Here is a 226,645-nt window from a genome sequence, read left to right on the forward strand (position 1 = left end):
CGTTGGAATCCCGAGTCATCGAGCTGGAAGGCCGTCAGGCGTTTCAGGACGACACCATTCAGGCGCTGAATGATGTGCTGGTCGAGCAGGGGCGGGTGATCGAGCGCCTGCAGCTGCAGATGGCCGAATTGATCAAGCGTTACGAGGAAGTGGTGGGGCAGTACGGTGGCGAGGGGGAGCAGGCGCCGCCGCCTCATTATTAAGGAGGGTGACCCTGGCGCGGAGGGATCCGCTGCGCCAGGGTCTGTCGGTCAGCGGCGGGAAACCGCGACCACGTCTTCAGCCTGCAGACCTTTGTCGCGGTGCATCACCGAAAACTCAACGCGCTGGCCTTCGACCAGAACGCGGTGGCCCTCGCCACGGATCGCGCGGAAATGCACGAAAATGTCGTCGCCCGAATCGCGGGAGATAAAGCCGAAGCCCTTGGAGGTGTTGAACCACTTCACCGTGCCGGTATCACGTTTGCCCGCATCTTGTGAGGTGCCTTGGTTGGCGCGTGGCTTCTTGAAGCTGCGGGCGAAGCCTGTGCCAAGGTGCAAGGCTACGGCCAGGGTGGCGCAGAGCAGGGCTGGCAGGTCGCCCAGTTCCGGGCGTGCCAGCAGGGTGATGGTCTGCAGGATCACCGCCAGCACCAACAAGGCGCACGCCAGCGATTGCAGTTGCTGGCGGGCGCCTTTGTAGTAGAGCGGCAGTGCAGGTGCCAACAGCAGGTTGAGCAGGCCGAGCAATGCCAGGTAGACGGCTTCAGGTTGCTCCAGGAACGGGGTTGCATCGGTTTTCAGGCTGGGTATGAGCGACAGCAGCAAAGCTGCTACGCCCGTCACCAGATGGACGATCTTGAACATTTGAGTGGGCTCACATTGATAAGGCCGATCACAGGAAGAGCTGGACGTGCGGTGCGCAGATACAAGGCGCGATCACGCAACTGGCCAGCCTATGCACCCGGCAATGACTGTCCGCACGGGTGGCACGGTGCCTATTTAACAGCAAAGGCAGGGGGTTCTCAAACCGTGAGGCGACGGCTTGTCCTGTGTCACGGGCAGGAGCGGGAGGGTCTGATACAGTTTGGGGTGCCCGCTTGATGACCAAGCCTTATGGAAAGGGGAGCTTCATGGCAATCGATATCGGTATCAATGAAGAAGATCGCAAGTCCATCGTCGATGGGCTTTCCCGCCTGTTGTCGGATACTTACGTGCTGTATCTGAAAACCCATAACTTTCACTGGAACGTCACCGGCCCTGCGTTCCGCACCCTGCACCTGATGTTCGAAGAGCAGTACAACGAGCTGGCCCTGGCGGTCGACTCGATCGCCGAGCGCATTCGGGCGTTGGGCTTCCCGGCGCCAGGTTCCTATGCCTTCTATGCGCGTCACTCGTCAATCAAGGAAGAAGAGGGCGTACCGCCTGCCGAAGAGATGATCCGTCAGCTTGTTCAGGGGCAGGAGGCGGTGGTGCGCACAGCGCGTAGCATCTTCCCGGTCGTCGACAAGGTCAGCGATGAGCCGACCGCCGACCTGCTGACCCAGCGCATGCAGATCCATGAAAAAACCGCCTGGATGCTGCGGGTATTGCTCGAGGAAAAGTGATCGTTCGTTTGTAGGCTCCATCGACCCGACCCTGTCCAGGGTCGGGTCTTTCGTTTCGCCCGGAAGGTTTTGCCACTGCTTTGAAGGCCCTGACAGCGCTTTATTGATCTGCCCGGTCGTGCATGGGCGCGAGGGGATTTTTCCAGACAATGGAGTGGTGTGGTGGAAGTGATGCAACAAGGCAGGCGAGGCGCTTGCCAGCGAAAATGGCCGGGCAAGCAGTGCATTGACCCTTTTCGGGCAGATTTCGACATGATGCAGGTTCGGCCGGTCTCCCGGTCGGTCCGGCTCAATGGCTTTGCCACCTGCCTGCGGCTTGAGGTGGTCTACTGGCGTATTCTCGAACGCATCGCCCAGGCCAACCAATGCACGGTAAGCGCCGTGCTGTCCTACGTGGATCGGGAGGTCCACTTGCGTCACGGTGGGGTTCGCAACTTCAGTGGGCTGATTCGGGTGATCTGCGTGGCCTGGCTGCTCGATCCGCCCTGAGTACGCTGATCGCCGGGCGGGCTGCGCAGCTCTCCTTAACCATATATAATCCCGCTTTTTACTGCCCCGGCAGCGTTGTGGTTGACGAGAGACACCCCCATGCCCCTTTATGACTATCAATGTGCGTCCTGCGATCACCGGATGGAGGTGTTGCAGAAGATCAGCGCCGCACCACTGACCGACTGCCCGGCGTGCCAGGCTCCAGCCCTGAAAAAGCTGCTGTCGGTACCCGGCTTCCGCCTGAGCGGCAACGGCTGGTACGAGACCGATTTCAAGACCGGGGCGAAGAAGAACCTGGCAGGCGGCGACAAGGCCGACTGAGTTGAATTGCAGTGACTGGGTCTTGCAGTATTAGCCCCTTGGGCGGCCAAGACCTCCACCGAATACACGAATCACGAGAAGCGAAACCACCATCATGATGCGCAGCCATTATTGCGGCCAACTGAACGAGAGCCTGGACGGCCAGGAAGTCACCCTTTGCGGCTGGGTCCATCGTCGCCGCGACCACGGCGGGGTGATCTTCCTCGATATCCGTGACCGCGAAGGCATGGCCCAGGTCGTCTTCGACCCGGATCGCGCCGAGACTTTCGCCGCTGCCGACCGCGTGCGTAGCGAGTATGTCGTACAGATCACCGGCAAGGTGCGTCTGCGCCCGGCTGGCGCGGTCAACCCGAACATGGCGTCCGGCGGTATCGAAGTGCTGGGCTATGAGCTCAAGGTGCTCAACGAGGCGGAAACCCCACCCTTCCCGCTGAACGAATATTCCGATGTAGGCGAGGAAACCCGCCTGCGCTACCGCTTCATCGACCTGCGTCGCCCGGAAATGGCCGACAAGCTGCGTCTGCGCTCGCGCATCACCAGCAGCATCCGTCGCTACCTGGACGAGAACGGTTTCCTCGACGTCGAGACGCCGATCCTGACCCGCGCCACACCGGAAGGCGCGCGCGACTACTTGGTCCCGAGCCGTACCCACGCTGGCAGCTTCTTCGCCCTGCCGCAGTCGCCGCAGCTGTTCAAGCAGTTGCTGATGGTCGCCGGCTTCGATCGCTACTACCAGATCGCCAAGTGCTTCCGTGACGAGGACCTGCGTGCCGACCGTCAGCCGGAATTCACCCAGATCGACATCGAGACCAGCTTCCTCGACGAAGCCGAGATCATGGGCCTGACCGAAGGCATGATCCGCAAGCTGTTCAAGGAAGTCCTGGATCTTGAGTTCGGCGAATTCCCGCACATGACCTACGAAGAGGCCATGCGTCGCTACGGTTCCGACAAGCCTGACCTGCGTATTCCGCTGGAACTGGTCGATGTTGCCGACCAGCTCAAGGACGTGGACTTCAAGGTCTTTGCAGGCCCGGCCAACGATCCGAAGTGCCGCGTCACCGCTCTGCGTCTGCCGGGCGGGGCCAGCATGCCGCGCAGCCGCATCGACGAATACACCAAGTTCGTCGGCATCTACGGCGCCAAGGGCCTGGCCTACATCAAGGTCAACGAGCGCGCCAAGGGCGTCGAGGGCCTGCAGTCGCCGATCGTCAAGAACATCCCAGAGGCCAACCTGAACGTGATCCTTGATCGCGTGGGCGCCGTCGACGGTGACATCGTGTTCTTCGGCGCCGACAAGGCCAAGATCGTCAGCGAAGCCTTGGGCGCGCTGCGTATCCGCCTGGGCCACGACTTCGAGCTGCTGACCTGCGAGTGGGCACCGATGTGGGTCGTCGACTTCCCGATGTTCGAAGAAAACGACGATGGTAGCTTCAGCGCGTTGCACCACCCGTTCACCGCGCCCAAGTGCTCGCCTGAAGAGCTCGAGGCCAACCCGGGCGCTGCGCTGTCGCGTGCTTATGACATGGTGCTCAACGGCACTGAGCTCGGTGGCGGCTCGATCCGTATCCACCGTAAGGAAATGCAACAGGCGGTCTTCCGTCTGCTGGGCATCGCTGCCGAAGAGCAGCAGGAGAAGTTCGGCTTCCTGCTCGACGCCCTGAAGTTCGGTGCGCCACCTCATGGTGGCCTGGCCTTCGGCCTGGACCGCCTGGTCATGCTGATGACCGGCGCCCAGTCGATCCGTGAAGTGATCGCGTTCCCGAAAACCCAGAGCGCCGCGTGCGTCATGACCCAGGCTCCAGGTCTGGTGGATGCCAAGGCCCTGCGCGAGCTGCACATCCGTCTGCGTGAGCAGACCAAGGTCGAGTAATCGACCCAGGGCGCTTCCCTGGCGGAAGCGCCCACGCGCTTTGGCGCAGTTTTCTCGCGTTCCGCCCTTCGGGGCGGAACCTGTTTCTGTTTCAAGGATTCGGAGTCGTTATGGCTGGTCATTCCAAGTGGGCAAACATCAAGCACCGCAAAGAGCGCCAGGATGCCAAGAGAGGCAAGATCTTCACCAAGTGGATCCGCGAACTGACTGTCGCTGCCAAGCAGGGTGGGCCTGACCCGGCTTCCAACCCGCGTTTGCGCCTGGCCCTGGACAAGGCCCTGGGTGCCAACATGAGCCGCGACATTATCGACCGCGCCGTGGCGCGTGGTGCGGGCACCAACGAAAGCGACAACGTCGAAGAGCTGAGCTACGAAGGCTACGGTCCTGGTGGCGTGGCGATCATGGTCGAGGCCATGACCGATAACCGCAACCGCACCGCAGCGGCTGTGCGTCATGCATTCACCAAGTGTGGCGGCAACCTCGGTACCGACGGCTCCGTCGCCTATCTGTTCGAGCGCAAGGGGCAGATCAGCTTTGCTCCGGGCCTGGACGAAGACACCCTCATGGAAGCCGCCATGGAAGCGGATGCCGACGATGTGGTCGCCAATGACGACGGCTCCTTCGATGTATTCACTTCGTTCAACAGCTTCTATGCCGTACGTAACGCCTTGGAAGAGGCCGGCTTCAAGGCCGCCGACGCCGAGATCGTGATGCAGCCGACCACCAGCGCCGAGCTGGATCAGGAGGGAGCGGAGAAAGTGCTCAAGCTGATCGACATGCTCGAAGATCTGGACGATGTGCAAAACGTCTACTCCAACGCCGAAATTTCCGACGAGATCATGGAGAAGCTCGGCTAAGGTGTTCGGGCGCCCCCTACCAGCTCTGTAAGCTTGTCAGCGCCTGTACGGGCTTTGTAGGTAAACCCGCTCTCACAGGCATGGCGCCGCAATCGAAACCGGTGCCATGTCTGTGGGGCGGGTTTGCCCGCGAAAGGGCCGATGCAGTTCGCAAACATGCCTCCTTTCAATGACAGGCCCTATGACTCTGATTCTTGGTATCGACCCCGGTTCGCGCATCACAGGTTTCGGTGTGGTGCGTCAGACGGCTCGCGGCTGCGAGTACGTGGCGTCTGGTTGTATTCGCACAGGCAGTGGCGAATTGCACGAGCGGCTGCAGGTCGTGTTCCGTGGGGTGAGTGAGATCATTCGCCAGCACGGGCCGGTGACCATGGGCATCGAGCGGGTATTCATGGCGCGCAACGCCGATTCGGCTCTCAAGCTTGGGCAGGCTCGGGGCGCGGCGATCGTCGCGGCCGCCGAGGCGGGTCTTGAGATTGCCGAATACAGTGCCAGCCAGGTCAAGCAGGCCGTGGCCGGCACCGGTGGCGCCAACAAGGAACAGGTGATGTTGATGGTCATGCACCTGTTGAAGTTGACGCAAAAGCCCCAGGTGGATGCCTCCGACGCCCTGGCCATCGCGCTGTGCCATGCTCACACTCGGTCCAGCCTCATCCCGCATGGATTGGCCACAGCCCGGCGACGCGGTGGACGCTTGCGTCTGTAGCCGCTTCATGCGCTGATACATATTTTGTGTGGGGGGAACAGTCTCCCACTGCATTTGCTGATAGGGTGGACCGGTTTCTGGCCGGCACCCGAAGGAAAGGATCGGAACGTGATTGGACGTTTGCGCGGCACTCTGGCGGAAAAACAGCCGCCGCACCTGATAGTCGATGTCAATGGCCTGGGCTATGAGCTGGAGGTGCCAATGACTACCTTGTACCGGTTGCCGAAAATCGGTGAGCCGGTCACGTTGCACACCCATCTGGTGGTGCGTGAGGATGCCCATCTGCTCTACGGCTTTGCCGAAAAGCGCGAGCGTGAACTGTTTCGCGAGCTCATCCGCCTCAATGGCGTCGGGCCGAAGCTCGCCCTGGCGCTGATGTCGGGCCTTGAAGTCGATGAGTTGGTGCGCTGTGTGCAGGCTCAGGACGCCTCGGCGCTGGTGCGTGTGCCCGGGGTGGGCAAGAAGACCGCCGAACGCCTGCTGGTGGAGCTCAAGGATCGCTTCAAAGCGTGGGAAACCTCTCCTGCAATGTTCACCCTTGTCTCTGATGGCCCAATGCCCGTCAGCACTGCCTCCAATGCGGAGGCCGATGCGGTCAGCGCCCTGATTTCCCTGGGCTACAAGCCCCAGGAAGCCAGCAAGGCAGTCGCGGCCATCGAGGGCAAGAGCGGTCTGAGCAGCGAGGAGCTGATTCGCCGTAGCCTTAAAGGAATGATCGCCAAGTGATCGAAACCGACCGACTGATCGCCGCCAATGGCCGCGATCGAGAAGAAATCCAGGATCGCGCTATCCGCCCTCTGAGCCTGGATGAGTACATCGGCCAGCCGGTGGTGCGCGAGCAGATGGCGTTGTTCATCCAGGCGGCGCGCGGTCGCAACGAATCCCTCGACCACACTTTGATTTTCGGCCCGCCGGGCCTGGGCAAGACCACCCTTGCCAACATCATCGCCCAGGAAATGGGCGTGTCGGTCAAGAGTACATCGGGGCCCATCCTCGAGCGTCCAGGTGACCTGGCCGCGATGTTGACCAACCTGGAGCCCCATGACGTGCTGTTCATCGACGAGATCCATCGGCTGTCGCCGGTCGTCGAGGAGGTGCTCTATCCAGCGATGGAGGACTTTCAGCTGGACATCATGATCGGCGAGGGCCCGGCGGCGCGTTCGATCAAGCTCGATCTGCCACCGTTCACTCTGGTCGGCGCTACAACCCGTGCTGGCATGCTGACCAACCCGCTGCGCGACCGCTTCGGCATCGTCCAGCGCCTTGAGTTCTACAGCAACAAGGATCTGGCGACCATCGTCAGCCGCTCGGCCAACATCCTCGGGTTGTCCATCGAGGACCAGGGGGCCTACGAGATCGCCCGTCGTGCCCGCGGCACGCCGCGTATCGCCAACCGCTTGCTGCGACGCGTGCGCGATTATGCCGAGGTTCGTGGCAAAGGACAGATCACCAAGGCCGTGGCGGACATGGCACTGAACCTGCTGGATGTCGACGAGCGTGGCTTCGACCATTCCGATCGCCGTTTGCTGTTGACCATGATCGAGAAGTTCGACGGTGGTCCAGTGGGGGTCGACAACCTGGCCGCGGCGATCAGCGAGGAGCGTCACACCATCGAGGACGTGCTCGAGCCGTACCTGATCCAGCAGGGTTACATCATGCGCACGCCGCGCGGGCGGGTGGTCACTCGGCATGCCTACTTGCATTTTGGGCTGAACATTCCAGGGCGCTTCGCCGAAGGCGGAGAGTTCTCCGATCCCGATGAATGACAGATCGAATCATGGTTTTCGTGGTCCTACCGCTGGCACGCGCTTGGCGCACTGGCAATAAGACATTATCCATGCAAAAACAGTTGCCGGGGCGGATTGGCAAGCTGAGGAGTAAGCACTAGAGTATGCGCGCGCAAAATGGCCTGGAACCGTTCGCTCACCGCTGTCGCGTCTATTACGAGGACACCGACGCCGGTGGCGTGGTGTATTACGTCAACTATTTGAAATTCATGGAGCGGGCGCGTACCGAGCGGCTGCGGCACCTGGGGTTTTCCCAGTCCGAGCTTGCCGGCCAGAACCTGTTGTTCGTAGTTCACTCCAGCGAAGCGCGTTACCACGCGCCGGCGCGGTTGGACGACGAATTGCGGGTGACCGCGCAAGTGCTTGAATTGAACCGCGCCAGCCTGCGCTTCGTGCAGCAGGTCTGGCGGGAAAAGGATGAAACACTGCTCTGCGAAGGGCAGTTCCTGGTGGCCGCCGTGCGCGCCGACACTTTCAAACCCCGGGCCATTCCCCCAGAACTGCGCGACGCCTTCCTGGCGGACGGCACGGGTACTCAATCGAATGCAGGAGAATAAGCGTGGAAGCTAACGTCGTCGACCATACCTCCATGTGGAGTCTGGTCAGCAATGCCAGTGTAGTGGTACAGCTGGTCATGCTGACCCTGGTGGCCGCTTCGGTCACTTCATGGATCATGATCTTCCAGCGCAGCACCATGCTGCGCGCCGGTCGTCGTGCGCTCGATGCCTTCGAGGAGCGCTTCTGGTCGGGTATCGACCTGTCCAAGCTGTATCGTCAGGCAGGCAGCAATCCGGACCCGGACTCGGGCGTGGAGCAGGTGTTCCGTGCCGGCTTCAAAGAGTTCTCGCGCCTGCGCCAGCAGCCGGGTGTCGACCCGGATGCGGTCATGGAGGGCGTCGGGCGTGCCATGCGCGTGGCCATCTCCCGTGAGGAAGAAAAGCTCGAGCAGAGCTTGCCGTTCCTTGCCACTGTCGGCTCCACCAGCCCGTACATCGGCCTGTTCGGAACCGTCTGGGGCATCATGAACTCCTTCCGCGGTTTGGCTTCGGCTCAGCAGGCGACCCTGGCCACAGTGGCTCCGGGCATCGCCGAGGCACTGATCGCCACTGCGATCGGTCTGTTCGCCGCGATCCCGGCGGTCATTGCCTACAACCGTTTCTCCGCCCGCAGCGAAGTGCTGATCGGTCGTTACTACACGTTCGCCGACGAGTTCCAGGCAATCCTGCACCGCAAAGTGCACACCAGCGAAGAGTAATCAGGTAGAAGCCCATGGCCCGAGTTCGCCACAAACGCAAGCCGGTCGCCGAGATGAACGTGGTGCCCTACATCGACGTGATGCTGGTGCTGCTGGTCATCTTCATGGTGACTGCCCCCATGCTCAACCAAGGCGTGAAGGTCGACCTGCCCAAGGTTTCCAGCGAAGCCTTGCCCCAGGACAACAACGTTCAGATCCTGACCATCTCGATCAAGGCCGACAAAACCTACTACTGGAACCTCGGCAGCGAAGTCGATACCGACAAGCAGATGGACAAGGCCATGACCTTGCCCGAAATGACCAGCGCGGTGACCAAGATAATCGCCGCCGGTCGCGACCAGGGCAAGCAGACCCAGGTCTTCATTCGTGGCGACAAGGCCGTCGACTACGGCGCGGTCATGGGTGCCATGGGCGGGTTGCAGAAGGCCGGTGTCGGTAACGTTGGCCTGATTACCGAGGCGCCCTGATGCAACAGCGAGAGCCATCCGCCTCGGAAAGCTACTTCTGGCCCACTGTCTGGGCCATTGGTCTGCACGTTCTGGTGTTCGCGATGCTGTTCGTCAGCTTCGCCATGACGCCTGAGCTGCCGCCGTCCAAGCCGATCGTCCAGGCTACGCTCTATCAGCTCAAATCCAAGAGTCAGGCGACCACCCAGACCAATCAGAAGATTGCCGGGGAAGCGAAGAAAACCGCTTCGCGCCAGACTGAGGTCGAGCAACTGGAGCAGAAGAAGGTCGAGCAGGAAGCTGTGAAGGCCGCGGAACAAAAGAAAGCTGACGCCGCTCAAAAGGCCGAAGAGGCCCGTGAAGCCGCCGAGGCGAAGAAGGCCGAGGAGGCTGCCAAAGCCGCTGAAGCCAAGAAGGCTGCCGAGGCCAAGAAAGCCGAGGAGGCGAAGAAGGCCGCTGAGAAGCAGCAGGCTGATATCGCCAAGAAGAAGGCCGAGGAAGAGGCCAAGAAGAAAGCCGAGGAAGAAGCCAAGAAACAGGCTGCCGAGGAGGCTAAAAAGAAAGCCGCCGAAGAGGCCAAGAAGAAAGCAGCCGAGGACGCCAAGAAGAAAGCGGCGGCCGAGGAAGCGAAGAAGAAGGCAGCCGAAGACGCCAAGAAGAAGGCGGCTGCGGATGCCCAGAAGAAAAAGGCGCAGGAAGCGGCCCGCAAGGCGGCAGAAGACAAGAAAGCTCAGGCCCTGGCCGAGCTGCTGTCCGATACCACCGAGCGGCAGCAGGCCCTGGCCGATGAGCGTGGCGATGAAGTGGCCGGCGATTTCGACGACCTGATTCGCTTGCGAGCAGCCGAAGGGTGGGCGCGTCCGCCGTCCGCACGCAGGGGCATGACGGTAGTCCTGCAGATCAACATGCTGCCCGATGGCACCATCACCAACGTCAGCGTGGCGCGCTCCAGTGGCGACGGTCCGTTCGACAGCTCGGCGGTGGCAGCGGTGAAGAACATTGGTCGTCTGACCGAGATGCAGGGCTTGAAGCCGAACGAGTTCAATCCGTACCGTTCATTCAAGATGACATTTACACCTGAGGATCTAGCGTTGTGATTAAACGTCTGAAAGGACTGCTGGTCATGCTCTGCTGCGTGGCAGGTATGGCCGTGGCAGAGGAAAAGAACATCCTGGTCACCAGCGGCAGCGATCGGGCGACTCCGATCGCGGTAGTGCCGTTCGGTTTGCAGGGTGGCAGCGTGTTGCCCGAGGACATGGCCGAGATCATTGGCAATGACCTGCGCAACTCCGGCTACTACTCGCCCATTCCACGGCAGAACATGATCAGCCAGCCGACCCAGGCCAGCGAAGTCATCTTCCGTGACTGGAAAGCCCTGGGGGCCCAATACGTGATGGTTGGCAGCATCGTGCCGTCCGGCGGTCGCCTGCAGGTGCAGTACGCCCTGTTCAACGTCGCCACCGAACAGCAGGTGCTGACCGGCAGCGTTGCTGGTGGCGTCGACCAGCTGCGCGACATGTCGCACTACATCGCCGACCAGTCGTTCGAGAAGCTCACCGGCATCAAGGGTGCATTCTCCACCCGCATGTTGTACGTGACTGCCGAGCGCTTCTCCGCCAACAACACCCGTTACACCTTGCAGCGTTCGGACTATGACGGTGCCCGCGCCGTTACTTTGCTGCAATCGCGTGAGCCGATCCTGTCGCCGCGTTTCGCACCGGACGGCAAGCGTATTGCCTATGTCTCGTTCGAACAGAAGCGTCCGCGCATCTTCGTTCAGCACATCGATACCGGGCGTCGTGAGCAGATCACCAACTTCGAAGGCCTCAACGGCGCTCCGGCCTGGTCGCCAGATGGTTCGCGCCTTGCCTTCGTGTTGTCCAAGGACGGCAACCCGGACATCTACGTGATGAACATGGGCTCGCGCCAGATCAGCCGTGTAACTGCAGGCCCAGGCATCAACACCGAGCCGTTCTGGGGCAAGGATGGCAATACCCTGTACTTCACGTCCGACCGTGGCGGCAAGCCGCAGGTCTACAAGACATCGGTCAGTGGCGGTGGCGCCGAGCGTGTCACGTTCGTGGGTAACTACAATGCCAACCCGAAACTGTCGGCGGACGAAAAGACCCTGGTGATGATCCATCGCCAACAGGGCTTCACCAACTTCAAAGTGGCTGCCCAGGACTTGCAGCGCGGAAGTGTAAAGATTCTGTCGGACACCAGTCTTGATGAGTCTCCCACTGTTGCGCCAAACGGCACCATGCTAATCTACGCCACCCGCCAGCAGGGCCGGGGAGTCTTGATGCTCGTCTCTCTCAATGGACGCGTGAGGCTCCCGCTTCCTACCGCTCAAGGCGAAGTCAGAGAACCGTCCTGGTCCCCTTACCTGAACTGATGCGGCGTAATACTTTTGCTTAACACACTGGGGTTTCATTAGGAGTTTCACGATGGAAATGCTGAAGTTTGGTAAATTCGCTGCGCTGGCTCTGGCCATGGCCGTGGCTGTAGGTTGCTCCTCCAAGGGCGGTGACAACGCTGGCGAAGGCGCCGCTGTTGATCCTAACGCTGGCTATGGTGCCAACACTGGCGCTGTTGACGGCAGCCTGAGCGAAGAAGCCGCCCTGCGCGCAATCACCACCTTCTACTTCGAATACGACAGCTCGGACCTGAAGCCAGAAGCCATGCGCGCTCTGGACGTTCACGCCAAGGACCTGAAAGCCAACGGCAACCGTGTTGTTCTGGAAGGCCACACCGACGAGCGCGGTACTCGCGAGTACAACATGGCTCTGGGCGAGCGTCGTGCCAAGGCCGTTCAACGCTACCTGGTTCTGCAGGGCGTTTCCCCTGCTCAGCTGGAACTGGTTTCCTACGGCGAAGAGCGTCCAGTTGCCACCGGCAACGACGAGCAGTCCTGGGCTCAGAACCGTCGCGTAGAACTGCGTAAGTAAGTTCTTATGCGTATGTGCCGTCGTGCTGTAACCGTCCTCGCGCTCAGCCTGCCGCTCGCGGCTTGGGCTGAGGTTCCTGTAGTAGATGACAACGCAAGTGGCTATCCGCCTGCGGGTTATGGCACGAGCGGCGCCTATGCCGGGGCAGGGGCTTCGGCCCCTGCTTCTGCACAGGGCCAGCTGTTCATGCAGCTGCAACAGATGCAGGATCAGATTTCCCGCCAGCAAGGCATCATCGAAGAGCTGCAGAACGATGTCGCCCGCATGAAGCAGGAGAACCTGGAGCGTTACCAGGATCTGGACCGCCGCATCAACAGCGGTGTCGCACCTGCCGCGACTCCCGAGAATTCTTCCACCGGTGGCGCCTCCAATGCCGCCACCGGTGCCGCTGCTGGCGCCGCGGCCCAACAACCGGCCGCCAGCAGCGAACCAGGTGATCCGGCTAAAGAGAAGCTCTATTACGATGCAGCTTTCGACCTGATCAAGCAGAAGGATTTCGACAAGGCCAGCCAGGCCTTCGGCGCCTTCTTGCGCAAGTACCCAAATAGCCAGTACGCCGGCAATGCCCAATATTGGCTGGGTGAGGTGAACCTGGCCAAGGGCGACCTGCAAGGTGCCAGCCAGGCTTTCGCCAAAGTCGGCCAGCTGTACCCCAAACACAGCAAAGTGCCTGACTCGCTGTACAAGCTGGCAGATGTCGAGCGCCGTATGGGGCACACCGACAAGGTCAAGGGCATCCTTCAGCAGGTCATCACCCAGTATCCCGGCACATCTGCCGCACAACTGGCTCAGCGTGACCTGCAAAAGCTCTGAATATCGCCATTCGAAAGAAACCCGCGCTTGTCGCGGGTTTTTTCGTTAGAATCTTGGCCCTTTTTTCGTAAACACGCTGGTGCGGATAACGCTATGTCGAGTCCGCGACAGTGCCTGACGGAGGCGGACAGCCTGTTTAGCTGTCACGCCCGTGGCGATCATGCAAGACACATTACGCATCACCGAAGTCTTTTACTCCTTGCAGGGTGAAACACGGACGGCTGGGCTGCCCACCGTATTCGTGCGCCTTACAGGCTGCCCCCTGCGCTGTCAGTATTGCGACAGTGCCTACGCGTTCAGCGGCGGCACCGTACGTACCCTCGACGACATTCTCGAGCAAGTGGCGGGATTCCGGCCGCGCTATGTCTGCGTGACCGGTGGCGAGCCCTTGGCCCAGCCCAATGCGTTGCCCTTGCTCCAGCGCCTCTGCGACGCCGGCTACGAAGTCTCTTTGGAAACCAGTGGTGCCCTGGACATCGCCCAGGTCGATCGACGGGTCAGCCGCGTGGTCGATTTGAAGACCCCGGGCTCGGAGGAGTCGCACCGCAACCTCTACGAGAATATCGAGCACCTGACCCGTAACGATCAGGTCAAGTTCGTCATTTGCTCGCGCGAGGACTATGACTGGGCGGTCTCCAAGCTGATTCAGTACAACCTGGCGCAGCGTGCGGGTGAAGTACTGTTTTCACCCAGCCACCACCAGGTGAGTGCCACCGACCTGGCGGACTGGATCGTCGCCGACAACCTGCCCGTACGCTTCCAGTTGCAGTTGCACAAACTGCTGTGGAACGACGAACCGGGACGCTGACACGAGGAGTATCAATATGACTGATAAACGCGCGGTAATTCTGCTTTCCGGTGGTCTGGACTCGGCCACCGTGGTCGCCATGGCCAAGGCTGAAGGCTATAGCTGCTACACCATGAGTTTCGACTACGGTCAGCGTCACCGTGCCGAGCTCAACGCTGCAGCGCGTGTTGCCCGAGACCTGGGCGTGGTCGAGCACAAGGTAATCGGTCTGAACCTCAACGGCATTGGTGGCTCAGCCTTGACCGACACCAGTATCGATGTGCCAGAGACACCTGGCGAAGGTATCCCGGTCACGTATGTGCCTGCGCGTAATACCGTATTCCTGTCCCTGGCACTGGGATGGGCCGAGGTGCTGGGCGCCCGTGACATCTTCATTGGTGTCAACGCCGTGGATTACTCGGGGTATCCGGACTGCCGTCCAGAGTTCGTGGAGGCCTTCGAACGCATGGCCAACCTTGCCACCAAGGCCGGTGTGGAAGGGCAGGGCTTCCGTATCCAGGCGCCTTTGCAGAATCTGAGCAAGGCCCAGATCGTCCAGGCTGGTATTGCCCGTGGCGTGGATTACAGCTTGACCGTCTCGTGCTACCAAGCGGACGACGAGGGGCGTGCCTGCGGCAAGTGCGACAGTTGCCGTTTGCGGGCCGATGGCTTCGCGGCAGCCGGTGTGGCGGATCCTACCCGCTATTTTTGAAAAAATTGCCGATGAGGTGTTGATTTCCCGTTAGAAATCAGTATTATACGCGCCATCCAACGGGTCGTTAGCTCAGTTGGTAGAGCAGTTGGCTTTTAACCAATTGGTCGTAGGTTCGAATCCTACACGACCCACCATATTCACAGCGGTAATGCAGGTACTAGGAAGGGAAGGCTACTCACAGCCAATCTAGTCTTGCTGCCCCTGGAGCGACCCTTAGGCTCGCTTCGATGTGATTTCAGTATGAAATAGCCCGCGACCATCTAGGTTTGCGGGCTTTTTCGTTCTTGTCGGTCAGTCAGATTCCTGACTGTTCTCCTCTTTGATGCATGACGATCTATCTGAGAGATTCCAAGCGAAACAGCTTGGTGGCTGCCGCAGATGACCGATTTTCGACCACAGTGAATTCTACCGACTTCGGCTTTTTTCAAGCGTAAGCTGCTAGTGGGTAGGTGTTAGCTCCACCTATGCGACCCAGAGAAGTTATGGGTAGCCACAATCATTGCCTGTAGCGCTATTCAAACACCTGGGTCGATAGCAGTCATCAGCCAGACCAGGTTCCCGATCGCCTGAGCGGGGACAGCCACGCTCCGTTCAAAATTTAACGTCGCCCTAGGGCGCGGTTAAAGCGCTACCGCTTGTCGGTTTCCGGATCCTGTCCACGACTTTTCAGGTTCGTCAAATTGACGTCAATATGATGGCAAAATAGTATCGCAGCTCGTTTTCTTTGATGGCACAGGGATGTGGTGATGTCGGTGGGTCAGCGTTTGGCACAGAGAGCCTTTCTGTGTGTGGTGTTCAGCAGCTCTATGGGTATGGCCTGCGCCTCACCAGGCGATCAAGACCTGATTCGCGAACGCCAGAACCGACTGCTCGAGGAACAGCAGCGTCGCCTTGAAGATCTACGCAACCTCCCAGGGCAACCCTCCGTCCCTCCGGTGCCCTCCAGGCCTGAAGACGAACGCTGCTTCACGATTCGTTCTATCGACCTCAAAGGTGCAGACAGTCTGTCGATCACCGAGCGAGACGCGTTGCTCAAGCCTTTCGTTGGACAGTGCCTGGGCGTTAGTCAGCTCAATGCGTTACTCAAAGCCATCACTGACCATTATCTAGATCAAGGCTTAGTCACTAGCCGCGCTTATCTGCCTCAGCAAGACCTCTCTACCGGGCATTTACAGGTGTTCGCGCACGCGCAGCATGAAGAGGTTGTTGAAGTTACCGATCACTTGGCTGGCTTTTCAGAGGACTATCAAAATGAGTGTTGATGATTAGCTATTTTGCGCCAAGCATTTTGTTATATAGCCTTGCAGAAATTAAACCTAATGACAGCCTGCCTCAGGTTGTCTCGCCGCCCTGTGGTGGTTCGATCGAAGTCTCCTATACTCAGATCCAATCGCTCTGACCCCTGCGCCGAGGGCCTCTGGATGAATGTGATCGACTACTTTGATCGCGCCCGAATCATCAACATCCCTTCTCGAAATGATCGCCGCATGGAAACCATGCAAGAGTTCGCCCGTCACGGTTTCAGTATCGATTTTGAAAAAATAGGCTTTTTCGACGCGGTTACACCCAGCGAGGGGGAGGGCTTCCCAAGTGCTGGGGCGAGGGGGTGCTTTCTGAGCCATCTCGGGATATTGGAAGACGCCATCCGATCAAAAGTGAACAACATCCTCATTCTGGAGGACGATATCCAGTTTTCCAGACGCATCGCCCAGTACGGCAAACAAGCGATCGAGTCCCTGCAGGGGATGGAGTGGGACATCGTCTACTTCGGGCATCCGTTCGAGGAGGAAGCCAATGTGCCGGGCTGGCAGGTGGTCGATCGTCCCATCCACCTGTCCCACTTTTATGCAGTGAACGGCCGATGCATCGAACGGTTGAGGGATTTTTTGTTCCAGATCCTGCAACGGCCGCCGGGTCACCCCGACGGCGGGCCTATGCATTACGACGCAGCCCTCAACACGTTGATCCACACGAACAAGGATCTACGGGCGTTCTATTTCACCCGGAACCTTGGCTATCAACGTCCTTCGCGCACCGATCTGCATGAGCTGTCCTTCCTGGATAGAAGTCGGCTCTTGCGTCCGGTGATGAACAATCTGCGCAGGTTCAAGGCAACCCTGCTCAGAAAAACGCGTTAGTCAGCTGGCGAAACGCGCTCGGTTTCATTTGTTCAGGCGTCGGGCATCGAAGGCATCGATGGCCTGGTAGGTGGTATAGGTCGCCTGGGCGGCCACGAGGCCAGCGAGGCCGAAGGTGCGGGTCAGGCCGAACTGCCCGAAGCCCTCTGGCAAAGGAAGCCTGCGCGCAATGGCATCGGCGAGTACTTCGCCGGCAACCGTGGTTGGCGCCATGCCGTGGCCACCGAAGCCGACCGCGTGCCAGATGCCATTGTCATCCTGGCCGATCTGGGCCATCTGGTGGCGCCCATAGCTCATCAGGCCGCCCCAGGAATAGTCGATCTCTACATCCTCGAGCTGAGGGTAGACCGTGACCAGGTCCGTCTTGAGCAGCTTGGCGATGGCCTCGGGCCCGCGATCGAGGATGGAGATGCGCCCGCCCCACAGGATGCGGGTGTCTTGCAGGGGGCGGTAGTAATCGAATGCAAAGCGGGTGTCATAGACAGCCGATTCGCAGGCAATGGCGTCCTTCAGTCGCGCCCCCAGGGGTTGGGTGGCAACCACGTAGGTGGCAATCGGCAGTACCGCGCGTTCGACGGGGCGATAGATGCCTCGTGCGTAGCCGCCACCTGAGAACACCACTTCTTCTGCATGCACTTCACCGCCTTGGGTCCGCACCACATATTTGCCTGAGCGCTTTTCAATGCCGAGCACGGGGGAGTGCTCGAACAGGCGCGCGCCGAGGTCGGTGATGGTGCGTGCCACCCCGCACACATACTTCAGAGGGTGAAAGTGGAATGCGTTGCGCTCCAGCAGCCCACCGTAGTAGCGGTCGGTGTTGAGCATTTCCTTGAGTTCGCCGGCAGAAATGCATTCCCACTCAACACCGTAGGCCTGCTTCATCAATTGGCGCGGTTTTTCCAGGCGGGCCGGATCGTTGAACCAGTTGGCGAGGATCACGCCTTTATCGACCAGGTCGCAATCGATGGCGTATTGGCGGGCGCGCGTGCGGATCAGGTCGACGGCGTTGACTGTCAGCTGGTACAGCCTGCGTGCTTCGGTGGCGCCCAGGGTGGACAGCAGGTCCGCGTTGCCCAGACTGTAGCCGCCGAATACAAACCCCCCGTTGCGCCCTGAGGCGCCATGCCCCACCTGCTGCGACTCCAGCACCACCACGTCAGTGACGCCGCGTTCGGCAAGCCCCAGGGCGGTCGAAAGGCCGGCCAGGCCGCCGCCGAGGATGCACACCCGGGTATCGGTGCGGCCCGAGTGGACGGGGTACGAAGCGCGTGCGACGGAGGCTTCGTAGAAGGATTTGCTGAAATCGGTGCTCATCGGTGGTCCTACGCGGTAGTGGGCATTCGCTCAAGGCAACAAGGCGCCGGGCAGGTGCTCGGCGCCTTGGTGGTTCAGGCCGAGACCTGTTGGCCTAGCGCAACGCCATCCAAGTTGCTCTGGGCTTTTCGTTCGTCTTGTCTGCGTCTGGTTTCGATCACGCTGAAATCCATTTCCCGGTAGCGGACGATGCGCGATCGGGTGATCAACTTGTGGCCGTACCACATCACCGCGAACAGCACCAAGCCGATGTAAGTCGCAGCCGCACCTACCCAGTCGATGCGATCTCCGATAAAGGCCTGGTAGTTCTGACCCAGCATGACGACCATGCACAGGGCGAAGGCAAAGAACGGCCCGAACGGGAAGAACTTCGAAACGTACGGGAGCTTGTCGAGGCTGTTGCCCTGCAGCTTGTAGCCGCGGCGGAAGCGATAGTGGCTGATGGCGATGCCCAGCCAGGCGATGAACCCCAGCATCCCGGAGGTATTCAACAGCCACAGGTAGAGCTTGCCGGGGCTGAACAGGAAGCTCAGCAGGCACAGTCCCGCCACCACTGTGGTGGCGAGCAACGCCCAGACCGGCGTACCCGAGCGGGTGAGCTTGGCGAACAGTGCCGGAGCCTTGCGCTCGACAGCCAGGCTGTAGAGCATGCGCGACGAGGCGTACATCCCTGAGTTGCCGGCCGACAGCACGGAGGTGAGGATGACCGCGTTCATGAGGGCGGCAGCAGCCAGCATGTCGGCTTTCTCGAAGATCAAGGTGAACGGGCTGATGGTGATGTCGGACAGCCCATCCTTAAGTAGGCGTGGGTCCGTGTAGGGGATCAGCAGGCCGATCACGATAATGGTGCAGACATAGAACAGCAGGATGCGCCAGAAGATCTGGCGGACGGCCTTGGGAATGTTGCGCCCAGGGTTTTCGGTTTCCCCGGCTGCGATGCCGACGAACTCGGTCCCCTGGAACGAGAAGCCGACGATCATGGCCACGCCGATCAGTGCAGGCAGGCCGCCGGCGATCGGGCCATCGCCGATCTGCCACAGGTGCGCGCCGCCGTCCTGGCCACCATCGAGGATGCCCAGCAGCATCAGCACACCGATGAAGATGAACGCGATGATGGTGATGACTTTGATCAGGGCGAACCAGAATTCCGTCTCGCCGAAAAAGCGCACGGAGGCGACGTTCAAGGCAAAGAGCAGGCCCAGGAACAGAGCGCTCCAGATTACCCCGGGCGTGTCGGGGAACCAGTAGGACATGATGATCTGCACGGCCACCAAGTCGACCGCAATGGTCACGGCCCAGGAGTACCAGTAGTTCCAGCCCAAGGCAAAACCGAAGCTTTCGTCGACGTAGCGCGAGGCATAGGTCGCGAACGAGCCGCTGACCGGCATGCAGGCGGCAAGCTCGCCCAGGCTGGTCATCAGGAAGTAGACCATCAAGCCGATGATCGCGAAGGAGAGCAGTGCGCCGCCGGGGCCGGATTGCGCAATGGTGGCGCCAGAGGAAACGAAGAGCCCGGTGCCGATGGAGCCGCCAATGGCAATCATGTTCAGGTGGCGGCTGTTCAGGGTTCTCTTCAGGTGACCGGAGGTGTTGCTGGTGGTAGCCGAACTCGCGTTTTTATTGGAATGGGTCATGGGCAACCTTTTGACCTGCGTTCATTTTTTGGATTTGTTTTTGTTTTCTGGTGGCGCCTGCGATCGAGGCTGGCCGAGCAGCAAGGCCCAATGCGCGTTGAGCCGGTCGTCAACCGTGCGGTGTCTCCTGTGCAATCGCGGGTTTTATTGATCGAGATCAGTATCGGTCTGCAAATGACATTGGAACAAACGACCTTTAGTCAAGACATCATTCTGTTTTGGAATGATTGTGTGTTTTTTGACCTGTCATAATGTAGGCCAACGTTTGCGCGACAAACGCGACAAATTTCGTTGTACCTCTCTATTTAGAGGGTTGTATGGTCGTCAAAAAGACAGTTTTTCTCGTCATTTTGTATGACTTGGTAGTCATGCTTTGCAAATTGGCGGAAAAAAACTCATAAACTAGATGGCGCTTACCTACAGACGGCCTCAGAAAAAAAGCCGGTGCCTGGATCGTCCAGGCACCGGCTTTTTGTTTGGGGGAGGGCGTGATTCAGGTCTTGTCCGGTTGCACCTTGGCGCTGGTAACGGTCTGCTGTGCCTTGTCGGTCTTGTCCGTAGGCAAGGCATCGAACTCACGCAGCCCGTTCTTGCTGTAGGGGTCGCCGATCCAGCGGGGTGCCACGACAAATTGTGGGCTTACCAGGCTCTTGGCGGGCTCGTAACGGTCGTAGCTCAGACCTGCCAGGTCGGACAGCGTGTGGATCAGATGGGAGCTGCTGTAAGCCCGGTCGGTCATGGCCTGCAGGTCGCGCGGGTGTGCAGCCTGCCAGCTTGGCGAAGTCCAGAGCAGGAACGGAATGGTGTACATCGGCCGGGTCGGTGCGCCTTCGTTGCGCCCCAGGCGGTCGTGGTTGCCGGAGCTGTAGACGTCCTCGCCATGGTCGGAAAGGTACAGCAAGAAACCGTTGGGGGTGGTGGCCGAATACTGTTTGATCAAGTTCGAGACCACATAGTCGTTGTAGCGCACCGCGTTGTCATAGAAGTTGTAGGTCTGCACCTGGTCAGGCGTCAGGACCCCCGGCACGCCCTGGTTATCCTTGAAGTGGTCGTAGGCATCCGGATAGCGATAGCGGTAGTCCATATGCGTGCCGAGCAGGTGGACGATGATGAACTTCTTCTCGGCTGGGTCCTGCAGCGCTTTCTCGAAGGGGGCGAGCACCACTTCGTCGTATTGGCTGGCGTTCTGGTTGCGCTGATTGTTGAGGTAGACCGGCACATCCGTTTGCTGGGAGAACGTGGTCAGCATGGTGTTGCGCTTGGTCATCGTCTGCTGGTTGGTGATCCAGAAGGTCTTGTAACCGGCCTGTTTCATCAGGTTGATCAGCGACGGGTCGGTGAGGAAGCGGTCCGGGTTCTTCTGGTCGCCGAAGGTCAGGATCTGCTGCATCACCTCGATGGTGTAAGGGCGTGGCGACACCACGTTGCGGAATACGCTGAGGTTCTTGTCGTTGGCGGCCAGAGCGTCGAGTTCCGGCGTGGTATCCCGGCCATAGCCGTACAGATGCATGTGTTCACGGGTGGTGGACTCGCCCAGTACCAGCACCAGGGTGCGCGGCGCGTCGCCGCTGCTGTCCTTGAGGTCTTTGAGCGGCGGCAGGGCTGCGTTCTGCTCCAGCAGCTTCTGCATGTTGTCCAGTTGCTGACGGTACTGCTGGTAGCCGACCACCAGTTGCCATGGCACCGCCGGCTCCATGCGCTGCTGAACCTTTTCCACTGCTTCGGCGAACGTACGTTGCTGAGTCACCAATTGCTTGTAGAAGGGGAACACCAGATTGGCCGCCAACAGCAGGATGACCAATGGGATCCGGCTGCGCAGCGGGAGAGTGACTGGCCGGACACGTTTGAACAGGGCTACCGCGACCAGGGTGTACAGCACCAGGCCCAGGCACAGCCAGAGGCTGAAATACTGGCTGAAGTATTCACCGGCCTCGGCGGTATTGGACTCGAACATTACGAAGATGACGCTTTGGGAAAATTCCTGGCGGTAAATACCGAAGTAGCTCAGGCCCACCAGCGAAGCCGCCCATAGCACCAGACCGATCAGCGCGCTGATGAGGCGAGTGTGGCGGGGCAGCAGCAGGACCGGGGCAAGCCACAGGGTGCTCAGAAACAGCGCATCGCGAAACCCGGAGAAGCCGGTCGTGCCGCTGAACATGAGCAGTGCCTGGGTGATGCCGGAGAAATACCAGAAGAACAGCAGGAGCCAGCCCAGCCCGGCCCAGTCCATGCCTTTGCGAATCGTTGGGGATGTAGTGCTTGCCACGTGTGCCTCGTTGAAACTCGATGGCAGCCAAGGGGCCGGCTGCCGGAAAGGCTGCGACGCTAGCGGAGTGGGCGTGAAAATAACGTCAACGTATATCCATGAGATAAGAAGGGATATTGCGCAATTGTATTGCGCGCAGGGTATTAACAGCTCGAAGGCGCTCCAATCAATAAGTCAATTCCTATATATTGCCCGCCAAATAAACACGCTGTTTTCGCTGTCCTGTTGGCGCGAGCGAAGTACCGCGAGCGAGAGGATTTACCCGGGCATGAAACCGATCAAACTTTTCTGGAGTCGTGGCAGTGGGCGCGACGATGCTGGCAAACAGAACTTTGGTGATTATTTGTCCGCTTTGACCGTGGAGTTCGTCTCTGGGCGCAAGGTCGTGCACAGCCCGGTCAAAGAGGCGGAAATGATCGCCATCGGCAGTATCCTGGCCCGTGAAAAGAAGGCCAAGACGTGGGGGTTTCGTCGTAAGTTGCATGTCTGGGGTACCGGCTCCAGCACGCCGGGCGATGTGTTTTCCGGCCACCACCACTATCACGCGGTCCGTGGTCGCAAGTGCCTGGAGCAGATAAAGGGCCTGAAGGGCCAGCCGGTCCTGGGTGACCCAGGCTTGTTGGCTTCTTCATTGGTCAAGAAGCCGGCGTTGAAGACCATTCGGGTAGGCATCATCCCGCATATCAATCATCGCAATTCGCCTGAAATCGCCAGCCTGCTGTCGTTGATCCCGGGGTCGCGAGTGATCGATGTGTTCTCACCGGTCAAGCAGGTGCTCGAGGAGATCGCGTCGTGCGAGTTCGTCTTGTCGACGAGCCTGCACGGCCTGATCGTCGCGGACTCCTATGGTGTCCCGAACCAGTGGTTGTGCATGAAGCGCTACCCGCAGTGGGAGTTCAAATTCCAGGACTACTACTCCAGTTTCGGGATCGCCGACCCGGTGCCGGTCACACCGGAGCAGATTCACCTGGACAAGGCCTGGTCCATCGAGCGCAGCACCGAGGGCTACGCCCGCCCAGGCCTGGAAAGCCTGCAGGAGGGCCTCGTCAAGGCGTTTCCATCTCTCTGAAGGCTTGCTTGCCGTGGTGGCAAAGGGCTGATGCTATTCAGCCCATTCCGGATCGCCTGTGAACACCACCGTGAGCCAACGGTCCGGACCTTCGCCGCCGATGGCGTTGCCGATCTCGTCGCGCAGGGCATCCCACTCGGCAATGGTCCTGGCGGCCATGGTGGCCGGTACGATGAAGTAGAGTTCGATTTCCCGCGAACGGCCGACCTTGGCCACGTAGGCCCGATACGACTGCAGGCCGTGTTGGGCGACGAAGGCTTGGGCGACATCGTCCACGTGTTGCTTCAGGTCGCCAGGGGTCACCAGGAACATTTCCGAGAGCGCCTGGCGGACTACCGACATCGGCAGCGGGATGATGACCAGGCAGACCAGCGCCAGCACCGCCGGGTCGATGTAGGGGGAGATCCAGGCCCATTGGGTGCCCTGTACCAGGTAGCCGACACAAAAGGCCACCAGCAGCGCCGCCGTGATGCTGGCTGACATCACCCAACCTTTGACGTCCATGCGCACGAAGTCCGAGCCGATCTTGCGGTTGGCACGGGCCTCGGCGATGGCGATCGCCAGGCACGCGCAAACAGTCACCACGGCGTACACCAGTGCCACGCCGAACTCCAGGTCCCGCCCGCCCTCGAGCAGGCTGCTGGCGGCGTTGATCAAGGCATAGAGCGCAACGCCAGTCAGCAGGATGCCGTTGAGCGCCAGAACCATGGGTTCGAGGTGCCAGAAGCCCATGGTGAAGCGCTCGCGCAGCTTGCGTGACATGCGCTCGGCCCGGGCGTGGGAGGTGATCAGCTTGACCACCACCAGCGACAGTCCGCTCATGCTGGCATCGACCAGTGAGTAGACACCATCGAAGACAATCGAGAACGAGCCTGACGCCAGGCCGAAGGCGATGCCGATCAAGGCGATGAACAGGGTGACCGCGATGGACAGGCGTAGCACGCCTTGTTCGCTGGTCAGGTCGAAAAACGGTTTTCCCATCGTGGGGCTCCATCAAGGCTGCCCCAAGGGCAGCCATCCTTTTAAGTGTCGTCCCCGTCGTGGGGCTTCAGACCTTGAACTGTTCCATCAAGGCCTGTTGTTGATTGGCCAGGCGATTCAATGCCTGGCTGATGCGGGCCGATTCGTCGGCCTGTCCGGACAGCGACTCGGTGACATCGCGGATGCCGGCTACGTTGCGATTGACCTCCTCAGCCACGGCGCTCTGCTCTTCGGCGGCCGAGGCGATCTGTAGGTTCATGTCGCTGATCACCGCCACTGCCTCGCCGATCCTTTGCAGGGCGGGCAGCGCCTGCTCCATGCGTGTGGCGCTGTCCTGGGCCTGACGCTGGCCCTCGTGCATCGCGCCGACCACATCGTGGGTGCCTTGTTGCAGCCCCTCGATGACCTGGCGGATCTCCTGCACCGACACCTGTGTACGTTGGGCCAGGCTGCGCACTTCGTCGGCGACTACCGCGAAGCCGCGCCCGGCTTCGCCAGCGCGCGCGGCTTCGATGGCGGCATTGAGCGCCAGCAGGTTGGTCTGTTCGGCAATCGAGCGAATCACCTCAAGCACCGAGCCGATCTGCTCGCTACGCCCGGCCAGTGCGCGTGCCTGATTCATGGCGTTGTCCATGTCGCTCACCAGCTGGTCGATGGCCTGGCGGGTGACCGCCACCAGTTCCAGGCCTTCATGGGTGGCTTGGTCGGCGCCGCGCGCGGCCTGGGCCGCCTGGGAGGCATTGCGCGCGACGTCCTGTGCGGTGGCGCTCATTTCATTGGCGGCGGTGGCCACCTGTTCGATTTCCCGTTGCTGCTGCTGCATACCGCCGCTGGTCTGGCTGGCGATGGCTGCGGACTGATCGGCGGTGCCGCGGGCGTCCTGCAGCGAGCCTTTGACCTGGGCGATCACCGGCTGGAGCTTGTCCAGGAAACGGTTGAACCAACCGCTCAGTTGGCCCAGTTCATCCTCGCGGGTGTAATCCAGGCGACGGGTCAGGTCGCCTTCGCCGCTGGCGATGTCACGTAGGCGCTCGGCCACGGCAAGGATCGGCCGGGTCACGCCACGGGCTGTCAGCCACACCAGTAGCAGGCCCAGCACGGCGGCGGCCAGGCCAACCAGCAGGCTGGTAAGGTTGGCGGTCTGGTTGTGTGCGTCCAGGCGCTGGTTGAGAGCGACCGCGGGTGCTTGCAGAACAGCCTCCGGCAGTTCCAGCAGCACCTGCCAGGCTTCGGCCTGCGGGATCGGCGCGAAGGGGCGCGAGATGCGCATCAAGCCGTGATCGAGGCGCTCCACGGTCTGGCCGGCACGTATCGGTCCGGCGAGTTCGCCGGCTTGATCCCCAAAGGCCTGTTCCAGTGTCTTGCTCAGCTGGGCGCTGTCCTGACTGTGCCCGGCCAACAGGCCGGCGGGGCTGACGATGCTGACTTGACCTTGACCGTCGAACAGCTCCTGGCGCCCGGCCAGGCTCAATTGCTGCAGGTTGTCCAGGCCGATGTCCAGGCCGACCACGCCGATTACCTTGCCGTTTTCCAACAAGGGCAAGGCAATGCTGGTCATCAGGACCTGGCGACCGCTGACCTCGTCGAAGTAAGGGTCCAACACGCAGGCTTTAGCGGTCTCCAGAGGGCAGGTCAGCCAGCGGTTGTAGGGGGATCCGTTGGCTGCGGTGCTGGTGTCGGCCAGCATGGACTCAGGCATGACCTCGGATTCGAGGGTGCCAGGGCTCGGCTGGGACCAGTAGAACGAGTAGCGGCCGATATCGTTGCTACCGCTGGCATCCTGGCCGACGAAGCGGGCGTCCTGTCGATCCAGGGCGTTGGGCTGGAACACCAGGTACAGGCCGATCAGATCCGGGTTGCCGGCCAGCGCCTGACGGGCTTGCTTGACGAGCTCGGCACGCAGGTCCTCGCCGCCGCGTTGCCGAAGCGCCTGTACCAGGCGGGCGAAGCCGTTGCCGTACTGGTAGGCATCCATGAAATAGCGTTGCACGCGCAAGGCTTGGCTTTCGGCGTGGGCCTGCAGGCGCAGGCGCGCGCTTTGGTCGAGCAGTTCGGTGTTGGCCTGGAAGACATGAACCGCGCTGCGCTTGGCCTGGAACAGCGAGGTGGCTACCAGCAGCACGACGATGGTCAACAGGCACAAGCCGGCAAGGAGCGTGATCTTCCATTGGATGGAGAGGCGGCGCAGGAACATGGGAGCTTTCCTTCTCATCAAGGACAACGCCCGCGATCAAGCGCGGGCGTCGTCGACAGGCAGTCTCATTCGGCGAGGTAGGTCGGCGGCGCGACCCTGAACGCCTTGGTCAACCAGGCTAGATATAGCACGCCGCACGCGGCCCAGACGCCGCCGAACAGCAGTGAATCCACGTTCAGGTTCAGCCAGAGCATGGCAATGATGCAGAAACCGATGGTTGGCAACACCAGGTATTTCAGCTTGTTCGCCAGCCCCTTGTTGAGGCCCTCGCGCAGGTAGCAGTGGATGATCACCGAGAGGTTGACGAAGCTGAAGGCTACCAGCGCGCCGAAGTTGATGATCGAGGTGGCCGTCACCAAGTCGAAGAAGATCGCCGACAGGGAAATCAGACCGACCACGGCGATGTTCAGTACCGGAGTCTTGTAGCGTGGGTGCAGGCGTGCGAACAGGCCCTGGGGGATGACTTTGTCGCGGCCCATCACATACAGCAGGCGCGAGACGCTGGTTTGCGATGCCAGGCCCGAGGCGATGGTGTTGATCACGGTGCAGACGATGAAGATCGACTGGAACAGCATGCCGCCGACGTACAGGGCGATTTCCGGCAGGGCCGCTTCCTGGTCGTGGAACCGCTCCATGGTCGGGAAGAACGCCTGGATGAAGAACGACATGAGGATGAACATCAAGCCGCCGATCAGGGCCACGAGGAAGATCGCGCGTGGGATGACCTTCTCGGGATTGCGGGTTTCCTCCGACAGGGTGGAGACCGCGTCGAACCCCAGGAACGAGAAGCACAGGATGGTCGCGCCCGCGACCAAGGCGTTGAGGTGGGTCTGGTCGTCGGCGAACGGTTGCAGGGTCCAGGCGGTACCCAGCCCTTCACCTTGGCTCAGACCGCGCACGCAGAGGTACGCGAACACCGTCATGATCACGATCTGCACGCCGACGAACAGGGTGTTAAAGCTTGCCACCAAGTTGATGCTGCGCATGTTGATCAGGCTGATCAGGGTGACGAACCCCACGACCCATACCCATTCAGGGACTTCCGGGAACATCGCCGAGAGGTACAGCTTGGCCAGCAAGGCGTTAATCATCGGCAGCAACAGGTAATCCAGCAGCGAGGCCCAGCCCACCAGGAAGCCCACGTGCTTGTTGATGGCGCGTTGGGTGTAGGTGTAGGCCGAGCCGGATTGCGGGAAGCGGCGCACCAGCGTGCCGTAGCTCAGCGCGGTGAACAGAATGCCGGCCAGCGCCAGGATGTAGGCGCTTGGGACATGTCCGGCGGTGAGGCCGGAGACGATGCCGAAGGTGTCGAACACGGTCATCGGCGTGAGGTAGGCCAGGCCGATGATGACCACGTGCCAGAGACGCAGGGACTTTCTCAGTTGGGCGGTGCCGTGAGTGCTGTGGTCAGGCTGCATGCTGGCAACGCTCCTGGGGCTGGGAGGCGGGCACGGTGTGTGACAGGCACGGCAAGAGCGAGCGGGTGGGCTCCATGTTGTTCACCTTTTTTGTCGGAGCGGATATGGGCGCGAGAGACGCCTGTGTCGGGCTGGCAGGGCCTAAAACGTCGAAGGTGGCGGGCGGACTGAAGTCATGATGGCGGCGCTGTTCTTCTTCGTTTGTGGGGCGCTGGGCGGGTGGTGAAAATAAAAATCGAAGGGCGGGATGGTGTCAAGTGAAACGTGACAAGATGTAACTTTAATGAAGGTTTATCGACGGTTTATCCAGATGAGTGGTCGTTTTTTGGAATGTTACCGTCGTTATGTCGATTATTGTGTTCGTAAAACTTTACATTGCAGCGATGCAAAGATCGCGCGCCCAGGCGTCCCTTTGCGGGCAGTGATAATCTTGGCTCCCCGCGTGGCGCTGGGTGCCGCGTATCAGCCTCCTATGGACAGCAATCGGTCTTATTCATGAAGAAATCAGTAGGCATTCTCTGCGGCCTGGCCGTCGTCATCGCCGCCGTCACCGCCGGCGGCGCCTGGTACACGGGCAAGCAATTGCCCGCAGAGCTGGAGCGTTCCATTGCCCTGGGCAACGAGCAACTGAAGAAAGCGGTCGCCGGTACCGGGGGCAGCATGACCTTGGAGCTGGTCTCGTTGGATCAGCACTTCTTCACCAGTACCGCGCACTACCGGATCAAAGCCAAAGACCTCTGGCTAGGCGAAGGCGAGCCGCTGAGCTTCGACTTGGGCGTGACCGACCGAATCGAACATGGCCCGTTCCCCTGGTCGCGGGTCAAATCCCTGAATCTGGCGCCGGTCCTGGCCACCAGCAACAGTCAGTTGGACAAGGACGATGCTACCGCGTCTTGGTACACCGCCGCCGGCGAACAGGCGCCGATCACCAGCCAGGTCAGCTTGGGCTATGACGGCAGCTTGTCCAGCGACATCCGTCTGGCCCCTGTCAAGTTCAGCGAAGATGACGGCAGCAGTCTCCATTTCTCTGGCATGCGCCTGCTGCTGCGGGGGGATCGTGACGGCCAATCGATGCGGGTCGACGGCAAGGCCGAGCGACTGGCGCTGAATCTGGTCGGTGACGACCAGCCCCCGGTCAAAGTGCTGCTCAACGGCTTCAAGGTCGCTGGCGATCTGAAAGGCACCGGCCATGACATGATCTATGTCGGCAATCTGGACATGACATTGGCCGAAACCCAAGTGACCTTGGGCGACAAGCAGGAAGTCCTGGTGCTCAAAGGCCTGGAGCAGAACAATCGCTATGACGCCGAGGGCGAAGACAAGCTGTCCGGACGCCTGGAGTACAAGGTCGCCGACATTACCTACGCCGGACGCGCGGTGGGCAGCGGGCGGATGATCTGGAGCATGAAATCCGTAGACATCCCGGCAATGCAGGGGTTGATCGCTTGGTACCAGTCCCGCATGCCGCAACTGCAGCAAAGCGCGGCCCGGGGAGAGGCGCAGCCTTCGTTCGAGATGACGCCGCAAGAGCGGGCGAAGGTTCAGGCGGACTTGCAGAGAATGCTCGCAGCCAAGCCGCAGGTCGCGTTGGAGGAGTTGTCATTCAAGACGGCTAACGGCGAGAGTCGTTTCAGTCTGGCGGTGGACCTGGCCAATCCGCCCTCGTTCGATCTGACACCGACCCAGGTAGGCGAGCAGATGGTCAGCCGCCTGCAAAGCAAGCTGTCCGTCTCCAAGCCGATGCTCGGGGATCTGGCGACCCTGCAGGCCTTGCTGGACGGCCAGACGGATGCCCAGGCCATCGCGATGCAGTCGCGTCAGGCGGGGGAGATGGTCGGCATGATGGCGTTGCAGAGTGGCATGGGAACTGTGCAGGGCGATGACGTGATCTCCAGCCTGAATTATGCCGATGGTATCGTCGACTTCAACGGCAGGAAGATGACCCTGACGGAGTTCGGTGTGCTGTTGGGCGCTCATCTGGCGGCGCTGTCGTCACAAGGGTGAGATGCGTTCGCCCAGGCCAGTGCAGACACCCCGTCGGCCCTGGCCTGGGGGCGTAAAAAAGGCTTTTGAATTGGCGCGATTGTCTGTAGCCTTCGGCCTCCGATAATAGTCCGCGCCCGCAGATGGGTCGCGATGGTCACTCGGCCATCCGGCACCCTTTAGCCGATCTGCCAGGGCCGGGTGATACACTCGACTGACGCGCACATGCGCCTGCAGGTTCAGCGATCATGACCCAGATTTCCGAACGCCTGTTGGTTCAAGCTCATCTTGATGCCAAGCAGCCCAATCCGCTGACGCCCGAGCAGGAGGCCGATTACCGTGCGGCCATCGCTGCCGAGCTCAAGGCCCAGAACGCCGTGCTGGTGGCCCATTACTATTGCGACCCGGTGATTCAGGCGCTGGCCGAGGAAACGGGCGGCTGTGTGTCCGACTCCCTGGAAATGGCTCGCTTCGGCAAGAACCATCCCGCCAGTACCGTGGTAGTGGCAGGCGTGCGTTTCATGGGTGAGACCGCGAAGATCCTCACCCCGGAAAAACGCGTGCTGATGCCGACGCTGGAAGCGACCTGCTCCCTTGACCTGGGATGCCCGGTGGAGGAGTTTTCGGCCTTCTGCGACCAGCACCCGGAGCGCACCGTGGTGGTCTACGCCAATACTTCGGCGGCGGTGAAGGCGCGGGCAGACTGGGTGGTGACTTCCAGCTGCGCGCTGGAGATCGTAGAGAGCCTGATGGACAACGGCGAGACGATCATCTGGGGGCCCGACCAGCACCTGGGGCGCTACATCCAGAAGCAAACAGGTGCCGACATGCTGCTGTGGGATGGCGCTTGCATCGTGCATGAGGAATTCAAGTCGCGCCAGTTGGCCGACATGAAGGCGCTGTATCCGGACGCGGCGATCCTGGTCCATCCGGAATCGCCGGAGGCGGTGATCGAACTGGCCGACGCGGTGGGCTCTACCAGCCAGCTGATCAAGGCAGCCCAGACGCTGCCGAACAAGACGTTCATCGTCGCCACCGACCGCGGCATCTTCTACAAGATGCAGCAGCTGTGCCCGGACAAGGAGTTCGTCGAAGCGCCCACCGCGGGTAACGGTGCGGCCTGCCGTAGCTGTGCCCATTGCCCGTGGATGGCCATGAACACCCTGGAGCGCACCCTCGACTGCCTGCGCAAGGGCAGCAACGAGATCTTCGTGGATCCTGCGCTGGTGCCCAAAGCGATCAAACCGCTCAATCGCATGCTTGATTTCACCCAGGCAGCGCGCTTGAAGCTTTCCGGCAACGCCTGACCCGCATTGCCCTGGGGCGCAAAGCGCCCCCTTGGCCTTAGCGGCCCATCATCTCCTTGACCATCCGTTGCTGTTCCATGATTTCCCGCTGGCGCTGATCGATTTGCGAGGCCAGTGGGAAATTGCTGCCTGCGCGGCGCTTGGCGTAGTCCAGTTGCTGGATGGCTTGGTCGAAGTCGCCGACCAAGGTGAAGTACTCGGCACGTGCCCGGTGCAGGCCAATGGTGTTGCCTGATAACCCGCGCACCTCGGCAACGTCGTACCACACGTCCGGATCGTCCGGTCGGCGTTTGATCAGATCATCCAATACCTTTTCCGCCTCGGCGGGGCGATTCTGCTTGATCAGAAGGTCGGCCCGTATCTGTTGCAGCGGGTAGCTGCTCGGGTACAGCGCGCGCAGGCGCTCGGCCCGCTGTTGGGCGTCGGCCAGGCGGTTGTTGGTGATGTCCAGGTCGATCTGCGCCAAGTTGTAGGTGATGTCGTTGGGCGCCTTGGCCAGCAGCGGCTGCAGGTTGGCCCGCGCTTCGTTGAGCTGGCCGCCCTTGATCTGGGCGATGGCCAGGCCATAGCGCGCGGCATCCAGGGTGGGGTCTTCGTCTAGCTGGGCACGGAAGCGCTTGGCCGCCAGGCCTGGTGTGCCTTCGTAGATCAGCGCGACGCGGGCGCGGATCAGCTGGTAGCGCGCGCTGTCCTCGACCCCGCCTTTGGGCGCTTGTTCAGCGCGGTTGCGGGTGTCGGCGATACGCGATTCGGTGACCGGGTGGGTGAGCAGGAATTCCGGGGGCTTGGCGTCATAGCGATACTGGCGGGCCAGGCGCTCGAACATGCTGGGCATGTTGCGGGGGTCGTAACCGGCTTTTTCCAGGTTGAGGATACCGATGCGGTCGGCTTCCTGTTCGTTCTGTCGGGAGAAGCGGCGCTGTTCCTGGATCGCTGCGGCCTGGGTGCCGGCGATCACGCCGATGCCGGCGTCGCCACCACCACCGGCCGCCAGCACGATACCGGCCAGCAGCGCGGCCATCATGGGCAGTTGCATGCGCTGCTGAGCCTCGACGCCCCGGGCGAAGTGGCGCTGGGACAAGTGCGCCAGTTCGTGGGCCAGGACCGAGGCGTACTCGCCTTCGGTCTGGGCGTTGAGGAACAGGCCGCCGTTGACCCCGACGATCCCGCCGGGGGCGGCGAAAGCGTTGAGCTCACGGCTGTCGATGAGGATGAACTCCAGGCGGCGGTCCTGCAGTTGGCTGGTTTCGGCCAGCTTGTAGACGCTGGTCTCGACGTAGTCCTTGAGCTGCGGATCCTTCAGCTGGTTGACCTGGCCGCGCAGCAGGCTAAGCCAGGCCCGGCCCAGTTGGTGCTCCTGCTGCGGCGAGACGATCGCGGAACTGGCGTCGCCCAGTGACGGCAGGTCGTCGGCATGACCGGGAAGGGCCATCAGGCAGGCCAGCGTCAACAGGGTGGGGCGCAGTAGATTCATGCATGAAGCTCGCATCGATCAAAGAGCCTTACTGTAGCTGGCTCACACGTTGGCGACCAGTGGCGTTATCCTAGCGAACTTGTCTGCAATGCTGATGCCCCGCCAGGAGATGCCCGGATGATCGACACACCCACCTGCGATGCCGAACTCGATGCCAGTGGGCTCAATTGCCCTTTGCCTCTGCTCAAGGCAAAGATGGAGCTCAATCGGCTGGCCAGCGGCGCGGTACTGAAGGTGATCGCCACCGACGCCGGCTCCCAGCGCGACTTCCGCACTTTTGCCCAGCTCGCCGGTCATACGCTGCTTCGTGAAACCGCCGAGGCCGGTGTCTACACCTACTGGCTGCGCAAGGCCTGAGTCTTATCCCAAGGATCATTAATGTTCAAAGTGCTTCGAGACTGGATGCAGCGCTACTTCTCCGATGAGGAGGCGGTGGTGTTGGCAGTGCTGCTGTTCCTGGCTTTCACTGCAGTGCTGACCCTGGGCGGCATGCTCGCACCGGTGCTGGCCGGGATGGTCCTGGCGTTTCTCATGCAGGGCCTGGTCAATGCCTTGGAGCGTTTGCACGTTCCCACCCGGCTGGCGGTGTGGCTGGTGTTCGCGTTGTTCATGGGGGCACTGGCGGTATTCCTGCTGGTGCTGGTTCCGTTGCTCTGGCACCAGTTGATCACGCTGTTCAACGAGCTGCCGGGCATGCTGGGTAAGTGGCAGTCGCTGCTGCTGTTGCTGCCAGAGCGTTATCCGCACCTGGTCTCCGATGAACAAGTGCTGCGCGCCATCGAGTCGGTGCGTGGTGAGATCGGCAAGTTCGGCCAGTGGGCGCTGACGTTCTCCCTGTCCAGCCTGCCGCTGTTGGTCAATGCGATGATCTACCTGGTGCTGGTGCCGATCCTGGTGTTCTTCTTCCTCAAGGATCGTGAGCTGATCGCCCGTTGGGTTGGTGGCTACCTGCCACGTCAGCGTACGCTGCTCAATCGTGTAGGCGATGAAATGAACCGGCAGATCGCCAATTATATCCGCGGCAAAGGTATTGAGATCCTGATCTGCGGCATTGCCACGTATATCGCCTTCATTAGCCTGGGGCTCAACTATGCGGCGCTGCTGGCCTTGCTGGTGGGGTTGTCGGTGGTGGTGCCCTATGTGGGAGCGGTGGTGGTGACCGTGCCGGTGACCTTGATCGCGCTGTTCCAATGGGGCTGGGGCGACCAGTTCATCTATCTGATGGCGGTGTACGCGATCATCCAGGCGCTCGATGGCAACGTGCTGGTGCCGCTGCTGTTCTCCGAGGCAGTCAGCCTGCACCCGGTGGCGATCATCTGCGCGGTACTGTTGTTTGGCGGGCTGTGGGGGTTCTGGGGGATCTTCTTCGCGATTCCGCTGGCAACACTGTTCAAGGCCGTGCTCGATGCCTGGCCAAGGCACGAGCCTTCAGTGGCGCCCATATTGTAACCGCTCACCTCTTCGCGGGTTCAGCCGCGAAGAGGTGAGCGCTCATATCAGGGCTTGTTCAGCGCCTGGGCGGCTGCCAGCACCGCATCCACATGTCCGGGCACCTTCACTGCGCGCCATTCCTGGCGTAGCACGCCGTTCTTGTCGATCAGGAAGGTGCTGCGGTCCACGCCCATGTATTCCTTGCCGTACAGCTTCTTGAGCTTGATCACGTCGAACAGCTGGCACAGGGCCTCGTCCTTGTCGCTGATCAGCTCGAACGGAAAGCCCTGCTTGGCCTTGAAGTTCTCGTGGGACTTGATGCCATCGCGGGAGACGCCGAACACCACTGTGTTGGCGGCGCGGAAGGCTTCGTGCTGGTCGCGGAAACCCTGGCCTTCGGTGGTGCAGCCCGGGGTGCTGTCCTTGGGGTAGAAATACAGCACCACTTGCTGGCCCTTGAGGTCGGCCAGGCTAACGGACTGGCCGCTGGTGGCCTGGGCCTGGAAGTCGGCGACGGGTTGGTCGAGTGCTACGGCCATGGTGGGCTTCCTTACATGGGATTCTGTGGGCGCCAGGGTTCGATCAGCGCATCCAGGTTCAGGGCGTCGGCGAAGTCCAGGAACTGGTCGCGCAACCAGCTGATCTGGGTACCGGCCGGCAGGATCACGGTGAATTGGGCATTGAGCATGCTGCTGCCGGTCTGCGGGGCCAGGTAGGTGTCGCAGGTCATGCTCTCGAGCTCGACGCGGTGATCGAGGAAGAACTGGCACAGCTCGCTGACGATATCCGGGCGATAGGCGGCGCTGACATAGGCCACGTAGGGCAGGGCTTGGGGGCGTACTTCCTGATCGGCGCTGCGCACTACGTCGAGGGTCAGGCCGTGCTTCTTGCCCAAGCCTGGCAGTACCGCCTCCAGGCGCGCCAGGGCATCCCAGCTGCCACCGACCTGCAAGACCAGGGCACTGGTCTCGCCATGGCGGGTCAGGCGCGAAGTGATCACCGCGCAGCGATTGTCGAAGGCGGCGCGGCTGAGAACGTTGGCCAGCTCCATGGGGTTGGGACCCAAGGCACTGATGACAAGGAATTGTTCGCGGACAGTGGGGGTGGACATGCAGCATTCCTAAAGCGATGAGCGGTCGGCACAGGACAGGCATAAGCCTCCTGTCGGCAGGGCCCCGGGCTCGCATTCGAGGTCGTGGACGCTGGCGCGGAGCATTGTCGACGGCCCGGCGGGCCACGCTGTGCCGATCAAAGGGAGAAGGGTAGCGAAAAGCAGCGCGAAGGGGAATGCTCCACCCGCCTGCTTCGCTTGTGCAAGGCCGATGGCGCCAGTACCATTACCGCTCTCTTTTTCCGGCAGGAGCAGTTACATGATTGCGGGCAGTATGGTGGCATTGGTCACTCCCATGGATGCACAAGGGCGTCTTGATTGGGACAGCCTCGACAAACTTGTAGACTTCCACCTGGAAAAAGGCACTCACGCGATCGTCGCTGTCGGCACCACCGGTGAGTCCGCCACGCTGGATGTCGAGGAGCACATCCTGGTCATCAAGCATGTGGTCGAACGCGTCAAGCGCAGCAACCACCGTATCCCAGTCATTGCCGGTACCGGCGCCAACTCCACTGCCGAAGCCGTCCACCTGACCCAGAACGCGAAGAACGCAGGCGCCGACGCCTGCCTGCTCGTCGTGCCGTACTACAACAAGCCGACCCAGGAAGGCCTGTACCAGCACTTCAAGCACATCGCCGAAGCCGTCGACATCCCGCAGATCCTCTACAACGTACCCGGCCGCACCTCCTGCGACATGCAGGCCGAGACCGTCATCCGCCTGTCGAAGGTCAAGAACATCATCGGCATCAAGGAAGCCACCGGCGACCTGGTGCGCGCCAAGGCCATCCTCGACGGCGTCGACAAGGACTTCATCGTCCTGTCCGGCGACGATCCGACCGCCGTCGAGCTGATCCTGATGGGCGGCAAGGGCAACATCTCCGTCACTGCCAACGTCGCCCCGCGCGAAATGGCCGATCTGTGCGAGGCCGCCCTTGAGGGCAATGCCGAGAAGGCCCGCGCAATCAACGAAAAACTCATGCCGCTGCACAAGGACCTGTTCTGCGAAGCCAACCCGATTCCGGTGAAGTGGGCGCTGGTGGAAATGGGCCTGATGCAAAAAGGCATCCGCCTGCCGCTCACCTGGCTGAGCGAAGGCTGCCACGAAAAAGTCCGTGCGGCCCTGCGCCAGTCCGGCGTACTGGTTTAATCGAGGAAGTACCCCGCATGAAGCGACTGGCTGGTCTCTCCACCCTTGCCCTGATCATTTCCAGCACCAGCGGTTGCGGCTGGCTGTGGGGCGAGGACGGCTATTTCCGCGACCGCGGCAGCGATTACCTGCAGGCGCACCCGACTGCGCCGATGCAGTTGCCGCCGGACGCCAGCAACCCCAAGCGCCTGGATCCGCTGTTGCCGATCCCGCGTAACGTCGCCGACGATCGTGCCACCGGCGAGTTCGAGGTGCCCCGTCCACAGCCGTTGACCGCCACGGCCGAGGCAAGCGATTTCACCCTGCAGCGCAGCGGCAGCAGCCGTTGGGTGCTGGCCCAGCGCTCCCCGGCGGAAGTCTGGCCGGTGGCGCGCCAGTTCTTCGAGGACAACGGCTTCCGCATCGCCGAGGAGCGTCCGCAGACCGGTGAATTCAACACCGCCTGGCAGCGTTTCGACGAGCTCTCCGCGTCCCTGGGGCAACGTCTTGCCAGCTCCTCCAGCAGCCCGGACAGCGAAGTACGTGTCCGTGTGCGCATGGAGCCAGGCGTGCAGCGCAACACCTCCGAAGTGTATGTCGTTAGCGTCGAGCGTCCGGCCGGCAGCACCGCCGAACCTGATTTCCCCTCCAGCTCCACCAATACCGGCGCTGACGCCCTGTTGGTCGACGAAATGCTGGCCAGCATGAACCGCAGCGCCGAGAAGGGCGGTTCGGTCTCGCTGCTCGCCGCCCGCGACTTCGACGCGCCAAGCCGCGTCAGCCTGGCCGAAGATGGCAGCGGCAACCCAGTACTTTATCTGGGCGCCGATCTGGATCGCGCCTGGTCCAGCGTGGGCCGCGCCCTGGAGCAGGGCGAATGGCGTGTCGAGGACATCAACCGCAGTCTGGGCCTTTACTACATCAACCTGTCCGAGAAACCCGACGACAAACAGGACCAGCCTGGCTTCTTCGGTCGCTTGTTCGGCAGCGAGCCGAGCAAGGAAGAGCGTGAGGCTCGCGCCGAGCGTTATCAGGTCCGTCTGAGCAAGGTTGGCGAAAGCGTGCAGGTCACTGTCGAGAAGAACATCAACACCGTGGCGCCGGCCGATGTGGCCCGCCGCGTGCTGAGCATGATTCAGGACCACCTGGGCTAAGTGCGTTTCGCGGTACTTGGAAGCGGTAGCCAGGGAAACGGCACGCTGATCGCCAGTGGTGACACGTTCATCCTGGTCGACTGCGGCTTTTCCCTGCGGGAGACCGAGCGACGCCTGGCGTTGCTCGGGGTGTCCGCGGCACAACTGAGCGCCGTGCTGGTGACCCACGAACATGCCGACCATGTGCATGGGGTGGGGTTGCTGGCTCGGCGCTACAATGTACCGGTCTATCTCAGCGAGGGGACCCTGCGTGGCATGCGCAAGCCGGTGCCTGCCAGTGGTCTGCTCCGGTGTGGCGACAGCCTGCGTATCGGCGCTTTGGAAGTGAGCGCGGCGCGGGTCGAACATGACGCGCTCGAGCCGTTGCAGTATGTGGTCAGTGATGGGCGTCGACGTTTCGGCATGCTCACGGACCTTGGTTCCTACGACATGCATCTGTTGGAGCGCTACCAAGGCCTGGACGCCCTGCTGATCGAAGCCAACCACTGTCGTGACATGTTGGCGCGCGGGCACTACCCGCACTTCCTGAAGCTCAGGGTCGGCGGCAGCCAGGGACATTTGAACAACCACCAGGCCGCGAGCCTGGTGGCCGAGCTGGGCTGGAAACATCTGCAGCACCTGGTGCTGGCCCACCTCAGCAGCAAGAATAACCGGCCACAACTGGCCCGCCAGTGCTTCGTCGACACCTTGGGGTGCGACCCGGACTGGCTCCAGGTGGCGAATCAGGAACATGGGCTCGACTGGCGCGAAATCGCCTAGCCCACCCACTCAAGCAAGCGGAGCCCATCATGGAAAAACGCGAAGAACTCTACCGCGGCAAGGCCAAATCGGTTTACAAGACCGACGACGCCGACCGCTTGATCCTGCTGTTCCGTAACGACACTTCGGCGTTCGACGGCAAGCGTATCGAACAGCTCGATCGCAAAGGCATGGTGAACAACAAGTTCAACGCCTTCATCATGCAAAAGCTGGAAGAAGCCGGCATTCCGACCCAGTTCGACAAGCTGCTCGGCGACAACGAGTGCCTGGTCAAGAAGCTGGACATGATCCCGGTCGAATGCGTGGTGCGTAACTATGCCGCCGGCAGCCTGGTCAAGCGCCTGGGCGTGGAGGAAGGCATCAAGCTGGAGCCGTCGACTTTCGAACTGTTCCTGAAGAACGACGAGAAGGGCGACCCCTTCATCAACGAATCCCACGTCGTCGCCTTCGGCTGGGGCACCGCCGAGCAACTGGCGACCATGAAGCAGCTGTCGCTGAAGGTCAACGAAGTGCTGAGCAAGCTGTTCGATGACGCCGGCCTGCTGCTGGTGGACTTCAAGCTGGAGTTCGGTGTCTTCCACGGCCAGATCGTCTTGGGCGACGAGTTCAGCCCGGACGGCTGCCGCCTGTGGGACAAGGAAACCCGCAAGAAAATGGATAAGGACCGCTTCCGTCAAGGCCTCGGTGATGTCATCGAAGCCTATGAGGAAGTAGCCAAGCGTCTGGGCGTGCCGCTCTAAGCGACACGTTCACGCAAGCGCCTGATACCACGCGGATTTTTTTCAAAGAAGGGTTTGCCTTTCGCGAAATCGCTGGTATGATGCGCGCCACTGGAGAGATGCCGGAGTGGTCGAACGGGACGGATTCGAAATCCGTTGTACCTTCGCGGGTACCTAGGGTTCAAATCCCTATCTCTCCGCCATACATGAAAAGCCCCTGAAACGAAAGTTTCAGGGGCTTTTTGCATTCTCGGTCGAATGCTTGGCATTGCTCTGCTTCGTAGCTGGGAGGATGCAGCGCCGTATTTATCCGCACCAGCTCTTGGTGCGTTGTAGTCGCTTATCCGAATTTCAGAACCGTCTTACCGCCAAAAGGGCGGTGTTAAATTGACGCTAATGTGACACCTAAATAACATCGCTCCCCGATTTTCTATGACTCAGGGAAGCGTCAATGAAGTGCGGTCAGCTTACCGCGCAAGGGTTTGTCTTGTGCGTCGTGTTTGGCAGTGTCGTCAGCTCCGTGTGGGCTTCGCCGGGCGACCAGGATTTGATCCGTGAACGGCAGAACCGCCTGCTCGAAGAGCAACAGCGCCGACTCGAGGAGCTGCGTTCTTTGCCGGGTAAGGCTGCCCAGCCCGCACCCTCCCAGCGTCCGGAACACGTGCGCTGCTTCGACATCAGCACCATCGAACTCAAAGGCGCCGACAGCCTGTCGGCCAGTGACCGTCAGGCACTGCTCAAGCCTTTCATCGGCCAATGCCTGGGCGTATCCCAGCTCAACGCTTTGCTCAAGGCCATCACCGACCAGTACTTGGCGCGCGGCTTGGTCACCAGTCGTGCGTACTTGCCGCAACAGGATCTTTCGTCAGGCCATTTGCAGGTGGTGGTCGTGGAAGGGCGTCTGGAAAGTTTTCGCCCCGACGACAGCAGTGGTCTGTCCGAACGTGAGCTGGCCATGGCCTTTCCCGGTTCGGCGGGCCAGTTGCTCAATCTGCGAGAGATCGAGCAGATGGTCGACCAGCTCAATCGTTTGCCGTCGAACCAGGCGAAGATGGAGCTGACCCCAGGCGAAGCGGTCGGCGGTAGCCGGGTGCTGGTGCGCAATACTCCGCAAAAGCCTTGGCGTGCCTCGCTGTCGCGCAACAATGAAGGCCAACGCAGCACAGGCGAGCAGCAAGCCAATGTGGGTTTTGAATGGGACAGCCCGCTTGGCCTGGCCGACCAACTGGTGCTGCGTGGGGGCCATGATGTGGTCAGCGACCACACGCAAGGGTCGAACAACCGCGTGCTGTACTACAACCTGCCATGGGGCTGGTGGAACTTCAGCTACAGCTACAGCGAAAGCGAATACCGCTCGACAGCGCGGGCCAACGGCTTTGCCTTCAAGCAGACCGGTGACAACCAGAACCACCAACTGCGCGCCGAGCGCGTTGTGCACCGCGACGCAGTCAGCAAGACCGCTTTGAACGCTGGGCTCGCCCACCTGCGTACCAACAACTACATCGAAGATACCCGCCTGAACGCGAGCAGCAATCGCCTCAGCGAGGCGCAGTTCGGCATCAACCATGGCCGCCGCCTGGGTCGGGCTTTCGTCAACTTCGATCTCGGTATTCAGCAGGGCATCGGTGCTTTCGATGCCCAGGACAATGGTCATCCGCGGCCCGGCGAACCAGTGGCGCGTTATCGCAAATACAGCGCGACCCTCAGCTTCATCCAAGGCTTCGAGCTGCTAGGCGAGCGCCTGAGCTTCAGTAGCCTGGCCAACGGCCAGCGCAGCGAGGATGTGCTGTTCAGCTCGCAACGTATCAGTTTAGGGGGCTTGGCTTCGATTCGGGGGTTCAAGGACCAGTCGCTGTCCGGCGACAGCGGTGGTTACTGGCGCAACGATCTGCGCTGGAGTCGACCGGTCACCTGGCCCTCCTTGCGGCCGATCGTCGCCGAGTACGGCATGGGCCTGGGTTACGACTTGGGTGTGATCCGCAATGACCGCTACAACGGCGACTTCCATGGGCGTGCCAGCAGCCACTCGCTGGAGTTGTTCGCCCGGGGTGAGCACCTCGCGGCGAGCGTGACCTTCGCCCGCAGCCTGGAGCGTCCCGATGCGCTGCCCGACAAGGAACACCCGGTGTATTTGCGCCTGGACCTGTTCATCTGACACCTGATTCACGAGAGCACACATGGACGTTCGCCTATTCGCCTTCCTGGCCCGCCAACGCTCGGCCAGCATTCAACCCCGTGAGCGCTTTTGCGGATTGCCCAAGCGTGGCTTGGCCTTCATATTGGCCAATGCCATCTTCTGGCAGCCGTTATGGGCCCAGGCGGGTGAAGGTATCGTGGTCAGTGCGCCGGGGACGAGCCTTGATCGGGCGGGCAACGGCGTACCGATCGTCAACATCGCCGCGCCCAACGGCAGCGGGCTCTCGCACAACCGCTTCAGTGATTACAACGTCGGTAAGCAGGGCGTCATCCTCAACAATGCCACCGGGCGGACCCAGGCGACCCAGTTGGGTGGCATCGTCCTCGGCAATCCCAATCTGAAGGGCAGCGCCGCTACTACCATCCTCAACGAAGTCAACGGTACCAACCCCAGCCAGTTGCGCGGCTACACCGAAGTTGCAGGGCAACGGGCACACGTCATCGTCGCCAACCCCCACGGCATCACCTGTGACGGTTGCGGCTTCATCAACACGCCCCGGGCCACGCTGAGCACGGGGCGACCGGTGATCGAGAATGGCCAGTTGGCCCGTCACCAGGTCGACCAAGGCCAAGTAATCATCGAAGGGGCGGGGCTCAACGCCACCAACGTCGATAGCTTCGAGATCATCACCCGCAGCGCGAAGATCAACGCCCAGATCCAGGCCCGCGACCTGACCATCGTCGCCGGGCGCAACGATGTCGACGCCCGCACACTGGCTGCCACTGCTCGCACTGACAACGGCAGCGCCAAACCAGAGCTGGCCATCGACTCTTCGGCGTTGGGCGGCATGTACGCCGGGTCGATCAAGCTGGTGGGTACAGAAGCTGGAGTGGGTGTAAAGCTTGATGGCAAGCTGATCGCCAGCGGTGGCGATATCCAGCTGGACGCCAATGGGCAATTGCGCATGGCTCAGGTCAGCGGCGCAGGCGATCTGCGCGCCAAGGCTCAGCAGGTCACCGTCGATGGCCCTGTGTATGCCGCTGGTACCGCTGAGCTGAGCGCTCGCGGCCAATTGAGCAACAACCAGAGCGTGGCAGCCGGGCGGCATGTCCAGCTCAGCGGCGCGCAGCTCGTTAACAGCGGTATCGTCGAGGCTGGGGTCAATGCAGACAACAGTCGCAACACCCAGGGCGATGTAACGCTGACGGCGCAGGATCTGCGCAACAGCGCCAGTGTGGTGGCCAGCCGCAACCTGCAGGTGAAGGCAGGCACCCTGGACAACCAGGGCGGCACGCTCAAAGGGGCCGATGCCCAGCTAACAGCCAGAACGCTCGATAACCGCAAGGGCCGCCTTGTCGCAGACGCTCAGCTCGGTATCAGCGCCACGCGGCTGGATAACCGCGAGGGCAAGGCCATCGCCAATCGCGTGAATGTAGCGGGCGGCGAGGTGATCAATCAGCTTGGTTTGTTCTCGGCCGAGCAGTCGCTGACGTTCGAACTTGAGCGGCTGGACAACAGTGGCAAGGGCAACCTCGTCAGTAACGGCACCCTTCAGGCGCGCGTGAAACAGACGCTCGATAACCAGGCAGACGGCCTGCTTTCGGCCAAGGGCACGCTCGAGGTGCAGGGCCCCAGCCTGGACAATCGCGGTGGCCTGATGGTCGGCGATGCCGGTGTCAGCATCTCTGGCACACACCTGAACAACAGTGCCCTCGGCGTGATCAGCGGCCTGGGTGACGTGCAGCTTGACCTTGGCGCGTTGAACAACAGTCAGGGTGGCAGCCTTGCCAGCGACGGCAACCTAACCCTTGCCCTCGGCGCGACTGACAACCGCGATGGACGCCTGATCGCCCAAGGGCGACTGACGGGCACCTCGGGCAATCTCGACAACCGCGACGGTGTGATCAGCGCCGGCCAGGGGCTCGACCTGACCACCGGCAATGTCCTCAATGGCAGCAACGCCAGTGGCACATCCGGCGGTCTGATCACCAGTCAGGGCGCACTCACGCTTCGGGCCGGGCAGTTCGAATCCCTAGGCGGTGGTGAGGTCTCTGCCAAGCAGAACCTGCAGTTGACGGTTGCCCGCCTGGTTCAGCAACAGGCGCGACTGATTGGTGAAGGCAACGTCCTGATCGAACTGGGGACGGGCGCTCAGCCGGGCGATTTCGACAATCGCGCCAGCTTGCTCAGCGCAGGCGGCCTGCTGCAGATCAAAGGGCTGGGTAACTTCGACAACCGGGGTGGCGAGGTTTCCAGCAAGCAAAGCTTTGACCTCGTCGCCCGCGGCACGCTCGAGAACGGCGATCAAGGGCGGATCATCAGCGCAGGCCAGCTCGGCCTGCAGGCGGCCACCTTGCGCAATGCCAACCAAGGATTGATGTCTGGCTGGCGGGGGCTGACCGTCGAAGGCATCAGCCTGGACAACAGCGCAGGCGGCACGCTTTCCAGCCGCGAGGGTGCACTTGCCCTGACGTTGAGCGGTGCGCTGGACAACCATGGCAAGGGTGCGCTGGTCAGCCGGGGCGATATCACGCTCGACGCCGCAAGCCTGAATAACACCAGTGGCATCCTCTCAACTCAGGGCAATCTTGGCCTGAAGCTGGCCGGTAATCTTGACAACCGCAGTGGCGGGCTGCTCAGCGCCCACGGCACCCTGGTCGGCAGTGGCAAGGCCTGGGATAACCGCGGCGGGCAGATCACCGCGAACGGGGTCAAGCTCGACACCGCCAGCCTCGACAACAGCGGTGGCCGCCTGGTCAGTGATGGTGATTTGCGCCTTGGCTTGCTCGGTGCGCTACTCAACATCGGGGCGGGCAGCACATTGGCCAGCGCCGGACCGCTGGATCTGACTGCCGGGTCCGTCGACAACCGTGGTGGGCAACTGGTCAGCCAAGGGCTGCTTCACATCCTCGCCGGGCGCTTCGACAACAGTGCAACTGGCACCATCGCCAGTCAGGATGCACTAGACCTGACGCTGACCGAGGCCCTGGTCAACCGTCAGGGTGGCCTGATCTACAGCAAGGCGGGAACGCTGGAGATCGCGGCTTCTGACCTGGACAACGTCGACGGCACCCTGCGAGGGCAGCTCGACACGACCTTGCGCATCCAGGAGGTGGCCAACAACCAGGGCGGGCACATCACCAGCCAGGCCGGCAATCTGGATTTGCAAAGCACCCGGTTGGACAACGGCAGCGGCGGTGTTCTCAGCAGTGCGGGCTGGCTGAAACTGGTCACCGACTGGTTCGGCAACAACGCAGGCACGACCCAGGCGCAATCGCTCGATGTGCAAGCGACGGCGGCCATCGATAACCGCAAAGGTCACCTCTCGGCGATCGACGGTGAAAGCCGCATCGTTACCGGCGAACTCGATAACCGTGGCGGTGGGCTGTATGCCAGCGAGCTGCTGCACGTACGCGCCAATCAACTGTTGAACCAGGGCAGCAGTGCCGGCCTGGGCGGCAAGGTCGGTGCCGCGAGTATCGACTTCAGCCTGCAAGGCGCCTTGAGCAACCAATACGGTTTGATCGAAAGCAGCGGGCCGGTGACGTTGTCAGCTGCCAGTATCGACAACACCTCCGGCGCCATTCGCGCGCTGGGCCAGACAGGTACCACGCTTTTAGCTGCATCCGGTCTGTTGAACAACCGACTCGGTCGAATCGAGACGGCGGCCCAAAACCTCGACCTTCGCGCAGGCACTTTGCAGAACACTGCGGGTACCGTGCTGCATGTCGGCACCGGCAATTTCGGCATCAACCTGGCCCAGGCCGGCCTGGCCGGGGGCAGCTTCACGACCAATGGCGACCTCAGTTATCAAGCTTCCGCCTGGACCAACAACGCCATCATCCAGGCGCGTAATCTCAACCTGACGATTGGCCAACTCAATCAGGGCGCCAATGGTCAGTTGCTCGCAGTGCAGCGCTTGACCGGCAGCGGCGGCAACTGGAGCAACAGCGGGCTGATTGCCAGCGATGGCAGCCTCGACCTCACCTTGACGGGTAACTACGGGAGCAGCGCACGCCTGAGCAGCGTGGGCAACCTCACGTTGCGCACCGGTTCCATCACGCTTGGCCAGGCAGGCAGCATTATCGGGGGAGGCACCACCAGCGTTACCAGCACCGGCCTGGTCGAAAACAGAGGGCGGTTGACGTCGACCCAAGACCTGCGTGTCAGCGCCGCCACGCTGAACAACTACGGCACGTTGGGCAGTGCGGATGATCTGCACCTGACCGCCGCGACCCTGCTCAACGAAAACGGATTGATCTTCAGCGGCGGCGACATGCAGTTGCGCGTCGGGAACTTCAACAACCGCTATGCCGATGTCTACAGCCTGGGCAGTCTGCATATCGCCGCCAATGACCAGCAAGGCTGGGCGAGCAGCGTCCAGAACGTTTCCGGCAGTTTCGAAAGCGCCGGAGCCATGACGCTGTTGGTGCAGGACTTCGACAATCGCCGTGACGACGATTTCCAGATCGGCCAGCAGTTGGTCGCCGGCAACATCCGAATGTTCGCTGACGACGTCTGCGACGGTAAGGGCTGTGAGTTCAAGTTCCAGTCCTGGGAGCGCTACGAGGACGTCGTCACGCACGATTCACCCCAGGCGAGCATCACCGCCGGTGGTGACTTCCGGTTCCGCGGTGGCGCGTTCGATAACCTCTACAGCAGCATCGCGTCGGGCGGCAACATCGATATCCATGCTGCCACCTTCCGTAACCAAGGAGCGGCGGGAGGCGTCGAGAAGCACCTGGACGGGTCTTTCTATACCCGCACCGATTCCTATTACTGGACATTCAGGGCCAACAAGGACCTGTACAACCGCTACAACGATCCCGCCTCGCCGGACTACAACCCTGGTGCCTTGACGCGTCAGCAGGTCTTCGAGTCCGGCGGTTACCCCGCGCATAACTTCCATGGCCTTGCAACGGCAGAAGTACAAGTGTCGGGCACACCAGTCGCCAACGCCGTGCTTCAGGCCGCCGGCAACGTCAACATCAATGCCAGCGACCAGTTCGACAACAGTGTGGTGCGTCGCAATGCCGGCTCCCAGCCCATCAGCAAGCGCAACGTCAACACGGCCAACGGTGCGACTACCGGCCAGTTCGCAGTCACCTCGCAATTGCCGCCGGACCTGGTACAGCGCCAGGTCAACCCCATCAGCCTGCCGAGCTTCACCCTGCCTCAAGGTGAAAACGGCCTGTTCCGCCTCAGTGGCCAGAGCGGTGCCGGTGGCAGCGCACAAGGCACAGGCGGGCTCATCGTCGCCGGGCAAAGCGCCAATGCGGTGTCCGGTTCTACCTTGAGCGTGCCGCGTGTACAGGGCGTGCCCAACACGGCTGCCCCGGACAACAGCCACAAATACCTGATCGAAACCAACCCTGAGCTGACGAAGCTCAAGCGTTTCCTGGGCTCGGACTATCTGCTCGACCGGGTCGGCTACGACCCGGACAAGGCGCAGAAGCGCCTGGGTGATGGCCTCTATGAACAGCGCCTGATCCAACAGGCCGTGGTGGCACGTACCGGCCAGCGTTACATCGATGGCATAGCCAACGATGAAGCCCTGTTCAAGTACCTGATGGACAACGCCATTGCCTACAAAGACCGCGTTCAGCTGAAGGTGGGCGTCGGCCTGACCGCCGAACAAGTCGCCGCGCTGACCCACGACATCGTCTGGCTCGAAGAGGCGGTGGTCAACGGCGAAAAGGTCCTGGTGCCGGTGCTCTACCTGGCCCAGGCCGATGGCCGCTTGGCCCCTAACGGCGCGTTGATCATGGGCAATGATGTGGCCTTGATCAGCGGCGGCGATCTGAGCAACCAAGGCACCTTGCGCGCCAGTGGCAACCTCTCGGCCACGGCCACCCACCTCGACAACACTGGCCTGATCGAAGCCAGCAAGCGGCTCGACCTGCTGGCGATGGACAGCATCCGCAATGCCGCTGGCGGCATCATCAGCGGTGGCGACGTCAATCTTTCGGCCCTGACCGGCGACGTCATCAACGAGCGCACCATCACCTCGGTCGATACCCGCAGCGTCAACGACCGCATCCACAAGGAAATCGCCAACAACGCCGCCCGCATCGAATCGCGCGGTGAGCTGGGCATCATCGCCGGGCGCGACCTGGTCAGCACCGGCAGCGTGATCCAGGCCGGGGGCGACGCGGCATTGCAGGCCGGGCGTGACCTGAGCATCGTGTCCGCGCAGGAAGTCGATAGCGCCGACTCCAAGAGCCGTCGGGTCACCGGCAACATCAGCGAGGTCACCCAGCACGGCAGCGACGTGCAGGTGGGCGGGGATCTGCAAGTGAACGCCGGTCGTGACGTCAATGTCGTGGCCAGCCGGGTCGAGGCAGGCCGAGACCTGACCGTCAGCGCCGGTCGCGATGTGCTGATCAGCGCCGCCGCGAACGAAACGCACAGCAACAGCGACTACAAAGGCGGCGGCAAGGAAATCCAGCGCCAGGACGACATGGTCCGCCAGCAGTCCGCCGAGCTGAAGGCGGGCGGCGACGTGCTGGTCAATGCCGGCGAAAACATCACCCTCGTCAGCAGCAAGATCGGCGCTGGCAATGAAGCCTACCTGGTGGCCGGCGACAAGATCGAGCTGCTCGCCGCCAACGACAGCGACTACTCGTTGTACGACATGAAGGAAAAGGGCAACTGGGGCCAGAGCAAAACCCAGCGTGACGAAGTCACTGACATCAAGGCGGTGGGCAGCGAGATCAGCGCGGGCGCCGACATCACCTTGCGCAGCGGCGGCGACCAGAAGTACCAGGGCGCCAAACTCGACAGCGGCAACGACATCGCCATCGTCAGCGGTGGCAGCGTCACCTTCGAAGCAGTGAAAGACCTGCACCAGGAGAGCCACGAGAAGAGCAAAGGCAACCTGGCCTGGCAGTCATCCAAAGGCAAGGGCCAAACCGATGAGACGCTGCGCCAGACCCAACTGATTGCCCAAGGCAACGTCGCGATCAAGGCCGTGGAAGGGCTGAAGATCGACATCAAGCACATCGACCAGCAGAGCGTGAGCCAGGCCATCGACGCGATGGTCAAGGCCGACCCGAATTTGGCGTGGCTGAAGGAGGCGGAAAAGCGCGGGGATGTGGATTGGCGGCAGGTGCGGGAGATCCATGACAGTTGGAAGTACAGCAACTCGGGCATGGGGCCGGCCACACAGATTGCCATTGCGATTGCGGCAGCCGCGATTGGCGGGCTGGCTGCCGCCGGTGCGCTCGGTAGCGCGGGAGTGGGAACGGCTACGGTAACGTTTGGGGCGGGTGTTGGTGCGGCAGGGAGCCTGTCCAGCACTGCCGCGGTCAGCCTGATCAACAACAAGGGTGACCTGGGTAAGGTACTGCAGGATAGCTTCAGCAGCGACAGCCTCAAGCAAATAGCCATTGCCAGCATCGTGGGTGGGCTGAGCGCAGGTTATTTCGATAAGTTGACGGGCACCGAAACACAATCGGTGACTGGCAAGGTCGTTGCGCCGTTGAATACGGTTGAGGGCATCAGCCGATTTGCCGCCAATCAGGCGCTGCAAAACATCACCAGCACGGCTTTGAGCCAAGCATTGGGGCAGGGAGGAAGTTTCGGTAGCGCGTTAAAAGACTCGCTGTACAACACGCTAGCCGCCGCTGCGTTCAATGCTGTGGGTAATCTGCACCTGGAAAATGGCAGTGCGCAGAAGATTGCGGCGCACGCGCTGGTAGGTGGGCTGGTGGCCGAGGCCGCGGGCAAGGACTTCGCCAGTGGCGCCATTGCCGCTGGTGCCAACGAAGCGTTGGCGACCGAGTTGAGGCAAGCCGTTACACGGTTGAGTCCCAAGAACAGGGACGCCTTACTGGTCATGTCGTCGCAGTTGGTGGGCCTCGTGGCGGCAGGGCTGGTGAAGCCCGATGGTAAAGGGATGGAGACCGGTGCCTGGATTGCCAAGAACGCCACTCAATACAACTTCCTCAATCATGAGCGAGCGGAAGACTTGGTTGAAGACATTCACAGTTGCAAGGGTAAACCAAGCTGTGAACGGGACATGTGGATTGGCAGCGGCTACAACAAGGAGAGTCTGGAGAACCTTGATGACGCGCTGAAAACCATGGGGCCGGTACGCGCGAAGGACCTGATGACCCAGATCCAAGGCGGGCTGGCCGCGCTCGGAACGCTACAGTGCACGACGCCTACGTGTGAGAACATCAAGTTCGAGCTGCTTGATCGAAGCTTCAAAGCTTTGGATTCCTTGGATGAAGTGTATGGCTTCGGTGCTATCGTCATTGGCGGCATCGCCGGGATGGCGGGGGCAGGTGGAAGCCGTCCGGGCGCAGGGGCTGTACCTGGGGCTTCGTCTAATGTAAACAAGGCGTATGAGTACTGGGCCGCGGTTAAGGCTGAGCGGGTTGCGGGTGCAAAAGGTGTTTCTCCGGTTGTCACTGCCGAGGGGAAGATTGGTGGGGCAACATTTACTGACGTTAACCAGACTGCTCGCCCAGTCTCACAGGCTAATGCTAGTCAGCCAACTTTGATATCCGACCGGGTAACTGCTAAATCTGACGCATCTGGGAAAGTCCTGCCAAATGGAAATGAATCGCCCCTGCTTTCCTAGACACTCTCCAAGCTCAGAAAATAGCGTTTCTCATACTCTATTGGCGACAGCTGCATAGCACTGCTGTGTCGACGTTTTGGGTTATAGAACATCTCGATGTAATCGAAAATATCACTTCGGGCTTCGTCACGCGTTGCGTAGATCTTTCGTCGGATTCGCTCCCGCTTCAAAAGCTGGAAAAAGCTCTCGGCTACGGCGTTGTCATGGCAGTTTCCTCGCCGACTCATACTGCTGACCACGTTGTTGGCCTTCAGGAAGCTTTGCCAATCTGAGCTACTGAATTGACTGCCTTGGTCTGAATGAATCATCACTTGCTGCTGTGGCTTGCGGCGCCACACGGCCATCAGCAATGCGTCGATCGCCAAGTCGCTGCACATCCTGGGCTTCATTGACCAACCAATTACTTGGCGTGAGAAGAGATCCAGCACTACCGCCAGGTAGAGCCATCCTTCATAGGTGCGAATGTAGGTGATGTCTGTCACCCAGACCTTGTTCGGCTCACTGACCTTGAACTGCCGCGCAAGGTGGTTCGGCGAGGCTACGGTCGGCTTTCCGCCGTAAAAACCTGGACGCCGCCGATAGCCCGTTTGCGAACGCAGCCCCTCTGCCTGCATCAAGCGCCCTACTCGATTTCTCCCGCATGTCTCTCCCAGCTCACGCAGGTCATCGTGAATCTTGCGGTAGCCGTACACACCTCCGCTTTCCAGCCAAGCATGTTTGATCAAGCCAAGCAGACGTTGATCTTCTTTTGCTCGGGCAGATTGAGGCTCGGCCAGCCAGGCGTAATAGCCGCTGGGATGCACCTTGAGGGTTTGGCAGAGGCGACGCACCGGGTAATCCGTCGAGTGCTTCTTGATGAAGGCGTACTTCAGCCACACTCCTTGGCAAAGTACGCGGCGGCCTTCTTTAAGATGTCTCGCTCTTCCGTCACGCGCTTGAGTTCAGCGCGTAGCTTACGCAGCTCGGCCTGCTGATCTTCGTCTTGCTGACGCTGTTCTTGGGGCTTGCTGTAGAGCTTGATCCAGGCGTAAAGGCTGTGAACGGACACCCCCAGACGCTGGGCAACATCAGCGACAGGCCTGCCTTTCTCGGTCACTTGCTTGACCGCTTCGATCTTGAATTCTTCGGGGTAACGCTGACGACTCATGGCACCTCCTATTTGGGCCTCATTATGAGGCTTGGAGGTGTCTACGAAACCAGCGGCGATTCAATCCTTTCCCCCAAAGGTATATTTCCGCGCGTCTGATGGCTCAATGCCATGCTGCGTGTTGCGCAGTGTCAGCCTTGGAAAAGGGCTGCACACGCTGCGGGCATTCATCTCGCATTGATCCCTCTCTCACCTCTTTCGCCGTCGTCGACGGCATTTCCCGCCTCGTGCAACCGGGCCCCTGAGGGGATCGCCCGGCAATGGCAATTTCAAGAACGATCAATAGAAGGGCTCTGCGGATGATCGACCCAATCGTGAAGGTGTTGGCTGATATAAGTGTGCGGTCGAAACTGACCCTGGGCTTTGCCCTGGTGTTGCTGCTGACCCTGGTGATCGCCGGAATCGGTTTGGGCGCACTGAGCAGCCTGGGTGAGCGCAGTGCCAAGCTCAGCAGCATCGCCCACATCAACGAAGAGACGCGCGACGTGCGCATCGCGCGGCTGAACTACACCGTCTCCCCGGGCGCTGAGCAGGCTGCGCAAATGGTCAAGGCGATGGATGAGCTCAACCTTCGCATCGAAGCGCTCGCCAAGCAGTTCACCGATCCGAACGATCTGCGCTGGATCGGGCAGGCTGAACAGGCTATCGAAGCCTACCGTTCACACTTCCAGGATTACGTCCGCGCCGTGGAGGCGCGCAGCGATGCGCAGGCCGTACAGACCCTGGCGGTGCTGGAGTCGGATCTGAAGAGCCTGCTCGAAGCGGCCGGGCAGTTGTCGGACAGCCAGTCGCAAAAGCGTGACCATGAAGTGCAGTCGTCCAAGCAGCGGTTGATCTTCGCCGCGGTGCTGGCGCTGGTGTTCGGTGTGCTGGCGGCGTGGCTGATCACGCGTCTGATCGTGCTGCCGTTGAAAGACGCGCTGCAAAGCGCCGAGCGGGTGGCCAATGGTGATTTGAGCCAGGACGTTCCGGTGTCCAGACGTGATGAACTGGGCGAATTGCAGGCCAGCATGCAGCGCATGACAGTGAACCTGCGGGATCTGATCGGCGGGCTGCGCGACGGCGTGGTGCAGATCGCCAGCGCCGCCGAAGAGCTGTCGGCGGTCACCGAGCAGACCAGCGCGGGCGTGAGCAGCCAGAAGGTCGAAACGGACCAGGTCGCCACCGCCATGAACCAGATGGCCTCGACCGTGCAGGATGTTGCGCGCAGTGCCGAGGAGGCTTCCAATGCGGCGGTCAACGCAGGCCATGAAGCGCGGGAAAGCGACACGGTGGTGAATCAGGCCATCGAGCAGATCACCCATCTGGACGTCGAGGTGGGGCATTCGACAGAGGCGATGGCCGGGCTCAAGCGAGAAAGCGACAAGATCGGCACGGTGCTGGATGTGATCAAGTCGGTCGCCCAGCAGACCAACCTGCTGGCCTTGAACGCGGCCATCGAAGCGGCGCGGGCGGGGGAGGCCGGTCGTGGCTTTGCGGTGGTGGCCGATGAGGTGCGCAGCCTGGCACAGCGCACCCAGAGCTCCACCGAAGAGATCGAAGAGTTGATCAGTGGCCTGCATCGTGGCACGCAGCAGGTCGGTGACATTCTCGAGCGCAGCCGCGCACTGACCAGCAACAGTGTCGAACTGACGCGCCGAGCCGGCACCTCGCTGCTGAATATCAGTCGATCGGTGGCGACCATCGAATCGATGAACCTGCAGATCGCCACGGCCTCGGAGCAACAGAGCGCCGTGGCCGAGGAAATCAACCGCAGCGTGCTCAAAGTGCGTGAAGTGTCCGAGCAGACGGCAGCGGCCAGCGAGGAAACCGCCGCTTCCAGCGTCAAGCTGGCGCAATTGGGCCGCGAGCTGCAGTTGCTGGTGGGCAAATTCAAGCTTTGACCTGTGGATGACTCGGCGCTGCGCTTTCGTTGAATCAAGCCCCTGAAGTGTGTGCCTCAGGGGCTTTGCATTGAATGGACGCGCGGGCAGCACGGGGTTGGCGCCGGCCGTGCCGCGTATCGTATAAGATATCCACACCGTATTGCCACTGGATGCCGCCGTGCCGATCCTGCCCCGCAAAGCCCCCAATCTGGGTGTTACGCCCTCGACCTCTGAAATCATCGCCGAGCACCTGCGTGAAGCGATCATTTCCGGGCATTTGGCCGAAGGCGAGCCGGTGCGTCAGGACGACATCGCCCAGGCGTTCAACGTGAGCAAGATCCCGGTGCGCGAAGCGCTCAAGCGCCTGGAGGCGGAAGGGCTGGTGGATTTTCACCGCAACCGTGGCGCCTTGGTGACCAAGATTTCCGAGCCTGAGCTGGCGCAGATGTTCGAGGTGCGTGTGCTGCTGGAGGTCAAGGCCATCCGCCTGGCGGTGCCGAACATGACCGAAGAGACGTTCCAGAAAGCGGAAGGGATTTGCGCCGAGTTCATTGGCGAGGATGACATTGGCCGCTGGGCCGAACTGAACTGGGCGCTGCATGCATGTCTTTATGAGCCCGCGCAAAGGCCATTTTTGGTGGGCTTGATCCGCTCGATTCACGACAAGGTCGAGCGCTACCTGCGCATGCAGATGAGCTTGTCAGCCGGCAAGGAGCGCGCCGATCACGAACACCGGGACATCGTCGCCGCGTGCCGGAACCGCGATGCCGACCTGGCCGCACAGCTGATCGAAGCGCACATCAACGGCGTCTGCCAGAGCCTTTACGAGCACTTGCCCCATCGCTGAGCGACCGGCGCTGAGGCTGATCCCTTCTGTGGCATCGCCTGCCATATTGCTTCCTCCCGTAACAGTCCCTCGGGGCCGCCCGGCCCTCTGCGGCATGTCCCGTTTTACCCGATAGCCCTGTAGCAGCGCGCCCTGCGCCGCTTTGCCCGAAGCCGGGCGAAGTGCTGGCCCCATTCTTGCTCGGATAAAATCGTATACGAAATACGATATAACAAGGCGGTCCATCCCCGGACATTGGGGCCGGACGCCGAGGACGAACGATCAACGGAGCGGAACATCGATGACCTCTACGACCTCTGTGGCATCCAAAACGCTTGACCGTAAGGCGGACCATGCGCCCGCCGGTATCAAACGCGTGGTGGCTGCCGCCATGGCCGGCGCTGTGGCGGAGTGGTACGAATTCTTCCTTTATGGCACGGCCTCGGCCCTGGTCTTTGGCCAGTTGTTCTTCCGTCAGACCGGCAGCGCGATGGATGGCATCATCGCGGCCTTCGCACTGTATGCCGTGGGCTTTCTGGCGCGGCCTTTGGGGGGATTGGTGTTCGGCCACTATGGCGACAAGCTGGGGCGCAAGCACCTGCTGCAGATCAGCTTGGTGGTGGTGGGCATCACGACCTTCCTGATGGGCTGCCTGCCCACCTTCGAAAAGATCGGCTATGCCGCCCCGGTGCTGTTGGTGTTGCTGCGACTGATCCAGGGCTTTGCCTTCGGGGGCGAGTGGGGAGGCGCGGTGCTGTTGGTGTCCGAGCACAGCCCGGACAACCGTCGGGGGTATTGGGCCAGTTGGCCCCAGGCGGGTGTTCCGGCCGGTAACCTGATTGCCACGGTCATCCTGCTGATCCTGTCTTCGAGCCTCTCGGAGGCGCAATTCCTCGATTGGGGCTGGCGAGTGGCGTTCTGGTTCTCCGCGGTCGTGGTTCTGATCGGCTATTGGATCCGCAAGCGGGTGGATGATGCGCCGATCTTCAAGGAGGCGCAGGCGCGCCAACAGAAAGTGGCGCAGACGCAACTGGGCGTGGTGGAGGTGTTGACCAAGCACTGGCGTGCGGTGCTGATCGGCATCGGCGCGCGGTTTGCCGAGAACATTCTTTATTACACCGTGGTGACCTTCTCCATTACCTACCTCAAGCTCGTGGTGCACAAGGACACCTCGCAGATTTTGCTGCTGATGTTCGGCGCGCACCTACTGCACTTCTTCATGATTCCGGCCATGGGGTACCTGTCGGACATCATCGGCCGCAAGCCGGTGTACCTGGTCGGGGCGGTGCTGACCGGGTTCTGGGGCTTCGTTGGCTTTCCGATGATGGACACCGGCAATGAGTGGCTGATCATGGCCGCGATCACCTTGGGCCTGGCCATCGAGTCCATGACCTACGCGCCTTACTCAGCGCTGATGGCGGAGTTGTTCCCGACCCACGTCCGCTACACGGCGCTGTCGCTGTGCTACCAGGTCGCACCGATCCTGGCGGGTTCGCTGGCGCCGCTGATCGCGGTGACTTTGCTCAAGGAGTACAACAGCTCGACGCCGATTGCCTGGTACTTGGTGGGGGCTGCGCTGATCTCGATCGTCGCGGTGGCCGCGACCCGCGAGACCCGGGGCAAGTCATTGCGGGCGGTGGACGAGGAGTTGGCCAAGCGCTGAGACGCTGGGGGCTGAAAAGCAGCCCCCGACTTCAGAACCGATCCAAACGGTAAGGCGCAAGCGCAGGCAACTGCCCAGCACCAGCGGGCACCGATCCCGTCATGGAGGCAACCAGTTCGGCAGTCGTCGCTGCCTGGGTAAGCCCCAGGTGCTGGTGACCGAAGGCGAGCAAAACCTTGCCGTCGCAGGCCTGGTCGATCACCGGCAGCGAGTCCGGCAGGGACGGACGAAAGCCCATCCAGGTGCTCGCCGCTTCTACATTCAGCGCGTTCTTGAACAGCCCCTCGGTCAGCCGATGCAGTTGCCAGGCCCGCCGCATGTTCGGCGCTCGCTCCAGCCCTGCGAACTCCACGGTGCCGGCCAGGCGCAAGCCGCCTTGCATGGGCGTCATGATGAAGCGGCGCTCCAGGGAAGTGACAGCCATGGGCAGGCGGCCGTGCTCGTTGGGCAGCATCAGGTGATAGCCGCGTTCGGTGTCCAGCGGCACGCTCTTGCCGGTCAGTTGCTGGGTAAGTTTGGCGGAGTGGGCACCGCAGGCGATCAGTGCTTTTCGGGCATTGACCTCGCCCTTGTCGGTGCGCAGCACAACGCCATCGGCATGCACCCGGGCACCCTCGACGCGCTGGCGGGCGAAGTCAACACCCTTGTCCTGGGCCGCTTGCACCAGCGCCCTCACCACCTGGTGAGGGTCGATGAAATGACCGGTCGCGGGGAAAAACAGTGCGCCCTGGATCGATTCGGACAACTGCGGCGCCACATTTCGCACGACGTTGGCGTCCCAGAAATCGACGGGCACGCCCTGAGCCTGCATCTTCTGCTTGAGCGCGTCGATCGCGGTGCGCGATTCAGGGCGTTCGAAGACCAGCAGGGAGCCGTCTTCCTTGAGCAACTGCGTGTTGCCGGTGGAGGCCAGCAGGCGGCGCCAGGCATCCAGGCTCGCCTCGTTGAGGGCGCGCAGGGCGGCGACGCTGTTGCGGTAGGGGCGTTGACGCAGGTTCAGCAGCAAACGTGTGAACCAGGGCAGGGCTTTGGGCAGGTAACGCCAGTCCAGGCGCAGTGGGCCCATCGGGTCCAGCAGCATGGCCGGCAAGCGCTTGAGGATGGACACGTCAGCGATGGGGAAGACCTGTTCGGTGGCCAGATGACCGGCATTGCCAAAGGATGCCCCCTGGCCCGGCTCATCCCGGTCGAGCACCAGCACCCGATGGCCCTGGCGCGACAAGGCCAGGGCGCAGGCCACGCCTACGATGCCGGCGCCGACCACGGCGATGTCATAGACCTCGTGACCGTTGCGGTGAAGTTCGTCTGAAAGCATCTGCTCACACCTCGGTGATCGTAGATTTTATACAATTGTCGTGTTCAAACCGCGCCCTGGCGACGAAGCTCAGGGCAGGGGGTCAGTGGTTCAGGCTGTTTTCCAGGACCGCGACGATGCCCTCGCAGGCTTCGCGGATGTGGCGGTCCAATAGGCGGCAGGCCGCCTCGATGTCTTTGTTGCGGGCATGTTCCAGCAGTTCTCGGTGTTCTTTTTCGGCTTTCTGGATTTCCCGCGTGTAGAGCAGCTGCATGCGGATGTAGCGATCGCACTTGGTATTGAGGTGCGTGATCATCGCCAGGGTTTCCGGCAACTGGGCCGGCGAGTACAAGGCAGTGTGGAAGGCGAAGTTCAGCTCGCTCCAGTTGTCGATGTCGCTGCCTGAATCCAGTGCGGCGTCGTATTGGTCCAGCAGGCGCTCGGCCCGGTCGAGTTCGCTTGGGGTCAGTTTCGGGATGGCCTGCGCCAGGGCCCGGCATTCGAGCAATACGCGCAGGTCGAAGAGTTCGCGGATGGTGGCGGTGGAGAGTTCGGTGGTGAATGCGCCCCGATGCGGATGGAACTGCACCAGCCCTTCGGCCTCGAGGGTCAGCAGCGCCTCGCGCACGGGGATCCGGCTGACGTCGTAGTCCCGCGCGAGCGCGTCCTGGCGCAATTGGGTGGCGCCTTTGAACTCACCGCTGAGGATGCGTTTGCGAAGATCGTCCGCAACGTGCTGGGCACGTGTCTTGAAGCTAGCCATAGTACTGTTCGAGAACCCGATTGGAATTTGCATATTGTATGCAAAGGGCAATGGCGCATCCACCGACGTCCTGTAGGTGGATGCGCCATTGCCGGTCAGCTAACCCGCTGGCCGTTGACCAAGCGGCTGAGGTTCAGCGGGTTGCCCTGCTTGATCGCCGTTGGCAGAAGGCTGTCGGGGAAGTTCTGGTAGCACACCGGACGCAGGAAACGCAGGATCGCTGCGGTGCCCACCGAGGTGCTGCGGGCATCGGAGGTGGCCGGGAACGGGCCTCCGTGGACCATCGCATCGCACACTTCAACACCCGTCGGCCAGCCATTGATCAGGATGCGTCCGGCCTTGCGTTCCAGGGTTGGCAGTAGTTTGGCAACCGCGTCGGTATCGGCATCGTCCATGTGCACGGTGGCCGTGAGCTGGCCTTCGAGTTGCTCAGCCACTTGCCTGGCCTGGGCCAGGTCGTCGCACTCGACGATCAGCGAAGAGGAGCCGAACACCTCGGCCTGCAGGGTGTGGTCACGCATGAAGTCGTGGGCAGTGGTCACGAACAGGTGCGATTGGCACTGGTTGTGGCCTTCGCTCTCGGCACCTTTGGCTTGCAGGCGTGCATTGGCATTGGCTGCCAGGGCTTGGACGCCCGTGCTGTAGGCCTTGTAGATGCCGGGCGTGAGCATGGTCTGGGTTGGGCTCTTGGCGATGGCAGTGCTGGCGGTGGCGATGAAGTCGTCCAGGGCAGGGCTCTTCACTGCGATCACCAGGCCCGGATTGGTGCAGAACTGGCCGGCGCCCTGGTTGAGGGAGGCGACGAAGCCTTCGGCGAGCGCGGCGCCGCGGTTGGCCAGTGCCGACTCGAACAGGAATACCGGGTTGATCGAGCTCATTTCGGCATACACCGGAATGGGCTCGCGGCGTGCCTGGGCGGCCTGGGTCAGGGCTACGCCACCGCTGCGCGAGCCGGTGAAGCCGACGGCCTTGATGCGTGGATCATTGACCAGGCCAATGCCGATTTCGGTACCGGAGCCATACAGCAGCGAGAACACCCCTTCGGGCAGTTCGCAATCCTGAACGGCCTGCTGGATGGCGCGGCCAACCAGTTCGCTGGTGCCCGGGTGGGCGCTGTGGGCCTTGACGATCACCGGGCAGCCGGCGGCGAAGGCCGAGGCGGTATCACCACCGGCCACCGAGAAGGCCAGGGGGAAGTTGCTGGCGCCGAACACCGCCACAGGGCCTAGGGCGACATGACGCTGGCGCAAGTCCGGACGCGGCAGTGGCTGGCGCTCAGGCAGCGCTTCGTCCACACGCACGTCGAGCCATTCGCCGGCACGGACGGTGCGGGCGAAGGTGCGCAGTTGGAAGCAGGTGCGACCGATTTCGCCCTGGATGCGTGCTTGCGGCAGCCCGCTTTCAGCCACGGCGCGCTGGACCAGCGTGTCGCCGAGGGCTTCGATGTTCTGGGCGATGCGTTCGAGGAAGGCGGCACGTGCTTCAAGCGAGGTATCGCGATATCGGTCGAAGGCTTCCCAGGCCAGGCTGCAGGCGAGCTCGACATGCTCACGGCTGCCGCCTGGATAGGCCGGTTCGAGCTGCGCGTTGGTGGCGGGGTTGATGGCGAAGACCGGGGCTTGTGTACCGGCGATGGCGCGTTGGCCGATCAGCAGGTTACCTGAAAGACTCATGGGGCTCTCCTGAGGTCGGGAAAGACGGATTCCCGCGTCGGGCGGGACGGTGAGGACGGCGCGCCAAAGGGGGCGCGCCGCCTCAGGGAGGTGACGCGGGGCGGGATCAGACCAGGTTGTTTTCAACCGACCAGCTGGCGTACCAGCGGCGGAACTGGGCGTACTGGTTCTCCGCGTAGCGGCGCTGGCTGTCGCTCAGCACATCGGTGGCATTGAAGTGCAGGGTGTATTCCTTGTCGCCGTTCAGGACCATCAGGTGCTTGTAATACAGCACCAAGTCCACGCCTTCGTCGAAGGACGACAGAATCGCCAGCGCGCCTTCGAGCTCCAGGGCCAGGCGACGTGCCCTGGCATCACCCACGGCCGCTTCCTTGCACAGCTTGATCAAGAGCAGCACTTCACGTGGCAGTGCGTTGCCGATGCCGGTGATTGCGCCGGTGGCGTTGCACTTGACGAAACCGTGGAAGACCTGGGTGTCGACGCCTGCCATCAGCGTGACTTCTTCATCCTTGGAGGTGATGAATTCGGCGGCGTAGCTCATGGCGGCCGCGCCACCGAACTCTTTGAAGCCGATCAGGTTCGGGTGTTCGCGGCGCAGTTCGAAGAACAGGTCGGCGCGGGTGGCGAAGCCGTAGTGGGGGCTGTTGTAGATCACCGCCGGCAGGTTCGGCGCCGCGTTCAGGATGGCCTTGAAGTGTTCCTTCTGGGCCGGGATGGACGAGCCACGGGACAGTACGCGTGGGATGACCATCAGGCCGTGGGCGCCGACCTTGGCGGCGTGAGCGGCATGGGAGACGGCTTCACGGGAGTTGACCGCGCCAGTGCCGACGATAGTCGGGATGCCAGCGGCGACCAGGCGGGCCACGCCTTCCTGGCGCTCGGCTTCGGTCAGCAGCGGCCAGTCACCCATCGAGCCGCAGTACACCACGGCGCTCATGCCGATATCGATCAGCTCGCGGCCCTTTTTCACCAGCGCGTCGAAGTCTGGCTTGCGGTCCGGGGTGCAGGGGGTCATCAGGGCAGGAATGCAGCCAGTGAAGATGTTGTCAGTCATTGTGGGCTCCTTGAAGCATTCATTCAGGTCGGTCGTGAAGGAGGCGCGCATCGCTCGCGACGCGCGTGGGGGTTATTGGCAGATGCCCCAGGCGAAGGGGTCCTGCTCGTCGATCAGCAGCTGGCTGTCGGCGGTGACATGGGCGCGGCCGGTGATCGAAGGGCGGATGCGCTCGCCTTCCTGTTCATAACGGCCTTCGAATCGGCTGCCGGTAATGCTGGCCTGGACCCAGGTCTGGCCTGGGGCGAGCTTGCCGTCGGCGGCCAGGCACGCGAGCTTGGCGCTGGTGCCGGTGCCGCAGGGGGAACGGTCATAGGCCTTGCCCGGACACATCACGAAGTTGCGGCTGTCGGCCTGCGGGTCGGCGGCAAACAATTCGACGTGGTCGATCACGCCGCCGTCCTCGCCGAAGATGCCGCTGGCCTCCAGGGCCTGGAGGATCGCCCAGGTGTAGGCGGTCAGCGCTTCGACGTTGGCCAGTTCCAGCACCTGGCCATGGTCGGACACCAGGAAGAACCAGTTGCCGCCCCAGGCGATGTCGCCACGCACTTCGCCATAGCCAGGCACCTGGACCGGCACATCATGGCGGTAGCGGTAGGCCGGCACGTTGCGCACGGTGACGGCGCCATCGGCGTGCAGAGTGGCGTTGACCGGGCCGACGGGGGTGTCGATCTTGTGCTCGCCTGGTTCGATCATCCCCAGGTGATGCAGCGAGGCGACCAGGCCGATGGTGCCGTGGCCGCACATGCCCAGATAGCCGGTATTGTTGAAGAAGATGACTCCGCAGGTGGCGTCCGGCGAGACGGGCTCGCAGTAAAGGGCGCCGACCAGCACATCATTGCCGCGTGGCTCGAGCAGGGTCGCGCGGCGCCATTGGTCATGGTCGTTACGCAATGCGTCGCGCTTCTGGCTCATGGTCTGGCCGGCGACGGCAGGGAAGCCGCTCATGACCAGGCGGGTAGGTTCGCCGCCGGTGTGGGAGTCGATGACATGGATGCTTTTCATTGAAATTGTAAATCCTCTGAACGCATTCGCCGGGGGGCTGGGATGGGCGGATTGCAGATTTTATACAATGTAGATTTTATACAATCAACCCCCTCATGCGTTCCCTCGGCGGATATCGATACCTGTGCAAGCGTGTTCAGCCGAGAGTGCGGTGGTGAGTTCAGCCCCGTATTTGCGGGGTGAACCCGCGCCCACAGTGACGTGCGGTCAGGTGTTTTGTCCGATGGTCAGCTGCGGGTTGCCTGTCGGTACTGGCGCGGGGTGAAGCCCGTCATGGTCTTGAACTGGCGCGAGAACGCGCTGTGGTCGGTGTAGCCGCAGCGCAGGGCGATCTCGGTGATCGGCAGGTCGGTGCGCAGCAGCAGGTGCGCCTGCTCGAGGCGTGCCTTGTGGATCATCTGCCGGGGCGTGAGGTGGAAGATGCGTTTGCAGTACCGCTCCAGTTGCGCCACCGAGAGGCCGGCGACTTCGGTCAGGTCGTCCAGCGTGATCGGGCGGTGGTAGTACTCGCGGATGTACGTGTCCACCGCCGATAGCCGCTGGTACGCCGGGTGAGCCTGGGCGGCTGACTGCAGGTCGACGGAAATGCCGATCAGCCCCATCACCTCGCCGCGGCGATTGAGAATCGGGCGCTTGTGGGTCAGGCACCAGCCCGGCTCCTGGCTGCCGTACAGGTGCACCTCCAGTTGATCCTGCAGTACCAGGCCGCCTTCCAGGACGCGACGGTCCTGCTCGGTATAGCCCGGCCCGAGCTGTGCGGGAAAGACTTGCGCGCTGGTGCGTCCGAGCAGGGGGGCGAGGGACTTGAGGCCACAACGCTCGACCAGCGTGCGGTTTGCCATCAGGTAACGGGCCTGGGCGTCCTTGACGAAGATCACCGCATTGGGAATGGCGTCGAGCATGGGCTGCATCAGCGAGATGCAGGCCATCAGCTCCTTCATGTCTTTCGGCCGGTGGGCGGTGAGGCCTTCGCTGAAGGTGGAGAAATGCTGCTCGGGCATGGTGCGTGTCCTGAGAGAGCGAAGGCAGCCTGGGGTGCTTTCGACAGGGGCTGTGTTTGCCGTTCAGGATGCCTCGGCGGCTGGCCCTCGCGTCAAGTCGTGGCTGCAAATTGTGCTGAATTCGTCATCAGGGCTGATGAAAACCATCAAGCAATCGTGGCCGCGATCAGTTCAACCTAAAAAAGACAGAGCGTGCCAGGCACCTCGTCGGACCCTTCGATCCACAGGCGGCCATAGACCACCCGCCTCTCTGGGACGGGGTTTGTTCACCCATCGCTTAAAAACAGAGCGCCACGCACCGGACACCCGGTGAGCGCGCATTCTCGAATCGAGAGGCTGCAACTTCACCGCCCAAGCACACTGATCTGCAACACAGTTTCTGCCTATTTCAATAATCCACAAAAAAGGGCTTAGCTATGTCAGGCCAAGGTAAATTCAAGAAACAACTGTCGCTGATGGACTTGACGTTCATCGGTCTGGGGGCCATTTTCGGCTCCGGTTGGCTGTTCGCCGCCAGCCATGTGTCGGCCATCGCAGGCCCGGCAGGCATCATCTCCTGGTTGATCGGCGGCTTCGCCGTGCTGCTGCTGGGCATCGTCTACTGCGAACTGGGCGCCGCCTTGCCGCGCGCCGGTGGCGTGGTGCGCTACCCGGTCTTTTCCCACGGGCCCTTGCTGGGCTATCTGATGGGTTTCATCACCATCATCGCGTTCTCGAGCCTGGTGGCGATCGAAGTCGTCGCCTCGCGTCAGTACGCCGCGGCCTGGTTTCCACAACTGACCCATCCGGGTACCAATGACGCGACCCTGGCCGGCTGGCTGGTGCAATTCGCCCTTTTGTGCCTGTTCTTCGTGGTCAACTACCGCAGCGTCAAGACCTTCGCCAAGGCCAACAACCTGATCAGCACGTTCAAGTTCATCGTGCCGCTGCTGGTCATCGTCGTGCTCTACAGCTTCTTCCGCCCGGAAAACCTCGAGGTTCAGGGCTTCGCGCCGTTCGGCATGTCCGGCATCGAAATGGCGGTCTCCGGCGGTGGCATCATCTTCGCGTACCTGGGGCTGACGCCAATCATCTCGGTGGCCAGCGAAGTGCGTAATCCGCAACGAACCATTCCTATCGCGCTGATCCTCTCGGTGCTGTTGTCCACCGCCATCTATGTGCTGCTGCAAGTGGCGTTCCTGGGCAGTGTGCCGACCGAGATGCTGGCTAATGGCTGGGGCCTGATCAACAAGGAGTTCTCGCTGCCTTACCGCGACATCGCCGTCGCCTTGGGCGTGGGTTGGCTGGCTTACCTGGTGGTCGCCGACGCGGTGATCTCGCCGAGCGGCTGCGGCAACATCTACATGAACGCCACGCCACGGGTCATCTACGGCTGGGCGCGGACCGGCACCTTCTTCAAGGTGTTCACCCGCATCGACGAGAAATCCGGCATCCCGCGCCCGGCGTTGTGGCTTACCTTCGGCCTGTCGATCTTCTGGACCCTGCCGTTCCCTTCCTGGGAGGCGCTGATCAACGTGGTATCGGCAGCCCTGGTGCTGAGCTACGCGGTCGCTCCGGTCTCGGTCGCCGCCTTGCGCCGCAGCGCACCCGACCTGGAGCGCCCATTCCGCGTCAAGGCCATGAGCGTGCTGGGGCCGGTGTCGTTCATCATCGCTTCGTTGATCGTCTACTGGTCGGGCTGGAGCACGGTGTCCTGGCTGCTGAGCCTGCAGATCCTGATGTTCGTCGTCTATCTGTTGGCCGGCCGTTTCGTGCCCACCGAACACCTGTCGCTCAAGCAGCAAGTGCATTCGTCGCTGTGGCTGGTGGGCTTCTACGCGATGATCATCGTGTTCTCCAAACTCGGCAGTTTCGGTGGCATCGGCGTGCTCGCCCATCCGCTGGACAATGTCGTCGTTGGCCTGTGCTCCCTGGGCATCTACTACTGGGGCGCACGCACCGGCGTGCCGGCACACCTGTTGCGTCTGGATGCCGATGAAGAGGAAGAACAACCGAACGTCCAGCCAAGCGCCAAAGGATTCACCACCGCCCACGCACGCTGAGTCGCAGGTCGACTCCGCCACGCCTGGCATTTTCACGCACGCACCGCGGCAGCCTAGGGCTGCCGCGGTCGCATTCAGGGAGTAATCGCAAATGAATGACAGGGTCCACATGACGCTCGAAGAGGTCCATGCACTGGCCGTCAGCGCGCTGTTGGCCAACGGCATGTCCACTGCCCACGCCCAGGCCATCGCCGAAGTGATCACCCAAGGTCAACGCGACGAGTGCCATTCCCATGGCCTGTACCGGGTGCTGGTGTGCGTGCGTTCGCTGCGATCTGGCAAGGTCGATCCGGCGGTGCTGCCGACGCTGCATGACGTCGGGCCTTCGATCGTCAAGGTCGATGCCCACCAGGGCTACTCGTTGCTGGCCTTCCAGACCGGCCTTCCCGTGCTGGTGGAAAAGGCCCGTCGGCAGGGCATTGCTGCCCTGGTGATTCGCAACTGCTTCCACTTTTCTGCATTGTGGCCGGAGGTGGAGGCCATCGCCGCCCATGGCCTGGTCGGCATGGCGATGACCCCGAGCCACAGTTGGGTAGCGCCGGCAGGAGGCAAGCGGGGCGTGTTCGGCACCAACCCGTTGGCGTTCGCCTGGCCGCGCCCGGCTGGCGAGCCGTTCGTCTTCGACTTCGCCACCAGTGCCATCGCCCGGGGGGATATCGAGCTGCATGCGCGGGAGGGCAAGCCGATCCCCGATGGCTGGGCGCTGGACAGCGAGGGCCAGCCGACCAACGACGCCAGCGCTGCGCTGGCCGGCGCGATGCAGACCTTCGGTGGACACAAGGGATCGGCCCTGGCAGCCATGATCGAGCTGCTGGCAGGCGCACTGATTGGCGACATGACCAGCCTTGAGTCCATGGCCTTCGATGGCGGCGCCGGTGCCACGCCGTGCCATGGCGAACTGTTGCTGGCGTTTGACCCCAAGGCGTTTCTCGGCGACGACCTCGAAGCCGGGTTGCAGCGGGCAGAGCATCTGTTCGCCGCCATCACCGGCCAGGGGGCACGCTTGCCTTCCCAGCGGCGCTTCAATGCTCGCAAGCGCTCGTTGGCCCAAGGCGTCTGGGTGAATCGTCAGGTCGTCGAGGACATTCGACGCCTGCTGTGAAGTGGACTTCAAGCGCTACCTGAATATAACTAGGCGCTGGTTGCAACGTGCAAGTAACGTTCGAACATTTGTTTTAATCGGATGTTGCTTGCGTTGCTGTTTGCATGGCTCGCTAGTTAAAAACAATCCAATTGGATAACTGTGCGTTATGTGCGCTCAGGAAGTTGCCGACTCTTGTTATGGCACCATGAAAACGGCGTTTATTTTTTTTGACAAAGTGGTTAATATCGCGCCGCCATCAGTGCGATGGTGAATTATAAATTAAAGGATTTAGTAATGAAAAAGCTGATCAAAGCCACTGCCGCTGTTGCTGTCATTTCGGGCGTGGCCCTGCTCTCCGGCTGCACCGGCCAAGTCTACAACCAGCCAAAGAACTGCTCGTACGACTACCTGTTCCACCCATCGGTTTCCATTTCCAAAGTTATCGGTGGTTGCGGCCCGATCGACAAGCTGCCACAACAGCAGTAATTTTGGATGTATGGATTACACCTCGATTGGGTGTAATCAGAACCCCCTCTCTTAATGGAGTAGGGGGTTTTTTATTGCCCGAGCCCAACAAGTAGTGGCGTTATGATATTAGTTGTTGAGGTCCAACCATCCAAACCAAAAGCACAACTATTTAACACAGTGACTTGGCCATCTCGGCAGTGGCCTTCCATCCCTGTGCCTCATATACCGGCCGGCCAACTTCCGTTGCGTGCAGTACCCCAAAGCCAACCCCACGCGCGAGGAACTCAGCCTCGGCCAGTCGCATCAAGGCCGACGCCAACCCCCGCCGCCGGTAGGCCGGTTCGACGAACACATTGAGCACATAACCGCGCTGATCCTGGTTCGGATGGGAAGGGTGGGGCGGCCAGTCGATGCTCATCAGACCGATCGCCGCCGCGTTGACTGCTCCGTCCATCAAGGCGAACCCGTAGTAGCGCCCATCGGTCAGGCGCGGCAGCAGCCAGGGCCGAAAGTGTTCGGTCATCACACGCAGTTGCGAAGGATCGCCCCCGGCCTCCAGGAACATCCGTTCTCGGTGGTCACAGATCATCGCGTGGTCGTTCACTTCCAGCCTGCGAGGTGTCAGGCCCGAGAAATCGATATCGCAGGGGAATTCATTCATGCGCTGCACTCCGACGGAGTGACCGATGCTAGTGCAGGCCCATCCCGGGCGTTAGTGACAGATCCGCAGGAAACCGGCCATACAGTGCTCTGGACATGGATGAGCGCAACCGATGACTACAGCATCAACCGCCGGCTGAACTTGGTTTCCATGACGATATGCGAGGCGGTGTGCGCCACGCCCTTGATCATGTTGATGCGGGTGAGCTCGGCGTTGAGCTCGCCCAAAGTGTGGGTGGCCAGGTGAATGATGAAGTCTGTTTCGCCCGATACGGCATACACCGCCTGGACCGCCTCCATCTTGCGCAAGGAGGTCATCACATCGGTGTAGCTCTTGTTGGTGCAGGAGGTCATGGTGAAGCAGTTGATGGTTTGCTGCAGCTTGTCCTGGTCGATGCGCACGCTGTAGCCGGTGATCACACCGGCTTTTTCCAGGCGAGCGATGCGCTCTTGCACTGCCGAACGCGAGACGCCGAGCTTGCGTGCCAGCGAGGCGGTGGGCTCGCGCGCGTTGGCTTGCAGCAGCGCGAGCAGTTGCCGGTCTTTTTCGGTCAGGCTGAACAGTGAACCGGGGTTTTGCGCATCCATGGACGTGGGCCTTGATCAGGTGGTCAGTACTTGATGGCCCGCCGTTGCGACCGCGCCTCCTGGAACTTGTCCATCAGCTTGAGGCCGGCATAGACCGTCTGTGCCGCCGCAGGGCCAAAGGGGCCGCCGTTCCATTCCAGGCCATAGGCATCGAATAGGCGGTAGCGGTCCGTTTCGCCGCAGATGGCCTCGGCCACCACGCGCGCCCCGACAGGTGCGGTGTTCATACCATGGCCCCCAAACGATGCACAAGACCACCGCCCCGCGCCCAACGGGCCGATATGCGGCATCTTGTGGCGGGCGTAGCCCATCAGGCCCGACCAGGCCTTTTCGATCTTCAGGCCGCGCAGTTGTGGGTAGACAGCGAGGATGTCCTGGGTCAGCAGTTGCCCCAGACGCTTTTCATCCTGCAAGTTGCGCGTGGTGATGTGTCCGCCCCAGAGCAGGCGGTCGCCATCGACGATGCGGTAGTAGTCCGAGGCGCGGCGGTTGTCGCCGACTGCATCGGTGGTACGAACCACGTCCGCGAGGCGCTCGCCCAGGCGTTCGGTCAGCACCACGTAGGTGGCAATCGGCAGGAAGGCGCGACGCAGCGGGCCGAACTCTGGGCCGCCATAGCCGCCGCAGCAGTACACCACCTCAGCGCATTCGACGCTGCCCTGTGCGGTGATCACCTGATGGCGCCCGGCGCGGCTTTCGACCCGAACCATCGGCGACTGCTCATGGATCCTGCCACCTTTGAGTTCGATCAGCTCGGCCAGGCCCAGGCAGTAGTTCAGGGGATGGAAATGAAAGCCGTGGCTGTCGCGCAGCCCCTGGAAGTACCGGTCAGTGTTGAGTTTGTCGCGGATCGCCCGAGTGTCGAGGTACTCCATTTCAAAACCGAACTCGCGCGCCAGACGATCGCGCTGGCGTTGGAGGTTGTCGCCGTCGTCATAGCGCACCACGCTAAGCTTGCCCGTGGTGGGCGCGCAACCGGGTAGCCCATGTTGAGCGATCATCGCTCGCACGATGTCGACGCCTTCGAGCGAGAGGCGGAACAACATTCCGGCCGTGTGGGTACCGCAGCGTCGTTCGATGGCCGACAGGCCTTCGGACCAGCCCTGCAGTACGAAGCCGCCGTTGCGACCGGAGGCGCCCCAGGCCACGCGGGCTGCCTCCAGCAGCACCACCGAGCGCCCTCGGGCAAGCAGCTCCCAGGCCGTGCTCAGGCCCGCCAGGCCGCCACCGATGATGCACACATCTGCCTGCGCCTTGCCCGCCAGTGTCGGGCGCGAAGGGGCAGGGCGCATGGTGGCGGTGTAATAGTTGTTGGTGTAGCTGGACATCGAGTCGGTCATCCTTTTTTCGAGGCGCAGGCGGGCCGTGCGCCCTTCGTGATGAAGGGCGTGGGCCGGGCAGTCAGGGGTTACTGGACGCGGGTAAGGTCGGTGCCGTACCACTTCTCGGAGAGTTGCTTGAGTGTGCCGTCCGACTTCATGTCGGCGATGATCTTGGCCAGTTGGGCATTGAAGGCTTCGTCACCTTTGTCCACGGCGATGGCCAGGGGCTCGTAGTAGGCGGGCTTGCCCTCCACCGGCACGATCGGATACCCGTGCTTGATGGCCCCCATCACCGTGGGCAGGGCGGACAGCGTGGCATCCAGGCGCGTGCCGTTGCCCATGCGTAGGTCGTCGAGCGGGCCCATGCTATCGCCATAGGTCTGCACGTCGCCGGGCTCGAGGCTGTAGCTGAACGGCGGCACGTCTGCGGCGTCGATCTTCAGCCGACGATTGATGTAATCCTCGGAGGTGGTGCCCGCTTCGACACCGATGGTCTTGCCGTTGAGGTCGGCGACTTGGGTACCGGCGGCGTCTTTGTGCACGGCGAAGACGTATGGGGTGTAGTAGTAGATGGCAGGGAAGTCGAGCACCCGGCCACGTTCGGTGGTCGGCGTCATGGAGCCGACCGACAGGTCCCAGCGGCTGGACCAGTGCCCGGCGGTGATGATGCCGTACTCCGGCGTGACGAACGTCACCTTGCTGCCGATGCGGCGGCCGATCTCGTTGGCCACATCGATGTCGAAACCTTTCAAGGTGTTGTCCTCGCCCAGGAATGACTGGGGCGGCCAGTTCGCGGCGGTGGCCACTTTCAGGACCTTGCTTTGCTGGATTCGGTCCAGGGTCGCGCCTGCCCAGGCGGCGCAGGTGGTGATCGACAAGGCGCTGGCGACGGCGGCGGCAGCGAAGATACGAGCAACTGAGGTCATCGGTACGTCTCCGGTTACACGGTAGTGGGTGTCGAATGCGTGCGGTAGCAAGGTGTGGTTTCAGTGGCTGAGGATTTGCGAGAGGAACTCCCGGGCCCGCGCATGCTGGGGGTTGTCGAAGAAGTCGTTGGGTTTGGCCTGCTCGATGATGCGGCCTTGGTCCATGAAGATGATCCGGTCGGCGACCTTGCGGGCGAACCCCATCTCATGGGTCACGCACAGCATCGTGATGCCGTCCTGGGCCAGCTCGCCCATGACGTCGAGCACTTCCTTGACCATTTCCGGGTCCAGCGCCGAAGTGGGCTCGTCGAACAGCATGATGCGCGGGCGCATGCACAGGGCGCGGGCGATGGCGACACGCTGCTGTTGGCCACCTGACAACTGGCCGGGGAACTTGTCGGCCTGGCTCTTGATACGTACTCGATCGAGGTACTCGTAGGCCAGTGCGCGTGCCTGGGCCTCGCTGAGCTTGCTCACCAGCCGTGGGCCGAGCATCAGGTTTTCCAGCACGGTCAGGTGCGGGAACAGGTTGAACTGCTGGAACACCATGCCCACCTGGCGGCGGATCCCGGCTACGCTGTCGGCGCTGCGGGTCAACGGGGCGCCGGCGATGAGCACCTGGCCTTTCTGAAAGTCCTCGAGCAGGTTGAGGCAGCGGATCAATGTGGATTTGCCTGACCCTGAAGGGCCGCAGACGACCACGATTTCTCCGCTGGCGATCTCCAGATCGATGCCCTTGAGCACATGGAAGTCGCCGTACCATTTTTGCAGGTCACGGATCGAGACTGCAGCGTGTGGCGCCGCGCAGGCGAAGGCTTGATTCATCGTGATGCTCCTTGTTCAGCGGTGGGCGCGGTCGAAGCGTTTTTCGAGGCGGGCCTGGACGGTCTCCAGGACAATCGACAGCAGCCAATAGAGCACGGCGGCGGTGATGAGCATTTCCAGGTGGCGGAACTCGGCGCGTCCCTGGGTGCGAGCCAGGAACATCAGCTCCCAGACGCCGATCACCGAGACCAGCGAGCTGTCCTTGAGCATCGAGATGAACTGGTTGCCGGTCGGCGGAATGATCAAGCGCATCGACTGCGGCAGGATCACCCGGCTCATGGTCTGCCAGGGCGTCAGACCGATTGCCCGCGAAGCTTCCCACTGGCCCCTCGGGATGCTGCTGATACCGGCGCGGAAGATTTCAGTCATGTAGGCGCCGTAGCACAGCGACAGCGCCAGTACCCCGGCAGGCACTGCGCCGACCACGTAGCCGAGCTGTGGAATGCCCAGGTAGATCAGGTAGATCTGGATCAACAGCGGCACGCCGCGGAAGAACGACGTGTAGAAGCTGGCGATGGCGATGGCGAAGCCGTTGGTGGACAACCGCGCCGTGGCGCCCAGCAGGGCCAGGACGAACGCGATGGCAATAGACAGAGTGGAAACATAGACGGTGGTGAACACCCCTTGGGTGATCATGTAGCCGACCTTGCTGGCGATGAAGCTGTAAGACAGGTTGAAGGTGTCGAAGAACAGCAAGAACAGCACCAGCAGTTCACACCAGACCGTGATGATCTGCGCCCGCAACGGGAAGCGTCCGAGGATGAACAGGTTCAGGACCAGCGTGGTCGAGAGGGTGGCCGCCACGGCGATATTGCGCAGCAAGGGGGCTTGCAGGTCGAGCACGATCGGCCCCATGAGCCGGGCCAGGCTGCCTTCACCTACGCCAGAGAAGAGCGCGACGACGAAGATGACGACAGCGATCGTTCCCATGAACGCGACGTTATCGGTCGCACGCGTTTTGACTATGTGGTCTTTGTACATTGTCTTCGTGCCTCTGCGGGGGTGAGCCCCTTTGTTGTTGTGGGTCCATTATCGGTGGGCAAAACGTCGGGCGGCACCTTGCGATCTGCATGGGTCAAAGGGTTTTTTGGGGCGTTTGTAGGAGGCGTACCCCTACAGATGCAGGTGAGCCTTTGAAATCTGCCAGGCATGAGGGCGCGCGAAGGCGTTGCGTGCCGCAGGTCGGAAAACCGCTAAGGGGTACTCAAGAACCGAGCGTGGGCAGCCGATAGCGAATGGGTAGAACCCCGCGACGGCGGGGTGAGCGTGCAACCTTCAAAAAAAGAAAAATCACCAAGGTCTCTGAACATGAACCTGAAATTCCGCCACAAGATTCTGCTCAGTGCCTGTGGCATCGTGGTATTGGCGTTTGCCTTGTTTACCCTCTACAACGACTACCTGCAGCGCAACATCATCCGCCAGAACATCGAGTCGTCCGTGCAACAGGCGGGCGCCCTGACCGCCAGCAGCGTGCAGAACTGGATGTCCGGACGCATCCTGGTACTGGAAAACCTGGCCCAGGACATCGCCCAGCAGGGCGCCGGCGAGAACTTGGCCGGGTTGATCGAGCAACCGTCCTACACCAGTAACTTCCTCTTCACCTACCTGGGCCATGCCACTGGCGTGTTCACCCAGCGTCCCGACACGCAGATGCCCGATGGCTACGACCCGCGCCAACGGCCTTGGTACAACGCGGCAACCAGTGCCGGCCATACGGTGATCACAGCTCCCTACCAAGGCGCTGTCGGTGGCCTGATGGTCACCATTGCCTCGCCCGTCAAAAGCCGCGCCGACGGCGCCCTGCTTGGGGTGGTCGGTGGCGACCTGACCCTAGATACCTTGGTGAAGATCATCAATTCGGTAGACTTCGGCGGCATCGGCCACGCCTTCCTCGCCGATCGCAACGGCCAGGTCATCGTCAGCCCCGACAAGGACCAGTTGATGAAGAACCTCAAGGACATCTACCCCGATGCCGCCTTGAAGGTCGAGCCAGGCATGCAGGACGTCACCCTCAACGGCCAGGATCGGATCATCTCCTTTGCTCCGGTCGAAGGCCTGCCTTCGGCGCAGTGGTATATCGGTCTGTCCATCGACAAAGACAAAGCCTACGCCGCACTGAGCCAGTTCCGTACTTCGGCGATCATCGCCATGCTCATCGCCGTGGCTGCCATCGCCGGCCTGCTGGGCCTGCTCATCCCGGTGCTGATGCGCCCGCTGACCACCATGGGCCGCGCCATGCAGGACATCGCCGAAGGCGAAGGCGACCTGACCCGCCGCCTGGCGGTGCAGCACAAGGACGAGTTCGGCGAGCTGGCCACGTCGTTCAACCGCTTCGTCGAGCGCATCCACGCCTCGATCAGCGAGGTGTCCTCGGCCACCCGCCTGGTGCATGACCTGTCGGAGAAGGTGGTTCACGCCTCCAATGCTTCGATCATCGGCTCCGAGGAGCAGAGCATGCGCACCAACAGCGTCGCCGCGGCGATCAACCAGTTGGGCGCAGCCACCCAGGAAATCGCCCGCAATGCCGCCGACGCCTCGCAACACGCCAGCGGCGCCAGCGAGCAGGCCAACGACGGGCGTCAGGTGGTGGACGATGCGATCAACGCCATGACCGCGCTTTCGCAGAAGATCAGCGAGTCGTGCGAGCAGATCGAGACGCTCAACGCCAGCACCGACGAGATCGGCAAGATCCTCGACGTGATCAAGGGCATTTCCCAGCAGACCAACCTGCTGGCACTCAACGCCGCCATCGAGGCCGCCCGTGCTGGCGAGGCCGGGCGCGGTTTCGCCGTGGCTTTCTCGGTCACTTGCTTGACCGCTTCGATCTTGAATTCTTCGGGGTAACGCTGACGACTCATGGCACCTCCTATTTGGGCCTCATTATGAGGCTTGGAGGTGTCTACGAAACCAGGGGCGATTCACCGAGCAGGCTTTCGGCAGGCGTCCCAGTTCCTGATCTGAGTAGGAGTAGCAGGCGCCGGCGAAGTGGCGAAGCCCCTGCTGGTGCTCGACGCTGGTCATGCACGCGGTGGTAGCTTCGTTGGCTGAATGCAGCAGTTCCTCGCCGATCAGCGCATTAATGACAGCTGTCTTGCCGGCACTCATGGTCGCCAGTACAAGCACATCGAAGGTTTCGGCTTTGGGGGACTGGGACCAGAAGCTTGCGCGATGTAGCGATGCAATGACTGAAGAAAACATCTTTCTTCCCGTGTACTTAAGGTTGATCGTCGCCCTCGGCGACTTGCGAATTCATTTCGATACGTATGCTGCTTTGACCCGGTTCAATCCGGTTGCTGACAGATTTGCATATGGGTGCGACGAAGTAGGTCGCGCGCCTCATCGCAGCAATGCAATCAGGCACTGAGCCGGGGTCACCATCGAACAGGACGAAACGAACCGGGCTGGCAGTCGCTCGCGGCAGGAGGGGGAAAGGGAGCAAGGGCAAGGTAAGTATCCATTTACCTGGGTGGCACTTTGCCTTCAGTGTCGCACTCTACGTGCTAGAGACGTCAAGTTCTCTAGCGTAGTGCGCGCCAACTTTCGTCTGATTGACCCAAGGCAGCCCGTATGATTCTCGGACCCGTTCAAGTGGTAAATGGATATCCTTTGCTACACGAGAAGCTCTGCAGCGAGCTGACCTATGCCAATGCGGGGCTAGGGAAAGGGAAGCATGGATCCTGTCATGAAAGCAGCGTGCTATGGCTCGGTAATCACTGGCCGTTGGTCAGTGCCGATATTCCTCCGCGCAACGTCTGTTGGCGCAGCCCGGTTTTCGAAGATGGTGAGCTTAAGCGGCGGTCTTACTCTCGGGAGCACTCTGGAAAGCGAAAAATCACTGCGAATACAGTCTTCGGCACCAAGAGGAACACCGCGGTCGGCATATTACCGAAAGCGCTGAGCGTCTTCGGTTGGGGGTATCCTTTTCAAACCATCCAAAGCATGCCCTCAAATATGCCCCAAATGTAGCAATTAGCAGGAAGTAAATGGCTCTTCGAGGCTAGGAAAAAGCAGAAATGATCAGCTAACAAGCAATGCGCGAAGCCCCTAAAGACTGTCCGGGTCGCCGAAGAACATTTGGATAGGGCTCTAGCGCGGGTTTTGCGGGTGGAAAAAGAAGAAATGTACCCCCAAAAATACCCTCGATACCCCAGCTGGATACGCGATCGAGAATGGCGATTTCTGACACGGATCAGGATGGTCGTCGGCGGCTTTTAGTGTACGTCAGACCCGACTCACTAGGAGGTTGCCTGGATGATTGGTTGCCTGGGCAGTGCGCCAAGGGCCTCGTGAGATTTAGCTGCGTCCGTCCTTCGCGGGCCGCTCTATCTATTAAATTGGTCGCCCGGGAAAGCCTGATGCCTGCTTTGCACAAGCTGAAGCTGGCTGGACTGTCGGCCGTGCAGCTCGACAGCGCTTTGGTGTGCAGCCTTCGGACTCGTTGTACCAGCTGATCGAAAAATGCGTCGAACTCTATTCTCAGGGACCGCCCCTTGCATGGGGTGCAAGGGGTCGAATGTTCGAATCACTCCGTCCCGACCAAAATACTCCAGAAAATCCAGTCACTTAGCGGTGACTGGATTTTTTTATGGCTGTTCGTTTTTTGTGGTTAGCAATTTTGCCCCACTTTTTGCCCCACCGAATTTCAGTTGCCCCTTTTTCGAAGATTCTGAGTCGGCAGAAAATTAGGCACTCGCACCTACTCATGCAGAATGGCCTCTAGCCGACAGCGGGGGAGCGACTTGATAGTTCGAATCCCTACGCTTCCGCCATTATTCCTCATTAAAGCCCTGATTATTCAGGGCTTTTTTGTGTCTGATCGGTTTTAGCCCATACCCTAGCCCATACTTTGGGCGCTGGCTTTCATTGGGCTTCCTCGGAATTTTCTGCCCAACGGTTAAGAACCTGCTGCGCCGTGCATTTCCCTTCCCGGGGAAATGAGCCGGCGAACATCAAGGGCTAAGCTTTGGAATCAGGTGCAGGAGGGGGGGGGGTGCGATCATGCAGTCCTTTCAAAAAATCGCAAAACCGACCACATAAGGGGCGCTGGTTTTTTGCGAAAATTTAGTCCTCGGTCTTCTTTATCCAGTGGATTTAGCCGCACGTTTCAGGCTACTGGGCTCATGAGATCCGTAGGTTGGGAGCAGTATTCCAATTCACGCGTAGTGCTGTTGCTATCTGAGGTCCATTTGCTTCTGCTCTTAATGGGCCCCCATAGGTCTACTGTGCAGTTGTCCTGCTGAACTCATACAGCGGGGGGCGGCACAATCTTCCTATGAGCCGAGTCGGCATAGGCCTACTTGAAGTCACGCTGCCTACTTGGCAGCCGTTGAACGCCCGCCCGAAAATCGCGCTTGGTTGATCATTAGCTAGCCAGGGATGTTGTAGGCGGCGCCATACGTACTTGCCATCCTCTTGCACATAACGCTGGCGAAGGCGTGGTGCTTAGTGGCTTTCCGCAGATCGCATGGACTTTAGTGGTTGGCAGCGAACAGGTGGTCCCTTTAAAATGATGTTTTTTTGCTATCAGTGAGATGTGCCCGGTTGCGCTATCGCAGGAGGTCACGCTTTAAGCATACCTGCGCCGCAGGATTTCGTGGAGAAGCGATTAGCCAGCCCTAGCCCTATAGGAAACGGGCTTACCATTCGCTAATGAGTTGCTTGCGAAAGCATCGCTACGTCTCTCCGGCATCTGCTTCCGTGTGGTCGAGTCATTCCTAGGAGCAAGAGTTTGACGACTATTGATGTGCAATTTCATAGCGATGAAGAGGACCGCAAGCTGCGGGAAGAAAACCCAAGTACCCCTGAACTCTTCGCGTTTGACTGCGGCCAGCTGCCTTTCGAGCGAATGGGGGACGCCCATTTTGAGCTTCTCCTGGCAGACCTCTACGCTGCACGAGCAGACGATGGTTCAGAGGACTGGTATGACACTGCCCGCCGCCTAAATGACGGGGCCGATCAGGGGCGCGATGTCATCCTGCTCGAGGATGGCCGTCCGGTTGGCGTCATTCAGTGCAAGCGCTACAACGGCATCGTCTCTCTTCCCATGGTCATTCAGGAAATTTGCAAATTCTTCCTTTATGCGACCATTAAGCCTGGCATCGCCTCCGCTCCAGGTGAGCCATTTCGCTATTACGTTGCAGTATCTGATCGGGCAGCTGGTAAGCTTTTCGAATTCCTGCAAGGGAGCGGCAGGCAACGTTTCGTAGACCTTAGAGCAGAATTCGAAGAGAAGGCGCTAGCCGCTCGCAAAGGATCCGCCACCCTTAGAAAGCATCCTGACCTGAAAGATCTGACACAGGAGCAGCTGTGTGATTTGGTCTGGGCCAGGATCGACAACCTGCAAACCACCCTGCACAAGAAAGATGACCTTTCACGGTTGGTAGGCGCCTATCCTCGCATCAAGTCGACCTATTTCAAGCTTGAGTCCGATTCGGCACAGGTCGTTGGTGAGCTGAAAGCGTTCCTCCAATCACGGAATCTGATGGTGAGTCAGGAGGACGAGGAGCTCATTTCCGGAATCCGGACTGAATACATCAAGTTAAAGCTGGGTCGCAATCAGCGTTTCAATCTGGGGCTGTTGCAAGGCGTAGAGCTTCTGCCTTTCATGCGAACCATGCTCTTGCCCAAGGCAGGCACGCTGTTCAATAACTTTGGCTCGCTTCCCGTGATTTTTACCGGCGGAGCCGAGGCGGCAGATCCGGGCGACTGGGCAGAACTTCACCAGCTTGTCGAAACATACGATAGCCAAGCGGTGGTATTCGTAGGTTGCGGTGGCGTGACTGGGGCTCAGCTTGCTGCCTGGAAAAATTCAGATGACATGATTTGGATTGATCCAGAGTGGGATCCGGCTCCGCTCCAGAACTACAGGGCCGGTTGGTGTTGGGTCAAAGATCCTACACAGGGTATTTTCAACTGCTATGTGCTCGTGGAAAACGAGACAGGCCTGGCTGAGTACGGGCACGGTAAAGTGTCGCTCCGTCTAGCATTTGACGACGTTGTCGTCTGGCCGACCTTGGGTAACGATTTTACGAACCCGATATCCAATGCCAGGTCTCAGTTGCGTCGGATAATGGCTAGCCAAAATGAGGACAGTTCGAAGCGGCCTAATCTTGTCCTCGCATCCATTAGCGTCACCAGCCTCGAAAAAGTATTGACCTCGGCCTCAGATCACTATGGCCAGCGCATACACTCGACAATTGCCACGGCGATTGCCAACAGTAACCGTGTCGAAGCGTGTCCTACAGAGCTGTACAGTGCCACTGGCATCTTTCCAGCGATCGACGTCGAGTTCGCGACCCGACCAACCCCTGCAACCGTTAACCCCTCTGGACGTGTTATGCGTCGGAGCACCAGTGGTGCTCTTACATTCACTCTCGACTGGAATGCAGATGTGACCCTGGCTGCAGTAAAGGCGCATCGCTTGGTTGCGGGGATAGTTACAGACGATATGCATCCGATGTCGCTTGAATTTCATGAGCTCTTCAATCGGTATCCCCCATACCCAGGCTACCTGCCTGCAGTGAAAGCAGAGCTGGATCTGCTCGATACGTTGGTGCAAGGCGCAGGCCTGCCTGACTACTCGGGTTTCACCTACAGAACTTGGTTTGGTGTCAAAGCGGGGGAGGATTTTCCACTGGAGGCGCTCTGCGCATCTGGTGAAAGCGTTATGAGAACCGTCCAGGCACTGAGCTATCTCAATGTACCACCCGCCAGCCAATGGGTCTGCTCGCCCGACCTGCAGGGACATATCCGGCATGACGACCCTGTGCATGGCGAGGTCAACCTTATGGCTTGGGCAAACAGGAACTATCCCGTCAGACAAATGGAAGGTGACCTGTTCGACTGGGCTCGACAGCCGATTGTGCATCCGAGCCTCATCGTCTTCGCGCAGGGTAGGGGGAACGTCGCGGACAAAAAGCCCAGCGATGGGCGTTACGATTACACCAGTCCGCCTGCCCCCAAGGGATCAATCACTGAACCCGCGATTGCAAGAAACGTTTATATGTTCAGTTTGGGCGACATTGAATCGGTGTATGACGACCCGTCAGCTCCTTCACCCAATCAGTTCATGCAAGATATTTTTGTTCGGAAGGGGAAGTTAGATGCTCAATGAATTGACTGAAATCATAGGGCGTCGAGCTGAGGATGCCGGCTTCTCCAGAGCCTCCACTCAGCAGTACTTATCGGGCAGTAATCAGAACTGGCAGGATGGTGCGATAGGGAATGAACTCGGGTATTGGGAGTCGTCCTTCGCCTCTATTTTATTGGTCAACATCACCACTGAGACCGGTGTCGATGCGATGCGCCAGGCCAAGATTGCAGAGACGTTCTTGGATGCCGCGATTGTCCAGCGCGAGCGCTCAGGTCTCGTTATTGACGGCTACCTGGTGATCGCCGCTACCGAGGTGAATGATCAGTTCAAGGCGTTCATCCTTGATATCGAGAGAGATATCAGATTTGTCAGAAAGCATGTTGTTACCCGGGGTGATGAAGGTTGGGAACGCTATGAGCGAATCACTCCGTTAGGCCTGGAGCGTATTGAAGATCAAGGGGGTGCGGTAGTCTTTTCTTCCGAGAATACCGACTATCTTCAGCTTGTAGAGTTACTGGCGGAGGTGGACAGTCAAGAGCTTGCCCAAATTCATGGTAAAGAATGGAATCTCAATGAATAACCTGCCCATCAAATTCCTTGCCGTTACCATCCAGAATTTTCGGGGCATTCCGGATGAGTTGGTGGTGCCGTTGGATGCACCTTTAACCGTCATCCATGCGGCCAACGGCACAGGTAAAAGCACCATTTGTTATGCCTTGGAGTGGTTGGTTACCGGTAAGGTCGATGATCTGAACGGGGCAGCACTGGAATGTCAATGGGGTAAGGGTGCTACTACAGTCTCGGCAAACTGTTTGATTGACGGAAAGCTTCACGTACTTACCCGAACCAATACCTCCCTGTGGATAACCCCCGACGGCGAGAAAAAGAAAAAAATTAACGATGAGTTTCTTCTGGGGATGCTCACGCCTACGTCGGTTTCGGGGAAAAGTACCATCGCATTGCGAAAGGCCAAGCGTGGATGGTTGCGCAATAGTCGGTGGCTTTACTCGAACTCGCTAGCATTGTTGATTGATAATAATAAGGCCGACGAGCGTCAGCAAATCTTCGCTGACATACTTGGTTTTGGTCATCTCACCAGTACCTTGCGAGATCTGCGCGATTACAGGAAGGCACTTCCCAATACGAAAGGGCTAGCGGACAAAGTTTCGGGCGTGAAGGCTGAAATTGAAACGCTCAAAGCCTCCTTGGCCCTTAGTTCTCCGGCCAAGGAGGCCGCGCTAGACAACCTTGAAGCTATTTTTACGGCGTTTCCACCAGCAGTCGAGGGAACCATTCCTGAGCGGCTAGAGGCAGCTCAGCTGCGTGTTAACTCGTTCAGCCAGAAGCAACAGCGAGAAATGGCAGTGCTGAACACCGTGTATCAGCAGTGGACGCCGTACCACGGTTCTTTGCAGCAAATTGAAACTCTTCGTCAGTCAGTTGATGCCCTGACGCAGGAGCAGAAAAAGGCGAGCGAAGATCACAGTGTTCGAGCATCAGAATTGTCCGACGCCCAACAGAAAGTGTCTGACGCTCAGCGGTCATTAAAATGGGCTGATGACAGCCTGCTAACCTTCCATGGGTGGCAAACAGCTACTAGCGCTCAGGGTGTGGGAGGGTATTTTGAGCAGATTGACCGAAGCCAAGCGGAACTTGAGGCGGCGGGTTTTGTAGAGCTGGGATGGAGTTCTGATCGGCAAACGGAGTGGAAAAAGGCAATTGCTCTTCTGTCCGCTAACTTCCAAAAAATTATGGAGCTTGAGCGTCAGAAAAGTGACCTGAAGGCGAATCCTGTAGCGCCTGCTATCGACTTCGACGAAAAGGCACGCCTGGCTGATGCGGCAAAGAATATACGCATTCGAGCAGAAGCAGACTTTGACGCATATACTAACGTTTTGGGTAAGTTAAAGGTTATGGGCAGTGAGTTCGCTCATGCTCATGATGACCCTCACTGTCCGCTCTGTAATTATAATTGGCCCACCACTGCTAGGCTTCGGGAAGAAATATCCTCGAATATGGAAGTGCTTGCACCGGCTCTTGAAGCTGCCTCAAGTGCACTGACGTTGGCTCGTAAAGATGAGCAGGACGCCATTAAAGCCCTGGAGTTAGCTACGTCGCAGAAATCGGCGTATGAAACTTATTTGGCTCGATCTAATTCCGTGTATCAAGAGCTGCAGTCGTTTGCAATCAGGAGTACGTACTTCGAAACGATGAATGTTCAAGACTTCTCCGGAATGAACATGGACGGCCTTGCTAATATGAATCGCAGGGTAACCTCTGCAATTCAAATCAGCGGAATTTTTGAAAAGCTTTCCGAAGTAGAGAAGTTTTTCGCCATTACTCCGGCGAGCGGTGCGGCAACACGGGTATCGAGCGCCGTCGCAAGCTTGGGAAGCTACAAGAAACATTTTCAGGATCAATTCGACCAATACGAGCCGGCGAGAGCTCGCCTCGTTCTGGCTGTACAAGGACTTTTACAGGCCGTTCAGTCCAAGGCAGGCGAGATCGCTGGTCTCAACGCGAACATCGCTGCGGCGGTAGAGATCTCCAGCAGCTTCGATTCCCATTGGCGTGAGCTTTTTGGTGATCAACCCGTGTCAGTAGAGTCCTACGACATCATGCGTCAGCAGCTGGGTCAGCGAGGAATTGATGCAACGACATACACCAGCATGCTTGATCAATGCAAAGCTGTGGTGAGCGTTGATGCCGACTCGGCGAAGTTGAAAAAGCTGGAGCAGGAACTGGTTCAATTGACCAGCAAGCTCAGAATCGGCACAGGCTATATTGCTGATGCAGACCTGGCGATTGAGCAGTATGCCTTGCATGTAAAGGACTTCACTGCCTCTAGCCTGAAGCCCCTGTTGAGTCCTGCAGCTGAGCTGTTTTCCAGGATGCATGCCAACGAGGTCTACAAGGGGCTGGGCGTTTCAGAAGGCGAAGACGCATTGAAATGGACAGTCTTCGCCGAGGGCCATGAGCCTGCATTGGACGCAGAAGGGAAGCTTAGCCAAGGCCAGCGCCAGGATCTGGCATTGTCGCTATACCTAGCCAGGGCTCGGAATACCGGGGGAAGCTTCTTCCTCGATGAGCCAATCGCGCATTTGGATGACCTGAATCGCGTGGCAATGCTGGACATTTTCCGGCTGGTGGCCACCTCGATGCCGGATATGAACTTGATCTTGACCACTGCCAGTGATTCGCTGGCCCGGCACATGGCTCAGAAGTTTTCGAGCATCACCGACCGGCACCTGTTGAACATGATTCATTTGGAGGGGAACCCCCGCACCGGAGTTAAAATGACAGTTCAGGGCAATGCGGCGGTGCCAAATAACCCCGGTCAAACCGAGAGCTTGAGGGAGTAGCCTTAGCGGATCCAAGCCGATGAAGCGTGGTGACCTTTAGGATTTCCTCGTCATAGAGTAGGTTTGCCCTAGCCACGCTCTCAATCTTCAAAACTGTAACTTTAGGAAGGGGTTGTCTGGAGGTGGCGTCAGACCAACGAGATTGACATTTTGCAGGATGTAGCCATTAAGGGATGTGGTTTTCCGCGGGCCTCGTACAGTGCAAGTCCAAATGTTCTGGCTATTGGGCTTTCTCAGATGAGCATCCAGCTTTTCAAATTCGCGTTGAATACGTCGCCAAGGTTCTTTCTGAGCCGCGCCGTCAGGCTGCTCTAGATGCTCGGCTGCGTAACGCTGGAAAATGCCCGGAGTGACCAGGAAAAAAGTGCCATCCACGGTGTGGACCTTTGCTTTGCTGTCGTTGACCAGTAAGCGATGTGTGTGGATTCCGTCGCGCAGCCACTCGAGAAAGGCAAGGCCCACGGAATTCTGAGGTGGCGCAGCGGTTGATTGCAGGCTTCCCGTGCTTGATCCAGTTTCGAGCTCGCCTGGCACTTGCAACATTTCCATCAAATCGTCGAGGTAGTCGAAATCCTGATTCAAAAGCTCGGGGTCGTGCTGTTTTGGTTTCGGGGCTACGTGCGGCCGATCTGGGGCTGACTCGCGGGCTTCATGAGGTGGCAGGGAATCGCCCATCATCGACTCAATCGTTCCGTTGAAGCAGTCTGGCCGAGGTTCATCGGCCCAAATCAGGCTCGGTTTCAGGCGGAGAAAGGTAAAGCGATGCTGCCAGTCCCCGTCTGTGACGGCGGCGCTCCACACCGCTTTCCCTTTATCTGTCTCATCCACCAATCCATGTGATTGCAGTTCATCGAACATGGCGATGTTGGAGGAGGGAATACCGTCCACCGATTGGGCCAACAGGTAGGCACGCAGCCTGTCGGTCGCGGTTTTGCTGACCAACCACAGGTGGTCAACAGTGAGCCAGCCGGCAGCACCGGGCTGGTTGAGCTTGAACTCGTTTTTGACCAGGTGGCGTAGCCCCATGAGCAGGTGATGCTGCAGCGAATGTTTAGGTGCCTGCAGTGCTTTGGTGGGGTTGGCCCCAATGTTCTGTGCCGTGGATACCCGGTCTGCTTGCAGCACCAACTCCCCGAGTGTGCCGGCCTGCTCGTAGTGGTCGGCCAGCAAGGACAGCAATTGTCTCCACAATTCTGGGTAGCTGCTGAGCCAGTCAAGCAGCGTGGGCGTCAAGATCTGCGTATACAGCAGCCCAGCGGCGGCACCGTGCAGTTGGTAATCCCGGTCGGGGACGTAGCGGAAGCGGTAGGGCTGATTCAAAGGGCCGTGCCAGGGGTGCCAGCGGTCACCATTCTGGTACTCCACCTGGAGATCGACGGCGATTTTACCCACGTCATGGAGCAGGGCGCCATAGGCAATGGCGGCGCTCCAGGCATCAGCCTGCGCAGCCTGGTCTTCCGGAGCGGCACCACCGGGGAGCAGGTAGGACTGGCGCAACTTCAGGCTGCATGCCACCAGCTCCAAGCCGTGGTCGAGCATGCCACCTGGGTAGGCATGGTGATGGCTCTCACTGGCCGGTAGTTGCTGTACATAGGTGGCGTAGCGACGAATCGGTTCGAGGTAGAGTTGTTCGAACTGTGGCGGGGAGAGGGCCGTGTACTGCCAGATGCGAGCAAGCAGCTTTTTTCGATGGCTGGCAGCGAGCAGTGATTCCGCCGACAGTGGTTGATGAAAGCCCACGGCGGCGGGGGTGGACTCTTCGGGAAGGCCTTTTTGCGGTTTGAACCACCAGCGTTTCATCGCAGTACCTGTCTTGCGTTCAAAAGGTCCTTTTGCCTTTTCGGATAAGCCTCTTACCCTTGCGCCCCCTTCCATTGACACCATTACCCTTTACCGCCTTGGCCTTTTTCGCGAGTGCGATAATCCGAAGTCTGGCGCGTCGGGTTAGCCGGCCGATCGGCGTGGCCGACCACTTTAGAGTGGGGGTAGACTGCCCAGCATCATTTTTCTGAGCTGTGGCGCTGATGACGCTGAGTGATGCTGTATTGATCGTGCTGCTGGCGGACCGGATTCATGGCACTGATGCTGCCATTCGGTCTGCTGCCAAGCGCTGTGCGAAAAAGTTGCCGCGCAGCCAGCGCGACATCTTGTTCAAGGTTGGCAACAGCGCGGCGCCTCGCGAAGTGGTGGCGCATCTCTGCCAGAACTTGGCTGACTGATCTGTCACAGAGTTTTGCAATTGATAAGCTTGAAGTGACTCTTAGATTGGGAATTAGTACTCGGATATTGAGTGTGTCTCAGTTAGTATGCCTTCACGTGTCTCATACCTAGGAAAGATTTCTCATGTCCAAACTTGCCGAATTTAAAGCACTGGAAGCGCAACTGGCCGCGCAACTTCAACAGCTGGATGCGATGAAAAACGATTCTGGCCTGAAGCAGGAAATTGAGTTTGAACAGAAGCTGAAGGCTTTGCTGGAAGAATACGGCATGAGCCTGCGTCAGGTGATCACCATTCTGGATCCGTCCAAAGGCGTAAGCGTGAGCGCCGCAAGCGCGTCGAGTGGCGCTCAGCGCAAGCCACGCGAGGTCAAGCGCTACAAGAACCCGCACAGCGGCGAGGTCGTGGAAACCAAGGGTGGCAATCACAAGATCCTCAAGCAGTGGAAGCAGGAACACGGCTCGGATACCGTCGAGAGCTGGCTGCAGTAATCGACTGCGCATTTGCAACGGCCGATACACGGCGCTGCCGAAAAACAAAGGCCCCAAATCGGGGCCTTTTTGCTAGTTGATGGAAATTACGCCGTGAGTCGCTCCGGCGCTTCTGTGGTGCGCTCGGCCTGCAGTGCCAGCAGGAACTCCGAGGCCTCACGGGCCTGGCCACTGGCGCGGAAGATCGCACGCTTGTCTTCCTTGAGGATCTTCAGCCAGGAGGCCAGGTACTCCTCGTGGCGTAACTCTCCCTGGGTGGCGGTCAGCGCGCAGAGAAACGCTGCCCCCATCTCTGCAACCAGTTCCTCGAAGGCATAGGCTGCGGAGCCAAACGCGTGCCCGCCGGTGATGCCATCGCGGTTCAGGCGCGATCGATGACCCGACCAGTGAGTCAGCTCATGCAGGGCCGTCGCATAGTAGCTGCCGACGTCTTCGAACTGGGCCTTGGTTGGCAGCTGGATGCGATCACGCAGGGGTTGATAGAATGCGCTGTCGCCGTAGCAATGTTCGATCTGTGCGCCACTGGCTAGCAGCAACTGCTCGGCTGGGGCATGGTCGATAAATGCGAGCGGCTCGGTGTGTTCAGTGAGGCCTGGCTCCTCGTCAGGCAGACCTTCGGTCTGCTCGATGTTGAACAGGCAGTGCGTGCGCAAGAGGGCGAATTGCACCATCTTGATATTGCCCTGGTCATCGCGAACGACCTGACCGTCCTCGTCGTGCGCCTCCTTGCTCATCGGTTTGTACAGCACCGCGAGGGTGGATTGCTCCCCCTTGCGTACATGGCCACCAGCTTTGCGTGCCTGGTTGAAGGTCAGCCAGCGATCCTGGGTGAAACCTCGCAGGCGCGCCTCGGCCCACAGCAGTGGAATGTTGATCCCGGCGTAGGGCCGCCGGGTGATGGCGTTGATGGGAAAAGGGGAGTCAGCACTGGAACCGGTGGTGGTCCAGGGTTTGATCCAGGGAATCACGCCTTGGCTCAAGGCGCTGACGATCTTGTTGGTGACATCCAGATAGACATCTGACATGGCGTTCTCCTGGCGTGTAGGGGGAACGCTGCCCAGCCGGGAAGGGTTCCCGGTGGGGTAGTCAGGCAGTAGCGGTGCTACAGGGTTAGAGGGCTGCGATATCTACTACGATCTCACCGGGTAGCCGGATGAGCAGAAAAGCCGGGCCCCTGTGTGGCGTGATGCGAGCCAGCTGAAACTGCGGCAGGTGAGCAGATACTGAAGTGCCGTTGTGCTGCAAGCGGTCGAGTTGCAGCTCGATGGGGCAGTGTGAAGCACGCGGTGCTGAAGTCAGCACGCTGTTGAGCAGGTCTGCCAGGCGCAGGCCTGACTGTCCAATCGGTTCCTCCCCTGTGGCAGGTTCAATGAACTGCTGCCAAACGCCTGGGCTCAGTACCACCGCATCGGAAAAGTGCTTCATCCTGGACATTGGGACCTCCGCGTAACTGATCCCGCGCCACCTCATGTGAGGTTTGTGCATGGATTGGCTCAATCCGAACAAGACATTGAGCAGGGTGTCCATGTATTAAACCGCGTTTGGACGTGAGGTCAATTTCCGGCCGTGCCTCCAATGGAGCTCTCTATCCAGGGTGTTCCAGCGAAGACATCCGACCTTGTGTTCCTGACAAACGGTGATCTTCAACCGACTGAAGAATGATGCGAAGGGCGCCCAGAGAGGCCCGGTTAAGGTGCCGCCCTGGGTCCGCGTGGAACTCGCCTCTGCGTTCAAGATTTGCCTGCGGGATCAACCTCGGCGGCGAGGTACAGGTGGGTGGAGGTGGCCTCTACCACCAACGATCCTGCAGTGCCGCGAAGGCTGGCGAGGACAGGATCATCGATGTCGAAGTACTCGGCAAAATCATCGCCGCCGAATTCTTCGTGGGCCCGATTCCACCAGGTGTCGAAGTCGTCGACGTTGGGGTTGCAGCCAGTGGCATAGGCCACGCGTTTGCGGCCGCCACCGTCCGGTTTGCTTTCGCCGATCTCGGACATGAGGTAAACACCGTGGTCCTTGACCAGTATCAGTCTGCAACCATTGATACCGGCCTCGGCTAACACGGCGTGAAGTTCAGTGCCTGTGAAACGCAGCATGATGAGATCCTCCAGAGGGTGCGGAGGAACGCCACCCGTGTGGGAGAGTTCCCAGCACTGGAATGGATGTGAGTAGGGTGCAACGAAGACGCAGGTTCAGTGAACCTGGGGGATTAAAGAGCGTTCATCACCGGGGAACGGTGACCATGCGAGCTGCCGAACGCGAATCGCATTTCGGGGTAACCATCACATGCGTGACGTAGCCTCAAAGGTTATGGCTACCTGGGATGCCGGAAAAACCAGCGATTGCACAAGTGGTTTACCAAGCGAACCGATATTGCGTCAATGGCGCTTTTCAGTGGAGGCAATGTTCCCTATCCAATGAGCACCACCGGCGATAATCCAGTTTGTCCAAGTGATCAACGGTCATGGAATTCAGCGACAGAGGAGTAAGCTAAAGCTTGGATCCAAATTAACGATAGTGGTTTGGCCGCAAGCGCGGTGATGGGTAAGGGAGGTAATCAAATGTCGACTCCAGCTTCTGCCAATTCCGGCCGGACCGGTCTCGGCAGGTTTCTCATTCGCACTGCGGTTGGTGCTGGTCGAATGATGCAACGACTCGAAACGAAAGTGCTGCAGTCTCGCATATTGGTTTCAGTACCTTGCGAGTATCGGCGATTTGGCTTGCAGGTTATCAAGTTGCTCCTCGTCCTTGCGGTTGCGTCAGTTGCACTTTTCCTTGCGATCGGAATGGTCGCTCTCTGGGCTATGGCGGCACTGCCCATTACGACGTCCGATGATGAGGAACCTGGCGTGCATCAGGTCAGTCACCCTCAACATCAACACAAGTATCCAGAGCTGTATGACGAGTACGGGTCGCTCAAGTAGAGTCTTATTTGAGTTTCTGGACACCTGTCATTAGCTGTGATGAGCCTCTTCCTGCTTGTGTCTGAGCGGCCTCTGTTCCACGAGTAAGAAGGGTCTGGATAGCACTTCCCACGTTGTATCCCGCCCAACTCATTGCACCGATAAAGATCATGGGTAGCAAAACAAACATTGCGCCCATGACGTACTCGATCACCTGCGCGGTGACCGTTCCGTCCATGAAGCCTGCTGTCGGCAACGACAACAGCGCCTGGTCTGAGACCGATACCTGATTGTACAGCGTTTCCAGCATGCTTGAGTCGATCCAGCGTGCGAGCTCCCACCAGAAGGTGAGCATGTGCAGGGTGAACAGCGCGAATGTGATCGTCATGAGCGCCTTGAGCTGGTAGGTGCTGATCAGCAGCACCAGTGGCAGACTGATGATCGTGCCCATGATCAGAAAGGCTTGGATCATCGGCAAGGCCGCGCGCAGCGCATTCATCGCCGGGAAGTTACTGAACGAGCCTAGGGCCAAACCGGTATTGGTGGCCAGGTTGTTTAGCCCTTGCGTCAGCGATCCGCCCCTCGCGCTACTGCCATAGTCCTGGAACACCTGCCCAGGTGCCATGCTCAATGATTGCTGCCGTGGGCTCACCAGCTCGCGCAAGGTGGCGTCTTCGACCTCCGTAGAGGTGCGCCCGGTGAGCCAGCCCCGCAGCTGCGATAGCAATGAAGGATCAACAGCGGCCACCAAGCGGTCGCGCAGTCCGATCGTGCCGTCGCTCCACCACTGTTTGCAGGTGGGGTAGCCGGCGCCGCTGTCGAGCTGAGGCAGAGAGGTGTCCCGGGTCTCGTCGTACGGCCAATCGACTCTGGGCATTCGCGAGCGATCGGTATCGTAGTAGCCCGGTGTGTTGAGTAGGTAAGTCGAGCCAATCCAGGACGCGTCGTAGCTCTGCGACTCGTCCAGCTCGGGGCGATTGGTGAACAGCCGCGAGCGCGAAAAACCGTAGCAGTCCCGGGTGAAGTCGGCGACTTCCTGTAGCAGCACCTGGTCGTTGATCCGCGAACTATCGATCTCCATGCGCATCGCCCGGATGTCGGGCGCGCAGGGAATCGCCGCGGTGGCAGCGGCGGTGATGCCTTTGCTCATGGCATGCACTAGGAACCACCACACCGGCACGTTCGCTGACTTCTCGCCGATGGTGTTGAAAGTCGTGGCCCAGGCCGTGTCGGCGGGCCTGGCCATTGTGACCCCACAGCGCTGGCTCGCGGCATCGTCAAACGTCACGGAGGACAGGTTCAGCGGGAAGAACGGCATGCAGCCGAACATAATGACCACGTAGCTCATCCACAGCCGGTTCTCGACGCGAGGGATCGACAGTAGGCCCTTGTTGCCTTCGTCAGCACCCTGTTGGCGGGCCGACAGCCATTCCTGCAGGATGACCGCACCGAAGGGAGCGGCGAACAGCCCGGTATCCACCAGCGTATTCCAGATGCCGTTGTTGATGATCCAGGCCAGCAGCGACAGGTAGTACTCAAGGTAGCTGTTGGTGCTCATGTTCATGGCTGCACCTCACAGGCGAGACAGCTCGACCAGGATGATCGAACTGAAGCCGATCAACCCCAGACGCTTTAGCCGTTGCTGGTCCACAGGCGTAGCTCGCATACGCAACGCTGCGGCCCAACCGGTGAAGATCAGGGTGTACAGCAGGGCGCGCCACCACGCGAAGTAGGCGGCAGTTGCCCGGGTTGGTGCGAGCCAATCCAGTTGGGCGGCGGGCAGTTGTAGTGCCATCCAGGCAATCAGCAACATGATCAGCATGGCGCCGATGATCAGCAGCATGTGGACGATCAGTGATCTCATAGATGACGTGATCATGGCGTGCTCCTCTCCTGTTCAGCCCGGCGCAGTCGGTCCGGCATCGGGTCGCGCTGATCGATGCTGCGCGAGGCGTCGGCACCACCGGCGTGGCGATCGAGGACCAGGCTGGCGGTATTAGTGGCCAGCGACTGGCGTACCTGCAGCTCGGTTTGCAGCAAGCGGATCTCCCGTTCCAGGGTTTCGACGTTGCTGTTGAGGGCGGTAGTGGCGGGCTGCGCCGATGCCACGTTCGGTTCGTGGCTGCCGGCGAACAGCGTGCGCTGTAGCAGCATCGCCTTGTAGATCACGCTGGACAGCGCGGTCTCACTGGCCAGGCGCCGGGCCAGCAAGTTCTGGTCGGGGTCATCGCGCAGCCCCTCGATGACGCCGCGGGAGACCTGCAACAAGGGGCTGGAGACCTTGCTGAGGTTCTCTGGGGTAGGCTGGTCGGCGCGCGAGACCATGTGCTGCAGGCCTTCCAGGTGTTCCGTGTAGGTTTCCTGGATCAGCGGCGACAGGCCCGTACCGGCGGTTACACGCAGCGTCTCGCAGTCGTCACAGGTCTCCACCTCAGTTTCACCGAGCACCCGTGTCGCCCATTCCGAGGCCTCCTCGGGGCTCGACCAGGCTTGGCAGATGGCGCCATTCTGGCAGCCCGAACCAACGGCCGAGGTGTCCTCGACGGATCGGTTGTGCAGCAGGTTGTAGCCGGCCTTTACCACATCCGAAGTCACCCGGATGGGTTGCTGTCCATTACCCCCGGCTTTCTGCCCACCGACCCAGCTGACGCCGTTGTTGCCGTTGTTCGACTCGGTATCCTTCACCGCCATTACGGCATCGCCGCCGGACTGCTCAAGGTTGTGCTGCATCTCCTGGTTCTGGGCCAGCGCACCCCATCCGGCCTGGTCGACCTTGTCGGCCATTTTTGCCGCCATCGCCTGGCAGGTGAGCTTGGAACGATCGAAGTCGATGCGTCCCTGCAGCACGCCATTACTCAGCAGCTCATACAGCCCAGGGTTGGCGCGCTGGATGATCATCGCCGGCAGCGACATCACCGCTTGTGTGGCGTTCTGGATGACGTTGCCCATGATCTGCTGGAAGCCCTGGGTGGCACCATTGAGCTGGTTCTGCAGGGTGTTCGAGAGGTTCATGTTTCCGCACATCATGTTGGCCCGCCAGGACATGCCGACGCCGAGGCCGTTTGGACGGTAAAGCGAGGAGGGCGCTCCTGCCGCGGAGCCGCCGCCGATGGTGTACATCACGCGGTCATCCAGGACCTGGGCTTGGTCACCGAGGTGGTAGCCGTTCTCTGCGGCATGGCCTGCGGTAGACACAAGGAAGCACACCAACCCGAGCGCGAGGTTTTTCATCACTGGCCTCCATCAAAGTCAATGCTGAACAGAAACGTCTGACCCATGCGCTGGCAGCAGCGGTAGGGCCGCCACAGCGACCAGGCATAGGCGCCGTCGGCGCTCTGGATCGTTGGGCTGGGGAAGATGGCGCAGGTGTTCTGGATTACCGGGACCAGCAACTGCCAGCGGTGGTTGTTGACGTTGTTCTCCATCACCGGCTGCGGCGGCCAGTAGCCGGGAGCCGGCATCGGCTGCAGCGGTAGATAAACGTGCGGCTGGCCGACACGGGTAATGAAGTCGCTGGCGCGCTGGGCCATCACGGCAGCCGCCTTGAAATCATCGGGCTGCACCAGAAAGCCGTGTCGCGGATACACGCTGCCCCACATGTCTCCGAGTGCCTGGTTGCCGATCTCGCGCATCCCCGGGACCAGTGCCTGTGGGTAGACGGACTCGGGGATCGCCTGGCGCCACGCCAACGGGTCGAGCGTGCTGAGGTAGTAGGGCGCAAACGGTACGGCTCCGCTTGGGCACGCATAACCTAATGTATGCGCGAGAGCTGTGAGGGCTGCACCGCCGGGATGGCCAATGCCGTCGACATTCTTGAACCTGGGCAGGTTATCGCGCTGCGGCGAAGGCGTAATCAGGTTGCCCCCCCCTTGTGACGCCGGCGTCGGCGTCGACAGCGCCGACATCTCGCTCCAGGGATTGGCGCCGGTGTCGGCATAGCTCGATACCACCAGCTCGGGAATGAAGTGACGGATCTTCGGTGAGGTTCGCACCGTGCAGCCGAACGGTGTGCACAGCAGCCAATAGCAGATGCCGACGACCCGGTACTCCAGGCACTGCAGCGAAGTGACGGAGGCGATGACGGTAGGAGTGGTCAATGCTAGGCACTGCTCGGCGGCCACCAGCAGAGCAGTGGCGGTGAAGGCACGGCCACGGCGAGCCTTTCTGGATTTCGGCGCTTTGCTTCGAGTGAAGACGGTGACGTTCATGGGCAACGCTCGGCAGGTGGCAGCGGTGTGCATCCATGCGCCAAGTTTCAGCATCCCGTATCCGAGGCAGTTGGTGGGCGGACAAACTGCGGCCAGGACGATCGTTTTAGGAGGTAGCCGGCTAAAGGGGGCTGATAAGGCAGTATGGCAGGAGTACAAATGTACTCATGTGTCGCGCTATCGAATGTTGTGCGCGATGGGGCCGAGGTGGTCGTTTGGCGTTAGTAATAGGAGCAGGGTATGGACGAGCGCACTCTTTGGGGATGCTAGACGCCGGTGGAGCGCTCACCCCGCAGGCAGTTGACGTTTGGCGAGAGTTCCGCGCCGCTGAGGTAGGCCCGGCATCTGAGGAGGAAGTTGTCCGGCAGCGATTATTGGCTGATACCCTCTATCATGCAGCTGTGGACTTTCAGCTGATCAAGTCAGGCCAAGCCGTCCATACCGTTCATTGAACAGCCAAAACTGAGGATGCTTTGTGATGGGGAATAGACCGCCGATTCTGTATCCAGACCATCCAATGTATACCGATGCGGCAGAAGCGCTGAAGAACTATCACGAGGCCCTGGCCGCTGGCGAACCGCCCCTTGAGGTCGAACGGCTCCGCCAGATCGCCGAGTCGCAGTATCAGGCTGTAAATGAATACCAACTCAAAGCTCTAGGTCGCCTTGGCGGCCGTGGCGGTCCTGCTCACTAACCGGCTCAATCAGCTCTGGCCCTTGATTGCGCACGTTACCGACAGCCTTGCCGACCGGGTACCATCGAAAATTCTCTGCCGGGCGGCATCCCGTCTCTATGATCGCCGCAGCGCGTTCGGGCGATGTGCCTGGGTCCAACCATTCCCTTGCCACATCAGGTGCAAGCACCAGAGGTTTTCTGTCGTGGATGTCGACCAAGCCTTGATCTGCAGCTGCAGTGATAACCACGAATCCATCGCGGTCGTCCGGTTCGATTCCCTGGTGCACCTGCGCAAGTGCGCCGAAGAAAAGCGGGCCGCCGTCGGCGCTCGTGATGTAGTACGGCTGCTTTCGCTTGGGGTCTGCTGGGTCCGGGATCCACTCGAACCAGCCATTTGCAGGGGCTAGCGCTCTGCCGTCTGGCCACAACCCCTTGAAAAACCTCCCCGTCATCACCGTTTCTGCTCGAGCATTGATCGGGTCGGGACGCTTCCCCTTCGCCCAAAATGGCGACCATCCCCATTTGACGCGTTCCACACTCAGGCCTTCTCCGATCTGGCGAATGATTTCGACACGCGTCGAAGGCGCCACGTTGAAGCGGCTGAGTGGCTCGTGGTCATATCCATTGATCACCACCAGGTCCAGCGATAGCTGGCGCAGGTAGTGATCCATCGACTCATACATCGAGTACCGTCCGCACATAACCCGCCTCTCGCTTGTCAGAATTTTCACCGCCCAGGATTGACCGGGCACCCAATGCCATATCTACTGTATATGCATACAGTTTGCATTGGACCTTCCATCATGACCATCACATTCTTGGGCGTGCCCACCGGCGGCACTGAACCCTTACCCCTGTATTCGTTTCACGTCCCTGCCGGCTTCCCGTCGCCTGCAGCGGATCACCTGGAAAGCCATATTTCCCTCGATGAGCTATTCGACCTCCGCGCGCCGCATGTGTATCTGGTGAAAGTGGAGGGCGATAGCATGCAGGGCGCCGGTATCTATTCCGGGGATATCGTCATCGTAGACCGGGGGCGAGAAGCGGAGCACGGCGATATCGTCATTGCGGCCGTCAACAGCGAACCGGTATGCAAACGGCTTCACCGTCGTGACGGGGTGGTAATCCTCAAGTCGGAAAACACAGCGTATCCCCCACGCTACATCATGGAAGGTGACGACCTGGTCGTTTGGGGTGTGGTCCGGTACAGCGTCCGTGATCATGCGCAGTGACCCGGTGTTCGCGCTCATTGATTGCAACAGCTTTTACGCAAGCTGTGAGCGCGTGTTCCGGCCGGATCTGGCCAAAACGCCGATTGTCGTACTGAGCAACAACGACGGCTGTGTGATCGCCAGGTCTTACGACGCTAAGCCCTACGTGAAGATGGGGGAGCCTTATTTTCAGGCGAAGGACAAGCTCAGTCGGCATGGCGTCGTGGCGTTCAGCAGCAACTACGCCTTGTACGGCGACATGAGCGAACGGGTTATGACGCTGATCGAATCAATGGTGCCGGCGACTGAGGTCTATAGCATCGATGAATGCTTCGCTGACCTCTCCGGCATTCCTGAAAACCTAACCGAGTTCGGGCGCAAGGTTCGATCGAGAATTTTCCAGTGCACGGGCATCCCGGTCGGTGTAGGTATCGCCAGCACAAAGACGCTCGCCAAGCTGGCTAACCATACGGCTAAACGCCTCCAGGCGCAGACCGGCGGAGTGGTGGACATCACTGTTCCGTTCAAGCGCGATTGGGTGCTGCGCAATACCGAGGTGAAAGAGGTGTGGGGCATTGGCCGGCGGATGACGGCTCACCTCGAGGCGATGGGCATCCGGACGGCCATGGACTTGGCCAAGGCCGACGCTTGGACACTTCGGCAGAAGTTCAGCGTCGTGGTGGAAAAGACTGCCCGCGAGCTGGCCGGCACGCCCTGCCTTGAACTTGATGAGGTCGAACCGCCTAAACAAGAGATCTGCTGCAGCCGGATGTTTGGCAAGCGGCTAACCGAGCTGGCGCCAATTAAGCAAGCCGTGGCCACCTACGTCGGGCGAGCGGCGGAGAAGCTCCGCTCCCAAGGTTCGGTATGCAAGCGCATGCGCGTGAGCATCCGCACGGGGATGTTCAATCCGGACGAGGCCCACCACGCCCAGGGCGCTCTGGTGGAGCTGCCGTACCCAACCTGCGACACGCTATTGATGACCAGATTGGCCACCGACGCAGTCGCGCGGGTCTTTCGGCAAGGGTTCCGGTACAGCAAAGCAGAGGTCCTGCTGATGGATCTGCGGCAGCCCGGCGAGTTTTCAGAGGATTTGTTTGCGCTCAAGCAGTCAGTTGCATGTGACCGGTTGATGCAGGTGATGGACGACATCAACGAGCGCTGGGGAAGGGGAACGATGCGCGCCGGTAGTGTACCGGTGGCGCCAGAGTGGGGGATGAGAAGGGAAATGATGAGCCAATCCTTTACGACCAGGATCGATCAGTTGTGGACGGTCAAATGCTGAACCTTCCTGCGGCGTGGCTGGCCGAACTGAATGATCAGACGGAACTTCAAGCTGATCCGTACGGCCGTGCGTTGGTGCTGAACGAGATGGCGTATGCCGCCCATCGGCGGCAGGAGATCAGCGATGAGGATTTGACGGAGATGCTCGAGCTTGCGGACGCAGGCAGGGAGTGGGCATTGCTCGAGGATTAGGAAGATTGGCTCGGGACGGCCTGGGGAGAGTGGAGGTGGCAGTCAGCATTAAGGTAGGAGGGCGCTCATATCAGCGCGTGGAACTCGCACTCAGATGCATGGCGCAGGCCATCATCTTACTGGTGGTGCGGAAGTAATTATGACATGCCACGCAGGCGATCAATCTCCGCCGCGACCTGCAGGGCGGCTTCCAGCTCAGGCTGCTGGTGCTCTTCCATCAATCGCCAGCGCTGGGCTTTCTCCTCGGGCTCGGTCATGGCCAAAGCGAGGTACAGGCTCGGCGGCACTGCGCGGAACAGCGTCTCCAGGTTCTTCGACAGGACCACGCCCTCGGTGTACTTGCCCGAGGCCTTGCTCGCGGAGAGCAGCAGTACCTTCTGCGCCGGCGTGAGTTTCTTGAAGCGGGCGATCTCCTCGATTTCCGCTGGCGGCATGTTCAAGCAGATCCACCACTCAATCATGTTGAGCATGGTCTGCGCGGCATCGGGCAAGTCGGCCATGTTCTGCGTTGCCAGCCAGAACCAGGCGCCGAGCTTGCGCCACATCTTCGTGCCCTTGACCACAAAGGGGGCCAGCAGCGGGTTCTTGGTGATGATGTGGCCTTCGTCGGTGACCATGATGATCGGGCGGCCGAGGTACTGGTCGCGCTCGGCAATGTTGTTCACGGTGTTCATCAGGCTGATGTAGCTGATCGACATCTGCGCCTCGTAACCCTCACGGGCGTACGTGGCGAGGTCGACGATCGTCACGTCGCTCTCCGGCCAGGGTGTGCCGGCGCGGTCGAACAAGGCACCTTCAAAGCCCTGGCAGAACAGGTCGATCGACTCGGCCATCTCCTGCGCACGCTCGCGGCGTTTGTCAGGCAGGTGGGTGTCGCTGGCGACCTTACGCAGGGCATCGCGGACATGGCGGGTCAGCACCTGCTGCTCAGTCGTCGCGCAGTGCCGGGCGGCGTCGAGGATGCACTCGCGGATCAGACTGCGGTCTGCGCGAGTCAGGCGCGCCTCTTCCTTGGCTTCGCCGCCGGTGATCATCAGCCGCGCGGTGATCTCCAGCTCGCCCAGTACATCGCGCTGCTCGCCACTGTCCGGCGCGGCCTCATCCAGTTCTTCGGTTGACAGACTGGCGACCTGGTCCGGATGCTCTATCAGGCGCCGGGCATGGGCGAACGGCGCCAGGCTCACATCGCTGCCTGGTTTGAGCTGAACCTTGTTGACGGTTAGCCCGAGCGTGGCGAAGTAGTCGCCCTGCAGGCCAAAGGAGTTGCCCGCTTCGACGATGAACAGCCGCGGTCGGTACACGGCCATGACCTGCATCAGGATTGAAACCAGGGTGGCCGACTTGCCGGCGCCGGTAGGGCCAAATAGCAGCAGGTGGCCGTTCATGGAGCGGTCGAAGCGCGACAGCGGGTCGAATGACAGCGGCGCACCACCGCGGTTGAAGAAGGTAATACCCGGGTTGCCGGTACCGATGCTGCGCCCCCAGAGGGGCAGCAGATTGGCGACGTGCTGAGCAAACAGCAGCCGGGTGTACCAGTTGCGTGTGTCCCGCGCCGGGTTGTAGACCATCGGCAACCAGCGCAGATAGCTGTTGCACGCGGCCACTTCATCGCCCTCGCGCACCGGCTGCAGGCCGGCGCCGAGCAGGACGTTAGCTGCCTGGACCGAACGTTGGCGCAGCTGCTGCTCATCGGCACCGCGCAGGTACAGCGCCAACGTGCCGCGGTACAGTTTGTGTTGGCGGCCAATCAGCGCGCGGGCCTCCTCCACGTCCTGGCGGGTCTGGGTCGAGGCGAGGTTCTCGCCGATGGCTTTGCGCGCCAGGCGATTGAGCTGCTCCTCGAGCACATCCTGGGGCGTGATCACCAAGGTCAGGCTCATGACCGACTGCTCGGGCAACTGATCGAACAAGGCGTTCAACGCTTCGCCTTTGCGCGTTTCACCGGTCAGCTGGCCGATATGCGGCGGCCTGCGCAGCTTGTCGACCACCATCACGGCGTGCGGTTGCTGATCGAAGTACCACAGACCTTGCTCGCTATTTGAGCGTGGTTCCTGAAAGAACAGCCGCTCGGCGAAATCGTGGTCGAACGGCAGCGGCAGCTCCTCACCGTCATCCACTTCCGGGTAGGGCACACGTCGATAGAACGCGGCGGGGGATTCGCCAGTGAGGGCTGGTGCCGGGTTGAACCAAGGCAACAACCAGGCGTAAAAGTCGCGCCCGGTCAGCCGCCGAGGGCTGACCCCGCAGGCCTGCAGCGAGGCCACCAAGCGGTCGCAGGTGCGGTTCAACAGCTGGACCGGGCTCTGCCCATCCTCGTCAGCCTGCTCCCCGAGCCAGCGGTAGACCACCAGGCGAATACGCCGATTGCTACCGCGCCACGGAAGGTGAGACACCACATGGTCGTCGAACAGCCCACCCGGTTTGCCGACGGCTTCAAGATGGCGGCGCATCGAGGCGAGGAAGGCCTCGGTGAACGGCCTACCTCGCGCGCGCGGCGCGATGTAGCGCTCCAGGCGTTCAAGGTACGGGGCAAAATCACTGTCGTCCTGGCAGAAGAACTGCACCACCCAGGGCGCCTGATCGAGCTCGTCGAAGCTGTCCTGCAGCGCATCTTCCAGGGCGTCGCGTGCGGCCATCAACCATTCGGGCTCGCGACCCTCCGTGCCGATCGGTTGCAGCTCGAATACGGCACCCACAGAACGGTTGTCATCAAGCAGAAAGCACTGTCCCTCTTCCAGATACTCGACCCAGGGCAGGTGGTCGGTGAAGCTGGGGTTGTGCGCGTACTGGGCGGTTTCGTCGGCCAGGGTGGCGCGCCGGCGCTGTGCCGCGCGCCAGGGCTTCCAGCGGGACGGATCGCGACTCGCGTCATCAGCCATCACAGATCGTCCAGGCGCTCGCCGGGCAGGGCGTACTGGACCTTCTCGTACAACGGGAACACGGTCGAGTAGCCAGGCACCGGCGTTTGTTGGGTACCTGCCAGATGCGGGTAGACGTACATGACCAGGTCTGGATTGGGCAGGCGTGGGAACTGGGCACGGATCTCGTTCGCGGCGGTGCGAGTGTAGGCGCTCTGGGCGTTGATCAGGCGCTCGGGGTCCTGCACCGGGCGACGCAGTTCGCCACGCGCCTCCAACAGCTGTTGCTGCGTACCGACCGAGCCACCGCCGTTCCAGATATCCAGCATGGTGTGATCGCCGTGGGGCAGCATTTCTTCCTTGCTGGTGGAGCAGCCGGCCAGGTGCAGGCCGAGCAGCAGGCTAATCCAGATCCAGTACCGAGACGGATGGGCTTTCATGGTTCACTCTCCGGCCTTTAGGTTCGTAGTCGATGCTGATTTCGTGGTCCAGGTGCAAAGCCACCTTGGCCCCGGGTGGCACGTAGATGGCGGCGAAGGCTTCACCGTAGAGCTTGTTGATCCACTCACGAATGTCGCCAATGCCCCCGCTGATCACTGAGTTGAGCGCGCTGTTGCCGCTGTTCTGGGACAGGCCCAGGCTGCCGCTGGCCGAATTGATGAATGAGGTGTTGGTCTGCTCGCTGCCCAAGGCCGCGGCAAAGCCGGCGCCGGCTGCGGTGATCAGGCTCTGGCTGCCCAGGTACTGCTGGGCGTTGGAGCGGCGCTCGCCGGAAATGCACGGAATGCCGTACGGGTCGGAGATGTAGCCCAGGCCGCCGCGGATCTTCTCGGTGTCCGAGGTTTGATTACTACTGCGATTGCGGCTGACGACCTTCTGCGGCTGCGGCACCGTGCGGACGGTACCGTCGCTGAAGACGAAGGTGATCGACTCGACCTGGCCGCGCACGCAGGACAACGTCCAGTCACCGGCGGCAGTCCCGCTCATGACCGCGCCGACCACGTCCGGCAGGTCGATGCCGTTGGCAGTGAGGTTGTCTGGCCCCACCAGCACCTTGAACGGATAGGGATCGTTCACTGTGCCGTCCACCGGCACCCGGCCAATGAGCGCGGTCATGGCGATCGAGCCCATCAGCGTCGAATTCTCGGGGATGGTGTAGACGGGACGGGCACCTTCGGTACGGTCCTGGGCGTTCTCCAGATCACGCTCGCCTTTGGCGACGGCACGCAGGCGGTCCTGGCCACGATCAATGGCGTTGTTATCCAGGGCGTGCAGGTCCTTGAACTTAGAGGTCAACGACGACAGGGGACCATCAGCTTTGTCGGTATCCTCTTGCCCAGCGCGTGCATTCGACGGTTCGATCCACTGCACCGCATCTGCCGGCGCTTGAGCCCCTGCCAATTGCTGCTCGTCGCCTTGTTCAAGACCGAAGCCTGCGGGAACATCTGACTTCGCGGCTGGCTTGCCGGTGAGCTGGTCCTTGAGCCTGGAGAGCAGTCCCTGGGTCTCGCGGTGTTGCTGCTCAGCTTTCTGCCGAGCATCGTTGGCCTGCTGGCGCTGCTCGGTGACCTGTTGGGTGACGCTGCTCAGCGTGCTCTGGATGCGCGTGTCGGTGTTTCCTTCGCGCGTGCGCAGCCGGTTGTTTTCGGTCTGCAGCGTATCGTTGCCTTTCTTCAACGTCTGCATTTCGCTGCGCATCGCTTTTACCTGGCCGATCAGCGTGGCCACGGTGTCGCGCGGGGTGTCGCCGGCGATGCCCAAGGCTTTGGCCTGTTCCGCGCTGAGCGTGGCATTCTCCGGATCGTGAGTTGGCTGGCCATCCGGGGCGGTCACCCAGGACTTGATGATGATCAGCACGATGCCCAGCAGGACCGCAGGCACCAACCATTTCAGCAGGCCGTTAGCTTTCATGAGCGTCAGCCTCCGGCTTTGGCGGGGGCAACAGCAGCGCATGCCTCAGGTCGCCGCCGCGGGTGACGAGATAGGCCACGGTGGTGTCTTCAGGCGTACCGGCAAGGCCGAGGTCCGCGTGCTGGAAGGTTGCGGCGTACAGCGTGGCCTGCAGGTGACGCGGGTCAAGCGTGATCTTGCCGGGGCCACGGTTCACGATCTTCACCGCGGTCACCCAGTAGTCGCCCAGCCGCCAGGCGGCGAGTGCCTTGATCGAGACCCGCTCGGTGGGCAGCAACGAACTGAACGCAACGGCGTCGCTCAGCGGCACCCGTCGCACACCGGGCAGCGGTCCCACGGTGCGCAGGGGCGCATAGAGGTTCTGCGCCGCATAGCGGGTGAGCACCACCGGTACCGGCGTCGCGGCAGGTGCTGCATCTTTCGCCGCTTCCACGTCCGGTGCCGAAGCCTGGGCCACGATCTTGACCGGCTCCAGGGCCTCACTGCCCTCAAGCGCTTCGATGTCGATCAGGATGATGTCGCCTGACTTCACCGACTGCAGTTGCAGCCGGGTAGGGGGAAGGGCTTCCGCGGCGCGCAGATACACGGTGCCGCCGACGGACTGCACACGCAGCTTGCCGGCGATCGTGCCCGGTACCCCCACGCGAACATCCTCATCCAGCATCAGGATGCGCTCTTGGCCCACCGTGAGTGGAACGGCCAGCGGCAGGCGATCCCAGTATTTGACCTCGACCGCACCGACTGCAGAACACCAGCCTGCGGCTACCGCCAGCATCATGATCAAGACTCGCATCATCCCGCACCTCCTGGCAGCGTCAGCTTCTGCGGCGTGCCTTCGTAGCAGTCCAGGGCCAAGCCCCACTTGTTGTGCTCGGGATCGACGTCGAAGCGCACCACCCGTAGCGGATAGCGCACCACCACGCGCTTCACCGGCTCAGCGGCGTAGTACTCGTCGGCGTTGAGGTCGAGCTTCACCAGCCAGCTGTGCCTATCCAGCTGCTTCACCCGCAGGTCGGGGTCGTCGCTGTAGCCGCGGCCCAGCACCTCGTATACGCCGCGCACCCGACCGCGCAGTTCGCCGGCGGCCTTGCGGTACTCGAAGTCTCCGTCGAAGAAGGTCTTGCACGCCGGGGTCAGGTAGGGTTGAAGGGCAAAGATGGCGCGGTGGTAGTCGACCTCGCCGTCGGTGGGCCAGCGGTTGAGCTGGCCGAAGATGTACAGCGCGAAGGCGTAGATGTTTTCCGGGGGTACATCCCACCACTTGCGCGTACTGCCAGAGCGCAGATCGGGCGGCACGTGAATGGTCAGCTCGGAAGGCGCGGACTGCCAGCCGTACCAAAGCCCGCAGGACAGCAGTGCCAGGATCGAAACGGCCAGACGCAGACTGAAGATATGCGCCTGCTGCGCATCCACCTTGTTGCGAAAGCGGCTCATGGCGTCGCCCTCGCATGTCGACGCGTGCGGCGCACTGTCCAAGGCCCCGAGTGCAGGATCAACTGGTGAGTGCCGACACTCCAGTGCACTGCCAGATGCCATTGCAGGCGCCGATAAAGCCAGGTTTCGGGGCGGGCGCGCTTGGCTCGGCGCAGTAGCTTGCCGCCACCGAGCAGCACCAGCGCCATGCAGATGAACATGCAGGTGGGGAGGGTCGCGATGGAGACGGTGGCCACGGCCAGCGGCGCGCCGAGAATCACACCTAGCCCTGCGCCGATGATCAGCGCGACCCACATCTCGTCGTTGGTGAGCCCACGAAGAACGGCCGGGTCACGGTTGAGGCGCTCAGGAAGAAAGGTCAGCGTGCCGTCAGGCAGGGTGGCAGGGGCGTCGGACATGGTGACCTCACAGGATCGTCGCGGCTTTGGTGAGAAACCACAGGATCACTACCACCAGCAGCGCGCCGACGCCGACCACGGCGCCGAGGTCCTTCCAGGTCTTGCGCTGGTTCTGCACGTCGGCGTAGACGGTCAGCGAATGCCAGGCCACGCCGAGGAAGGCGAGGGTGGCGATCAGCAGGCCGAGCAGGATGCCGCCGTCGTAGGCATAGTTCTTGATGGTGTCGATCAGCCCCGAACCTTCACCGCGGGAGGGCGCTTCCATGGTCGGCAGGTCAGCCCAGGCCAGTGTCGAGCTCAGCAGCACCTGGCCACCGAACAGGCCTCGGGAACAGGACTCCCGCAACAGACCGAGCGGGCGATGGCAACGACGGGAAAGGTTCATGGCAAGCTCTCCTGATTACGACAGCATGAAAAACATCAACACGATCACGGCGAGGGCCAGGCGCAGCGTGCTGCCGCCGAGCGCACCGAAATTGAGGTTGCCGGCCGCCCAGCCGCGATAGCCGGTCCACAGGACCCAGGTACACCAGAGCAAAGCGAGCACCAGCACCAATGACCGCCACAGCACCGAACTGAGCTGCGGGGTAAATCCGGCCACGGCCGAAAACGCGGTGAGTTGGGCGTCAGTCATGCTCATCGTTTGGGCTCGAGTGAGGCGCTTCAGCACGGTAATTACCGGTCAGCTCGACCAGATCGGCTGGCTGCGCACGCGAAGGTGACAGGTATTGTTGGATGCCTTGACGCATAAGCTTGAGGTCCGCAGCGAACCTCGAATAATCGAAGCGAAAGCGGGCCCCTGCGGAATCGACTGAGCCGCTGCTTGCGCGGTCGGCCAACAGTTCGATGGCTTTGAGCTGCCGCTGCACTAGGCCGAGATCTGAGCGCTCCGGCGCGTCTTGGGCGACGGCACCGAGCGACACCACACAGGAAAGTAACAGGGCGAAAGAAGCGTTCATGGTGAAATCCAGACGGGTATCTGGCATCCACCCTGAGGACTCAGGCAGTTTTTGACATGGATTAAAGGGATCTGCGAGCCCTCGGTTTAAACCTGAGGCAATAGCGAATGTGTCGTGTGCCTGATGCAGCTCTCTATTGGTCGGCTACGAACTGGCTCTCCTGTGCCCATTTCGTTGAACGAGTCGTCTTACCCATAAGTCTCTTGGGAAGAACGCCTTCTCAATTTCCCAGCGAGTCGGCTAAACCCTGATGTGAACAGTTGAGCCTGCGGATGCCAGACAGGAACATAAGAAAGTTAAAAGCGAGAGCCACAATCATCTGTCTGCACAGCGGCAAGGTGCTGCTGGTGCGCAAGAAAGGGGGAAAGTGGAATTTCCCAGGCGGGGCGATCGAGGCGGGCGAAACTCCACTTGCCGCTGCGGCGCGAGAGCTTCGGGAAGAAACGAGCATCAACGGCCATGGCTTACTTTACTTGTCCACCATCACCGTGGAATCAACCATCCACCACATTTTCATCACCCACTTTCACGACGGCGACAAGGTCGTAGCCTGCAATGAGATCGCGGCCTGTAAATGGTTGCCGCGCGACAAGCTGACCCCTTCCATTCTCAAGGCCACGGCAGCAGGCTTGATAGCGACTCAGCTGCCAGCCTTGATCGCTTAGCGTCCGGCCTAGCCTGGCGCCGCCGAGCGCATGACCGGTTACATCTGACTGATCGGCCTTGTTCTGCGCCAAGAAGGATTTCGGCAAGCTCTGCAGGCCATGAACGCTGCAAAAGCTTCCGAGGATCAGAGACTCTTCAACTGGAGCGTTACGCAAAACACGTTCGAGCGGCATCATCAGCAGGTTGAACAACACTGCAAAGCAGGCGAGCAACAGCATGTGGGTTCGAATGCGCGAGACCATAATCCTTTCCGTTGGACGAGCACCGGCATTGAGCCGAAATCAGCATAGCCTGTAAGACTCAGAGGTGATCGGCGATCCGCACCACGCTTCATATCCCACTCCCGGTAACTAAGCGATTCAGCTTCGTTACACACCGATTTCGGCCTCAAGCTCATATAAAAAACTGTTCTGTATCGCTATTAAAGCCAGCTGTCTGATATTCCAGGGCGATCATCATGCTGTCATTGAACTGCCGCTTCGCTTTGCTATGGTTAGGTTTCCGTATAAGACTAAAGTCGTAGGAGGGCGGCATGCGTATTCGAGGTGACGTTTTTTGGAATTGGGCGGATCCAGTGCTTCATCATCGTACCCATGACGAGGAGCTCGATGACGGCACGACCATCGATGTTCAGGTCAGGCTCTCGCGCACCGGTCAGACGCAAATGTTCATCGGCGTGTACGCGGGCTGTGGCATGGCCCTTCACGAAGAAGCTTTCGATTCTCGACCAGGTGAGTCAATGACTAGGGCATTGGCTTGGGGTGTAGGATGTGCAAGACGCCTCGCGACCGATCAGCGGCTTACCGTGCAGCGGGTGGCATAGACGTCAAAATCAGCATTTTGGTGGTCGCTGTGCTCAGATGCCAGCGATCACGCAGTCTTGGAATGTCCTGCAGTGACGGTAATTGCGGGCAAAAGAAAGGCCGCTGCTAGGCGGGCAAGATCTATCACACGTAGGGATTGTTTAACTTTCCCACGCTGCATGTGAAAAAGCTGTGAAGACTATTGGAGGAGAATGGCTTTCCCCAAACACTTCATGCCACGGCCTACGCTGCTCACTGATCGGCCAAGCATAGATATTGATGCAACTGCTCTCCAAGAACCTCGAACACTTGAGCGATCCTGTTTATTTTGCGCAGGTCATTGTGCATTGCGATCCACACGTCTACCTCAAAGCCAAAATGGTGTGGTAGTACATGTACCAGGCCGTGCGATTTTGCGATTTGCGTCGGGCAAAGTCCGAAGCCCAAGCCCGCTTTCAGCGCGGCCAGCTGAGCGAGGTGATGATCAGAGGCAATGGCGAAGTGCTGATCGGCATTGCACAGACCGGCGTCGACAAACCGACGCAAATCCGCTGAGCGTCTGTCCGGCCCGATCAGCGGCCCATTGCGCAGCGACAGCAGGGAGGCTGGGTTACCGTAGCGCTCCAGGCACCCGGCACTGGCATGGATGCCAATCCGCAAACTGCCGACACGCCGCACGGTGATATCCGCTTCATTGGGCCGCATCAGCCGCACCGCAATATCCGATTGCAGCCTGGCGATGTCTTCAAGGTCATCGCTTATGCTCAACTCAAGTTTGAGCCCGGCGTGTTCGTAATGGAAAGGGCGCAGCAGGTCGGGCAATACTTCGACGCCAAGCAACTCGCCACAGGTCAGCCGGACTGTACCGTGATCTATCGACGCTTCAGAGCTGGCCATGCGAGTGAAGGTTTGCGCGGCCAGATCCATTACCTCCACATGTTCGATCAGGCGCTGCGCTCCGGCAGTAGGCGTCAGTCCTTGATGTGTGCGGGTGAACAGATTTACACCGAGAGCGTGCTCAAGATGGTCGAGGCGCCGGCGCGCAGTGGCCTGAGCGATACCTAGCAATTTCGCCGCGCCGCTTAGGCTGCCAGAGCGCAGCACCGCGAGAAATACACGCTGGCTTTCCCATTCAATGCCGCTCATACATTCTTGGCCAACAGTTGCTCCTAATTTGATCTTCTGCCCGAACCCGTGAAAGGCGATCATACGCCCACATTTTTCCGGGCGTCATTGTAAGGAACCAACGCATGAGAATCACCGGTCAGTGCCGATGTGGCCAAGTCACCCTCGAGATCGTGGCGCAGCAATTGCCGCCGCTGTATGCCTGCCACTGTTTGAACTGCCAGCGCTGGAGTGGCAGTGCGTTTGGTCTGCACATGCTGAGCGCGGCGTCAGCTGTTCAGGTATGTGGCGAAACGGCCATCTTCGACCATGAATACCAAGGTCAAACGTCTACCCAACATGCCTGCGGTAAATGTCATACCCGGATGTTCAACGAGACCACGGCAGCGCCTGGAATGCGAGTGGTACGGGCCGGCATCCTGGAAGGCGCTGAGCGTTTCGAGCCGGTTGCGCATATCTGGACACGGCGCAAGCAGCCATGGCTGGTGCTGCCGAGGACTATTGCGCAATGGCAGGAGGGCCCAACGCCAGAAGCATTCGCCGCAGCGCTAGGGTAAATGAGTTTGCTCTTTCATGAGTGAATGTGTGGCTTGTCGAACGGCAAATTGTCAGGGCTGACTTCGTCCGCTTTGGGTCGACAGCGTACAGTCAAAGGTATTTTTTGAAAGTCGCAGCCGTGACTGCAACCATCCATCCAAGCACTGCAGCGCATGGCAGTAGGACCCAAATGGGATTCACCGTTAAGGGAAGGGAGAGGTAGATCACCCAAGGGCTTACCATCAGCGGCAGCAACGTCCGCTTCGCTCGATGGTAGACAAAGCTGCTCTCCCGACCCGCCCCGAACTTGCGGAGGTCACGACGCATCAAGCCGTCGACGGCGCCGGTGACCACCGCAAGCAGGAACAACGGCATCGCCAGTGTGAGAACGGCCAGCCGCACTACGAAAGTAAAGACCGTGAACAGAGCCGCCAGCAGGTAGTCCTGTATCACAACATAGACCTGCGCGAACTTCCCCTGGAATGACGCTTCTCGACTGAGCAGTTTCAGCTGGGTGTCAGATTGCGCCCATCCAGAGCGCACTGCGGCCCAGTCGTTCAAGTGTTCGAGTATCTTGGCGGTCGCTTGCGCCGGCTCTTGCACGAGCAAAGAGTTCTTGAAGTGATTACTGAGCCAGCCGAGCTCACTCAGCCACATCGCATGGCTGTGATGCCAGCCCTGCTCGGGCCAGAACCACAGCATGCCCACGAATTCCAGGGCGATTGAGAAAATCAGCGAAGCGAGCAGCAGGCCGAGTAGCCGCAGACACAGCTCGAGCGTGCCGAAGATGAGCCCCGAACTTCGTTGTGGAGGTGGTGGGCTGGCTGGGGTCGTAGGCATACGGGCTCCACATACTCGGTTGCTGACGGCGCGCTTACGGTGTGTGTCTGCGCCCGGGTGGAGGCTGCTCTGGATCGAAATCGACCGTCGGAGCGCCGCCGGTGGTGCTCCACCAACTCCCCGCATTGGCGTTGTAGGAATCGCGCATGCGCTCTGCTAGGGTCTGCAGGTCTGCCGGCATTGCGTCGTCGCTGGCCGGCTTCGGTAGCGGCATGCGCACCTTCCACAATTGTCCGCCTTCCTGGAACGAGAACATCTGTCCCTTGGGCAAGGCGATAATGTGCGCCGGCTCGATCAGCGGTACCGAAGTGGTGGTAACCCGATCCTGCGAGGAGGAGGTGAAGTCGGTTCGGGCATCCGGATCGGCGGTGTCCGTCGCGCCAGAGACCAGGGTGCGGGTCTGTACGTTGACCTTGGGCAGTTGGTTGGTCAGCAGTTCGGCGGTGGCGGTCTCCCGTACCCGTAGCATCTGCAGGGTGTTGAAGTTGCCGATGACCTGGCCGGCCTTGGCCCGGTTGCCGATACGCGCTTCAATGTCGCTCAAGGTCTGGGTGTAGGCGGTGACCTGGATACCGGCGCCACCACCCTTGTTGATCAGTGGAATGAACTCGTCGCCCATCAGTTCGTTGAACTCGTCGGCGTGCAGGTTGATCGGCACCTTGTCCGCGGCGCTGGAGGAGCCTGGCAGGCCATGATCGATACCGTGTTTGTAGATATGGCCAGCGACGGAGACCAGGTCGGCAAACATCGAGTTACCGACAGCGGCGGCGACCTCAGCATCGCACAGCGCATCCAGGCCGACGTAGACGATGCCGCGTTTGCGGATGACCTGCAGCCAGTCGAAGATCGGCCGTGGATCGTCGAGGTCGGTGTAGTTGGGGGCGAGCAGTTGTGCGGTCTTGCCGCTGGTGAGTTTTTCCAGGAGTGGCAGCAGTGAAGCCACGATCTTGTCGAAGTAGGTACGGTCGTAGCGTACGGCTGAGCGAAGGCCGTCCATCACCGGATCGAAGATGCGCTTGGCGCTCAGGTACTGCTCGATGGCGACCACGCGCTTTTCCCGGCCAACCATGTGGCGCGGGATGTTCTTCTCGTTCAGCCGGCCTTCGATTTGCACGATCGCTTCCCAGGCCTGAGGATCATGGCGGGCGAAGAAGTGCTGGGCGTACTCGATGAACAGCGCATCGATGTTCACCACATGCCGCTGGATTTGCAGGTAGTCGGGGCGCCGGCCGAGCTCGATCAGGGCCCGGGCGATGATGTTGACAAAGCGCCAAGCGAACTCGCGAAATGCGGCCGAATTGCCTTCGCCGCTCAGTTGGCCAGCGATGCGGGAGGCGACTTCGGAGATGCGGCCGAAGCGGCCGATGGCGTTGTAGCGCGCGGAGATCTCCGGCCAGCCCAGGTGGAACACATAGAATTCATGCTCACGGCCGGCGCGCCGCGCTTCCACGTACATACGCTTGAGCAGGTCGGCATCGCCCTTGGGGTCGAAGACGATCACCACTTCCTGGCTGGGTCGGTGTATGTCCTGGGTGATGTACACCTCGGCCAAGCGTGTCTTGCCGACTCGCGTGGTGCCCAGCACCAGGGTGTGGCCGACGCGCTCGCCCAGCGGCAAGCTGGCTTCCTGTTCCTTTGGTTCGACGCCGTGCAGCAGTGGCGAGCCGCCCACCGGCGGCAGGGGCCGTACCGGGTTAAATGGGCTGTCCCAGGCGGTCAGGCGGGGCAACAGCGACAACCCTGGCGGGGCCTTCTCCAGCAGATGTTCCATCCGTCGCGCCCACTGGTGGGCGGCCGACTGATTGACGTAGCGGGCCAACGCCGGGTCCTGCGCCTCGAGCAGACGCTGGGTGTGCAGGCGGGTCCAGCGAAAGCCACGGCCCATGAACAGGCGCTTGCCGCTCACCGGAATCTGTCGGCTGGTCAGCGAGTAGCGCGGCAGGCGGCGGATATTGCGCCGATAGCGCAGGACGATCCGTGCCTCGTTGAGCCGCTTCAGGCCGAATGCGGTATAGGCCAGGGCCATGCCTGCCCCCATCTCTGGCGATAGCGCCACCGCCCAAGGTGAGTGCAGACACAGGGCGCCGGCACCGGCGCAGATGCCCACGGTGTACAGCTCCACCGCAGGGCGCAGCAGGGACTCCATCGCATGTTCGCCCATGATGCACCCTCACTGTTCCAGGCCGGTGGGCGTGATCAGCACCGGGTAGTGCTGCAGTTCCAGGCGCTCGGCGATGTCGTCGCCGCTCACCGGCCAGATGTCCACTCCAGGGGCTGCCGCCTGGATGCGGCGCAACGCCGGGGCGTCGGCCACTTCAACCGCCAGGCCGCTGGCGCCCAGGTCCTGCAGCCTCTGTGCATGCTGGGCCAACCATTCCAGAGAGGCGACGTCGTGCCCGACCAGGAACAGTGGCGTGAACCCTGGCAGGCTCAATGCCCTTGGCGACACGGCACCGGGTGAAAGGCGTGTGCTGTGTACGGGCAGGGCCCAGGTCAGCGCGCGGGGATCGGGCCGCTGGCTGGGGGGCGCGGGCGTGCCAACCGTCCACCACAGACAAATACACAGCGTTACCCAGCACCGACGGTTCATGGCTGCGGCCCTCTCGGAGATGCCACGAGCGCTTGGACACGCTGCCAGTGCTGGCTGAACTGGCGGCGGTACTGCGCTGCAGGCTTCCCGCCGGCAGGGCGATGATAGCGGCCCGCCGCCACGACCCAGTCACCGCTGTCGGCATAGTGGGCGCGTAGCAGCTCGGCAGTCACAGCCAAGTTGGCGCGCGGATCCAGAGCTTCGCAGGCGCTGCGGTACCGATCAGGGTGGTAGCCGAGGTTGGTCTGGCCCAGCCCGACGTCGATACGCTTGGGATCGTGACGGATCAAGGCCTGTTTGAGTGCGGCACACGCTTCATCACGGCGGGCGAAACGCTGCGGCGTACCAGCAACATTCAAGGTCCAAGGCCAGGGCATGAGGTGACCTCGCAGCGGCGTGCCGCTCTCTTGGAGGGCGATGGCGAACAGCACGGAGGCAGGGATGCCGGCGCGTGCGGCGGCCAGTTGATACGCCGGAGGCGGCAGCGCGTCGGCGTGAACGGCCGTGGCGCAGGCCAAGGCCAGCGCGAGGATCAGTCGATGCGCTGCCATTTGCCGTCCATCTGCTGGTAGCGCGCCGGTAAGGGGCGGCTGGCGCCCAGAGCGAACCAGCGGCCACGGTCATGGTTGAGAGTGACTTGGCCACTGCTGATCTGGGTGGGGGTAATGCCCGCGCCCTGTGCCCACTGGCGGAGACGCCCATCGTCACCCTGGCTGCCGACCAAGTACACATCGAGGCGCGCGCCACCATGCAGCCATTGCTGAGTGTTGATGACGCAGCGCGGGCAGCGTTCTTCCACAAACAGGGCAAAGCGGCTAGCAGGGGTGGCTGCTGGATCATCGGCCATGCCCTGCACGGGCAGCATTTCCGGGAACAGCCGCGCCCAGGCGGAGGTGTAGGCCTTCTGGTAGGCCAGTTCGCGCTCGGCGCGCTTGGCCTCGAGACGGACCTGCAGCTCGGCGTAGCGTTGCCGTTCCTGGTCCGAGTCGGCTTCCACCCCGAGGGTGGTGAGTGGGTCGAGCTGCGGCGACCAATAGTGGCGGGGCCCAGCCTGCAGGTGCTCGAACTTAACCCACTCATCCTCCGTCAGCCCCCAGGCCTTGGCCCGAGTCGCATCGGATGCCTGCCATTCCAGCGGTGTCTGTTCGCTGAACTGCGGGGCCGAGTCGACCAGTTTTGGCGCGGTCCACGCCACTCCTGCGGACAGGCAGCCGGGAACCAGGACAAGCGAGAGGATAGAGAACCGAGCCATAAGCACCTCGTCAAGGCAGGGGCAGTGTGCAGTCGCCATGCCCCGGGACATGGAACACCACCTGGTCCGCGCGGATTGCGCGCAGCTGCCAGCTGTTCAAGCTGTCGCCAGGCTGTAGCAGGTGCACGGTCGTGAGCGAATGGGCGCCGGCGGGCAGGGCAGCCACGAACCTGATGTCTCCTCGGGTCTCGATACCCAGCAGGGTGAAGGGTGGGGCCAGAGGCTTGGCCTTGGCTTTCTCACCGCTGGAGGCCTGCGGTTGCGTATTGGCGGTTGCAGGCGCAGAAGGGCGGGTCGACAGTTTCTCGAGCGTGGCCTCTGCCGTGGCCAACCGTTGTCCCAAAGCCGTCAGATCGTTGCTGCTTGGTCCTGGCGGTGCTGCCTGGAGCGCCTTGAGCGAGACGGCCAGCTCATCCTGCTGCTGGCCGAGGGCGGCCAGCGCCGCAGTGTGTCTACCTTGTGCCTCGTCCAACGCCACGACCTGCGGCTGCGGCGTCGTGAGCCGGGCGGCCAATGCATCGATATCGCGGCGCAGGGCCGGCGCTGGGTCGGCCGGGGCGTTGCGGGCCGCAGCCTGAAGTTCGGCCAGTTGCTGATGATGGTTGTGCGTTTCGGCGGCGAGCACGGCGGCGCCCAGGCACAGGGCACCGACCACCAAGGCCTGAAAATGGAGAACCTTCATGGCGCAATCTCCAGTGTCGAGAAAGGAGGTGCAGGCGACGGCACGCGCAGGGCATAGCACACGGTCCGATCAACTGGATCGATCTCGAGTCGCCAAGCCGGGCCGGCGATGATGGTCAGGGCGTCCAGCAGTGAGATGGGGCCGAATTGGTGCTGTACTGCAGGCAGAGGGCGACGGAACAAGCGATCCACCGCTGCGCTATCGGCACACAACGCGTAGCCTGAGCGTTGCAGCAGGTGACGCAGGGCTTCACCGACGGTGGCATGCAGGGCTGGCGCAATTTGTACGTTGACCAATTGATACAGCGGCTGGCGCTGCTCCAGCGTGGGCCGGGTCGTGACCAGGGTGTAACGGTCCTGGCGCACCCAGGCCGGCAGCTGGGCTTTCGGCTTGGGCAATGCCGCCGGCAACGCGGGTGGCGCTGCGGGAGCCGGGGCCGGAGCCGGTGGCGGCGTGCTACAGCCCGCCAGGGCGATCATCAGTCCGAGGGTGGAGAGTGTGGGTGTGTGCATGACCGTGTCTCGACAAATGTTGCCGATACCATGGCGAAGGCGCGAGGCAAGTCCCCACTGGAAAACCGAATCTGGCCAGCCAGCTTTTCAGTCGGCTACCACAAAAAAGGCGCCCGGGAGGGCGCTTTGGTCAGTCTTCGGTAAACAGCGGTAGCTCCGCCAGTGGTGCGGCGTCAGGGTCAAAGATCAGCAAGCGGGTGCCTGCCTGGCCTGCCAGCATCAGCAGCTGGAGCAGCACCGGCGTGACATGGTCATCGCGCATGCGCGCACAGACTTCGCTGGCGCTCCAGCCGATCCTGCTGGCTTCATGTGCCGCTACCCAGGGTGTCGAGTACAGCTTGCACCCCACAGCATGGTTGCTGTTGAGCTCGAAGCACTCGAAGAAGCCCGCTGGCGAGTTGCACCAGGTGAACACCTGCAGGAACTCGAACTCGTCTGCGGGCAGGTGCGCGCTGCTGATCTCCCAACTGCGGCTGTAGTGTCCGGTGGCAAACGACAACTGCTCGATCAGGTGACGCGCAGCCTCGACGTTGCCGAGGTCGCCGATATGCATCGGGCGTCCGAGCTGATCGCCCATGATCTGGTAGAGCACCGTGTTCACGAAGCCGTTGGCCGGGCAGCGCATGCGCAGAAACTCGGGTACGCACACACCGTCGGTGATCACCGCGACGTCGTCATCGAACAGGCACGGTTGCAGGCTAATGACCTCATCGGACAGCTCGTTCTGAGCTGGGTGCAGCGCGCGGTAGCACGGTGGGCAATCGTCGGCATAGCTGATTTGCAGGACACGCTCGTAGCGCAGGCCTTGGAAGCCGCGAAGAAACGGATTGGTAAGAGAAGGGCGCATGGTGGTTCTCCGAAAACGCCGAGGCCACCCCGAACGGGCGGTGACCTCCAGGGCAAGGTGGGCTGTTAGATCCAGCCGTACTCGGCCAACGAAAGCGGAGTGCCTTCGCCGACGATGATGTGGTCCAGGACGCATACCTCGACCAAGGCCAAAGCCTCGGTCAGGCGGTTGGTGAGCACCCGATCGGCGCCGCTCGGTTCCGAGCAGCCTGAGGGGTGGTTGTGGCTGAAGATCACGGCGGCGGCATTGTGTTCGAGGGCCTTGATGACCACCTGGCGGGGATACACGGAGGCACCGTCAATGCTACCGGTGAACAGGATGTCGAAGCTCAGCACACGGTGGCGCGAGTCGAGGCAGAGCAGGGCAAACACTTCGTGGTGGTAGGGGGCGAGTTGCAGTTTCAAGTAGGCTGCGGCATCGGCGGGGGTTATCAGCGCCTCGCCGCGCTGGAAGTGACGCTGGTCCAGCAGCTGCAGGGCCTCGGAGATCAGCGCATCCTCACGGGCGCGCTGGGCCAGTACGGAGTCGAGCGGGTCGACCAGGTTCAAGGCGGTGTTCATGGGCAATTCCTCGTGAGAGATGGAGCGCCCCCTGAGGGCGTGCCCCAGGCTGGTTTAAGTGTGTGATCAAAGGCGCGTGAAGCGATGTCGAGTGCCGTGCAGCGGGCTTTGGCAGCCCTCGCATGGTTGCGTGGAAAAGGCCTCGATACCGACGCCGGTCTGCGGATCGAAGTCGGCGCTCAGGGGTAGCAGGGCCTGCAGTTGGGCGCGCATGTGGGTGATGCGTTGCTCGACTTCAGCCTCGCTGTAGTACAGCGACAGTGCACTGAAGTCGTCGTAGGCGACCGCCTGCAGGCAGTCCTCACAGAGCCAGAAGCTTTCCATGGCAACCTCCGACGTGAATGAACAACAGGCGCTCCTAAGATCGCCTGCTGCGAGCGGCCAAACTGGCTTAGGCAGATTGACGTGCGGCGGTGGATTCACGTGCAGCGGGTGGGGTTGGCTGGCCTTGGTCAGCGTCATCGTCCGCCTGTTCCGGCTCTGCTGCTTCAGCACCCTCAGGGGCGGCGGCAGCGTCGGTGCGAGCCGGCGCACGGTAGCTGAACTGACCGTCGACCTTGATCCACTCGATGAAGATCAGTCGGCCTTTGAGGCTGGCGCCGGGTTGCCCCTTGCGTTCGCCTTTCTCGTACATGAACGGATCGACCCAGAGGTCGCCGATGCGAAACGCGATAAGGACCTTGCGTTCCGCGCGGACGTCTTCCAGGTGTTCACGGATCAGCCGGTCGGCTTCACCGCTGGCGACCTTGCAGTCGAAGCGGGTGTACTCGACGTCGTCCGAGGCACCGTGCAAGGCAGCGATGTCACAGGCCATGAACGCTTGGCCGCGGCGAACCGGGACTTCGCGAACACGGTTCAGGTAACCGATGCCTTGGGTGTGCAGGTTGAAGTAGGTGGTGGGGGCGTTATTGCTTGCAGTAGTCATGATGGAGCTCCTGTTCAGCAGAACGCGGACATCCACCGGCCCTGGCGGCTGGTGAGTTCCGCAAGGGGAGGTGCAAACACCTGATCGGTCGAGAAGGCGCTCATCACCGATGGGACGGTGACCGTGCGAGCTGCCGAGCGCGAGTCGCACTTTGGGGGAGAACCACCCGAAACGGGCGTAGCCTTGAAGGTCCTGGCTACCTGGGTGCTGTCAACGACAGCGGTGTGCAGCTCATCTATAGAACGCCGCGAAAGGCCCGTCAACCATGGTCTTCAGGCGGTCTGAACGCGCGGAATCGGGTGGCTTTCGGTGGATTGTCGTTGGCGAAAAAATAGCCCGACGGTCATCAGGCTAGGAGGAGTTGGACCACCCTTGACCCGGCGATGTGGCACCGGAGTCCGTCGCAGAGCTCCACTGCCGATCCACCTGGATCAACCGACCCTTGTCGTGGCCTGGGTCGGAATCAACTGGCACGCATCCGCGCACAAAAGGTGCCCAGTGTTTCGCCGGCGGGCACCGGAGCTGAGCATCGTCGCCGAAGCGGATGACCCCTACGGCCTGGTACAAGCCGCACGGGTCATCCACCTAGGAGACTTGGAACGCTGAGAAGTCATCCGCAGATGTGCTGAAGTGTGGCTCCGAACTCTAGGAGTCTGACCGAGCTACCCGGAGCGAATCGGTCTTGGTCGCCAAGCGGCGAGGGGCCAGCTCACTACACCAGCGCTGTGGTGTGCCGTCAAGTCATGCGTTTTTCGCCCGCTTGGCTTTCGCCACCGGTTTGGTGCCCTTGCACTCGGGGTAGCGGATGCACGACCAGAAGCTGCCGGTGCGACCTTTACGCTGGCGCATGGTGCTGCGGCACACCGGGCAGAAGGGCCCCTTGCTGGGGGGCGGGCGCAGGGTGAGCGTGGCGTTACTGCGCACCAAGCGGGTCAGCCACTCTGCCTGCTTGGCGAGAAAGGTATCGACACTCAGCTGGCCCGATTCGATGCGATCCAGCGCCTGCTCCCACAGCGCAGTCATGACCGGGTCGGCCACCTCTGGTGGCACCGCTTCGATCAAGGTATGCGCCGCCGCTGAGGCAGCCAGGCTGCGTTTCTTCTTGGTCAGGTAACCGTGATCGATCAGGCCCTGGATGATGGCCGCGCGGGTGGCCTCGGTACCGAGCCCGCAACTGTCCTTGAGCTTCTGCTTCAGCCGCGGATCGGCCACCTGGTTGGCGATGGTTTTCATGGCTTTGACCAGCGTGCCTTCGGTGTAGGCCTTGGGCGGTTGTGTGCGCTGTGCATTGAGCGTGGCGTCGATCAGCGCCACCGTCGCGGATTCACGCAACGTGGGTAGTCGCTGCGCCTGTTCGGCCGGCTCGTTACCGTCGGCCTCGTTGATCACTGCCTTCCAGCCGCGGACCAGGATCTGTTTGCCGCGCGCCACCAGTTGATCTGCCTGGCTGTGCAGCAGCGCCTGGGTTTTGAGGTATTCGTGCTCGGGCATGAACTGCGCGAGGTAGCGTGCGCGGATCAGCGTGTAAACCGCCCGCTCGCGTTCGGAGAGCTGCGCCAGATCCAGCGTGACGGCGGTGGGGATGATGCCGTGGTGCGCGGTGATCTTGCTGCTGTTCCAGGCACGGGAGCGGCGGCTGGGGTCGACTTCCTTGAGCACTGCCCCCAGCGATGGTGCAGCGGCCAGGGCGTGAAGCACGCGAGGCACCTCATCGAGCATACTCTCCGGCAAATAGCCGCAATCGGTCCGCGGGTACGTCGTCGCCTTGTGGGTTTCATACAGGGCCTGGGCGGTGGCCAAGGTTTCCTGTGCACCCAATCCGAGCTTGGCCGAGCAGATTTCCTGCAACGTGCCCAGGTCGAACGGTAGCGGCGGGCCTTCGCGCACGTGCTCGACTTCGGCATTATCGATCTCGGCGGTGCCGGCTTGAATGAAGCGTCTCTGCGCCTGCTGTGCGGCGGTTTCGTCAATACAGCGTCCAACCGCATCGCTGACCGCGGTCGGGGCCTGCCAGCGCGCTTGAAAGCGGATCCCGTCCTGCTCCAGGTGCACATCGACGGTCCAGAACGGTAGCGGCACAAAGCTGGCGATCGCCCGGTCGCGCTCGACCACCAAGCGCAGGGTGGGCGTCTGTACGCGTCCCACCGGCAGCAGTCCATCGAAACCGGAGCGGCGGCCGAGCAGCGTGAACAGCCGGCTCAGGTTGATGCCGACCAGCCAGTCGGCACGGGAGCGGGCCAGCGCACAGTGATACAGCGGCAAGGTTTCCTCCCCTGGACGCAAGGCGCCCAGGGCTCGGCGGATCGACGCCTCGTCCAGCGCGGAGAGCCACAGGCGCAAAATAGGCCCCTGATACTGGCAGCGCTCGAGAATCTCCCTGGCGATCATCTCGCCTTCGCGGTCGGCATCGGTAGCGATGACCACCTCGCTGCAGGTGCGCAGCAGTTGACTGATCACCTTGAGCTGGCCAGCGACCTTGGGCTTGGCCACCAATTTCCATTGACTGGGAATGATCGGCAGATCGTCCAGCGACCAGCGCTTGTAGTCGCCATAGGTTTCAGGCGGAGCGGTCTCCAGCAGATGGCCGACGCACCAGGTGATGGTGACGTTCTGCCCCTTCAGACAGCCATCAGCGCGGTGGCTGGCCTGCAGCACCCGGGCGATATCGCGGGCTTGGGATGGTTTCTCGCAGATGAACAGGCGCATAAACGTGCCCTCTCGGTGGGTACCGACAGGGTGGGGGTATGGTCGCGAGGCGCCAGGGTAAATCCGAAGGTGCCGGGTTCATATCGGCGGGCGGGTGTTACTTGCGCTGTGCGAGGTGGTTCGCCAGCGTTTTCAACGACTCCAGGGCGAACTGCTTATCCGCCTCATCGAGCTCCTTGATAATGGAGTTGATCTGCACGCCTAAGTCCTGCGGCCGAGGACTGATCGCGAGCAGCAGTTCATCGGCGGGGCAGCCGTACAAGTCGGCCAATTGCAGCAGCTTGGAAACCGAGAGTTCAACGAAGCCTCGCTCCAGGCGCGACACCGCTTCGCCAGAAATCTGCAGATGCTCGCCGACCTGTGTCTGGGTCAAGTGCCGGGCAAGGCGATACTTCGCCAACTGGCGACCAATGTGATGTGGGCTAGGCTCTTTCACGGGCAATGGGTGCGCTCTCCAATTCGACCTATATGGTCGAACAGCACCTCAAAGATATGAACGACTCAGAAGGTTGACTAACAAACTTACGAGGCGTATCACCGAGAATAAGATGGATGACTCGACCGTCACCACGGAGGCAACAAACTTGCACGGAACCCACCAGAGTGAGGTAGATGCGTTAGCGATCAAGGCCTATGAGCTGTTCATGGCCACCCATCTGGAACCGGACAAGGAGCAGGCTCGCGCCCGGCTGATTGCCTGGGTTCAGGAGAGTCCGCTGCACTGGCGGGCATTCCTTGCCCTGGACCAGTACTTGGCGGAAGTGAAGCAAATGCTGGAAAGTGAGCGGCGTAAGAGCGCCCGGCGAGAGTAAATCAAACGACAGTAGCCAATGTTGCCCGCTGAGCTGACTTTATGGTTCCAGTGATATCGCGCTGCGGGCGGCAATTCCACTGAGTACCACCCACTTACCCGGACTTGCGTGGCGCTTTCTTGCCTCCCCCCTTGCGCGATGAGCTGGCGTTGTCGCTGGCTTTCTCGCGCATGGTCACCGAGGCCAGGCGGTGCGGCAGAATACCGATGCGCCGCGCCTCCACCTTGAACGTCACGCGCGCGTTGTCCTCGCTGTCCTCCCATTCCTCCTTGACCGTGCGCCCCTCGACCAGGACGCGCATGCCTTTCTGGTACAGCGTGGCCCAGTGTTCGGCGTCGCGGTTCCAGAGCTCGACGGGCGCCCAGTAGCCGCCGCGATCTTCGTAGCCGCCTTCCCGTGGTACCGGGTTGTCGAAGTAGACATTCAGCCGCAGCAGGCGCCGCGGCTCATCCGGGTTGGTGTTGAACTCCTGATACTCCGGAACGCTGCCGATGTTGCCTTCACCAACAAACAAAGTACTCATGCGGGTTACTCCTCGGTGGGGGAACGGGTTAGGGCGAGCTCGGCGGCCTCGAGCTTGCTGGCACCGGTGATGGCCTGGCGATACAGCGACTGCAGGCTGCTCATCTGCAGGTTCAGCACCACGCGGTTGGTCTCCAGCTGATACAACGCCTGCCGCAGCTCCGGGTGCAGCCGCGGCTGAATCACCGCCTCCTGCCACACCTGCACGCCCATGCGCTGAAAGTCCGGGCTGCGCCAGCGCAGGAAATCAGTGCCCGTCGCGCTGTGCTGGACGACCAGTCGCAGGTCCAGCAACGAGAAGGGTGGCTGGGCCATGATCGCCAGCATCACCGCCATCAACTCGGCGACCTGTGCACGCAGGCGCAGGATCGTCTCGGCGAACTGCTGCAGCTCCCCCTTACCCTTAAAAGGCTTTAAAAGGCCTTTTAGGGAGGCACCTTGTGCGAACTCGCGATAGGCATCGGCTGACAAACGCCGGGCAATGGCTTCGGCCAGGGTCATGCCTCACCCCCGTCGTTCGAGGTGTCAGCCGTGGGCTGTTCCTCGGCTTCGGCCGGATTCGGGCCTTCGATCTCGGCGTGCGCGTTACTGCGGGCGATTGGCGGGGCGAACTGGGAGCGGCGCGTACCTTCGAGAATGTCCTGCGGCAGGGTGCCGAACTTGTCGATGGCTTCGCGGGCACGGGCGTTGTTGGCGGCCATGTCGTCGCGGCTCACCCCGGCCAGGCGGTAACGCTGCGCCAGGCCAAACAGGCTGCGCAGCAGATGCGCGCCGCCATCGATCCAGGACTCCATGTCGCCCCGGCCGATCAGCGCCGTATGGTGGGCAAGCAGCACCCGCCTGACCAGGGTGTCGTAGTCGGTGAGTAGGTAGATCGCGAGAAAGCCCAGCTGGCTGCCGATGAACAGCGGCAGGGTGACGGGGTGGATGTTCAGGTTGTCGCCGACATCGACTTGCGTGGGCAGAGCCCGTTCCACTCGGCTCATTTGCTGCGTCAGCGTGGCCATATCTAACCTGGCCTGCAGCAGCTTTTCCTCCAGTTGCAGCATGAACCAGTCCGCATATGGATCACCCTGGCTGCTGGCGTGCTTGAGCAGGTTGGTGACGCTGATGTAACCGGGCATGCCCAGGATCGGGTGCACACCGTCGCGACCGCTGCGCCCCTGCCACAGCCGTGCCGCATGGTGGGTGTGCAGGGTTAGGGTGATGCTGCTGCGCAGGGAGCCCAGGTTGAGTTGGTAGTGATCGACCATCGCCAGTACCTCGCCGTCGGAATGACGCCGACGATGGGCCGATCCTTGGCTGGCGATGCGGATCTACCTGAAGATGGATTGCTCGCATTTTCCCGAGAGTGGATCCCCCTGGAAACGATGGCATCGACATTAGATCCACCGAGTTCCAGCCCTATGTAGCCGTAGTGATCCCTCGGCAGCGTTGTTTCAATTCCTCCAGGCAGGAGAGGGCAAGTGGCGACGCGGTGCGCTGACCGCTGCGCTTGGATCGCTCGCGGGGCGGATCTTCCGACGCAGGCTTGGCTGTGCGTGAAGGATGGGTTGAAGATTTTTCATCCTCGGTACGCGCGGCCCAGAGGGTGAACTCGCCCTGGCAGGCGCGCTTGATCAATCCCATCAAATACGCGACGGGTTTTCGGATCTCACCGCGGGCGCAGCGAACCGCCGCTTCATTGATCACCGCTTGTTGCTGTTCCGGCTCGAGCTGACGCATCGCCTGGGAGGCCATGCGCCGCTCGTTCGGGTTCAGCGGTAAATCCTCAGGCCACCGTGCTCGACCAAACTCCACCTGACCCAGTACCGTACTTTTTTTGCTTTTGTCTTTCTGTACTGTACGGCCAGCGTCGGTATTCCGAACCACAGGCAAATCCGGTGCATTGCCGCAGGGTTCGGGATCTGTTGCGCCAGCCGGAGAATTCCGAACGAGGTCGACTGCGCCAGGTTCGGAATTCTGTGGGTCTGCTTCTGCGCCCATCAGCGGCAGCGTTTGCTGTTGGGCTGGCGGCAGCGAGCCGAGCCTGTCCTTGTCGAGCTGGGCCACCTGCGGGTCGGCCTGGATCTCGGCGATCACATGCTGCGCCACGTCACGGACGCCTTTGGTGGCATGGGAGAGGTTTTGTTGCAGCAGCGCCGCGTAGCCGCTGTCCAGTTCCAACTGCTCGGCTGCGGTCAACGGATCGCCGTGCAGCACATAGACGCAACCACGCAGGCAGCCGTTGGCATCGCGTGAGCGCTCCACCAAACTGAGCCAGCGGGTGGTGCGCAGGACATTGAGCGCCCGGGCGATGGTTTCCCGCGAGGCCTGGCTACCGCAGGGACTGGTCGCCAGGTAGGGCTGCAGGTCCTGGTAGCGTGGCGTCTTGACCTTACGTTCGGTGATCAGCCAGCGCAGCACTTGCCAAGTGTTGCGTTCCAGTGGCGTCAGCCGGCGATCCAGCAGCAAGGTCTGCGGCAGCGGGTTGTTGTCGCCGTAGTAGATCGTCCGCACCGCGGGCTCCTGGGTGGGGACAACCAGTTTGCCGTTCGCCGCGTACCACTCATTTCGGCGCCGAAGGGCGTCGTAGCACTGACGCACCACGTCCTGCCAGTCGACCTCGTAAAAGCTCAGCATGGTGTGCCTCCGTACAGTTCGACCTGTTGCCAGACCAGGGTCAGACTGATGTGTTGCTCCTCGGCCAGCATCATCATGGTGTCCAGCGGATCGTTGTCCGGATCCTCTGTGCGCAGCTGGCTCCAGCGATTCCACACGGCATGCTCCTGCGCTTCACTGAGTTGGACCGGCCGACCGCGGTGCGTCTCGATCTTCAGCACACGGCGGCGCAACGCTGTCTCCGAATGGTCCAGGCCGAAGCAGCGGTACATGATGTTGGAGCTCGCGCCCAACTTGAGCGCCCGGTTGATCAACCGCTCGTTCTGTTCGTCGCGCTCGGCCTGAACGATCAGACGGCGCAACACGGTGATGTCGACCTTCACTTCGACCCAGGCGATCGAAGAGTGCGCCAGGTGAGACAAGGTGGTCGGCGGCAGCGACTGCAGCACCTCAATGTCTTCATCGGCCAGGCCCAAGGCTTTGCAGCGCTGTAACCTGCCATGGCGCAGCTCATGCAGCACCTGGTTCAACATGGCATGGTTCAACAGATTGAAAGTCGTGCTCATGAGGTGGTTCCTCACGTTATCGAGTGGACGACAGCGTCAGTTCGATCAACTGACGGGCGTGGCGGATCAGCGTGAACAGCTGCTCCAGCTGGGCATCAGGAAGGCGTTCAAGGCCCACCGTCAGGGCTGGGCGGTCGGTGAAGGGCAGGTCGTAGACGCCGATCAGCAGCTGACCAAACAGGGCAGCCGGCAACTGCTGGCGTTCCTTCCAGCTCACGTCGTCCTGCAGGCGCAGAACGGCGGAGAGCAGTAGCTGGATACCGGTGTGCCGCGGGCTAATGTGCTCGCCATGATCCGGTGTAAGCGTGAAACCCAAGTCGTCTGCGAGCGGGTTGATCATGCCGCTGGCGTCTGCGTAAGCGGCGAGGTCGGCAGCCAGCGCGGCGCAGCTCGCGCGCAAGTCGCTGATATCGTCCAGTAACTCGGGGCGTGAGGGTGGCGCGCCGACCGGGCTCGGAGCATCCTCGAGCTTTTCCACGGGCTTATCTGGCAATGGTTCGTTACCCAGCGCCTGGCGTATATCGGGCAAGCGTGGAGCTTGCGGTGGCAGGAGCGTTCCATCAGCGTGCTCGGGCTCGGGGTTGGACACCCCGGTCGACGTCTCAGGTGGATGTTCCGGTAATGACGAAGGTACAGGAGGCTCGGCAGCTGGATTGTTTGAAGGAGCATGCATACTGTCCGCTGGAGGCAATGAGGGACGTTGCTCCTGGTGCAGCTCCAGCGTCAACAGACGAGGTGTTTGCCTCAGGCTCACCGCCATTTTGGCAATCAATTCGTCCTGCAGCTCACTCGAATCCAGATCCGCTTTTTCACCGTCGAACGCTGACAGAACCTCGAACCACAACAGCGGGAACTGCTCGGGAGCACCGAAGTACCGGTTCCAAATCGACTCCGCCCGCCGCCGCAGACTAATGAGACGCACGATGGCAGATTTGCCCAGCCCGGCGTACAGCATCTGCGGGATGGCAGGAAGCAGGTGCTCGAGCGTGTCGAACATGCGGCTGATGTGTGACTGCGAGATGGGATAGCCACCCTCACTCAAGCGCGTCGCGAGCTCGCGCTGGGTGAGATGGGTATGCGCGTACTGGAACATTTCCTGGAGTTTCGCCACGGCCAGAGCCCGCTCGATAAACGTCAACTGGCCATGCAAATCACTCTCGGCCAAATGCCCGAGCAAGGCATGTGACTCCGACTGCCAAGGGCGGAACAGGCAATGGATACGGAAGAACCGCTCTTCGCGCGTTTCCTGCCACAGCTCACCGAGGATGCTCAGACGGGTGTTACCGCCGTTACGGATGATGAAATGCGATTCATCGGGCCTGCGGGTGATGGCGGGCGGCTGATCCAGACCGCGCTCGCGGATCGAGGCCTTTATGTCGCCATACAGCGGGTTGCGCACCACTCGCGGGTTAAGCTCGTAGGGCCGCAGTTGCTCAAGGCTGACCACCATCGGTGTGTCGCCGGCGGGGGCTGCTGCGAGGTCGCGGCCATGTTTCTGCGGAAAGTGCGCCTGCTGCAGTCGACGCGTGATGTCTTCGGAGGTTGGCGGCTTCATCACTCTCCCTCCGCTCAGCCGCGACGAATTAGTTGGTGTTCGGCAGCACCCGAGAGCCGAGACGTAGGCGTGGGGAGAGCACCAAGCTGCTCGGCCCATTGTGGTAACAGCTCTATGGCCAAGCCGCACATGACCTCAGCGGCGCAAGGGCTGCGACTGCCGGGCGGAGAGGTTGCCTCCACGCGGTGCACAGGCAGGCCGAGCGAGGCGGCATTGGGATACGCCACACGGTCGGGGATTACCGTGTTGCAGACACTGACATGCGGATCAGACTGAAAAGAGGCTTGCAGGCTTTGCATGATCAGGCGCGTATCGCGGCGATTGGTGTTGACCTGGTTAAGCAGCAGCTTCACCGATGGCAGGGCTACGCCTAGGTAGCGATAGGGTTCCAGCTCTTCGAACAGGCTCAACGTGCCCCGGCGCAGCTCGCGCGCGACGAGCATTTCCGGCGGCACCGGGCACAGCGCGCAAGCGGAGGCGAGGATGACCATCTCCACGACCACGCTGCGTGCGCCCTGGGTGTCGATGATCAGCACATCGTAGTGATCCTCGAAGGCGGGCAGCAGGTTGCGCAGGCGCAGACGGCCATCGGCGGCGTGCAGCAGCAGGGTGCTGATGTGCCCGGCGCGGTCGTTGGAGACGATCAGATCGAGGTGCTGGATGACGGTTGTAGAGACCACCTGCTCGGGCTCCGTGAGCCGATGCGCGATCAGTTCATAGCTGCCGGCCTCACGGGACTCGCACAAGGCGTAATAGCTGGACAGCGTCGGTTGGCTGTCCAGGTCCAGCAACAGGACGCGAAGGCCGGCATCGGCGAGCACACCGCCCAGATTGGCGGCGACGGTAGTCTTGCCCGCGCCGCCCTTGGTCGAAATCAACGAGAGGACGTCCATGACTTAGTCCCCCGTGGACAGTCGGTCCTGGACCCACTGTTCAATCTCCAGTGAATCCCAGCCAACGGCGCGTGTGCCGATGCGTCGGCATTGTGGGAACTGGCCGGCTTTCATCAGGTTGTAGATGTGCGAGCGCTTGAAGCCGGTTTTCTGCTCCACTTCATCGCGGCGCATGATGTGGCGGTCGGTGGGCAGAGGGGTAGCGGTGGTTGCTTGCATGATGTCACTCCGTAGCGCCGAGTGGCGCGTGGTGGGATGTGACAGTTAGTGAAGGTCGAGAGAGGGTGAAAAACATTGTCAGGCAATGCCGGGCATTGCCTGACAATGCGGCGTCAGCCCCGTTCTACCAGGGCTATAAGACGGCGTGCGTCGGCAAATCGCCGATCAATGGTACTTTTGCTCAGGCCATCCACCCCAGGAAATCGCAGCAGAATGGCTTGGACCAGAGCAGCCTGGCTGGGATAGATCGATTGCATCTTGCCGTACTGGTCTTTTCCGAGCGTGGTCGCGAGCATTGCGCCGATCAACTTGTCGTGCATGGCTTCAGAAGTCTCGGACGGAATGCCAAGTGAGTCGAGTCGCGCTTTCAGCTTGTCGTTGAGCGTGGAGAGGGCAGCCATTTCATCAGCGGCGACAGCATAGGTTTGCTGCAGTTGCTCAAGCGTATGCATGGCAAAGTCGAGCTCGGCTTGCTTGGCCAAATGCGCATCCAGGCTGACGCATTCTGAGTGATCCACGTTTTGCGAAAACAAAAAGGCTGGCTTCTGATCGGGGTGGTTGCGTACGAACCAGACCAGGAGATCGGCTCGCCGAATGGAGTAGTAAACTCGATTTACGTGGCTATCTGACGTAATCGGATGTCCTAAGTAAGTCGCAGGCAATTCGCCGCTGAGAATGGCATCGCAGATGCACTCGACGTGGTCGTGTAGATTTGGCCACTGCGGAAAATGCTTTCGCAGGCTGCCTGGCTGGGAGAGGTCTATCTGAAGAATTTCGTTTTCGTGCTCGGAAAGGCCACACCACAGTATCGCGGCGTCAATGGGATGGTAAGAGCTTCTTATCGAGATCATGGCACACAGCCTCCTGCTGCGTTCGTCCTGGAATCGCTGGCGAGGGCTGCTGTTTGGGGGGCCCTGTCGAGCGAGCCTGATTTCATTGGATCGTTTTACGATCCAATGGTGATGACCTGCAACCATTCGGTATGTTCAGTGCGGTTGTTTTGGGCGCGACAGGTTTTGCCGCTGAGAAATCTGGAATAATAACATTCCGCAATAAAATGTATTCAGATGTGTCTGGGGGCGAGGAAGTCTGAGAGATCAGTGAGGATTTGCAGCAACGTTGTTGCAACCATCGCGCTCAATGCAGTTCGATCATAGGGTCGGATAACCTGTGGCTTATCTGACCTAATGTAGTGTAGGGCAGGCCGTGACGGTAAGCCCTCCTGAAACGGACGAGTTCGCGGGGCACCCTCAGTGTCAGGGCGCGATGATCAGTCGGCGGTTAGCGGATCTGCTTGGAACAGGGACGGACAATCATTAGCGCGCTGGCGCATTGTTCGATCAGTGATTGGTTCAGATGAACGGATGGCTCCTCGGGAAAACCCGTCTGCCGAGTTCATCAATGGGGCCTTCGAGAATGGCAACCCAGGGCGTTGAGCTGATTTCGTTCACAGCTTGAAACCGTGATTCTGCAATTTGAGGCAGATGCTCGATCTCTTCGGCGGGACAGTCAGAAGCCTGCGCCTCGTGGTACCGCTTCAACGCGTCCACAGCCTCGGTATACATGGGTGGTCAGGGTAAAGGACTGCCGTTTTGTGCGTCATTTAGTGACGGCGCCTCAGTGAATGGTCGACGGTGGCTTGCCGGCTTTGACAAGCTGGAAGTCAATGACGGCTTGGTAAAGCGAGTCCGCCAATAGGTGAAGACGTTCTACTTCATGCTCGGGCAAACCAGAAGCCTCAGCTCTCTCAGCGGCTCGCCAGCCTCGACCAATCCAATGAAGGTGCGTTTTACAACCACGATGCTCCGATCAGTTGATGACGCATTATAGGTCGCTAGAGCCAAGACTTGAGCAGATCGAGAATTTGTAACGGCCGCTATCGACCCTGGCTGTGTGAAAACGCCCTGAGTACATCGAATAGGAATTGATGTGGGTTAGCCTGATCCTTGCCGCCTATCATGGCCAGGGCTAGGCGGTGGAGCAACTGCTTACGGCGGGCGCCGATCCCTGCGCTCAGGACCAGCGGGGCAATACTGCGCTAATGGGGTAGAACTTCAAGGGCGAGCTGCGCATTGCCCGGCGCTTGCTCGATGCCTACTGCAACCCTGGCCAACGCAATGCCAGCGGCTTAGTGCGGAATTGGTATGCTGCTGTCCTGTCCAGACCGCTGCACTTGAGCGGGGAACAGGAAATTGATCTGCCGTTCGCGAAGCATGTTATCGATGTGACCTGATCGGCATCCTCATTATCAACGAGCAGGTCTTGAGCATAAATTGAGCCAGTGCAGTATTGTAGTGCCTTGCTTGGCAGAGGGCTTTCAGGTCGAGGGTGTCAAGCAGACTTCAATCTCGACGACGATTAGTACAGAAAGATGGTGATCATGAGTCCAAAGAGAAGAACACAGGCAGAGCGCGCAATGGAGACCCAGGGCAAGTTGATTGCAGCGGCCCTGGGGGTTTTACGGGAAAAAGGTTACGCGGGATTCCGGATCGCAGATGTGCCCGGTGCTGCAGGTGTCTCGAGAGGAGCGCAGAGCCATCATTTCCCGACAAAGCTTGAGCTTCTGCTTGCCACTTTTGAATGGCTTTACGAACAGATCACCGAACGCAGTCGGGCTCGATTAGCGAAATTGAAGCCAGAGGATGACGTCATCCAGCAAATGCTGGACGACGCCGCCGAATTTTTCCTCGACGATGACTTCTCTATCAGCCTTGATTTGATTGTGGCTGCCGACCGGGATCCAGCGTTACGCGAGGGTATTCAGCGCACGGTAGAGAGGAATCGGTTTGTCGTCGAGGATATGTGGCTTGGTGTTCTGGTGAGCCGTGGTCTTTCGCGTGATGATGCAGAAGATATCCTTTGGTTGATATTCAATTCGGTGCGTGGGCTTGCTGTTCGTAGCCTATGGCAGAAGGACAAAGAACGCTTTGAGCGTGTCAGGAACTCGACACTCGAAATTGCGCGAGAGCGGTACGCGAAATTCAAGCGCTAGCAGCTTTGTTGAAATGTCTAGTGTGGCAGCGCGAGGTTTACGATATCAGTTCCAGCTAACGAGAACTCTCGATTGCCATGCACGGAGCCGATATCACCCAGTGGAAGCACTGCTTAGTATCATCTCAGACTATTCGTGCCAGCGGGTAATCCGCTCGCTGATGAAGCGGATGAGTGGCCTGTTTGATACGTGTCATGCAGACGAGTGGCACTCTCTGGAAGCAGCCCGAGACTGGCCTCTTTCTCCGGTCAGCGCACGTGATCGAGGCGGGCATGCAAATCCTGATGTTCTTTTTGGCTATCGCTATGGTCTAAAGAGAACATGGTGCGTTCCGCAAAGGCGCCCAACTGATCTCTTCTCCTGAGAGCTCAGCCGGGGCTGTCGGCGGGTTGAACGCCCTCAGCTCGGCTTCAATGGCGGCGATGTTGGTGTCGATCAGGTCTTTCAGCAAGCGGCCTAGGGCAAGGCTCAGCTGTTTGCTGCGCTTGGCAAACTTGTGACGCTTGAGCAGCGCGATCTCGTGTGGCAGCTGTTCGTTGACCGCTTCGATGCGCTGGATCTTCTTGCCCATCGTATCGACCTGCTGGCCCTTGCGACATCAACAGCGCGGCTAGTGTCCGCACTTGGTCAGGAGTCATCTGGTCGGGGGTAGGGCGAGGCAGTCATGCTGGTAATTGTGCCTGGGTGGGCAAGCAAAGGCGACGCATCGATGGGCTAATTGCAGGTGCTACAGCACTGTGATCGCGCTACCTGAATCCACGCGTTGACAGGGGAGACCCAGTACAAAGCCTGAGGTTGCTCGGCGCCCAGCTCCATTTCAGTTCCGTGCTGGAGCCCCGGCCAGATGAGGCCCCTTGGAGCAATCGCTGGGCAGCGAGCCATTACCCCGGCGGATACTCCAGATCAGCCGATCAGTGTGCTTTTCCACGGATGTGGGCTCGTAGAAACTCCAGTGATTTCCGTAACGCCAAATCTGCGCATTCGGATTGATGGCGCTGCGCATCGCTTACTCGGTAGAAACCACTCTCCACAGGGTAGGTCAGCACATTCAGATTCAGCACTTTTTCGCGGAGAAGGGACTCTCTACCAAGGGCATCGTTACTGGAATGGACGAGTATCGGAATGCTCGATTGCTCGCAGGGCCAAAAGACGTCGTGTACACCGCCATAAACGATACAGGGTGCTGATAGCGTTTGTGCTGCTCGCAGAGCTACAGCTCCGCCCCAGCCGTAGCCCACGATCGCCACATTTCCAGCGTGAGCTATCGCGTCGACGGTAGTCGCAACCAGTTCTGCGGCTGTCTCCAGACCGATCTCAGTTGCCAACCTGCTGCCTAGCAGGATGTCCTCTGGGGCGTAGCCGAGTTCGACCTCACGTTGGATTTTATCGAAAAGTGCGGGCACCACCGTCAGGTAGCCATCCTCGGCATATCGTTCGGCAATTTGACGCATGTCGCCGTTGACGCCGAAGAATTCGTGGACCAGAACCACGCCACCTACGGGCTTGTCGTCAGGCTCGGCAGACCATCCATTCATGGGGCCGTGGGGAGTTACCATCGTAATCCAGTGACTCATCGGAACCTCGCTCTCTTGACTATTACGGTTTCGTTGATGAATCGCAGACCATCGCGGCGGTTCATCGTCCGGGTTGCTCTACCTTCCGGTTGTCTACTACCTAGCACACGGAGTGGGTCTCGTGCCTCGCAGGGACGGTACCTCCGTCCTCCAAAAAAAATCATTGACTCAGGAGTTTTTCAGCCGGATGATCGCGACAAGAAAGAAACAAACCAACCTGTCTGTATTATCTCCACAGCAGGGTACAAAAACAATCAAAGGAGACTGCCATGAGACTGAAAGACAAAGTCGCAATCGTGACTGGTGCGGCAACCGGGATTGGCAACGCTATCGTGCGCTCTTACCTTGCTGAGGGTGCGAAGGTGGTCATTGCTGATGTGAAAGGTGCTGAGGCAGCCGCGGCGGAACTGGGTGAAGACCTAGCGTTGGGTGTCTTTGCCGACGTTTCGGATCCTGATAGCACCAAGCAGATGGCAAAGGCAGCACTGGATCGCTTCGGCAAGATCGACGTGCTCGTCAACAATGCCGGTATCTTCACCGGTCTCAACTATGTCCCGATGGAATCGATCTCGGTTGCGGATTGGGACAAGCTCTACAGTGTCAATGTCAAGGGGCCCTGGCTGTGCGCCAGTGCGGTGTCGGCCGCGATGCGCGAGGGTGGTGGTGGCAAGATCATCAACATCGCCTCAGTAATCGCTCACATCGGAGCGCCCTTCATGTTGCACTACGTTTCCAGCAAGGGCGCTGTTGCGGCGATGACACGTGCCATGGCGCGCGAATTTGCGACGACCAAGGCAGGGATCAGCGTCAACTCCATCTCTCCCGGCTACACCCATTCGGAAAATGCGCTCGCAAACGCTCAGCAGCATGAGCAGTTCGAGGGCGTTTCTGCGTCCATGCGGGCAATCGATCGACCGCAAGTGCCGGCAGATATTGCGGGAGTGGCGCTTTGGTTGGCTAGCGACGAAGCCTCCTACGTAAACGGGCAGAACATTGTGGTGGATGGCGGCATTTACATGAGCCTCTGAGCGTCATTCGCCACGACATTCATCCTTAGTTGTGATTTGGGAGTCAGCTTATGAGCGCTAGCTCGAAATTCAATGTGGATCCGGCCGGGTTCCGCAATCGTAATCTTATCGGCGGGCAGTGGAAGGGCTCGATTTCCGGCGAGACCATTACTGTCGAAAATCCCGCTACCGAGGAAATCATCGCCCATATTCCGCAGGGCCGACACGAAGATATCGACGAAGCGGTACGGGTCGCGCGCGCTACATTCGAGTCGCCAGCCTGGCGGAAAATTCGTCCGATCGATCGTGGTCGGATCCTGGAGAACGTCGCACGCAAGATTGAAGAGCATGCTGACGAATTGGCGTATCTGGAGTCACTGGATACCGGCAAGGCCTTGACGTTCGCCAAGGCCATCGACCTGCCTTCGACAATCGACGTCTTCCGCTATATGGGTGGTTGGTGTTCCAAACTTGGAGGGACGACCCCTCCAATTTCATTCGATGGGCGTGAATACCACACCTATACCCGACGTGAGCCGATTGGTGTAGTTGGTGCCATTACGCCTTGGAACTACCCGCTTGCGCTGGGCTCGTGGAAGATCGCTTCGGCGCTGGCTGCCGGCTGCACCATGGTGCTGAAGCCCACAGAACTCACGCCTCTGAGCACTCTCCGGCTTGCAGAGCTGTGCCTTGAGGCGGGGCTGCCAGAAGGCGCGCTCAACATCGTCAATGGTCATGGGCACGAAGCGGGCGAAGCGTTGGCGCGTCATCCGGGGGTCGACAAGATCACCTTCACAGGCTCGACAGTAGTTGGCAAGAAGATTGTCGAGTACGCGCTGGGCAATATGAAGCGTGTCACCCTTGAGCTTGGCGGCAAATCGCCGAGCATCGTATTTGCCGACGCGGATCTGGACCAAGTCGGTCTGGGGGCTGCACTCGCAGTCTTCTTCAACTCGGGACAGATCTGTTTCGCCGCCAGTCGGCTGTTCGTCCAGGACAGCGTGTATGACCAAGTGGTCGAAGCTGTGGCGGCGGCGGCGGCACAGTTCAAGGTCGGCAATGGCTTGGATCCGGACACTCTGTTGGGGCCGTTGGTGTCTCGCAAACAGCAAGAGCGGGTGATGGGCTATGTGCAGTCTGGGATAGAGCAGGGCGCAAGGCTGGTCTGTGGCGGGAAGTCAGTCGGAGAGAAAGGCTATTTCCTCCAGCCCACTGTTTTTGCCGACGCAGCCCCATCAATGCGGATCGCTCAAGAAGAGATTTTCGGGCCTGTAGTCAGTGTCATCCGATTTAAAGATGAAGCCGAGGCGATCCGGATGGCCAACGACACAGCTTATGGCTTGGCCGCCAATATTTGGACGCGGGACATCAAGAAGGCCCACCGGGTCGCGCACCGCTTGCAGGCGGGTTCGGTGTGGATCAACTGTCACGGTGTGATCGATCCAGCTGCACCATTTGGAGGATTCAAGCAGTCAGGCTGGGGGCGCGAGGTCTCGGAGGAAGGGCTGTCTGCCTATACAGAGACTAAGACGGTCTGCGCACTACTCGATGACTGAACGAAATCCTGCCCTCGCGTGCGAGGACGTCACGTCCGCTTAAGGAGACCGATCATGTGGGAATACATCAAGTACTACTTCGCACCCCTGGTACAAGTCTTTGCGATTCTGGGGTTCTATTGGGGTGGTCATTACACTTGGATTGCAATTGGGGCTTTTCCGGCCATTGCCATCCTTGACATGCTGCTGCCGCTCGATCTATCTGAGCGCCGAATGAAGAACCATTTCTGGGCTTACTTGCCGATCTGGGCTTCGACGCTGTTATTGCCGTTCATGTACTTCGGCTTCGCGTGGTCGGTAGCAAATAACGATCTGACCGGATTGCAAATGGCAGCCGGTGTGCTGGGGTTGGCATGGCTTTCGGTTGTGCCTGGCGTTCCTGCAACCCACGAGTTGTATCACTCGCGCGGGCGGTTGGCTCGCTTTGTTGGGCGCTATGGCCAGATCGTATTTCTCGATGTCATGCGCATGGAAGTGCACGTAGTCGGCCACCACCGCGACGTGGGGACGGCTGAGGACATTGATACTGCGGCACGCGGTATGAATCTGTACAGATTCGTCGTTCGTGCAGTGGTGGAGTCCGTCCGCTGGGAGCTGAAGCTGGATGCAGACAATCTGGAGAAACGCGGTTACGGTCGCTATTCGATCCGTCACTCGGTCTGGCGCGCGCTGCTGGCCATTGTAGTGTTCCTGGGGTGCATCTATGCCATTGGCGGTGGGATGGCGGTGGGTCTTTGTTCGATCTCGATGATCATCGCTCGTTTTTGGGTTGAGGCATTCAACTACTACCAGCATTACGGCCAAGTCCGTTTGGTCGGCATGCCCATCGAAAAGCGGCACGTCTGGAATCACTTTGGAACGCTCTCACGCTTGTATGCGTTTGAAATCACCAACCACGCAGACCACCATCTCAACTCCTACATCCCATATTACAAGCTGGTGCCGGATCGTGAGGCGATCATCATACCAAGCATCATCGCATGCTTCCTGTCGGGCTTCATTCCACCCCTTTGGTATCGAGCGATCATCAAACCTGCGCTCAAACGCTGGGACAACGAATATGCATCACCGGCCGAGCGGCGCCTTGCGCAGGAGCAGAATCGTGAGGCGGGATGGGATGATTGGTTCAATGATCAGGGAGGGCGTGGCAGTCAGCCTGATGGTCCTTCCTTGGCTCGCGGCTGATCACATGGAGTAAGTGTTGTCCCACGCTGGAAAATCCAGAAATGAGTGATTGGCCACAGCCCGTCGACTGTCTGATGTCCCATCTCTGTTGGTCTTGGAGGCTGACTCCTGGAGTGTCAGTCTCCGAGGTAGATGAGTTATCGGGATCGGTTGAGTGAACACTTGGCGCTGCGCGGTTGTGCAGTTTGCACCGAGTCGAGCACTGATCTTGGCGGAAAGCGCCCAAAGGGCGCCAACCTGGCATCGTTAATCGGCGTGGCACCGGCCTTGGCAGCCTCATGGGGGCTGTATAGGCACACCTTCTTCCGCCCAATTTGACTGATGTCTCTCTCGCGAGGTTTCAATGAGAAGTTTCTTTCAATCCATCTTCGGCAAGGCAGTGCAGAAACAACTGCGAATCCTGCCTCAGGACATAACGATCTCGCTTAATCCGGGGCAAACGCTGCTGGAGGCTGTGTTGGCCAATGGTATTGCCTATCCTCACGACTGTACGGTTGGTACCTGCGCCTCTTGCAAGACGCGCCTGAAGCAGGGGCGTGTTCGAGAGGCAACTCCGTTTGGTTACACCTTGTCAAAGGCTGAGCTGGATGCGGGCTACATTCTGGCCTGCCAAGCGTTTCCGCGTGATGAACTCACCGTAGTTGAGATTGACCCGCCGTCGGCCGATCAGCCGGCAACCGAGCAGTTCGCTGCCACTATTGTAGCGACGGAGCCGCTCACTCACGACATTCTCAAGGTAGTGATCCAGTCGGATCGACCAGTGCACTATCTGGCCGGCCAGTATGCGAACTTGCGTGTCCCGGGTTCCTCTCGCTTCCGCTCTTATTCATTCGCCAATGCACCGCAACGCAAGGGGCAGAGCACCCTTGAGTTCTATATCCGCAAGGTGCCAGGAGGCGAATTCACCGAAGCCTTGTTCCGTGGCGAGTTGGATGGTCGGCCACTGGAAATGGAGGCTCCCCAAGGTACCTTCCACTTGCATGGCGGTGATGCGCCGATGGTGTGTATCGCTGGAGGCAGTGGTTTGGCACCACTGATAAGTATCCTACAGCACGCGCGAGCAAATCGTATCAAGCGAGACTGTACGTTGTTGTTTGGCGCACGCACTCAGGATGATCTATATCAACTCGATATAATCAGCAATATCGCTGCCAACTGGCAAGGTGATTTTCGTTTTATTCCGGTGCTTTCGCATGAACAGGAATGCAGTAACTGGACCGGCGCACGTGGCCTTGTGACCGAGCATATTGCTGCTGATTTCTGCGAGGGGGCAGAGGGTTATCTCTGTGGACCTCCACCGATGATAGATGCCGCCATCTCTCGTCTTGCGGAGCAAGGCATACCGTTGGAAAGAGTCTTTTATGACAAGTTTACGGACGGCCGGAACTCCTAAAGGCTAATTGCAATATAATAAAATAAGGACTAGCTGATGAAAAAAACAATATACAGCTTAAGTGCCTGCGGCATTTTGACGTGCTTGTACTGTGGTATTGCGTCTGCAACAGATGCTTTCAACCTCGTCGGGGTTGGACCGGTTTCCCAAGGTATGGGGGGGATTGGTGCAGCCTTCAATATCGGGGCACAAGGTATGATGCTGAACCCGGCAACGCTTACTCAGATGCAAGAAGGTATGCATCTGGGGCTGGGAATGGACATCATTACTGCGGAATTGGAAGTCAAGAATACCGCTACCGGCGAAAAAGCCGACTCCCATAGTCGTGGGCGCAACAACGGGCCTTACGTGGCGCCTGAGCTTTCTTTGGTGTGGCGTGGTGAGCGATATGCGCTGGGAGTCGGTGCTTTTGCTTCCGATGGGGTTGGAACCCAGTTTGGAGACACCAGCTTTCTCTCGCGTACCACGACCAATAATCTTAATACAGGGCTGGAAAACTACTCCCGTCTGATAGTTTTGCGGATACCGTTCTCTGCGGCTTACCAGGTGAACGAGAAGTTGTCCGTCGGGGCATCGTTGGATGCTGTGTGGACGTCGGTGAACTTGGGACTCCTACTGGATACCACACAGATTGGTACATTGGTTGGACAAGGCCAGGTGTCCGGCTCATTGATGCCAGCGTTGCTGAGCGTGCCGGAGCTGTCGGCAGGTTATCTATCCGCGGACAATCACCGTGCCAGCGGTGGTGGCGTGGACTCCTGGGGCATAGGTGGCCGGCTTGGTCTGACCTATCAGTTGACCCCAAAAACACGGGTGGGGATTGTATACAACTTCAAGACCCATGTTGGAGACCTGTCTGGCAATGCCGATTTGACGGCAGTAAGCGCTGTCGCGGGTAATATCCCTCTCTCGGGTGAACTCAAGCTACATAACTTCGAGATGCCAGCATCTCTCGTTGCGGGCATCAGTCACGAATTCAGTGATCAGTTTGCTGTTGCGTTCGACTACAAGCGTGTCTACTGGAGCGATGTCATGGATGACATAGAAGTCAACTTCAAGCAGAAAGCCACGGGCGACACTATCAATCTGAAACTGCCTTTCAATTATCGGGACACCAACGTGTATTCGTTGGGAGCGCAATACCGCTACGGTGCGAACTGGGTGTTTCGAGCGGGCGTGCACTATGCCCAACTGGCCAACCCTTCAAGTGGTACAATGCCAATCATTCCTTCGACACCGACTACCAGTCTCTCGGGAGGCTTTTCATATGCCTTCAGCCCTGAGGATGTAGTCGATTTTTCTCTGGCCTACGGATTCAAGAAGAAAGTATCCAATGACAGCCTGCCGATCACCGACAAGCCCATCGAAGTATCGCATTCGCAGATAGTTACATCGATTTCCTATACCAAGAGTTTCTAGGTCGTAGCCATAGAAACTCTCTTCATTCATGTGAAGGAAAGAAGAATATGAGCTATTCGAGTGGATTGATCCGTCCGGACGGAGCAAAGAAGGAGGATCGCTATCTTAATCTCTATCGTCATTCCGTGGACGATCCTGAGAGTTTCTGGGCCGAACAAGCGCAGCGCATCCATTGGCACGTTCAGCCGCAGAGAATCCTTGAGGCGTCGAACCCACCCTTCCGACAATGGTTTGTTGGTGGTCAGACCAACCTCTGCTTCAACGCCCTCGATCGCCACTTGCCAGAGCGTGCCGAACAGTTGGCGTTGGTAGCTGTTTCCTCGGAAACAGGAGTTACCCAGGAGATCACCTATGCGCAGCTGTATCGGGAAGTTAATACCTTCGCCGCAGTACTCAAGCGACTCAACGTAGAAAAGGGTGACCGAGTCGTCATCTACATGCCGAACATGGCTGAGGCAGTTTTCGCCATGCTTGCTTGTGCGAGGATCGGGGCGATCCACTCCGTAGTCTTTGGCGGCTTCGCTGCGCGTAACTTATCGGCGCGCATCGACGACTCGCAGCCTAAGTTGCTGATTACTGCCGATGCAGGGATGCGCGGTGGCCGGGTCATTCCGTACAAACCACTGGTGGACCAAGCCTGTGCGGAGTCGGAGTCACCGCCACCCAAGGTGCTGATAGTGTCTCGTGGTTTGCAGCCAGAGCTGACCTGGGTACCGGGGCGTGACGAAGACTACGCGACTTTGCGCGCCGCTGTTGGTGATGCGCAGGTGTCAGTGGAGTGGCTGGAGTCGAACGATCCCAGCTACCTGCTTTACACATCGGGCACTACCGGAAAACCCAAGGGGGTACAACGCGATGTCGGTGGCTATGCGGTTGCCCTGGCGCTGTCAATGGAGACGGTTTTTGACGTTGCTCCTGGGCAGGTGATGTTCTCGACCTCGGATGTCGGTTGGGCGGTCGGGCATTCTTACAATGTCTATGGGCCGCTAATCGTCGGTGCGACTTCGTTGTTGTATGAGGGCTTGCCTACCCATCCGGATGCCGGCATCTGGTGGTCGCTATGTGAAAGGTATGCCGTGCGTACCATGTTTTCCTCACCGACGGCCGTCCGTGTGTTGAAGAGGTTCAATACCGACGCCATTGCTCGGCACGACTTGAATGCCTTGCGCTACCTCTTCCTGGCCGGGGAACCCCTGGACGAGCCGACAGCTAACTGGATCAGTCGGGCACTCGGCAAGCCAGTCATCGACAACTACTGGCAGACCGAGACTGGCTGGCCGGCGATTACCCTTCATCCTGGCTTGGAAATGAAACCTGTGAAGTTAGGCTCGGCTGGCCTGCCGAATTTGGGCTACAGGATCAAGGTGATTGATGAGCTCAGCGGGGCGCCTGTCGCGGCGCATCAAAAAGGCATGCTTGTCGTTGAGCCGCCGTTACCACCGGGCTTCATGACGACGATCTGGCGTGATGATGATCGCTTCTGTAGTAGCTACTTTGGGCACTTCAAGGAGCAGGTCTACAGCTCGCTTGATTGGGCGGTCCAGGATGAGGACGGTTACACCTACATTCTTGGGCGTACCGATGATGTCATCAACGTTGCTGGGCATCGTCTGGGGACTCGCGAAATCGAGGAGTCCGCTGCGGAAGCTTCCCGCGTTGCCGAGGCGGCAGTTATCGGTGTCCCCGACGAGATCAAGGGGCAGGTACCAGTTGCCTTTGTCACGCTCCGTAAGACTGCTTCCGATGAACTCCAGCGCCGAGAGGCTGCGGCAGAGATACGCCAGGCGGTAGAGAGCCGTCTGGGGGCGGTGGCGCGACCTGCTCGGGTGTATATCGTCAATCTCCTGCCGAAAACGCGTTCAGGCAAATTACTTCGTCGGTCATTGCAAGCCCTGGCGCTGCAGGCGGATCCAGGGGACTTGTCCACCCTTGACGACCCTAGTGCACTCGATGAGATTCGCCATGCCCTGAGACGTGGACCGGACGCGGGGAACTGAGAGGTACGGCTCTGCTAGCTCGAAATTAGTGAGGGATCCGGTTGTAAATCGCCGTCAAGCGGCAAGAAGGCCCTAGCAACTTGACAGGTGAATTCGAGGCGGATGATTTTTTTTGAAAACAAACAGACAATCTGGTCTGTTTGTATTATAAGTAAAAACACCCACGTACGTGGGTGCGATACAAGCGAGAGAGGATGGTCAATCCGATGGGCGAAGACATCAGCAAGATCGTGATTATCGGTGCCGGTCAGGCCGGGGCGACGGTGGCCTTCGGCCTGCGCCGCAACGGATTCGCCGGTGAAATCACCCTAGTGGGAGAGGAGAGCCACTTGCCGTATGAAAGGCCGCAGCTATCCAAGGAAATGCTGCGGCCAGAGGCAAGCGCTCACAAGTCGATCAAGACACGGGCTGACTACGAGGAGCAGAGCATTCTCTTGGAGCTCGGTTGCAAAGTGGTCCGTGCTGACGCTCAGGCGCACAGCATCGTCTTGGATGACGGTCGCCAGCTTGCCTTTGACCGGCTGGTGATCGCCACGGGTGTGCAGCCACGCCGACTGTCCTCGGCATTTCAGGGTGCACATCGGGTCCACTACCTGCGCACGCTCGAAGATGCAGCGCGCTTGCGCGCCGACCTTGAAGCAGGGAAGTCACTAGCGATCGTTGGCGGAGGCGTGATTGGACTCGAGGTTGCCGCTGCAGCGCGTGCGCTGAACTGTCCGGTGACCCTGATCGAAGCTGCTGACCGGCTCATGTCGCGCAGCGTGGACGAGGTGGTTTCCGCTTATCTGGATCGGGCGCACCGGCGAAACGGGGTGGACATTCGCTACGGCGTGGCGGCCACCGAGTTGCTGGACGATGGGCGTCTCAGGCTTTCCGACGGCGGCACCGTGCCCGCAGAGGCTGTGCTGGTCGGTATCGGTGTAACGCCGAACATCGAGGGCTTTGAACACCTGGATATCACCGATGCCACTGGGGTGCGGGTCGATGCGTACAGCCAGACTGTCGTTCCCGGCATCTTTGCCACCGGCGATATCGCCTCACAGCCCAATGGCGGAGGTTTCGGGCGCATCGAGACCTGGGCCAACGCCCAGGACCATGCACTGAATCTGGTCAAGAACCTGATGGGCGAAGCGGTGCCCTACGAAGCCCCGGTGTGGTTCTGGTCTGACCAAGGACCGATCAACTTGCAGGTCGTTGGGGACGCGGCTAATGGCCGGCGGATTGTCCGCGGGGATGAGCATGGAGACGTCTTCAGCGTTTTTCGACTCGACGCCAATCAGCAGGTCATCGGTTGCGCGACGGTCAACTCACCAAAAGACATGGCTGTGGCACGTCGTTGGGTGAAGCAACGCAGTAGCGTCGATCCGCAACGGCTGGCTGACCCAACCATCCCATTACGCGACTGTGCCGTCTGAATGCATGCAGTCTGAACTACGAGGAAACCACCATGAATAATGACAAGAATCTGGTAGAGATCGACGATGAAAACCTCTTGTTCCGTGTGGCTCGCGAGTCGTTCGTGAGCGAAGAGGTCCTGGCCGAGGAGTACGAGAAGATCTTCGACCGCTGCTGGCTTTATGTTGGCCACACATCCGAGTTCAAAAAGCCTGGCGATTTCGTCACTCGCACTGTCGCGCGCCGCAACCTGCTGGTGACAATGGGAACGGATCGGACGATCAATGCTTTCTTCAATACCTGCCCGCACCGTGGCGCCACTGTTTGCCGTGAGCGATCAGGCAACTCCAAGAACTTCCAGTGCTTCTACCATGGCTGGGTATTCGGTTGCGATGGCAACCTGAAGAGTCAGCCTGGCAAGGAGCGCTATTGCGCTGACTTCATTACTGGCGGCGCGGGCAACCTAGTGCCGGTGCCGCGCTTCGACATCTACGCCGGCTTTTGCTTCGTCAGCTTCAATGCCGAGGTGGAACCACTGCCCGACTATTTGGCAGGAGCCAAGGAGTACCTCGAACTGGTTTCCAAGTATTCCGAGAGCGGCATGGGTATCACCACCGGCACCCAGGAATACGCCATCCGTGCAAACTGGAAATTGCTCGTTGAGAACAGTATTGACGGCTATCACGCTGTCAGCACCCACGCGAGTTATCTCGACTACCTGAAAAACATCAATGATGGCTTTTCGGGCGCCAAGCTCGAAGGCAAGAGCACTGACCTCGGTAATGGTCATGCGGTAATTGAATTCAGTGCTCCTTGGGGACGGCCGATTGCCTCCTGGGTTCCGATCTGGGGGGAGGAGGGCAAGCAAGAGATCGACCAGATCTATGCACGGTTGGTCGAACTGCATGGTGCGGAGATGGCCGACCGCATGGCGTACAAGAACCGCAACCTGCTGATTTTCCCGAATCTCATCATCAACGACATCATGGCAATTACGGTGCGGACCTTCTATCCGCAGGCGCCGAACTACATGCATGTCAACGGTTGGTCATTGGCGCCGAACGAGGAGTCCGACTGGGCGCGCAAGTACCGCCTCAGCAACTTCCTGGAGTTCCTTGGCCCAGGCGGTTTCGCAACGCCGGACGATGTCGAAGCGCTGGAGTCCTGCCAGAACGGCTTCAGCAACTACCGACTGGTGCCGTGGAGCGACATTTCCAAGGGAATGGGCAAGGAAACGGCCAACTACGACGATGAGCTGCAGATGCGTGCTTTCTGGACGCGATGGAACCAATTCATCGGTGGCGCGCCCACGCCCGACTCCGGCGTTCAATACATACCTACCATCGCTTTGGCCTGAGGATAAGCCGATGAGTGCCGTTGCCCTAGAAAAAGAACCTCTGCGTATCCCATCGTCCCAGGACTTCGCCGCCTTCGTCACCCGCAGCGAAGTGGAGGACCTGCTTTATCACGAGGCTGAACTGCTGGATACCTGGCATTTGCACGACTGGCTGGCCCTGTTCACCGAGGACTGCAGCTACTTCGTGCCGTCGACCGACCTGCCGCGCACCGCCAGCGCCGACGACAGCCTGTTTTATATCGCCGATGACGCCGTGCGCTTGCGCGAGCGGGTGATTCGGCTGATGAAGAAGACGGCTCACGCCGAGTACCCGCGCTCACGGACGCGCCACTTGGTCAGCAATATCCGCATTCTGGCTGCCAATGCCGAAGAGATTCAGGTGGCCTCCGCCTTCGTGACCTACCGCATGAAGCTCGGCAACAGTGATGCCTATGTCGGTAGCACGCACTATCGGTTGCGTCGAATCGATGGGCAACTGCGCATCGTTGAGAAGCGCTGTTTCCTGGACCTCGAAGCGCTGCGCCCGCATGGCCGGGTCAGCATCATTCTGTAACGGAGCACAACGATGGATATCACACTTCCCTTCCGCTACAAGAAGTTGGCCTATGCCGCGATCAACGTGACCGATCTGTCCAGGTCAGTGCCGTTCTATCGTGACATCGTCGGGCTCGACCTTGTGAAGCAGGATGGCGACATCGCCTATTTTCGCTGCAGTCGCGACCACCACAACATTGTTCTCTACCAGGCGCCCGGACACGGTCTCAAGCGTGTGGGCTTCGAGCTGGAGCAAGAGAGTGACGTGCGCGCCGCCTTCGAGCATTTCGACCAGCGCGGCATGCAACCCACTTGGGTATCGGCGGAGGAGGCCAAGCAGCTTAGGCAGGGACTAGGTTTCCGCGTGCGTGAACGCCACAGCGGACTGCTGTTCGAACTGTTTGTCGGGAACATGCACCTCAGCAATCCGTTCGTTCCGACAGTGGCCAAGATCGCGCGTATCGGCCATGTGGTGATTGGCAGCGAGAACTTCGAAGGATCTCGCGATTCCCTGGTTGATGACTTCGGCTTTCGGGTTTCGGACCTGATCGAAGACCGCATCGTCTTCATGCGTTGCCATCCCAATCCGTTCCACCACACGTTCGCAGTTGGTCCAGCGAGCAGCAGTCATTTCCATCATGTCAATTTCATGGTCACGGACATCGACGATATCGGCAAGGCGCTGTATCGCATCAAGCAGCACGATATCAAGGTGGTCTTCGGTCCCGGTCGGCATCCGCCGTCGGACAGCGTCTTTTTCTACTTCCTCGACCCCGACGGCATCACCGTGGAGTACAGCTTCGGCATGGAGGAGTTCGCTGAGCACGGCGCTCGTCCGCCGCGCTACATGGAACCTGTGCCCGAGTCGCTGGATGCATGGGGAGCAGTGCCGGACGGCCAGTTCGGTCGCAGCGGACCGATCGAACGCGAGCGGATGCCCACACCCCATGCAAAGGGGGTACTGGCATGAGCACGCTGAGCAGAAACGCCTTGCCCTTGGAGGGACAGGTCGCAGTAGTTACGGGCGGAGCCCACGGTATCGGTCTGGGGATCGTCGAGCGGCTGCTGGGGTTGGGGGCCCGGGTCACCGCCTCGGATATCGATGAGTCGGGCCTCTCGTTGCTTTGCGAGCGTCTGGCCGCCAAGCATGCGGACGCTATAGCGGTGCATGCCGCCGATCTCTCTGAAGAGCAAGGTGCCCAGGGACTGCACCGGGCTGCGGTCGAGCGCTTCGGTTCGGTACAGATACTGGTGAACTGCGCGGGGGGCGGTGTGATCCGGCCTTTCCTGGAGCATACACCCGAGACCTTGAAGGCCACCATCGATCGTAACCTGTGGACTGCGTTGTGGTGCAGCCGGGTATTCCTGCCGGACATGCTTGCTCGGCAGTACGGTCGGATCATCAACATCGGCGCCGACTCGGTACGCAACGGTCTGCCGGACCATGCGGCCTACAACGCAGCCAAGGGCGGTATGCACGGACTGACCACCGGCCTGGCGCGCGAGTTCGCCCGCCAGGGCGTTACGGTGAACACGGTTGCGCCGTGCGCGGTGAACACCGAAGTGTGGGTCAGAATCAAGAACGCCAACCCCGAGCTCGCCCAGCGATTTCTGGATGTCATTCCGATGGGCCGGGTGGGCGAGATCGAAGAGGTTGCGTCGATGGTTGGCTACCTGGCTCAGCCGGAGGCGGCCTTCGTCACCGGTCAGGTAATCAGCGTCAACGGCGGCAGCACAATGCTGTGAGGACAGTGATATGACTAACATCATCGAGACAGTTGACCTGACTGACCTCGTGGGCCTGTGCGCGACCGATGACGTAGCTGAGGGTGAGATTCTTCGCGTCAAGCTGCCATCCGGTCACGCTCTGGCAATCTACTGCGTCAACGGGGAGTTCTTCGCCACCGACGACATCTGCTCCCACGGCGAGGCATCCTTGTCGGAGGATGGTTCGCTCGATGGCTACGAGGTCGAGTGCAGTTGGCACTTCGGACGTTTCGACATTCGTACAGGGCATGCCTGCGCGATGCCATGTGAGCACCCGTTGCGAAGCTGGCCGGTCACAGTCGAGGGTGGGCAGATCTTCGTCGATGTGGGGGCGCACCCTGTATGAGCGGCGTCGATATTTCCACTCTTGAACAGCGCGTGCGCGTGGCTGCGCGCGCGTTGGGCCGACATGGCCTGGTTCAGGCCTGGGGGCACTGCAGCGCCCGGATCGATGCAGAGTCCTTCGTGGTCTGCGCGGCCCGCCCCATGGGCCGTATCGAAGTCGGTGAGCCGGGGACGATAGTGCCGATCGAAGGGGCGCTACCGCCCGGTGTGCTGGGCGAGGTTCGCATCCACCAGCAAATCTACCGGCGACGTCCGGACGTGGGCGGTATTTGTCGCTTCATGCCGCCACATGTCGTAGCACTCTCCACACTGCGCAGCGTGCCGAAGCCGCGTCATGGTGTAGGTGCATTCAATGCGGCGTGCCGCTTCTGGGACGATCCGCGTTTATTGCGGGACGACGCTTTGGCGGCGGAGCTGGCGGCGCACCTTGGACAAGCCCCATCCCTGGTCATGCGCGCCAATGGCGCGGTGACCGTTGGGCCTAACATCGAACTGGCCACCGGGTTCGCTTGGTGCCTGGAGGATGCCGCCCGCATCGAAACGCTGGTGCGCTCCATGGTCGATGTGGCCGAGCGTGATGATGCTTGCCTGACTGCTGAAGAGATCGATGCGAGACAAGTCAGTTCGGGCGCGGTCTTCGAGCGACTGTGGGATTACCTGACGGCGGATGACCCGGAGAGCCTGGGCAGCGGGGCCGCATTCCCAGTTCCACAGTGGGGACGGCCATGACTTTCGGTATGCGCTGTTACGCAATCATGGCGAGGACTGGAGCGGAGACTCGTGCTTGCCGCGCAATTAAGGGTGAGCGAATCGTGACTCCATCAATCTCCCTGGATATCTCGAGCTTCGATGGCAAAATATCCCGCGCAACGCAGAACCCAGGCCGAGAGACGCGAAGAAACACGCTCCCGGATAATCGAAGCCGCCATCAGCGAGCTGTTGCACAACGGCTACGCAGGAATCCGTGTCGACAAGGTGGCGATTGCCGCCAAGGTGTCGCGCGGGGCTCAATCGCATCATTTTCCGACCAAGGAAAGCCTCGTCCTTGCGGCACTGGAGACGCTGTACCAGGCCTCGACGGAGGTCAGCATGAAGGTCATCGACAACCTGGCTTCGGAGGATGTGCTGGATGCGCTGATGCAGGAGTCGGCCAAGTTCTATCTGGGGCCGAACTTTACTATTGCCATGTCACTCTTGAACTTGGGCGACAGCAATCCCGAGCTGCGGAAGAAGGTGCGCATCATGGCCCGCAAGTACCGCCTGCCCATCGAGAAGGCATGGCTGGATGCGTTGACTCGCTCCGGTCTGGACGAAGAGCCTGCACGCACAGTGTTGAGCATCACTCAGAGTGTCTATCGCGGCATGACCACCCGGCGCTTCTTGCGCAACGATCCGGAATACGCGAGCTTTACATTCGAGCAGTGGTCGAAGATAGCGCGTGCGTTCATGAACCAGCACTCCCTCAAACGTTAACGGCTACACCCTCCTTCCGGCTACGCCGGCACTCCATCTCAACAGCCATTCACACCGCTGCTGCGCCGTCAGCAGTGGCTGTGTCGTCGTGCGTTTAATTTCTATAGAGAGGTATTTATGAGTCTTTGGCTTGATCTGCTTGGCGCGGAAATCCGTTTCGTCGACACCAAAAGCTTCGGCACGATCCGGATTGCCGAGGCGGGCAAGGGGAACCCCGAAACTATCATTTTCCTGCATGGCATCAACGGCCACCTGGAGGCCTACGCAAAGAACCTGATTCCGCTGTCGAAGGATTTCCATGTCATTGCGTACGACTATGTGGGGCACGGTCTGTCCAGCAAACCCGTTCGTGACTACGACCCGCTCATGCTGGCCGAGCAACTCGGCGAGCTGATGGATGCGCTCGGTATCGAGAAAGCGCACCTGTCGGGCGAGTCGCTGGGTGGTTGGGTCTCCGGTCATTTCGCCGCCAGGTACCCGCAGCGCGTGGGGCGGCTAATGCTGAATACTTCTGCTGGTATCCCGATCGTGACCGAAAAGGGGCGAGCGGACCTGGAGCACTTCATCGCGTTGAACAGGCGCAACATCGACAACACTCCAACTTATGAATCGGTGCAGGCACGCTTGCAATGGCTGATTCATCCCAACAATCGTCATCTGGTGAACGATGAGCTCATCAATCTGCGTCTGCGCATCTACTTGCAGCCGGAGAGTCGAGCGATGCTGCCGAAGCTGAACGAAATCCTTGTGCATCACGATGACTACCTGATCCCGCTGGAAAAGCTTCCGGCCGGCACGCTGTTCCTGTGGACGCATGACAACCCAATCCATGACACCGAGTCGGTCAAGGCGGCGCAGGCCAGGGTGCCGGGCAGCAGTCTCTACTTCGTCAAGGGCGAATCGGCGCATTGGCCGCAGTACGAGTCGATCGACGAGTTCAACACTCTGGCGCTGCGGTTCTTCAAGTCCGGCCAGGTGGAGTGAGGAGCACCTCATGAATGAAGCCAACGTGATTGCGAACCTGTTATGGGATGCGCAGCGGCAAAAGCTGCCCTGTGCACCGGTGCGGGAATATTTCGAGGGGAAGAGCGAGGTTGACCAGGCGCTATTGGCCTATGCCGTACAGCAGGTGAATGTTCAGCGCCAGGTGGAGGGCGGCCGACGTATCGTCGGTCGCAAGATCGGCCTTACCTCTCCGGCAGTGCAGAAGCAATTGGGTGTAGATCGGCCGGACTTCGGCACGTTGCTGGACGACATGGCGATCGTCGATGGCGAGCCGATCAACACTGCGCGTCTTCTGCAGCCCAAGGTCGAAGCTGAGATCGCCCTGGTACTCGAGCGTGACCTCGATCGGGAGCGTCATACAGTCGCCGACCTGATCGACGCGACAGCGTATGCACTTGCTGCAATCGAGGTGGTGGATAGCCGTATCACCGGTTGGAACATCCGCTTTGTTGACACCGTGGCAGACAACGCCTCATCGGGCTTGTTCGTACTCGGTACTCAGCCTGTTGGCCTGTCGAAGCTTGATCTGGCCGGTATGTCGATGCGCATGGCGCGTGGCGAAGAGCTTGTATCGCAAGGGGCTGGAGCTGCCTGCCTTGGCAACCCGTTGAACGCAGCGCGTTGGCTTGCTGACACGTTGGTCCAAGTGGGCACGCCATTGCGTGCCGGCGATGTGGTTCTGACCGGCGCTCTGGGGCCAATGGTCGCGGTCGAGTCCGGTCACACCTATACGGCATGGATCGATGGCTTCGCCCCGGTACGAGCAATTTTCTCCTGAAGGAGTTCCTCTCATGCAAACACATGATGGTAAGACCGCAGTGGCCATTATCGGTTCGGGCAACATCGGCACCGATCTAATGGTGAAAATCCTTCGCCATGGCAAACACCTGAGAATGGGGGCCTTCGTCGGCATCGATCCGGAGTCCGATGGTCTCAAGCGCGCCGAACGGATGGGCGTGCCCACGGTGAGCACCGGCATCGAAGGATTATTGTCCCACCCCGATTTCGGCTCCATCGGCTTCGTATTCGATGCCACCAGTGCCGGCGCGCATGCACGTCACGAGCAACTGCTGCGGCCGCACGGCGTACGCGTGATCGATCTGACACCGGCGGCGATCGGGCCGTTCGTGGTGCCCGCAGTGAATATCGAACAGCATCTGGATGCGCCGAACGTCAACATGGTGACCTGTGGTGGCCAGGCGACGATTCCTATGGTTGCTGCTGTTTCGCGCGTCGTGCCAGTCGAGTACGCCGAGATTGTCGCTTCCATTTCCAGTCGTTCGGCCGGACCGGGCACGCGGGCGAACATTGACGAGTTCACCGAGACCACCTCCAACGCCATCGTTCGCGTAGGTGGGGCCCAGCGTGGCAAGGCAATCATCATCCTCAATCCGGCAGAGCCTCCGCTGATCATGCGCGACACCGTCTACTGCCTGGTGCCGGGCCATGCGGATCGGCAAGCGATCGTCGAGTCGGTCGAGCGTATGGCTTCCGCAGTGGCGGCATACGTGCCTGGATATCGGCTCAAGCAGACCGTGCAGTTCGATGAGTTCAAGGGCCGCATGCCGCAGGAAACTGGAAGCGCACAAGCACCCCGTCTCAAGGTCTCAGTGTTCCTCGAAGTCGAGGGCGCCGGACATTACCTGCCGAGCTATGCCGGGAATCTGGACATCATGACCAGCGCTGCGCTGGCGACGGCCGAGCGCATCGCTGCCCGTCAGCCGGTGGCTGCGTAAGGAGGAAACGATATGTTCGACACCAGAAAGAAAATATATGTCTCAGACGTGACCCTACGTGACGGCATGCATGCCGTCCGCCATCAGTACAGCCTGGCCGATGCCGAACGCATCGCCAGGGCGCTGGATGAGGCAGGCGTGGACAGCATTGAGGTCGCTCATGGCGATGGGCTGCAAGGGTCGTCGTTCAACTATGGGTTCGGTGCACACACTGATCTTGAATGGATTGAGCGCGTTGCCGCTACAGTGAGGCGGGCGAAGATCGCCACGCTATTGCTCCCTGGAATCGGTACTGTCCATGACCTGAAGAACGCGAATGCGGCCGGGGCAAGTGTTGTGCGCGTAGCCACGCATTGCACCGAGGCCGACATTTCCCAGCAGCACATCGAGTATGCCCGCAAGCTGGGTATGGATACGGTGGGCTTTTTGATGATGAGCCACATGACAACTCCGACGGCACTGGCTGTCGAGGCAAAGAAGATGGAGAGCTACGGCGCTCAGTGCATCTATGTGGTCGACTCCGGTGGTGCGATGAACATGTACGACATCGCTGACCGCTTCAAAGCACTCAAGGATGTGCTGGATCCCTCGACTCAAACTGGTATGCACGCGCACCATAACCTGAGTCTGGGCGTAGCCAACTCGATCGTTGCCCTGGAGTATGGTTGCGACCGTATTGATGCCAGTTTGACGGGTATGGGAGCGGGAGCAGGGAACGCACCTCTGGAGGTCTTCATTGCCGCGGTAGACCGTATGGGGCTGAAGCACGGTTGTGATGTGCGCAAATTGATCGATGCTGCCGAGGAAATTGTGCGCCCCCTGCAGGAGCGGCCAGTTCGTGTAGACAGGGAAACACTTGCGCTGGGTTATGCTGGGGTCTATTCGAGCTTCCTCCGCCATACCGAGGCGGCGGCACATAAGTATGGCTTGGATGCTTTCGAGATTCTGGTTGAGCTGGGTAGGCGTCGCATGGTCGGCGGTCAGGAAGACATGATCGTGGATGTTGCACTGGATATGATGTCTAGAAAACCACAGGGAACTATGCGTGACGTGATCTCCCACTAGGTCGATTGCCGTTCTCGATGTTTGGTGCTTCGCGGATACTTCTTCGAGGCACCTGACTTAATTACCAAAGAGCTTATGTGTCTCTCGTGTGGGTTTAGTGGGGGTGAAAGCACTGGGTAGTGTGGCTAGGTTCTGTAATTATTCTGTGGTGAGCGCTTATCATGCGCCCGGTCTAGTGCAAGCACTCCACAAATGTGCACTGTATCTGCGTTGCAATGGAAGTAAGCAGGCGCGATCCCAATATCGCTAAGGGGTAGCATATAGCCCTTTAAATTTTGATGGTCATTTCCAGTTTTCCTTTATTACAGTCGCCTCCTATGTAGCGCCCAAAAGGCGGATAAAAATTTCCGTTTTAAATCACTTGCGTCTATCGCAAGTAAGAGGTCTTAGCATGAGTGATACCGAAGTACCTGTATTGGCCGAAGTACGCAACCGTGTGGGTCACTTGGCACTGAATCGTCCGGTCGGGCTTAACGCGCTAACACTGCAAATGATTCGCATCACTTGGCGACAGTTGCATGCTTGGGAGAGTGATCCAGAGATCGTCGCCGTGGTGCTGCGCGCCAATGGCGAAAAGGCATTCTGCGCCGGTGGTGACATCCGTTCACTGTACGACAGTTACCAGGCAGGTGACGACCTACACCACGTCTTCCTTGAGGAGAAGTATTCCCTCGATCAGTACATCCACGGCTATCCAAAACCTATCGTTGCACTGATGGACGGCTTCGTCCTCGGTGGCGGCATGGGCCTGGTTCAAGGTACAGCGCTGCGAGTTGTCACTGAGCGCGTGAAGATGGGTATGCCTGAAACCAGCATTGGCTATTTCCCGGATGTCGGTGGTAGCTATTTCCTTCCTCGTCTGCCAGGTGAACTGGGCCTCTACCTCGGAATTACCGGTATCCAGATCCGTGCTGCCGACGCCTTATATGCACGCCTAGCAGATTGGTGTTTACCCAGCGAAAGGATCTCGGAGTTCGATCGACGCTTGGACCAGATTAGTTGGGGCTATGCGCCGCGCGAAATTCTAGCCGGCCTACTTTCCAGCCTGGCCAGCAATCGGCTGCTGGGGGCGGAGCTCAAGAGCCTGCATCCCGCCATTGATGAACATTTCACGCAACCCGACTTGTCGGCCATCCGCGCCTCACTGCAGGCAGAAAGGCGCCCCGAATATCAAGATTGGGCAGAGCAGACCGTCGAGTTGCTCAATAATCGCTCGCCGCTCGCCATGAGTGCGACCCTGAAACTCCTACGTCTAGGCCGCACTTTGTCCCTGGCCAACTGCTTCGAGTTAGAGCTCCACCTTGAGCGGCAGTGGTTCGCCAAAGGCGATCTCATAGAAGGCGTGCGTGCCCTCCTCATCGACAAGGATAAGACGCCACGCTGGAATCCGCCGACTTTGGAACAGTTGGATACTAATCGCGTGAATGAGTTCTTTGATGGTTTCCAGCCAGCTACATGAAGAGCCGACTCTTCGGTATTCCTTAGTCCGCTTCAATACTGGTGTGTTGTTCCGATTTTAGGCGCGAATCCTGTGGAAGGTAGATCGGCAGGTAAGTGTTGACGCTTAACGCCGATACCTGCATCGACCTTCGGGAACAGGGCAGGCCGCTTGATTCTGTGCAGGGCACAGCAGGTCTCGAATGTTGAGTGCCGTCTAGCTCAGGTCGCGCTTGCTGCTCAGGGCCGTGGCGATCAGTCTGGATTACGAAAGAATACTTGCCATCTCAGTGTTGCATCGCGCGCCTGGGAGGGCAGATGAGTATCTGCTGTGAGCTCTTGGCCAAGGCCGATCTGAAGCGCGTCCAGCAGCTGGCGGCGAAGCGGCAGGATTAGCCCGGTAGCAGCCGGCCTTGCCGGTACCAGGCACCGCGGTGTCTAGGACTGGCTTCCACAGTCTGGTCATTTTTCTCTATGAGGCTGTCATGTACAGATTGATGCTCGCGGCCGTGCTGGGCCTGTTGGCCATAACGGCTCACGCTGAGGACGAACTGCCGGTCGAGCAACGCCTGAGCGATTAGTATTTCGAAGCGGCACGCCAGGGCGATCAGGCCATGCTCGCACAATTCATCCAGGCCGGCTTTGACCTCAACGTGCAGGACGCCAAGGGCTACACTGGCCTGATCCTTACCGCTTAGCATGACCAGGACCAGACGGTGGAGCAGTTGCTTGCGGCGGTGGGGGATCCCTGCGCTCAGGACCAGCGTGGTAACACGTACGGTGCTGATGGAGGCGATCCTCAAGGGCGACGGCGCATTGCCCGGTGTCCGCTACAACCCCGAATAACGCAACGCCAGCAGCCAGATCGTGGCCATGTACGCGGGCTGTTCAAGTGTGGCGAACTGCGGCAGGTGCTGACCTGCAAGCCCGGGACGCCTTGGGCAACAGCGTCGACAGCCTGTGCCGCGGAGCGCTCAACGGCGTGCTCTAGCAGTCATGCGTTCGACGTCAACTCTTTCAACACCCGCCTGAGCCAGCGATGGGCCTCGTCATGGTCGCCCCGCAGGTGCCAGGCCTTACATCGTCAGTTGCGACAGGTAGGGTGAAGGGGCGAGTTTTCGGCCCTGCCGCCATGGCGTTCAGGTCGATGTCGCTTTCCGGGACGAACCGCAGTACGGAATCCGGCGAATGCTTCTTCAGGATCTCGGCGAGCCTCACGCCATACGCACCCACGAACAGATCATTTGAACGTCCTGCTTAGGCGGTCAAGGTCGAAGCCCTGGCGCTGGGCAAAGTAGCCCTCGGCCAGCTCGACGATGCCGCGCACCTGCTCCTGCATCTGCAGGGCCTTTGGCGTCGGCACCATGCTCCGATAGGCACGGACCAGAATCGGGTCGTCCAGGGTTTCGCGCAGGCGCGCGAGGGGCCGGCTCATCACCGGGGAGCTCAGGTGCAGGCGCCGCGTGGCTCCCGTGACAGAACGCTCCTCGATCAACGCATTGAGCGCCACCAGCATGTTCAGGTCTGAGGTTTTCATCGACATCAGGTTATCAACCTGCTCGTGGACCTGAGGGAAACTGCCGTGGCGGCGACGGGGCTTGCGCGTAAGCCCCCGCTATACGACCAGCCTGTTCGAAAGCCGCAAAGTGCTTAGGTTTGGGTGCATATCCATCAGAAGCGGCATAAACCATCGTTTATCACAGTTAAACTTTGGTTTTCTAAGTTGCGATAGCCATATAAACCCATAAGCCAAAAAACAATATTTCCCAGGGCGTGATTGTAATACTGTGCGTGCTGTAAGGCGGTGTTTGCCTACTTCACTTTATAAAAAAAATAAGATGTGGAAGGATTGTAATTATGAAGATTGCCAGCGTGCTCGCACTGCCTTTGAGTGGATATGCTTTCAGTGTGCATGCTACACAGGTTTTCGACCTGGAAGGTTATGGAGCGATCTCTCGTGCCATGGGTGGCACCAGTTCATCGTATTATACCGGTAATGCTGCGCTGATTAGTAATCCCGCTACATTGAGTTTTGCTCCGGACGGAAATCAGTTTGAGCTCGGGCTGGACGTGGTGACTACCGATATCAAGGTTCACGACAGCCACGGAGCAGAGGCAAAAAGCAGCACGAGATCCAATAATCGAGGCCCCTATGTGGGTCCACAATTGAGCTATGTTGCTCAGTTGGATGACTGGCGTTTCGGTGCTGGATTGTTTGTCAGTAGCGGGTTGGGTACAGAGTATGGAAGTAAAAGTTTTCTATCACAGACAGAAAACGGAATCCAGACCAGCTTTGATAATTCCAGCCGTCTGATCGTATTGCGCGCTCCTATTGGCTTTAGTTATCAAGCCACATCAAAGCTCACCTTCGGCGCTAGTGTCGATCTGGTCTGGACTTCACTCAACCTTGAACTTCTACTTCCATCATCTCAGGTGGGAGCCCTGACTGCGCAGGGGAATCTTTCAGGCGGTTTAGTTCCCTCGCTGGCTGGATTCGTCGGGACAGGTGGTGCCGCCCATTTCAGTCTAAGTCGCAACAGTACCGCTGGTGGCGCCGTGGATGCGGTCGGTTGGGGCGGGCGCTTGGGACTTACCTACAAACTCACGGATAACACTGTCCTAGGTGCGATGTACAACTTCAAGACTTCGGTGGGCGATCTCGAGGGGAAGGCGACACTTTCTGCTATCAGTGGTGATGGAGCGGTGCTTCCATTGGATGGCGATATCCGTGTAAAAAACTTTGAGATGCCCGCCAGTCTGACGCTTGGCCTCGCTCATCAGTTCAATGAGCGTTGGGTAGTTGCTGCTGATATCAAGCGTGCCTACTGGGGTGATGTAATGGATAGCATGAATGTGGCTTTCATCTCGCAGTTGGGCGGGATCGATGTCGCATTGCCACACCGCTATCAGGATATAACGGTGGCCTCAATCGGCACTGCTTACAAATATAACAATGATTTAACGCTTCGTGCTGGATATAGCTATGCACAACAGGCGCTAGACAGCGAACTGATATTGCCAGTGATTCCTGCTTATTTGAAGCGGCACGTTACTTTCGGTGGCGAGTATGACTTTGACAAGGACTCCAGGATCAATTTGGCAATTTCTTTTGGCCTGAGAGAGCGCGTGCAGACGCCATCGTACTTGGCAGGCACCGAGATGTTGCGGCAAAGCCACAGTCAAATAAATGCAGTGGTTTCCTATAGCAAAAATTTTTAAATCCCAAGGGCACGGAGCGTAAGTGATGACGAATGTAAACGCAGAGATCGGCCGCATGGTGCTGGCTGGTGGAATCGAGACCAATCTCCATGATGTTGGCGCCGGCAACCCTGTGGTACTCGTTCATGGTTCAGGCCCAGGTGTGACCGCCTGGGCGAACTGGAGGACGGTCATGCCTGAGTTATCCAGGCATCGCCGCGTCATTGCGCCGGACATGGTGGGCTTCGGTTTCACACAGCGGCCGCACGGGATTCACTACGGCGTCGAGTCCTGGGTTGCACATCTGGCTGGGATCCTTGATGCCCTGGAACTCGACCGTGTCGATCTCGTGGGGAATTCGTTCGGCGGTGCCTTGTCTCTGGCCTTTGCTATCCGATTTCCGCATCGGGTTCGCCGCCTGGTGCTGATGGGTGCCGTTGGCGTGAGCTTCGAGCTCACGGATGGACTGGATGCAGTTTGGGGTTATGAGCCGTCCGTGCCGAACATGCGCAAGGTCATGGACTACTTCGCCTACGACCGAAGTCTCGTTTCCGACGAACTGGCGGAACTGCGCTACAAGGCGAGCACCCGGCCCGGTTTTCAGGAGGCCTTCGCTTCCATGTTCCCTGCTCCGCGGCAGCGCTGGGTAGATGCGCTGGCCAGTTCCGATCAGGACATCCGGGACATCCGGCATGAAACGCTGATCCTGCATGGCCGCGACGATCGCGTGATTCCCCTCGAAACCTCGTTGCGGCTGAACCAGCTGATCGAACCCTCCCAGTTACATGTCTTTGGCAGGTGTGGCCATTGGGTGCAGATCGAGCAAAACCGGGGCTTTATCCGCTTGGTCAACGATTTTCTTGCCGCGGAGGACTGATCGCAAAAACGGGAATGACCATCCGTTCTGAAAGCACGTCATCGGCAATTGCCTGCCAAGTACCCGCCATCCACTACCTTGAAAAGTGAGAAGACAATGAATCAGACCGACACATCACCTATCAGGCTGCGCAGGAGCTGGAACACCAGCGAGATAGAAGCGCTCTTTGACGAGCATGCCGGACGTATCGATCCGCGCATTTATACCGATGAGGATCTGTACCAACTCGAACTGGAGCGTGTCTTCGCCCGGTCCTGGCTGCTGTTGGGGCATGAAACCCAGATTCGCAAGCCGGGCGATTACATCACGACCTACATGGGTGAAGACCCTGTCGTGGTCGTCCGGCAGAAAGACGCCAGCATTGCCGTGTTCCTGAACCAGTGCCGCCACCGTGGCATGCGCATCTGCCGCGCGGATGCCGGAAACGCGAAGGCGTTCACTTGCAGCTACCACGGGTGGGCTTACGACACCGCCGGCAATCTTGTCAATGTGCCTTACGAGGCCGAATCCTTCGCGTGCCTGAACAAGAAGGAATGGAGCCCGCTGAAGGCCCGGGTAGAAACCTACAAGGGCCTGATTTTCGCCAACTGGGATGAGAACGCTGTAGACCTCGACACGTATCTGGGCGAGGCGAAGTTCTACATGGACCACATGCTCGACCGCACCGAGGCCGGCACCGAAGCGATCCCGGGCGTGCAGAAGTGGGTCATTCCCTGTAACTGGAAATTCGCCGCAGAGCAGTTTTGCAGCGACATGTACCATGCCGGGACGACCTCGCATCTGTCTGGCATCCTGGCAGGCCTGCCAGAAGACCTTGAAATGGCCGACCTTGCTCCGCCGACAGTTGGCAAGCAGTACCGTGCGTCATGGGGCGGACATGGAAGTGGCTTCTATGTCGGCGACCCCAATCTGATGCTTGCCATCATGGGGCCAAAGGTCACCAGCTACTGGACCGAAGGCCCCGCGTCGGAAAAGGCGGCCGAACGTCTGGGTAGCGTGGAGCGCGGCTCGAAACTCATGGTCGAGCACATGACCGTCTTCCCCACGTGTTCCTTCCTCCCAGGTATCAATACGGTCCGGACATGGCATCCGCGCGGGCCGAACGAGGTCGAGGTATGGGCGTTTACGGTGGTCGATGCTGATGCTCCTGACGATATCAAGGAAGAGTTCCGGCGCCAGACGCTGCGCACCTTCTCTGCCGGTGGCGTGTTCGAGCAGGACGACGGGGAGAACTGGGTCGAGATCCAGCACATCCTGCGAGGCCACAAGGCGCGGAGCCGCCCTTTCAATGCCGAGATGAGCATGGACCAGACCGTCGACAACGACCCGGTTTACCCCGGGCGGATCAGCAACAACGTCTACAGCGAGGAAGCTGCCCGCGGGCTCTATGCCCATTGGCTGCGGATGATGACATCCCCCGACTGGGACGCGCTGAAGGCGACACGCTGAATCCAGAGACAGCTTGCGCCACGCAGTGGCGCCGGCCAGAGGCCGCATTTGACTTCGACCCAGGTTGGATGCGGTGGACCTTGTCCATTTGAAATCTACAAGGAACGACCATGATTGATTCAGCCAACAGAGCCGACGTCTTTCTCCGCAAGCCGGCACCCGTAGCGCCCGAACTGCAGCACGAAGTCGAGCAGTTCTACTATTGGGAGGCCAAGCTTCTCAACGATCGCCGCTTCGAGGAGTGGTTCGCGCTGCTCGCGGAAGACATTCACTACTTCATGCCCATTCGCACCACGCGGATCATGCGGGACTCGCGCCTTGAATACTCAGGCTCCCGAGAGTACGCGCACTTCGATGACGACGCCACGATGATGAAGGGACGCTTGCGCAAGATCACGTCCGACGTGAGCTGGTCCGAGAACCCCGCATCGCGGACCCGGCATCTCGTGAGCAACGTGATGATCGTCGGCGCAGAGGCAGAAGGGGAGTACGAAATCTCAAGCGCCTTCATTGTGTACCGCAATCGTCTGGAGCGGCAGCTCGACATCTTTGCCGGTGAGCGTCGCGATACGTTGCGCCGTAACACGAGCGAGGCCGGGTTCGAGATCGTCAATCGGACCATCCTGATCGACCAGAGCACCATCCTGGCCAATAACCTCAGTTTCTTCTTCTAGGTGATGTCATGACTTGGACATACATATTGCGGCAGGGTGACCTGCCACCCGGTGAGATGCAGCGCTACGAAGGCGGCCCGGAACCTGTGATGGTCTGCAACGTCGATGGCGAGTTCTTCGCGGTGCAGGATACCTGCACGCATGGGGACTGGGCGTTGTCGGATGGTTACCTGGACGGTGATATTGTCGAATGCACGTTGCATTTCGGCAAGTTCTGCGTGCGGACCGGGAAGGTGAAGGCGCTGCCTGCTTGCAAACCTATCAAGGTATTCCCAATCAAGGTCGAAGGCGATGAAGTGCACGTCGATCTCGACAACGGGGAGTTGAAGTGATGGCTACCCATGTGGCGATCATCGGCAATGGCGTGGGTGGCTTCACGACCGCGCAGGCCCTACGTGCCGAGGGCTTCGAGGGGAGAATCTCGCTGATTGGGGACGAACCGCATCTCCCCTATGACCGACCATCCTTGTCCAAGGCGGTTCTCGACGGCAGCCTTGAGCGGCCGCCCATACTGGCCGAGGCCGATTGGTACGGCGAGGCCCGCATCGACATGCTGACCGGCCCGGAAGTCACTGCCCTTGATGTGCAGACAAGGACGATCAGTCTGGATGATGGCACCACGCTCTCTGCGGACGCCATCGTCATCGCGACGGGCAGTCGAGCGCGGACGATGGCGTTGCCCGGCAGCCAACTGCCCGGCGTCGTAACGCTGCGCACCTACGGTGACGTGCAGGTATTGCGCGATAGTTGGACTTCCGCGACGCGGCTGCTGATTGTGGGTGGCGGATTGATCGGCTGCGAGGTCGCGACGACGGCGCGCAAGCTCGGCCTGTCGGTCACGATCCTGGAGGCAGGTGATGAACTGCTGGTCCGAGTACTTGGGCGGCGTATCGGTGCCTGGCTGCGCGGCCTGCTGACAGAACTTGGTGTGCAGGTCGAGTTGGGAACGGGTGTCGTAGGTTTTTCTGGTGAGGGCCAGCTCGAACAAGTCATGGCCAGCGATGGGCGCAGCTTCGTAGCCGATAGCGCACTCATTTGCGTCGGCGCGGAGCCCGCGGATCAACTTGCGCGTCAAGCGGGCTTGGCATGTGACCGCGGCGTCATTGTCGATCACTGCGGTGCGACGCTTGCCAAAGGCGTATTCGCCGTCGGAGATGTGGCCAGTTGGCCGCTGCGCGCCGGCGGCCGGCGTTCGCTCGAAACCTATATGAACGCGCAGCGCCAAGCCGCCGCGGTGGCTGCGGCCATTCTGGGGAAAAACGTATCGGCACCGCAACTGCCCGTGTCCTGGACGGAGATCGCTGGGCATCGCATGCAGATGGCGGGCGATATCGAAGGACCTGGTGATTTCGTCTCGCGCGGCATGCCCGGTAGTGGCGCTGCCCTGTTGTTCCGCCTGCAGGAGCGAAGGATTCAGGCGGTCGTCGCGGTCGATGCACCCCGTGACTTCGCGCTTGCAACCCGATTGGTAGAAGCCCGCGCGGCAATCGAGCCAGCACGGCTGGCAGATCTTTCAAACAGTATGCGCGATTTTGTTCGTGCGAATGAAGGAGACCTAACGTGAGACTTGAAGGCGAAGTGGCCTTGGTGACAGGCGGTGGCGCAGGCCTGGGCAGAGCGATCGTGGATCGTTATGTCGCGGAAGGTGCGCGTGTCGCGGTGCTGGATAAATCCGCGGCAGGCCTGGAAGCGCTCAGGAAACTCCATGGCGATGCAATCGTGGGCGTGGAGGGGGATGTTCGCTCGCTCGACAGCCATCGTGAGGCTGTGGCCCGCTGCGTCGAAGCGTTCGGCAAGCTGGACTGCCTGGTTGGCAATGCTGGCGTTTGGGACTACCTGACCCAACTGGTGGATATTCCCGACGACCTCATATCGGAGGCATTCGAGGAAATGTTCGAGGTCAATGTCAAGGGCTACATCCTGGCGGCAAAGGCTGCGCTACCTGCGCTTTATCAGAGCAAAGGCAGCGCGATATTCACTGTGTCGAATGCCGGTTTCTACCCGGGCGGTGGCGGTGTTCTGTATACAGCTGGCAAACATGCCGTGATTGGATTGATCAAGCAGCTCGCGCACGAATGGGGGCCGCGTATCCGCGTCAACGGCATCGCCCCCGGTGGCATTTTGGGGAGCGATCTGCGCGGGCTGAAGAGCCTTGATTTACAAGACAAGAGCATTTCGACCTTTCCATTGGACGACATGCTGAAATCCGTTCTTCCGACCGGGCGGGCCGCCACTGCCGAGGAATACGCCGGCGCCTATGTCTTCTTCGCGACGCGCGGCGACACGGTTCCGCTCACCGGTAGCGTGTTGAACTTCGATGGCGGCATGGGCGTGCGTGGCTTGTTCGAAGCCAGCCTAGGCGCACAGCTCGACAAGCACTTCGGTTGAGACAGGAGAAGTGTCATGAGCATTCAAAGATTGGGCTACCTCGGCTTCGAAGTCGCAGATGTGCGTTCATGGCGTACCTTCGCCACTACCAGGCTGGGGATGATGGAAGCCTCAGCCAGCGAGACGGAGGCGACGTTTCGAATCGACTCACGTGCCTGGCGACTGTCGGTCAGCAGAGGCCCCGCAGACGACTACCTGTTTGCCGGTTTCGAGGTGGATAGTGAACAGGGGCTACAGGAGGTCAAGGAAAGCCTGCAGGCCCACGGCGTTACCGTCAAGGTCGAAGGAGGGGAGCTGATTGCCAAACGCGGTGTGCTTGGGTTGATTTCATGCACCGATCCGTTCGGCAATCGCGTCGAGATCTACTACGGTGCCACCGAACTGTTCGAGCGACCATTCGCTTCGCCCACCGGTGTTTCTGGATTTCAAACTGGAGACCAGGGCTTAGGTCACTATGTGTTGAGCGTCGCAGATGTGGACGCAGCGCTCGCCTTCTATACCAAGGCATTGGGCTTTCAGCTTGCCGATGTCATCGACTGGACCATTGGTGACGGGTTATCCGTGACCCTCTACTTCCTGTACTGCAATGGCCGTCACCACTCCTTCGCCTTTGCCAAGTTGCCGGGATCGAAGCGGCTCCATCACTTCATGCTGCAAGCTAATGGCATGGATGACGTGGGCCTGGCATACGACAAATTTGATGCGGAGCGTGCGGTCGTTATGTCACTTGGTCGACACACGAACGACCACATGATTTCGTTCTACGGTGCCACGCCCTCGGGCTTCGCGGTCGAGTACGGCTGGGGCGCACGTGAGGTGACCCGCCACTGGTCGGTGGTGCGCTACGACCGTATCAGCATCTGGGGACACAAGTTCCAGGCGCCCGCCTGACCGGCCAGCCTGGCGGTGCTAGTCCTGCTTCTACCTGCATGCCCATATGCCAGAACGTGCTGGACGGCAGGGCAGCACACGCAAAAATCCTGGAAGGTGTTAATCGAGGAGAGATATCAGCATGAGCGAACTAGATACCGCGCGGACAGGTGCCGTGCGTAAAGCTGCCGACCTGCTGTACGAAGCCACCCGGTCCGGTGTGGCCGTGGTGCCGGTGCGCAATCTGATCGGCGAGACGGATTTGGAGGCAGCCTATGCAGTACAGGAGGTTAATACACAGAGAGCATTGGTTGCCGGGCGGCGCCTGGTTGGACGCAAGATTGGGCTGACCTCTGTCGCTGTACAGAAGCAGCTCGGAGTGGAACAGCCCGACTATGGCATGTTGTTCGCAGACATGGCGCGTACCGAGGGGGAGGAAATCGCCCTTGATGACGTGCTCCAACCTAAAGTCGAAGCCGAGATCGCCTTTGTCCTGGGACGTGACCTCGATGGCGATCAATTGACGGTGGCCGACCTCTTTCGCGCCATCGAGTTCGCCGTTCCGGCGATCGAGATCGTGGGTTCGCGGATAACCAATTGGGATATCCGTATCACGGACACCATTGCTGACAATGCTTCGTCTGGCCTGTATGTGCTGGGCTCCACGCCGAAGCGCTTGTGCGATTTTGACTCGCGCCAGGCAGGCATGGTGATGGAGCGGCAAGGCATACCGGTGTCTTCCGGGGTAGGGGCCGCCTGCCTTGGAGCGCCTCTCAACGCAGTCCTTTGGTTGGCCAGGGTCATGGCTCGAGCGGGCCGTCCGTTGCGCACTGGCGACACGGTGCTTTCCGGTGCGCTGGGCCCCATGGTGCCAGTGGCAGGAGGAGATGTATTCGATGTGCGGATAGCCGGGCTTGGATCGGTGACCGCCGCTTTTGCAAAGGCATAAGCCCGTAAAAACGATCCCATCCACTGTCGCAACCTTCCGGGCCTTGCGTGAACAGCTGCCGGTTATGCAACCGGACGCGATGGCCTACTGATTCAAGGAGTATCACCATGACCCGCAAAGTCAAGGCTGCCATCATTGGTAGCGGTAATATCGGCACCGACCTGATGATCAAGATACTCAGGCATGGTCAACACATTGAAATGGGAGCGATGGTCGGCATCGACCCCGCTTCTGACGGTCTGGCACGCGCCCAACGCATGGGGGTGGCTATCACTCATGAAGGTGTCGAGGGGCTGACGCGCCTGCCGGTGTTCAATGAGATCGACGTCGTGTTCGACGCTACTAGTGCTGGTGCGCATGTGAAGAACGAGGCCCTACTGCGTGAGCGCAAGCCAGGACTGCGCATGATCGACCTGACACCCGCCGCGATCGGCCCCTATTGCATCCCGGTGGTCAATGGTGACGACCACCTGGATGCGACGAACGTCAATATGGTCACCTGTGGCGGCCAGGCCACCATCCCCATGGTGGCTGCGGTATCGCGCGTAGCCAAGGTGCATTACGCCGAAATCATCGCCAGCATCTCCAGCAAGAGCGCCGGCCCCGGCACGCGCGCCAACATCGATGAGTTCACCGAGACCACGTCCAAGGCCATCGAGGTGGTTGGCGGGGCGGCGAAGGGCAAGGCGATCATCGTCCTGAACCCGGCCGAGCCGCCGCTGATGATGCGAGATACGGTTTACACGCTGAGCGACTTCGCTGACATCGACCAGATCGAAGAGTCGGTGCAGCGCATGGCCGACGCAGTGCAGGCATACGTACCCGGCTATCGCCTGAAGCAGCGCGTGCAGTTCGACCGCATCGAGGCCGATTGTCCGATCCGCATTCCTGGCGTCGGAGACCGCATGAACGGGCTCAAGACTTCGATCTTCCTGGAAGTCGAGGGCGCTGCACACTACCTGCCAGCTTATGCCGGCAACCTGGACATCATGACCAGTGCCGCGCTGCGCACCGCCGAGAAGTTGGCTGAGCGTTTGCTCGCCTCCCTGGTCGCCTGAGGACATAGCCATGACTCAACAGAAACTCTACATCTCTGATGTGACGCTGCGCGACGGCAGCCACGCGATCCGCCACCAGTACACGGTGGAGCAGGTAAAGCAGATTGCCCGGGCGCTAGATGACGCCAAGGTCGACTCCATCGAGGTTGCCCACGGCGATGGCCTGCAGGGAGGCAGCTTCAACTACGGCTTTGGCGCGCATACGGATCTGGAGTGGATTGAAGCAGCCGCGAGCGTGGTCAAGCATGCGAAGATCGCCACGCTGCTTTTGCCCGGCATCGGTACTGTGCATGACCTCAAGGCAGTCTATGAGGCCGGCGTGCGCGTGGTGCGTGTCGCTACGCACTGCACCGAGGCCGACATCTCCAGGCAACACATCGAGTACGCGCGCCATTTGGGCATGGAGGCCGTAGGCTTCCTGATGATGAGCCACATGACTACACCGCAGCACCTGGCCCAGCAGGCCAAGCTGATGGAAAGCTACGGTGCTACTGTCTGTTACGTGGTCGATTCCGGTGGCGCGCTGAGCATGAACGACGTGCGTGACCGCTTCCGCGCCTTCAAGGACGTGCTCAAGCCCGAGACGCAAACAGGAATGCATGCTCACCACAACCTGAGCCTGGGTGTGGCCAACAGCATCGTTGCTGTAGAGAACGGCTGCGACCGCGTGGACGCGAGCCTCGCCGGCATGGGCGCTGGCGCTGGCAACGCACCGTTGGAGGTGTTCATTGCCGCGGCCGAGCGCATGGGATGGAACCACGGCACCGACCTGTACAAGCTAATGGACGCGGCCGACGACTTGGTGCGCCCGCTGCAGGACCGCCCTGTGCGCGTGGACCGCGAGACGCTGGCCCTGGGGTATGCGGGCGTTTACAGCAGCTTCCTGCGCCATAGCGAGATGGCGGCCAGTAAATATGGGCTCAAGACGGTGGATATTCTTGTCGAACTCGGACGTCGGCGGATGGTTGGCGGCCAGGAAGACATGATCATTGACGTGGCACTCGATCTGCTCAAGCAGCAGGAGCACGAGCGTATCCGTTCCGAGCCGGTATCCAGCGAGGCGAACTGAACGGAGCATCACATCACTATTGATACGCATCAGCCCGAAGCCAATGTAGCGTAGCTCCATTGGCTTGCCTATTTCGCGTTCACCGCCCCCTCGAGAAACGAGCCCAGTACTATTTCAGGTCGTCCGTAGTTGCTCATCAAAAAAGTATTCTCAGGATGATACGAGGGCGTATGATCTATAATGAATCCGTCAGAATCTTGTGAGTCATTAAAGATGAGCTCCTTGGATAGAAAAAAGCCTCAAAATAGATCGAAAAATAATTATTATAATATCTGCCTCAAGGAGAAAGGATCTGAAGAGCTGACGTGTGAAGAATATGCACGCATCATATTTGATGGGCTCTACGAGTTTGTGGGCCTTCTTGATGCTCATGGAAATGTGCTTGAAGTGAACCAGGTCGCATTGGAGGGGGCCGGGATTACTCTGGAAGAAATACGAGGGAAGCCATTCTGGAAGGCGCGTTGGTGGCAAATTTCAAAAAAAACCGAGGCGACCCAAAAGCGACTTGTTGAAACTGCATCATCCGGTGAATTTGTTCGCTGTGATGTTGAGATTCTTGGAAAATCAGGTGGAAGAGAGGTAATAGCCGTCGATTTTTCATTGCTGCCAATTTGCAATGAAGAAGGGAGCATTGTTTACCTTCTTGCGGAAGGGCGCAATATTACCGATAAGAAGAAAGCCGAGGCCATGCTGGCGTTGAAGAACCAGGAATTGGAGCAGTCGGTTGAGTGTATCCGAAAACTCGATAATGCGAAGAGTGATTTCTTTGCCAAGGTGAGCCATGAGTTGCGCACTCCGCTGTCTTTGATTCTAGGGCCACTGGAAGCCGTTATGGCGGCAGAGGCTGGGCGTGAATCGCCGTATTGGAAGCAGTTTGAGGTCATTCAGCGTAATGCAATGATCCTGTTGAAACAGGTTAACACGCTGCTTGACTTGGCGAAAATGGACGCCCGGCAGATGGGGCTTTCCTATCGGCGAGCCAATCTTAGTCAGCTCACCCGTACTATTAGCTCGAATTTTGAAGGAATAGCCCAGCAAAAATCAATAACGTTCGATACAAAACTGCCTGTACAGATGGTCGCTGAGGTGGATTGTGAGAAATACGAACGCATTATCCTTAACTTGCTTTCCAATGCGTTTAAATTCACCCCTGACGGGGGGCTTATCCGTTGCTGTCTTAGTTTGAGTCGACCAAATTATGCCTTGGTTACTGTATCTGATAGCGGGCCGGGTATTCCTCCTGCACTGCGTAAAGAAATATTTGAACGTTTCCACCAGCTAAGCCAGGAAGGTCAACAAGCTACGCGGGGTACAGGCTTGGGGCTTTCCATTGTGAAAGAATTCGTTGAATTGCACCGTGGAACAATTTCTGTAAGTGATGCCCCGGGCGGGGGGGCGCTTTTTCAGGTAAAGCTGCCGCTGAATGCTCCTGAAGGTGCTTATGTTGCGAGTAACACCGCGCCGCGAAGAGATAATCCTCAGGTCGTGGATACGGATGAGTACCTTTTGCTGGCGCCCAATGCGGAAAATGAAGCCGAGGTGCTTCCATTTCAATCCGACCAGCCTCGGGTGCTAATCGTTGAAGATAACCCTGATATGCGTGGTTTTATAAAGGACTGTCTCAGTAGCGACTATCAAGTTTATGTTGCACCCGACGGTGCAAAGGCATTGGAGTTGATGTCAAACATGCCGCCAGACCTGTTGATTACAGACCTGATGATGCCTGTTATGAGCGGCGATATGCTGGTTCACCAAGTGCGTAAGAAAAATGAACTTTCACATATCCCGATCATGGTGCTGTCGGCCAAGTCAGACGCAGAACTGCGTGTGAAATTGCTCTCCGAGTCGGTGCAGGACTTTCTTCTTAAGCCATTTTCTGCTCATGAGCTACGAGCGCGTGTAAGCAATCTGGTATCCATGAAGGTGGCAGGCGATGCGTTGCGTAAGGAGCTTTCCGATCAGGGGGATGATATTGCGATACTTACTCACCGTCTGATCAAAAGTCGCCATCGTCTTCAGCAGAGTAACATCGCATTATCCGCCTCGGAAGCGCGTTGGAAAGCAGTGTATGAAAACTCTGCGGCCGGTATTGTACTGACCGACCCGGAAAACCGAATACTCAACGCCAATCCTGCATTTCAACGCATTACCGGATATGGGGAAAAGGATTTGGAGGGACTTTCCATGGAGCAATTGACTCCATCTGACGAAAGCCCACAGATAAAGCAGCGTCTGGCCAATTTGCTTCAGGGTGGGGGAGCGGAATACAGTGTGGAGCGCTCCTATCTATGCAAAAATGGTTCTACGATTTGGGCCAATGCGAGTGTCTCGCTGATGCCTCAACGTGTCGGTGAATCTCCAGTTATACTGCAGATCATCGATGACATCACTGAGAAGAAACAAGCACAGGAAAATCTTAACCAATTGCAGCAACAACTTGTGTACGTTTCCCGATCAGCTACGATGGGTGAATTTGCAGCCTATATTGCACACGAGATAAACCAACCGCTCTCGGCGATCATGACCAATGCCAATGCTGGCACACGTTGGTTAGGTAATGAGCCATCTAACATCCCAGAGGCTAAAGAGGCACTGGCTCGCATTATCCGAGATTCCGACCGCGCTGCAGAAATTATCCGTATGGTACGCTCCTTCCTGAAGCGTCAAGAAACGGTGCTGAAACCGATTGATCTAAAAGCACTGGTAACTGATACAAGCCTGATACTTAAGGCCCCTAGTCAGAATAACAGTGTCAATTTGGATGTTGTTGCGGATGATGAACTCCCTGAGATATGGGGGGATGGTGTACAGATCCAGCAGTTGATAATAAATCTGGCTATGAACGCTATTGAAGCGATCAGCCAAGCCGACTGTGAAACCAGGCAGCTAACCCTGTCATTCTCAGGCAATGATACAGGTGATGCGCTTGTTATCTCAGTGAAAGATACAGGTCCAGGTATTTCAGAGAGGCAGATGGCGCAGTTGTTCAACGCATTCTACACCACAAAAAAAGAAGGGCTTGGTATGGGATTGGCAATCTGTCTTACAATCACGGAAGTGCATAACGGTAAAATATGGGTTGAGTGCCCGCCCGCTGGGGGTGCTTGTTTCCTGGTAAGTATCCCTGCCAGACAGGGCTCCGGCACATGAGTGATCGGGCATCTGTTATCTATATCCTCGATGACGACAATGCAGTACTGGAAGCACTGAGCAGCTTGGTGCGTTCAATCGGCCTGAGTGTCGAGTGTTTTTCATCCGCTAGCGTATTCCTGAACGATGTCAATCGCTCTGCCTGTGGCTGTCTAATTTTGGATGTCCGTATGCCCGAGATGAGCGGGTTGGATGTGCAACGACAACTGAAAGAGCTTGGCGAGCAAATCCCCATTATTTTTATCAGCGGCCACGGTGATATTCCGATGGCAGTCAAAGCGATCAAGGCGGGTGCGGTAGACTTCTTCACTAAACCTTTTCGAGAAGAGGAGCTGCTTGGCGCTATTCGCGCCGCGCTGAAGTTGGCGCCCCAGCAGAGATCAAACGCTCCCCGAGTCAGCGAGCTTAAAGAGAATTACGAAAGCCTCAGCAAACGCGAGCAACAGGTGCTTAAGTTCGTCTTGCGAGGATATCTAAACAAGCAGACGGCTCTAGAGCTTGATATATCGGAAGCAACAGTGAAAGTGCACCGCCATAATATCATGAGGAAAATGAAAGTATCTTCAATCCAGGATCTGGTTCGAGTAACTGAGCGGCTCAAGGATAGCCTGGAATAGTCGTAGTTCTTCATGGCATGTGAAAAGCATGCCATGAAGAATAGGCCAATACCATGCCAGAGTGGCTACTCTGGCATGGTTTCGTGGTCAACCAAATGTTGGATTGCTTATCTCCTTCACGTTCAGGCTCAAAAATCCTTTTTGCGGAAGTTGTCGTGGATGGCGTCGAACGCTTGCTTGGTGGTGTATAGCATGTGGCCCGGCGACATGAACTTGGCCTCCATGATCGATTTCTTGATATTCTGGTAATTGAGCAGATCGCCGAAATTGCCGTGGACGGAGACCCGGATAATACGGGTCTCCAAAAAAGCATTCCTTATGGTCTGACTGTGGTTTCCACTGTTGCGATGAAGGGCCGCGTCCTAGAGACGCGGCCTGTTTTGCTCAGTTCTGAGCGGTAAGTGGCTGGGAGGAAATGTTATCCCAGCCACCACCCAGGGCCTTGAACAGTCTCACCTCGCTGCTGAGCTGATTGAGGCGGTCCGAAAGGAACTGTTGTTGTGCGGCGAACAGCTCACGCTGTGCATCGAGCACCGCCAGATAATTGTCCACGCCCTCGTCGTAGCGTTGATAGGCCAATTTGTAGTAAGCTTGGTTGTTATCGACCAAGTCGCGCTGGGCCTGCAGTTGTTCGCCAAAAGTGCCGCGCGCTGCCAGGCCATCGGCTACCTCGCGGAAGGCGGTCTGGATGCTTTTCTCGTACTCGGCTACGTTGATGTCCTTGATGACATTGCGGTAGTCGAGGTTGCCGCGCAGGCGCCCTGCGGTGAAGATCGGCAGATTGATCCGCGGCATGAAGGCCCACAGCCCCGAGCCTCCCTCGAACAAACCATCCAATTCATGGCTGGCCGTGCCAGCCGCTGCGGTCAGCGTGATGCTAGGGAAAAAGGCCGCCCGCGCCGCGCCGATATTGGCGTTGGCGGCTAGCAGTCGGTGTTCGGCAGCGCGGATGTCTGGACGGTGCAACAGCAGATCGGCCGGAAGGCCGGTGGAGAGTGCGGCCAGCGGTTGGTCGAGGACGTCGCTGATTGGCAAGTCGGCCGGCAGCTTGGTACCGAGCAGCAATTGCAGGGCATTCATGTCCTGCGCGACCTGGCGGGTATACAGCGTCTGTTGCACGCGTGCGGTTTCCACAAGGCTGCGTGCCTGGCGTACATCGAGTGCCGAGGCAGTACCGACCTCGCGACTCGACTTGATCAGGTTCAGGCTGTTCTCGTAGCTGGCGAGCGTCGAGCGCGCCAGATCGAGTTGAGCCTGGTCGCTGCGCCAGCTCAGATAGGCGATGGCGACATCTGCGATCAACGCGATCTGCATGCTGCGCTGGGTTTCGGCGGCGGCTAGGTATTCTTGCAATGCCGCACGTTCAAGGCTGCGCAGGCGACCGAACATATCCAGCTCGTAGGACATGCTCAGCGTCGTATCGTACTGACTCTGGATACCGGCCTCACCTGTGGGGGATAGATCGGCGGGCAAGCGCTGGCGCGTAGCGCCAACACCGGTATTGGCCCTCGGGAGCAGAGCAGACCGCTCGATCCTGTGCAGGGCGCGGTAGGCCTCGACGTTGAGTGCGGTCTGGCGCAGGTCACGGTTGTTGTTCAGGGCTGTGGCGATCAGTTCGCGCATGACTGGATCGCGAAAGAATACTTGCCAATTCAGCTCTGCATCGCGCGTCTGAGAGGGACGATGAGTACCTGCCTTGAGCTTGGCGTAGGCTTCGCCCTGGGGCCAGCCGGCTTGGATGGGGGCAGGCGGGCGCTGGTAGTCAGGGATGAGACTACAGCCGCTTAGCGCTACGCTCAGTGCGATCGAAAGATAGTGAGTCTTCATGCCAATTCTTCTTCCGCGAGCGCAGCTGGTTTCTTGTTGCGTTCGAACACTTTCACAACCACTACATAGAACAAAGGTACGAAGAACACGGCAAGTACCGTGGCGGTGATCATGCCGCCTACCACGCCGGTGGCAATCGAGTGCTGACTGCCTGCACCTGCGCCGGTGGCACGGGCCATTGGCAGTACGCCAAAGGTGAAAGCGAGAGAGGTCATTATGATCGGACGCAGACGCAGCCTGGCCGCTTCGATGGCAGCCTTGACCAGCGGTACGCCTTCTTTCTCGTACAGTTCCTTGGCGAACTCGATGATCAGGATCGCGTTTTTCGCTGACAACCCGACAGTGGTCATCAGGCCCACCTGGAAGTACACATCGGCTTCCAGGCCGCGCCACAAGGTGGCGAGCACCGCACCAAAGATACCGAGTGGGACCACGAGTATCACCGACATCGGTACCGACCAGCTTTCGTAGAGCGCCGCTAGGCACAGGAACACGATCAGGACGGTCAAGGCATAGAGCATTGGCGCCTGGTCACCTGTTCGGATCTCCTCGTAGGACAGGCCGTTGTAGCTCAGGCCGATACCGGATGGTAGCTGCTGCATGATTTGTGCGATCGCGATCATGGCGTCGCCAGTGCTGAAGCCAGGAGCAGGCTCACCGAGGATATTCACGGCCGAGATACCGCCGTAACGTTCAAGCTTTGGCGAGCCATGGATCCATTCGCCAGTGGCGAAGGCGGAGAACGGCACCATCTCGCCCAAGGCATTGCGCACGTACCATTTGTCGAAATCTTCCGGAGCGATCCGCGAGCTGTCCACCCCCTGAATGTACACACGCTTGACCCGACCCAGGTCAATGAAGTCATTGACATACATCGAGCCCCAGGCAGCGCTCATGGTGTCGTTGATCGAAGCGATGCTGACTTGCAGCGCACGCGCTTTCTCGTCGTCGATCTTGACTTGAAACTGCGGTTCATCGTCCTTGCCGTTGGGGCGTACTGCACGCAGACTGGGGTTCTCGGCAGCCAGTTCCAGGAACTGGTTCCGCGCTGCCATGAGTGATTCGTGACCAAGCCCCAAATTGTCCTGCAAGTAAAGGTCGAAGCCCATCGCATTACCCATTTCCAGGACCGCGGGTGGCACGAAGGCCATAACCGTAGCGTCCTTGATCCTGGCAAAGCGAGCGTTGGCCCGCTCGGCCACGCTGAGCACGTCCTCTCCGGCAGCCTGGCGGGCGGCCCAGTCCTTGAGCACCACCAGCACCAGGCCCGAGTTCTGTCCGCGTCCGGCGAAGTTGAAGCCGTTGACGGTCATGACGTGGTCGACGAGTTGCCCTTCCTCCTTGAGCAGGTAGTCCTTGACCTCCTGTAGAACAACCTCGGTGCGCTCGGCGGATGCGTTCAGTGGCATGCGCACCTCTGTCATCATCAACCCCTGGTCTTCGCTTGGCAGGAAAGCCTTGGGAATTTGGGTGAACAGGTAACCAGTACCGGCGGTGATCAGTGCGAAGATCAGCAGGTAGCGCCCGCGATGCTTGAGTATGCCGCCCACACCCCGCTCGAAGCGTGCGCTGTTGCGGTCAAAGCTACGGTTGAACCAGCCGAAGAAGCCTTTCTTCTCGTGGTGAGCATCATTTTCTGGTGCCTTGAGAATGGTCGCGCACAGCGCTGGCGTGAAAATCAGCGCCACCAATACTGACAGCGACATGCAGATAACGATGGTGACAGCGAACTGTTTGTAGATGATGCCCGCGGAACCGCCGAAGAATGCCATCGGCACAAATACTGCCGAGAGCACCATACCGATGCCGACCAATGCCCCGGAGATCTGCCCCATCGACTTGCGGGTCGCCTCCAGAGGCGATAGCCCCTCGTCATGCATCAGGCGTTCGACGTTCTCCACGACTACGATCGCATCATCCACCAGCAGGCCGATCGCGAGCACCATGGCATACATGGTCAGTACGTTGATGCTGATACCAAAGTACGGCAGCAATGCAAACGCCGCCAGCAAGACCACCGGCACTGCCAAGGTTGGAATGATGGTGGCACGTAGGCTCTGCAGGAACAGGAACATCACCAGGAACACTAGGACCACGGCTTCTAGGATGGTGTGCACCACGGAGTCGATCGAGGCTTCCACTACCGGCGAGGTATCGTATGGATAGATGACTTCAACGCCTTCTGGCAGGTAGGCCTTCTGTTTCTCAAGCTCTGCCTTGACCGCTTTCACCGTCTCCAGCAGGTTGCCACCGCTGGCCAGACGCAGGCCCAGGCCCGCTGAATCCTGACCTCGGTATTTGGCGGAAATCGCGAAGTTTTCAGAAGCCAGGACGACGCGGCCAAGATCCTTGACGCGCACCTGTGAACCATCCGCCTTGACCTTTACGAGAATTTCCTCAAATTCGGCAGGGGTGGTCATGCGCGTCTTGCCCACTACTGTGGCGTTTAGCTGTACACCCGAGCGGGTCGGCAGGCCGCCGAGCTGGCCAGAGGAGACCTGCACGTTTTGCTCGCGGATAGCTTGGGCCACATCACCAGGGGTCAGCTGATAACTATTGAGTTTGCCGGGATCAAGCCAGATACGCATGGCGTAGGGCGAGCCAAACAAGAGGAAGTCGCCCACACCGTTGATCCGTGAGATGGGATCCTGCAACTGCGAGGCAATCAGGTTGCCAAGGTCGAAGTTGGTCATCTTGCCGGTTTTGTCCACCAGACCGACGACCATGAAGAAGTTCATCTGGTACTTGACCACCCGCAGTCCCTGGCGCTGTACCTCTTCGGGCAGACGAGGAGTGGCCAGTTGCAGCTTGTTCTGCACCTGGACCTGCGCAATATCTGGGTTCGTGCCTTGCTCGAAGGTCACGATGATATTCATGCTGCCATCGGACGCACTTTCCGCAGCCATGTAACGGAAACCATCAAGTCCGTTGAGTTGCTGCTCGATAACCTGGACCACCGTATCCTGTACGGTCTTGGCCGAGGCCCCAGGGTAGACGACCTGGATCGAAACCGCGGGGGCAGCAATGTTGGGATACTGGCTGATCGGCATCTTGGTCAGCGACAGTGCCCCGGCGAGCATTGCGATGATCGCTAAGACCCAGGCGAATATTGGCCGGTCAATGAAGAAGCGAGACATGAATCAATAACTCCTCAATGGGCCTGGGCTTGCACCTGTGAGCCGAATTCGCTCATCAGCTTGACGTTCTTGGCGGCAACAGGCTTAACCGTGATACCTGAGCGGGCCAGCTGGACGCCCTCGGTAATCACCCGCTCGCCATCATTGATACCCGCACCTAGTAACCAGGCGTTGCCTACGGTCTGCAAGGTTTGCACTTCACGCGATTCCACGGTGTTATCTGGCTTAACCACCCATACGGTAGGCACTCCCCGCGCATCACGGCCCACGGCCTGATGGGGAACCAGAATGGCTGCCTGTTGCTCGCCCTCATTGAGCAGTGCATGGACGAACATGCCCGGTAGCAGTTTGTGATCAGGATTGGGGAACTCGGCACGCAGGGTGACCGAGCCGGTGGAGGGGGCGACGCTAACCTCGGAGAACTTGAGTACTCCTTTGAGCGGGTAGGGTGTGCCGTCATCGAGGGTAAGGCTGACTTGAGCCTGATTATCCCCAACGCGCTGCAGGCGTCCTGACTCCAAGGCACGTTTGAGGCCCAGCAGCCTGGTGATAGGCTGATTGACGTCAACATAGATCGGATCGAGTTGGGTAACGGTGGCCAACTCCTGCGCTTGCCCATTGGTCACCAGTGCGCCTTCAGTGACGGCCGAACGCCCGATGCGGCCGGTAATCGGTGCCAGCACCTTGGTGTACTGCATGTTGATACGCGCCATCTGGGCCTCGGCCTGCGCCTGCTTCCAGGTGGCCATTGCGTCGTCGTACTGCTGCTGGCTGATCGCGTTGGTGTCGAGCAGGCGCTCATAACGGCGGGCGAGATTCTGCGCGGTCAACAGGCTCGCCTCGGCACGGGCCAACAGCGCCTCGTAGGTGCGCGGGTCGATCTGGTACAACTGCTCACCCTGCTTCACCTCTGCGCCCTCTACGAACATGCGTTTCTGCAGAATGCCGGAGGCCTGAGGACGCACTTCGGAGACTCGGTAGGCCGAGGTGCGTCCGGGCAGGTCCGTGGTCAGGGTCAGTGCTTGGGCCTTCACGGTATAGACCCCAACTTCGGGAGGCACCGCAGTGCTTTCCACCGTTTCCTGCTTACCGCAACCCACCAGCAACCAGATGGCTGCTAGCGGAATTAACTGTCTCGCACGCAAAGCTCGCTCGAGTCTCACCGTTCGTCTCCTGGTTGTAGAACTGATCTTTTGGGAATCACAATGCATGGCCCGCATTGCAGAATAGTGTATCACTATGTGGTTTTTGCGAAACAGCCGTTCATGCCATGCGTGACTGACCTGCACCCAGAAAATGCAGAGACAAGAGAGATCAGTCGCTCGGCTGGCCTGATCGTTCACTTGCCATTAGAGTGGTGGCCAATCATGAGCAGGCACGGTGGCCTGGATCAGAAGGAAACGGTATGAGCGATTCGGAAGAAAGCAGCGCCAGGCATGGCGGTATACAGGTCATCGCGCGGGCTGCATCGATCATGCGGGCTTTGGGAAGTCATCCGCAGGGCTTGAGTCTTGCGGCCATCGCTCAGGTCGTCGATCTGCCGCGCTCGACGGTACAACGCATTATCAATGCGTTGGGCGCGGAGCACCTTGTGGAGGCTCTGGGGCCCAGTGGAGGGTTTCGTCTTGGGCCGGCATTCGGGCGGCTCATCACTCAGGCGCAGACGGACATCATCTCCCTGGTCAGGCCTCACCTGATTGCGCTTTCGGAGCAGGTGTATGAGTCGACTTGCCTGTTGTCTCTGTCTGGCGAAAAAATTTATGTGCTGGATCGTGTTGTTGCTGAACGAGAACTACGCGTCGTCTTTCCCATTGGTATTCATGTCCCGGCGACCGCCGTTTCCGGCGGCAAGGTATTACTGGCCGAATTGTCGGAAGAAGCGCAACAAGCTTTGTTGCCCGATCCTCTACCTGTGTGTACGCCCAGAAGCGTGGCGCGGGAGGCCTTGCTTGAACAATTGAAGACGATCAAGTCCGGTGGTGTGGCGGACGACCATGACGAATACATCGAAGGGCTGTGCTCCTACTCCGTGCTATTGGACACATATCTTGGGCATTACTCGGTATCCATTGTGGCCCCCAATTCACGAGCAACCACTAGGGTGGCGGAATTCCAGCAGGCGCTTCAGGCATGCAAGCAGAATATTGAGGTGACGATTGGTCGAGCGCCTCGGGAGTTTGCGGGTTGATTAGAGGACTTTTGCTCGGCGCAGGCCTACCTATCCCGTGAGAGTTCTCCTTATCGCGCAGACGTTCTGGTCGCGGTGGCAGGACGCTCAGGGGGTCGGGAATGCAATGCGACAAGGACAGCTCAATGACTATTGGGTCGATGGCCAAGTGTTCGTGGTAATAGTCCGGTATGTGGCGTGAAAGCCGTGAGCGGTGATGTTGTACTCCAGTCAAATCCGCTGGAGGGACTTGAATTTGGAAGCGGGGTGGATCGGTCGGCCGGTATGCCGACGACACGAACAGCCTGCCGCCGCCGCTATCATCGACGATGTGGCTCTTGCGCAATTTGCACAGCAGCACGAGGGCTTGCTGGCGCATGGCGGCGGGCACGCTGCCCAAGCGACAGTCGTCCAGGTTCCAGAAGCCGACCGAAGTCGGCGGTGCGTTCAATCGTTGGGTTGCTGGTCATCACGTGGCGGACTTTCTGGCCGCTCGGGCGCGCAAGCGCTCGATCCCGATGGGGATCGGTAAGCGTTCCGCAAGGTATCTACCTGGTCCCTGTATTAAGGGCGATGGTGCCCACCTATTCGATGCCACTTGGCGAGGACGGCGAGGCGATGGCTGACCAGGTTTGCCTTTGTAGCCAGCGGCGACCAGGGCGGTATCAACCTCAATTGGCAGTGAATGGCTCACCCGCCAGCGCCGTTGGGGCGGGCCTAATGCTCGACAATGAACTGCACGGCAACTCTTGGCGTTAGAACGCCTTTACTGAGCGCAGGACCATAGCGCAGTTGCAGCCAGGCAGATAAATAGGCGGTCTGCGATGGCAGGTGTGTTTTGCGCAAGAAAACTGAGCGCAAACGGCGCTTCGCGAGGTGTATAAATGAAACTGTATTATTTATTACGTTTAGCGTATTATAAGTTCGAGTTTAATCTTGTGAGGTCGGATAAGATTTAACTATCAGGTTCTAGCAATTGTGGGGGGTTAAGGGTTTTTTGGGCTTATTGGTCGTTAATTAGATTGCTTGTAATAAGAGTTCTGGAGGTTGTAGTTACAAACCCTGGTGTGTTCATACAGCACAGATTCTATTTCCTAGATTTACAAGTTAGCACTTCCTTTGTTTGATTCAGTCAGTCTGCATCGCCAGCGCTGCATTCTTACGTAACCGATCCAAATAATCCGTCCATTGCTGCGCGGCCTCCCGACGCTGCGGCAGCAGCTGTGCGCGCGCATATACCGCGCCCAACGTTCCTGGCATGCGATGGGAAAGTGACAACTCGAGCACGATCGGATCGATCCCTAAATGCTCGTGGGCTATGGTGCGGTAGGTGGCGCGAAAGCCGTGGGCAGTAATGGCGTACTCCGGCCAGATCCGCTGGTAGGACTTGGCCAAAGAGGTGGCGTCGATTGGGCGGCCAGGATAGATCGGCGAGACGAACACCCAGCCGTTGCCGGCCTCATCCACCACCCGGCATTTGTACAGTTCACGTAGCAGCACGAGTGCCTGCTCTGGCAGCGGTACGATGTGTTTGCTCTTGTCCAGATACCGAGTTTTACTGACAACGTAACGCCAGTCGGCGCTGATCAGATCAACATCCTCCCAGCGCATTTTCACCAGTTCGCCCGGGCGCACCGGCAGCATCACCAGCAGGCGCATTGCGGTGGTCACGCTGCTCGCGTCGAGTTCATCCAGACGCAACAGGAACTGACCCAAGTCGGCCGGTCGTTCGATCGCGGGATTGCTGGTGACCACGTGGCGGATTTTGAGTTCCTCGATGTTGCTCAGCGCCACGTTGCGTTCTACCCAGCCGCGGCCTTCAGCGAAGCCGAGCACGGCGCGAATGATGGTGCGCACGCGTTTGGCCATGGCCATCGTGCGGGCACGGCGCAGCGTACTGATGATCGAGGTGAGGTGTTCAAGTCTGATTTCTGTGACAGGTTTTTCGCCGATGGCCGGCAAGATGTGATTGCGCAGCGCACCGCGAAACCCTGCAATGGACTTGTTGACCAAATCCGGAGATTTGAAATTCATCCACTCTTCAGCCACGTAAGCGAATGTACGTTCCTCGTTGAGCCATTGCGCCTCGATCTTGGCCTTTTTTGCTTTGAGTGGATCGATGTGATTGGCCACGCTATTGCGCGCTGCCCGGGCGAGTTCACGGGCTTCTTTCAAGCCCACATCCGGATACCTGCCGATCACGAACACGTTTTCCTTGCCGCGAAGACGGTATTTCAGTCGCCAGTACCGTGAGGCTGATTTGCCAGGTTTAAGTGAGGCACGCACCTGTAGATACAGACCCGGTACGTCGCCATCGGCGTACTTGCCTGATGTGGTTAGCGAACGTATGAAGGCATCGCTGAGCTTTTGGCGGAAGGGTGGCGGTTTTTCGGCGGGCATGGTGTGGGGGTATCTTTTTTAATCTGGGCTTGATGTACCCCAAAGATACCCCCAGTCAAGCTGGAATTGAGTGGATTCTGACGGGCGGTTATGGACGAAAAATCTTGCTAACTCTATGTATTTAAAGGTTTTGTGGTGCTCAGTGGAACTCAGTCAAAGACTATCGGGATCCCCGAAGAACATCTGAATCCGCGACCTCAACCACCGCTCGGCCGGGTCGTTGTCCTGTGCGCCGCGCCAGGCCATGTGCAGCTCGAAGGTGCGCACGTCCAGGGGGAGGTCTTCGGCGCGCAGGCCGCCGGCGGCGGTCAGTGCGTCGGCGGTGTAGTCGGGCACCGTGGCGACGATGTCGGTGCCCGCCAACAGGCTACCCAGGCCGTTGAACTGCGGCACGGCCAGGACCACATGGCGCTTGCGGCCGATCTGTTCGAGGGCTTCGTCGATGAAGCCGGACAGATCGCCTGCGAACGACACCAGGGCATGGGGCCGTGCACAGAAGTCATCGAGGCTCAGGCTGCCGGGCATGCTATCGGCGCGCAGCAACTTGGGCTGGCTGCGGCGCAGGATCTTACGCTTTGCGTTGGCTGGCAGTTCATTGGTGTAGCTCACGCCTACCGAGATCTCGCCAGAGGCGAGCAATGTGGGCATCAGCAGGTAGTTGACCCGACGCACCACCAGCACGATGCCCGGCGCTTCGGCGCGAATCCGTTTGAGCAACAGCGGCAGCAAGGCGAATTCGGCATCGTCGGAGAGGCCGATGCGAAACACCGAGGTGCTGGTGGCTGGGTCGAAGTCGGCGGCGCGGCTGACGGCCGTGGAGATCGAGTCCAGCGCCGGCGAGAGCAGGGCGAAGATCTCATGAGCCCTGGCCGAGGGCTCCATGCTGCGGCCGGTACGCACGAACAGCGGGTCATCGAAGAGGGTACGCAGGCGCGACAGGGCGGCACTGATCGCCGGCTGGCCGAGGAACAGCTTCTCGGCGGCACGGGTCACACTGCGTTCGTGCATGAGTGTCTCGAACACGATCAGCAGGTTCAGGTCTACGCGGCGCAGGTCGTTACGGTTCATCGAAGAGTGCTCGGCCTAGAGTAGGTCAGGGATGAATCTTAAGGCCAAAGGCTGGTACCCTGCACCGATTTCCGGGGACCAATGCACGGATTTGCCAGGAGCCCAATCGATGACAGGCATGTCAACTATTAATAGCCACTGATGGTCTTACGGTAAAAGCCCGGATAAAGTCCGTGGTAATACGAGATTCACGAAGGCGAGGTATGTGATGTCCCGCATGATTCGTTTCCACAAGTTCGGCGCCGCCGACGTTCTGCGCTGCGAAGAGCAGACCGAGCCGTCCCCCGCGACGGGCGAGGTGCAGATCCGCGTCCAGGCGATTGGCGTCAGCTGGTACGACGTGCTCTGGCGGCAGAACCTGGCACCCTCCCAGGCACGCCTGCCGGCGGGCATCGGTCATGAAATGGCCGGGGTAGTGACGGCGGTCGGCGAGGGCGTCGAGGATATCGCCGTGGGCGATCGGGTAGCCAGCTTTCCGGCCACCAGCGCCAACGAACACCCGGTCTATGGCGATGTCATCGTCCTGCCGCGTACCGCCATCACCCGTTATCCCGACATCCTGACGCCGATCGAAGCCAGCGTGCATTACACACCGCTGCTGATTGCCTACTTCGCCTACGTCGACCTGGCCCGTGCGAAAGCCGGCCAGACTGCATTGGTCACTGACGCCAGCCATTGCGCGGGGCCTGCCTTCGTGCAACTGGGCAAGGCATTGGGTCTGAAGGTGTTTGCCGCCACCAAGGACCCCGAGCAGCGCGACTACCTGCTGAGCCTTGGCGCCGAGAAAGTGATCGTCACCGAAGAGCAGGACCTGCTCATGCAGGTGGCCAAATACACCGATGGCCGTGGCGTCGACATGGTCCTGGACGGCATGGGCGGGCCGCAGATGTCGCTGCTTGGAGATGTCCTGGCACCGCGTGGCAGCCTGGTGCTGTACGGCCTGCAGGGCGGAAACCAGACGCCATTCCCGGCCTGTGCGGCGTTTCAGAAGAACATTCAGTTCTACGTGCACTGCATCGGCAATTTCACCGGTAAGCCGGAGCTGGGCATTGCGCAGGACCAAGTTGCCTTGCAACGTGCCCTGCGTGACATCAATCAGTTCACCGCCGATCAGTTGCTGACACCCCAGATCAGCAAGGTCTATCCATTCACCGATGTGGTCGAGGCACATCGCGAGATGGATGAATGCCCCTGTGGGGGGCGGATCGTCTTGACGATGGGTTAATGCCAAGCTTGTCATCGTGCAAAAAAAGCCCGGGCCTTTGGTCCGGGCTTTTTCTTTGGGTCGAGCTAAAGATAATTCCTACGCATCATTGAATATTGTCTTACAGGTAGAAGTTGACAATTAATAAATGAGGTGTGGGGCTGCAGTCATGCAATTACGTCTTAACTTTTAACGATTAAAGCGGACGTGGGTGAATGGTTTTTTTACCCAGATCTGTATCTTTTATTCGTAATGCAACCTTCGATAATGACCCTGTACGGATGATTCATAGGAGCGATGGATGGGCTTGGGAAGGCTTTGGCGCGCGTGCGCCAGTGTGCGGGGTGAATTGGCTTGGGTGGTGTGCTTCGGTATTTCCCAAGACTTTGTAGGAAAGGTCAGCAAAGTTGGGCTGGCCCAACTGTTTATTTCGCACTTTACGTTTAAACACCGTGATGAAGAACAGGGAGTGTTCCGATGAGCAGTCTTCATGACCAGGCCATGCAGTCCATCTATCAACAAGTATTGGACCGTGTATGTAATCAGATGCCCCGCGGGCAACACGCCTCGCTGCAATTGTTGATCCAGCGGTTGACGGTCGCCGCAGGCGGGGAGCCGTACATCGGTGAGTTCCAGCTGGTGGTGGTGCTGGGGGGGGACCGTCGCAGTGCGCATCTGCTGGCGAATTTACGCGCTGCACAGTTAAGTCTGGCCTTGCGTGGCGGCCGGACCTTCCGTTTGAGGGTGATCGTGAGCTGTCTGCCCGCGCCCGACCCACATATGCAACTGAGTCATGAGCGCCTGTTCAACGCGCTGTTCATGCAGGATGACCCCAGGGTACAGCTGCTCATGCTGGAAGATGACAAGGTGGTGCCGTTCAGCACCTGCGTGGCACAAGCTGTGCGGCCTTGGGTGGCTTCGCGGCAGGCCTTGCTGATGTTCGGGCACCTCACCGAGGCGACGCCCAAGGCCCTGCTGGGCTGCCGCTTGCATCTGCAACTGGCTGGCGCCTTGCAAGGGACGCTCGATCACAGCGGCGCTGCCACCGCCTTGATCACGGCCTTGCCTGATCGTGAGCGCAGACGTGTCATGGCCTGGGGGCGGCGGATCTTGCGACTGACTGGGGAGCTCGAGGGGCTTGGCGACGTGGCTCGGTGTGCTGCGGCCTTGGCTGAGGGGTTGAGTCGCCTGCATATGCGGGTCGGGGCACCATTGGGACGGTGTCTGGACATGCCCACGGCAATGCGCCCTGAGTTGCCGCTCAAGATGTTGACGGTGGACGACTTGCTTTGCCCCTCGAGCGAAGCGCATCACCTGGACGCGATGCTGGGCCCGCCAAAAGAGCATGGCCTAGCCAATACGCCACTTGGCGCCTGGACAGCGTCCGGCATCGTGGAAAACCTGACGGGGGCGCATGCACATCTGCGGGCGCGACAGCCCCGGGAGTGGGAGGGGCAGCTCTCTATTAAGGATGCACGCGCCAGCTGGTGGCTGCGGGTACAGCAGCAGGGAAGGGTGTCGTTCCTGCAGGGGCTGGGGCTCAATGAGGAGCAACTCATGTGCCTGCTGTTCACCCCTTTCAGCGGGCGAGGTAAAAAACTGGCGGACTTCGTGCACGCTTGCCATCCACGCATGGGAGTGGCCTTGCCTTATCTGCACAAGGCACTGCAAGGCAAACCTTGCCCTGAAACCATCAAGCACTGGCTGGTGGACGTCAGTGGGTTGAGCCTGGTGCAGTTGCAGGCGATCTACGCGGCTCGCCTCGAGCCATCCGCTTGGCGTCTGCTGGTGAGTTTGACGCGGCGGGATGCAGCGCTGCGGTGGTTGCCACCCCTGGACTCTACGCCTGTGATCGTCCGCCAGGCGGCATTCTGATGGGGCGTTCGGCGCGTGGGGAATTCGCCTACCAGGGCGTATATCGCTATCTGGATGCCCTGATTGCCCAAGCCGATTATGCAGAACGGGGGCGTCTACCCTCCTTGCGAGACCTGGCCCGGCGCCTTCGGGTTTCGCTGGCGACCGTACAGTGCGCGTACAGCCTGTTGGAGCGTCAAGGCCGGGTTCGTTCGGTGCCCAAATCAGGGTACTTCGTGAATTTCGCCGAACCGCAGATCGCTTCGACAGGGGCGCATGCGCCCTTGGTCCCTCCGGTATCCGTCCTGGCCATGCCATCGCCTCATACACTGGAACGCACGTTGCTCGCCCATGAACGACGCCTCTCGCGCCAGGGCGGGCAGGCGACGTGGCGCTTGGGCAGCGGCGCGTTGTTGCGTAGCGTTTTGGCCGCACGCTACACCCGCGCTTCTGGCCATTGCTGGAATGCTCGGCACGTGCACTTGGCCACGGATGTACAGGCCTTGCTTGAAACGCTGTTGCTTGCCCTGCGTCTTCAAGGGGCAACGGCTGTGGTGGCAACCCCTTGCTGCTGGCGCCTGTTGCATGGCTTGCAGCAGGCTGGCATGCGAGTACTGGAAGCACCGTTGGCTGCTCATGGGGGGATGGACATGGGCGCGTTCACACGCTTGCTCGAACATGAGCCGGTACAGCTTGTGGTGATGCCTTCCTGCCTGTCCATGCCACTGGGCCGCCTGACGCCTGCGCAGGATCAGCAGCAACTGGCCCGTGTGCTCGCCGAGCATCCCGCTTTGCTGCTGGAGAATGACATGGACAGCGACCACTGTTTCGCAGGCCCTCCGGCGTCGCGGCTACGCGATGACATCGACGCGAGTCGCCTGCTGATACTCGGTTCGCTGGAGGCCACGTTGGGCGCTGAAGCGCCTTACACCTACCTGCTGTGTCGCCAACCCTGCGTCGACGAAGCCATCACCAGACGAGGCTTTCTGTTACCCCCACTGCGTCAGCAAGCGGTAGCACATACGTTCACAAAAGGGGAGGTCGACGATAGCTTGCCTGCCTTGCGCTTCGATCTGCAGACTCGAATGGACTACCTCTGCAGTCGAATCGAACTGCGTCTGGGCACGCACCTGGCGTTTGCCAAGCCTGATGGCGGGCGGGGGATCTGGGCACGCCTGAACCAACCGATCGATATGGACGCCATTCTGGCGGCAGTGGCGGGTAGCCCGTTGTCTGTCATTCCTGGGGAGTTGTTCGGGCTCAAAGGCAGTTTCCCGCAGCACGTGCTGTTGGTCTGGTGCGCCGAGTCATGGGAGGGGCTGGACCAAGTGTTGCGCCGGCTGGGAAGGGTACTTGTCGGTCGTTGAGCGAGTGCGTCCGCTGATCGGTTCCGCCAGGGATCATTGTGTTTTCAATATTAAAGTGGCCAAAGTGAGTTAAGTCTTCATTGTTGCCTGAGTACGACATTTAAATAGCCTTGTACGACGCACTTTCAAGTTGGTTAATAACATTGGTGTGTCTTTTTATAGGCGGTGTTGAAACACGTTTTCCTACACGCTATAAGGGGCGACACTTTGTCTGGAGTCGTCTACATGGCCGTCGTATTTCGTCCGGGTCGCAGCTCGGATGCGCGTGACATTGCTCGGTTGTTTCAAATAACTTCCGAAGGGGTAGCCGATTATATTTGGAGCCAGTTGGCAGAACCGGGCCAGGATTTGCTGGATGTCGGCACTGCCCGTTATGCCCGTGATAACGTGGATTTCTCCTATCAAAATTGCCTAATTGCAGAAGCCGACGGGCAGGTCATCGGCATGATGCATAGCTACGCGATGCATCACGATCCAGACCCAGCCCCGATGACTGACCCTGTATTGGCACCTTATGCCGATATGGAAGTTCCCGGCACGCTCTATATTTCGAGCTTGGCTCTTCACGATGGCTGGCGTAATCAGGGCTTGGGTGTACAGTTCCTTGAGCAGGCTCAGCAACGCGCTGATCAACTGGGGCTCAAGGGCCTGAGCTTGATCGACTATGCTGCGAACACCGGTGCCCGGCGCTTTTACGAACGGCACGGTTTCAAGATCGTCAAAACCTGCACGATCGTGCCCCACCCGATGGTTCGAGTGAGCGGGGAAGCCTATCTAATGCACAGGCCTTGACGGCACTTGAACGGGCATTGCAGGCCCCGTTTCAACGCAGTAGGGGCGGGTGCGGATACATTTTTTAAGACCCTGAGCTCACCAGCGAGGCGACCTGTAGCACTTGCCAGTGCTTGGGGTCTGTATGTATAACCAGTGCCTGTTCCCATACCTGAACGCGCACCGTGATTGCCCATTCCGTCGACGACCCTCTTTATTACCTGCATAACTTCCGGCAGGTCCTGGCCTGGGTCGAGCAGCGCTACGCCGATCTGCTCGATGAGGTCGAGCACTGCTTTCTACAGGCGTTCGAGCGGTTGCCCGAGCCTGCCCAGGCCTTGATGGTTCGAATGGTCATGCGCAAGGGCGAACTGTTTCGCAGTGACAGGCTCGACTACGCCGAAATCGGTGATTGCTCATCGGCATTGCAACCACTGCTGGCGTTGGGGTGGGTCAGCGACGACGCCGTCCTGACCCTGGAGCAATTGTTCGATGTGCTGCGCAAACAGGAGCTGGCCCAATGCTTTGCCGCACATCTGAGCAAGCCACGGGCCGCCAAAGGCGAACTGCTTGCGCAGTTGCAGCCGTTGGCGCTGGCGCCCCGCACGTTGACTGAGTGGTTTGCGCAATCTCCGATACGTATCTTCCATTGGCGCCTGCAGCCATTATGTGATCGCTTGCGCCTGTTGTTTTTCGGCAATCTTTATCAGGACTGGTCGGAGTTCGTGCTCGCCGATCTGGGTTTGCTGCGTTATGAGCAAGTGCCGCTGAGTGTCGATTCACGCGTCTTGCGCCAGCGCACGGAGATCGACCTGGCCATGGCGTTGCACCAGTGCGCCGACCGGCTGGAGCAAGGGGAGGACGCCGACTCGCTGCTGGCCACCCTGGGGGGACTGCACAGCGACAACCCGTGGTTGGTACGGCGACGCGGGCGATTGATGTACAGCATCGGTCAGCAGTGCGAGCGCCGGGGGGACTGGGACCAGGCCTTGGTGGTCTATGCTCGCAGTGATCATCCCGAAGCGCGTGTACGCCAGGTGCGGGTGCTGGAGCGCAGTGAGCAGTGGGACCGGGCGCAGGCACTGGCGCTGGAGTTGGCCGCCTCGCCTGTCAATGCGCAGGAACAACAAGCGTTGGCGCGCATGTTGCCACGCCTGGCGCGCAAGCTCGGTGGTCCGCCGCAAGCGCGCCGCCGCCCGGCGGACCTGGCGTTGATCGAGTTGCAGCTACCGATCGAACGTTCCGCCCTTGGTGTCGAAGAGGCGGTACGCCTGCACCTGGCTGAGGGCGCAAGCACCTGTCACTACGTCGAGAACACCCTGTTCAACAGCCTGTTCGGTCTTTTGTGCTGTGAGGCAATCTTCGCCCCGGTACCAGGCGCGTTCTTCCACCCTTTCCAGGCCGGCCCGCAGGATCTGCACGACAGTGACTTCCAGCAACGACGCGCGGCGTTGTTCCAGGCCTGCCTGAGTCGGCTCGACGATGGCAGCTACCGTCAGGCCATGCGCGACTGTTTCACCGCCAAGCATGGGCTGCAATCCCCGTTCGTATTCTGGCCGATGCTCACTCCTGAACTGCTCGAGCAAGCCCTGGCGTGCATACCGGCGGCTCATCTCAAACAGTGTTTCATCCGTCTTTTGCAGGACATCCGCAGCAATCGCGCGGGCATGCCTGACCTGATCCAGTTCTGGCCTGCCGAAGGCCGTTACCGCATGATCGAGGTCAAGGGGCCTGGAGACCGACTGCAGGACAACCAGTTGCGTTGGCTCGCTTTCTGCCGTGAGCACGACTTGCCGGTGGCGGTGTGCCATGTACGCTGGACCGAGACGCCGACATGACCTACACCGTGGCAGTCCGTGCGTTGTGCGAGTTCAGCGCTAAGGTAGGCGACTTGGACCTGCGCTTCACGCCATCGCCCACGGCCCAGGAAGGGATCGCCGGTCATCGTCGGGTTGTGGCGCGGCGCGGCGCAGACTACGAGGCGGAGGTAGCGCTGCAAGGCCAATACCAGAGCTTGTGCGTGCGTGGCCGAGCCGATGGATATGACCCGGTGCGCAATCGTCTGGAAGAGATCAAGACCCACCGCGGCGACCTTGCCCGTCAGCCGCACAACCATCGTCAGTTGCACTGGGCGCAGGCCAAGGTCTATGCCTGGCTGCTGTGCCAGGCCCGGGGGCTGGAGACGATCGACGTCGCGTTGGTCTACCTGGACGTGGACAGCGACCGCCAGACACTGATCAGCGAAGAGCACAGCGCTTCGGACCTGCAACGCTTTTTCGAGGTCCAGTGCCAGCGATTTCTGGTCTGGGCCGAAGTCCAGCAGCAGCGCCTGGTAGAACGTGACAGGGATCTCAAGGCTTTGGGGTTTCCCTACCCGCAATTTCGCCAAGGCCAGCGCCAGTTGGCCGAGACGCTGTACAAGGCGGTGAGCACTGGCCGCTGTCTGATGGCCCAGGCCAGCACGGGCATCGGCAAGACCCTAGGGACTTTGTTCCCATTGCTCAAGGCCATGGCACCCCAGCAACTGGACAAAGTGTTCTTCCTGACCGCCAAGACTCCAGGCCGGGCCCTGGCGCTGGACGCCTTGCGCCAGATCACCGATGCCACCCCGCAGCCGGCTTTGCGCACTCTGGAACTGATCGCGCGGGACAAAGCCTGCGAATACCCCGCAAACGCCTGTCACGGCGAGTCCTGTCCGTTGGCCCGAGGCTTCTACGACCGGCTGCATGCAGCGCGCGAGGAGGCGGCGCGCCGGCCGCTGCTCGACAAGGCGGTGCTCCGCGAGGTGGCGTTGGCGCACCAAGTTTGTCCTTATTACCTGGGGCAGGAAATGGCGCGTTGGGCCGATGTGCTGGTGGCCGACTACAACTATTATTTCGACGCCCACGCCTTGCTGCATGCCCTGACCCAAGCCAACCAGTGGCGTGTGGCGGTGCTGGTGGACGAGGCGCACAACCTGGTCGAGCGGGGGCGGGGGATGTACAGCGCAAGCTTGGACCAAGGCCAGTTGGCCAGCCTGCGCCAGAGCAAACCCCCAGGCGTGGGCAGTGCCCTCGAGCGTTTGAACCGGCAGTGGAACGCCCTGTACAAGGCGCAACAAGCCCCTTATCAGACGCTCGATCGGCTGCCTGAAGACTTTCTGCGCACGCTTGCGCAGTGCATCGGCCTGATCCAGGAACGTCTGGAGCAGGCGCCTGGCGAGGTCGACCCGGCGCTGTTGCAGTTCTTCTTCCAGGCCCTGCAGTTCACCCGGGTCGCTGAGCTGTTCGACGATCACTTCATATTCGACGTGACATTGCGCACGGGCCCGCGCAAGCGTCGCTTGTCGACCTTATGTCTGCGCAACGTGGTGCCGGCGCGGCTGCTGGGGCCGCGCATGCAGGCGGCTCGTAGCGTCACGCTGTTCTCTGCCACCTTAAGCCCACGGCATTACTACGCCGACCTGCTGGGTATGCCGACCGACACGGCCTGGCTGGAGGTGGCGGCACCGTTTCGCGCCGAACAACTGGCGGTGCGCATCGTCAGCGAGGTGTCCACCCGCTACCGGGAGCGCCAGGCGTCGCTGGAACCGATCGTCGAACTGATCGCCGAGCAGTACCGCGCCCGGCCGGGCAATTACCTGGCGTTCTTCAGCAGCTTCGAATATCTAGGGCAGGTGGCCACCTTGCTGGCCGAACGTTATCCGGCAATCCCTCGGTGGGAGCAGGCGCCAGGCATGGACGAAGGCGCGCGGGAGGCGTTTCTGAAGCGTTTCGTGCCCGATGGCAAAGGTGTCGGTTTTGCCGTGCTGGGCGGTGCCTTCGGCGAGGGAGTCGACCTGCCTGGCAGTCGTTTGATCGGTGCGTTCGTCGCCACCCTGGGGCTACCCCAGGTCAACCCGGTCAACGAGCAGTTCAAGCAGCGCCTGGGGCGCCAGTTCGGCGCGGGCTTCGACTACGCCTATCTCTACCCTGGCGTGCGCAAGGTGATCCAGGCTGCAGGCAGGGTCATTCGAGGCGATCAGGACCGTGGGGTGCTGCTGTTGATCGACGAACGCTTCGCCGAACCACGGGTGCAGCAGATGTTCCCGGCCTGGTGGCAGACCGGTGGCGAATAAACCGCGCAGGCCCCATCGCACGGCGTTGCAACTCCCAGTACACTGCGTGTTCCAACACCAACATCCTGTTGAACTCGAGGTTCTTGCATGACGCTCAGTCCTTTGGCAGGCAAGCCGGCTCCGGCCAGCGTGCTGGTCGATATCCCCCGCCTGCTCACCGCCTACTACACCGGACGTCCCGATGCCGCGGTGGCGGCTCAGCGTGTGGCCTTCGGCACCTCAGGGCACCGGGGTACGTCGCTGGAACTGAGCTTCAATGAAGATCACGTACTGGCCATCACACAGGCCATCTGCCTGTATCGCCAGGAAAAAGGCATCGATGGCCCGTTGTTCGTCGGCGCCGATACCCATGCGCTGTCGGCTCCGGCCGCAGCCAGCGCCCTGGAAGTACTCGCCGCCAACGGCGTGCAGGTGATGCTGTCCAAGGACGATGAGTACACACCGACTCCGGCCGTGTCCCATGCCATTCTCTGCCATAACCGTGGCCGCCAGCAGGGTCTTGCCGATGGCGTGGTCATCACGCCGTCGCACAACCCGCCGCAAAGCGGTGGTTTCAAGTACAACCCGCCCAATGGCGGCCCGGCCGACAGCGACGTGACCAAGTGGATCGAAGCCAAGGCCAACGAACTGTTGGCCGCAGGTCTTGCCGGCGTCAAGCGCATGGACCATGCCCAGGCCCTGCAGGCCGCCACCACTCAGCGTTACGACTATGTAGGCCGCTATGTGGCGGATCTTGAGAACGTCATCGACTTCGACGTCATCCGCGCTGCCAAGCTGCGCCTGGGTGTCGACCCGCTAGGCGGGGCAGGGGTGCGCTACTGGCAGGCGATCGCCGAGCACTACCGTCTGGATCTGGACGTGGTCAACACCGAGGTCGACCCAACGTTCCGTTTCATGACCGTCGACTGGGATGGCCAGATCCGCATGGACCCCTCTTCGCCCCATGCCATGCAAGGCCTGATCGGTCTGCGCGAGCGCTTCGACGTGGCCTTCGCCTGCGACCCGGACCATGACCGCCATGGCATCGTCACTCCCGATGGCTTGCTGCAACCGAACAATTACCTGGCCGTGGCCATCGATTACCTGTTCCGTCATCGCCCGCTGTGGCGCAGCGATGCGGCGGTGGGCAAGACTGTCGTCAGCAGCGGCCTGATCGACCGCGTGACCGCTCGTTTGGGCCGTGAGCTGTACGAAGTGCCGGTGGGCTTCAAGTTCTTTGCCCAGGGCCTGTTCGACGGTTCGCTCGGCTTTGGTGGTGAGGAGAGTGCCGGTGCTTCGTTCCTGCGCAAGGACGGCACGGTCTGGGCCACCGACAAGGATGGTCTGATTCCGGCGTTGCTGGCTGCGGAAATGACCGCCCGTACCGGCCGTAATCCAAGCCAGGCCTATGCCGACTTGACCGAGGCCTTGGGCAAGCCGTACGCGACGCGTGTGGAAGCCAAGGCCGATGCCCGGCAGAAGGCACTGTTGAGCAAGCTGGCGCCCGAGCAGGTGACCTCCACCGAGCTCGCCGGCGAGCCGATCGAACAGATCCTCAGCCATGCGCCAGGCAATGGCCAGGCCATTGGCGGTCTGAAGGTGATGACGGCCAACGGTTGGTTTGCAGCGCGGCCGTCCGGTACCGAAGACATCTACAAGATCTACGCTGAGAGCTTCATCGATGAAGCGCACCTTCAGCGCCTGGTGCAGGAAGCGCAGGTGTTGGTGGATTCGGCAATCGCCTGATGGACAGCGGGGCTGTCCAGCAGCCCCATCACGATCTGAGACTGCTCCCACCGACGGGGTGGGGGCTTCTTGGAGGTGATTCAACCGCCACCAGCAAAGCCGGTGACCACACTGAAGTCACTGACCTCGACCTTGCCCCCGCCATAACCCAACAGGTGGAACGAAAACGCCTTTCGCACCGACGGGTTGTCGAAACCGAATTCCAGCTCCAGCGGCTGATCGGCTGTAACGATGATTTCCTCGGGCAATCCCAACGGCACATCCTGCTCGAATTCCTTGGCCTTGAGTTGGATGTAGGCGTCGTGTTTCGGGTCGAGCGAGCGCACCTTCACGCGTACACGGGTATGGGTGCCCTGGGGCATTTCCAGGTACTGAGCACCGATGAGGTTGTCGGCCCAGTCATCGCGGATGCGCTTGTGCAAGGTGATGGCTGCCGGGCCACCAAACTGGTAGCGCAGATTGAGCGGGGTTTGCAGCAGCGATTGGTCCAGCGTGTTGGCCAGGGCAGTGAGCTGCTGGCCTGCGATCTCGTTGCCCCGGCCCAGGTACTGGGCATGGTCGGCAATGAAACCTTGGCTTGCGTAACGGCGGCAACGCTCCTGGAAGTCGCACTCGGTCAGGGTGCCGTGACCGTCGTGATAGCGGAGCATGCCGTTGGTGTAGGAGATCATTTCGCGCCCCGTGTCGTAATCGCGGAACAGCGAGCGTCCGCTCAAGGCGGCCGGGATGGGCAAGGCGAAGTAGTCGAGCAGGGACGTGGCGAGGTCCACATGGCCGTAGGTGCCTTGCTTGAGGCGCGGCAGTTGGGCCTGTTCCGGTGCCAACGTCAGATTGAACCCCCATGAAGAGGCCAGGCGTACGCCATCGATACCGTGGGACTCATCGGAGGTGATGACCACCAGGGTGTCCTTGAGCACGCCCTGGCGCTCGAGGTTGTCGAGGAAAGCGCCCAGGGCATCATCCAGGTAGGCCACTGCCGCCTGCTTGGCGGTGTCGTAGCGCTGCAGGTAGCGCTCCGGCGCTGAATAGGGCTGATGGGTGCCGACGGTCAGCAGGGTGAGCATCCAGGGCTGCTTTTGCTTGCGCAGCTTGGCGACGTACTTCTGGGCACCTTCGAAGAAGGCGCGATCGTCCTTGCCCCAAGGGAAATGCAGGTAGTTCTTGTTGGTGAACCACTCCTGGCCATGCACTGACCCGAAGCCGATGTGCGGCATGATCCGGTCCTTGGCCATGAAGCGCAGGCCAGCACCTTGCAGGTAATGGGTGCTGAAGCCGGCCTGGCGCAGCTGCGCCGGCAGGCATGCCTGGTTGCGCAGGTCCTGGGTCAGCAGCTCCATGCCTTTGGGCGTGCCGTTGGCGAGCTTGTCGTAATCGCCGCAGAGCAGGGCGTACAGGCCGCGGATCGTCTGGTGGGTATGCAGGACATAATCGGGCGTGTTCATGCCTCGCTCCGCCCAGCGGCTGAGGTTGGGCATGAGCTCTTCGTCAAAATGGCTGTGCAGGGCTTGACGGTTGGCCCGTACATAGGCGCCAGGGATGCCTTCCAGGGCAATCACCAGCACGTTGCGGGCCTTGCCCGGCGCGTCCAGCAGCTTGCGCCCGTTGAGGTCCGACTGGGTCAGGCCGGCGATGGGCAGCACGGGCACGGGTTGCTCGTTGCCCAAGGCGCTGGAGGTGGCGCGCTGCACGTTGCCCACTGCGGCGGTCAATAGCTGGTGGGGTAGGTTGTACTGGCGCCATTGGTCGGCGTCGGAGGGGATCAGATGCTGGCCGGCCCAATGCAGGCCCAGCAGCACGACGGGAATGGCCCAGGCCTTGCGCGGCAGGGGCGTGCCCCGCAGGCCACGGCTGCGCCAGGCGCTGATCAACCAGACCAGCAGCCCGGCGAGCAACAGCCAGGGCAGCCAGGCGTGGGCCAGGGCGCCGCCGGTTGAATTTTCCATGAACTGCGGATCGAACAGGTAGGTGAGGTCTGCGCTGTTGGGTAGTCGACCGACTGCGCTCACCAGCTCTGCCGAAGCCACCAACAAGGCGCCCCAGATCAGCAGTACGGGCAGCGCCAGCCACCAGGCGCGACGATGCAGGAATAGCACCAACAGGCTTGCGACCGCGATATCGGACAGGTAGCCGAAGGGGTTGGACCAGCCGAGCAAGGCCCTTGTACCCAGTGGGATCACCAGCACCAGGACTGCCAAGGCGAGCAGTCGGGCACGGGGATGACCGAGTATGTTCTTCACAAAGACTTCCTTCTTGTCATGAAACAGTCACTCAAGTGTGCTCCATGATAACAGGCGTTCGGCGCTGGACAGGGCTTGCGGACAGAGGGCAAGGCGTGGCGCGGCCTGCAGACTCATTACAAAAGATTGCATAAAGGATGGCATTGGGGTGCTGGGCACCCCGGCTGTCATCAGAAGTAATAGGGAAACTTGAGGCTGAACGAGAAGTCCGGTGCATCGTCGGTCAGGCCGATGGCAAGGTTCGGGACAATGGTCAGGTTGTTGGTGGCCGCGAAGGTCATGCCGATGTTGAAGTTCGCGGCGTTGTAGTCGCTGTTTGAGATCGACTGCCAATCGCCGCCATCGGGCTTGATCTTGCTTTTACTGGAGAACTGATCGGTGAACGAGAACGACATGCTCATCTTTTCGTTCAGGGCAAACGCGATACCACCGCCGATCTGCCACGAATCACCGAGTTTCACATCGCCTTTGACCTTTGTGCCCACCTGCGGGCTGATGTCGCTGAACGAGTCCTGCATGTTGTAGGTGTATTGCAAGCTGGCGAACAGCACCGCCGGGTCGAAGGTCTTGACCAACGATATGCCAGGCGAGATCGACCAGACACCATTGCCGGTCGGCAGATCCTCGGGCACCGCCAGGTTGTCGTTGCCCGGGCTCTGGATCAGCTTGATGCCGTATGGGTCCTTGCCGGTCGGGGCCTTCACCCGCAGGGTTGCGACGGCGTCGGGCCAGGTTTCCGACTCGTCGAGGAACTTGTAGGCGATGCCGAAGTTGACGTCGCCGATGGTCGGGTCGCGGGTTACCGAATCGTCCGAGGTGACCCCGGCGGCGCCGCCAGCGCCACCGGAGGAGTAAGTGGACTCGCGATAGACAATGGGCACGTTTATGTCGAACTGCCAGCGTTGATCCAGGTTGTAGCGGCCGGTCAGGTCCAAGGTCCAGTTGTCCGCCTTGATGCGGTCGATGTTGATGTTGCCCAGGAAGATCGAGTCCAGCGCCAGGAACCCGTTGAGGGTCAGGGCCCGCGTGTCGTAGTGGGTATAGGTGATGCCCGTCTCGAAGCTGAACTTGCCTCCGCCGAAGAAGCCGCTGGCCTCGTCATACAGGTTGGAAACACTCTGCGCAGGCTCGGAGTTGTCCTGTAGCGATTGCCCGTAGGAGCTGCCGGTGGTGCCAGGCGCGCCGGAGGCGACGGTCTGGCTGCCCTTGACGCCCTCGGCGGGCGACTTGGTCAGGCGCCGCGGGGCCGGAGCCGGTGGTGCCTCTTCGACCTGACGCAGCCGTTGCTCCAGCACCATCAATGCGTTCTGTTGTGCTTCGTAGCGCTCCTTGAGCGCCATCAGCTCCTGTTTCAGTGCTTCGACCTGAGGATCGGTTGCTGCCTGCAGCAGGGTGGCCGGGGTCAGGGTACTCAAACAAACGATAGCTCTTAGCGTCAACAAACGGTGCATGGGTTAGCCGTCCCTTCTGACTGCATTCGATGAGACTGAGCGTAGATCAGTATCCAAGACCACGGAGGCCTTTAAGTTGGTCCAGATTGACGTTCATCGAGCCGGCCGCAGGGGCCTCTCGCAGCACGACATTGAACGAGGTCAGGTTGCTGACGCGGTTGCTTGAGCCGAGCAACGTGGTGTTCTGCATCAGGCCGCCCTGGCCAATGCGTTGGAAGGTGTTGCCCTGGTTGTTGTTGGCGACGATGTTCATCTGCACGCCGCTGCCGGAGGAGGAGACCTTCAGCGTTCCCGCGCCGTTGCTGCCGAGCAGCGTGGAGCCATTGGCAAGGGCCTGCCCCTGGGGTGTACCGCTGGGGGCCTTGTCGCCCCTGGTCACGTTGATGGCGACATTGTTGTGGGCGGTGTTGAAGTCACCGGCGGCCCGCACCACCTGGGTCACGCCTTCGGTGGTGTTGAGCCCGCTGCCACCGGTGACTGTGCCTGTGCCATTGCTCTTGGGCTGGGAGGTACCGGTGCCTTTTTCGTTGATCAGTGACACGTAGAACTGCGGCTTGATGGTCGATTGCTGGATCTGCATCGCGGAGGTCGCGCCGATCACCTCGCCGTTGGCGTTCTGCCAGGTGCTGGTCATGACGATGCCGAAGCTGACGATCCGCCCCGGCATCACGTACCGACCTCGCAGGTTGGCCAGTTCCTGGTCCTTGAGCTCGATAGGTTTGAACGTCTCGGCTTGGGTCGGCAGGGCAGCCGCCAGGCAAGCGGCGACCAGCCAGGTTGAAGTCTTCATGGGAGCTCCCGGAGCGTCATGCCCATTCTGATTTAGAAGAAGTCGCTTTGGATAAAGCCAAAGTCCATCAACTCCGCGTCCTGCACAGGGGTGAAATTGCTGACGCGATTCTTGGCGCTCAGCGGCAGCGGCGGGTCGAGCAGGATGTTGTTCTTGTCATACCCCTGGCCGATGACGGCGAAGATGATGCCGTTCCAGCCCTTAAGGAAATCTTCGACCGTGAAGCGTTTGTGGCCCAGTACCGGGTCGCCGATGTAGACCCAGCCCCTGTCGACCTTCTGCATGACCACGAAGTGCTTGTAGCCCCGGATGTCCATCAACACGACCACCGGAATGCGGATGCTGTTCAGGGTGTCGGGGGCCACTCGGTAGCCGCGGGCGCGCATGCCGAGGCTTTCCACGTAGCGCTTCATGTCGAGCATCGAGAAGCCCTGCACCCGGACCAGGTCCTGGTCGGCGTGGGCGAGCATGCCCTCGATGATCTGTTGTTCATCGACGTCCAGCCAGTAGGCCTGACGCAGGATGGTCGCCAGCGCCGCGGCGCCGCAACTGAAGTCGGTTTTCTGTTGCACCAGGTCGGCGAACTTGCGTTCGCGAATGCTTTGGATGGGTTTGTAGATCACTGCGCCGCCTGGCAGGACCGACAGCGGCATCTGGGCAGCCTCACCCACGCTGGTCACGCACAGCAACAACGCCAAGGCGAAAATACGCATGTCCCACGCCCCCTTTGCATTTCTGGTTAGGAAGAGGCCCCCCGTAGGGGGCCTCCAGGTCGCAGTTACATCGAGGTGTTGGAGATGGCCAGCGAGTTGCTTTGCTGGTTGCCCACACCGGCTGCCACGTTGACGCCCAGGTTGCCGCTGCCGCCATTGACCGAACCACTGAGGGTTGCGGTGTTGGTCACAGGGTTGGCCCAGCCGGTCGGGGTCAGCACTTGGAACGACACGGTGTTGCTCAGCGCGTACTCGCTAGACTCGCTGTAGCTCTTCGAGATGGTGTCCGAAGATTGCGAGGCTTTTTCGCCGGCTTTCTCGTAGGCCGAAGCGTTCGCTTTTTCCCACGCCGATTCGCGCGACTTGTCGTACGAAGAGTCGCGAGCTTTCTCGTAGGAAGAGTCGCGGGTGCGGTCATACGAGGAGCTGAACGACTTGTCGAACGACGAATCGAACGACTTGTCGAACGCCGACTCATGCGACTGGTCGTGCGAGGTGTCGACGTTCACGTCGAGGTTGGCGTTAAGCGAACCGTCGAAGCTTTCGCTACGAGTCCGTACGAATGGACCGAACGTGCTGGTGCTGGTGGCGTCAGCACTGGCCGAAGCATCCAGCGACGCGTTCAACGAAGCACTCGACGAGGAGCTGGAGCTCGAGTTGTGCGAACCACTGGCATTCCAGCTGTTGGAGCCGTTGGCTGCCATGTTGTTGGAGCCGCTGGCACTGCTGCTGTGGGAGCCACTGGCAGTCATGCTGCTCGAGCCACTGGCGCTGCTGCTGTGGGAGCCGCTGGCACTGCTGCTGTTGGACCCAGACTCGCTGAAGCTCGAGCTGGAGCTCTTGTCGATGGAGGAATCGAACGTGCCGCTACTGGAGGACGAACCGCTCTTGGAGGTGGTGTAGGTCAGCGTATCCACCCGATAGGTGCGGTCTGCCTTGTTGATGACAGTCAGGCCTGGGCCGTTCTGGTTGGCGGTAGCGGTGGCGGTGGAGTTACCCATTGGCGCACTGTTGTTGGCAATGGCCATGGTGTTTTTTTGCTGATTCAGATCGCCACCAGCGATGTTGATACCCACGTTGCCGCTGCTGCCGTCTGCCGAGCCGCTCATGACTGCGGAGCTTTGAGTGGACCAGTTCTTGACGGTGTTGTTGTTGCTGCGCTGATCGACGCTGGCGGTTGCCACGGACTCGCCGAAGACGAAGCTGTTGTCGAGCGCTGAGTTGTCGGACGCGGTGTTGGCGATGGCCGCCGCGTTATCTTGTTGGTTGCCGTTACCGGCCGCCACGTTGATCCCGACGTTGCCGCTCGCGCCGCCGGCGGAGCTGCTCATTTCGGCTTCGTTGATGGTGCCTTCATTGAGGATGAAGTTGTTGGTACTTCGTTGAGTGTCCTCAGCATTGGCAGTGGCGCTGGTGTAGATAGGTTTTGGTGGAGGATTGTGGTGGCCATTGTGGCCATGTCCACGCCGATCGTTCTGATCCGCTTGTGCAGCAACAGCCATGACCGCAGCAATTGCGAAAACCAGAGGCTTGAGTGCCATCGAGGGTTTCATGGTGTTTCTCCATCTTTTTTAGGTTAAGTGTTGTTCCACCTGTTTGGGTCAGTTAGCGACCCGGACGCTCAGGGTGTTTGCCGTCTGGTTTCCCACCCCGGCGCTCTGATTCAACTGAATGACCCCACGGCTACCGGTGAAGGCCTGGTCACCGGTGGTGACCTGGCGATAGCCGGGAGAGGCATCGGTTGGATCGGAGCTGTTGATCAACGCAACGTTCTGCTGCAGCAGGACGCTGTCGTCGATGGCTTGTGGATGCGCACTGATGCTGATCCGCAGTGCGTTGGCTTGTTGGGTACTGGCGCCTGCGCTCTGGTTCACGCCCAGTGCGCCGCTGCCATGGCTGAAGGCGCTACCCTGGATGCTGGCTCGGGCCCCCATATTGGGATCGACCACCGACTGCAGGCCCTGACGGATCTGCGTGGTTGCGCTGGCCTCGTGGCCATAGGCGAAGGCCCGTGCGTTGGCCTGCTGCTGCAGGTCGCCCGCTGCCTGGTTGAGGCTGAAGTTGCCCTGGTACTGCGCGCCGGAATTGTCGATGGTGGCGTCGTTGATCACAGGAGGTTGGGCCAAGGCCGATGCACTGCAAAACGCGGTAAGGATTAACAGCGTCTGCCTCATCTCATTTGCCTCCGGTCAGAATCTGCAGCGGTGCCAGGCCGCGTTGGACGCTTGAGTTGACCATGTTGGAAATGCCGTTGCCTGAGCCGGTGCCGCGGCCAGCGGCCATGTTGGGGAGTTGGTTCTGGTTGCCGATGGCGCCGCCCAGGTTGGTGGTCTGGTGGGTCACCATCGAAGAAATGCCCGTACCACTGGTGATGCTGGCGAAGTCACCGTCACTGAGTTCGTTGGTCTGCCTGAGAATGTGCGCAGACGGGTTGGCATTGGCGGTGGTGGGATTGGGGTCTGGGGCCACAGGAGCACGGATGGCCATGCGGGGCTGGACATCGCGGGTGATCACGATGATGCCGTTGTCGGCTTGGGCGGGCAGGCTGAGGCATGAGCCGAATACGCAACCGACCAGCAGGTGGTGAATCAGGCCTTTATCGAATGTCCTCACGACGGCAATTCCTTCTCTTGAGCGCTGGCCTGGGTCAGCGTTGCCCTGATGAGAGCAGAAGGTGTGCCGTTTTTGGATTTACCCGTTAAATCAAGGCGTTGGAGAATCTAGCTACGGATGTTTGGATTTTGTTGTATCAGCCGTGAGACGGATATCCATTCGCGCGTGGCCTGATCCTGCATCGGTGTTGCTTGACGAGGCTTTTTTCACAAGTGTTTCATGCGCCTTACACCACCCCCAAAACTGGTGAAAAGCCCATGAATTCGGGGACTGGCGCCCTTAAGTGTGTGTCAGGTCCTTAACACTCGGTTGGGCAGGTGGGGGATTTGCCTTCTAGCAGGCGTTGCACCGCGTTCAGGGCTGCCGCGCTTCTTTGCGGCCATTCTCCGCCGATGATCTGCACCGTTTGGCGATGCCGTGCCAGCCACGCCAGACTGTCGTCGAAGAACCGTTGGCGGTCATTGAGGTCGGGCTGGCTGCGCTGGCCATCGTCCACCCAGCCGACGCCTTGGGGGCTGAGCAGCAGGTGCAGGTCATAGTGACGTGCAAGCAAGGCCTGTTCCAGCCAGGGCGGGCAGTCATCGAACAGGGCATGGCTCCACAGCATGTTGCTGAGCAGATGGGTGTCGAGGATCAAGAGCTCTGGCGTCAGCTGACGGGCCTGGTCCTCCCAGACCAGTTGACCCTGGGCGATGGTCGGGATGTCGGCGTAGCAGGTGTCACGCTGTTCCTGGTCGATGAAATGGCGTACGTATTCGCTGACGACCACGCCACCGAAATGTGCCTGGATCTCCCCACTGAGCCAGCTCTTGCCGCTGGACTCCGGGCCGCACAGCACCACGACTTTCATGCCGCCACCAGCGCCGGGTCGCGCCGCCATTGCAGCCAGCCACGTACGGCGATCAGGGTGAACAATGCGTAGAGTGCGGCGGTCAGGTACAGGCCTTTGTAGAGGAACAGGCCAACGAAGATCACGTCCAGAACCATCCACAGTGCCCAGCACTGCAGGCGCTTTTGCGCCATCCACCACTGCGCCACCAGGCTGAACCCCGTCAGTGCGGCGTCCAGCCAGGGCTGGGCGGCGTCAGTCCAGTGTGCCATCGCCGCGCCGAGAGCAAGACTTGCCAGCAGACCGACCCCAAGCCCTGTAAGCATCGGCCCTGTGGCCAGGCTGGACACCTGACGGGCGTACTCGACACGCTCCGGGCGTGTCCATTGCCACCAGCCGTACAACTGCAGTACGGCATAGACCAGTTGCAGGAGCATGTCGGAGTACAGCTTCACCTCATAGAAGATCCAGCTGTAGAGCAGCACCATCACCAAGCCGATCGGCCAGCACCACGGGTTCTGCTTGACCGTGAGCCACACGGCGATGACGCCGAGCACGGCGGCGAAGAGTTCGAGGCCGGACATCGGCGATCCTTGGGAGTGGGGAAGGTCGCGATTGTAGCCTGTGGGGCGGGGAAGCTGTAGTGGCTGATGGCGGCCTGTTCGCGGGCAACCCCGCTCCTAAGGTAGGAGCGGGTTCACCCGTGAACAAATCGATAAGCTGTCAGACCTTGAACTGGCGCAGCAACTGTTCCAAGTCTTCGCTCAGGCGCGCCAGGGAGGCACCCGCATCGCTGGACTGGCGGGCCGCCTCGGCGGTCTGCTGAGACAGTCCGGCGGTGTCGAGGACATTGCGATTGATCTCTTCGACCACATGGGCCTGCTGCAAGGTGGCACTGGCGATCGACGCGTTGAGCGCGGTGAGGTTGTTCAATGCCTGGCTGATAGCATCCAGGCTGGTGCCGGCCTCGCGGGCTTGATGGACGGTCTGGCGCGAGGCTTCGCTGCTGGTGTCGATGGCCTTGACGGCTGCTTCCGACTGGCTTTGCAGGTGCTCGATCATGGTCTGGATCTCGGCGGTCGACTGGGCGGTGCGCTGAGCCAGCAACCGCACTTCATCGGCGACCACGGCAAAACCTCGGCCCTGTTCACCCGCCCGGGCCGCCTCGATCGCGGCATTGAGGGCCAGCAGGTTGGTCTGTTCGGCGATAGAGCGGATCACTTCCAGTACGCCACCGATCCGGGTGCTGTGCCCGGCCAGTTCGCGGATCACCTGCACCGCCTGGTCGATGGTGCTCGACAGCCGGTCGATCTGCTCCAGGCTACTGTGGATGGCCTGCTGGCCATGATCGACCTGCACTTGGGCCGCGTGCATCTCGTTGGCTGCCTGTTCGGCGGTCTTGGCGACGTCTTGAACCGCATAGGTGACTTCGTTGACGGCAGTGGCCACCTGGTCCATCTGCAGCGATTGCTGAACGCTGCGCGCCTGGGCTTGGCCCGCGTTGTCGCCGACGTGGCTGGCGGACTGGGCCAGGGCATGGGCCGCGCCTTGCAGTTGGCCGACCACACCCTGCAGCTTGCCGTTGAAGCGGTTGAAGTGCTCGCCCAAATGCGTGAGCTCGTCTCTACCATGGGTATCCAGGCGCCGGGTCAAGTCGCTTTCGCCGCTGGCGATGTTGCCCATGGCCTGCACGGCATCCTGCAACGGGCGAGCGATGCTGCGGGCGATCAACAGCACCAGCAGGGCCATCAGCACGGCGATACCCAGGCCGAGCAGGGAGGCATCGCGCACTTGGCGGGCGAATTCGGCCTGAACGTCGTCGATATAGACACCCGAGCCGATAATCCAGCCCCAGGGTTTGAACAGCTGGATGTAGGAAGTCTTGGCCACCGGTTCGCTGGCGCCGGGTTTGGGCCAGCGGTAGTTGACCGAGCCTGCGTCCTGGCTGCGGGCGAGGGCGACCATTTCGTTGAAAACGGCAAAGCCGTCAGGGTCGCGGATGGCGGACAGGTCCTGGCCGTCGAGCTTGGGGTTGGTCGGATGCATGATCATCTTCGGCCCCAGGTCGTTGATCCAGAAATAGTCATCTTTGTCGTAGCGCAGGCCACGTACCACCTGCAACGCCTGTTGTTGGGCTGCCTCACGGCTGAGTGTGCCGGCGGCCTCCAAGCCTTGGTAGTAGGCCAGCACTCCGGCAGCGGTCTGTACCACGTGCTGGGTTTTCTGGGCCTTGGCCTGATACAGGTCGCCGTGGAGCTGGCGCAGCATCAACAGGCCCAGGATCACCAGCATGGCCACCGCCACCAGCAGGATCAGCGACAGGCGACGGCTGATCGACATCGACCTCAAGGTCTTCATGAAAGGTACTCCCGCATTGTTCTTGTTATCAGGCGCATCCAAGCATGCTTTACGCATCGCGACACACTCGACCAAGGGCTAAGTGCCGGAAGAGGCATTTCGTGTCGCATGCCGTGCGAGCGATTGACAAGCACCTCTGATAGGATTTCGGCCGCGCAAGATGAAACCTTTAGGCATCGGCGTATTTCCACTGGCAATGCGGCCGGCAGTCGCTGTAAAACGGCCGGGCCTTTCGCGGCAATCACTAAGCAAATCAAGTACAAGGGGCCAGCCAGGAGCTGCGCTCCATCGGGGGAATGATGGATTTTTGGAGTGCCTTGCAGGCAATCATCTTAGGCGTGGTCGAGGGTTTGACAGAATTCCTGCCGATCTCCAGCACGGGGCACCAGATTATCGTCGCCGATCTGATCGACTTCGGCGGCGAGCGCGCCATGGCGTTCAACATCATCATCCAGCTTGGCGCGATCCTGGCCGTGGTCTGGGAGTTTCGGCGCAAGATCTTCGATGTGGTCCTCGGCTTGCAGAGCCAACCCCACGCGCGTCGTTTCACTGCCAACCTGCTGATCGCCTTCTTCCCGGCGGTGGTGCTGGGCGTGCTGTTCGCCGATCTGATCCATGAATACCTGTTCAACCCGGTCACCGTGGCTGCAGCCCTGGTGGTTGGCGGGGTGATCATGCTCTGGGCGGAGCGACGCGACCACCGCATCGAGGTCGACCATGTCGATGACATGCGCTGGAGTCACGCGTTGAAGATCGGCCTTGTCCAGTGCCTGGCGATGATTCCGGGGACGTCGCGCTCAGGCTCGACCATCATCGGCGGCCTGCTGTTCGGCCTGTCGCGCAAAGCCGCGACCGAGTTCTCGTTTTTCCTGGCCATGCCGACCATGGTCGGCGCCGCAGTCTATTCGGGCTACAAGTACCGTGACCTGTTCCAGCCTGGCGATCTACCGGTGTTCGCCATCGGTTTCGTGGTCTCGTTCATCTTCGCCATGATCGCCGTAAGGGGTCTGCTGAAGTTCATCGCTAACCACAGCTATGCGGCATTTGCCTGGTATCGCATCGTTTTCGGCTTGCTGATCCTGGCGACCTGGCAATTTGGCTGGGTCAACTGGGCCACGGCGCACGGCTGAGATGGCCCGTTCGCACACTGTACCTCGGCGTGGCGGCAGCCGCGCCCAGGAGGGCGTACGCAACGTGCACCTGAAGTTGCTGGCCCTGGCCGGGCTGTGCCTGCTGCCGGCAGTGGGTGCCGCGCAAATGGCCTTCAGCGGTCAGTCCTGGGCGCCATTGGTGGTGTATCCGCTGGCGAGTCTGGTCAGCCTGTTGCTCTACTGGCAGGACAAACAGCAAGCCCGCACCCAGGCCTGGCGGACGCCCGAGAAGGTCCTGCACGCCAGCGAGCTGTGCGGTGGTTGGCCCGGCGCGCTGGTGGCGCAGCAGTTGTTTCGACACAAGACGCGCAAGGTGTCCTACCAGGCGACGTTTTGGGTCATCGTGATGTTGCACCAGGCGTTCTGGGCCGACCATTTGCTGCTGGGCGGCCGCTGGCTGGGTGGTGCGCTCGGCGTCCTGACCGGTCATTGATGTCGAGGCGGCAATGACTGCCCCGACGTGTCTTTTCATCCTTGCAACAGCCCAACCTGCAGCCGTTTGGGCAGCCGCTTCACTACCAACTGGTGTGAGCGTTGCAGCAGGTCGCACAATTCCGCGCGCCCCATGGGGTAGGGTGGGGCCATGCTGATCCAGCGCGCCCTTGCAAGATAAGGCGCCGGACGGATGCCGGGGCGGTCGCAATAGCCCAGGAACAGCTCATCGGCCACTTTGAAAGACAACCCCGCGCCCGCGAGGTCGAGTACCGCGAACATCTTGTTGCCCGCGACCGAAAACACCCGTACGCCGCCCCATTTATAGTCCTCCCGGGCACCGGGCAGGTTCAGGCAGAACGCTGCCACCTGTTCTGGCGTCATCCGCCGCTCAGACATACCGCTCTCCACAGGCTTCGAACGAAGCCGCCAGATGATCGATCCATACTCGCACCGCCGGGAGCAGGCCCCGGCGATGAGGGTAGACCGCCTGCAGCCAACCGCCAGGCAGCGACCAATCCGGCAACAGGCGTACCAGTTCGCCGCGTTCGAGTTCCTCTTCGCAGAACATGCTCGGCAGGGCGGTAAACCCCAGGCCTGCACGCACGGCCGCCTTGCGCACCAAGAAATCGTCCACCGCCAGGCGCGGTTCCAGGGCGAGCTCCTGTTGCTGTCCGCCAGGGCCGATCAGGCGCAGATGCACCAACCGATCTGCCTCCGCCGCACCAAGCACAGGCAAACCGGCCAGTTCCGACGGCTCGCGCAAGTGGTCGGCAAAGCCCGGCGCGGCCACCAGGTGAGTTTGCGCCGGGCGCAGGCGGCGAGTGACCAAGGCCGGGTCCTCATCACCTAGGTCACGCACGCGCAGGGCCACGTCGACCCCTTCGGAAATCAGATCGACCCGCCGATTGAGCAGGACCAAATCCAATTGCACCAACGGATACTGCTCAAGAAACCGGCTGACCACATCCGGCAGGAACGCATGGGCCAGCGCCACCGGGCACGACACCCGCAGACGCCCGCGCGGTTCGCTGCTCATGCTCGCCACCGCTTCGTCCGCGGCCTCAGCCTCCAGCAGCATGGCCTGGCAATGCTGCAGGTAGCGCTCGCCCACGGCGGTGAGCTTCAGTTGTCGGGTGGTGCGCTGCAGAAGGCGCGTGCCCAAGCGTTCTTCCAGCTCGGCGATGCGCCGCGACAGACGCGACTTGGGAATGCCCAACTGGCGGCCCGCCGCGGCGAAACCGCCTGCTTCGACCACGCGGGCGAAATAGAAGAGGTCATTGAGGTCTTGCATGGTTAACGTCTCATTGTTCCATCTGTAGGACAAACTAACGCATTTTTGCCCGCTTATCAGTCATTCGATGGTTCTATAGGATTCTCTCCATCGCGATCGCCCCTTGATGCGGTCTTCACTCACAGGAGAGTCCCATGAAACTGTTGCATATCGATTCGAGCATCCTGGGCGACAATTCCGCCTCCCGCCAACTGAGCCGTGAAGTCGTCCAAGCCTGGAAAGCTGCAGATCCGAGCATCGAGGTGGTGTACCGCGACCTGGCCGCCGATGCGATCAGCCACTTCTCCGCCGCGACCCTGGTTGCTGCCGGCACCCCGGATGAAATGCGCGACGCCGCTCAAGCCCACGAAGCCAAGCTCAGCGCCGAGACCCTGGAAGAGTTCCTGGCTGCCGATGCAGTGGTGATCGGCGCGCCGATGTACAACTTCTCCGTGCCGACTCAGCTCAAGGCCTGGATCGACCGCGTCGCCGTCGCCGGCAAGACTTTCCGCTACACCGAAGCCGGCCCTGAAGGTCTGTGCGGCGACAAGAAAGTGATTCTGGTGTCCACCGCCGGTGGTCTGCACCACGGCCAGCCGACTGGCGTCGGGCATGAGGACTTCCTCAAGGTGTTCCTTGGCTTCATCGGGATCACCGACCTCGAGATCGTCCGCGCCCACGGCCTGGCCTACGGCCCGGAACACCGCAGCAAGGCCATCGACGCCGCTCAGGCCCAGATCGCCAACGAGCTGTTCGCAGCTGCCTGATCGGTGCCTGAAAAAAACCGGCTGACGCCCTGGGCGCCAGCCGGTTTTTTTTCATTCAGGTTTCATCTGCCTGCCGTTTGGCTGGCTTTATGCTGGCGCTGTCCTTCGGCCTTGTGCGGAGCTCCCCGCCCATGAAGCGAACCTATGCCCTGTTGGCCTTGGTGTTGCTCGGCAGCTTGATGGCCCGCGCCGAGGCAGCACCTTGGGTCAGTGGCCTGCACCGGATGCAACTGGCCGATCCGCTGGATGCTCGACCCATGCAGGCGCTGGCGTTCTACCCGGCCAATGGCCCGACACGCGCCTTGCGCCTGGAAGGCTACCCACTGACCGTGGCAGAGGAGGCTCCAGTCGCCATGGGGCAGTTCCCTTTGCTGGTGTTGTCCCACGGCAATACCGGCAGCCCCCTGGCACTGCACGACCTGGCCACCGCCCTGGCGCGCCGGGGTTTTATCGTCGTGGCCGTGATCCATCCCGGCGACAACAACCGTGACCACAGCCGCCTGGGTACCCTGAGCAACCTCTACGGACGCCCCTTGCAACTGAGCGCGGCGATCAGCGCAGCCCGTGGCGACGCCCTGCTTGGCCCTTACCTGAACGAGGGCAAGGTTGGGGTGATCGGTTACTCGGCAGGAGGGGAAACCGCGTTGATCCTTTCTGGAGCACAACCGGACCTGGACCGTCTGCACCGGTATTGCCTGGAGCGCCCCAGCGATGCCGATGCCTGCAAGACCCATGGGGTTCTGATCGCCGACCGCGCCGAGCTCACGCCACAGGCCGACGCCCGTGTGGGGGCCGTGATGTTGATGGCGCCCCTGAGCCTGATGTTCGGCCGTCATGCCTTGGCCGGAGTGAGGGTCCCCGCATTGATCTACAGCGGCGACCGCGACCAGTTGCTGGCCTTGGACCGCAACGCCGAAGCCTTGGCGCGCAAACTGCCGGTAACGCCTGACTATCGCCTGCTGGCCGGTGCCGGCCATTTCGTGTTCATGGCGCCCTGCGACGAGGAGCAACATGCCCGTATGCCTGCGCTGTGCAAGGACGCTGATGGCGTCGACCGTCGCCATATTCACCATTCGTTGCAGCGTGAGGCCGCGCTGTTTTTCAGCCAAGCCCTAGGAGCGCCGCAGCCGGCCGAGCGCTCAGCCGCGATGGGCGCGACGGGCGAGCAGTAGCACAAGACCCACCCCTGACAGTGCCAGCAAGGCGGCCACGCAGAAGATCGACGCATAGCCCTGGTGCGCAGCCACCGTACCCATCACTGGCCCAGCGATGGCCAAGGCCAAGTCGAAGAACACCGCATAGGCACCCAGGCCCGCGCCACGACTGCTGCTCGGTACCTGCTGGATCGCCTCAACCCCGAGCGCCGGGTACACCAGAGACAACCCGAACCCCGTCAGGCCCGCGCCGACCAGGGCCCAGGCAGGCGAGGGCGCCAGCCAGAGCAGGGTCAGCCCCAGCACTTCGGTGGCCATGCATGCGATCGCCACGTTGTAGCCGCCAAAGCGGTTGACCGCATTGACGAACAACAGCCGGGACACGATGAAGCACAGACCGAAGGCGCTCAGGCACCAGGCCGCGCCGATCCAGCCGCGCTCCAGGTAAAAGAGGGTGATGAAGGTGGTGAGGGTGCCGTAGCCGATCGAGGCCAGGGTCAGCCCCAGGCCAAAAGGCGCTACCCGCCCGAAGGCGGACCAGAACGGCAGACGTTCACCCCGCACCTCCACGGCATCCGGGCGTGTGCGCAACGCCATTAGGGCAAGCAGTGCCAGCACCAGCAATGCAGGGCCTAGTACGCTGAAATCGATCCCGTCCACCAGCAGCACGCCGGCCGGCGCGCCAATGGCGATGGCGCCGTAGGAGGCGATGCCGTTCCAGGAAATCACCTTTGCGGTGTGCTCGCTACCGACTTGACCGATACCCCAGCTCAAGGTGGCGACCCCGATTAACCCTTGGGCGATGCCCAGCAGCACTCGGCCGGCGAGTAGCAGGAGCAGGCTCAGCCAAGGCAGGGCAAGGGTCCAGGCCGAAAACAAGGTCAGCACGCCGCAGCCGGCGATGCCGTAAAGCCCATAGCGAATCGCTCGCTTGCCACCCAGTCCATCGGCCACCCGTCCGGCGAATGGCCGGCTCAGGAGCGTGGACAGGTACTGAAGGCCAATGGTCAGGCCGGCGATCACTGCGCCAAAGCCTAACTGATCATGGACATAGCTGGGCAGCACCGCGATCGGCAGACCGATGCACAGAAAGGCGATGAAGGTATAGAAGACGATCGAGAGGATCTGCAGGGTGACGCTGGAGGCAGGTTGTTGCGCGGTCATGGGCACGTTCGCGGGCAGGCGGTGGGGCGTCGCCCATCATGGCGTCTGCGCGGGATAAAAGAAAGCAGGCTAACGAGTTGTTCGTTAGCCGCAGGTACCGTGCCGTCCTTTAGAACGGCGCGGTACCTGAAGGAGCTGCTTTAGCCGCGAATCGGATCAAGCGCTCAGGCCGAGGCTGTCAGACCACAACACCCTGGCTACGCAGGTAGTCGTCGTAAGTGCCGCTGAAGTCCACCACGCCATCCGGGGTCAGCTCGATGATGCGTGTGGCCAGCGACGACACGAACTCGCGGTCATGGCTGACGAACACCAGCGTTCCCGGGTAGTTCTCCAGCGCCAGGTTCAGCGCCTCGATCGACTCCATGTCCAAGTGGTTGGTCGGTTCGTCCATCACCAGCACGTTGGGCTTTTGCAGGATCAACTTGCCGAACAGCATGCGGCCTTGCTCACCACCGGAGATCACCTTCACCGACTTGAGGATCTCGTCGTTGGAGAACAGCATGCGGCCCAGGGTACCGCGGATCAGCTGCTCGCCTTGAGTCCACTGGCCCATCCAGTCGAACAGGCTCAGGTCGTCCTCGAAGTCGTGGGCGTGGTCCTGGGCGTAATAGCCCACCTCGGCGCTGTCGGTCCATTTCACGGAGCCGGTATCCGGTGCCATCTCGCCGACCAAGGTACGCAGCAGGGTGGTCTTGCCGATACCGTTGGGGCCGATGATCGCTACGCGCTCGCCAGCCTCGACCACGAAACTGAAGTCCTTGAACAGGGTCTTGCCCTCGAAGCCCTTGGATACCTTCTCCACGGTCACCGCCTGGCGGTGCAGCTTCTTGGTCTGTTCGAAGCGGATGAACGGGCTGACCCGGCTCGACGGCTTGACCTCGGCCAGCTGGATCTTGTCGATCTGCTTGGCACGGGAGGTCGCTTGCTTGGCCTTGGAGGCGTTGGCCGAGAAGCGGCTGACGAAGGTCTGCAGTTCGGCGATCTGCGCTTTCTTCTTGGCGTTGTCGGCCAGCAACTGCTCGCGCGCCTGGGTGGCGGCGGTCATGTACTCGTCGTAGTTGCCTGGGAACAGGCGCAGCTCACCGTAGTCCAGGTCAGCCATGTGGGTGCAGACGCTGTTGAGGAAGTGGCGGTCGTGGGAAATGATGACCATGGTGCTGTTACGCGCGGTCAGAATGTTTTCCAGCCAGCGGATGGTGTTGATGTCCAGGTGGTTGGTCGGTTCGTCCAGCAACAGCACGTCCGGATCCGAGAACAGCGCCTGGGCCAACAGCACGCGCAGCTTCCAGCCGGGTGCCACTTCACTCATCGGCCCGAAGTGCTGCTCCAACGGAATGCCCAGGCCCAGCAGCAGTTCGCCGGCGCGCGACTCGGCGGTGTAGCCGTCCATCTCGGCGAATTCGGTTTCCAGTTCAGCGACGGCCATGCCGTCTTCTTCGGTCATTTCTGGCAGGGAATAGATGCGGTCACGCTCGGCCTTGACCTTCCAGAGCTGCTCATGGCCCATGATCACGGTGTCGATCACGCTGAAGGCCTCGTAGGCGAACTGGTCCTGGCGCAGTTTACCCAGGCGGGTGTTCTGCTCGAGCATCACCTGGCCAGCGGACGGCTCCAGGTCACCGCCAAGGATCTTCATGAAGGTCGATTTGCCGCAGCCGTTGGCGCCGATCAGGCCGTAGCGGTTGCCGTTGTTGAATTTGACCGAGACGTTTTCGAAGAGCGGCTTGGCGCCGAATTGCATGGTGATATTAGCGGTGGAGATCAAGGAGCTTACCTATCAATAACTTACGTGGCTTCTTCGCAGCTGCGGACGCGTTTCGGACCAATCGAGAGCTTTTCGAGCTCCTGCCAGGCGTTGGCCGAATTAATCCAGCGTGCATGTCGATGAGCGCATCTGCACGCTTTGCCCGAGCTGTTGGGCGATGAATGTGGGGTTCAGACCAGACATTGCGCCTATTGTCGCATAGGTGTGACGGCAGTTATACGGGGCCGTCCCCTTTACTGCGTCTGAACGACAGCCTGTCTACCAAACATCCGCCTCCACGCGGTCCTCGCCGCCGCTGCTCTCCCCGTGATCGCGCGATGTGGCCAAGCCGCGGATGAACAGCCCATGAATCCACGCCAGTCAGGCGCACATACTCCGCTCAGCAAGCACTTCATGACACGCTTGGCGGGCGGGTGAGTGACGATCATTGGCAATTGCTTTAATTGATGCAGATATTAGACGCCGAGGTCCGCGCCATAGATCGCAATACATTTTCAGGTTTTATTCATGGTTTCGCTAAACTGCTTAACTGTTTCCACGACTTGACGTGCACCGCTTTGGATTCTCTCAATTATTTCTCCCGCTTCACCGACCAAACCTACGCCGACATCAACCTTGTGCTGACTGGTTTGCATACCTTTCACGGCTTCTTGCGATAACTCATGATTGCGCTTTACTACGTCCCTGATTTCTACGGTGGCCTGGGCGGTGCGCACTGCTAGATGACGAACCTCGTCCGCTACGACAGCAAACCCTCTACCTTGCTCTCCGGCTCTCGCTGCTTCGATGGCTGCATTTAATGCCAGAAGATTTGTTTGATCAGCGATTTCACGTATGGTCTGGATAATGCCAGTAATCATGTCGGACTGCTTGCTCACCGCTGCTATATTGTCTGCTGCTTTCGTGATTTCATCAGCGATACCGCGTACCACGGCAACGGTTTCATTGATGACCAATGCACCATGCTGCGCACTGTGGTCGGTTTTTAAAGATATTTCGTAGGCAAGTTTGGCTGCGTCGGATTCGATGGTTTGTTGTTCAACCTGTGCGGTAATGTCGCGAGCAAATTTCACGATCTTGTAAAGTTTGTTGCTGGCATCAAATACAGGGTTGTAAGTGGCGCTCAGCCATACCGTATTGCCGGATCGGTTGACGCGTTGGAAGCGACCCGAGAAAAACTCGCCTTTGTTCAGGTTTCTCCAGAATTCTTTGTACTCGGGCGACGCGACCTCTTGCTGAGGGCAAAACAGTCGATGATGCTGGCCTAGAACCTCATGCAGGCTATAGCCTAGTGTGCGTAGAAAGTTCTCATTGGCGTCCAATACATATCCTTCCGGGGTGAACGAAACCATTGCCATCGATCGGCTTATGGCTTCGATTGTGCTTCGCTGTTCCTGTTCGTTTTTCACTTGATCTGTGACGAGGGTGGCACATTTTAAAATGCTTATAATGCGTCCGTTGCTGTCTCTGATTGGGTTGTAGCTTGCCTCCAGCCATACCGCTTCCCCTAGCTTGTTTTTTCTGACGACGCGGTCGCGGATCGACGCTCCTTCGGCAAGCCTTCTCCAGAAGTCTCTGTATTCAGAGCTTGTGGTGTGACGTTCTAGACAGAATATACTGTGATGTTTTCCGATGACCTCTTCGAGGTGATAGCCCAGCGCGTCTAAAAAATTTTGATTGGCGGTGGTTACGAGTCCCGCTGGCGTAAATTCAATGATTGCAGTGGATCGGTTCACTGCTGACATTCTCGCGTCTTGTGCGTAGAGCGTTGACAAGGCTTCTTCGAGTTCGCGTTTTAAACGTTTGTTGAACATGGCGCACCGTTATGTGGATGGCTAAATCAGGCCGTTGGGTGGTCGAACGTAAAGCGGTGTTCTCAAATGCGCTCAATCGTAGAGTTGCGCTTATGGCGTTTCTTTTCATTACGAATAAGGAGTGGCAGTTCAATTAGCCTGATGTCAGTTCGAGTGCTGCATTGAAGCCTATAGTGCCGTCCATATTCGACCTAAGGCCATGCTATCGGAGGGAGCGTTTCGAGCTCCGGCTTCGCAAACAGGTAGCCTTGAAATAGGTGTATTCCGGCTTCCTGTAGAGTTTGCAGTTCTTCAATGTGCTCGATCCCTTCGGCTATCACCTGTATGTTTAGGTCCTTGCACAGCGTTACTATGCTCCTGGTTATCGCTTGCTTGGCTCGGTTTCTGTGAATGTTTCTAATCAATTCCATGTCGATTTTGATGATGTCTGGTTGGAAGTCGGCGAGTAGGTTCAAGCCCGAATATCCAGCGCCGAAATCATCAATTGCAGTTTTGAAGCCTTGTTTTTTGTAAGATTCCATGATTTTTTTAATGTGGGCTTTATCGGTTATGTTTTCGTTCTCTGTGACTTCAAATATTATTTTTTCGATGGGAAAGTTGTACTTTTCCGCGGCTATCAGTGTTGTGCGTATGCAGGCCTCTGCCTGATAAACTGCATTGGGCAGAAAATTTATGCTCAAGTGTTCGGATATGCGTGTTTTGGCCGCGAGCTCGACAGCTTTAACCCGACACGCCTGATCAAATTTGTATCTGTTTGAGTCATTTATCTGCTGCATGACGGCGTTTGCACCCGCCCCATTCTCGCCCCGCACCAATGATTCATAAGCAAAAACGCTGTTGGTACTCGTATCGACAATGGGTTGGAACGCCATCGTGAAGTCGAAACCGATGGGTGATTTATCCCGGCAGCTGCGGCAACCATGGGGCCTTTGAGGTTCGATAGATATGAGTTGTATAGACATCTTTGGAGCCTCACAGGTAGGGGAACGGGGTGGTAGGGCTCCATGCCGGCATCTTGGAGAGCTCAAAAGCGCTTCTCAGTGTCGGCAGTATTGCGCCAATACCTATACAAAAGGAAGTCAAGTGTATAGATATTTTCACATTTTATGGTGGTGAATGTGACAAATCAGGCAGTGAAAATGCCGGTCATGGCTTTTTTTGTTGTACTTCAGTCGGTTGTTGTACAAATCGGCCCGACTGATGCCTGGTGACCTAAGGCGCTTCGCATAACCGCTGGCGAGTTCGCAGCAAAGCGCCATCGTTCATCAGACAAGGCGATTCCTCTCTCAAGCATCAATGCCTTGGTCTTGCCAGCCACGTGGGTTTTCTTCCACCAGCTTGGTCGAGTTCTCGCGTTATGGGCGGTAATGGGGCGTCCGATCCATTGCCATGAGCATCCTCCTTCAATCCACTGGGCGGCATGTGGACATGCAGTTGGTGGCGCCGCTGCTGCGCCAGTTTGTTCAGAGGTCTCATGATGGGCCTCCCTCTATAGGCGTTTTATTGGTGAGCCAGAGGGCTTGATCACCAGTAAACGCCTAATTGCATGACGTTTGCCCCGAGGCTGACCAGTGGACGTGGCCCTGATGGGCGGAGCCGGTCACGCCGTCGACCGTTGCGCTTTCCTGGCGATCTCTGATTTCGAAACCGTGCTGCTTGGCAACAGCATTCTTCAATCACCTCAGCGCGACCATGCACCGCTTTTGCTGAGCTCATGCGGCAGGGCGCTCTGACAACCTGCCCGCCCATCCAGCATGGATGGAAAGCCAGTAGCGACCTCCGCCGGGCCGTAGTACGGTCCGCCTTCAACAAACCACCCGGTTCGTTGCGTTCACGCCCATGGACCGGGGCGCTCATGACCTGGAGGGTCGAATGGAAGTCGCTCGAAAGATCAATCAAACAGAATTGGATGCTGCCCTGGTAGCGTTTGCCCGATACAAGATTGGAGAAATAAAGATCTTCGATCTAGAGCAGGCTATGAGCTTCGAAGCGGGGCAAGCGCTTTCCAAGAGCGGGCTGGTCCGGTTCTCCATTACCAAGATGGTGTCCGGTCGTTATCGCATCAGCGATGAAGGGGAGCATGCGATTACAGAGGCTGGCCGGGAGCGGCTGCAGGCGATCCGAGGGTAACGCGGTCGTCGGGCGGTCGCCGGGCAACCCAATACGGTGTACCGCCAGATGCGACACGTTGGCCCCGCGACAATATTAGGTGCCTACACAGTCATCTGTGAGACCGAACGTGGTTGAAGCCACTCGTCTAACGCGGGGCACTCTATGCGCACCGATCATTCTCAGTTTTAGGCACAGGCTTCCTGTGCCACCAACGGGAGAATGATCATGGCAATCGAAAGCAACGATCCAGACGTGACACGTCCACCTGTTCCCAACAGCGTTCCCGACTCGGGAGAAGGCCATGGATCGGGTTTGGAGAAGGCCAAATCTGAGCCCAAGCAAGGGGTGGGCGAAGCATGGTCGGATAACCGGCCTGAAGATTGGAATCCTCCCCCTGGCGACCCTGGGGCTGGCCAAGGTGTTGGGGCTTCGCAGGATGACGACACGGCGAAAGTCGACGAAAAGCAGGGCGGCCCCGCGCCGCGTAGCAGCGATTCAGTACCGCTGGCGGCGGATGACGATGCTCCGGTAGAGCAGGAGATGAAGGATGTGGACGCTAACAATGCGGTGTCCAGTGAGCATCCGAAGCCAGCCTAAGCGGTTCCTGATTTTTCGAGCGAGTGTCCGGCGGACCTGGAATGCGAATTGCTCCTTCTCGAACACATCTTGCCGTGGGGGCTGCGCGATGCTTCGGGAGGAGATCTATTTCACTGTCGTGGTGGTCTCGATCGTACTGGCCATCGACCTGATGGCTCTGTACGTCTATTTCAAGCGCAGACCGTAGGGGCTGTTCGTTCAATGAACCTGGGTATCCCATTACCCAGGTCCGGGGAAAGATCCAAACCATCGGCCGTCAAAAGGTGGAGCGGTCATCACACAGGCCTGGCAGCAACTTACCGCGTCACTCTACCTTTGGTGAAAATCGCCCGACGTTCGAGTCGATCAATCACCTGATGCTTGGCAACTTCATAGGTCTGGTCAAATGCCTTGCGGTCCACGTGTGGAAAGTACTTCGCAAGGCAGTGCGCTACGAGGTCGTCAAAAGCCGATTCTGTGATGTAGCGGTAGATATGGCGCAGATACAGGAAGCCAAACTGAAAGCCCAGGGTTTCACTGAAGTATGCAGTCGGTGTGAAGAAGCCGTTTTCCAGATCGATCGCCTGGGCAGGTCCAGAGCCGTGCAAGGGCAGCATGACGTTAGCCGCCCATAGGTCCATGTGGGAGATGCCGTGGTTGTGTAGTTCATGCAACAGCTCGGCGGTGGCCTCGATGACGGTGCGAACGGCTTGTGGGTTGGCTCGGATGAGCGCCATGCCATCGATATGGTCGGCCAGGGATCGGCTGATGATGAAAAAGTCCTTCATCAGGCCGAGCTTGCAACGACTGTAGCCGTAGCCAACCAGAGGCGGAACCCGGGCGCCGCGACGGGTTGCCTCGCGGGTGTTGATCAGCTCTTCCATGGGCCAGTCGTACATGCCATTGCGCTTGGCCGTGAAACGTTGCATGCGCCACTTTTTCTTGAACGAATCAAGCGGCTCGCGCTTGAAGAACAACGCGCTATCGGTGCACTCGAGCGGGGCGCTCATCCGTTTGGCGCCAGAGGGTTGCTCAATCAGGCGTATCAGCGCTTGTCGAGTGGGTGACGGGACGGGTGAGCGAAAATACAGCGTCGTGCGCTGATGTTTCACGCTGTGGCAGAACTCGTTGAAACAAAACTGAGCATTGCGTAACACGCTTCTTCCTTGATGGTGTCAATAGGCTATCAATTTTCGATTTTCACATTTCTTTCACATTTTTCCTATCCCTGGAACACTTTGGTTTTACCTGTCTAGCCACAACCCAGCCAGGCCATGGATAATCCGGCCGTTCAACGACAAGGTATTGTATCCGTGGAAACGAAAAGCTTGATGGCCGAAGTGTTCTTCAGCCTGCCCACGCATATCTGGGTTCTGCCAGTGGCGGCTGTTATCGCCTATTTCGGATTGAAAATGGCCGAGGCTTCCAGCAAGCGAACGAATGCGCTTCGGCTCGCCACCTATGCAGCCCTGGTGCTGCTGGCAGTGGTCCCCAACGGCATTCATGCCGTCGCTGCTCCTCCTTTGCAAACCACTGGCGGAGCATTGCTACCTAACTATGCAGGGCTGTTCTATCTCGATGCCTTTTTCGTGTTCGCCGGCTGGGCCATCAGTGGCGTGATTCGCACCCGGACGTGAGCCGTGACAAGTGCGATACTGGCTTTTTGACGGGAGGCTCACAACACGGCGCGAACCTTTTCGAGCCGTTGGAGGTCCAGACCCAGGAAGCCGTCAAATCCATTACATAAGGCTTCGTATTGCCCTGTCGTGCACCGCTGGAAGACAAAGCCATGCCTGAAAGAGAAAAGCGCTACCGTGCCTACCACCTTTTGAGAGAACTCGATTCCTTGACCTCCTCGACCATGAACCAGATCGCCTACGGTCGTGTGGGCGGCGCCGAGTGGAAAGGGATGTGCCAGGCGCACCGCAAAGCCTTCGAGGATTGGATGACGTTCGCCGAATCGTTGCTCGAACCGGGCAGCGACAAAACCCCGGACTCTTCCTGACCTTCACGGCAGGTGCAGCACCGGTTGTCCGATTCTCCCCCTTGACCAGTCGTACGTGGTTGCGTGCTGGCAACCATCCGCTATGGTGCCACTACCAACACACATAAGACTAAAGTCGTAGGAGGCGGCATGAGAATTCGCGGTGACGTGTTCTGGTCCTGGGCAGACCCCACTCTTCATCATCGAACGCATGACGAAACGCTCGACAGCGGCTCGTGTATTGACGTGCAGGTTCGATTGTCACGAACCGGTGCGACGCAGATGTTCATCGGCCTTTACGCACCGTCCGGCATGGCCTTGCATGAGGAGGCGTTCGACTCGCGTCCAGGCGAATCGATGACCCGGGCGCTGGCCTGGGGTGTCGGACGCGCCAGGAGGGTGGCAAGCGACCCGGCATTGCAGTCCGGTGGGCGCGCCAGCAAGCCCGCAGTCGTAGCAGTCTGCGGGGGGCGTTGAGTGGTCCACGCGCATGGGGAGCGTCACCGTCTTTGGGCAGACGGTGACGTCCCGTCACGCAGGTCAGTACAACAGCACATTCACCATGGCGATCACGGTGACCAGAAACAGCACGCCCGCCGCTATTTGTAGCAGCGTCCCGACCACGCGACCGATCCAGGCCCTGAGGGTGCCTTCAATGGCCGGAGCAGGCGGCACGTGCGCTTCACCGCTTGGCAGGGTACTCAGACGCTCGGTGCGTCCGGTAAGCCTGCTGCCGATCTTGCTCATCAGCAACGCCAGGATGAACGCGACCACGCAACCGATCAGGCCATGGCTTTGGATGGTCTGGTAGAGGCTTAGCAGCAGAAACCAGCATTGACGCAGAAACTCAGCCATGGCGGCCACGTTTGTCGGCATACGGTGGGTTTCGGTTTGCCTTGGGTCAGGGCGCCTTTCTGCCGATGACCCTGCAACAACAAACGCGATGGTTAACCTAGAATAGCTATTACTTTGGTATGTGCCAGTTTTCAGACAGTGGCCAATCGGGGACTGTAATTGACTGATGTCGTTACAGATATCCAATTAACCAGTCCAGCGGTAATTCCCAGGGCAAGAAAGCGGATGCACCAAGCAACCTCGAAGGGTAGAGTGCCTTGCACCAGTTTTTTCAAGCGAGCAGCTCCGATGTCCTGCGCCTTTACCTTCATTCAGTCTCCCGTTGGGACCCTCACGCTGGTTGCCCGAGGCGATTGCCTGGCTGCGGTGTTGTGGGAGCAGGAGCGGGAAAACCGTGTGCGTCTGGGCGCACTGCACCGGGACGATGGACATCCGACGCTACGGGAGACAGCTCGGCAGTTAGGCGAGTACTTTGCCGGCAGCCGCCAGGGTTTCGAGCTGCCGCTTGATTTTGTCGGCACGGACTTCCAGCGCCAGGTCTGGGCCGCGCTGCTGACCATCCCCTTCGGGCAGACCCGCAGCTACAGCGATATTGCCCGGCAGATCGGCAACCCAAGCGCCGTGCGGGCAGTGGGAGCGGCCAACGGACGCAACCCGATTTCGATCATCGCTCCGTGCCACCGGGTGATCGGCGCATCTGGCGGTCTGACCGGCTTCGCCGGTGGGCTGCAGGCCAAACAGTACCTGTTGGCCCTTGAAGGACGAGAGAGCCTCGCGTTGGATCTTTGAGCCCGTTCAACTCATCCAGAGCACGATCAGGCAACCAATCACCGCCGCCGCCGTCCCGACCACCAGGCTGTACTGCCGATGAGCACGCCGCGCGTAGGGTTGTGTTTCTCGCAGGAACTCGCCAGGTGTAGGAGCGTCCGGTCGGTGGCGTAGTCCTTCGGCCATCTCGGCCACTCGGCCATGAATCAACAGACCGACCAGGTAATGAGTGCAGGCATAGCAGGCCAGCGCCGTGGCTAAGTACTTCATGGCGCCAGCGCGCCCAAGGTTATGGCTTGGGCAGTCATCGACGTGGTGTCCAGCAGCACCAGCCCCTGGGCGTGCTCATCCAATGCTGCCAAGAGATTCCCTTGGGGGTCCCAGGCGGCGGAATGGCCGGCGCCGACGAAGGTATCGGCCGGCCCTACACAGTTGGCGAGCAACACCGGCATGCCCAGACGCCGGGCAACGTCCGGGTAATGCCGAAAGCCTTCGTCTATGCCCTTGGTTGTCTTGGCCACGCTGACCATATAGATGTCTGCCCCTGCCGAACGAGCCTGCTCGGCATGCTCGATGAACATCGATTCGTAGCAGATGGCCGGTGCGATGCGCTGGTTGCCCACCGTGAACACCAACGGATGCTCGCCAGCGATGAAGAATGGCAGCTCATCATCGTGCAGGCGCTGTTTGGCATAGAAGTGGGGCGGGGCGCCAGGGCGCAGGATCGGCATACCAATGCAAATCCCGGTGGGGGCCAGCAACGGTAGACCGACGGCCACCGCGATGCCATGGCGGTCACAGAGCGCTTGCAGCGGATCGAGCAGGGAGGTGTCCGATGGTTGCGCCAATTGTTGGGCCAGGGTGGGTTCATAGCCGCTCAAGGACAGCTCGGGGAATACCACCAGCTCCGCCCCGCGTGCGACTGCCTGTTCGACGCAGTAGCGGTGACGCTCCAGATTGCCCGGCAGGTTGCCCTTGCCGGAGGCCAGTTGCACAGCACACAGTTTCATGGCGATTCCATCCATGGAGAAAGCGGGAAGGCTGAGAATACTATCGGCCAGCCCGCCCAGGCCACCCCGCGCTGAAGTGATTCAGGAGGCCGGGTGCGGGGCGAAGCGCTGACGGAACCAGTCGGTGAGCATGGCTTTTTCCGCATACAGGCGATCGCTGCTGCTGGCCTGGCGGCCGGGGCGGCTGAGGTACATCTTGTCGCTGACGCGCTCCTGGGCGTGTTTTTCCGGTTGCCCGGGCTGGACGAGGGTGTAGCTCAGGTCGATGCTGGGCCAGGTGATCTCGCGCATGAAGCGCACATCGTAGGCCCGGCTGTGCCACGGCTCGAAGCGCCCGGCCAGGTCGATGTCGCGCACATCGATGCGCAGTTGCTGCCCAGGTTGCAGATAGCGCTGGCCGAGCCTGAGCAGATGCTCGGTGAGGGTCTTGATGACGTACGCATCAGCGCCCCGTTCGTAGCCATGGCTATCGAGGCTGGCATCGCGGAACTGCTCGGGATGATCGAAATGCACGTCCACCTGCGCGGTTGGTGTGCCTTGTGCCATGCTGTTGGAGGCCAGCAGCATCAAGACATAGGAGAGGGTGGTACGCATGATGCACCTCTACGGGCACGGACGGATCGCCTCTCTATTTTACGCCTGCCGCTGGGACAGCAGCAGAGGGTGGAAGCAATGAGCCGTTTTCGGCGGGTGAGTGCCAATAACCGTGGCCGCGATCTGGCCGTGGGCGACATCCATGGTCATTTCGAGCGGTTGCAGCGATGCCTGGACGAGGTGGGATTCGATCCTGAGGTGGATCGGCTGTTCAGCGTGGGCGATCTGGTGGACCGGGGGCCGGCCAGCGAGCAGGCGCTGGACTGGTTGGCGCAACCCTGGTTCCACGCGGTACAGGGCAACCATGAGGCGCTCGCCATCGCCCACCTGCGCGGTGGCAGAGTTGATCTGGAGATGTACCGCTCTGCAGGCGGGGGCTGGTTTCTCGACCTTCCTCGTGCCGAACAACAACGCTACGTCGAAGGCTTCGCGCAGATGCCATTGGCGATCGAGGTGCAGACGTCGCTTGGGCTGATCGGCCTCTTGCATGCCGATAGTCCATTTCCCGAATGGTCGACGCTCAAGGCTTTTCTAGAGGCTATGGACGATCCTGAAGTCCGAGAAGTCTGCCAATGGTCGCGTCGACGCCTGCGTGAGGGCGACACCGAGCCGGTCGGTGGCTTGCGCGCCTTGCTGGTCGGCCATACCCCAGTGCTGCGGGTCAAGCAGTTGGGCAACGTCTGGCACCTGGACACCGGCGGCTGGGCCAGCGGCTTTTTCAGTGTGGTGGACCTCAGGACGCTGAGCGTGATCAACCCCAGGCCAGGCGCATGAGCACCGCGCTGGCCAGCAAAATCAACAGCACACCGGAAGCACGCTCCAGCCACGGCAAGACTTGGGCGAAGCGCCGCAGCACCCGGCGATTGCCGATGGCCACCGCCACCAGCAGGTCCCAGCCCAGCACGATTGTGAACATCCACACACCATAGACGAGCTTCCAGCCCGCGCTGCTGGCTGCGAGCATGCTTGCCAGGCTTGCATAGAACAGAGCGTTCTTCGGGTTGAGGATGCCCGAGGTGAAGCCCATTCCCAGGTTCTGTACCCAGCCGTGACCAATACCGACCTCGGCCGATTGCAGGTCGCTGCGCCCGGCATGGCGTAGGAACAGCCCGCCGATAAACAGCAAGTAGGCACAGCCGGCCAGTTGCAACGCGATGAACGGCGCGCTGCCCTCCTGCAGAATGGAGACGCCGGTAAAGGCTATGGCGATGAATACGCCGTTGGCCAGGGCGATCCCCAGGCAAGCACCGCTCGCGGTGCGCCAGCCGGCGGTGGCCGAGGCGCGAGCGACGAGGAAGAAATCGGGACCAGGGGAGAGCAGGGCCAGGAAGTGGGCTGCGGCGACGACGAGAAATTGCTCCATGGGTAGGCTTCTGTGGCAAGGAAAGCCGCAGTCTGTCGTCCCAAGCCTTGGGCGGTATTGAAGATAATTGCACGGCGTGTGCTCCAGCGCGCGGAGCGGGTGGGTAGGTTTACCCGCGTGCCCCGACGCCATGTCGATACTGCCCGGGGGTCATGCCCGCGTGCGCCTTGAACACCCGCTGGAAGTGGCTCTGGTCGGCAAAGCCCAGGCGATAAGCCACCTGCGCAAGGTCCTGGCCTTGGCCGAGCAACCCCCGCGCCCGGTTGACCCGCTCATTGAGCAGGTAGGCGTGTGGTGTGAGCCCCGTCGCGGCGCGGAACGCCCGGATCAACTGGTATCGCCCCAACCCGACGTGCCCGGCCAGATGCTCCAGGCTGATTTCGGCCAGCTCGCACGTCTGCAGCATGGCAATCAGCTCGCGCAGGGCTGGGGCGCTCAAGGCAGGGGGCGGGGCAGCATCCAGCGTCGCATGCGCTGCAAAGTCGTGGTCACCGATGAAGGCCACCAACGCGGCTTCCTTCTGCGAGGGTGCCGCGTCGGAAAACAACAATGCATTGAGCTGGCAGAACTGCCGATACACTTCAGCCGAACGCGTGATTCGCGCAGGCGCTCCAGGCTCGGCAGCGCTAACGCCTGACTCCAGTCGCAGGCGTCCCAGCCACTGCGCATCCACATGCACCATCTGATAGCTCCAGGCCTGGCCTGACTCGGGGTTGCAGGCATGCACCCGCTGCGCCGGGACCAGTACCAAGGTGCCGGGCGTCAGGCGCGCCTGGCCGTCGCCCGCGCCGGTGAACCAGCTGAGGCCGGCATCTACCGCACCGATGGAGAACGTCGGATGGCTATGGGCCTTGTAGCAGGCGCGGCTATGGCAGGCGCGCCGGCTTTCCACGAAGGGCAGGGCCGGGTCGCGCCAGATTTCGCTGTTCGATAGGGTCATGCAGGGCCTGCTTCGCCGAGTGCCGGAGCACGCAGTCTAAACTGCTGGCCACTGTTCCGGCCATTTACTGCGCCACTGTACTTGACGCAATGCACACCCGGCGCGAGGCTGCCGAGGTCCCGAAGGAGAAGAAAAATGGACCTGTCGAGCTTGCTGCTGTTCATCCCCGCCTGTTTCGCCCTGAACATGGCGCCTGGCCCCAACAACCTGTTGTCGCTGCACAACGCCAGCCGCTATGGCCTGCGCACCGCCTGCATGGCCGGCATCGGCCGGTTGCTCGCCTTCAGCGGCATGATCGCCCTGGCTGCCATGGGCTTGGCGGTGGTGTTGCACACCAGCGAATACCTGTTCCTGATCATCAAGGTGCTGGGCGCAGCGTACCTGTTCTACATCGCCTGGCAGCTGTGGCGGGCGCCGGTGGGTGAAGCGGTCGTGGCGAGTGACCATCCACGTGGTACCTGGCGCCTGGCCCGTCAGGAGTTCTGGGTGGCAGCGGGCAACCCGAAAGCCATCCTGATCTTCACCGCATTCCTGCCGCAGTTCGTCTCGGTGGGCAGTGCCATGCCGGTCGCCGAGCAATTCCTCTGGCTGGGCGTTATGTTCCTGCTGCTGGAATGGGCGGCCATCGCGATCTATGCGGGCCTTGGGGCGTACATGCAGCGCTGGTTCGAGCGCCCAGGGCCGCGCCGGGTGTTCAACCGGGTCAGTGCGTCGTTGTTGGGGTGTGCGGGGTTGGGGCTTTTGGCGGCGCGGCGCTGAGGTCAATCGCGATAGAACGTCTGCACCAGGTGATACCCAAACTTGGTCTTGATCGGCCCATGCACCACGCGCAGGGCCTTCTTGAAGATCACCTGGTCGATGGCGCCTACCAACTGGCCTGGGCGGACTTCGCCCAGGTCGCCCCCGCGTTTGCCCGAGGGGCAGGTGGAGAATTTCTTGGCCAGCACATCGAAGGCTTCGCCCTTGGCGATCCGTTGCTTGAGCTGTTCGGCTTCGGCAGCGGTCTTGACCAGGATGTGGCGGGCTTGGGCTTTCATGGGACACCTGTGCTTCGGGCAAAAAAGGGCGCCATTATGCCTGATCGCGCAGCTCTGCGCGGTCTCGGAATTGCGCCAGGGCTTCGGGGTTGGCCAGGGCGTCGGTGTTCTTCACCGGCAGGCCATGGACCACGTTGCGGATCGCCAGCTCCACCAGCTTGCCGCTGATGGTGCGCGGGATGTCGGTGACCTGAACGATCACGGCCGGAACATGACGGGGCGTGGTGTATTGACGGATCACCTGGCGAATATGCTGGCGTAGGGCATCGTCCAGTTGCAGCCCCTCGCGCAGGCGCACGAACAGGACTACGCGCACGTCGTTGTGCCAGTCCTGGCCGATGGCGACGCTTTCGACCACTTCCTCGACCTTTTCCACCTGGCGGTAGATTTCCGCCGTGCCGATGCGCACACCGCCGGGGTTGAGCACCGCGTCCGAACGGCCATGGATGATCATGCCGCCCTCAGCGTTCTGCTCGGCGTAATCGCCCTGGGCCCAGACGCCGGGGTACTGACTGAAGTAGGCATCGTGGTAGCGGCTGCCGTCGTTGTCACCCCAGAAGCCCACTGGCATGGACGGGAAGTTGCGGGTGCAGACCAGCTCGCCTTTCTCGCCGATCACGGGCTGGCCGTGCTCGTTCCACACCTCCACAGCCATGCCCAGGCCTTTGCACTGGATCTCGCCACGGCGTACCGGCAGCACGGGGTTGCCGAGCACGAAGCACGAGACGATGTCGGTGCCGCCAGACATCGAAGCCAGGCACAGGTCGGGTTTGATCTTGCCGTAAACGTAGTCGTAGCTGTGGGGCGAGAGCGGTGAGCCGGTGGACATGATCAGGCGCAGGCTGTTCAGGCGATGGCTTTTGGCAGGCTCGAGGCCTTCCTGCTCCAGGGCGGCCAGGTATTTGGCGCTGGTGCCGAAAGCGTGGATGCGTTCGGCGTCGATCAGGTCGAGCAGACGCTGTGGGCCTGGGTGGAAGGGCGAGCCATCGTACAGCACCAGGGTGGCGCCGACCGCCAGGCCGCTGGCTAGCCAGTTCCACATCATCCACCCGCAAGTGGTGTAGTAGAACAAGACGTCGTCGGCCTTGATGTCGTTGTGCAGGCCGTGCTCCTTCAGGTGTTGCAGCAGTACGCCGCCGGCGCGGTGGACGATGCACTTGGGCACGCCGGTGGTGCCGCTGGAGTAGAGGATGTACAGCGGGTGGTCGAACGGCAGGGCGGTAAAGCGCGGTTCACCACCGGGTTGGTAGAAGTCGCCCCACAGGCTGACGCGCGGGGCAGTGAATTCTTCGCAGTGGGTGTGTGAGCGGGTGTAGGGCACTACCAACAAGTGTTCGAGCTGGGGCAGTTGGGCGGTGACCTGGTTGATCTTTTCGACTTGGTCGATGGTCTTGCCGGCGTACTGGTAGCCGGCGCAGGCGATCAGAAGCTTTGGGGCGATCTGACCGAAGCGGTCGATGATGCCGTGAAGGCCGAACTCCGGTGACGAACTGGACCAGATCGCGCCGAGGCTGGTGCAGGCGAGCATGGCGACCAAGGTTTCCCAGGTGTTGGGCATCACCGAAGCGATTCGGTCGCCGGCCTGGATGCCCAGGGCCTGCAGGGCTTTCTGCATGCCGGCCACATGGGCCGCCAATTGTGCGTGGCTCAGCACCTGGCGCTGGCCGTCCTCGCGTACGGCGACCACGGCGGGGCGGTCATCGCGCCGCATCAGCAGGTGTTCGGCGTAGTTCAAGGTGGCACCGGGGAACCAGTGCGCATCCGGCATCTGTGGACCTTCGCTGAGGGCCTGGGCGGGCGGGGTGTGCCACTGGACGTGGAAATAGTCGGAAAGGGTCTGCCAGAAAGCCGGGCGTTGCTCGATGCTCCAGCGGTGCAGCGCGGCGTAGTCATTGAGCTGGAGGTTGTAGCGCAGGTTTACTTGGCGGCGGAAGACGTCCATCCGGCTGGCCTGGATCTGCGCCGTGGAGGGGCGCCAGAGCACATCGTTCATGCCGAAACCTCCCACTTTCGATGGAATCCAGAGCCTGTAGGAGCGGGCGAATCCGCTCCTGCAGGGGCTGCGCCTAAAGTGCCGATGCGCAGCCAAATGGCTTTGGCTTTTACTCCACTTTAGCCTTTTGTACGTCCGGCGATGCCGACCAGATGCGATAACGCACTTCGATGTCCTTGGGCACGTACAGCACGACCGGCAGCTTGCTGTTGTAACGCAGCATGAAGCCTTCACCGACCACCGGCACGAAGGCCTCGGTCTTCTTGCCGTCCGGGCAGGCCATCAGTGTGCTGGCGGGGCCACCGACTTTTTCCAGCCGGTAGTAGCTGTAGCCCCAGCCTTCGAGGTTGTGTTCCTCGAGGCTGCCGGCCAGGCGCTGGCGGTTGCAATCGACGGTGAGGGTCTTGCCGGCGAGGATTTCCAGTTGGTAGGCCGACTCGTCGGTTTGGGCCGGCAGGTGGATGACCTGCCGGGTGAAGCCTTTTTCCGCCTCAGGGTAGGGCGCGACGTCTTTGAGCCCGGCGGCCATCACAGGCGCGGCGGCGGCCAAGGTCAGGGAAAGAATCGCGGTCAGTGGGAATGGGCGCATAGGGCCTCCTTGCAATTGAAAACGAATGCAAGACCGCGCCAGATCCCGGCTGCCCCTCACTGGGCCAGCCAACCGCCATCGACGTTCCAGGCGGCGCCACGGACCTGGCTACCGGCCTCGCTGCACAGGAACAATACCAGCTCTCCCAAGTGCTGGGGCGTTACAAAGGCCACGGAAGGCTGCTTTTCGGCCAAAAGATCGTGCTGCGCTTGCTGAGGGTCGACACCGGCTGCGGCGCGGTCGTCGATCTGTTTCTGCACAAGCGGGGTCAGTACCCAGCCGGGGCAGATGGCGTTGCACGTGACGTTGCTGGTGGCCGTTTCCAGGCCTACGACTTTGGTCAGGCCAACCACTGCGTGCTTGGCAGCCACGTAGGCGGCCTTGCCGGTGGACCCCACCAGGCCGTGCACCGAGGCAATGTTGACGATACGCCCCCAGCCACGTGCCCGCATGCCCGGCAAGGCCAGGCGGATGCCGTGGAAGACAGCCGAAAGGTTCAGCGCGATGATCTTGTCCCAGGTCTGCACAGGGAACTGCTCCACCGGCGCCACGTGCTGGATGCCCGCGTTGTTGACCAGGATGTCCACGCCGCCGAACTCGCGCTCGGCCAGGGCGAACAGCGCCTCGATCTGGGCCACGTCGGACAGGTCCGCGGGGTGGTGGATCACCTTGACCCCGTGGCGGGCGATTTCGGCGAGTGCCGGGGTCGGGTCGCCGAAGCCATTGAGCAGGATATTCGCCCCAGCGCCGGCCAGCACCTGGGCGATACCCAGGCCAATGCCGCTGGTGGAGCCGGTGACCAGTGCTGTCTTGCCTTTGAGCGTCATGCAGATCTCCTTAGACGATGCCGGTGGCGTAGAAGGTGGCGATGACCACGAAAACTGCCAGGGTCTTGATCAGGGTAATACCGAAAATGTCCTTGTAGGCCTCGCGGTGGGTCAGCCCGGTGACCGCCAGCAAGGTGATCACCGCGCCGTTGTGCGGCAAGGTATCCATGCCGCCGCTGGCCATGGCGGCCACACGGTGCAGGACCTCCAGCGGGATGTTCGCGGCGTGGGCTGCGGCGATGAAACTTTCGCTCATGGCCGCCAGGGCGATGCTCATGCCTCCGGAGGCGGAGCCGGTGATGCCGGCGAGCAAGGTGACGGTCACAGCCTCATTGACCAGGGGATTTGGGATGGCGCGCAGGGCATCGGCCAATACCAGAAAGCCCGGTAGCGAGGCGATCACCGCGCCGAAGCCATACTCCGAGGCGGTATTCATGGCCGCCAACAGCGCACCGCTGACGGCGCTCTTGGTGCCCTCGGCCAAGCGTTGGCGGATGGCGCCGAAGGCGCATACCAGCACCATCAGGATGCCCACCAGCAAGGCCGCCTGCACTGCCCAGATCGCGGTGAGCTTGGCCACATCGCTTTGCACCGGCGCACTCATGCCTGGCAGCTGCAACGTATGCGTGGCGCCATACCAGTGAGGAATCCAGTGGGTGAACACCAGGTTCATCACGCCCACCATCACCAAAGGCGACAACGCCAGCCAAGGGTTGGGCAGGGCCAGGTCGTCGGCGGTTTCCGGTTCGTTGCGCAGGTCATTGCCATAGCCTTCGCCGGCGCGCTGTGCCTTGTTGCGCTGGCGGCGCAGGTAAAGCATGCCGACGCTGAACACGAACAGTGTGCCGATCAGCCCCAGCCAGGGCGCAGCCCAGGCCGTGGTGTTGAAAAAGGTGCTGGGGATGATGTTCTGGATCTGCGGGGTGCCGGGCAGGGCGTCCATGGTGAAAGAGAACGCGCCCAAGGCGATGGTCGCCGGGATCAGGCGTTTGGGAATGTTGCTCTGGCGGAACATCTCGGCCGCGAACGGGTACACCGCGAACACCACTACGAACAACGATACGCCGCCGTAGGTGAGCAGCGCGCACACCAGAACGATCACCAGCATGGCCTGGCGTGTGCCCAGCAAGCCAATGGCGGCGGCGACGATCGAGCGCGAGAAGCCGGAGAGCTCGATCAGCTTGCCGAACACAGCACCGAGCAAGAACACCGGGAAGTACAACTTGATGAAGCCGACCATTTTTTCCATGAACACGCCCGTGAAGGTCGGGGCCACAGCCGCAGGGTCGGTGAGCAGGACAGCGCCGAGGGCGGCAATGGGGGCGAAGAGAATGACGCTGTAGCCGCGATAGGCAGCCAACATCAACAGGGCCAGGGCAGCGAGGGCGATGAGCACAGTCATCGAGGGTGTCTCCAAGTCGTTGTTTTTATGGTTGACCGAGGAGATAGCGGGATTCGTGCCAGATTTGTAACGTATTGATTTGTAAGGGTTTTATCGAATTATTGCCTGCAGTTGTCTCACAATCGAGACGGTTGGGGCTGCTGCACAGCCTGTCGCAGGCGTTGCCAACGCCCACAACAGGTGGCGCTTCGTCTCTCTCTGCAGGCGCTGGCGAGGCCTGCAATGGACCGTAAAAACGGTCTTACAACAATGTCTCTAGCTAGAGACCTAGGTCTCTTTACAGAGACTGAACCCCCAAGGCGATCATCTTCTTGTACAGCGTAGACCGCCCCAACCCCAGCGCCTTCGCGGTCTGCGGTACATTCCCGGCGCAACTGGCCAGGGCATCGGCGATCAATTTGCGCTCGAATGCCTCGCACGCCTCCCGATACCCCTGAGGTACTGCACCCGCCGGCGCGACGGGGCTCAACGGCCCCAGCGCCGAGCGCACATCGTCCACTCCCAGGCGCGGCTGATCCGCCAGCAGCGTCGCACGCTCCAGCACATTGCGCAGTTCACGGATATTGCCAGGCCAGGCGTGGCGTGCCAGCAATGCCTGGGCGTCGGGCTCGAGCTCGTACTGAGTGCCAAGCTCGGCCAGGATTGCCTCGCACAGCGCCGGCAGATCGCCCAGGCGTTCGCGCAGGGGCGGTACCTCAATGGGCAGCACGTTGAGCCGGTAGTACAGGTCGGCGCGAAACGCGCCGCTGGCCATGGCCGCCTGCAGATCGATGGAGGTGGCGGCAATGATGCGTACATCGCTGCGCAGCATCTGGTTTGAGCCGACCGGTTCGTATTCCTTCTCCTGCAATACCCGCAGCAGCTTGCTTTGCAGGGCCAATGGCATATCGCCGATCTCGTCGAGAAACAGCGTACCGCCCTCGGCCAATTGCAGCTTGCCGCTGCGCCCCTTGCGGTCGGCCCCGGTGAAGGCGCCAGGAGCGGTGCCGAAGAATTCGGCCTCCAGCAGCGTTTCGGGAATGGCCGCGCTGTTGACGCTGACGAACGCCTTGTGCGCCCGGGCCGAGGCAGCATGGATGGCATGGGCCAGCAGCTCCTTGCCGGTGCCGGTTTCGCCCAGTAGCAATACCGGGGAATCGCTGCCTGCACCACGGCGCGCCCTGCGCTTGGCCTCCAGGCTCGCGGCGCTGGTGCCGACGAACTGGGCGAAGCTGTACTTGGCCTGGCGTGCGCGCAGTTGCGAGCGGGTCGAGGCCAGTTCCTGCTGCATGCTCGCGTAGCGCTTGAGCAGCGGGGAGAGGCTGCGCAGTTCATCGAACAGGGCAAAGCCGATGGCGCCGATCAGCTCGTCGCGATCGTCATGGATGGGCAGGCGCATCACCACCAGCGGCTCGTTGGGTGTGTCGAGCATATCCAGCAGGATCGGCCGGCCATTGCTTACCACATCGCGCATCAGGCTGCCCGGGATCACCGCCTCGCAGGGCTGGCCAATGGCGCTGGCCGCATCGGGCAGGCCGAAACGCCGGGCGTAGCGCTCGTTCATCCAGACGATCCGTGCCTGGCGATCGACGATCACCGTGCCTTCGCTGGACTGCTCGATGATCTCGAACAGCGAGCGGATCGCCAGTTGCCGAACCTGGGGATAGTCCTTGAGGCTGTCGCTTTCTTGCATGGGCTGGGCCTTTGAAATGCAGTGGCGGTGATTATGACGACTGTCGGCCAGACTGGCGAAGACCCATCGACCGCTAGGCCCGTGGATCGAACGCCTCACGCAGCGCATCGCCAATGAACACCAGCAACGACAAGATCAACGCCAGGGCAAAGAATGCGGTAAAGCCCAGCCATGGCGCCTCCAGATGCTGCTTGCCCTGGGTCACCAGCTCCCCCAGCGAAGCGCTGCCCGCCGGCATGCCGAAGCCAAGAAAATCCAGGGCGGTGAGGGTGGTGATAGCCCCGGTGAGCATGAACGGCACGTAGGTGAGCGTGGCCGTCATCGCGTTGGGCAGAATATGCCTGAGCATCACTTGCCCGTCCGACAGCCCCAGGGCACGCGCGGCCTTGACGTACTCCAGGTTGCGCCCGCGTAGGAATTCGGCGCGTACCACATCCACCAAGGTCAGCCAGGAAAACAGCGCCATGATCCCCAGGAGCCACCAGAAGTCCGGCTCGACAAAGCCACTGAGGATGATCAACAGGTACAGCACCGGCAAACCCGACCAGACCTCCAGCAAACGCTGGCCCAACAAATCCACCCAGCCACCGTAGTACCCCTGCACGGCCCCAGCGGCAATGCCGATCAGTACGCTGAGCACGGTCAAGGCGAAGGCGAACAACAGCGATACCCGTGTGCCGTACAGCACCCTGGCGAGCACATCGCGCCCTTGATCGTCGGTGCCGAGCCAGTTGCTGGTGCTGGGCGGGCTGGGGGTAGGCACCTGCAGGTCGTAGTTGGGCGTGTCGGCACTGAAAGGGATCGGCGCGAACAGCATCCAGCCGCCCTGTCCTGCGATCAACTGGCGTACGTAAGCGCTGCGGTAATCGGGCTGGAACGGCAACTGGCCACCGAACTGTTGCTCGGTGTAACGCTTGAGTGCCGGCGTGTACAGCTCGCCTTTGTAGACGAGCAGCAGCGGTTTGTCGTTGGCCACCAGTTCCGCGCCCAGGCTGAGCACCAGGATAGCGGCGAACAGCCACAGCGAGCACCAACCCAGGCGATTGCGCCGGAAACAGCGCCAACGACGAAGCGCGACGGGCGAAAACATCAGCGGGCCCTTGCATCGAAATCGATGCGCGGGTCGAGCACGGTATAGCTCAGGTCACCGATCAAGCGAATCAACAGCCCTGCCAGGGTGAAGATGAACAGGGTGCCGAACACCACCGGATAATCCCGCGAGACCGCGGCCTCATAGCTCAGTCGGCCCAGGCCATCGAGGGAGAAGATCACCTCGATCAGCAAGGAGCCGGCGAAGAACACCGTGATCAACGCCTGGGGCAGCCCGGCCAGCACCAGCAGCATGGCGTTGCGCAGTACATGCCCGTACAGCACCCGGCGCTCGCTCAGGCCCTTGGCCCGCGCGGTGATCACGTACTGGCGGGAGATCTCGTCGAGAAAGGCATTCTTGGTCAGCAAAGTGAGGGTGGCGAAGCCGCCGATCACCAACGCCCCGACCGGCAGCACCAAGTGCCAGAAATAGTCGGCGACCTTGCCCAGCAGGCTGAGCTGGTCGAAGTTCTCCGAGACCAGCCCGCGCACCGGGAACCAGTTCAGCGAGGTGCCACCGGCGAACAGCACGATCAACAGCAAGGCGAACAGGAACGAGGGCAGGGCATAACCGATGACGATCAGCGCGCTGCTCCAGGCATCGAAGCGGCTACCGTGGCGCACGGCCTTGCGGATACCCAGCGGTATCGACACCAGGTAAGTGATCAAGGTGGCCCACAGGCCGAGCGAGACCGTCACTGGCAGTTTGTCGAGAATCAGGTCGGTGACCTTGGCGCCGCGGAAGAAGCTTTGGCCGAAGTCCAGTCGAGCGTATTGGCCCAGCATCAGCCACAGGCGTTCGGGGGCCGACTTGTCGAAGCCATACTGGCGCTTGATCTCTTCGATGAGTTTGGGGTCCAGGCCGCGGCTTGCGCGGGACTCGCCATGCACAGTCTCGACCCGCGCCCCCGGCGTGCCGCCACCGATACCTTGCAGACGCGCCACGGCCTGTTCCACCGGCCCGCCGGGGGCGGCCTGGACGATCACGAAGTTGACCAGCAGGATCGCCAGCAAAGTCGGGATGATCAGCAACAGGCGACGCAGGATATAGGCCGTCATGGGCTGGCCTTCTGGCGCTCGACCATCTGTGCATTGGTCAGCGGCGTCGGGCTGATCTCCCACCAAGTATCCAGGCCTTCATCGTAGGCCGGCTGGACCTTGGGCAGGCCGAAGCG

Annotated in this window: 208 protein-coding genes, 2 tRNA genes and 11 pseudogenes (2 of these 221 cut by a window edge); 108 read left to right on the plus strand and 113 right to left on the minus strand. The window is 60.3% G+C overall.

Features of this window, described 5'->3' with window-relative positions:
• On the plus strand, positions 1-203 hold the 3' portion of the coding sequence (locus R6G97_RS04825; RefSeq protein ID WP_317847858.1) for a SlyX family protein. Its footprint begins 4 nt before the window's first position; only the last 203 of its 207 coding nucleotides appear in the window; the start codon falls outside the window, past its left edge; its stop codon occupies positions 201-203.
• A 48-nt stretch (positions 204-251) separates the two neighbouring features.
• Here R6G97_RS04825 and R6G97_RS04830 read toward each other — a convergent pair whose 3' ends face one another.
• Complete coding sequence (locus R6G97_RS04830) at positions 252-845, minus strand: cold-shock protein (protein ID WP_043209525.1); 594 nt, start codon at positions 843-845, stop codon at positions 252-254.
• A gap of 266 nt (positions 846-1,111) precedes the next feature.
• On the opposite strand from R6G97_RS04830, the gene R6G97_RS04835 reads away from it, so the two are divergent.
• The 20 genes and pseudogenes from R6G97_RS04835 to R6G97_RS04930 all read left to right on the plus strand — a co-directional run bounded on the left by R6G97_RS04835 (position 1,112) and on the right by R6G97_RS04930 (position 16,717).
• On the plus strand, positions 1,112-1,585 hold the full coding sequence (locus R6G97_RS04835; RefSeq protein WP_043209523.1) for a Dps family protein: 474 nt from the start codon (positions 1,112-1,114) through the stop codon (positions 1,583-1,585).
• Between the two features lie 171 nt (positions 1,586-1,756).
• The gene (locus R6G97_RS04840; RefSeq protein ID WP_442800221.1) at positions 1,757-2,074 is read left to right on the plus strand and encodes a ribbon-helix-helix domain-containing protein; all 318 of its coding nucleotides are present in this window, start codon (positions 1,757-1,759) and stop codon (positions 2,072-2,074) included.
• Positions 2,075-2,173: 99 nt separating this feature from the next.
• Positions 2,174-2,395 carry an FmdB family zinc ribbon protein gene (locus R6G97_RS04845; RefSeq protein ID WP_043209521.1) on the plus strand — a complete coding sequence of 74 codons (222 nt, stop codon included), beginning with the start codon at positions 2,174-2,176 and terminating at the stop codon, positions 2,393-2,395.
• 94 nt (positions 2,396-2,489) lie between these two features.
• On the plus strand, positions 2,490-4,265 hold the full coding sequence (gene aspS, locus R6G97_RS04850) for an aspartate--tRNA ligase (protein ID WP_317847859.1): 1,776 nt from the start codon (positions 2,490-2,492) through the stop codon (positions 4,263-4,265).
• Between the two features lie 110 nt (positions 4,266-4,375).
• Positions 4,376-5,122, plus strand: coding sequence for a YebC/PmpR family DNA-binding transcriptional regulator (locus R6G97_RS04855; RefSeq protein WP_043209518.1), 747 nt, complete (start codon positions 4,376-4,378; stop codon positions 5,120-5,122).
• 181 nt (positions 5,123-5,303) lie between these two features.
• Positions 5,304-5,828, plus strand: coding sequence for a crossover junction endodeoxyribonuclease RuvC (gene ruvC / locus R6G97_RS04860; protein ID WP_043209516.1), 525 nt, complete (start codon positions 5,304-5,306; stop codon positions 5,826-5,828).
• Positions 5,829-5,936: 108 nt separating this feature from the next.
• On the plus strand, positions 5,937-6,554 hold the full coding sequence (gene ruvA / locus R6G97_RS04865) for a Holliday junction branch migration protein RuvA (RefSeq protein ID WP_043209514.1): 618 nt from the start codon (positions 5,937-5,939) through the stop codon (positions 6,552-6,554).
• Entirely contained in the window at positions 6,551-7,594 is a 1,044-nt protein-coding gene (ruvB, locus tag R6G97_RS04870) for a Holliday junction branch migration DNA helicase RuvB (protein WP_043209512.1), read from the plus strand. Before ruvA ends, ruvB begins: the two co-directional genes overlap by 4 nt.
• Before the next feature lie 125 nt (positions 7,595-7,719).
• Positions 7,720-8,172 (plus strand): tol-pal system-associated acyl-CoA thioesterase, encoded by a 453-nt coding sequence (ybgC, locus tag R6G97_RS04875; RefSeq protein ID WP_043209510.1) that lies wholly within the window; start codon positions 7,720-7,722, stop codon positions 8,170-8,172.
• 2 nt (positions 8,173-8,174) lie between these two features.
• Positions 8,175-8,870, plus strand: coding sequence for a protein TolQ (gene tolQ / locus R6G97_RS04880; RefSeq protein WP_043209509.1), 696 nt, complete (start codon positions 8,175-8,177; stop codon positions 8,868-8,870).
• A gap of 14 nt (positions 8,871-8,884) precedes the next feature.
• Positions 8,885-9,337, plus strand: coding sequence for a protein TolR (tolR, locus tag R6G97_RS04885; protein WP_012315816.1), 453 nt, complete (start codon positions 8,885-8,887; stop codon positions 9,335-9,337).
• Positions 9,337-10,413: a cell envelope integrity protein TolA gene (tolA, locus tag R6G97_RS04890; protein WP_043209507.1), complete on the plus strand. Its 1,077-nt coding sequence runs from the start codon at positions 9,337-9,339 to the stop codon at positions 10,411-10,413. The genes tolR and tolA overlap by 1 nt, the downstream gene beginning before the upstream one ends.
• A 26-nt stretch (positions 10,414-10,439) precedes the next feature.
• Positions 10,440-11,711, plus strand: coding sequence for a Tol-Pal system beta propeller repeat protein TolB (gene tolB / locus R6G97_RS04895; protein WP_043209564.1), 1,272 nt, complete (start codon positions 10,440-10,442; stop codon positions 11,709-11,711).
• A gap of 52 nt (positions 11,712-11,763) precedes the next feature.
• A complete protein-coding gene (gene pal / locus R6G97_RS04900) occupies positions 11,764-12,264 on the plus strand; it encodes a peptidoglycan-associated lipoprotein Pal (protein WP_043209505.1) in 501 nt (166 codons plus the stop codon).
• A 6-nt stretch (positions 12,265-12,270) separates the two neighbouring features.
• On the plus strand, positions 12,271-13,077 hold the full coding sequence (gene ybgF / locus R6G97_RS04905) for a tol-pal system protein YbgF (protein ID WP_070572287.1): 807 nt from the start codon (positions 12,271-12,273) through the stop codon (positions 13,075-13,077).
• 160 nt (positions 13,078-13,237) lie between these two features.
• Positions 13,238-13,885 carry a 7-carboxy-7-deazaguanine synthase QueE gene (gene queE, locus R6G97_RS04910; protein WP_043209562.1) on the plus strand — a complete coding sequence of 216 codons (648 nt, stop codon included), beginning with the start codon at positions 13,238-13,240 and terminating at the stop codon, positions 13,883-13,885.
• 16 nt (positions 13,886-13,901) lie between these two features.
• Complete coding sequence (queC, locus tag R6G97_RS04915; protein ID WP_043209502.1) at positions 13,902-14,576, plus strand: 7-cyano-7-deazaguanine synthase QueC; 675 nt, start codon at positions 13,902-13,904, stop codon at positions 14,574-14,576.
• A 61-nt stretch (positions 14,577-14,637) separates the two neighbouring features.
• Positions 14,638-14,713 (plus strand) — tRNA-Lys (locus tag R6G97_RS04920).
• Positions 14,714-15,385: 672 nt separating this feature from the next.
• Positions 15,386-15,757 (plus strand): annotated as a pseudogene (locus R6G97_RS04925) (POTRA domain-containing protein); the annotation flags it as partial.
• Between the two features lie 243 nt (positions 15,758-16,000).
• Complete coding sequence (locus R6G97_RS04930; protein WP_102082141.1) at positions 16,001-16,717, plus strand: glycosyltransferase family 25 protein; 717 nt, start codon at positions 16,001-16,003, stop codon at positions 16,715-16,717.
• A 24-nt stretch (positions 16,718-16,741) separates the two neighbouring features.
• Here the strand turns inward: R6G97_RS04930 and R6G97_RS04935 are convergent, their stop codons facing one another.
• From R6G97_RS04935 to R6G97_RS04945, 3 genes are all read right to left on the minus strand, one after another.
• Entirely contained in the window at positions 16,742-18,031 is a 1,290-nt protein-coding gene (locus R6G97_RS04935; protein WP_317847860.1) for an NAD(P)/FAD-dependent oxidoreductase, read from the minus strand.
• Between the two features lie 74 nt (positions 18,032-18,105).
• Complete coding sequence (locus tag R6G97_RS04940; protein WP_102082139.1) at positions 18,106-19,665, minus strand: amino acid permease; 1,560 nt, start codon at positions 19,663-19,665, stop codon at positions 18,106-18,108.
• Between the two features lie 493 nt (positions 19,666-20,158).
• Entirely contained in the window at positions 20,159-21,931 is a 1,773-nt protein-coding gene (locus R6G97_RS04945) for a phosphoethanolamine transferase CptA (protein ID WP_182817740.1), read from the minus strand.
• A gap of 268 nt (positions 21,932-22,199) precedes the next feature.
• Here R6G97_RS04945 and R6G97_RS04950 point away from each other — a divergent pair, with 268 nt between their 5' ends.
• A complete protein-coding gene (locus R6G97_RS04950) occupies positions 22,200-23,000 on the plus strand; it encodes a polysaccharide pyruvyl transferase family protein (protein ID WP_043214621.1) in 801 nt (266 codons plus the stop codon).
• 33 nt (positions 23,001-23,033) lie between these two features.
• On the opposite strand, the gene R6G97_RS04955 is transcribed toward R6G97_RS04950, so the two are convergent.
• The 4 genes and pseudogenes from R6G97_RS04955 to R6G97_RS04965 form a co-directional block, all read right to left on the minus strand.
• Positions 23,034-23,981 carry a cation diffusion facilitator family transporter gene (locus tag R6G97_RS04955; RefSeq protein ID WP_070574370.1) on the minus strand — a complete coding sequence of 316 codons (948 nt, stop codon included), beginning with the start codon at positions 23,979-23,981 and terminating at the stop codon, positions 23,034-23,036.
• Positions 23,982-24,048: 67 nt separating this feature from the next.
• Complete coding sequence (locus R6G97_RS24880) at positions 24,049-24,804, minus strand: methyl-accepting chemotaxis protein (protein WP_409286673.1); 756 nt, start codon at positions 24,802-24,804, stop codon at positions 24,049-24,051.
• Positions 24,805-24,906: 102 nt separating this feature from the next.
• Positions 24,907-26,193 (minus strand): annotated as a pseudogene (locus tag R6G97_RS24885) (PDC sensor domain-containing protein); the annotation flags it as partial.
• Between the two features lie 47 nt (positions 26,194-26,240).
• Positions 26,241-27,593, minus strand: coding sequence for an APC family permease (locus R6G97_RS04965; protein WP_043213121.1), 1,353 nt, complete (start codon positions 27,591-27,593; stop codon positions 26,241-26,243).
• A 495-nt stretch (positions 27,594-28,088) separates the two neighbouring features.
• On the opposite strand from R6G97_RS04965, the gene R6G97_RS04970 reads away from it, so the two are divergent.
• Together R6G97_RS04970 and nadA are read left to right on the plus strand one after the other, a co-directional pair.
• Complete coding sequence (locus R6G97_RS04970) at positions 28,089-29,597, plus strand: YdgA family protein (protein ID WP_317847862.1); 1,509 nt, start codon at positions 28,089-28,091, stop codon at positions 29,595-29,597.
• A gap of 227 nt (positions 29,598-29,824) precedes the next feature.
• Positions 29,825-30,883 (plus strand): quinolinate synthase NadA, encoded by a 1,059-nt coding sequence (gene nadA, locus R6G97_RS04975; protein WP_043213124.1) that lies wholly within the window; start codon positions 29,825-29,827, stop codon positions 30,881-30,883.
• A gap of 37 nt (positions 30,884-30,920) precedes the next feature.
• Here the strand turns inward: nadA and R6G97_RS04980 are convergent, their stop codons facing one another.
• Positions 30,921-32,357: a M48 family metalloprotease gene (locus R6G97_RS04980; RefSeq protein WP_317847863.1), complete on the minus strand. Its 1,437-nt coding sequence runs from the start codon at positions 32,355-32,357 to the stop codon at positions 30,921-30,923.
• Positions 32,358-32,474: 117 nt separating this feature from the next.
• Here R6G97_RS04980 and R6G97_RS04985 point away from each other — a divergent pair, with 117 nt between their 5' ends.
• On the plus strand, positions 32,475-32,714 hold the full coding sequence (locus tag R6G97_RS04985) for a sulfurtransferase TusA family protein (RefSeq protein ID WP_043213126.1): 240 nt from the start codon (positions 32,475-32,477) through the stop codon (positions 32,712-32,714).
• A 21-nt stretch (positions 32,715-32,735) separates the two neighbouring features.
• A complete protein-coding gene (locus R6G97_RS04990) occupies positions 32,736-33,806 on the plus strand; it encodes an AI-2E family transporter (protein WP_043213127.1) in 1,071 nt (356 codons plus the stop codon).
• A gap of 47 nt (positions 33,807-33,853) precedes the next feature.
• Here R6G97_RS04990 and R6G97_RS04995 read toward each other — a convergent pair whose 3' ends face one another.
• Both R6G97_RS04995 and R6G97_RS05000 read right to left on the minus strand, forming a co-directional pair.
• A complete protein-coding gene (locus R6G97_RS04995) occupies positions 33,854-34,327 on the minus strand; it encodes a peroxiredoxin (protein WP_043213128.1) in 474 nt (157 codons plus the stop codon).
• An 11-nt stretch (positions 34,328-34,338) separates the two neighbouring features.
• Positions 34,339-34,899 carry a glycine cleavage system protein R gene (locus tag R6G97_RS05000; protein WP_043213129.1) on the minus strand — a complete coding sequence of 187 codons (561 nt, stop codon included), beginning with the start codon at positions 34,897-34,899 and terminating at the stop codon, positions 34,339-34,341.
• A 259-nt stretch (positions 34,900-35,158) separates the two neighbouring features.
• Here R6G97_RS05000 and dapA point away from each other — a divergent pair, with 259 nt between their 5' ends.
• The 7 genes from dapA (at position 35,159) to R6G97_RS05035 (ending at position 49,381) form a co-directional block, all read left to right on the plus strand.
• Positions 35,159-36,046: a 4-hydroxy-tetrahydrodipicolinate synthase gene (gene dapA / locus R6G97_RS05005; RefSeq protein ID WP_043213132.1), complete on the plus strand. Its 888-nt coding sequence runs from the start codon at positions 35,159-35,161 to the stop codon at positions 36,044-36,046.
• A 17-nt stretch (positions 36,047-36,063) separates the two neighbouring features.
• Positions 36,064-37,179 carry an outer membrane protein assembly factor BamC gene (gene bamC / locus R6G97_RS05010; RefSeq protein WP_317847864.1) on the plus strand — a complete coding sequence of 372 codons (1,116 nt, stop codon included), beginning with the start codon at positions 36,064-36,066 and terminating at the stop codon, positions 37,177-37,179.
• Positions 37,180-37,938 (plus strand): MBL fold metallo-hydrolase, encoded by a 759-nt coding sequence (locus R6G97_RS05015; RefSeq protein WP_043213137.1) that lies wholly within the window; start codon positions 37,180-37,182, stop codon positions 37,936-37,938. It abuts the gene before it with no gap.
• A 29-nt stretch (positions 37,939-37,967) separates the two neighbouring features.
• A complete protein-coding gene (purC, locus tag R6G97_RS05020) occupies positions 37,968-38,678 on the plus strand; it encodes a phosphoribosylaminoimidazolesuccinocarboxamide synthase (protein ID WP_043213139.1) in 711 nt (236 codons plus the stop codon).
• 92 nt (positions 38,679-38,770) lie between these two features.
• Positions 38,771-38,860, plus strand: a tRNA-Ser gene (locus R6G97_RS05025).
• 248 nt (positions 38,861-39,108) lie between these two features.
• A complete protein-coding gene (locus tag R6G97_RS05030) occupies positions 39,109-40,812 on the plus strand; it encodes a ShlB/FhaC/HecB family hemolysin secretion/activation protein (RefSeq protein WP_317847865.1) in 1,704 nt (567 codons plus the stop codon).
• 22 nt (positions 40,813-40,834) lie between these two features.
• Positions 40,835-49,381, plus strand: a complete 8,547-nt coding sequence (locus R6G97_RS05035) for a two-partner secretion domain-containing protein (protein ID WP_317847866.1) — start codon at positions 40,835-40,837, stop codon at positions 49,379-49,381.
• Here R6G97_RS05035 and R6G97_RS05040 read toward each other — a convergent pair.
• Positions 49,378-50,528, minus strand: a protein-coding gene (locus R6G97_RS05040) for an IS3 family transposase (protein WP_317847867.1) whose coding sequence is annotated in 2 segments (ribosomal slippage) — positions 49,378-50,285 and positions 50,285-50,528 — 1,152 coding nt in all. Because the reading frame shifts where the segments join, the coding sequence is not laid out codon by codon here. The genes R6G97_RS05035 and R6G97_RS05040 overlap by 4 nt on opposite strands.
• Before the next feature lie 299 nt (positions 50,529-50,827).
• Here R6G97_RS05040 and R6G97_RS05045 point away from each other — a divergent pair.
• The 3 genes from R6G97_RS05045 (at position 50,828) to abaF (ending at position 54,882) form a co-directional block, all read left to right on the plus strand.
• Complete coding sequence (locus tag R6G97_RS05045; RefSeq protein ID WP_317847868.1) at positions 50,828-52,411, plus strand: methyl-accepting chemotaxis protein; 1,584 nt, start codon at positions 50,828-50,830, stop codon at positions 52,409-52,411.
• Positions 52,412-52,580: 169 nt separating this feature from the next.
• Positions 52,581-53,240: a GntR family transcriptional regulator gene (locus R6G97_RS05050; protein WP_070094388.1), complete on the plus strand. Its 660-nt coding sequence runs from the start codon at positions 52,581-52,583 to the stop codon at positions 53,238-53,240.
• Positions 53,241-53,520: 280 nt separating this feature from the next.
• Complete coding sequence (gene abaF / locus R6G97_RS05055; RefSeq protein WP_043214705.1) at positions 53,521-54,882, plus strand: fosfomycin efflux MFS transporter AbaF; 1,362 nt, start codon at positions 53,521-53,523, stop codon at positions 54,880-54,882.
• A 31-nt stretch (positions 54,883-54,913) separates the two neighbouring features.
• Here abaF and R6G97_RS05060 read toward each other — a convergent pair whose 3' ends face one another.
• The 6 genes from R6G97_RS05060 to R6G97_RS05085 form a co-directional block, all read right to left on the minus strand.
• Positions 54,914-56,197, minus strand: coding sequence for an NAD(P)/FAD-dependent oxidoreductase (locus R6G97_RS05060; protein WP_317847869.1), 1,284 nt, complete (start codon positions 56,195-56,197; stop codon positions 54,914-54,916).
• An 82-nt stretch (positions 56,198-56,279) separates the two neighbouring features.
• Positions 56,280-56,939, minus strand: coding sequence for a GntR family transcriptional regulator (locus R6G97_RS05065; RefSeq protein WP_043214709.1), 660 nt, complete (start codon positions 56,937-56,939; stop codon positions 56,280-56,282).
• Between the two features lie 95 nt (positions 56,940-57,034).
• Complete coding sequence (locus tag R6G97_RS05070; RefSeq protein WP_043214711.1) at positions 57,035-58,612, minus strand: aldehyde dehydrogenase (NADP(+)); 1,578 nt, start codon at positions 58,610-58,612, stop codon at positions 57,035-57,037.
• 106 nt (positions 58,613-58,718) lie between these two features.
• Positions 58,719-59,666: a dihydrodipicolinate synthase family protein gene (locus tag R6G97_RS05075; protein ID WP_043214714.1), complete on the minus strand. Its 948-nt coding sequence runs from the start codon at positions 59,664-59,666 to the stop codon at positions 58,719-58,721.
• Positions 59,667-59,738: 72 nt separating this feature from the next.
• Positions 59,739-60,671 carry a 4-hydroxyproline epimerase gene (locus R6G97_RS05080; RefSeq protein WP_090346145.1) on the minus strand — a complete coding sequence of 311 codons (933 nt, stop codon included), beginning with the start codon at positions 60,669-60,671 and terminating at the stop codon, positions 59,739-59,741.
• Positions 60,672-60,898: 227 nt separating this feature from the next.
• Entirely contained in the window at positions 60,899-61,612 is a 714-nt protein-coding gene (locus tag R6G97_RS05085) for a helix-turn-helix domain-containing protein (RefSeq protein ID WP_414628463.1), read from the minus strand.
• 476 nt (positions 61,613-62,088) lie between these two features.
• On the opposite strand from R6G97_RS05085, the gene R6G97_RS05090 reads away from it, so the two are divergent.
• The 3 genes from R6G97_RS05090 to R6G97_RS05100 all read left to right on the plus strand — a co-directional run bounded on the left by R6G97_RS05090 (position 62,089) and on the right by R6G97_RS05100 (position 65,284).
• Complete coding sequence (locus tag R6G97_RS05090; RefSeq protein WP_043214720.1) at positions 62,089-63,714, plus strand: APC family permease; 1,626 nt, start codon at positions 62,089-62,091, stop codon at positions 63,712-63,714.
• A gap of 91 nt (positions 63,715-63,805) precedes the next feature.
• Positions 63,806-64,816, plus strand: a complete 1,011-nt coding sequence (locus R6G97_RS05095; RefSeq protein ID WP_102082641.1) for an Ldh family oxidoreductase — start codon at positions 63,806-63,808, stop codon at positions 64,814-64,816.
• A gap of 276 nt (positions 64,817-65,092) precedes the next feature.
• A complete protein-coding gene (locus R6G97_RS05100; protein ID WP_043214725.1) occupies positions 65,093-65,284 on the plus strand; it encodes a YhfL family protein in 192 nt (63 codons plus the stop codon).
• 151 nt (positions 65,285-65,435) lie between these two features.
• On the opposite strand, the gene R6G97_RS05105 is transcribed toward R6G97_RS05100, so the two are convergent.
• The 6 genes from R6G97_RS05105 to R6G97_RS05130 form a co-directional block, all read right to left on the minus strand.
• The gene (locus R6G97_RS05105) at positions 65,436-65,927 is read right to left on the minus strand and encodes a GNAT family N-acetyltransferase (RefSeq protein WP_043214726.1); all 492 of its coding nucleotides are present in this window, start codon (positions 65,925-65,927) and stop codon (positions 65,436-65,438) included.
• A 116-nt stretch (positions 65,928-66,043) separates the two neighbouring features.
• Positions 66,044-66,514 carry an Lrp/AsnC family transcriptional regulator gene (locus R6G97_RS05110; protein WP_317847870.1) on the minus strand — a complete coding sequence of 157 codons (471 nt, stop codon included), beginning with the start codon at positions 66,512-66,514 and terminating at the stop codon, positions 66,044-66,046.
• Positions 66,515-66,537: 23 nt separating this feature from the next.
• Entirely contained in the window at positions 66,538-67,842 is a 1,305-nt protein-coding gene (locus tag R6G97_RS05115) for an NAD(P)/FAD-dependent oxidoreductase (protein ID WP_317847871.1), read from the minus strand.
• Between the two features lie 80 nt (positions 67,843-67,922).
• On the minus strand, positions 67,923-68,762 hold the full coding sequence (locus R6G97_RS05120) for an ABC transporter substrate-binding protein (protein ID WP_090346151.1): 840 nt from the start codon (positions 68,760-68,762) through the stop codon (positions 67,923-67,925).
• 60 nt (positions 68,763-68,822) lie between these two features.
• Positions 68,823-69,587 (minus strand): amino acid ABC transporter ATP-binding protein, encoded by a 765-nt coding sequence (locus tag R6G97_RS05125; protein WP_043214733.1) that lies wholly within the window; start codon positions 69,585-69,587, stop codon positions 68,823-68,825.
• Positions 69,588-69,602: 15 nt separating this feature from the next.
• Positions 69,603-70,568 carry an amino acid ABC transporter permease gene (locus tag R6G97_RS05130; protein WP_070574336.1) on the minus strand — a complete coding sequence of 322 codons (966 nt, stop codon included), beginning with the start codon at positions 70,566-70,568 and terminating at the stop codon, positions 69,603-69,605.
• 327 nt (positions 70,569-70,895) lie between these two features.
• On the opposite strand from R6G97_RS05130, the pseudogene R6G97_RS05135 reads away from it, so the two are divergent.
• Together R6G97_RS05135 and R6G97_RS24890 are read left to right on the plus strand one after the other, a co-directional pair.
• Positions 70,896-72,320 (plus strand): annotated as a pseudogene (locus R6G97_RS05135) (methyl-accepting chemotaxis protein); the annotation flags it as partial.
• Positions 72,303-72,380: pseudogene (locus tag R6G97_RS24890) on the plus strand (methyl-accepting chemotaxis protein); the annotation flags it as partial. The pseudogenes R6G97_RS05135 and R6G97_RS24890, both read left to right, overlap by 18 nt.
• An 87-nt stretch (positions 72,381-72,467) precedes the next feature.
• Here R6G97_RS24890 and R6G97_RS05140 read toward each other — a convergent pair.
• The gene (locus R6G97_RS05140; protein WP_317847872.1) at positions 72,468-72,785 is read right to left on the minus strand and encodes a dynamin family protein; all 318 of its coding nucleotides are present in this window, start codon (positions 72,783-72,785) and stop codon (positions 72,468-72,470) included.
• A 2,530-nt stretch (positions 72,786-75,315) separates the two neighbouring features.
• Here R6G97_RS05140 and R6G97_RS05145 point away from each other — a divergent pair.
• Genes R6G97_RS05145 through R6G97_RS05155 form a run of 3 tightly spaced genes read left to right on the plus strand, consistent with a single transcriptional unit; the run spans position 75,316 to position 81,041 of the window.
• A complete protein-coding gene (locus tag R6G97_RS05145; protein ID WP_014861263.1) occupies positions 75,316-77,700 on the plus strand; it encodes an ABC-three component system protein in 2,385 nt (794 codons plus the stop codon).
• The gene (locus R6G97_RS05150; protein WP_012052680.1) at positions 77,690-78,259 is read left to right on the plus strand and encodes a hypothetical protein; all 570 of its coding nucleotides are present in this window, start codon (positions 77,690-77,692) and stop codon (positions 78,257-78,259) included. The genes R6G97_RS05145 and R6G97_RS05150 overlap by 11 nt, the downstream gene beginning before the upstream one ends.
• On the plus strand, positions 78,252-81,041 hold the full coding sequence (locus R6G97_RS05155; RefSeq protein WP_012052679.1) for an AAA family ATPase: 2,790 nt from the start codon (positions 78,252-78,254) through the stop codon (positions 81,039-81,041). Before R6G97_RS05150 ends, R6G97_RS05155 begins: the two co-directional genes overlap by 8 nt.
• An 87-nt stretch (positions 81,042-81,128) precedes the next feature.
• On the opposite strand, the gene mobH is transcribed toward R6G97_RS05155, so the two are convergent.
• Positions 81,129-82,841 (minus strand): MobH family relaxase, encoded by a 1,713-nt coding sequence (gene mobH, locus R6G97_RS05160; RefSeq protein ID WP_014861265.1) that lies wholly within the window; start codon positions 82,839-82,841, stop codon positions 81,129-81,131.
• 224 nt (positions 82,842-83,065) lie between these two features.
• On the opposite strand from mobH, the gene R6G97_RS05165 reads away from it, so the two are divergent.
• The gene (locus R6G97_RS05165) at positions 83,066-83,260 is read left to right on the plus strand and encodes a DUF7740 domain-containing protein (RefSeq protein ID WP_024086914.1); all 195 of its coding nucleotides are present in this window, start codon (positions 83,066-83,068) and stop codon (positions 83,258-83,260) included.
• A gap of 124 nt (positions 83,261-83,384) precedes the next feature.
• Complete coding sequence (locus tag R6G97_RS05170; protein ID WP_004575622.1) at positions 83,385-83,750, plus strand: histone-like nucleoid-structuring protein, MvaT/MvaU family; 366 nt, start codon at positions 83,385-83,387, stop codon at positions 83,748-83,750.
• Between the two features lie 86 nt (positions 83,751-83,836).
• Here R6G97_RS05170 and R6G97_RS05175 read toward each other — a convergent pair whose 3' ends face one another.
• The 7 genes from R6G97_RS05175 to R6G97_RS05205 all read right to left on the minus strand — a co-directional run bounded on the left by R6G97_RS05175 (position 83,837) and on the right by R6G97_RS05205 (position 90,861).
• Positions 83,837-84,775 carry an ArdC family protein gene (locus R6G97_RS05175; RefSeq protein ID WP_012052676.1) on the minus strand — a complete coding sequence of 313 codons (939 nt, stop codon included), beginning with the start codon at positions 84,773-84,775 and terminating at the stop codon, positions 83,837-83,839.
• 85 nt (positions 84,776-84,860) lie between these two features.
• Positions 84,861-85,277, minus strand: a complete 417-nt coding sequence (locus tag R6G97_RS05180) for a hypothetical protein (protein ID WP_012052675.1) — start codon at positions 85,275-85,277, stop codon at positions 84,861-84,863.
• Between the two features lie 203 nt (positions 85,278-85,480).
• Positions 85,481-85,846, minus strand: coding sequence for a DUF3085 domain-containing protein (locus R6G97_RS05185; protein ID WP_012052674.1), 366 nt, complete (start codon positions 85,844-85,846; stop codon positions 85,481-85,483).
• An 832-nt stretch (positions 85,847-86,678) separates the two neighbouring features.
• On the minus strand, positions 86,679-88,217 hold the full coding sequence (locus R6G97_RS05190; protein WP_012052673.1) for a conjugal transfer protein TraG N-terminal domain-containing protein: 1,539 nt from the start codon (positions 88,215-88,217) through the stop codon (positions 86,679-86,681).
• A gap of 9 nt (positions 88,218-88,226) precedes the next feature.
• Positions 88,227-88,532 (minus strand): hypothetical protein, encoded by a 306-nt coding sequence (locus tag R6G97_RS05195; RefSeq protein ID WP_012052672.1) that lies wholly within the window; start codon positions 88,530-88,532, stop codon positions 88,227-88,229.
• Positions 88,529-89,884 (minus strand): integrating conjugative element protein, encoded by a 1,356-nt coding sequence (locus tag R6G97_RS05200; RefSeq protein WP_012052671.1) that lies wholly within the window; start codon positions 89,882-89,884, stop codon positions 88,529-88,531. The genes R6G97_RS05195 and R6G97_RS05200 overlap by 4 nt, the downstream gene beginning before the upstream one ends.
• Entirely contained in the window at positions 89,884-90,861 is a 978-nt protein-coding gene (locus R6G97_RS05205; RefSeq protein ID WP_024086916.1) for a TIGR03756 family integrating conjugative element protein, read from the minus strand. Before R6G97_RS05205 ends, R6G97_RS05200 begins: the two co-directional genes overlap by 1 nt.
• 478 nt (positions 90,862-91,339) lie before the next feature.
• Between R6G97_RS05205 and R6G97_RS05210 the strand changes: the two genes are divergently transcribed.
• On the plus strand, positions 91,340-91,555 hold the full coding sequence (locus tag R6G97_RS05210; RefSeq protein ID WP_024086918.1) for a hypothetical protein: 216 nt from the start codon (positions 91,340-91,342) through the stop codon (positions 91,553-91,555).
• On the opposite strand, the gene R6G97_RS05215 is transcribed toward R6G97_RS05210, so the two are convergent.
• The gene (locus tag R6G97_RS05215) at positions 91,509-92,237 is read right to left on the minus strand and encodes an SOS response-associated peptidase family protein (RefSeq protein ID WP_012052669.1); all 729 of its coding nucleotides are present in this window, start codon (positions 92,235-92,237) and stop codon (positions 91,509-91,511) included. The genes R6G97_RS05210 and R6G97_RS05215 overlap by 47 nt on opposite strands.
• Positions 92,238-92,339: 102 nt before the next feature.
• Here R6G97_RS05215 and R6G97_RS05220 point away from each other — a divergent pair, with 102 nt between their 5' ends.
• The 3 genes from R6G97_RS05220 to R6G97_RS05230 are packed head-to-tail and all read left to right on the plus strand — an operon-like array spanning position 92,340 to position 94,223.
• Positions 92,340-92,768, plus strand: a complete 429-nt coding sequence (locus R6G97_RS05220; protein ID WP_014861271.1) for a LexA family protein — start codon at positions 92,340-92,342, stop codon at positions 92,766-92,768.
• On the plus strand, positions 92,758-94,032 hold the full coding sequence (locus tag R6G97_RS05225) for a Y-family DNA polymerase (protein WP_012052667.1): 1,275 nt from the start codon (positions 92,758-92,760) through the stop codon (positions 94,030-94,032). Before R6G97_RS05220 ends, R6G97_RS05225 begins: the two co-directional genes overlap by 11 nt.
• Positions 94,026-94,223, plus strand: a complete 198-nt coding sequence (locus R6G97_RS05230) for a hypothetical protein (RefSeq protein ID WP_014861272.1) — start codon at positions 94,026-94,028, stop codon at positions 94,221-94,223. Before R6G97_RS05225 ends, R6G97_RS05230 begins: the two co-directional genes overlap by 7 nt.
• A 137-nt stretch (positions 94,224-94,360) precedes the next feature.
• Here the strand turns inward: R6G97_RS05230 and R6G97_RS05235 are convergent, their stop codons facing one another.
• Genes R6G97_RS05235 through R6G97_RS05275 form a run of 9 tightly spaced genes read right to left on the minus strand, consistent with a single transcriptional unit; the run spans position 94,361 to position 101,810 of the window.
• Positions 94,361-97,102, minus strand: a complete 2,742-nt coding sequence (locus R6G97_RS05235; RefSeq protein ID WP_012052665.1) for a conjugative transfer ATPase — start codon at positions 97,100-97,102, stop codon at positions 94,361-94,363.
• The gene (locus tag R6G97_RS05240; RefSeq protein ID WP_012052664.1) at positions 97,102-97,521 is read right to left on the minus strand and encodes a TIGR03751 family conjugal transfer lipoprotein; all 420 of its coding nucleotides are present in this window, start codon (positions 97,519-97,521) and stop codon (positions 97,102-97,104) included. Before R6G97_RS05240 ends, R6G97_RS05235 begins: the two co-directional genes overlap by 1 nt.
• Positions 97,484-98,992 (minus strand): TIGR03752 family integrating conjugative element protein, encoded by a 1,509-nt coding sequence (locus R6G97_RS05245; RefSeq protein WP_012052663.1) that lies wholly within the window; start codon positions 98,990-98,992, stop codon positions 97,484-97,486. The genes R6G97_RS05240 and R6G97_RS05245 overlap by 38 nt, the downstream gene beginning before the upstream one ends.
• The gene (locus R6G97_RS05250; RefSeq protein WP_012052662.1) at positions 98,982-99,788 is read right to left on the minus strand and encodes a TIGR03749 family integrating conjugative element protein; all 807 of its coding nucleotides are present in this window, start codon (positions 99,786-99,788) and stop codon (positions 98,982-98,984) included. The genes R6G97_RS05245 and R6G97_RS05250 overlap by 11 nt, the downstream gene beginning before the upstream one ends.
• Complete coding sequence (locus R6G97_RS05255) at positions 99,785-100,426, minus strand: PFL_4703 family integrating conjugative element protein (RefSeq protein ID WP_012052661.1); 642 nt, start codon at positions 100,424-100,426, stop codon at positions 99,785-99,787. The genes R6G97_RS05250 and R6G97_RS05255 overlap by 4 nt, the downstream gene beginning before the upstream one ends.
• The gene (locus R6G97_RS05260; RefSeq protein WP_012052660.1) at positions 100,423-100,824 is read right to left on the minus strand and encodes a TIGR03750 family conjugal transfer protein; all 402 of its coding nucleotides are present in this window, start codon (positions 100,822-100,824) and stop codon (positions 100,423-100,425) included. Before R6G97_RS05260 ends, R6G97_RS05255 begins: the two co-directional genes overlap by 4 nt.
• A gap of 7 nt (positions 100,825-100,831) precedes the next feature.
• Positions 100,832-101,209 (minus strand): TIGR03745 family integrating conjugative element membrane protein, encoded by a 378-nt coding sequence (locus tag R6G97_RS05265; protein WP_012052659.1) that lies wholly within the window; start codon positions 101,207-101,209, stop codon positions 100,832-100,834.
• A gap of 15 nt (positions 101,210-101,224) precedes the next feature.
• Positions 101,225-101,464: a TIGR03758 family integrating conjugative element protein gene (locus R6G97_RS05270; RefSeq protein ID WP_012052658.1), complete on the minus strand. Its 240-nt coding sequence runs from the start codon at positions 101,462-101,464 to the stop codon at positions 101,225-101,227.
• The gene (locus R6G97_RS05275) at positions 101,451-101,810 is read right to left on the minus strand and encodes an integrative conjugative element protein, RAQPRD family (protein ID WP_012052657.1); all 360 of its coding nucleotides are present in this window, start codon (positions 101,808-101,810) and stop codon (positions 101,451-101,453) included. The genes R6G97_RS05270 and R6G97_RS05275 overlap by 14 nt, the downstream gene beginning before the upstream one ends.
• A 245-nt stretch (positions 101,811-102,055) precedes the next feature.
• Between R6G97_RS05275 and R6G97_RS05280 the strand changes: the two are divergent.
• Positions 102,056-102,340, plus strand: a pseudogene (locus tag R6G97_RS05280) (NUDIX domain-containing protein); the annotation flags it as partial.
• Here the strand turns inward: R6G97_RS05280 and R6G97_RS05285 are convergent.
• Positions 102,278-102,667 carry a hypothetical protein gene (locus R6G97_RS05285; RefSeq protein ID WP_419149726.1) on the minus strand — a complete coding sequence of 130 codons (390 nt, stop codon included), beginning with the start codon at positions 102,665-102,667 and terminating at the stop codon, positions 102,278-102,280. The pseudogene R6G97_RS05280 and the gene R6G97_RS05285 overlap by 63 nt on opposite strands.
• Before the next feature lie 314 nt (positions 102,668-102,981).
• On the opposite strand from R6G97_RS05285, the gene R6G97_RS05290 reads away from it, so the two are divergent.
• The gene (locus R6G97_RS05290; RefSeq protein ID WP_012052655.1) at positions 102,982-103,272 is read left to right on the plus strand and encodes a hypothetical protein; all 291 of its coding nucleotides are present in this window, start codon (positions 102,982-102,984) and stop codon (positions 103,270-103,272) included.
• A 232-nt stretch (positions 103,273-103,504) separates the two neighbouring features.
• On the opposite strand, the gene R6G97_RS05295 is transcribed toward R6G97_RS05290, so the two are convergent.
• Entirely contained in the window at positions 103,505-104,461 is a 957-nt protein-coding gene (locus R6G97_RS05295; protein WP_012052654.1) for a LysR family transcriptional regulator, read from the minus strand.
• Positions 104,462-104,502: 41 nt separating this feature from the next.
• Here R6G97_RS05295 and R6G97_RS05300 point away from each other — a divergent pair, with 41 nt between their 5' ends.
• On the plus strand, positions 104,503-104,934 hold the full coding sequence (locus R6G97_RS05300) for a GFA family protein (protein ID WP_014861278.1): 432 nt from the start codon (positions 104,503-104,505) through the stop codon (positions 104,932-104,934).
• Positions 104,935-105,025: 91 nt separating this feature from the next.
• Here the strand turns inward: R6G97_RS05300 and R6G97_RS05305 are convergent, their stop codons facing one another.
• The 13 genes from R6G97_RS05305 to R6G97_RS05365 all read right to left on the minus strand — a co-directional run bounded on the left by R6G97_RS05305 (position 105,026) and on the right by R6G97_RS05365 (position 116,270).
• The gene (locus R6G97_RS05305; protein ID WP_012052652.1) at positions 105,026-105,754 is read right to left on the minus strand and encodes a TIGR03747 family integrating conjugative element membrane protein; all 729 of its coding nucleotides are present in this window, start codon (positions 105,752-105,754) and stop codon (positions 105,026-105,028) included.
• Positions 105,755-105,788: 34 nt separating this feature from the next.
• The gene (gene traD / locus R6G97_RS05310; RefSeq protein WP_317847873.1) at positions 105,789-107,915 is read right to left on the minus strand and encodes a type IV conjugative transfer system coupling protein TraD; all 2,127 of its coding nucleotides are present in this window, start codon (positions 107,913-107,915) and stop codon (positions 105,789-105,791) included.
• A 9-nt stretch (positions 107,916-107,924) separates the two neighbouring features.
• Positions 107,925-108,344 carry an integrating conjugative element protein gene (locus R6G97_RS05315; RefSeq protein ID WP_012052650.1) on the minus strand — a complete coding sequence of 140 codons (420 nt, stop codon included), beginning with the start codon at positions 108,342-108,344 and terminating at the stop codon, positions 107,925-107,927.
• Positions 108,341-108,895 carry a lytic transglycosylase gene (locus R6G97_RS05320; RefSeq protein ID WP_012052649.1) on the minus strand — a complete coding sequence of 185 codons (555 nt, stop codon included), beginning with the start codon at positions 108,893-108,895 and terminating at the stop codon, positions 108,341-108,343. Before R6G97_RS05320 ends, R6G97_RS05315 begins: the two co-directional genes overlap by 4 nt.
• On the minus strand, positions 108,877-109,596 hold the full coding sequence (locus R6G97_RS05325) for a TIGR03759 family integrating conjugative element protein (RefSeq protein WP_012052648.1): 720 nt from the start codon (positions 109,594-109,596) through the stop codon (positions 108,877-108,879). The genes R6G97_RS05320 and R6G97_RS05325 overlap by 19 nt, the downstream gene beginning before the upstream one ends.
• A 10-nt stretch (positions 109,597-109,606) precedes the next feature.
• Positions 109,607-110,278 carry a hypothetical protein gene (locus R6G97_RS05330; protein ID WP_012052647.1) on the minus strand — a complete coding sequence of 224 codons (672 nt, stop codon included), beginning with the start codon at positions 110,276-110,278 and terminating at the stop codon, positions 109,607-109,609.
• Entirely contained in the window at positions 110,275-110,790 is a 516-nt protein-coding gene (gene pilL2 / locus R6G97_RS05335) for a PFGI-1 class ICE element type IV pilus protein PilL2 (protein ID WP_012052646.1), read from the minus strand. Before pilL2 ends, R6G97_RS05330 begins: the two co-directional genes overlap by 4 nt.
• Before the next feature lie 130 nt (positions 110,791-110,920).
• The gene (locus R6G97_RS05340) at positions 110,921-111,637 is read right to left on the minus strand and encodes a DUF5983 family protein (RefSeq protein WP_012052645.1); all 717 of its coding nucleotides are present in this window, start codon (positions 111,635-111,637) and stop codon (positions 110,921-110,923) included.
• A gap of 65 nt (positions 111,638-111,702) precedes the next feature.
• A complete protein-coding gene (locus R6G97_RS05345; protein WP_012052644.1) occupies positions 111,703-112,197 on the minus strand; it encodes a JAB domain-containing protein in 495 nt (164 codons plus the stop codon).
• A 66-nt stretch (positions 112,198-112,263) separates the two neighbouring features.
• The gene (locus R6G97_RS05350) at positions 112,264-112,521 is read right to left on the minus strand and encodes a hypothetical protein (protein WP_012052643.1); all 258 of its coding nucleotides are present in this window, start codon (positions 112,519-112,521) and stop codon (positions 112,264-112,266) included.
• Between the two features lie 67 nt (positions 112,522-112,588).
• Positions 112,589-113,122 (minus strand): STY4534 family ICE replication protein, encoded by a 534-nt coding sequence (locus tag R6G97_RS05355; RefSeq protein WP_012052642.1) that lies wholly within the window; start codon positions 113,120-113,122, stop codon positions 112,589-112,591.
• A 741-nt stretch (positions 113,123-113,863) separates the two neighbouring features.
• Positions 113,864-115,828 (minus strand): DNA topoisomerase III, encoded by a 1,965-nt coding sequence (locus R6G97_RS05360; RefSeq protein WP_012052641.1) that lies wholly within the window; start codon positions 115,826-115,828, stop codon positions 113,864-113,866.
• A gap of 97 nt (positions 115,829-115,925) precedes the next feature.
• Entirely contained in the window at positions 115,926-116,270 is a 345-nt protein-coding gene (locus R6G97_RS05365) for a helix-turn-helix domain-containing protein (protein ID WP_012052640.1), read from the minus strand.
• A 142-nt stretch (positions 116,271-116,412) separates the two neighbouring features.
• Here R6G97_RS05365 and R6G97_RS05370 point away from each other — a divergent pair, with 142 nt between their 5' ends.
• Positions 116,413-116,640: a hypothetical protein gene (locus R6G97_RS05370; RefSeq protein ID WP_014861283.1), complete on the plus strand. Its 228-nt coding sequence runs from the start codon at positions 116,413-116,415 to the stop codon at positions 116,638-116,640.
• A gap of 94 nt (positions 116,641-116,734) precedes the next feature.
• On the opposite strand, the gene R6G97_RS05375 is transcribed toward R6G97_RS05370, so the two are convergent.
• The 10 genes and pseudogenes from R6G97_RS05375 to R6G97_RS05420 form a co-directional block, all read right to left on the minus strand.
• The gene (locus R6G97_RS05375; RefSeq protein WP_012052638.1) at positions 116,735-117,163 is read right to left on the minus strand and encodes a single-stranded DNA-binding protein; all 429 of its coding nucleotides are present in this window, start codon (positions 117,161-117,163) and stop codon (positions 116,735-116,737) included.
• 5 nt (positions 117,164-117,168) lie between these two features.
• Positions 117,169-117,663, minus strand: a complete 495-nt coding sequence (locus R6G97_RS05380) for a DUF3158 family protein (RefSeq protein ID WP_012052637.1) — start codon at positions 117,661-117,663, stop codon at positions 117,169-117,171.
• Positions 117,660-118,415: a PFL_4669 family integrating conjugative element protein gene (locus R6G97_RS05385; protein ID WP_012052636.1), complete on the minus strand. Its 756-nt coding sequence runs from the start codon at positions 118,413-118,415 to the stop codon at positions 117,660-117,662. The genes R6G97_RS05380 and R6G97_RS05385 overlap by 4 nt, the downstream gene beginning before the upstream one ends.
• Before the next feature lie 151 nt (positions 118,416-118,566).
• Entirely contained in the window at positions 118,567-119,784 is a 1,218-nt protein-coding gene (locus tag R6G97_RS05390; protein WP_012052635.1) for an STY4528 family pathogenicity island replication protein, read from the minus strand.
• A complete protein-coding gene (locus R6G97_RS05395; protein WP_012052634.1) occupies positions 119,778-120,329 on the minus strand; it encodes a DUF2857 domain-containing protein in 552 nt (183 codons plus the stop codon). The genes R6G97_RS05390 and R6G97_RS05395 overlap by 7 nt, the downstream gene beginning before the upstream one ends.
• A 16-nt stretch (positions 120,330-120,345) precedes the next feature.
• Complete coding sequence (locus tag R6G97_RS05400) at positions 120,346-121,884, minus strand: ParB family protein (RefSeq protein ID WP_012052633.1); 1,539 nt, start codon at positions 121,882-121,884, stop codon at positions 120,346-120,348.
• Between the two features lie 14 nt (positions 121,885-121,898).
• Positions 121,899-122,777 (minus strand): ParA family protein, encoded by an 879-nt coding sequence (locus R6G97_RS05405; RefSeq protein ID WP_012052632.1) that lies wholly within the window; start codon positions 122,775-122,777, stop codon positions 121,899-121,901.
• Between the two features lie 3 nt (positions 122,778-122,780).
• Positions 122,781-122,996, minus strand: a complete 216-nt coding sequence (locus R6G97_RS05410; protein ID WP_012052631.1) for an AlpA family transcriptional regulator — start codon at positions 122,994-122,996, stop codon at positions 122,781-122,783.
• Between the two features lie 113 nt (positions 122,997-123,109).
• The gene (locus R6G97_RS05415; protein ID WP_012052630.1) at positions 123,110-123,847 is read right to left on the minus strand and encodes a hypothetical protein; all 738 of its coding nucleotides are present in this window, start codon (positions 123,845-123,847) and stop codon (positions 123,110-123,112) included.
• A gap of 766 nt (positions 123,848-124,613) precedes the next feature.
• Positions 124,614-124,795, minus strand: a pseudogene (locus tag R6G97_RS05420) (hypothetical protein).
• A 131-nt stretch (positions 124,796-124,926) separates the two neighbouring features.
• Between R6G97_RS05420 and R6G97_RS05425 the strand changes: the two are divergent.
• A pseudogene (locus R6G97_RS05425) lies at positions 124,927-125,160 on the plus strand (ankyrin repeat domain-containing protein); the annotation flags it as partial.
• A 216-nt stretch (positions 125,161-125,376) separates the two neighbouring features.
• A complete protein-coding gene (locus tag R6G97_RS05430; protein WP_158491109.1) occupies positions 125,377-125,988 on the plus strand; it encodes a TetR/AcrR family transcriptional regulator in 612 nt (203 codons plus the stop codon).
• Between the two features lie 367 nt (positions 125,989-126,355).
• On the opposite strand, the pseudogene R6G97_RS05435 reads toward R6G97_RS05430, so the two are convergent.
• Together R6G97_RS05435 and R6G97_RS05440 are read right to left on the minus strand one after the other, a co-directional pair.
• A pseudogene (locus R6G97_RS05435) lies at positions 126,356-126,626 on the minus strand (IS66 family transposase); the annotation flags it as partial.
• Positions 126,627-126,899: 273 nt separating this feature from the next.
• The gene (locus R6G97_RS05440) at positions 126,900-127,562 is read right to left on the minus strand and encodes a dienelactone hydrolase family protein (RefSeq protein WP_012052625.1); all 663 of its coding nucleotides are present in this window, start codon (positions 127,560-127,562) and stop codon (positions 126,900-126,902) included.
• 269 nt (positions 127,563-127,831) lie between these two features.
• Here R6G97_RS05440 and R6G97_RS05445 point away from each other — a divergent pair, with 269 nt between their 5' ends.
• From R6G97_RS05445 to R6G97_RS05535, 19 genes are all read left to right on the plus strand, one after another.
• On the plus strand, positions 127,832-128,590 hold the full coding sequence (locus R6G97_RS05445) for an SDR family NAD(P)-dependent oxidoreductase (protein ID WP_012052624.1): 759 nt from the start codon (positions 127,832-127,834) through the stop codon (positions 128,588-128,590).
• A 50-nt stretch (positions 128,591-128,640) separates the two neighbouring features.
• Positions 128,641-130,125 carry an aldehyde dehydrogenase family protein gene (locus R6G97_RS05450; RefSeq protein ID WP_012052623.1) on the plus strand — a complete coding sequence of 495 codons (1,485 nt, stop codon included), beginning with the start codon at positions 128,641-128,643 and terminating at the stop codon, positions 130,123-130,125.
• Positions 130,126-130,179: 54 nt separating this feature from the next.
• The gene (locus R6G97_RS05455) at positions 130,180-131,310 is read left to right on the plus strand and encodes an alkane 1-monooxygenase (RefSeq protein ID WP_012052622.1); all 1,131 of its coding nucleotides are present in this window, start codon (positions 130,180-130,182) and stop codon (positions 131,308-131,310) included.
• A gap of 343 nt (positions 131,311-131,653) precedes the next feature.
• The gene (locus R6G97_RS05460; protein WP_012052621.1) at positions 131,654-132,703 is read left to right on the plus strand and encodes a 2Fe-2S iron-sulfur cluster-binding protein; all 1,050 of its coding nucleotides are present in this window, start codon (positions 131,654-131,656) and stop codon (positions 132,701-132,703) included.
• Between the two features lie 36 nt (positions 132,704-132,739).
• Positions 132,740-134,122, plus strand: coding sequence for an OmpP1/FadL family transporter (locus R6G97_RS05465; protein WP_012052620.1), 1,383 nt, complete (start codon positions 132,740-132,742; stop codon positions 134,120-134,122).
• Positions 134,123-134,169: 47 nt separating this feature from the next.
• Positions 134,170-136,119 (plus strand): propionate--CoA ligase, encoded by a 1,950-nt coding sequence (gene prpE, locus R6G97_RS05470; RefSeq protein WP_012052619.1) that lies wholly within the window; start codon positions 134,170-134,172, stop codon positions 136,117-136,119.
• 206 nt (positions 136,120-136,325) lie between these two features.
• The gene (locus R6G97_RS05475) at positions 136,326-137,534 is read left to right on the plus strand and encodes an NAD(P)/FAD-dependent oxidoreductase (RefSeq protein ID WP_012052618.1); all 1,209 of its coding nucleotides are present in this window, start codon (positions 136,326-136,328) and stop codon (positions 137,532-137,534) included.
• A 32-nt stretch (positions 137,535-137,566) separates the two neighbouring features.
• Positions 137,567-138,871: an aromatic ring-hydroxylating oxygenase subunit alpha gene (locus tag R6G97_RS05480; protein ID WP_012052617.1), complete on the plus strand. Its 1,305-nt coding sequence runs from the start codon at positions 137,567-137,569 to the stop codon at positions 138,869-138,871.
• A 10-nt stretch (positions 138,872-138,881) separates the two neighbouring features.
• Positions 138,882-139,424 carry an aromatic-ring-hydroxylating dioxygenase subunit beta gene (locus tag R6G97_RS05485; RefSeq protein ID WP_012052616.1) on the plus strand — a complete coding sequence of 181 codons (543 nt, stop codon included), beginning with the start codon at positions 138,882-138,884 and terminating at the stop codon, positions 139,422-139,424.
• A gap of 12 nt (positions 139,425-139,436) precedes the next feature.
• Complete coding sequence (locus tag R6G97_RS05490; protein ID WP_012052615.1) at positions 139,437-140,375, plus strand: VOC family protein; 939 nt, start codon at positions 139,437-139,439, stop codon at positions 140,373-140,375.
• A complete protein-coding gene (locus R6G97_RS05495; RefSeq protein ID WP_012052614.1) occupies positions 140,372-141,151 on the plus strand; it encodes an SDR family oxidoreductase in 780 nt (259 codons plus the stop codon). The genes R6G97_RS05490 and R6G97_RS05495 overlap by 4 nt, the downstream gene beginning before the upstream one ends.
• Before the next feature lie 10 nt (positions 141,152-141,161).
• The gene (locus R6G97_RS05500) at positions 141,162-141,518 is read left to right on the plus strand and encodes a non-heme iron oxygenase ferredoxin subunit (RefSeq protein ID WP_012052613.1); all 357 of its coding nucleotides are present in this window, start codon (positions 141,162-141,164) and stop codon (positions 141,516-141,518) included.
• Positions 141,515-142,246 carry a class II aldolase/adducin family protein gene (locus tag R6G97_RS05505; protein WP_012052612.1) on the plus strand — a complete coding sequence of 244 codons (732 nt, stop codon included), beginning with the start codon at positions 141,515-141,517 and terminating at the stop codon, positions 142,244-142,246. The genes R6G97_RS05500 and R6G97_RS05505 overlap by 4 nt, the downstream gene beginning before the upstream one ends.
• A gap of 120 nt (positions 142,247-142,366) precedes the next feature.
• Positions 142,367-142,990 carry a TetR/AcrR family transcriptional regulator gene (locus R6G97_RS05510; RefSeq protein ID WP_012052611.1) on the plus strand — a complete coding sequence of 208 codons (624 nt, stop codon included), beginning with the start codon at positions 142,367-142,369 and terminating at the stop codon, positions 142,988-142,990.
• 117 nt (positions 142,991-143,107) lie between these two features.
• Positions 143,108-143,974, plus strand: coding sequence for an alpha/beta fold hydrolase (locus tag R6G97_RS05515; protein WP_012052610.1), 867 nt, complete (start codon positions 143,108-143,110; stop codon positions 143,972-143,974).
• A gap of 10 nt (positions 143,975-143,984) precedes the next feature.
• Positions 143,985-144,773, plus strand: coding sequence for a 2-keto-4-pentenoate hydratase (locus tag R6G97_RS05520; protein WP_012052609.1), 789 nt, complete (start codon positions 143,985-143,987; stop codon positions 144,771-144,773).
• 13 nt (positions 144,774-144,786) lie between these two features.
• On the plus strand, positions 144,787-145,731 hold the full coding sequence (locus R6G97_RS05525; protein ID WP_012052608.1) for an acetaldehyde dehydrogenase (acetylating): 945 nt from the start codon (positions 144,787-144,789) through the stop codon (positions 145,729-145,731).
• A gap of 12 nt (positions 145,732-145,743) precedes the next feature.
• Entirely contained in the window at positions 145,744-146,796 is a 1,053-nt protein-coding gene (gene dmpG / locus R6G97_RS05530; RefSeq protein WP_012052607.1) for a 4-hydroxy-2-oxovalerate aldolase, read from the plus strand.
• A gap of 391 nt (positions 146,797-147,187) precedes the next feature.
• Positions 147,188-148,255, plus strand: coding sequence for an enoyl-CoA hydratase/isomerase family protein (locus R6G97_RS05535; RefSeq protein ID WP_012052606.1), 1,068 nt, complete (start codon positions 147,188-147,190; stop codon positions 148,253-148,255).
• Between the two features lie 370 nt (positions 148,256-148,625).
• Here the strand turns inward: R6G97_RS05535 and R6G97_RS24895 are convergent, their stop codons facing one another.
• Both R6G97_RS24895 and R6G97_RS05545 read right to left on the minus strand, forming a co-directional pair.
• The gene (locus R6G97_RS24895; RefSeq protein WP_024086922.1) at positions 148,626-149,036 is read right to left on the minus strand and encodes a hypothetical protein; all 411 of its coding nucleotides are present in this window, start codon (positions 149,034-149,036) and stop codon (positions 148,626-148,628) included.
• A 437-nt stretch (positions 149,037-149,473) separates the two neighbouring features.
• Positions 149,474-149,776, minus strand: a complete 303-nt coding sequence (locus tag R6G97_RS05545) for a LysR family transcriptional regulator (RefSeq protein WP_012052604.1) — start codon at positions 149,774-149,776, stop codon at positions 149,474-149,476.
• Positions 149,777-150,090: 314 nt separating this feature from the next.
• Here R6G97_RS05545 and R6G97_RS05550 point away from each other — a divergent pair, with 314 nt between their 5' ends.
• The 13 genes from R6G97_RS05550 (at position 150,091) to R6G97_RS05610 (ending at position 164,532) form a co-directional block, all read left to right on the plus strand.
• The gene (locus R6G97_RS05550; protein ID WP_012052603.1) at positions 150,091-151,452 is read left to right on the plus strand and encodes an OmpP1/FadL family transporter; all 1,362 of its coding nucleotides are present in this window, start codon (positions 150,091-150,093) and stop codon (positions 151,450-151,452) included.
• Between the two features lie 25 nt (positions 151,453-151,477).
• A complete protein-coding gene (todF, locus tag R6G97_RS05555; RefSeq protein WP_012052602.1) occupies positions 151,478-152,308 on the plus strand; it encodes a 2-hydroxy-6-oxo-2,4-heptadienoate hydrolase in 831 nt (276 codons plus the stop codon).
• Positions 152,309-152,404: 96 nt separating this feature from the next.
• The gene (locus R6G97_RS05560; protein WP_012052601.1) at positions 152,405-153,757 is read left to right on the plus strand and encodes an aromatic ring-hydroxylating dioxygenase subunit alpha; all 1,353 of its coding nucleotides are present in this window, start codon (positions 152,405-152,407) and stop codon (positions 153,755-153,757) included.
• Positions 153,758-153,867: 110 nt separating this feature from the next.
• On the plus strand, positions 153,868-154,431 hold the full coding sequence (locus R6G97_RS05565) for an aromatic-ring-hydroxylating dioxygenase subunit beta (protein WP_012052600.1): 564 nt from the start codon (positions 153,868-153,870) through the stop codon (positions 154,429-154,431).
• A gap of 8 nt (positions 154,432-154,439) precedes the next feature.
• A complete protein-coding gene (locus R6G97_RS05570) occupies positions 154,440-154,763 on the plus strand; it encodes a non-heme iron oxygenase ferredoxin subunit (RefSeq protein ID WP_012052599.1) in 324 nt (107 codons plus the stop codon).
• Positions 154,763-155,995 carry an NAD(P)/FAD-dependent oxidoreductase gene (locus R6G97_RS05575; RefSeq protein ID WP_012052598.1) on the plus strand — a complete coding sequence of 411 codons (1,233 nt, stop codon included), beginning with the start codon at positions 154,763-154,765 and terminating at the stop codon, positions 155,993-155,995. The genes R6G97_RS05570 and R6G97_RS05575 overlap by 1 nt, the downstream gene beginning before the upstream one ends.
• Positions 155,992-156,819 carry a cis-2,3-dihydrobiphenyl-2,3-diol dehydrogenase gene (gene bphB / locus R6G97_RS05580; protein ID WP_012052597.1) on the plus strand — a complete coding sequence of 276 codons (828 nt, stop codon included), beginning with the start codon at positions 155,992-155,994 and terminating at the stop codon, positions 156,817-156,819. The genes R6G97_RS05575 and bphB overlap by 4 nt, the downstream gene beginning before the upstream one ends.
• A gap of 15 nt (positions 156,820-156,834) precedes the next feature.
• Entirely contained in the window at positions 156,835-157,710 is an 876-nt protein-coding gene (gene bphC / locus R6G97_RS05585) for a biphenyl-2,3-diol 1,2-dioxygenase (protein WP_012052596.1), read from the plus strand.
• Between the two features lie 121 nt (positions 157,711-157,831).
• Positions 157,832-158,638 carry a toluene degradation hydratase TodJ gene (todJ, locus tag R6G97_RS05590; RefSeq protein ID WP_012052595.1) on the plus strand — a complete coding sequence of 269 codons (807 nt, stop codon included), beginning with the start codon at positions 157,832-157,834 and terminating at the stop codon, positions 158,636-158,638.
• A 107-nt stretch (positions 158,639-158,745) separates the two neighbouring features.
• Positions 158,746-159,696, plus strand: coding sequence for an acetaldehyde dehydrogenase (acetylating) (locus tag R6G97_RS05595; protein ID WP_012052594.1), 951 nt, complete (start codon positions 158,746-158,748; stop codon positions 159,694-159,696).
• A gap of 10 nt (positions 159,697-159,706) precedes the next feature.
• Entirely contained in the window at positions 159,707-160,765 is a 1,059-nt protein-coding gene (gene dmpG, locus R6G97_RS05600; RefSeq protein ID WP_012052593.1) for a 4-hydroxy-2-oxovalerate aldolase, read from the plus strand.
• Between the two features lie 222 nt (positions 160,766-160,987).
• Entirely contained in the window at positions 160,988-163,915 is a 2,928-nt protein-coding gene (locus tag R6G97_RS05605) for an ATP-binding protein (protein WP_317847874.1), read from the plus strand.
• On the plus strand, positions 163,912-164,532 hold the full coding sequence (locus R6G97_RS05610; protein ID WP_012052591.1) for a response regulator transcription factor: 621 nt from the start codon (positions 163,912-163,914) through the stop codon (positions 164,530-164,532). The genes R6G97_RS05605 and R6G97_RS05610 overlap by 4 nt, the downstream gene beginning before the upstream one ends.
• 128 nt (positions 164,533-164,660) lie before the next feature.
• Here R6G97_RS05610 and R6G97_RS05615 read toward each other — a convergent pair whose 3' ends face one another.
• From R6G97_RS05615 to ttgD, 4 genes are all read right to left on the minus strand, one after another.
• On the minus strand, positions 164,661-164,837 hold the full coding sequence (locus R6G97_RS05615; RefSeq protein WP_012052590.1) for a hypothetical protein: 177 nt from the start codon (positions 164,835-164,837) through the stop codon (positions 164,661-164,663).
• Between the two features lie 79 nt (positions 164,838-164,916).
• Positions 164,917-166,359: an efflux transporter outer membrane subunit gene (locus tag R6G97_RS05620; RefSeq protein WP_012052589.1), complete on the minus strand. Its 1,443-nt coding sequence runs from the start codon at positions 166,357-166,359 to the stop codon at positions 164,917-164,919.
• Positions 166,356-169,496, minus strand: coding sequence for a multidrug efflux RND transporter permease subunit TtgE (gene ttgE / locus R6G97_RS05625; RefSeq protein WP_012052588.1), 3,141 nt, complete (start codon positions 169,494-169,496; stop codon positions 166,356-166,358). Before ttgE ends, R6G97_RS05620 begins: the two co-directional genes overlap by 4 nt.
• A 14-nt stretch (positions 169,497-169,510) precedes the next feature.
• Positions 169,511-170,659 (minus strand): toluene efflux RND transporter periplasmic adaptor subunit TtgD, encoded by a 1,149-nt coding sequence (ttgD, locus tag R6G97_RS05630; protein WP_024086925.1) that lies wholly within the window; start codon positions 170,657-170,659, stop codon positions 169,511-169,513.
• A gap of 242 nt (positions 170,660-170,901) precedes the next feature.
• On the opposite strand from ttgD, the gene ttgT reads away from it, so the two are divergent.
• A complete protein-coding gene (ttgT, locus tag R6G97_RS05635) occupies positions 170,902-171,684 on the plus strand; it encodes an efflux transport transcriptional regulator TtgT (RefSeq protein ID WP_012052586.1) in 783 nt (260 codons plus the stop codon).
• Between the two features lie 1,107 nt (positions 171,685-172,791).
• Here the strand turns inward: ttgT and R6G97_RS05640 are convergent.
• Positions 172,792-174,063 (minus strand): tyrosine-type recombinase/integrase, encoded by a 1,272-nt coding sequence (locus R6G97_RS05640; protein ID WP_014861300.1) that lies wholly within the window; start codon positions 174,061-174,063, stop codon positions 172,792-172,794.
• Between the two features lie 153 nt (positions 174,064-174,216).
• Positions 174,217-175,131: a LysR family transcriptional regulator gene (locus R6G97_RS05645; RefSeq protein WP_043211831.1), complete on the minus strand. Its 915-nt coding sequence runs from the start codon at positions 175,129-175,131 to the stop codon at positions 174,217-174,219.
• A gap of 208 nt (positions 175,132-175,339) precedes the next feature.
• Here R6G97_RS05645 and R6G97_RS05650 point away from each other — a divergent pair, with 208 nt between their 5' ends.
• From R6G97_RS05650 to pgm, 7 genes are all read left to right on the plus strand, one after another.
• Positions 175,340-176,356 (plus strand): zinc-dependent alcohol dehydrogenase family protein, encoded by a 1,017-nt coding sequence (locus R6G97_RS05650; RefSeq protein ID WP_070574527.1) that lies wholly within the window; start codon positions 175,340-175,342, stop codon positions 176,354-176,356.
• Positions 176,357-176,812: 456 nt separating this feature from the next.
• Positions 176,813-178,210 (plus strand): hypothetical protein, encoded by a 1,398-nt coding sequence (locus tag R6G97_RS05655; protein ID WP_317847875.1) that lies wholly within the window; start codon positions 176,813-176,815, stop codon positions 178,208-178,210.
• The gene (locus tag R6G97_RS05660; RefSeq protein WP_317847876.1) at positions 178,210-179,556 is read left to right on the plus strand and encodes an aminotransferase class I/II-fold pyridoxal phosphate-dependent enzyme; all 1,347 of its coding nucleotides are present in this window, start codon (positions 178,210-178,212) and stop codon (positions 179,554-179,556) included. Before R6G97_RS05655 ends, R6G97_RS05660 begins: the two co-directional genes overlap by 1 nt.
• A gap of 225 nt (positions 179,557-179,781) precedes the next feature.
• Positions 179,782-180,348 (plus strand): GNAT family N-acetyltransferase, encoded by a 567-nt coding sequence (locus R6G97_RS05665; RefSeq protein ID WP_317847877.1) that lies wholly within the window; start codon positions 179,782-179,784, stop codon positions 180,346-180,348.
• 164 nt (positions 180,349-180,512) lie between these two features.
• Positions 180,513-182,165: a VRR-NUC domain-containing protein gene (locus tag R6G97_RS05670; RefSeq protein WP_317847878.1), complete on the plus strand. Its 1,653-nt coding sequence runs from the start codon at positions 180,513-180,515 to the stop codon at positions 182,163-182,165.
• On the plus strand, positions 182,162-184,423 hold the full coding sequence (locus R6G97_RS05675) for an ATP-dependent DNA helicase (RefSeq protein WP_317847879.1): 2,262 nt from the start codon (positions 182,162-182,164) through the stop codon (positions 184,421-184,423). Before R6G97_RS05670 ends, R6G97_RS05675 begins: the two co-directional genes overlap by 4 nt.
• Before the next feature lie 87 nt (positions 184,424-184,510).
• Positions 184,511-186,148, plus strand: a complete 1,638-nt coding sequence (pgm, locus tag R6G97_RS05680) for a phosphoglucomutase (alpha-D-glucose-1,6-bisphosphate-dependent) (protein ID WP_043211843.1) — start codon at positions 184,511-184,513, stop codon at positions 186,146-186,148.
• Positions 186,149-186,228: 80 nt separating this feature from the next.
• Here pgm and R6G97_RS05685 read toward each other — a convergent pair whose 3' ends face one another.
• From R6G97_RS05685 to R6G97_RS24905, 11 genes and pseudogenes are all read right to left on the minus strand, one after another.
• Positions 186,229-188,385 (minus strand): LTA synthase family protein, encoded by a 2,157-nt coding sequence (locus R6G97_RS05685; protein WP_090342987.1) that lies wholly within the window; start codon positions 188,383-188,385, stop codon positions 186,229-186,231.
• A 170-nt stretch (positions 188,386-188,555) separates the two neighbouring features.
• A complete protein-coding gene (locus R6G97_RS05690) occupies positions 188,556-189,836 on the minus strand; it encodes a transporter (protein ID WP_043211844.1) in 1,281 nt (426 codons plus the stop codon).
• Positions 189,837-189,882: 46 nt separating this feature from the next.
• Positions 189,883-190,626, minus strand: a complete 744-nt coding sequence (locus R6G97_RS05695) for a hypothetical protein (RefSeq protein WP_043211846.1) — start codon at positions 190,624-190,626, stop codon at positions 189,883-189,885.
• A gap of 32 nt (positions 190,627-190,658) precedes the next feature.
• Entirely contained in the window at positions 190,659-191,339 is a 681-nt protein-coding gene (locus R6G97_RS05700) for a C39 family peptidase (protein WP_043211848.1), read from the minus strand.
• 65 nt (positions 191,340-191,404) lie between these two features.
• Positions 191,405-192,892, minus strand: coding sequence for a heme utilization protein (locus R6G97_RS05705; protein WP_090342979.1), 1,488 nt, complete (start codon positions 192,890-192,892; stop codon positions 191,405-191,407).
• Positions 192,893-192,940: 48 nt separating this feature from the next.
• Positions 192,941-193,513: a hypothetical protein gene (locus R6G97_RS05710; RefSeq protein WP_043211853.1), complete on the minus strand. Its 573-nt coding sequence runs from the start codon at positions 193,511-193,513 to the stop codon at positions 192,941-192,943.
• A gap of 1 nt (position 193,514) precedes the next feature.
• Positions 193,515-193,952 carry a hypothetical protein gene (locus R6G97_RS05715; RefSeq protein WP_317847880.1) on the minus strand — a complete coding sequence of 146 codons (438 nt, stop codon included), beginning with the start codon at positions 193,950-193,952 and terminating at the stop codon, positions 193,515-193,517.
• Between the two features lie 298 nt (positions 193,953-194,250).
• Positions 194,251-194,802 carry an AAA family ATPase gene (locus R6G97_RS05720; RefSeq protein ID WP_317847881.1) on the minus strand — a complete coding sequence of 184 codons (552 nt, stop codon included), beginning with the start codon at positions 194,800-194,802 and terminating at the stop codon, positions 194,251-194,253.
• The gene (gene pnuC, locus R6G97_RS05725; protein ID WP_043211861.1) at positions 194,799-195,365 is read right to left on the minus strand and encodes a nicotinamide riboside transporter PnuC; all 567 of its coding nucleotides are present in this window, start codon (positions 195,363-195,365) and stop codon (positions 194,799-194,801) included. Before pnuC ends, R6G97_RS05720 begins: the two co-directional genes overlap by 4 nt.
• Before the next feature lie 139 nt (positions 195,366-195,504).
• Positions 195,505-196,239, minus strand: a complete 735-nt coding sequence (locus tag R6G97_RS24900) for a methyl-accepting chemotaxis protein (RefSeq protein WP_377734200.1) — start codon at positions 196,237-196,239, stop codon at positions 195,505-195,507.
• Between the two features lie 138 nt (positions 196,240-196,377).
• Positions 196,378-197,196, minus strand: a pseudogene (locus R6G97_RS24905) (cache domain-containing protein); the annotation flags it as partial.
• A 242-nt stretch (positions 197,197-197,438) separates the two neighbouring features.
• Here R6G97_RS24905 and R6G97_RS05735 point away from each other — a divergent pair.
• Together R6G97_RS05735 and R6G97_RS05740 are read left to right on the plus strand one after the other, a co-directional pair.
• Complete coding sequence (locus R6G97_RS05735) at positions 197,439-198,269, plus strand: undecaprenyl-diphosphate phosphatase (protein WP_102082092.1); 831 nt, start codon at positions 197,439-197,441, stop codon at positions 198,267-198,269.
• Position 198,270: 1 nt separating this feature from the next.
• Positions 198,271-198,723, plus strand: a complete 453-nt coding sequence (locus R6G97_RS05740; RefSeq protein ID WP_090342971.1) for a DUF1294 domain-containing protein — start codon at positions 198,271-198,273, stop codon at positions 198,721-198,723.
• Positions 198,724-198,758: 35 nt separating this feature from the next.
• Here the strand turns inward: R6G97_RS05740 and R6G97_RS05745 are convergent, their stop codons facing one another.
• Both R6G97_RS05745 and R6G97_RS05750 read right to left on the minus strand, forming a co-directional pair.
• On the minus strand, positions 198,759-199,121 hold the full coding sequence (locus R6G97_RS05745; protein ID WP_090342968.1) for an MmcQ/YjbR family DNA-binding protein: 363 nt from the start codon (positions 199,119-199,121) through the stop codon (positions 198,759-198,761).
• Positions 199,114-200,016, minus strand: coding sequence for a LysR substrate-binding domain-containing protein (locus tag R6G97_RS05750; RefSeq protein WP_043211867.1), 903 nt, complete (start codon positions 200,014-200,016; stop codon positions 199,114-199,116). The genes R6G97_RS05745 and R6G97_RS05750 overlap by 8 nt, the downstream gene beginning before the upstream one ends.
• Before the next feature lie 134 nt (positions 200,017-200,150).
• On the opposite strand from R6G97_RS05750, the gene R6G97_RS05755 reads away from it, so the two are divergent.
• Both R6G97_RS05755 and R6G97_RS05760 read left to right on the plus strand, forming a co-directional pair.
• Entirely contained in the window at positions 200,151-200,762 is a 612-nt protein-coding gene (locus R6G97_RS05755; RefSeq protein WP_043211869.1) for an FMN-dependent NADH-azoreductase, read from the plus strand.
• A gap of 131 nt (positions 200,763-200,893) precedes the next feature.
• On the plus strand, positions 200,894-201,934 hold the full coding sequence (locus R6G97_RS05760) for an alpha/beta hydrolase family protein (RefSeq protein ID WP_317847882.1): 1,041 nt from the start codon (positions 200,894-200,896) through the stop codon (positions 201,932-201,934).
• Here the strand turns inward: R6G97_RS05760 and R6G97_RS05765 are convergent.
• The 6 genes and pseudogenes from R6G97_RS05765 to R6G97_RS05785 all read right to left on the minus strand — a co-directional run bounded on the left by R6G97_RS05765 (position 201,902) and on the right by R6G97_RS05785 (position 207,621).
• Positions 201,902-203,080: an MFS transporter gene (locus tag R6G97_RS05765; RefSeq protein ID WP_317847883.1), complete on the minus strand. Its 1,179-nt coding sequence runs from the start codon at positions 203,078-203,080 to the stop codon at positions 201,902-201,904. The genes R6G97_RS05760 and R6G97_RS05765 overlap by 33 nt on opposite strands.
• A 178-nt stretch (positions 203,081-203,258) precedes the next feature.
• The gene (locus tag R6G97_RS05770) at positions 203,259-204,845 is read right to left on the minus strand and encodes an ABC-F family ATPase (protein ID WP_043211874.1); all 1,587 of its coding nucleotides are present in this window, start codon (positions 204,843-204,845) and stop codon (positions 203,259-203,261) included.
• Between the two features lie 20 nt (positions 204,846-204,865).
• Positions 204,866-205,070, minus strand: a pseudogene (locus R6G97_RS05775) (site-specific integrase); the annotation flags it as partial.
• Between the two features lie 269 nt (positions 205,071-205,339).
• The gene (locus R6G97_RS24910) at positions 205,340-205,777 is read right to left on the minus strand and encodes a methyl-accepting chemotaxis protein (protein ID WP_377734202.1); all 438 of its coding nucleotides are present in this window, start codon (positions 205,775-205,777) and stop codon (positions 205,340-205,342) included.
• Between the two features lie 111 nt (positions 205,778-205,888).
• Positions 205,889-206,659: pseudogene (locus R6G97_RS24915) on the minus strand (PAS domain-containing protein); the annotation flags it as partial.
• A gap of 191 nt (positions 206,660-206,850) precedes the next feature.
• Entirely contained in the window at positions 206,851-207,621 is a 771-nt protein-coding gene (locus R6G97_RS05785; protein ID WP_182815182.1) for an EAL domain-containing protein, read from the minus strand.
• Positions 207,622-208,531: 910 nt separating this feature from the next.
• On the opposite strand from R6G97_RS05785, the gene R6G97_RS05790 reads away from it, so the two are divergent.
• Positions 208,532-208,789, plus strand: coding sequence for a hypothetical protein (locus R6G97_RS05790; protein ID WP_043211878.1), 258 nt, complete (start codon positions 208,532-208,534; stop codon positions 208,787-208,789).
• A 207-nt stretch (positions 208,790-208,996) separates the two neighbouring features.
• Positions 208,997-209,368 carry a hypothetical protein gene (locus tag R6G97_RS05795; protein ID WP_043211882.1) on the plus strand — a complete coding sequence of 124 codons (372 nt, stop codon included), beginning with the start codon at positions 208,997-208,999 and terminating at the stop codon, positions 209,366-209,368.
• Between the two features lie 296 nt (positions 209,369-209,664).
• Here R6G97_RS05795 and R6G97_RS05800 read toward each other — a convergent pair whose 3' ends face one another.
• Positions 209,665-210,504 carry a lipopolysaccharide kinase InaA family protein gene (locus R6G97_RS05800; protein WP_090342955.1) on the minus strand — a complete coding sequence of 280 codons (840 nt, stop codon included), beginning with the start codon at positions 210,502-210,504 and terminating at the stop codon, positions 209,665-209,667.
• A 183-nt stretch (positions 210,505-210,687) separates the two neighbouring features.
• On the opposite strand from R6G97_RS05800, the gene R6G97_RS05805 reads away from it, so the two are divergent.
• The 3 genes from R6G97_RS05805 (at position 210,688) to R6G97_RS05815 (ending at position 211,808) form a co-directional block, all read left to right on the plus strand.
• On the plus strand, positions 210,688-210,984 hold the full coding sequence (locus R6G97_RS05805; protein ID WP_090343064.1) for a hypothetical protein: 297 nt from the start codon (positions 210,688-210,690) through the stop codon (positions 210,982-210,984).
• 152 nt (positions 210,985-211,136) lie between these two features.
• Positions 211,137-211,352, plus strand: a complete 216-nt coding sequence (locus R6G97_RS05810; RefSeq protein ID WP_043211886.1) for a hypothetical protein — start codon at positions 211,137-211,139, stop codon at positions 211,350-211,352.
• Positions 211,353-211,481: 129 nt separating this feature from the next.
• A complete protein-coding gene (locus R6G97_RS05815) occupies positions 211,482-211,808 on the plus strand; it encodes a hypothetical protein (RefSeq protein ID WP_052352471.1) in 327 nt (108 codons plus the stop codon).
• A 63-nt stretch (positions 211,809-211,871) separates the two neighbouring features.
• On the opposite strand, the gene R6G97_RS05820 is transcribed toward R6G97_RS05815, so the two are convergent.
• The gene (locus R6G97_RS05820; RefSeq protein ID WP_317847884.1) at positions 211,872-212,186 is read right to left on the minus strand and encodes a hypothetical protein; all 315 of its coding nucleotides are present in this window, start codon (positions 212,184-212,186) and stop codon (positions 211,872-211,874) included.
• 288 nt (positions 212,187-212,474) lie between these two features.
• Between R6G97_RS05820 and R6G97_RS05825 the strand changes: the two genes are divergently transcribed.
• A complete protein-coding gene (locus R6G97_RS05825) occupies positions 212,475-212,975 on the plus strand; it encodes a methylated-DNA--[protein]-cysteine S-methyltransferase (protein ID WP_043211889.1) in 501 nt (166 codons plus the stop codon).
• Between the two features lie 6 nt (positions 212,976-212,981).
• Here the strand turns inward: R6G97_RS05825 and R6G97_RS05830 are convergent, their stop codons facing one another.
• The 3 genes from R6G97_RS05830 to R6G97_RS05840 all read right to left on the minus strand — a co-directional run bounded on the left by R6G97_RS05830 (position 212,982) and on the right by R6G97_RS05840 (position 214,558).
• Positions 212,982-213,224 (minus strand): hypothetical protein, encoded by a 243-nt coding sequence (locus tag R6G97_RS05830; RefSeq protein WP_080642107.1) that lies wholly within the window; start codon positions 213,222-213,224, stop codon positions 212,982-212,984.
• The gene (locus R6G97_RS05835; RefSeq protein ID WP_317847885.1) at positions 213,221-213,964 is read right to left on the minus strand and encodes a carbon-nitrogen hydrolase family protein; all 744 of its coding nucleotides are present in this window, start codon (positions 213,962-213,964) and stop codon (positions 213,221-213,223) included. Before R6G97_RS05835 ends, R6G97_RS05830 begins: the two co-directional genes overlap by 4 nt.
• Positions 213,965-214,045: 81 nt before the next feature.
• On the minus strand, positions 214,046-214,558 hold the full coding sequence (locus tag R6G97_RS05840; protein ID WP_317847886.1) for a DUF3016 domain-containing protein: 513 nt from the start codon (positions 214,556-214,558) through the stop codon (positions 214,046-214,048).
• Between the two features lie 78 nt (positions 214,559-214,636).
• On the opposite strand from R6G97_RS05840, the gene R6G97_RS05845 reads away from it, so the two are divergent.
• Complete coding sequence (locus tag R6G97_RS05845; protein ID WP_043211895.1) at positions 214,637-215,332, plus strand: metallophosphoesterase; 696 nt, start codon at positions 214,637-214,639, stop codon at positions 215,330-215,332.
• On the opposite strand, the gene R6G97_RS05850 is transcribed toward R6G97_RS05845, so the two are convergent.
• Positions 215,310-215,921, minus strand: a complete 612-nt coding sequence (locus R6G97_RS05850) for a LysE family translocator (RefSeq protein WP_090342941.1) — start codon at positions 215,919-215,921, stop codon at positions 215,310-215,312. The genes R6G97_RS05845 and R6G97_RS05850 overlap by 23 nt on opposite strands.
• Before the next feature lie 109 nt (positions 215,922-216,030).
• Positions 216,031-216,861, minus strand: coding sequence for an AraC family transcriptional regulator (locus tag R6G97_RS05855; protein WP_102082063.1), 831 nt, complete (start codon positions 216,859-216,861; stop codon positions 216,031-216,033).
• Positions 216,862-216,996: 135 nt separating this feature from the next.
• On the opposite strand from R6G97_RS05855, the gene R6G97_RS05860 reads away from it, so the two are divergent.
• The gene (locus tag R6G97_RS05860; protein ID WP_043211899.1) at positions 216,997-217,620 is read left to right on the plus strand and encodes a LysE family translocator; all 624 of its coding nucleotides are present in this window, start codon (positions 216,997-216,999) and stop codon (positions 217,618-217,620) included.
• 2 nt (positions 217,621-217,622) lie between these two features.
• Here the strand turns inward: R6G97_RS05860 and R6G97_RS05865 are convergent, their stop codons facing one another.
• The 9 genes from R6G97_RS05865 to R6G97_RS05905 all read right to left on the minus strand — a co-directional run.
• Positions 217,623-217,898 carry a peptidylprolyl isomerase gene (locus R6G97_RS05865; RefSeq protein ID WP_043211902.1) on the minus strand — a complete coding sequence of 92 codons (276 nt, stop codon included), beginning with the start codon at positions 217,896-217,898 and terminating at the stop codon, positions 217,623-217,625.
• Positions 217,899-217,932: 34 nt separating this feature from the next.
• Entirely contained in the window at positions 217,933-219,891 is a 1,959-nt protein-coding gene (locus R6G97_RS05870; protein ID WP_317847887.1) for an acetoacetate--CoA ligase, read from the minus strand.
• Between the two features lie 109 nt (positions 219,892-220,000).
• Positions 220,001-220,480 carry a serine protease inhibitor ecotin gene (gene eco, locus R6G97_RS05875; protein WP_043211906.1) on the minus strand — a complete coding sequence of 160 codons (480 nt, stop codon included), beginning with the start codon at positions 220,478-220,480 and terminating at the stop codon, positions 220,001-220,003.
• A gap of 56 nt (positions 220,481-220,536) precedes the next feature.
• Positions 220,537-221,307, minus strand: a complete 771-nt coding sequence (gene hbdH / locus R6G97_RS05880; RefSeq protein WP_317847888.1) for a 3-hydroxybutyrate dehydrogenase — start codon at positions 221,305-221,307, stop codon at positions 220,537-220,539.
• Positions 221,308-221,317: 10 nt separating this feature from the next.
• A complete protein-coding gene (locus tag R6G97_RS05885) occupies positions 221,318-222,709 on the minus strand; it encodes a GntP family permease (protein ID WP_070573453.1) in 1,392 nt (463 codons plus the stop codon).
• Between the two features lie 277 nt (positions 222,710-222,986).
• A complete protein-coding gene (locus tag R6G97_RS05890; RefSeq protein WP_317847889.1) occupies positions 222,987-224,381 on the minus strand; it encodes a sigma-54 interaction domain-containing protein in 1,395 nt (464 codons plus the stop codon).
• 73 nt (positions 224,382-224,454) lie between these two features.
• On the minus strand, positions 224,455-225,471 hold the full coding sequence (locus R6G97_RS05895; protein ID WP_043214529.1) for an ABC transporter permease: 1,017 nt from the start codon (positions 225,469-225,471) through the stop codon (positions 224,455-224,457).
• Entirely contained in the window at positions 225,471-226,529 is a 1,059-nt protein-coding gene (locus R6G97_RS05900; protein ID WP_317847890.1) for a microcin C ABC transporter permease YejB, read from the minus strand. Before R6G97_RS05900 ends, R6G97_RS05895 begins: the two co-directional genes overlap by 1 nt.
• Positions 226,526-226,645 carry the end of an extracellular solute-binding protein gene (locus tag R6G97_RS05905; RefSeq protein ID WP_317847891.1) on the minus strand. It continues 1,803 nt past the right edge of the window, so the window shows 120 of its 1,923 coding nt (coding positions 1,804-1,923); its start codon lies off the right edge, out of view; it ends in the stop codon at positions 226,526-226,528. Before R6G97_RS05905 ends, R6G97_RS05900 begins: the two co-directional genes overlap by 4 nt.

Source organism: Pseudomonas sp. HTZ2 (assembly GCF_033173945.1).
GTDB classification, from domain to species: Bacteria; Pseudomonadota; Gammaproteobacteria; order Pseudomonadales; family Pseudomonadaceae; genus Aquipseudomonas; species Aquipseudomonas guariconensis.

What these genes read in the sequence shown, in the direction of transcription:
- R6G97_RS04830 (WP_043209525.1), bottom strand. Translation starts at nt 845, where the DNA reads ATGTTCAAGATCGTCCATCTGGTGACGGGCGTAGCAGCTTTGCTGCTG.
- R6G97_RS04835 (WP_043209523.1), top strand. Translation starts at nt 1,112, where the DNA reads ATGGCAATCGATATCGGTATCAATGAAGAAGATCGCAAGTCCATCGTC.
- R6G97_RS04840 (WP_442800221.1), top strand. Translation starts at nt 1,757, where the DNA reads ATGCAACAAGGCAGGCGAGGCGCTTGCCAGCGAAAATGGCCGGGCAAG.
- R6G97_RS04845 (WP_043209521.1), top strand. Translation starts at nt 2,174, where the DNA reads ATGCCCCTTTATGACTATCAATGTGCGTCCTGCGATCACCGGATGGAG.
- aspS (WP_317847859.1), top strand. Translation starts at nt 2,490, where the DNA reads ATGATGCGCAGCCATTATTGCGGCCAACTGAACGAGAGCCTGGACGGC.
- R6G97_RS04855 (WP_043209518.1), top strand. Translation starts at nt 4,376, where the DNA reads ATGGCTGGTCATTCCAAGTGGGCAAACATCAAGCACCGCAAAGAGCGC.
- ruvC (WP_043209516.1), top strand. Translation starts at nt 5,304, where the DNA reads ATGACTCTGATTCTTGGTATCGACCCCGGTTCGCGCATCACAGGTTTC.
- ybgC (WP_043209510.1), top strand. Translation starts at nt 7,720, where the DNA reads ATGCGCGCGCAAAATGGCCTGGAACCGTTCGCTCACCGCTGTCGCGTC.
- tolR (WP_012315816.1), top strand. Translation starts at nt 8,885, where the DNA reads ATGGCCCGAGTTCGCCACAAACGCAAGCCGGTCGCCGAGATGAACGTG.
- tolA (WP_043209507.1), top strand. Translation starts at nt 9,337, where the DNA reads ATGCAACAGCGAGAGCCATCCGCCTCGGAAAGCTACTTCTGGCCCACT.
- tolB (WP_043209564.1), top strand. Translation starts at nt 10,440, where the DNA reads ATGCTCTGCTGCGTGGCAGGTATGGCCGTGGCAGAGGAAAAGAACATC.
- pal (WP_043209505.1), top strand. Translation starts at nt 11,764, where the DNA reads ATGGAAATGCTGAAGTTTGGTAAATTCGCTGCGCTGGCTCTGGCCATG.
- ybgF (WP_070572287.1), top strand. Translation starts at nt 12,271, where the DNA reads ATGCGTATGTGCCGTCGTGCTGTAACCGTCCTCGCGCTCAGCCTGCCG.
- queE (WP_043209562.1), top strand. Translation starts at nt 13,238, where the DNA reads ATGCAAGACACATTACGCATCACCGAAGTCTTTTACTCCTTGCAGGGT.
- queC (WP_043209502.1), top strand. Translation starts at nt 13,902, where the DNA reads ATGACTGATAAACGCGCGGTAATTCTGCTTTCCGGTGGTCTGGACTCG.
- R6G97_RS04930 (WP_102082141.1), top strand. Translation starts at nt 16,001, where the DNA reads ATGAATGTGATCGACTACTTTGATCGCGCCCGAATCATCAACATCCCT.
- R6G97_RS04935 (WP_317847860.1), bottom strand. Translation starts at nt 18,031, where the DNA reads ATGAGCACCGATTTCAGCAAATCCTTCTACGAAGCCTCCGTCGCACGC.
- R6G97_RS04940 (WP_102082139.1), bottom strand. Translation starts at nt 19,665, where the DNA reads ATGACCCATTCCAATAAAAACGCGAGTTCGGCTACCACCAGCAACACC.
- R6G97_RS04950 (WP_043214621.1), top strand. Translation starts at nt 22,200, where the DNA reads ATGAAACCGATCAAACTTTTCTGGAGTCGTGGCAGTGGGCGCGACGAT.
- R6G97_RS04955 (WP_070574370.1), bottom strand. Translation starts at nt 23,981, where the DNA reads ATGGGAAAACCGTTTTTCGACCTGACCAGCGAACAAGGCGTGCTACGC.
- R6G97_RS24880 (WP_409286673.1), bottom strand. Translation starts at nt 24,804, where the DNA reads ATGCAGCAGCAGCAACGGGAAATCGAACAGGTGGCCACCGCCGCCAAT.
- R6G97_RS04965 (WP_043213121.1), bottom strand. Translation starts at nt 27,593, where the DNA reads ATGCAGCCTGACCACAGCACTCACGGCACCGCCCAACTGAGAAAGTCC.
- R6G97_RS04970 (WP_317847862.1), top strand. Translation starts at nt 28,089, where the DNA reads ATGAAGAAATCAGTAGGCATTCTCTGCGGCCTGGCCGTCGTCATCGCC.
- nadA (WP_043213124.1), top strand. Translation starts at nt 29,825, where the DNA reads ATGACCCAGATTTCCGAACGCCTGTTGGTTCAAGCTCATCTTGATGCC.
- R6G97_RS04980 (WP_317847863.1), bottom strand. Translation starts at nt 32,357, where the DNA reads ATGAATCTACTGCGCCCCACCCTGTTGACGCTGGCCTGCCTGATGGCC.
- R6G97_RS04985 (WP_043213126.1), top strand. Translation starts at nt 32,475, where the DNA reads ATGATCGACACACCCACCTGCGATGCCGAACTCGATGCCAGTGGGCTC.
- R6G97_RS04990 (WP_043213127.1), top strand. Translation starts at nt 32,736, where the DNA reads ATGTTCAAAGTGCTTCGAGACTGGATGCAGCGCTACTTCTCCGATGAG.
- R6G97_RS04995 (WP_043213128.1), bottom strand. Translation starts at nt 34,327, where the DNA reads ATGGCCGTAGCACTCGACCAACCCGTCGCCGACTTCCAGGCCCAGGCC.
- R6G97_RS05000 (WP_043213129.1), bottom strand. Translation starts at nt 34,899, where the DNA reads ATGTCCACCCCCACTGTCCGCGAACAATTCCTTGTCATCAGTGCCTTG.
- dapA (WP_043213132.1), top strand. Translation starts at nt 35,159, where the DNA reads ATGATTGCGGGCAGTATGGTGGCATTGGTCACTCCCATGGATGCACAA.
- bamC (WP_317847864.1), top strand. Translation starts at nt 36,064, where the DNA reads ATGAAGCGACTGGCTGGTCTCTCCACCCTTGCCCTGATCATTTCCAGC.
- purC (WP_043213139.1), top strand. Translation starts at nt 37,968, where the DNA reads ATGGAAAAACGCGAAGAACTCTACCGCGGCAAGGCCAAATCGGTTTAC.
- R6G97_RS05030 (WP_317847865.1), top strand. Translation starts at nt 39,109, where the DNA reads ATGAAGTGCGGTCAGCTTACCGCGCAAGGGTTTGTCTTGTGCGTCGTG.
- R6G97_RS05035 (WP_317847866.1), top strand. Translation starts at nt 40,835, where the DNA reads ATGGACGTTCGCCTATTCGCCTTCCTGGCCCGCCAACGCTCGGCCAGC.
- R6G97_RS05045 (WP_317847868.1), top strand. Translation starts at nt 50,828, where the DNA reads ATGATCGACCCAATCGTGAAGGTGTTGGCTGATATAAGTGTGCGGTCG.
- abaF (WP_043214705.1), top strand. Translation starts at nt 53,521, where the DNA reads ATGACCTCTACGACCTCTGTGGCATCCAAAACGCTTGACCGTAAGGCG.
- R6G97_RS05060 (WP_317847869.1), bottom strand. Translation starts at nt 56,197, where the DNA reads ATGCTTTCAGACGAACTTCACCGCAACGGTCACGAGGTCTATGACATC.
- R6G97_RS05065 (WP_043214709.1), bottom strand. Translation starts at nt 56,939, where the DNA reads ATGGCTAGCTTCAAGACACGTGCCCAGCACGTTGCGGACGATCTTCGC.
- R6G97_RS05070 (WP_043214711.1), bottom strand. Translation starts at nt 58,612, where the DNA reads ATGAGTCTTTCAGGTAACCTGCTGATCGGCCAACGCGCCATCGCCGGT.
- R6G97_RS05075 (WP_043214714.1), bottom strand. Translation starts at nt 59,666, where the DNA reads ATGACTGACAACATCTTCACTGGCTGCATTCCTGCCCTGATGACCCCC.
- R6G97_RS05080 (WP_090346145.1), bottom strand. Translation starts at nt 60,671, where the DNA reads ATGAAAAGCATCCATGTCATCGACTCCCACACCGGCGGCGAACCTACC.
- R6G97_RS05085 (WP_414628463.1), bottom strand. Translation starts at nt 61,612, where the DNA reads ATGAAGGAGCTGATGGCCTGCATCTCGCTGATGCAGCCCATGCTCGAC.
- R6G97_RS05090 (WP_043214720.1), top strand. Translation starts at nt 62,089, where the DNA reads ATGTCAGGCCAAGGTAAATTCAAGAAACAACTGTCGCTGATGGACTTG.
- R6G97_RS05095 (WP_102082641.1), top strand. Translation starts at nt 63,806, where the DNA reads ATGAATGACAGGGTCCACATGACGCTCGAAGAGGTCCATGCACTGGCC.
- R6G97_RS05100 (WP_043214725.1), top strand. Translation starts at nt 65,093, where the DNA reads ATGAAAAAGCTGATCAAAGCCACTGCCGCTGTTGCTGTCATTTCGGGC.
- R6G97_RS05105 (WP_043214726.1), bottom strand. Translation starts at nt 65,927, where the DNA reads ATGAATGAATTCCCCTGCGATATCGATTTCTCGGGCCTGACACCTCGC.
- R6G97_RS05110 (WP_317847870.1), bottom strand. Translation starts at nt 66,514, where the DNA reads ATGGATGCGCAAAACCCCGGTTCACTGTTCAGCCTGACCGAAAAAGAC.
- R6G97_RS05115 (WP_317847871.1), bottom strand. Translation starts at nt 67,842, where the DNA reads ATGTCCAGCTACACCAACAACTATTACACCGCCACCATGCGCCCTGCC.
- R6G97_RS05120 (WP_090346151.1), bottom strand. Translation starts at nt 68,762, where the DNA reads ATGACCTCAGTTGCTCGTATCTTCGCTGCCGCCGCCGTCGCCAGCGCC.
- R6G97_RS05125 (WP_043214733.1), bottom strand. Translation starts at nt 69,587, where the DNA reads ATGAATCAAGCCTTCGCCTGCGCGGCGCCACACGCTGCAGTCTCGATC.
- R6G97_RS05130 (WP_070574336.1), bottom strand. Translation starts at nt 70,568, where the DNA reads ATGTACAAAGACCACATAGTCAAAACGCGTGCGACCGATAACGTCGCG.
- R6G97_RS05140 (WP_317847872.1), bottom strand. Translation starts at nt 72,785, where the DNA reads ATGTTTTCTTCAGTCATTGCATCGCTACATCGCGCAAGCTTCTGGTCC.
- R6G97_RS05150 (WP_012052680.1), top strand. Translation starts at nt 77,690, where the DNA reads ATGCTCAATGAATTGACTGAAATCATAGGGCGTCGAGCTGAGGATGCC.
- R6G97_RS05155 (WP_012052679.1), top strand. Translation starts at nt 78,252, where the DNA reads ATGAATAACCTGCCCATCAAATTCCTTGCCGTTACCATCCAGAATTTT.
- mobH (WP_014861265.1), bottom strand. Translation starts at nt 82,841, where the DNA reads ATGAAACGCTGGTGGTTCAAACCGCAAAAAGGCCTTCCCGAAGAGTCC.
- R6G97_RS05165 (WP_024086914.1), top strand. Translation starts at nt 83,066, where the DNA reads ATGACGCTGAGTGATGCTGTATTGATCGTGCTGCTGGCGGACCGGATT.
- R6G97_RS05170 (WP_004575622.1), top strand. Translation starts at nt 83,385, where the DNA reads ATGTCCAAACTTGCCGAATTTAAAGCACTGGAAGCGCAACTGGCCGCG.
- R6G97_RS05175 (WP_012052676.1), bottom strand. Translation starts at nt 84,775, where the DNA reads ATGTCAGATGTCTATCTGGATGTCACCAACAAGATCGTCAGCGCCTTG.
- R6G97_RS05180 (WP_012052675.1), bottom strand. Translation starts at nt 85,277, where the DNA reads ATGGACACCCTGCTCAATGTCTTGTTCGGATTGAGCCAATCCATGCAC.
- R6G97_RS05185 (WP_012052674.1), bottom strand. Translation starts at nt 85,846, where the DNA reads ATGCTGCGTTTCACAGGCACTGAACTTCACGCCGTGTTAGCCGAGGCC.
- R6G97_RS05190 (WP_012052673.1), bottom strand. Translation starts at nt 88,217, where the DNA reads ATGAACATGAGCACCAACAGCTACCTTGAGTACTACCTGTCGCTGCTG.
- R6G97_RS05195 (WP_012052672.1), bottom strand. Translation starts at nt 88,532, where the DNA reads ATGATCACGTCATCTATGAGATCACTGATCGTCCACATGCTGCTGATC.
- R6G97_RS05200 (WP_012052671.1), bottom strand. Translation starts at nt 89,884, where the DNA reads ATGAAAAACCTCGCGCTCGGGTTGGTGTGCTTCCTTGTGTCTACCGCA.
- R6G97_RS05205 (WP_024086916.1), bottom strand. Translation starts at nt 90,861, where the DNA reads ATGAACGTCACCGTCTTCACTCGAAGCAAAGCGCCGAAATCCAGAAAG.
- R6G97_RS05210 (WP_024086918.1), top strand. Translation starts at nt 91,340, where the DNA reads ATGGGGAATAGACCGCCGATTCTGTATCCAGACCATCCAATGTATACC.
- R6G97_RS05215 (WP_012052669.1), bottom strand. Translation starts at nt 92,237, where the DNA reads ATGTGCGGACGGTACTCGATGTATGAGTCGATGGATCACTACCTGCGC.
- R6G97_RS05220 (WP_014861271.1), top strand. Translation starts at nt 92,340, where the DNA reads ATGACCATCACATTCTTGGGCGTGCCCACCGGCGGCACTGAACCCTTA.
- R6G97_RS05225 (WP_012052667.1), top strand. Translation starts at nt 92,758, where the DNA reads ATGCGCAGTGACCCGGTGTTCGCGCTCATTGATTGCAACAGCTTTTAC.
- R6G97_RS05230 (WP_014861272.1), top strand. Translation starts at nt 94,026, where the DNA reads ATGCTGAACCTTCCTGCGGCGTGGCTGGCCGAACTGAATGATCAGACG.
- R6G97_RS05235 (WP_012052665.1), bottom strand. Translation starts at nt 97,102, where the DNA reads ATGGCTGATGACGCGAGTCGCGATCCGTCCCGCTGGAAGCCCTGGCGC.
- R6G97_RS05240 (WP_012052664.1), bottom strand. Translation starts at nt 97,521, where the DNA reads ATGAAAGCCCATCCGTCTCGGTACTGGATCTGGATTAGCCTGCTGCTC.
- R6G97_RS05245 (WP_012052663.1), bottom strand. Translation starts at nt 98,992, where the DNA reads ATGAAAGCTAACGGCCTGCTGAAATGGTTGGTGCCTGCGGTCCTGCTG.
- R6G97_RS05250 (WP_012052662.1), bottom strand. Translation starts at nt 99,788, where the DNA reads ATGATGCGAGTCTTGATCATGATGCTGGCGGTAGCCGCAGGCTGGTGT.
- R6G97_RS05255 (WP_012052661.1), bottom strand. Translation starts at nt 100,426, where the DNA reads ATGAGCCGCTTTCGCAACAAGGTGGATGCGCAGCAGGCGCATATCTTC.
- R6G97_RS05260 (WP_012052660.1), bottom strand. Translation starts at nt 100,824, where the DNA reads ATGTCCGACGCCCCTGCCACCCTGCCTGACGGCACGCTGACCTTTCTT.
- R6G97_RS05265 (WP_012052659.1), bottom strand. Translation starts at nt 101,209, where the DNA reads ATGAACCTTTCCCGTCGTTGCCATCGCCCGCTCGGTCTGTTGCGGGAG.
- R6G97_RS05270 (WP_012052658.1), bottom strand. Translation starts at nt 101,464, where the DNA reads ATGAGCATGACTGACGCCCAACTCACCGCGTTTTCGGCCGTGGCCGGA.
- R6G97_RS05275 (WP_012052657.1), bottom strand. Translation starts at nt 101,810, where the DNA reads ATGCCAGATACCCGTCTGGATTTCACCATGAACGCTTCTTTCGCCCTG.
- R6G97_RS05285 (WP_419149726.1), bottom strand. Translation starts at nt 102,667, where the DNA reads ATGCTGTTGCTCGCCTGCTTTGCAGTGTTGTTCAACCTGCTGATGATG.
- R6G97_RS05290 (WP_012052655.1), top strand. Translation starts at nt 102,982, where the DNA reads ATGCGTATTCGAGGTGACGTTTTTTGGAATTGGGCGGATCCAGTGCTT.
- R6G97_RS05295 (WP_012052654.1), bottom strand. Translation starts at nt 104,461, where the DNA reads ATGATCGCCTTTCACGGGTTCGGGCAGAAGATCAAATTAGGAGCAACT.
- R6G97_RS05300 (WP_014861278.1), top strand. Translation starts at nt 104,503, where the DNA reads ATGAGAATCACCGGTCAGTGCCGATGTGGCCAAGTCACCCTCGAGATC.
- R6G97_RS05305 (WP_012052652.1), bottom strand. Translation starts at nt 105,754, where the DNA reads ATGCCTACGACCCCAGCCAGCCCACCACCTCCACAACGAAGTTCGGGG.
- traD (WP_317847873.1), bottom strand. Translation starts at nt 107,915, where the DNA reads ATGGGCGAACATGCGATGGAGTCCCTGCTGCGCCCTGCGGTGGAGCTG.
- R6G97_RS05315 (WP_012052650.1), bottom strand. Translation starts at nt 108,344, where the DNA reads ATGAACCGTCGGTGCTGGGTAACGCTGTGTATTTGTCTGTGGTGGACG.
- R6G97_RS05320 (WP_012052649.1), bottom strand. Translation starts at nt 108,895, where the DNA reads ATGGCAGCGCATCGACTGATCCTCGCGCTGGCCTTGGCCTGCGCCACG.
- R6G97_RS05325 (WP_012052648.1), bottom strand. Translation starts at nt 109,596, where the DNA reads ATGGCTCGGTTCTCTATCCTCTCGCTTGTCCTGGTTCCCGGCTGCCTG.
- R6G97_RS05330 (WP_012052647.1), bottom strand. Translation starts at nt 110,278, where the DNA reads ATGAAGGTTCTCCATTTTCAGGCCTTGGTGGTCGGTGCCCTGTGCCTG.
- pilL2 (WP_012052646.1), bottom strand. Translation starts at nt 110,790, where the DNA reads ATGCACACACCCACACTCTCCACCCTCGGACTGATGATCGCCCTGGCG.
- R6G97_RS05340 (WP_012052645.1), bottom strand. Translation starts at nt 111,637, where the DNA reads ATGCGCCCTTCTCTTACCAATCCGTTTCTTCGCGGCTTCCAAGGCCTG.
- R6G97_RS05345 (WP_012052644.1), bottom strand. Translation starts at nt 112,197, where the DNA reads ATGAACACCGCCTTGAACCTGGTCGACCCGCTCGACTCCGTACTGGCC.
- R6G97_RS05350 (WP_012052643.1), bottom strand. Translation starts at nt 112,521, where the DNA reads ATGGAAAGCTTCTGGCTCTGTGAGGACTGCCTGCAGGCGGTCGCCTAC.
- R6G97_RS05355 (WP_012052642.1), bottom strand. Translation starts at nt 113,122, where the DNA reads ATGACTACTGCAAGCAATAACGCCCCCACCACCTACTTCAACCTGCAC.
- R6G97_RS05360 (WP_012052641.1), bottom strand. Translation starts at nt 115,828, where the DNA reads ATGCGCCTGTTCATCTGCGAGAAACCATCCCAAGCCCGCGATATCGCC.
- R6G97_RS05375 (WP_012052638.1), bottom strand. Translation starts at nt 117,163, where the DNA reads ATGAGTACTTTGTTTGTTGGTGAAGGCAACATCGGCAGCGTTCCGGAG.
- R6G97_RS05380 (WP_012052637.1), bottom strand. Translation starts at nt 117,663, where the DNA reads ATGACCCTGGCCGAAGCCATTGCCCGGCGTTTGTCAGCCGATGCCTAT.
- R6G97_RS05385 (WP_012052636.1), bottom strand. Translation starts at nt 118,415, where the DNA reads ATGGTCGATCACTACCAACTCAACCTGGGCTCCCTGCGCAGCAGCATC.
- R6G97_RS05390 (WP_012052635.1), bottom strand. Translation starts at nt 119,784, where the DNA reads ATGCTGAGCTTTTACGAGGTCGACTGGCAGGACGTGGTGCGTCAGTGC.
- R6G97_RS05395 (WP_012052634.1), bottom strand. Translation starts at nt 120,329, where the DNA reads ATGAGCACGACTTTCAATCTGTTGAACCATGCCATGTTGAACCAGGTG.
- R6G97_RS05400 (WP_012052633.1), bottom strand. Translation starts at nt 121,884, where the DNA reads ATGAAGCCGCCAACCTCCGAAGACATCACGCGTCGACTGCAGCAGGCG.
- R6G97_RS05405 (WP_012052632.1), bottom strand. Translation starts at nt 122,777, where the DNA reads ATGGACGTCCTCTCGTTGATTTCGACCAAGGGCGGCGCGGGCAAGACT.
- R6G97_RS05410 (WP_012052631.1), bottom strand. Translation starts at nt 122,996, where the DNA reads ATGCAAGCAACCACCGCTACCCCTCTGCCCACCGACCGCCACATCATG.
- R6G97_RS05415 (WP_012052630.1), bottom strand. Translation starts at nt 123,847, where the DNA reads ATGATCTCGATAAGAAGCTCTTACCATCCCATTGACGCCGCGATACTG.
- R6G97_RS05430 (WP_158491109.1), top strand. Translation starts at nt 125,377, where the DNA reads ATGAGTCCAAAGAGAAGAACACAGGCAGAGCGCGCAATGGAGACCCAG.
- R6G97_RS05440 (WP_012052625.1), bottom strand. Translation starts at nt 127,562, where the DNA reads ATGAGTCACTGGATTACGATGGTAACTCCCCACGGCCCCATGAATGGA.
- R6G97_RS05445 (WP_012052624.1), top strand. Translation starts at nt 127,832, where the DNA reads ATGAGACTGAAAGACAAAGTCGCAATCGTGACTGGTGCGGCAACCGGG.
- R6G97_RS05450 (WP_012052623.1), top strand. Translation starts at nt 128,641, where the DNA reads ATGAGCGCTAGCTCGAAATTCAATGTGGATCCGGCCGGGTTCCGCAAT.
- R6G97_RS05455 (WP_012052622.1), top strand. Translation starts at nt 130,180, where the DNA reads ATGTGGGAATACATCAAGTACTACTTCGCACCCCTGGTACAAGTCTTT.
- R6G97_RS05460 (WP_012052621.1), top strand. Translation starts at nt 131,654, where the DNA reads ATGAGAAGTTTCTTTCAATCCATCTTCGGCAAGGCAGTGCAGAAACAA.
- R6G97_RS05465 (WP_012052620.1), top strand. Translation starts at nt 132,740, where the DNA reads ATGAAAAAAACAATATACAGCTTAAGTGCCTGCGGCATTTTGACGTGC.
- prpE (WP_012052619.1), top strand. Translation starts at nt 134,170, where the DNA reads ATGAGCTATTCGAGTGGATTGATCCGTCCGGACGGAGCAAAGAAGGAG.
- R6G97_RS05475 (WP_012052618.1), top strand. Translation starts at nt 136,326, where the DNA reads ATGGGCGAAGACATCAGCAAGATCGTGATTATCGGTGCCGGTCAGGCC.
- R6G97_RS05480 (WP_012052617.1), top strand. Translation starts at nt 137,567, where the DNA reads ATGAATAATGACAAGAATCTGGTAGAGATCGACGATGAAAACCTCTTG.
- R6G97_RS05485 (WP_012052616.1), top strand. Translation starts at nt 138,882, where the DNA reads ATGAGTGCCGTTGCCCTAGAAAAAGAACCTCTGCGTATCCCATCGTCC.
- R6G97_RS05490 (WP_012052615.1), top strand. Translation starts at nt 139,437, where the DNA reads ATGGATATCACACTTCCCTTCCGCTACAAGAAGTTGGCCTATGCCGCG.
- R6G97_RS05495 (WP_012052614.1), top strand. Translation starts at nt 140,372, where the DNA reads ATGAGCACGCTGAGCAGAAACGCCTTGCCCTTGGAGGGACAGGTCGCA.
- R6G97_RS05500 (WP_012052613.1), top strand. Translation starts at nt 141,162, where the DNA reads ATGACTAACATCATCGAGACAGTTGACCTGACTGACCTCGTGGGCCTG.
- R6G97_RS05505 (WP_012052612.1), top strand. Translation starts at nt 141,515, where the DNA reads ATGAGCGGCGTCGATATTTCCACTCTTGAACAGCGCGTGCGCGTGGCT.
- R6G97_RS05510 (WP_012052611.1), top strand. Translation starts at nt 142,367, where the DNA reads ATGGCAAAATATCCCGCGCAACGCAGAACCCAGGCCGAGAGACGCGAA.
- R6G97_RS05515 (WP_012052610.1), top strand. Translation starts at nt 143,108, where the DNA reads ATGAGTCTTTGGCTTGATCTGCTTGGCGCGGAAATCCGTTTCGTCGAC.
- R6G97_RS05520 (WP_012052609.1), top strand. Translation starts at nt 143,985, where the DNA reads ATGAATGAAGCCAACGTGATTGCGAACCTGTTATGGGATGCGCAGCGG.
- R6G97_RS05525 (WP_012052608.1), top strand. Translation starts at nt 144,787, where the DNA reads ATGCAAACACATGATGGTAAGACCGCAGTGGCCATTATCGGTTCGGGC.
- dmpG (WP_012052607.1), top strand. Translation starts at nt 145,744, where the DNA reads ATGTTCGACACCAGAAAGAAAATATATGTCTCAGACGTGACCCTACGT.
- R6G97_RS05535 (WP_012052606.1), top strand. Translation starts at nt 147,188, where the DNA reads ATGAGTGATACCGAAGTACCTGTATTGGCCGAAGTACGCAACCGTGTG.
- R6G97_RS05545 (WP_012052604.1), bottom strand. Translation starts at nt 149,776, where the DNA reads ATGTCGATGAAAACCTCAGACCTGAACATGCTGGTGGCGCTCAATGCG.
- R6G97_RS05550 (WP_012052603.1), top strand. Translation starts at nt 150,091, where the DNA reads ATGAAGATTGCCAGCGTGCTCGCACTGCCTTTGAGTGGATATGCTTTC.
- todF (WP_012052602.1), top strand. Translation starts at nt 151,478, where the DNA reads ATGACGAATGTAAACGCAGAGATCGGCCGCATGGTGCTGGCTGGTGGA.
- R6G97_RS05560 (WP_012052601.1), top strand. Translation starts at nt 152,405, where the DNA reads ATGAATCAGACCGACACATCACCTATCAGGCTGCGCAGGAGCTGGAAC.
- R6G97_RS05565 (WP_012052600.1), top strand. Translation starts at nt 153,868, where the DNA reads ATGATTGATTCAGCCAACAGAGCCGACGTCTTTCTCCGCAAGCCGGCA.
- R6G97_RS05570 (WP_012052599.1), top strand. Translation starts at nt 154,440, where the DNA reads ATGACTTGGACATACATATTGCGGCAGGGTGACCTGCCACCCGGTGAG.
- R6G97_RS05575 (WP_012052598.1), top strand. Translation starts at nt 154,763, where the DNA reads ATGGCTACCCATGTGGCGATCATCGGCAATGGCGTGGGTGGCTTCACG.
- bphC (WP_012052596.1), top strand. Translation starts at nt 156,835, where the DNA reads ATGAGCATTCAAAGATTGGGCTACCTCGGCTTCGAAGTCGCAGATGTG.
- todJ (WP_012052595.1), top strand. Translation starts at nt 157,832, where the DNA reads ATGAGCGAACTAGATACCGCGCGGACAGGTGCCGTGCGTAAAGCTGCC.
- R6G97_RS05595 (WP_012052594.1), top strand. Translation starts at nt 158,746, where the DNA reads ATGACCCGCAAAGTCAAGGCTGCCATCATTGGTAGCGGTAATATCGGC.
- dmpG (WP_012052593.1), top strand. Translation starts at nt 159,707, where the DNA reads ATGACTCAACAGAAACTCTACATCTCTGATGTGACGCTGCGCGACGGC.
- R6G97_RS05610 (WP_012052591.1), top strand. Translation starts at nt 163,912, where the DNA reads ATGAGTGATCGGGCATCTGTTATCTATATCCTCGATGACGACAATGCA.
- R6G97_RS05620 (WP_012052589.1), bottom strand. Translation starts at nt 166,359, where the DNA reads ATGAAGACTCACTATCTTTCGATCGCACTGAGCGTAGCGCTAAGCGGC.
- ttgE (WP_012052588.1), bottom strand. Translation starts at nt 169,496, where the DNA reads ATGTCTCGCTTCTTCATTGACCGGCCAATATTCGCCTGGGTCTTAGCG.
- ttgT (WP_012052586.1), top strand. Translation starts at nt 170,902, where the DNA reads ATGAGCGATTCGGAAGAAAGCAGCGCCAGGCATGGCGGTATACAGGTC.
- R6G97_RS05640 (WP_014861300.1), bottom strand. Translation starts at nt 174,063, where the DNA reads ATGCCCGCCGAAAAACCGCCACCCTTCCGCCAAAAGCTCAGCGATGCC.
- R6G97_RS05645 (WP_043211831.1), bottom strand. Translation starts at nt 175,131, where the DNA reads ATGAACCGTAACGACCTGCGCCGCGTAGACCTGAACCTGCTGATCGTG.
- R6G97_RS05650 (WP_070574527.1), top strand. Translation starts at nt 175,340, where the DNA reads ATGTCCCGCATGATTCGTTTCCACAAGTTCGGCGCCGCCGACGTTCTG.
- R6G97_RS05655 (WP_317847875.1), top strand. Translation starts at nt 176,813, where the DNA reads ATGAGCAGTCTTCATGACCAGGCCATGCAGTCCATCTATCAACAAGTA.
- R6G97_RS05660 (WP_317847876.1), top strand. Translation starts at nt 178,210, where the DNA reads ATGGGGCGTTCGGCGCGTGGGGAATTCGCCTACCAGGGCGTATATCGC.
- R6G97_RS05665 (WP_317847877.1), top strand. Translation starts at nt 179,782, where the DNA reads ATGGCCGTCGTATTTCGTCCGGGTCGCAGCTCGGATGCGCGTGACATT.
- R6G97_RS05675 (WP_317847879.1), top strand. Translation starts at nt 182,162, where the DNA reads ATGACCTACACCGTGGCAGTCCGTGCGTTGTGCGAGTTCAGCGCTAAG.
- pgm (WP_043211843.1), top strand. Translation starts at nt 184,511, where the DNA reads ATGACGCTCAGTCCTTTGGCAGGCAAGCCGGCTCCGGCCAGCGTGCTG.
- R6G97_RS05690 (WP_043211844.1), bottom strand. Translation starts at nt 189,836, where the DNA reads ATGCACCGTTTGTTGACGCTAAGAGCTATCGTTTGTTTGAGTACCCTG.
- R6G97_RS05695 (WP_043211846.1), bottom strand. Translation starts at nt 190,626, where the DNA reads ATGAAGACTTCAACCTGGCTGGTCGCCGCTTGCCTGGCGGCTGCCCTG.
- R6G97_RS05700 (WP_043211848.1), bottom strand. Translation starts at nt 191,339, where the DNA reads ATGCGTATTTTCGCCTTGGCGTTGTTGCTGTGCGTGACCAGCGTGGGT.
- R6G97_RS05705 (WP_090342979.1), bottom strand. Translation starts at nt 192,892, where the DNA reads ATGAAACCCTCGATGGCACTCAAGCCTCTGGTTTTCGCAATTGCTGCG.
- R6G97_RS05710 (WP_043211853.1), bottom strand. Translation starts at nt 193,513, where the DNA reads ATGAGGCAGACGCTGTTAATCCTTACCGCGTTTTGCAGTGCATCGGCC.
- R6G97_RS05720 (WP_317847881.1), bottom strand. Translation starts at nt 194,802, where the DNA reads ATGAAAGTCGTGGTGCTGTGCGGCCCGGAGTCCAGCGGCAAGAGCTGG.
- pnuC (WP_043211861.1), bottom strand. Translation starts at nt 195,365, where the DNA reads ATGTCCGGCCTCGAACTCTTCGCCGCCGTGCTCGGCGTCATCGCCGTG.
- R6G97_RS24900 (WP_377734200.1), bottom strand. Translation starts at nt 196,239, where the DNA reads ATGGACCAGGTGGCCACTGCCGTCAACGAAGTCACCTATGCGGTTCAA.
- R6G97_RS05735 (WP_102082092.1), top strand. Translation starts at nt 197,439, where the DNA reads ATGGATTTTTGGAGTGCCTTGCAGGCAATCATCTTAGGCGTGGTCGAG.
- R6G97_RS05740 (WP_090342971.1), top strand. Translation starts at nt 198,271, where the DNA reads ATGGCCCGTTCGCACACTGTACCTCGGCGTGGCGGCAGCCGCGCCCAG.
- R6G97_RS05745 (WP_090342968.1), bottom strand. Translation starts at nt 199,121, where the DNA reads ATGTCTGAGCGGCGGATGACGCCAGAACAGGTGGCAGCGTTCTGCCTG.
- R6G97_RS05750 (WP_043211867.1), bottom strand. Translation starts at nt 200,016, where the DNA reads ATGCAAGACCTCAATGACCTCTTCTATTTCGCCCGCGTGGTCGAAGCA.
- R6G97_RS05755 (WP_043211869.1), top strand. Translation starts at nt 200,151, where the DNA reads ATGAAACTGTTGCATATCGATTCGAGCATCCTGGGCGACAATTCCGCC.
- R6G97_RS05760 (WP_317847882.1), top strand. Translation starts at nt 200,894, where the DNA reads ATGAAGCGAACCTATGCCCTGTTGGCCTTGGTGTTGCTCGGCAGCTTG.
- R6G97_RS05765 (WP_317847883.1), bottom strand. Translation starts at nt 203,080, where the DNA reads ATGACCGCGCAACAACCTGCCTCCAGCGTCACCCTGCAGATCCTCTCG.
- R6G97_RS05785 (WP_182815182.1), bottom strand. Translation starts at nt 207,621, where the DNA reads ATGTCTATACAACTCATATCTATCGAACCTCAAAGGCCCCATGGTTGC.
- R6G97_RS05790 (WP_043211878.1), top strand. Translation starts at nt 208,532, where the DNA reads ATGGAAGTCGCTCGAAAGATCAATCAAACAGAATTGGATGCTGCCCTG.
- R6G97_RS05795 (WP_043211882.1), top strand. Translation starts at nt 208,997, where the DNA reads ATGGCAATCGAAAGCAACGATCCAGACGTGACACGTCCACCTGTTCCC.
- R6G97_RS05810 (WP_043211886.1), top strand. Translation starts at nt 211,137, where the DNA reads ATGCCTGAAAGAGAAAAGCGCTACCGTGCCTACCACCTTTTGAGAGAA.
- R6G97_RS05815 (WP_052352471.1), top strand. Translation starts at nt 211,482, where the DNA reads ATGAGAATTCGCGGTGACGTGTTCTGGTCCTGGGCAGACCCCACTCTT.
- R6G97_RS05820 (WP_317847884.1), bottom strand. Translation starts at nt 212,186, where the DNA reads ATGGCTGAGTTTCTGCGTCAATGCTGGTTTCTGCTGCTAAGCCTCTAC.
- R6G97_RS05825 (WP_043211889.1), top strand. Translation starts at nt 212,475, where the DNA reads ATGTCCTGCGCCTTTACCTTCATTCAGTCTCCCGTTGGGACCCTCACG.
- R6G97_RS05830 (WP_080642107.1), bottom strand. Translation starts at nt 213,224, where the DNA reads ATGAAGTACTTAGCCACGGCGCTGGCCTGCTATGCCTGCACTCATTAC.
- R6G97_RS05835 (WP_317847885.1), bottom strand. Translation starts at nt 213,964, where the DNA reads ATGAAACTGTGTGCTGTGCAACTGGCCTCCGGCAAGGGCAACCTGCCG.
- R6G97_RS05840 (WP_317847886.1), bottom strand. Translation starts at nt 214,558, where the DNA reads ATGCGTACCACCCTCTCCTATGTCTTGATGCTGCTGGCCTCCAACAGC.
- R6G97_RS05845 (WP_043211895.1), top strand. Translation starts at nt 214,637, where the DNA reads ATGAGCCGTTTTCGGCGGGTGAGTGCCAATAACCGTGGCCGCGATCTG.
- R6G97_RS05850 (WP_090342941.1), bottom strand. Translation starts at nt 215,921, where the DNA reads ATGGAGCAATTTCTCGTCGTCGCCGCAGCCCACTTCCTGGCCCTGCTC.
- R6G97_RS05855 (WP_102082063.1), bottom strand. Translation starts at nt 216,861, where the DNA reads ATGACCCTATCGAACAGCGAAATCTGGCGCGACCCGGCCCTGCCCTTC.
- R6G97_RS05860 (WP_043211899.1), top strand. Translation starts at nt 216,997, where the DNA reads ATGGACCTGTCGAGCTTGCTGCTGTTCATCCCCGCCTGTTTCGCCCTG.
- R6G97_RS05865 (WP_043211902.1), bottom strand. Translation starts at nt 217,898, where the DNA reads ATGAAAGCCCAAGCCCGCCACATCCTGGTCAAGACCGCTGCCGAAGCC.
- R6G97_RS05870 (WP_317847887.1), bottom strand. Translation starts at nt 219,891, where the DNA reads ATGAACGATGTGCTCTGGCGCCCCTCCACGGCGCAGATCCAGGCCAGC.
- eco (WP_043211906.1), bottom strand. Translation starts at nt 220,480, where the DNA reads ATGCGCCCATTCCCACTGACCGCGATTCTTTCCCTGACCTTGGCCGCC.
- hbdH (WP_317847888.1), bottom strand. Translation starts at nt 221,307, where the DNA reads ATGACGCTCAAAGGCAAGACAGCACTGGTCACCGGCTCCACCAGCGGC.
- R6G97_RS05885 (WP_070573453.1), bottom strand. Translation starts at nt 222,709, where the DNA reads ATGACTGTGCTCATCGCCCTCGCTGCCCTGGCCCTGTTGATGTTGGCT.
- R6G97_RS05890 (WP_317847889.1), bottom strand. Translation starts at nt 224,381, where the DNA reads ATGCAAGAAAGCGACAGCCTCAAGGACTATCCCCAGGTTCGGCAACTG.
- R6G97_RS05895 (WP_043214529.1), bottom strand. Translation starts at nt 225,471, where the DNA reads ATGTTTTCGCCCGTCGCGCTTCGTCGTTGGCGCTGTTTCCGGCGCAAT.
- R6G97_RS05900 (WP_317847890.1), bottom strand. Translation starts at nt 226,529, where the DNA reads ATGACGGCCTATATCCTGCGTCGCCTGTTGCTGATCATCCCGACTTTG.